Below are 215,269 nucleotides of genomic sequence, written 5' to 3'. Positions count from 1 at the left end.
TCTTCGAGGACCTTGCCGATGATTTTCGGCACGCTGAGGTTCTGGAAGATCCGCTGGTTGATCCGGTGCGCGAGATACGCCAGTTGCGGGCGCAGGGTCACGGAATAGCGCGTCAGGCGCTTGCCGGAATCGCCTTGCGCGGCGCGGTAGATCAGGCCGTGGATGCCGCTGCCGTCGGGCGACAGCTGCAGGAAGGCCGGTTTGTGCAGTAGGGTTTCGAGGTCCAGCGACGGCTGCTCACTGACCAGCTCCACCTCGAACACAAAAGGCTGGCTGATGGCTTCCCGGCCGGTCAGGGTAAACACCTGGAAATCGGCGGAAAGACCTTCGATGGTCAGGGCAAAGTGGGTTTCATTGGCCGGCGCGAACATCCCTTGTTCCTCGTGCTGTACAGCGGCGCTCGTCGACGCCCGCAAAGCGGGTCAACGTACGCGAAATTCTGGAGGGGCGTAAACAACATCGACCAGCAGAGCTGGCCGATGCTTGAAACGATCAGCCGTAATTAAACGACTGGAGCACGCCAGTCATCGGAACCCGAAGTACCGGATACTTCGTGGGTCCAGGTGATTTTGCGGTAGGTGAACTGCACTTCTTCCAGGTGGGTGAAGTGGGCGTTCGATGGATCCTGGCAGTTGTGCATTTTGTTGTTGATGGCGACGATGATCGCGTCTTCCAGTTTGGTGGTGTAGTAGTGCTCTTGGGTACCTTGAGCCGAAGTGCGGTACCACTGGATAACGATTTCGCTCATGCGCTCGCCGGAGGTCAGAGCGGCTTGCAGCAGTGGCGAAGCCTTGTCGTAGACCTTGGTGATGATCACTGGCTTGTGAACGCGCTGACCGGTTGGCTGACCGGATTGCGGGTCACGCGGGATGATCACGTCGTGGCTGAACGCCTGAACCATGACCTGGTCTTCGTGACCTTCCTGGTAGGTGTTGCCAACGGAGTCGGCGGTGAAGGCGCCGGCAGTGATCAGGCCTTGTTTTTCGCCGGTAACCGACATGTACGCTGGTGTTGCCATGGGAGGTGCTCCTTGCGGATAAAGTTAGGGTGCCCGGGAGGCGAAATCGCCCGGTGGGTGGCTGACTGTTATCAAGGAGCGTGCCAGCTTTTGGTGCGTCCCCGGGAGCCGGGGACTTCACCGCTCTGGCTCGCGGGCTTGGGCGTTTTTTGAACAGCGATGAAGGCAAAAGTGCGCAACTTCTTGCGCAGTACTGCGCAAGAAGTTGCGCACTCGGCTACAGGCGACGGTAACCGGGGGCTGTAGCGAAATCAGGCGGCGATTTCGCGAAACAAGTGCGCAAGAAGTTGCGCACAATGGCACATGGCTACCGTGCCTGCAGATCATCTAAACCCGAAATGGCTAATCCATCGCCCCTTTTTGCCATTGCGTCACTGGCACGCCACCCTCCGATTCCTTGAAAGTCCCTGTCCAGAGCCCACCCCGTTTAATACCGGAAGGCCAGAGCGCGGCAAACCGTCTTATAAATGAAACACCGCCCTCAGCTATACTCCCCCGCATTTCGACCCGCCCCGAGGACTGACTGTGAAGAACTGGACGTTGCGCCAACGCATTTTGGCGAGCTTTGCGGTGATTATCGCCATCATGCTGCTTATGGTGGTCGTCTCGTATTCGCGGCTGCTGAAGATCGAAGCCAGTGAAAACAGCGTGCGTGACGACGCGATTCCCGGCGTCTATTACAGCTCGATGATTCGTGGCGCGTGGGTCGACAGTTACCTGCAGACCCAGGAACTGCTGGGCCTCAAGGAGGGGCAGGGCGTCAGCAGTGAAGATGCGGCCGATTACAAGGCTTTCGAATCCCGGCTTCAGGAACAGATGGCCAATTACCGTGGCACGGTGGTGACGGACGAGGACAAGCTCGAATTCGCGGCGTTCGAGAAATATCACGACGCCTATCTGAAAATTCAGGATGCGGTGCTCGATCTGCACAAACGCAATCTGGAAGCCGACGCCGTCAAGCTGTTCCACGAACAACTGACTCCGACCTGGTACTCGGGCCGGATGAAGCTCAACGACATCATTGGCGAGAACAAGAAAGTCGCTGACAAGGCCATGGCCAACATTGATGAGGCCGTGGCGGCGGCCAAGGTCAGCATGTTCGTCTCGCTGCTGGTGGCCGTGCTGGCCGCCGGGTTCTGCGGTCTGCTGCTGATGCGCGCGATCATGGCGCCGATGAACCGCATCGTGCAGATCCTCGACATCATGCGCACCGGCGATCTGAGCAGCCGCTTGAACCTCGACCGCAAGGACGAATTCGGTGCCGTGGAAACTGGCTTCAACGACATGATGACCGAGCTCACTTCGCTGGTGTCCCAGGCCCAGCGCTCGTCGGTGCAGGTCACCACCTCGGTGACCGAGATTGCGGCCACTTCCAAACAACAGCAAGCCACCGCCACCGAAACCGCTGCGACCACCACTGAAATCGGCGCGACGTCTCGCGAGATCGCGGCGACCTCTCGCGACCTTGTACGCACGATGACTGAAGTCTCCACCGCCGCCGATCAGGCCTCGGTGCTGGCCGGTTCCGGGCAGCAAGGTTTGGCGCGCATGGAAGACACCATGCATTCGGTGATGGGCGCAGCGGATCTGGTGAACGCCAAACTGGCGATCCTCAACGAGAAGGCCGGCAACATCAATCAGGTGGTCGTCACCATCGTCAAGGTCGCCGACCAGACCAACCTGCTGTCCCTGAACGCCGCGATTGAAGCGGAGAAGGCTGGTGAATATGGCCGTGGTTTCGCGGTGGTCGCCACTGAAGTGCGGCGTCTGGCGGATCAGACGGCTGTCGCCACGTATGACATCGAGCAGATGGTCCGCGAGATCCAGTCGGCGGTGTCCGCCGGGGTGATGGGCATGGACAAGTTCTCCGAGGAAGTGCGTCGCGGCATGGCCGAAGTGCAGCAGGTCGGCGAGCAGCTGTCGCAGATCATCCATCAAGTGCAGGCGCTGGCGCCGCGGGTGTTGATGGTCAACGAGGGCATGCAGGCTCAGGCCACCGGCGCCGAGCAGATCAACCACGCGCTGGTGCAGCTGGGTGATGCCAGCAGCCAGACGGTCGAGTCGTTGCGTCAGGCCAGTTTCGCCATTGACGAACTGAGCCAGGTGGCCGTGGGCCTGCGCAGCGGCGTTTCGCGATTCAAAGTCTGATGAGCGAAATCACCGCCAAACGCAGCGCTGCACCGGTGGCGAAGCAGGCGTTGTTCCTGCTGTTTCGCATCGGCAGCGAACGCTACGCCTTGCGCGCTACGGAAGTGGCCGAAGTGCTGCCGCGCCTGCCGTTGAAGCCGATTGCACGGGCGCCGCACTGGGTGGCGGGGGTGTTCGCCTATCGCGGCACGGTGGTGCCGGTGATCGACCTCAGTGCCCTGACGTTCGGCCATCCTGCGGAAGCGCGCACCAGCACGCGTCTGGTGCTGGTGCATTACCGCGCGGACGACTCGCAACCCTCGCAATGGCTGGGGCTGATCCTCGAACAGGCCACCGATACCCTGCGCTGCAACCCGGATGATTTTCAGCCGTACGGCCTCGACAATCGTCAGGCGCCGTACCTCGGCCCGGTGCGTGAAGACGCGCAAGGGCTGGTGCAGTGGGTGCGGGTCAACGACTTGCTCGACGAGTCGGTGCGTACACTGCTGTTCCCGACACCGCCGCTGGATCCGGCGCGGCTTGAGGAGCAGCCATGAGCAGCGACCAGCGCTTCTTCGACTTCCTCAAGGAACGCATCGGCCTCGATGTCGCCTCGGTCGGGCCGGCGATCATCGAACGGGCTGTGCGCCAGCGCATCACCCTGTCGCAAACGGTGAATGCCAATGAGTACTGGCAGACCCTGCAAGGCTCGCGGGATGAACAGCAGGCGCTGATCGAAGCGGTGATCGTCCCCGAGACCTGGTTTTTCCGTTACCCGGAATCCTTCGCCACCCTCGGCAAACTGGCGCGCAAACGCCTGGGCGAGCTGAACAACATGCGTGCGCTGCGCATCCTCAGCCTGCCGTGTTCCACCGGGGAAGAACCCTATTCGATTGCCATGGCCTTGCTCGATGCGGGCCTCAAGCCCCATCAGTTCAAGGTCGATGGCATGGACGTCAGCCCCTTGTCGGTGGACAAGGCGCGGCGTGCGCTGTACGGCAAGAACTCGTTTCGCGGTCAGGAGCTGGACTTTCGTGAGCGGCATTTTTTCGCCGAGAACGAGGGTTATCGAGTAAATGAAATCGTCCGCGAGCAGGTTCGCTTGCATGTCGGCAACGTGCTCGATCCGTCATTGCTGGTCAACGAGCCGCCGTTCGATTTCGTGTTCTGCCGCAACCTGCTGATCTATTTCGATCAGCCGACCCAGCAGCAGGTATTCGCGGTGCTGAAGCGCCTGACCCATGTCGATGGCGTGCTGTTTATCGGCCCGGCCGAGGGTAGTCTGCTTGGGCGGTTGGGCATGCGCTCGATCGGGATTCCACAGTCCTTTGCTTTCAGCCGTCACAGCGATCCACAACCCGAACCGTTGCCGGCGCCGACCGCGATTCCGCTGCCGTTACCTGTGCGCCAACCGCTGCGCAGCACGCCACCACCGCCGGTGCGCAACCGTCCGTTTGCTGGCGTGACGCCGTTGCCCGCGACGGCTAAAAGCACCAACCCCGACGCCGCGACCTTGCTGGCCAACATCGCCGCCCTGGCCAACGAAGGCAGAAGTGCCGAGGCCCGGGCCGCGTGCGAACAGTATTTGCGCAGCCATGAGCCGGTGGCCCAGGTGTTCTACTGGCTCGGCCTGCTGAGCGATGTCGCCGGCAGCGCGCTCGAAGCCCAGGGCTTTTACCGCAAAGCGCTGTACCTCGAACCGCAACACCCCGAAGCCTTGATGCACCTGGCTGCGTTGCTGCAGGCCCAGGGCGACACGGCCGGCGCCAGACGATTGCAGGAGCGCGCCGCCCGCAGCGACCGCACCGCCGACAGTGAGCGTAAACGATGATCCCGTCCGACACCTTGAACGTCACCCACGAAGACGCCCGGGCCATCGACGATTGCTGGAACCGCATCGGCATCCACGGCGACAAGTCCTGTCCGCTGCTGGACGAGCACATCCATTGCCGCAATTGCTCGGTGTATTCCGCCGCCGCCACGCGTCTGCTCGACCGATATGCGTTGCAGCAGGACGAGCGCGACCCGGTGGCGACCCAGGTGGAAACCGAGCTGAAGACCCGTTCGCTGCTGATGTTCCGCCTCGGTGAAGAATGGCTCGGCCTGGCCACCCGCAGTCTGGTGGAGGTCGCGCCGTTGCAGGCGATTCACTCGCTGCCGCACCAGCGCTCCCGGGCCTTGCTCGGCGTGGCGAACGTGCGCGGTGCGCTGGTGGCCTGTCTGTCGCTGGTCGAACTGCTCGACCTCGACAGCAACGCGGCCCCGGTGACCGGCGCGCGGATCATGCCGCGCATGCTGATCATCTCGGCCCAGGGCGGGCCGGTGGTGGTGCCGGTCGACGAAGTCGACGGGATTCACGCCATCGACGAGCGAATTCTCGATGCCGCGTCGCGGTCTGGCGCACAGACCAGCGCCAAATACACCCGAGGCGTGCTGCCTTTCAAAGGTCGCAGCCTGCGTTGGCTGGATGAAGAACAGCTGTTGTCCGCCGTGTCCCGGAGCCTCACATGACCCCCGAGCAAATGCGCGACGCCTCCTTGCTCGAGCTGTTCAGTCTCGAAGCCGAAGCCCAGACCCAGGTGCTCAGCGCCGGGCTGCTGGCGCTGGAGCGCAACCCGACCCAGGCCGATCAGCTCGAATCGTGCATGCGTGCGGCGCACTCGTTGAAAGGCGCGGCGCGGATCGTTGGCATCGACAGCGGAGTCAGCGTCGCCCATGTGATGGAAGATTGTCTGGTCAGCGCCCAGGAAGGGCGATTGTTCCTGCGCCCCGAGCATATCGACGCGCTGTTGCAGGGCACCGATCTGTTGATGCGCATCGCCACTCCGGCCAACGGCCCTCAACCGGCGGACATCGAGGCTTACGTGGCGTTGATGGGCGGTTTGCTCGACCCGACGGCACCGACCGTGGTGCCCGCCGCTCCGAGTGCGCCACCGATGGCCGAGTTGCAGCTTCAGCCACCGCCGGGGGTTGAGCCGGCGCCGGTTGAAATTCCGGTCGAGGTTGCCGAGCCGGAACCCGCGCCTCGCAAGAGCAAACGCACCACCGAAGGTGGCGAGCGGGTGCTTCGGGTCACCGCCGAACGCCTGAACAGCCTGCTCGATCTGTCGAGCAAATCCCTGGTGGAAACCCAGCGCCTCAAGCCGCACCTGGCCACGATGCAGCGCCTCAAACGCATGCAGAACAACGGCCTGCGGGCGCTGGAAAGTCTCAACGTTCATCTCAAGGAACATGCCCTGAGCCTTGAGGCTCAAGAGGCGCTGGAAGACGCGCGTCGTTTGCTCGCCGAATCCCAGCAACTGCTGGCAGAGAAAAACGCCGAACTCGACGAGTTTGCCTGGCAGGCAAGTCAGCGCGCACAAGTGCTCTACGACACCGCGCTGGCCTGCCGCATGCGGCCGTTCGCCGATGTGCTGTCCGGGCAAGTGCGGATGGTGCGCGACCTCGGTCGCAGCCTCGGCAAACAGGTGCGGCTGGAGATCGAGGGCGAGAAGACTCAGGTCGACCGTGATGTGCTGGAAAAACTCGAAGCACCGCTCACGCACCTGCTGCGCAACGCGGTCGATCACGGCATCGAAACCCCGGAAGAACGCCTGCTCAAAGGCAAGTCCGAGGAAGGCCTGATCCGTCTGCGCGCCTCGCATCAGGCCGGTCTGCTGGTGCTGGAACTGAGCGACGACGGCAATGGTGTGGATCTGGAAAAGGTCCGCCGCAGCATCGTCGAACGTCAGTTGTCGCCCGCGGAAACCGCCGCCCAGTTGAGTGAAGAGGAACTGCTGACCTTCCTGTTTCTGCCGGGTTTCAGCCTGCGGGACAAGGTTACCGAAGTGTCGGGTCGTGGCGTCGGTCTCGATGCTGTTCAGCACATGGTCCGCCAGTTGCGCGGTGCGGTGGTGCTGGAGCAGACGGCGGGCGAGGGCAGTCGTTTCTATCTCGAAGTGCCGCTGACCCTGTCGGTGGTGCGCAGCCTGGTGGTGGAGGTCGGCGACGAGGCCTACGCCTTCCCGCTGGCGCACATCGAGCGCATGTGCGATCTGGCGCCGGAGGACATCGTGCAGGTCGAAGGGCGCCAGCATTTCTGGCACGAAGGCCGGCATGTCGGGCTCGTCGCGGCCAGTCAGTTATTGCAACGTCCGGCCAGCCAGAACAGCGGCGAGACCCTGAAAGTCGTGGTGATCCGCGAGCGCGATGCGATCTACGGCGTGGCGGTCGAGCGTTTCATCGGCGAGCGCACGCTGGTGGTGCTGCCACTGGACGAACGGCTGGGCAAGGTGCAGGACATTTCCGCCGGGGCCTTGCTCGACGATGGCTCGGTGGTGCTGATCGTCGATGTTGAAGACATGCTGCGTTCGGTGGACAAACTGCTCAATACCGGGCGTCTGGAGCGTATTGCCCGTCACGGTAATCAGGCCGCGGAAGCCGCGCGCAAACGGATTCTGGTGGTCGACGATTCGCTCACCGTGCGCGAGCTGCAACGCAAGCTGCTGCTCAATCGCGGCTACGACGTGGCCGTTGCGGTGGACGGCATGGACGGCTGGAACGCCCTGCGCTCCGAGGATTTCGATCTGTTGATCACCGACATTGACATGCCGCGCATGGACGGCATCGAACTGGTCTCGCTGCTGCGCCGCGACAACCGTCTGCAATCGCTGCCGGTGATGGTGGTGTCGTACAAGGATCGCGAGGAAGACCGCCGCCGTGGACTGGACGCCGGCGCCGACTATTATCTGGCCAAGGCCAGTTTTCATGACGACGCCCTGCTCGACGCGGTGGTTGAGCTCATCGGAGGAGCGCGGGCATGAAGATCGCAATCGTCAACGACATGCCCCTGGCGGTGGAGGCCCTGCGCCGGGCGCTGGCTTTCGAGCCGGCGCATCAGGTGGTGTGGGTCGCCAGCAACGGCGCCGAAGCGGTGCGCCTGTGCGCCGAAAACACTCCTGACCTGATCCTGATGGACCTGATCATGCCAGTGATGGATGGCGTCGAGGCAACCCGCCGGATCATGGCCGAGAGCCCGTGCGCGATCGTCATCGTCACCGTGGACCGCCAGCAGAACGTGCACCGGGTGTTCGAAGCCATGGGCCACGGCGCGCTGGACGTGGTCGATACCCCGGCCATCGGCGGCGGCAATCCTCAGGAAGCGGCGGCGCCGCTGCTGCGCAAAATCCTCAATATCGGCTGGCTGATCGGCGAGAAAACCGCCCGCTCACGCCCGGCACCTGCGACACCACGCAGTACCGCCTCGCGCCAGCGGCTGGTGGCGATCGGCTCTTCGGCCGGTGGCCCGGCCGCGCTGGAAGTCTTGCTCAAAGGTCTGCCGCGCCACTTTTCGGCGGCCATCGTGCTGGTGCAGCATGTCGATCAGGTGTTTGCCGCCGGCATGGCCGAATGGCTGGCCAGCGCCAGCGGCCTCGACGTGCGTCTGGCCCGCGAAGGCGAACCGCCGCAGGCCGGCGCGGTGCTGCTGGCCGGCACCAACCACCATATTCGTTTGCTCAAGAACGGCACGCTGGCCTACACCGCCGAGCCGGTCAACGAGATCTACCGCCCTTCGATCGATGTATTTTTCGAAAGCGTCGCCAGTTACTGGAACGGTGACGCAGTAGGGGTTTTATTGACAGGGATGGGACGCGACGGGGCGCAAGGGCTTAAGCTCATGCGTCAACAGGGTTATCTGACCATCGCGCAGGATCAGCAAAGCAGTGCGGTGTACGGCATGCCCAAGGCTGCCGCAGCCATCGACGCGGCCGTAGAAATCCGTCCACTGGAAAAGATAGCGCCACGATTGCTGGAGATTTTCCCTAAATGAACACATCCATCCGCAATCCTGGCCCCCGCAGCACTCAGGTGACCGCCCATGAATGACTTACAGATCGATGACATCAAAACCGACGAGAACGCCGCCATGGTGTTGTTGGTGGACGATCAGGCGATGATCGGCGAAGCCGTGCGCCGTGGGCTGTCGAATGAGGAGAACATCGACTTCCACTTCTGCTCCGACCCGCATCTTGCCGTGGCACATGCGGTGCGGATCAAGCCGACCGTGATCCTGCAGGATCTGGTGATGCCCGGCCTCGACGGCCTGAGTCTGGTGCGCGAATACCGCAATCACCCGGCGACCAAGGACATTCCGATCATCGTCCTGTCGACCAAGGAAGACCCGCTGATCAAGAGCGCGGCGTTCTCCGCCGGAGCCAACGATTATCTGGTGAAACTGCCGGACAACATCGAGCTGGTGGCGCGCATCCGCTATCACTCGCGCTCCTACATGACCCTGTTGCAACGGGATGCGGCCTACCGCGCGCTGCGGGTCAGCCAGCAGCAATTGCTCGACACCAACCTCGTCCTGCAGCGGTTGATGAACTCCGACGGCCTGACCGGGCTGTCCAATCGCCGGCACTTCGACGAATACCTGGAACTGGAATGGCGCCGTTCGCTGCGCGACCAGAGCCAGTTGTCGCTGCTGATGATCGACGTCGATTACTTCAAGTCCTACAACGACACCTTCGGCCACGTCGAAGGCGACGAAGCGTTGCGCAAGGTCGCCACGGCGATCCGCGAGGCCAGCGCCCGGCCGTCCGATCTGCCGGCGCGTTATGGCGGCGAAGAATTTGCGCTGGTGCTGCCGAACACTTCGCCTGGCGGGGCCCGACTGGTGGCGGAAAAGCTGCGCCAGACGGTCGCGGCGCTGAAGATTCCGCACAATGCCCCGGCCGAAGGCTCGAGCCTGACCATCAGCATCGGCCTGGCGACCATGGTGCCGGAGTCGGGCAGCGACTGCCGGTTGCTGATCTCGGCGGCGGACCGTGGCCTGTACCTGGCCAAGAACAACGGGCGCAATCAGGTGGGGATCGAATGAACCATCGGGTTCATTCGCCTCAAGAGCCGCCAGACGGGCTGCCGTGACAGCTTGATTACGTTATACTCGCCGGCTTTCAAAAGTTCGCCAACGAGTGCTGCCCGTCATGGAAATCAACCCGATCCTGAACACCATCAAGGACCTGTCCGAGCGCTCCGAAACTATTCGGGGGTATCTTTGACTACGATCAAAAGCATGAGCGTCTGATCGAAGTCAATCGCGAGCTTGAAGATCCTGCAGTCTGGAACAAACCTGAATACGCCCAGGAACTGGGCCGCGAGCGCGCTGCGCTGGCGCAGATCGTCGATACCCTCGACGAACTGAACGGTGGCCTGGCCGATTGCCGCGAGCTGCTGGACATGGCCGTTGAAGAGAACGACGAGGGCGCGGTCAACGACGTCGTCGAAGTCCTTCAAGGTCTCGAAGAGTCCCTGTCCAAGCTCGAATTCCGCCGTATGTTCAGCCACGAGATGGACCCGAACAACGCCTACCTGGACATCCAGGCCGGTTCCGGCGGCACCGAAGCACAGGACTGGGCCAACATCCTGCTGCGCATGTACCTGCGCTGGGCCGACAAACGCGGTTTCGACGCGACCATCATGGAGCTGTCGGCCGGTGAAGTCGCCGGGATCAAGGGTGCGACCGTGCACATCAAGGGCGAATACGCCTTTGGCTGGCTGCGTACCGAGATCGGCGTGCACCGTCTGGTGCGCAAGAGCCCGTTCGACTCCGGCAACCGTCGCCATACCTCGTTCTCCGCAGTTTTCGTCTCGCCAGAGATCGACGACAAGGTGGAAATCGAAATCAACCCGGCAGACCTGCGGATCGACACCTATCGTTCCTCCGGTGCCGGTGGTCAGCACGTAAACACCACCGACTCGGCCGTACGTATCACCCACGTACCGACCAACACCGTGGTGAGCTGCCAGAACGAACGTTCCCAGCACGCCAACAAGGACACCGCCATGAAAATGCTGCGGGCCAAGTTGTACGAGCAGGAAATGCAGAAGCGCAACGCGGCGTCCCAGGCTCTGGAAGACACCAAGTCGGATATCGGCTGGGGTCACCAGATCCGTTCGTACGTGCTCGATGCGTCGCGGATCAAGGATCTGCGCACCAACATCGAACGCAGTGACTGCGACAAGGTACTCGACGGCGACATCGACGAATACCTGGAAGCCAGCCTGAAATCGGGGCTGTAAGCTTTCAACCGACCTCAAGTCCCCCGTCGCCGGCGGGGGCAACGAACCTGTGATGGAAAATTTAAAGACATGAGCGACCTACAACTCGATCCGCAAGCCCTGCAACAGGAAGAAAACTCCCTGATCGCTCTGCGCAAGGAAAAGCTTGCTGCCGAGCGCGCCAAGGGCAATGCCTTCCCGAACGACTTCCGCCGCGAAAACTACTGCGAAGCACTGCAGAAACAGTACGCGGACAAGACCAAGGAAGAGCTGGCAGAGGCGGCGATCCCGGTCAAGGTTGCAGGTCGCATCATGCTCAACCGTGGCTCGTTCATGGTGATCCAGGACATGACCGGTCGCATCCAGGTCTACGTCAACCGCAAGACCCTGTCCGAAGAAACCCTGGCCGCGGTGAAAACCTGGGACATGGGTGACATCATCGCCGCCGAAGGCACCCTGGCCCGTTCCGGCAAGGGCGACCTGTACGTCGAGATGACCAGCGTGCGCCTGCTGACCAAATCCCTGCGCCCGCTGCCGGACAAGCACCACGGCCTGACCGACACCGAACAGCGTTACCGTCAGCGCTACGTTGACCTGATCGTCAACGAAGACGTGCGTCAGACCTTCCGCGTCCGTTCGCAAGTAATCGCGCACATCCGCAGCTTCCTGATGAAGCGCGACTTCCTCGAAGTCGAAACGCCGATGCTGCAGACCATTCCTGGCGGCGCCGCGGCCAAGCCGTTCGAAACCCACCACAACGCGCTGGACATGGAAATGTTCCTGCGTATCGCGCCAGAGCTGTACCTCAAGCGTCTGGTGGTTGGTGGCTTCGAAAAAGTGTTCGAGATCAACCGCAACTTCCGTAACGAAGGCGTTTCGACTCGTCACAACCCTGAATTCACCATGTTGGAGTTCTACCAGGCTTACGCCGACTACGAAGACAACATGGACCTGACCGAAGAACTGTTCCGTGAACTGGCGCAGTTGGTTCTGGGCAGCACTGACGTGCCGTACGGCGACAAGGTGTTCCACTTCGGCGAGCCGTTCGTACGCCTGTCGGTGTTCGACTCGATCCTCAAGTACAACCCCGAGCTGACCGCCGATGACCTGAACGACATCGACAAGGCGCGCGCCATCGCCAAGAAGGCCGGCGCCAAGGTGCTGGGTTTCGAAGGTCTGGGCAAGCTGCAGGTGATGATTTTCGAAGAGCTGGTCGAGCACAAGCTGGAACAGCCGCACTTCATTACCCAGTATCCGTTCGAAGTGTCGCCGCTGGCCCGTCGCAACGACGACAACCCGAACGTCACCGACCGCTTCGAGCTGTTCATCGGCGGCCGTGAAATCGCCAACGCCTACTCCGAGCTGAACGACGCGGAAGACCAGGCCGAGCGCTTCATGGCGCAGGTGGCCGACAAGGACGCCGGCGACGACGAAGCCATGCACTACGACGCCGACTTCGTTCGTGCGCTGGAGTACGGCATGCCGCCAACGGCCGGCGAAGGTATCGGCATCGACCGTCTGGTGATGCTGCTGACCAACTCCCCGTCGATCCGCGACGTGATCCTGTTCCCGCACATGCGGCCACAAGCGTAAGTGTTTCAATAAAAAAGCCGCCTGAAATGGGCGGCTTTTTATTGCCTGTCTGGTACAAACGTATCAAATGGTTAATTTTGAAGAAAACAACAGAGGTATGCCTGTCGTGATCGGTGCAATGGCTCAAGAGGGTGCAGCGGGAATCGCCACTGCGGTCGCTGAAAGTGTTCAGTACCAGGGCCGCAAGGCCAGCCGGCAGGGCAGTGAACAGCGTCGACAGGACATTCTCGATGCGGCGATGCGCATTGTCGTACGCGACGGCGTACGCGCCGTGCGTCACCGTGCGGTGGCGGCCGAGGCCGGTGTGCCGCTGTCGGCCACCACGTATTACTTCAAGGACATCGATGACCTGCTCACCGATACCTTCGCCCAGTACGTCGAACGCAGTGCGGCCTACATGGCCAAGCTGTGGATCAACAACGAAGGCCTGCTGCGCGAAATGGTGGTCAGCGGTGACGGCAGCCCGGAGTCGCGCTCACAACTGGCCGACGATATCGCGCGGTTGATGGCTGATTACGTGCATCGGCAACTGGTCAACCGTCGCGAGCATTTGATGGCCGAGCAGGCGTTCCGTCAGGAGGCGCTGCTCAACCCGCGTCTGGCGGAATTGGTGCGTTCCCATCAGCAGATTCTGTTGCAGGGCACCTGCCAGTTGTTCCAGGTATTGGGCTCGCGCGAGCCGCAGCAGGATGCCAAGGTGTTGACGGCGATTATCGGACGGATGGAATATCAGGGCCTGCTCAACGACGCCGAGCCTTTGGCTGAAGAGGACATGCTCGGCATTCTGACGCGCTATATGCACCTGGTACTCGCGTCGGTGTAATTCTCGACCCTGATCGTTCCCTCGCTCTGCGTGGGAACGATTAGAAGAAACGGGTGTTCAAGGGAGTGTCGAATGAAAGCCTGGCGTGGCGTGCTGATCGCCTTGTCGTTCCTGCTGCTCAGCGGATGTCTGGTGACCTTCAAGGAGCCGCTGCCCGCCAGTGAACCGGCGCCCAAGGGCTTGCTCGGCCAATGGTCGAGCACCAATGCCTGGGGCGAGCCGATGAATCTGGAATTGACGCGCCTGGGCAACGATCGCTATCAGGCGGTTGCGTACTTCAAAGCCAAACCCCGCGAGCGTGAAGCCTATCCGTTCACGGTGTCGCGCCACGGCAACCGCTGGTATCTGTCGGCGAAGGTGCCGGCGCAATACGGCGGGCACTTCACCATCGCCGGCTTCGAGATCACCGACAAGCGCGAACTGGTGATCTACAACCTCGACCTCGAACAGATCAACCAGGCCATCGCCCAGAAGACCCTCGACGGCCAGGGCTTCCAGACCGATGACGGCGAGGGCGTGCAGGTCGACAGCCCGCTTGAAAAGGTCTTTGCTTACCTTGACGACCCGGCCAATTCCGACGTTTTCGTCGAAGCGGCGCGCTATCAGCATCAGGCCAAAGCCAAATAATTCAGTTCGTCACGTTTTCTACAGGAGTTTCGGGTGGACGATTACCAGCAGACGATACGCATTCTGTCCGATCGCATAGTGCTGGCGCAGACGCCGATCCGCGTGCTCGACGCGGTCAAGTGGGACGAGAACATCCGCAAGGGTTTCCTCAAGGCCAAGGGCAAGGAATTGCCGGCGGTGGATCGCGACTACTACCTCAACCGGCCGCTGTCCTTTGATTCGAGCAAGGTCAAGCTGGAGTTCCAGAACATCGAGCGGGATATCACCCGCCAGCTCGGCCAGTTCAACCCGGTTGGCCAGATCATGCGCCGCATGTGCAAGGAATACCGAATGGTGGTACGCATGCTCGAAGCGCGCGGCACCGAGGATTTCGGCCTGATTTCCCAGGAACTGTACGGCGCCGCGTCCGACGCGTTCCACGCCGGTGACCCGACCCTGGCCGACCTCGGCCTGATGATGTCGGACTATCTGAACAACATCGATGGGCGTGGCGACCTGAAGGACGAACCGAAGACCCTTACCGCCAAGGACGCCGTTCACCTGTTGCAAACCCGCCTGAACAAGGTGTTCGGCGAGGCTGAAGAAACCATCCGCGTGTTCGAGTCCGACGGTATCGTCGCCGATGCGGCGGCGGGTGCCGACTACATCAAGATCCGCACCGACGCGATGTTCAACGACCGCGACGTGCGCGCGCTGGAAGTCCACGAAGGCCTGGTGCACGTCGGCACCACGCTCAACGGCTTGAACCAGCCGATCTGCACCTTCCTGTCCAAGGGCCCGCCCTCGTCGACGGTGACTCAGGAAGGTCTGGCGATCCTGATGGAAATCATCACCTTCGCCTCCTACCCGAGCCGCCTGCGCAAACTGACCAACCGCACCCGCGCCATTCACATGGTCGAGGAGGGCGCGGACTTCCTGCAGATTTTCGAGTTCTTCCGCGAGCAGGGCTTCGAGATGGCGGAAAGCTACGGCAACGCCAGTCGGGTTTTCCGTGGCTCGACGCCGACCGGTCTGCCATTCACCAAAGACTTGTCCTACCTCAAGGGCTTCATCATGGTTTACAACTACATTCAGTTGGCCGTGCGCAAGGGCAAGCTCGAGCAGATCCCGTTGCTGTTCTGCGGCAAGACTACGCTGGAGGACATGCGAACCCTGCGTCAGCTGGTGGACGAAGGCCTGGTGGTGCCGCCCAAGTACCTGCCGGACCAGTTCCGCGACATGAACGCGCTGTCGGCGTGGATGTGCTTCTCCAACTTCCTCAACCACTTGAGCCTGGACCGGATCGAGGCCGATTACTCCAACATCCTGTAGGCCCATTGATCATTCCCGCGCTGCGCGCGGGAATCCGAACCCTGCGAGGTTTCACCGGATGAGAATCCTCGGCATCCTTTGCCTGCTCCTGACCCTCGGCGGTTGCAGCTCCTTGCTGTTCTACCCCGAACCGGGTCAGATCTTCACCCCGGAAAAGGCCAAACTCGAATACCGCACCGTCACCCTGACCACCGCCGACGGCCTCAAGCTGAATGCCTGGTGGCTGCCGGCCAAACCCGGGGTCGAGGTCAAGGGTACGGTCCTGCACCTGCACGGCAACGGCGGGAATCTGCCGATGCACCTGGGCGGAAGCTGGTGGTTGCCGAAAAACGGCTATCAAGTGCTGCTGGTGGACTATCGCGGTTACGGCTTGTCCGAGGGCGAACCGAGCCTGCCGGCGATCTATCAGGACATCGATGCCGCCTTCGCCTGGCTGGACAAGGCGCCTGAGGTCAAAGGCAAACCGCTGGTGCTGCTGGGCCAGAGTCTCGGCGGCGCGATGGCGGTGCATTGGCTGGTGCAACATCCGGAAAGACAAAAACAGCTCAAGGCGCTGGTACTCGACGGCGTGCCCGCCAGTTACCGCAGCGTCGGCCAATACGCCCTCAGCACCTCTTGGCTGACATGGCCGTTTCAGGTGCCGCTGTCGTGGCTGGTGCCGGATGGCGACAGTGCGATCAACGCGATGCCGCAGCTCAACGGCGTGCCGAAACTGATCTTCCACAGCCTCGACGATCCGCTGGTGCCCCTTTCCAACGGCATCCGTCTGTATCAAGCTGCGCCGCCACCGCGCGTGCTGCAACTGACTCGTGGCGGCCATGTGCAGACCTTCGGCGATCCGGTCTGGCGTCAGGTGATGCTGCGTTACCTCGACGACCCCGAACACTTCAACGGCCTGCGCCGCCTCGGCGAGATCCCGAATTATCCGACACCCCCGAATTCTGAAGACGAACCACCAGAGAGTCCGCAATGAGTGAAGAACGTAACGCCATCCCGCTGATCATCACCGGCATCTGCAGCATCCTCGGCACCGTCGGTGCCCTGTGGTACTACGGCTACCTGCACTTCGCCAAACCCGAGGATGCGTTGCTGCTCAACGAATTCACCATGCTCAAGACCGTTCCCGGCGAAGACTACAAAGTTTCCCTGACCCCGGCGCCGCAAGTGGCGCAGTGCATCGATGGCGTGCTGGTGCTGTTCGACACCGAACAGAAAGGCCTGACCGGGGTGCTGGTCAACAGTCAGAAAAAGGCTGTGCGCTGCATGGGCCAAGAGACGCCGCAGAAGCTCGAAGAGTAAATGTGCGACGGACAAAAAAGCCCCGCCTGATCAAATCAGGCGGGGCTTTTCATTTACCGCTCAGCGAATCAGTGCGTGGTCGAGCTCACGGCCGAACGCGGTACCACTGGCTGGTTGTCGTTGGAAATGGTCACTTCCACTCGACGGTTCATCGCACGGCCCGAGACGGAGGTGTTATCCGCTACCGGGTATTCCTTGCCGTAACCTTGAGCGACGATGCGCGATGGGTCGACGCCCATCTTGATCAGTGCAACCTGCACCGAGGTCGCGCGGCGCTCGGACAGCGACTGGTTGTAGCTCGCAGTACCGGTGCTGTCGGTGTAGCCCTCGACGATCACTTTGCGATCAGGGTTTTCCTGAAGGAATTGCGCCAGTTTGTTGATGTTCACCAGACCGCTGGATTTCAGGTCGGCCTTGTTGGTGGCAAACAGCACGTCACCGAAGGTCACCAAAGTACCGCGATCGGTCTGCTTGGCGTTGAGGCTGTCCTGCAGCTGTTTGATCTGCTGATCGCGAGCGTCCAGGCGGGCCTGGGCACGTTGGGCGGCGGCGTTCTTCAAATTGGCTTCAGCGGTACGCAGAGCGATGGTCTGCTTGGCCACTTCCACGCGCTGGTTGGTCAGATAGGCCAGCTGGTCGACCTTGTGCTGGTCTTCCTTGTCCAGATAAGCCTTGTCGGCCTTGTCCAGGTAATCACTGGCATCCTTGGTTTCCAGCGCCGCGACTTTGCTGGCCTGCGGGTTGGCCTGCAGCCCGGCGTAGTTGGTGCGCGCCTGTTCCAGGTTCGGGTTCGGCGGCGTCGAGCAGGCAGCCAGGGCAACGCTTGCGGCCAGGAGAGCGGGGATCATCAGTTGTTTACGCATAATCGTTCGTCCTTTCTATCGATAAGAGTTTCAGCCTTGCGGTCGGGATGCGCGCTTACTGCACGGTGCGCTGACTTTCCTGACGCAGTTCCTGAACACCTTTCTGGGAATCCTTCACAGCTTGTTCGGCTTTCATCGCCTGAGCCTTGCGTTCAGCGACGCGGGCGTCCCACTCGGCCTGTTCGGCGAGGGTGCGGGCCTCATCATATTTCTTGTCGTGCATGGCGATTTCGGCTTGCTTCAGCTTGTCCTGAGCCTGCTTCATCTCCACGGCGGCGAACTCGGTACCGCCGGCGCTGACCGCGCTGTTGACCGCCGATTGAGTCACGGCGTACTGCTCGGTCGGTGGATTGCCAGCGCAACCGGCCAGCACGAAGCTGGTGCCGATGGCGAGAGCGGCCAGTTTCAGACCGCGCAGGTGGGAAAACGAGGTTTGGGTCTTCATGGTCTTCAACTCCATTGGTTAACTCCTTGAAAGCTTCGAAATCCATCCTGGTAGCGGAGCCGCAACCTTCATGTGCAAGTGCGTTTTGAAACGCTCGTTCCAGGCGTGGTTACCTGTTCCGACCGAAGGCATTTTTCAAAAGTTCAGAAAAGATGGCCCATCGCCAAAAAAAACTTTGACCGAACGGACAGGGCTCTAAACCGGGAACTTTGGCGGGGGAGAATGGTACGCGCGGGCGAAAAATGGCGTAAAAGCGGAGGGGAAATACAGTCCCTGTGGGAGCTGGCTTGCCAGCGATGAGGCCATCCAATTCAACCCGTTTGCGGCTGAACTGACGCCATCGAGGGCAAACCGTTTCCCACAGTTTTGAGGGGTCAGGGATCAGTGTTTTTGCTTGCCGGCAGCCGCCGACAAGTCGTGCAGATGACGCCGCGACAACGCGAGAAAACGCGGGGTCGGGCCGACATCTTCATACAGCGGATCGCCTTCCTCGTCAGTGGCGACCACGGTCGAACCTTTCACATACGGCAGGCTCGCTTCGAACTCTTCGAGGGCGGCGCCGATCAGCTCGCCGAGCAGTTCTTCGGCGTGGCGTTTGGGGTACATCTCGGCGATCGCCGCCAGCCGTGCGGCAGCTTCCACATCCAGATGAATCGTGTAGCCGGTATCGGTCAGGCGACCCTTGGCGGTTTCTTCCCAATGCTGGGCGAGTTCACGGATTTTCATAAAAACCTCATGTCGCGCCTGCTCATGGCAGGTCTTGGTGAGTGTCCGGCGTCAGCCGGCGGCAAGCCGTTGTGGGGCTTACCCTTGAGACTAGCTTCAACCCTCAAGGTTTAAAGTCCCTTCGTCGTCTGCTTGTAAGAAGCGTCCCAGAGCGGCACTCTCTGTTCATCCACTCACTTGCGATCCGTCACCGATTACTGCTGGAGAGATGCTGATGACCGATATTGATGCACGCTTGCGCGAAGACGTTCACCTGCTCGGTGAGCTGTTGGGCAACACCATTCGTGACCAGTACGGCGAGGCGTTTCTCGACAAGATCGAGCAGATCCGCAAGGGCGCCAAGGCTGATCGGCGCGGCTCGATGGACGCCGAACTCAGCGCCAGCCTCAATCAATTGAGCGAAGACGAACTGCTGCCGGTGGCGCGGGCCTTCAACCAGTTTCTCAACCTGGCGAACATCGCCGAGCAGTACCAGCTCATCCATCGCCGCGAAGAGACCCAGGCCGCGCCGTTCGAGTCCCGCGTACTGCCGGAATTGCTCGCCCGCCTGCGCAACGAAGGGCACAGCGCCGAATCCCTGGCCCGGCAACTGGCGCGGCTGGAAATCGAACTGGTACTGACCGCGCACCCGACCGAAGTGGCGCGGCGCACGCTGATCCAGAAGTACGACGCGATCGCCGCGCAACTGGCGGCGCAGGATCATCGCGACCTGACTACGGCCGAGCGCGAGCAGATTCACAACACCCTGCAACGTTTGATCGCCGAAGCCTGGCACACCGAAGAAATCCGCCGCACCCGACCAACCCCGGTGGACGAAGCCAAGTGGGGTTTTGCGGTGATCGAACACTCGCTGTGGCAGGCGATTCCCCACCATATGCGCAAGGCCGATCAGGCGCTGTTCGCCGCCACTGGCCTGCGTTTGCCGCTGGAAGCTGCGCCGATCCGCTTCGCTTCGTGGATGGGCGGCGACCGCGACGGCAACCCGAACGTGACCGCTGCCGTGACCCGCGAAGTGCTGTTGCTGGCGCGCTGGATGGCGGCGGATCTGTACCTGCGTGATGTCGATCACCTGGCCGCCGAACTGTCGATGCAGCAGGCCAGCGAGGCGCTCAAGGCCAGGGCCGGGGACAGTGCCGAGCCGTATCGTGCGGTGCTCAAGCAATTGCGCGAAAGGCTGCGCGCCACGCGTAACTGGGCCCATGCATCGCTGACCGCCACCACGCCGGCCCCGGTTGATGTGCTGCACAACAATCGCGACCTGCTCGATCCGCTGGAGCTGTGTTTCAACTCGCTGCACGAATGCGGCATGGGCGTGATCGCCGACGGGCCATTGCTCGATTGCCTGCGTCGGGCCGTGACGTTCGGCCTGTTCCTGGTGCGCCTCGATGTGCGTCAGGACTCGTCCCGCCACAGCGCGGCCATGAGCGAAATCACCGATTACCTCGGCCTCGGCAAGTACGAGGAGTGGGACGAAGAACAGCGCATCAGCTTCCTGACCCGCGAACTGCAAAACCGTCGGCCGTTGCTGCCGGCGCATTTCAAACCCTCGGCCGATACCGCCGAAGTGCTCGCCACCTGCAAGGAAATCGCCGCCGCGCCGGGCGCTTCGCTGGGCTCCTACGTGATCTCCATGGCCGGTGCCGCTTCCGATGTGCTGGCGGTGCAATTGCTGCTCAAGGAGTCCGGCGTACTGCGGCCGATGCGCGTGGTGCCGCTGTTCGAAACCCTCGCCGACCTCGACAACGCAGGACCTGTGATCGAACGTCTGTTGCTGCTGCCGGGTTACCGCGCGCGGCTGCAAGGCCCGCAGGAAGTGATGATCGGCTATTCCGACTCGGCCAAGGACGCTGGCACCACCGCGGCGGCGTGGGCGCAGTACCGGGCGCAGGAGCGGCTGGTGGAAATCTGCCGCGAGCAGCAAGTCGAACTGCTGCTGTTCCACGGTCGCGGTGGCACCGTGGGCCGTGGCGGCGGCCCGGCGCACGCGGCGATCCTGTCGCAGCCGCCGGGTTCGGTGGCCGGACGTTTCCGCACCACCGAGCAGGGGGAAATGATTCGATTCAAATTCGGCCTGCCGGACATCGCCGAGCAAAACCTCAATCTTTATCTGGCGGCAGTGCTGGAAGCGACCCTGTTGCCACCGCCGCCACCGACCCCCGAATGGCGGCATTTGATGGATGAACTGGCCGCTGACGGTGTCGCCGCTTACCGTGCGGTGGTGCGGGAAAATCCGCAGTTCGTCGAGTATTTCCGCCAGTCGACGCCGGAGCAGGAGTTGGGCCGCTTGCCATTGGGCAGCCGTCCGGCCAAGCGCCGCGCTGGCGGGATCGAAAGCCTGCGGGCGATTCCGTGGATCTTCGGCTGGACCCAGACCCGCCTGATGCTGCCGGCCTGGCTCGGCTGGGAAACCGCATTGAGCAAGGCCCTGGAGCGCGGCGAAGGCGAATTGCTCGGGCAGATGCGCGAGCAGTGGCCGTTCTTCCGCACGCGCATCGACATGCTGGAAATGGTGCTGGCCAAGGCCGACGCCGATATCGCGCTGTCCTACGACGAGCGTCTGGTGGAGTCGGACTTGCTGCCTTTGGGTGTGCACTTACGCGACCTATTGTCGCAGGCGTGTTCCGTCGTCCTCGGCCTGACCGGTCAGTCGCAGCTACTGGCACATAGCCCGGACACCCTGGAATTCATCCGTCTGCGCAACACCTACCTCGACCCGCTGCATCTATTGCAGGCCGAGTTGCTGGCGCGTTCGCGGCAGCAGAATGTCGAGCAGGGCAGCCCGGTGGAACAGGCGTTGCTGGTGTCTGTGGCGGGGATTGCCGCCGGTTTGCGAAATACCGGCTAAGGATTTCTGCGTGGGGCGGGGCACCCGGGGCGAACCTCGGGTGCCGTTTATTGACTGTAGGAAAAATGCGGTCAGGCGACAGTTAATGATGGGGTTGCGACTTGGGGAACCGCGTCGCAAGGTCGCGGCGGGCGCCGGTTTCTCCGACTTTTGGCGTCTTGTGTGGGCGCAGCCTGCTGTGTATCTTGATCAGCCTTTGGCCGTTTGGGCGGCCACGACCCGTTTTATGAGATTGGCCCCACGAGGCGAATCCGTTGTTTTTTATATAAAAAATTGAGGAGCACATCGATGCGCGTCATTCTGCTGGGAGCTCCCGGGGCCGGTAAAGGTACTCAGGCTAAGTTCATCACCGAGAAATTCGGCATTCCGCAAATCTCCACCGGCGACATGCTGCGTGCTGCGGTCAAGGCCGGCACCGAGCTGGGCATCAAGGCCAAGAGCATCATGGATGCCGGCGGCCTGGTGTCGGATGACCTGATCATCGCGCTGGTCAAGGACCGTATAGCTCAGGCTGACTGCGCCAACGGTTTCCTGTTCGATGGCTTCCCGCGCACCATTCCTCAGGCTGAAGCGCTGGTGACTGCCGGTGTCGAGCTGGACGCCGTGGTCGAAATCGCCGTTGAAGACGAAGAAATCGTTCAGCGTATCGCCGGTCGTCGCGTTCACGAGGCCAGCGGCCGCGTTTACCACATCGTCTACAACCCGCCGAAAATTGCCGGTAAAGACGACATCACCGGCGAAGAGCTGGTACAGCGCAAGGACGACACCGAAGAAACCGTGCGTCATCGCCTGTCGGTCTACCACTCGCAGACCAAGCCGCTGGTGGAGTTCTACCAGAACCTGTCCGCCAGGAACGGTGGCAAGCCGAAGTACAGCCATATCCCTGGCGTCGGTTCGGTTGAAGCGATCACCGCCAAGGTGCTTGAAGCGCTGAGCTGAAAAACCTGATCCGCTGCATCATCCACGGCCCGCTTGCGGGCCGTAGTTGTTTATACTGGCGCACTTTTCCCCACCTGATTTACGGACACATCGATGAGCACCTTGCTGGCCCTGGACACCGCGACTGAAGCTTGCTCCGTTGCCTTGCTGCATGACGGCAAGGTCACGAGCCATTACGAGGTGATCCCGCGCCTGCATGCGCAGAAACTGCTGCCGATGATCCAGCAACTGCTCGCCGACGCCGGCACCACCCTGCAAGCGGTGGACGCCATCGCCTTCGGTCGTGGCCCGGGCGCATTCACCGGCGTGCGGATTGCCATCGGCGTAGTGCAAGGCCTGGCGTTTGCACTGGATCGCCCGGTATTGCCGGTGTCGAACCTGGCGGTGCTGGCGCAACGGGCTTACCGCGAGCACGGCGTGAGCCAGGTCGCGGCCGCCATCGATGCGCGGATGGATGAGGTGTATTGGGGCTGCTATCGCGAGACGGCCGGGGAGATGCGTCTGGTCGGCACCGAGGCGGTGCTGCCGCCGGAAGTCGCCGCATTGCCGGACGATGCTTCGGGTGACTGGTTCGGTGCCGGCACTGGCTGGGGTTATGGCGAGCGTATCGCGGTGAATCTGAGCGGTTCCGATGCGGGCATGCTGCCCCATGCCGAAGACCTGCTGACCCTCGCGCGATTTGCCTGGGAGCGTGGCGAAGCGATTCCGGCAGATGACGCCCAGCCGGTTTACCTGCGCGACAAAGTGGCCACCCCGAAAGCCCGCTGAGGCCATTTACCCTGTGGCATTCGCCACAGGGTTCTGCCGTTCCTGCCAATCGTCCGTTTCTAACCCCGCGCTTTAAACCTTTTGTCTTTTATGTGTTCTAGTTATCACTCGGCGATTTGCTAAGTCGGTCAGGTGCCGCTAAATTGCCATCATTGATACCGAGCATGACTTTATGCGTATAGACGGCGTTTCCACTCATTCCTACCCCATCAAGCGCAAGCCTCGCAAAGGCAATCCGGCGCTGGATGAGTCCGTCGACGATATCGACGGCGAGCTGGAATTCCCGACCGAAGAGCAACTGGCTGCCCGTGCCGCCAAAGCCACCGCCCAACGCCTGAGCAATCTGCCCGCCCGTCAACAAGACATGATTTATCACCGCGCGATGAAGAAAAGCGTGGCCATGGCCCTGGCCAGCTACCTGAGCACCGCCGGTTTTGTCGATTGGGATGCAGACGTGCTGGGCCTCGATCTGTACATCTGATGGATCTGCCTTACTACCTCGGTTGCCCGTCCTGGAGCGAAAACGCCTGGCGCGAGTACCTGTATCCGGTAGACGCCAAGACCTCCGATTTCCTCGGACTCTATTCGCAAGTGTTCAACGCTGTTGAAGGCAATACGACCTTCTACGCCAGCCCGTCGCCCGCCACCGTGCAGCGCTGGGCCGAGGTGATGCCGGAGCACTTTCGCTTCACTGCCAAGTTTCCCGGTGACATCAGCCACAGCGGCGACTTGCGCGATCAACTGACCGCCGCTGAAACCTTCCTCCAGCTACTCAAGCCGCTCGGCGAGCGCGTTTCGCCAATGTGGCTGCAACTGTCGAAAAGCTTCACACCGCATCGCTTGCCGGAGCTCGCCGCGTTCATCGATGCGCTGGATTGTCCGCTGGCGGTGGAAGTGCGCCACGAACAATTCTTCGCCAAGGGCGAGAGTGAGCGACTGCTCAATCGGCTGCTGCTGGATCGCGGCGTGGAGCGCATCTGTCTTGATCCCCGCGCACTGTTCAGTTGTTTGTCCACCGAATCGTCGGTGATCCACGCCCAATCGAAAAAGCCCCGCGTACCCACGCGGCCGGCGGCGTTCACCCAGTTCCCGCAGGTGCGCTTCATCGGCCATCCGGAGCTTGAGGCCAACGACCCGTTCCTGGTGCCGTGGGTGGCGAAGATCGCCGAGTGGATCGAAGAAGGCCGCACGCCGTACATCTTCCTGCACACCGCCGACAACCTCCTCGCGGCGAAGCTGGCGCAACGTTTTCACGCACAACTGATGCAACGTTTGCCTGGCCTGCGATCCTTGCCTGAGCTATACAGAGAACCCGCCGCCGAGCAACTTGGCCTGCTCTGAGGTGGATTTCTTTCCTGCCCTGGAGCCCGCCGATGGACGCCCAAGCCCGTCAACAACAAGCCCGTAAAGCCGAAACCTTCAAAGCCCTGCACGAACGCTCCGGGATTTTCGTGATTCCCAATCCGTGGGATGCCGGTTCCGCGAAGATGCTCGCCAGTCTCGGCTATCAGGCGCTGGCGACCACCAGCGCCGGTTATGCATTTTCTCAGGGCAGAGCCGATGGCGGCCTGAGTCTCGACGATACGCTGGGCAATGTCCGGGCGATTGTCGCGGCCACCGATCTGCCGGTGGCGGTGGATCTGGAAAACGGCTTCGCCGACGCCCCGGCCGAATCGGCGCAAAGTCTGATCCGCGCAGCCGAGGCGGGCGCCGTGGGTGGCTCGATCGAAGATGCCACCGGCCGGGAAGACTCGCCGATCTACTGCTTCGAACACGCGGTGGCGCGGATCGAAGCCGCCGTCGCTGCGGTGCGCACCTTGCCGTTTCCCTTCACACTGACGGCCCGTGCGGAAAACTACCTGCACGGCAATCCCGATATCAACGACACCATCCGCCGTTTGCAGGCCTTTGCCGAAGCCGGCGCCGACGTGCTGTACGCGCCGGGCCTGCACACCGCCGAAGAAGTTCTGGCGGTTGTGCGCGCGGTGGCGCCGAAACCGGTCAATGTGTTGATGTCCGGCGGCTTGAAACTGACCGTGCAGCAGCTGGAAGAAATGGGCGTGAAGCGCATCAGCACCGGTTCGGCGCTGGCCCTGGCGGCGTTCGGCGAGTTTTTCCGCGCGGCTGAAGAAATCCAGCAGTCCGGCACCTTCACTTTCACGTCCCGTTCGATGCCGTACGCCAAGGCCAATCAATTCTTCAAGGGATGAGCATGGGGCGCTGGCTGCTGTTGGCAGGCCTGCTGATCATCGGTGGCGGGCTGATCGGCGTCTGGCGCGGTTGGCTCGATGTGCCGCCGCAGTGGAATCCGTGGGCGCCGCTGGACGTGCAGGCGACGCCCAACTGGCTCACGGGCTACAAGTTGATGCGCCTGCGCAGCGATCCGGCTTTGTGCGAGCAGGCATTGGGCAGCTCCGGCCTGCGGGTTTCGCCACAGGCCGACAGTCCCGATGCCAAGTGTCCGTTGATTGGCGCTTTGCGCGTGCAGGGCGGCGGAGTGGGGCTCAGCAGCAGCTTTCTCGCCAGTTGCCCGTTGGCCGTGGCGTTCGCGATGTTCGAGCGCCACACGCTGCAACCGGCGGCCCAGCAGGCCTACGGTCAATCGGTGGCGCGGGTCGATCACCTCGGCAGCTTCGCCTGCCGCAACGTCTACAACCGCGATAGCGGCGCGCTCAGCCGCCACGCCAGCGCCGATGCCCTGGACATCGCCGGCTTCCGGCTGGCGGATGGTCGCGCGATCAGCGTGCTCAAGGACTGGCCGAAGCAAAATCAGGACGCGCAGTTTCTACGGCAGGTGCGCGACGGTGCCTGCGAGGTGTTCAATGTGGTGTTGAGTCCGGATTACAACGCCGCCCATCGCAATCACTTTCATGTCGATGTCGGGCGCTGGAGCGTGTGTCGCTGAGGGATCAGGCGGCGATGCGCAGGTTCTGCTGAACGATCGGGCGCACCCAGCCGTTATCGAAGTCCAGGGCTTTCTGCTGCTCGACGATGGCTTCCGGCGGGAACGGCGGGTACGGCTGCAGCAGATCCAGGTCGAACTCGGCAATCGGCAGGTACAGCGGTTTTTTCTGCGGGGCAGGGCCTGGCTCCGGAATCGGCTGGCCGTTGTTGATCACGACCGGACGAACCCAGCTGCTGTCGAAATCCTGCTGCTTTTGCTGAGTCTTGATTTCTTCTGCGGGGAACGGAGGGTACGGCTCGGCCAGTGTCATGTCGATTTCGGCGATCGGCAGGAACAGCGGCTCCGGCGGACGCACCTCGGTTTCCACCACATCGCATTCACGCTGGCTGACGATGTGTGCGTGCAGTTCGCTGCCGACGGTCGGTTCTTCAGGGCTTTGCAGATCTACCGGCGGGAAAGTGCCGCAGGCCGGCACCACATCACTCGATTGTTCGGCCAGTGCCTGGGCAAAGAAGTCCTGCCACAGGTGGCTGACGCCGCCCAATGCTTGAGTGTTATGACGGCTGAAGTCGCCTGTGGGCGAAAGGTAGCCAATCGATGTGGGAAGAATGCCTGACATTTTTTTCGGTTGACGCTCAGCTCTGGCAAAATGCGCGTTGATTGGGTTATCGGCGGTTTTTGCCGATCCTTAACTTTTTTGAGCGTGTTTTCCATGATTGAGCAACCCGCGGCCTGCCGCATCCATGTCGAGGCCCTCGGCCCGACGTTCGAAGCGCAGGCCGAGCAGTGGGCGCAGCGCCTGGATCTGCCGTTGCAGGTGGCTGACGGTGAGTTTGCCCTGCAGGTCGGCGAGCAGGGTTTGCAGATGCAACAACTGGGACCGGATGCGCCGGGCCCGGTGCGGGTCGACTTCGTCGAGGGTGGCGCGGCCCATCGCCGGTTGTACGGCGGTGGCAGCGGACAGATGATCGCCAAGGCGGTAGGCATCGCCCAAGGCGTGCGCCCTCGGGTACTGGATGCCACGGCAGGGTTGGGCAAGGATGCGTTCGTGCTGGCCAGTCTCGGTTGCGAGATGAGCCTGATCGAGCGCCAGCCATTGATCGGCGCCTTGCTGGAGGATGGTCTGGCCCGTGCGGCGGAAGACTTCGAGGTGGCGCCGATCGTGGCGCGGATGAAGCTGCTCAAGGGCAACTCCATCGAGGTGATGCGCAATTGGGAGGGCGAGCCGCCGCAGGTGATCTACCTCGACCCGATGTTCCCGCACCGTGAGAAAACCGCGCTGGTGAAGAAGGAAATGCGCCTGTTCCGTCCGCTGGTGGGCGATGATCCAGATGCACCAGCCTTGCTGGAAGCAGCGTTGGCACTGGCCACGCACCGGGTGGTGGTCAAGCGCCCGCGCAAGGCACCTTGCATCGAAGGGCCGAAGCCGAGCCATGCGCTGGATGGCAAATCCAGCCGTTACGACATCTACCCGAAGAAAGCGCTCAAGGCCTGAGCCGTCGCATAAGAAAATCCCACGCATGGCGTGGGATTTTTGTTTTCAGGGTCGAAAGGCCCGCATGAACAGCCCGACCACTTCCTGCACATGACTTTCTGCCGCCTCGCCGGTCAGTGGCTCACCGCAGCCGTATAGCAGGCGGAAATTCCCGGCGCCCTTGATCAGGCAAAAGAAGTGCTCGGCGGCGTTGTGCGGGTTATCGATGCTCAGCACGCCGGTTTCGTGAATCCGCCGCAGCAAACGCTCCATGCCTTGCACCATGCGCTGGGGACCGGCCTCGAAGAAGATCAGCGACAGCTTCGGATCCTGACTGCCCAGCGCCATGATCAGGCGATGCAGATTCACCGATTCATCGCTGTTGATCAGGTGATGAAAGCCGCGCGCAATGTTCAGCAACACATTTTCCACCGCGATGCCGTCGGGCAATTCGAAGAACAGCGGCGGCAATTGCTCCTCGCATTTGGCCACCACGGCGGCGGAAAACAGCGTCTCCTTGTCGTTGAAATGGCTATAGACCGTCAGCTTCGACACCCCGGCCTCGGCGGCCACCGCGTCCATGCTGGTGTTGGCATAGCCATGACTCAGGAACAGGATTTTCGCCGCCTCGAGAATCGCCTGGCGCTTGGCCGGATCCTTCGGGCGGCCGGGGCCGTTTGGAGTGGAAAGATTGTTCGACATTCTTCGGTTTTAATACTGGACTGGTGAGTTTGCTATTAATAACATACCGGCCAGTATAATTATTCCAAGCCTCCTTAGCGAAAGGTCCTTCACCATGTTCCGCCATGCGTTGTCCTTTGCGGTGCCAGTCAGTCTGGCGTTTTTATTGTCGGCATGTGGCAAGGAAGAGGTGACGCAAGTCAGCGTGCGACCGGCCATGGTGGTGCAGCCAGAGCCTTCGGCGCAGGCGATGGAAAGTTATCCGGGCGAGGTTCGCGCCCGCTACGAACCCGATCTGGCGTTCCGCATCGGCGGCAAAGTCAGCCGACGACTGGTCGATGAAGGCCAGCGCGTGAAGGCCGATCAACCGCTCGCCGAACTCGATCCGCAGGATGTACGCCTGCAACTGGAAGCGACCCGGGCCCAGGTCGCGGCCGCCGAAGCCAATCTGAATCTGGTGCGCGCCGAGCGTGACCGCTACAAGACCCTGATGGAACGGCAGATGGTCAGCCGCTCCGCCTACGACAATGCCGAGAACCTCTATCGCTCCGGCGAAGCCCGCCTCAAACAGATCAAAGCCGAATTCAACGTCTCGACCAATCAGGCCAGTTACGCCGTGCTGCGCGCGCCCCAGGATGGCGTGGTGGCCAAGCGTTCGGTGGAAGTCGGGCAGGTGGTCGCCGCCGGGCAGACCGTTTTCACTCTCGCCACTGACGGCGAACGGGAAGTGCTGATCAGCCTGCCGGAGCAGAGCTTCGGCCGCTTCAAGGTCGGCCAGCCGGTTTCGGTGGAGCTGTGGACGCAACAGAACCAGCGCTTCGCCGGGCAGATCCGCGAGCTGTCGCCGGCCGCCGATCCGAAATCCCGTACCTTCGCCGCACGCATTTCATTCACCGCCGGCAAGGTTCCGGCAGAACTGGGCCAGAGCGCCCGCGTCTTCGTGCAGACCACCGATGTCATCCCGCTGTCGGTGCCGCTTTCGGCGCTGACCGCCGAAAACGGCGCGACTTACGTCTGGGTCGTCAGCGCCAACAACACCCTGAAAAAGACCCCGGTGCGCACCGGCCCGTTCGGTGAGAAAACCGTGCCGGTGCTCGAAGGCCTGAACGCCAGCGACTGGGTGGTCGCCGCTGGCGTGCATGTGCTGCTGGAAGGGCAGCAGGTGCGTCCGGTGGATCGCTCCAACCGTGTGGTCAATCTGGCTGGCAAGGAGTAATCCCCGATGGGTTTCAATCTTTCCGCCTGGGCGCTGCGCAATCGCCAGATCGTACTGTTCCTGATGCTTTTGCTGGCCATTGTCGGCGCCTTGTCCTACACCAAGCTCGGCCAGAGTGAAGACCCGCCATTCACCTTCAAGGCGATGGTCATCCAGACTCGCTGGCCGGGCGCAACGGCTCAGGAAGTCTCGCGCCAGGTTACCGAACGCATCGAAAAGAAACTGATGGAAACCGGCGAGTACGAGCGGATTGTTTCGTTCTCCCGCCCCGGTGAATCCCAGGTCACGTTCATCGCCCGCGACTCCATGCATTCGGTGGAGATTCCGGATCTCTGGTATCAGGTGCGCAAGAAAGTCAGCGACATTCGCCAGACCCTGCCGCCGGGCATTCAGGGGCCGTTTTTCAACGATGAATTCGGCACCACCTTCGGCAATATCTATGCGCTGACCGGCGACGGTTTCGACTACGCGGTGCTCAAGGATTACGCCGACCGCATCCAGATCCAGCTGCAACGGGTCAAGGACGTGGGCAAGGTCGATCTGCTCGGTTTGCAGGACGAGAAGGTCTGGGTCGAGCTGTCCAACGTCAAACTCGCCACCCTCGGCTTGCCACTGGCAGCCGTGCAGCAGGCGCTGGAAGAACAGAACGCGGTGTCCACCGCCGGCTTCTTCGAAACCGGCAGCGAGCGATTGCAGCTACGGGTTTCGGGGAATTTTCAGACAGTCGACGAGATCAAGAACTTCCCGATCAGGGTCGGTGATCGTACGTTCCGTATCTCCGATGTCGCTGACGTGCGGCGCGGTTTCAACGATCCTCCGGCGCCGCGCATGCGCTTCATGGGCGAAGACGCCATCGGCCTTGCGGTGGCGATGAAGGACGGCGGCGACATTCTGGTGCTGGGCAAGGCCCTGGAAATCGAGTTCGCCCGCATCCAGAAAAACCTCCCGGCCGGCATGCAGTTGCGCAAGGTCTCCGATCAGCCCGCAGCTGTGAAAACCGGCGTCGGCGAGTTCGTCCAGGTGCTGGTCGAAGCGCTGGCCATCGTGTTGCTGGTGAGCTTCTTTTCGCTCGGCGTGCGCACCGGCATGGTGGTGGCGCTGACCATTCCGCTGGTGCTGGCGATGACGTTCGCCTGCATGTATTACCTCGGCATCGGCCTGCACAAGATTTCCCTCGGTGCGTTGGTACTGGCGCTGGGTTTGTTGGTGGACGACGCGATAATCGCCGTAGAAATGATGGCGATCAAAATGGAGCAGGGTTTCGACCGGATCAAGGCTGCCAGTTATGCCTGGACCAGCACCGCGTTCCCGATGCTCACCGGTACGCTGATCACCGCGGCAGGCTTCCTGCCGATTGCCACGGCGCAGTCGGGCACAGGCGAATACACCCGCTCGATCTTCCAGGTGGTGACCATCGCCTTGCTCGCATCCTGGGTAGCGGCCGTGGTGTTTGTGCCGTATCTGGGGGAAAAGCTCCTGCCGGATCTGGCGAAGATTCACGCAGCCAAACACGGTACGGCTGACGGCCAGACGGATCCTTACGGAACGCCGTTCTACCAGCGGGTACGGCGTCTGGTGGAGTGGTGCGTACGTCGGCGCAAAACCGTGATCGTGCTCACCGTGCTGCTGTTCGTGGCGTCGGTGGCGTTGTTCCGGTTTGTGCCGCAGCAGTTCTTCCCGGCTTCCGGGCGACTGGAGTTGATGGTCGATCTGAAGCTTGCCGAAGGCGCCTCGCTGGCCAATACCACGGGTGAGGTCAAACGGCTGGAAGCGATGCTCAAGGATCACGCCGGCATCGACAACTATGTCGCTTACGTCGGCACCGGTTCGCCACGTTTCTACCTGCCGCTGGATCAACAACTGCCGGCGGCGAGCTTCGCCCAATTTGTCGTGCTGGCGAAAACCATCGAGGAGCGCGAAGCGCTGCGCACGTGGCTGATCGACACGTTGAACGAGCAGTTCCCGTCCCTGCGCTCGCGGGTCACGCGTCTGGAAAACGGCCCGCCGGTTGGCTATCCGGTGCAGTTCCGCGTCACCGGCGAGCACATTGAGGAAGTGCGTGCACTGGCCCGGAAAGTCGCGGCCAAGGTGCGCGAGAACCCGCATGTGGTGAACGTGCATCTGGACTGGGAAGAGCCGAGCAAGGTCGTGTACCTGAACATCGATCAGGATCGCGCCCGGGCGTTGGGCGTGAGCACGGCGAATCTGGCGAAATTCCTCCAGAGTTCGCTGACCGGTTCCAGCGTCAGCCAGTACCGCGAGGACAACGAACTGATCGAAATCCTCCTGCGCGGCACCGTGCACGAGCGCACCGAGCTGTCGTTGCTGCCGAGTCTGGCGGTGCCGACCGACAACGGTCGCAGCGTCGCGCTGTCGCAGATTGCCACGCTGGAATATGGCTTCGAGGAAGGCATCATCTGGCACCGCAATCGCCTGCCGAACGTGACCGTGCGCGCCGACATCTATGGCAAGGAGCAGCCGGCGACGCTGGTGAAGCAGATCATGCCGACGCTTGATCCGATTCGTGCCGAATTGCCGGACGGCTATTTGCTGGATGTCGGCGGTACGGTGGAGGATTCGGAGCGTGGGCAGAAGTCGGTGAACGCTGGCGTACCAATGTTCATTGTCGTGGTGCTGACGTTGCTGATGGTGCAGTTGCGCAGTTTTTCACGCACGGCGATGGTGTTTCTGACCGCACCGCTGGGGTTGATCGGGGTGACGCTGTTTCTGCTGGTGTTCCGTCAGCCGTTCGGGTTTGTGGCGATGCTCGGGACGATCGCGCTGTCGGGGATGATCATGCGTAACTCGGTGATTCTGGTGGATCAGATCGAGCAGGATATCGCCGCCGGGCTCAAGCCGTGGCAGGCGATAATCGAGGCGACCGTGCGGCGGTTCCGGCCGATTGTGTTGACGGCTTTGGCGGCGGTGTTGGCGATGATTCCGCTTTCTCGCAGTGTGTTTTTTGGGCCGATGGCGGTGGCGATTATGGGGGGGTTGATTGTTGCTACTGCTTTGACGCTTTTGTTTTTGCCGGCGTTGTATGCGGCTTGGTTCAGGGTGCGTAAGGAGGCTTGAGGCTCTTTGAGCGTGGCGGCCTTTGGGCCGACCAGGCTCTGGGTGTTTTGGGTACATATCCGTTGCAGCGGTAACGGCTTCTTATGGTTCCGCCCTTACGGCGGGTCACTTTTGCAGACGCCCAAAAGTAACCAAAACGCTGGGCCCCGGCGTTCGGCCCCTCGCTGGGGCTCGGGGTTCCTTCGTTCCGGGATTCATCCGGGGGCATCGCCTCCGGTTTGCTTCGCTGCACCTCCTCTCGATGTGTTCGACTTCGTCGAACGGCGCTACGCGCCTACCCCCGGATAAATCCCTCCACTCAGCCTGCCGAAGGGGCCGGCACGTCAAAAGTGGTACTCGAGCTAACGCTCATCGTGTTGAGTGGGTGGCTATGCCACATTTTTGGGGAGCACGTTTCAACTGTGGGAGCTAGCTTGCTAGCGATGGGGGGCTGGGGGCACCCCATTTCTTTTGGGAGCAAGCAGCTTTGTAGGACCTTGCGCCGTCTCCTACGTTTTTTTCAGACGGCTCCGATATTGAGTCGCTGTGTTGGCGGTGCTGTACTCGAGGCTGTTTTTCAGCCTTGTTTGAGTCAGCGTTGATGAAGAAACCGCCGGTATTGAAGGGTCGGGCCGATCCGGTCTTTGAGTTGTTGATGCGCGCGCCTCACAAGCAGCGTCTGGCGGATTATCTTGCGTTGCTCAAGCCGCTGGATGATCAGGGGCGGTATCTGCCTTTTGAGGATTTGCGGTATCGCTGGGCCAGCGGGCTGGATTCGCGTTTGTGTTGGGCGTTGGTCAAGATGGCACGGGTCGCTCAGTACATTCATCTTCTGCCTTTGGGGGAACCGGCGCAGTGGGGGAAGTTTGTGCCGACGCCCACCGCGCAGAAGGCACTTTCAGTGGTTGATCGGCAAACTACGACGGCGTCGCTGGAGTACATGACCAGCCAGATAGGCGAGCGGGCGCATTTCAGTTATTTGCTTAACGGTCTGATCGAGGATGAGGCGATCAGCAGCAGTCAGTTGGAGGGCGCCGCGACCACTACCCGTGTTGCCAAGGACATGCTCAAGCAACGGCGTCAGCCGCGTACGCCGGATGAGCGGATGGTCATGGGTAATTACCGGATGATGAATTTCGCCTGGGAAAAACGTTACGAGCCATTGAGCGTGGAGTTGATAGCGTCGATCCATCGAGTCGGTGTCGAAGGCATTGATGACGAGCAGTATGACCCCGGGCTTTTCAGGACCAACGATGAAGTGGTGGTGCAGGATGGCGAAGGGAATACCGTGCACACGCCTCCGCCTGCCGCCGGATTGGGGAGGCGGCTGGATTTGCTCTCGCAGTGGATCAATCAATCACAGGGCTCACCTCGGCAAAAAAACTACCTGCATCCGCTGATCAAGGCGATCACGCTGCACTTTGCCCTGGGTTACGAACATCCGTTTCGCGACGGCAACGGGCGGGTCGCCAGGGCGCTGTTTTACTGGTTCATGTTCAAGCATGATTTTTCGGCCTTCCGTTATATCGCGATCAGTCTTTTACTGCGCAACGCGCCGGTGAAGTACGGGCGGTCGTATTTGCACAGCGAAGCCGATGAGCTCGATCTGACGTACTTCATCGAGTTTCAGTGTTCGGTGATTCTGCGGGCGGTGGAGGGGTTTACCGATGTGTATCGCAAGAGTGTGGCGTACAGCGAAAACTTCGAGCACTGGCTGACCTGTTCGGGCTTTTTTGATCGGCTGACAGAGCGGCAGAGAGCGGTTTATCAGGTGGCCAGAAGTGGGGTGGCGAAGGAGTTCACGGCGGGGAACGTCAAGGAGCACCTTGGTTGTGCCTACAACACAGCGGTGTCGGCGTTGAGCGGGTTGGTTGAGCTGCAGGTTTTCGAGAAGAAGAAAATGGGGCGCGAGTGGGTGTACTTTTTACGTGTATCTGCTGGTGGCGGATTGAACAACGGGAGTGAGACAGCTCACTCCCGTGCCGTGTCGGCTTAGAGCGTACCAAACACTTTTTTCGCCAGACTCGTCGCTGCAGCGGCCGGGTTCTTGCGGATGGTTTCTTCCTGTTTGCCGATCATTTCGAACAGGCCGTTGAGCGCTTGTTCGGTCACGTAACTTTCGATGTTGGCGCTTTTTGCATCCACCACGCCGAAGGTTGCGGCCTGGCCGGCGAAGGCGTTGTATTTCTGGGCTACGCCGACTTTGTCGGTCGCCTGTTTGACGATGGGCAGGAACTTGGTGCGGATCTGTTCGCGGCTGGATTTGTCCAGGTATTGGGTGGCGGAGTCGTTGCCGCCGCTGAGGATGCCTTTGGCGTCTTCCACGCTCATTTTCTTCACGGCGTCGACGAGGATCGGCTGGGCCTGGGTGACGGCGGTTTCCGCGGCCTTGTTCATGGCGGTTTCCAGTTCGTCGACCTGGGCGCCCATGCCGAAGGCTTTCATCTTGCCGGCGACTTTGCCGAGTTTGCCCGGCAGTTCGATTTTCACGTCCGGGTTGTTGCTGAAGCCGCCCGGGGTGCCGAGTTGTTTGACGGCCAGTTGCGCGCCTTGGGTCAGGGCATCCTTGAGGCCACCGGTGGCGTCGCCTTGCGACAGGTCGCTGAGGGACAGGGCCAGTGCGTTGGCGGAGATCATCAGGCCCGCGCACAGGCCGGCGAAGCGAAGGGTAGGGCGGAGCATGGCGGCTTCCTTGTTCGGAGAGGGTTAGCGGGCGGCGTCGACGCGGATCTTCAGCGGCTGCGGATCCTTGCCATCGAGCTGCACGGCATGGTTTTCGGTGGTGATGAACATCAGCTCGCCGTTGACTTCGATGCGTGCGCTGACCGAGTAGCGGTGGCCGGGTTTGACCTGGGCCGGATCGTAGCTCAAGTGGAACGGCAGCGGCACCTGGCCTTTGACCGGGCCTTTCTGTTCGTCGAGTACCACGGCCGGAGCGTCGGCCAGCGAAACGTCCTGCAGGCTCACGCTCAAGGTCGCACTGGGCGGCAGGGCGATGCGTTGCAGGTAGAACACTTCGCCGTCGAGGCTGACCTTGCCGGCCGGAGCGGTCGACTGGCAGGCGCTGAGCAGGGTGGCGGCGGCAAGAAGGGAAAGTTTTTTCATCGGAGATCTCCGTATCGACGGCGCCAGAAGAAGCGTGGCGCCTGTAGGAATTTAGTCGCTTTGCACAGGGGCGGCGACCTGATCGGCCGCATCTTCGCTGCGATGCAGGGCTACCTGACGGATCGACAGGCGAATCTCCGCCGGCAACACCCGTTTGGCCGCACCCTCGGCCAGTTCGCCGAGCAGTTCGTGGTAACTCAACTTGCCGGCTTCGTCGCGACGCAGCACGTCGAGGTCGAGCATGGTCTGAATGAAGTGGCGGAACAGGCTCTTGTCGAAGAACTCTGGCGCGTTCAGACCGTGCAGAATCGACAGGCGCTGGGCCATGACCGTACACAGGTCTTCCAGTTCTTCGGCGCTGATAGTGTTCTGGCCTGCGTTGAGCAGCAACGAAACGGTCATGTAGAACCGTTGCAGGGTCTGGGCGATGCTCTTCGACAGCAGGGTCAGCAGCACAAAATGCCGCGAGCTCGGTGCCGGGCGCAGGTACACGTCTTTCTCGAAACGCAGCAGGCCTTGTTCGACGAACGCTTCCAGCCACTTATCGATGACTGCATCCAGTTCGTCCAGGGTCCAGCGGATGAACAGTTCCGATTGCAGGTACGGATACAGCGCGCGGGTGTAGCGCAGGATCTGTTCGCGGCTCATGCGCGAGGTGCTCTGGAAGAAGCTCGCCAGCAGCGCCGGCAGGGCGAAGATGTGCAGCACGTTGTTGCGGTAATAGGTCATCAGGACGGCGTTCTGCTCGTCCAGATACAGAATCTTGCCCAGCGCATCGTTCTGCTCGGACAGCAGATCCATGTCCTTCACATGCTCGATCAACGCGCGGCCATCGCCTTCCGGCAAGGTGGTGTGCGGCGAATACGGAACCTTGCGCAGCAGCGCCAGATACAGATCCAGCACCCGCGCCATGGCCCGATCATCCAGTGCCAGGCGGGTGGTCGACAGCAGCGCCAGCGCCACCAGGTTGACCGGGTTGATCGCCGCCGCTTCGTTCAGGTGCTGCGCGACTTTTTCGCCGAGGCGGTTGGTAGTTTCGTTGAGCCACGCCGGTTTGAACTGCGGGCCCAGTTCCTGCTGGCGCCAGCCTGGTTGTTCACTGTCGAGGAATTCCGCCAGTTTGATCGGCTCGCCGAAGTTCACCGCCACCTGGCCGAAGCGCTGCTTGAGCGCGCCGATGACTTTGAAGATGTCGAAGATCGATTCTTTCTTCTTGCTCGCGCCGCGCAGTTCGCCAAGGTAGGTGCGGCCTTCGAGCACGCGCTCATAACCGATGTACACCGGCACGAACACGATCGGCATCCGCGACGAACGCAGGAAACTGCGCAGGGTGATCGCGAGCATCCCGGTTTTCGGTTGCAGCATGCGCCCGGTACGCGAGCGCCCGCCTTCGACGAAGTACTCGACCGGGAAACCTTTGGTGAACAGGGTGTGCAGGTATTCGTTGAACACCGAGGTGTACAGCGGATTGCCCTTGAACGTGCGGCGCATGAAAAACGCCCCGCCACGGCGCAGCAGACTGCCGATCACCGGCATGTTCAGGTTGATTCCGGCGGCGATGTGCGGCGGGGTCAGGCCGTTGCGGAACAGTAGGTACGACAGCAGCAGATAGTCGATATGGCTGCGGTGGCACGGCACGTAGATCACTTCGTGACCCTGGGCGACCTTCTGCACGCCTTCGATGTGGTTGACCTTGATCCCGTCGTAGATCTTGTTCCAGAACCAGCTCAGTACGACTTCCAGAAAACGGATCGCGGTGTAGGTGTAGTCCGAGGCGATCTCGTTGCCATAGCGCAGGGCCTGGGCCTTGGCTTTTTCCGGGGAGATGTTTTCGCGCTCGGCTTCGTCGAGGATCGCTTGCTTGACCAGCGGCTGGTTGAGCAGGCCTTTGACCAGGTTGCGGCGGTGGGAAATGTCCGGGCCGATCACCGCAGCTTTCAGGTTGCGGAAGTGCACCCGCAGGATCCGCTGGGCCATGCGCACGGTGCGTTCGTGGCCCTTGTTGTGTTCGATCAGTTCGCGCAGGTGGATCGGTGCGGAGAATTGCACACGAGTCTTGCGTCCCAGAATCATGATGCTCAGCAGCCGGCGCAGGCGTCCGGTGACGGCCCAGCTGTCGGCGAACAGCAGTTTCCATGGGCTGTTCTCGCTGTCCGGCGACTGGCCCCAGAACACGCTGACCGGAATGATCTGTGCATCTTCGGCAGCGTTCTGGCTCAGGGCGCTGACCAGGCGGGTCAGGGTCGGCGGCGCGCCGCGCTTGTCCTGGCGGCCGAGCCAGTCCGGGTCGGGCGTCAGGTAGAAGAACGCCGCCGGTTCGATCAGCGAACCCACGGACACCGGCAGCACCGGGCGCGGCAGACCGGCCTTGGTGCACTCGGTGTCGACCACCGCCAGATCAGTCAGCGATGGGTTTTGCAGGACGTAGAACACCGGACGACTGCGGTCTAGGTTGAGGGTGAACGACGACTGGTTGATCGTCTCGGAGCGAACCCAGAGATACAACAGTCGGCGCAAGGTGCCAAACACAAGACGGCGGAACGGGGAACGGGTCATACGGCTTCTGCGTGAGTGGATAAACCGAGCGTTTGCTCGGGAGGGCGACAGTTTGCCGGATTACTCGAAAATCGGCAAAAAAGCGGCGAAGTAATCTCCTGTTGAGAGTTTTGCCGCCTGTCATATACTCGGCGATCTGTCGCCGGGGCCCTTTTATGGACGTCGGACGCAGGCTGACGTTCCTCAAAGGCTTTCCTGCGAAAAGCCTGTTCAATAATAAAAAAGGAGTATGAACAGATGGCAACACGTGAAACCGGCAACGTGAAGTGGTTCAACGACGCCAAGGGCTACGGCTTCATTCAGCGCGAAGACGGGGTGGACGTGTTCGTGCACTACCGCGCGATCCGCGGCGAAGGCCACCGTTCGCTGACCGAGGGTCAGCAGGTTGAATACGCGGTGGTGGAAGGGCAGAAGGGGTTGCAGGCTGAAGACGTTGTAGGCCTGTAACGCAAATCTTCAGAACACCAAAAGCACTGTGGGAGCGAGCTTGCTCGCGATGGGGTCCTTTCAGTCAACATTGATGTTGAATGTCCGACCGCAATCGCGAGCAAGCTCGCTCCCACAGGTTTTGTGCATTGTCTGTTACGCAGTTTTCCAGGTGATTTCTTCTTCACCATCGGCGCTGATCCGGATCCAGCGATCCGCCGTCTCTTCACCTTCTTCCTCGACCCACGTCCCCGGCGCGCAGCGCACTTCGACGTTCAGCGCGGCAAAGGCTGCGCGGGCGCAGGCGATGTCGTCGTCCCAAGGGGTCGCATCGCTTTCCAGGTACAGGCTGTTCCACTTGCCTACGGCTTTCGGCAGCCAGGTCACCGGGATGTTGCCGGCCTTGCACTTGTAAGTCTGACCTTTCTGTACCCAGTCGCTGCACGGGCCGAGGGCGGCGCCCAACCAGGCGGAAATGGCCTTGTGGTCGACGTCGGCGTCTTTCAGGTAAATCTCGATGTCCGGTTGGCGCATGGATGTCCTCACTGCGGGTCTGAAAAATCCATTCGCGGATTTAGCCGGCCCCGGGTCGTTGCCCGAGACCAAAAGTTATTGAAGAACGAAATAATCGTAGCGCATCGAGACAGTGGTCACGAACGGCTCGGGCTGTTCGATCACCGCCGCGCGGCGCTCGGCACTGGCGCGCCAGCCGTGGGGCGTCATCGCCAGCAGGTTGGCGCGATCCTCGGGCTTGTCCAGCGTCAGTTTGAATTCCAGGGTTTCACTGTGCGCCAGCGCCATGCCTTCCGGCACCAGGGCCAGATGCTTGTCGTCGGTGTATTCGCGCACTTCGTCGTACAGGCGTTCGCGCAGTTCCATCAGATGGCCGCTGGTCGGGCCGACTTTCATCAGGCCGCCGCCGACGCTGAGCAGGCGCTTGGCTTCTTCCCAGTCCAGTGGACTGAAGACACTGGCCAGAAACTGGCAGCTGCCGGAAGCCAAAGGCACCCGGGCCATGCTGGCGATCAACCAGGTCAGCGCCGGATTGCGTTTGCAGGCGCGCTTGACCGCCTCCTTCGAGATATCCAGCGCGTAACCGTCAGCATCGGGCAAAGCCTCGGCGATTTGCGCGGTGTAGTAACCCTCGCCACAACCGATATCGACCCAACGGGCTGGCGCATAACTCGCCGCCAGTTCCGCCAGACGCTTGGCCACCGGCGCGTAATGCCCGGCGTTCAGGAAGTCGCGGCGGGCCTCGACCATCGCCTGGTTGTCGCCGGGATCGCGGCTGTTCTTGTGCTGCACCGGCAGCAGGTTCAGATAACCCTGACGCGCGCGGTCAAAGCGGTGGCCGGCAGGGCAGACCACGCCGTTGTCCACCGCGTTCAGCGGTTCACTGCAGATCGGGCACGCGAGCATCAGACGAGCAACTTGATCAGGGTCTGGTAGTAGATTTCGGTCAGCACGTCGAGATCGGCCGCCAGTACGCGCTCGTTGACCTGGTGGATGGTCGCGTTGACCGGGCCCAGCTCAACAACCTGCGTACCCATGGTCGCGATGAAACGGCCATCGGAAGTACCGCCGCTGGTGGATGCCTTGGTCTCGCGGCCGGTGATGTCCTTGATGCTCGACGACACCGCGTCGAGCAGCGCACCCGGCTCGGTGAGGAACGGCAGACCGGACAGCGCCCAGTCGATGTGCCAGTCCAGGCCGTGCTTGTCGAGGATGTCGGCGACGCGCTTCTGCAGACCTTCGACCGTCGATTCGGTGGAGAAACGGAAGTTGAACACCGCCACCAGATCGCCCGGAATCACGTTGGTCGCGCCGGTGCCGGAGTTGACGTTGGAAATCTGGAAACTGGTCGGCGGGAAGAAGTCGTTGCCGTGATCCCAATGCTCGGCGGCCAGTTCGGCCAGAGCCGGAGCCGCGAGGTGGATCGGGTTCTTCGCCAGATGCGGATAGGCCACGTGGCCCTGGACACCGCGCACGGTCAGTTTGGCGCCGAGAGAGCCGCGACGACCGTTCTTCACCACGTCGCCCACCAGCGTGGTGCTCGACGGTTCGCCGACGATGCACCAGTCCAGGCGCTCGTTACGGGCTGCCAGACGCTCGACCACGGCCTTGGTGCCGTGATGCGCCGGGCCTTCTTCGTCGCTGGTGATCAGGAACGCAACCTTGCCCTTGTGATCCGGGTAGTCGGCGACAAAACGCTCGGCGGCGACGGTCATCGAAGCCAGGCTGCCTTTCATGTCCGCCGCGCCACGACCGCAAAGCATGCCGTGCTCGTCGATCACCGCGTTGAACGGGTCGATCTGCCAGGCCGTCACCGGGCCTGTCGGCACCACGTCGGTGTGACCGGCGAAGCACAGCACCGGGCCGTCGCCTTTACCGTGAGTCGCCCAGAAGTTATCCACATCTTCGATGCGCATCGGTTCCAGCTGGAAACCGGCATCGCCCAGGCGCTGCATCATCTGCTTCTGGCAATCGGCGTCGACCGGCGTCACGGACGGACGGCGGATCAGGTCGATGGCGAGTTGGAGGGTCGGCGAAAGGTCGGCGTGGGCCGTCATGGAAAACTCCGAAAGCTGGGGGGGCAAGGCGCGCAAAATGGCGGTTATCTTAAAGCAAAACGGCGACCATTGGCCGCCGTTTAGTGGATCCGGAAGGATTTAGACCACCGGTGCCGGTTCAGGCGCAGCCGCAGGTTTTGGCAGCGACGACAGGAACGCCATGATCAGCGCCGCCACGTACGGCAGCGACTGTACCAGCAGCATGGCCACCCAGAAGCGCATGTCGTTGCTCGGAATGCCCTGCACCAGGAAGATCCCCAGCGCCGCGCCCCACAACAGCAGCATGATGAACAGCTCTTCCCGGGCCTCGGAAATCGCCACCCAGAAACCATGGTTGTCGGCGTTTTTCGGGGTGCGGAAGAACGGAATGCTGCTGGTGAAGAAGCCGTACAGCACCGCTTTGGCGATGGTGTGCGACAACGCCAGTCCGGCCAGTGCCGCGCAGAACGCATCCTTGAGGTTCACGCCCACGGCGCGACGGTAGAGGAAGATGATCTTGCCGACCTTGAACACGAACAGCGCCAACGGCGGGATCGCGAAAATCAGCAGCGGCGGATCGACCCGTTGCGGCACGATGATCATCGCCGCCGACCACAACAGCGCGCCGATGGTGAAGAAGATGTTCATGCCGTCCGCGACCCACGGCAGCCAGCCCGCGAGGAAGTGGTAACGCTGGCCGCGAGTCAGCTCGGTGTCCTTGCCGCGCAGCAGGCTGCGGGTGTGGCGCTTGATGATCTGGATCGCGCCGTAGGCCCAGCGGAAACGCTGTTTCTTGAAGTCGATGAAGGTGTCCGGCATCAGACCCTTGCCGTAACTGTCGTGGTAATACGCCGCCGACAGGCCTTTCTCGAATACCCGCAGACCGAGTTCGGCGTCTTCACAGATGCACCAGTCGGCCCAGCCCAGTTCTTCCAGAACCGAACGGCGGGTCATGGTCATGGTGCCGTGCTGAATGATCGCGTCACGGTCGTTGCGGGTGACCATGCCGATGTGGAAGAAGCCTTTGTATTCGGCGTAGCAGAGCTTCTTGAAGGTGCTTTCGTTCTGGTCGCGATAGTCCTGCGGCGACTGCACCACGGCGATTTTCGGGTCGGCGAAGTGCGGCACCATGTGCTTGAGCCAGTTCGGGTGCACGCAGTAGTCCGAGTCGATCACCGCGATCACTTCGGCGTCCTTGGCGGTGTGCGGGATCAGGTAGTTCAGCGCACCGCCCTTGAAACCGGCCAGGGGCGAGACGTGGAAGAACTTGAAGCGCGGGCCGAGGGTTTCGCAGTAGTCGCGCACCGGTTCCCAGACCGCCGGGTCTTTGGTGTTGTTGTCGATGATCAGGACTTCGAAGTCCGGATAATCGAGGTTAGCCAGGGCGTTGAGGGTCTGTTTGACCATCTCCGGCGGCTCGTTGTAGCAGGGCACGTGGATCGAGACTTTCGGGCGGTAGTCCGAATCGCCGACCACCGGCAGGAATTCACGGCGACGCTTGTGAATCCACACCGCTTCGGCCAGTTCGTGGGCCTCGGTCAGCAACACGATGAACACCCCGAGCGCACCGAGCGCCAGCAGGAAACCCACCGTCAGGCTGAACCACGTGCTGTATTGCTGGCTGTAGTCGTAGCCGATCCACACCAGCACCGAACCGCACAGGAACGCGATAAAGGTCAGGAAGGTACGGCCGCGCTGACGCAGGGCCGAGCCGTCGATCATCAGCAGGGTCAGCGACAACAGCGCCAGCACCACCGAACCGATGGCCAGCACGCGCCATTGCGGGATCGCCACCACCGGGCCTTCGAAGTTGAATTTCTGCTGGCGCGCGGCGTTGAACACGCCCCAGTAAGCGCCGACCGAGCCTTCGTCGCTGGCCTTCCACGGCTGGTCAAACGCTTCGATCACGAAGTAGTTGAAGCCCTGGCGATTGAGTTTGTTGACCAGCGTGCGCAGGTAGATCGCCTGATCCGCCGGCGACGCATCGGCGCCACCGCGCATGCGGCCGTTGCTCGGCCAGCCTACTTCGGACAGCAGCAGCGGCTTTTTCGGGAACATCTTTTTCAGGTCGCGGGCGCGGTCGAATACGAACTGCCCGGCCTTGTCCACCGGAATGAATTCCCAGTAGGGCAGAACGTGGGCGGCGATCAGGTCGACGTGCTTGGCCAGCTCCGGGTGCTCTTCCCAGACGTGCCATTGTTCGGAGGTGGTCACCGGCACTTTCACGGCCGCGCGCACGCGGTCGAGCAACACGCTGAGTTCCTGGGCAGTGATTTCCTTGCGGAAGATCGCTTCGTTACCGACCACCACGCGAACCACGCTGCGCGAAGTGTTGGCCAGCTCGATGGCGCGGGTGATTTCCCGCTCGTTGCGCTCCTGGTCGGGGCTGATCCAGATCCCCAGGGTCACGCGCAGGCCGAATTCTTCCGCCAGTTTCGGGATGTCCTGCAGGGAGCCGTCGACCGAGTAGATGCGGATGTTGTCCGTCAGCTTGCTCATGATCTCCAGGTCGCGGCGCATTTCATCGTCGGACGGATACTGATCCTTCTGTGGGAACTGTCCTTGCTGGAATGGTGAATAGGAAAAACCGGAGATCTGCTCCGGCCAGTTCGGCGCGGAGACGGGGCGGTTGATCAGCGCCCAGAAACCGGTGAACAGGGCGGCGATTGCCAGAACCACCACCAGGTTGAGTCCAAATTTACGCGATGACATAGCTGTGTCGGGTTCCAAAGGCTGTGGAACGGAGGGTCGGCTGGTTGACGCCAAGAGGGCGCGCATCCTACACCGGCAGTTCGCCAAGTCCTACAAGAGACAGGGAAATGCCGGACGTTGGGCAATCCAACCTGACTTAAGTTCTTTCGTTTCAGTGTGTAAGACAAATCTTTGTTACGTGCAGCTTTAATTAAAGCAGGCGCGTTCGCCGTTCATAGCGCAAAGATGCTCTTGGCCGCCGACGGCCCTATAATGCGCGCCGGTTTTTAGGGTAATGGTCATGAGTACAGAAGATCCGCGGTTTGCAGGCATCGCCCGTTTGTATGGCATCGAGGGCCTCGAACGCCTGCGCGCAGCCCACGTGGCGATTGTCGGCGTTGGCGGCGTCGGCTCCTGGGCGGCGGAAGCCATGGCCCGTTGCGGGGTGGGCGAGATTTCGCTGTTCGACCTCGACGACGTCTGCGTCAGCAACGCCAACCGCCAGCTGCACGCGCTCGACAGCACGGTCGGCAAGCCCAAGGTCGAGGTGATGGCCGAGCGTCTGCGCGGGATCAACCCGGACTGCATGGTGCACGCCGTGGCGGACTTCGTCACCCGCGACACCATGGCCGAATACATCACGCCGAACATCGACTGCGTGATCGACTGCATCGATGCGGTCAACGCCAAGGCCGCGCTGATCGCCTGGTGCAAACGGCGCAAAATCCAGATCATCACCACCGGTGGGGCGGGCGGGCAGATCGATCCGACGCTGATTCAGGTCTGCGACCTCAACCGTACGTTCAATGATCCTCTGGCCTCGAAAGTGCGCTCCACGCTGCGTCGTGACTATGGTTTCTCGCGCACTGTGACTCGCCATTACAGCGTGCCGTGCGTGTTCTCCACCGAACAGCTGCGCTATCCGAAACCGGACGGCAGCATTTGCCTGCAGAAGAGTTTTGTCGGCGACGGTGTGAAGCTGGACTGCGCTGGCGGGTTTGGCGCGGTGATGATGGTGACGGCGACGTTCGGCATGGTCGCGGCGACCAAGGCGGTGGACAAGATTGTGGCGGGTGTTCGGCGCCCGGCGGATCGGGTCAAGCCTCAGGCCTGACCAGTGACCGATCGTTCCCACGCTCTACGTCGCCGATCGTTCCCACGTCGAGGCGTCGAACCGTCTGCGTGGGAATGCCTCATTGGACGCTCTGCGTCCGCTTCGGCATGGGAAGCAGAGCGTCCCGGGCTGCATTCCCACGCGGAGCGTGGGAACGATCAGTTCGGGGCGAGTTCACGCATCCGCTGCAACACGGCATTCAGGCCATTGCTGCGCGACGGCGACAACTGCCGCGATAGCCCCAACTGATTGAACCAGTCCGGCAGGTCCAACTGTTGCAACTCGCCAGCGGTCAAACCGTTGACCCGCAACAGCAACAACGCCACCAACCCGCGAATCATCCGTGCATCGCTGCTCGCCGCGAATTGCCAGCGGTCGTCGCGCAATTCGCCAACCAGCCACACCTGACTTTCACAGCCGTGCACTCGATTGGCCTCGCACTTGTCCGCATCGCTCAACGGCGGCAGACGATCGCCAAACTGCATCAACAATCGCGCCCGCTGTTCCCAGCCGGCGGCGTTCTGAAACGTTTGCAGCGCTTCGGCGGCTTCTACCGGCAGGCTCATCGCAACAACTCCAGCGCTTGATCCAGCGCTTCGAAGAAGCGCTCCAGATCTTCGGAATCGTTGTACAGCGCCAGCGACACACGAATCGCCCCGGCCAGTTCGAAACGCTTGAGCAGCGGCATCGCACAGTGATGCCCGGCACGTACGGCGATGCCCTGTTCGGTCAGCAAGTGCGCCAGATCGGCGTTATGCACACCCTCCACGACAAAACTCGCCAGCGCCAATTGCGGCTTGCCCAACAGACGAATGCCATTGCGGGCGGCGAGGCCACGTAACAGGTAATCGTGCAGCGCCGCTTCGTGGGTGGACACCGCGTCCTGATCCAGACCCGCGAGGTAGTCGAGAGTCGCACCGAGGCCGATCACGCTGGCAATCGGCGGCGTTCCCGCTTCGAAGCCCAGCGGTGCAGGGCGGAAACGGGATTCGTGATAGTTGGCTTCCAGCACCATCTCGCCGCCGAATTGCCACGGGCGCAGTTGTTCGAGCGCTGCGTTGCGCCCGAACAGCACGCCGAGGCCATCGGGGCCGTACAACTTGTGGCTGGAAAACACGTAAAAGTCGCAACCGAGCGCCTGCACGTCATGCCGACCGTGGACCACACCTTGAGCGCCATCGACCACGGTCAGCGCGTTGTGCGCCTTGGCCATCGCCAGCAGCGCCGGCAATGGTTGCCATGCACCAAGCACGTTGGACAACTGGCTGACCGCCAGCAAGCGAGTGCGCGGGCCAATCAGGTGAACGGCAGCGGCGAGGTCGATCACACCGTCATCGTCCAGCGGCAGGATTATCAGCTTCAAGTCGCGACGTTGTGCCAGTTGCTGCCAAGGCAGCAGGTTGGCGTGATGCTCCAGGGCGCTGATGACAATTTCATCGCCGGGATGGAAAAGATGTTCCAGGCCATAGGCCAGGAGATTCAGCGCACTGGTGGCGCCGTGGGTGAAGATGATCTGCCCGCTGTCACCGGCATTCAGCCACTGGGCAACCTTCAGGCGACTGTCCTCGAACGCCTGCGTGGCGTGGGCACCGGGCAGATGTTGGGCACGATGCACGTTGGCCGCGCCATTGGCGTAGTAATGCGCCAGCGCGTCGAGCAGGGCCTGGGGTTTTTGCGTGGTGGCGGCGTTGTCCAGGTAAGTCTGGTCTTGCCGTTGCAGGGCGGCGATGGCCGGGAAATCGGCGCGCCAGGGGGAGGGAATCATCACGGTTTCAAGCCCTGGTGAAGATGGGCGGGTTAACGCCGAACCCTGTGGGAGCGGGCTTGCCCGCGATGGCGATCTTTCGAACGCCATGGCAAACAGGCCGGCTCCCTCAGGTGAGCTTCTGGCGCTTAGTTGTGAGCGTGCAGTGCTTCGTTCAGTTCGATCGCCGATTTGTGGGTCTTGCATTCCACAGCACCGGTTTCCGAATTGCGACGGAACAGCAGGTCGGTCTGACCAGCCAGTTCACGGGCCTTGACCACTTTGACCAGTTTGTTGTGCTCGTCCAGCAGCGCCACCTTGGTGCCGGCGGTCACGTACAGGCCCGACTCGACGGTGTTGCGGTCGCCCAACGGGATACCGATACCGGCGTTGGCACCGATCAGGCAGCCTTCGCCGACCTTGATCACGATGTTGCCGCCGCCCGACAGGGTGCCCATGGTCGAGCAGCCGCCGCCCAGGTCCGAGCCCTTGCCGACGAATACGCCAGCGGAAACGCGGCCTTCGATCATGCCCGGGCCTTCGGTGCCGGCGTTGAAGTTGATGAAGCCTTCGTGCATCACGGTGGTGCCTTCGCCCACGTAGGCGCCCAGACGCAGACGCGCCGCGTCAGCGATACGCACGCCGGCCGGTACTACGTAGTCGGTCATTTTCGGGAATTTGTCCACCGAGAACACTTCCAGCAGCTCGCCGCGCAGACGGGCTTCAAGTTGCAGCTCGGCCAGTTCGCTCAGGTCGATCGCGCCCTGGCTGGTCCAGGCCACGTTCGGCAGCAGCGGGAAGATCCCGGCCAGGCTCACGCCGTGCGGCTTGACCAGACGATGGGACAGCAGGTGCAGCTTCAAGTAAGCCTCAGGGGTCGAGGTCAACTGAGCGTCTTCGGCCAGCAGGGTGGCAACCAGCGGCTTGTGGCTTTCAGCCAGACGGGTCAGCAGCTTGCCTTGTACCGCGTCGATGCCTTTCACGGCTTCGGCCAGTTGGGCGGCTTGTGCGGTGGTGAAGGTGATGGCCTGGTTGCCTTCGGTGTAGCCGAGGATCGGTGCAACAGCGGCAACCAGTTCGGCCGAAGGGTTCAACAGCGGCTGGGCGTAGAACACTTCCAGCCAAGCACCTTGACGGTTCTGGGTGCCGACGCCGAAGGCAATACTGAACAGGGAGTTGGACATGTGAATACCTCTACAAAAAATGACGGGCTGCTTACTTGAGGGCGGCCGCGTAGATATCTGGCTTGAAGCCAATCAGGGTTCGGTCACCGAGATCGAGCACCGGGCGCTTGATCATCGAGGGTTGAGCGAGCATCAGTTCGATGGCTTTCGACTGGTCGAGATCGGCTTTGCGTTCGTCGTCGAGTTTGCGAAAGGTCGTGCCTGCGCGGTTCAACACCGTTTGCCAGCCATGCTCGTCGCACCATTGGGTCAGGTGCTCACGGTCAATGCCGGCGGTCTTGTAATCGTGGAAGTCATAGCTGACAGCGTGTTCATCGAGCCAGGTGCGCGCCTTTTTCATGGTGTCGCAGGCTTTGATGCCGAAAAGGTGCAACGTTTTGCTTGAAACGGTCAAGGAATTGCCCCCTTTACAGGTGCTGGAAAAAAATGGTGTCGGATTATGCCATGACCAGACGGTTTCGCGGCGCCGAGGTTGCTTTTGCTGCGGACGCCTGCGACATAGGTGCAACGGTCAGCCACAGCCTAAGCGGCTAATATGGCAGTTCAACGCTGTCGATTGTCCGGGATTTCCGCTTTATGCAAACCGCTTATACCGTCCTGATCCTGCTGATGCTGGTCAGTGTCTCGCGCCTGGTGGGACGGGTGATTCCGCTGCCGCTGCCACTGGTACAGATCGCCGCCGGCGCCTTGCTGGCCTGGCCGACCCTCGGCCTGCACGTGGCCCTTGATCCCGAACTGTTCCTGTTTCTGTTCCTGCCGCCGCTGCTGTTTTCCGATGGCTGGCGCATGCCCAAGCGCGAATTGTGGCGCCTGCGCGGGCCGGTGCTGACGCTGGCAGTCGGGTTGGTGCTGTTTACCGTGGTCGGCGCCGGTTACTTCATTCATTGGCTGCTGCCGACGATTCCTTTACCGGTGGCCTTTGCGCTGGCGGCGGTGCTGTCGCCGACGGATGCCGTGGCGGTTTCGGCCATCGCGCAAAACCGTTTGCCGACGCCGCTAATGCACATGCTGCAAGGCGAGGCGTTGATGAATGATGCCTCGGGCCTGGTGACATTCAAATTCGCCTTGGTTGCCGCGGTGACCGGTGCGTTTTCCCTGGCCAATGCCAGTCTGACCTTCGTGCTGGTGGCAGTCGGCGGGCTGGCGATCGGTGTGGCACTGAGCTGGCTGGTCGGCCGGTTGCGCGCCTGGATGATCGCCCGGGGCTGGGACGATCCGGCGACCCACGTGGTGTTCATGTTGCTGCTGCCGTTTGCCGCTTACGTGCTGGCCGAACGGCTTGGCGCGTCGGGCATCCTTTCGGCAGTGGCGGCGGGGATGATGCAGAGCTGGCTCGATCTGCTGCCGCGCCAGACCAGCACGCGTTTGCTCAACCGCAGTGTCTGGTCGTTACTGGAATTCGCCTTCAATGGCCTGATCTTCCTGCTGCTGGGGCTGCAACTTCCGGACATCATCAAGGCGGTGGTTAGCCACGAGAGCTCGTTATGGCCGACCCTGTTCTATCGCTGTCTCGATGTGGTGGCGATCTTCCTGGCGCTTGTACTGTTGCGTTTCATCTGGGTACAGAGCATCTGGCGCCTGTCGGTGTTGCTGCGCCGCCTGCGCGGCAAGGGGGATCTGACGCAAGTGCCGACCGCCCGTTCCTGCTGGCTGCTGACCGTCGGTGGCGTACGCGGTGCGGTGACCCTGGCAGGCGTGATGTCGGTGCCGATGCTGATGGGCAGCGAGGCGTTCCCCGAGCGCGATCTGCTGATCTTCATCGCCGCCGGGGTGATCCTGTTGTCGCTGGTGGCGGCGTGCATTGCGCTGCCGTTGCTGTTGCGCGGCATCGAAAAGAGCCCGGACGACAAACGCCGTCAGGAAGTGCGCGACGCCTGGCGCAAGACGGCGGAAGCAGCGATTCATGCGCTGGAGACCGAAGAGGTCAACCCGCAGGATGCCGCGCAAGCCGCGCTGGCAGCGGAGCTCAAGGCCCGGATCATGTCCGAGTATCGTCATCAACTGGAGGTGTTCAACGATTCGGCCGAAGCCCAGGCGCTGGCGTTCCAGATGGATCTGCTGGAGCGCCGCCTGCGACTCAAGGCGCTGCGCGCGCAACGCCTCGAGTTGTACAGCCTCAGCCGTCAGCACCAGATCGGTGATGATGTGTTGCGTGAAGTGTTGGGCGAGCTCGACTTGAGTGAGGCCAACCTGGGGCAGGTCAAATAGGCAGCGCGTTACCTGGGATAGAGCAATCTCATCAGGCGTTTGTCTTTCTTGCTGATCGTGCGGTTGATCGGCACCTCCCAGTTGCCCACCGTCAAGGTGTTGGCCACGGGGTGGTGCATGATCGACCTGCGGTCGTAGGCGGTGTAGATCGCGTCCAGCGTGTCGAAGGAAGCGAACAGGTTTCTGTCGACCTGCTCCTCGGTCAGCGGGTTCATCTCGCGATTTTTGTAGAACTCGTACACCTTCGGTTTATCCCACGGAATTTTTGCCTGTGGGTGTTGGTGTTCATGCAGCGCGCCCAGCGCATGACCGAACTCGTGCATCACGATCACTTCAAAGTCCTGGTGATCCGGCTTTACGCCCAGGTTCATGGTCGGATAGTCCGGATGAATCAGCAGCGCATCGGTGCCGAGCATCGAACTGTTGTCGTTGTTTTTAGTAGCGATGCGGATGTCGCCCAACAGGTCATCGACGAATTCAAACGTGAGGTTGATGTACGGCAACCACTGGCTGGCGGCATCGATGATCTTCTTCTTGTGATCGGTATCGGGCGCGTCCATGAAGGCGATTTTCAGTATGCGGCCGTTAGCCCACAGTTTTGAGTAGTTGACGACGGAGCGCTTGCGGCGAGTGCCGGTCGCGGTGCCGGCATTGGCCGGGTTTTCGTTGATGGCGGCTATATACGCCGCCTGATCGTCGGGCCATTGGTTGAGTTGGCAATCGAGCAGTTCTGTCATTTTCACTTCTTCCATGAAGTCAAAGATCGGTTTTTAGTAAGGCGCAGCGAACGGCGCCGCTCAAGACTAACGTCTGGCGGGCGGGGGAGTGGGGTAGAAAAGAAGGGGAACTGTTACGTGATATTTGACCACCCGTGCCGGATTGCCAGGCACGGGCGTTCAGGCATTACTTGTGGCGCAGGACGAAATCGCGGATACGCTCGGCAGCCTCGACGCATTCCGCCAGCGGCGCAACCAGCGCCATCCGCACGCGCCCGGCGCCCGGATTGACCCCATCGACGTCACGGGACAAGTACGAACCCGGCACCACGGTCACGTGTTCTTCGGCAAACAGATCGCGGCAGAACGCGGCATCGTCGCCTTGCACATTCGGCCACAGGTAGAAGCTGCCATCCGGACGCTGCACATCCATCACCGGGCTGAGGATCGCCAGTACGGCATCGAACTTCTCGCGATACAGCGCTCGGTTGGCGCGCACGTGCACTTCGTCATTCCACGCGGCGACGCTGGCCAGTTGGGTCTGAACCGGCATCGCGCAGCCGTGGTAGGTGCGGTACAGCAGGAAACCTTTGAGGATGTCGGCATCGCCGGCAACGAAACCGGAGCGCAGGCCCGGCAGGTTCGAACGCTTGGACAGGCTGTGGAACACCACGCAGCGTTTGAAATCCTTGCGACCCAGTTCGGCACAGGCGCTGAGCAGGCCCGGCGGCGGAGTCTGTTCGTCGAAGTACAGCTCGCTGTAGCACTCGTCGGCGGCGATAACGAAATCATATTCGTCGGCCAGGGCAATGAGCTTTTTCAGCACGTCGACCGGGATCAGCGCGCCGGTCGGATTGCCTGGCGAGCACAGGAACAGGATCTGGCAGCGTTTCCAGATGTCCGGCGATACGGCGTCGAAATCCGGGTTGAAGCCGTTCTCGTCCAGGCACGGCAGGTAATGCGGCTTGGCGCCGGCGAGGAACGCCGCGCCTTCGTAGATCTGATAGAACGGGTTCGGGCTGACGACCAAGGCGTCATCGCCACGGTTGACCACGGTCTGCGTGAAGGCGAACAGCGCTTCACGGGTGCCGTTGACCGGCAGCACGTTGCGCGCCGGGTCGATCCAGCCGCTCGGCACGTTGAAACGACGTTCGCACCAAGCCGCGATGGCTTCGCGCAGGGCCGGAATGCCGAGGGTGGTCGGGTACACCGACATCTGCTCCAGATTGTTCGCCAGCGCCTCGGCGACAAAGCTTGGCGAGCGATGCTTCGGTTCGCCAATGGACAGCGCGATCGGGCGCTTGTCCGGGTTTGGCGTGACGCTGCCGAGCAGGGCGCGGAGCTTTTCGAACGGGTAGGGCTGAAGCTGTGACAGAGCGTTGTTCATCGGTGCGGGATCTCGTGCAAAGCGGTTGAATCCGGGCGCGCAATCAAATGCTGATGCGCGACAGTTTGATATCGGGTTCCTGATTGACGCTCAGCTGTTCGACGATGGCATCCTGCAAACGGCTGCACAGCAGCGGGTCGGACAGCGGTTGATTGTGGGCGTCGGTGATGAAGAACACGTCTTCCACCCGCTCGCCCAGGGTGGCGATCTTGGCGTTCTGCAGCGACAGGTCGAATTCGAGGAAAATCCCGCCGACCCGTGCCAGCAGGCCCGGGCGATCGGGTGCCGTGAGTTCCAGCACCGTCACCGGGCGCTGGGCATCGTTGTGGATCGTCACCTGCGGGGCGAACGCGAAATGCTTGAGCTGGCGCGGCACCCGACGCTGGATGATCGTCGGGTAGTCGGCCGGGTTGCGCAGGGCTTCGGTCAGGCCGTCGCGAATCTGCTTGACCCGGACCGGATTGTCGCCGATCGAGTCGCCATCGGTGTCGAGCACGATGTAGGTGTCGAGGGTGAACTGGCTGCTGGACGTGATGACCCGGGCGTCGTGAATGTTCAGGTTGAGCTGGTCCATCGCCGCCACGGTCACGGCGAAGAAGTCGTGCTGGTCCGGCGCGTAGATGAAGATCTGCGTGCCGCCCTCGAACTCGCGCTGGGTGGTTTCCTTGATCAGCACCAGCGGACCGCCTTCGGCCGGTTGCTGAAGGATGGCGTCGGTGTGCCAGGCCACGTCGCCGGCGGTGTGGCGCAGGAAGTAGTCATCGCCCAGTTGCGCCCACAATTGCTCGACGTCATCCGGATCGGTGCCGCCGCGCACCAGAATGTCCAGTGCCGCACTCTGGGTCTGGCGGATCTGCTCTTCGCGATCCACCGGATTCTCCAGGCCACGGCGCAGGGCGCGCTTGGTCTCGGTGTAGAGCTGGCGCAGCAGGCTGGCACGCCACGAGTTCCAGAGAGTCGGGTTGGTCGCGTTGATGTCGGCCACGGTCAGCACGTACAGGTAGTCGAGACGGGTTTCGTCACCGACCGCCAGCGCGAAGTCGTGGATTACCTGCGGGTCGGACAGGTCCTTGCGCTGGGCGGTGGTCGACATCACCAGGTGGTTCTGCACCAGCCACACGATCAGGCGGCTGTCCCACACCGGCAGTTGGTGCCGCTGGCAGAACGCCTCGGCATCGACCGCGCCGATCTCCGAGTGATCGCCATGCCGGCCCTTGCCGATGTCGTGGTACAGGCCGGCCATATAAATCAGTTCAGGCTTGGGCAGTTTCGCCATCAGCTTGGCGGCCAGCGGGAATTTCTCCGACACCTGGGTGTACTGCAATTTGCGCAGGTGTTTGATCAGGTTCAGCGTGTGCGCATCGACCGTATAGATGTGGAACAGGTCGTGCTGCATCTGCCCGACGATGAAGCCGAACTCCGGCAGGTAGCGCCCGAGAATGCCGTAGCGGTTCATTCGCCGCAGGTTGCGGTGGATGCCGATCTTGCACTTGAACAGCTCGATGAACAGGCTGGTATTGCGGATGTCGTTGCGGAAGTTGTCGTCGATCAGGTGGCGGTTTTCCCGCAGCAGACGAATCGTGTCGGCGCGTACACCTTTGATTTCCGGCTGCTGGGCCATCAGCACGAAGATCTCGAGCATGGCAAACGGCGTGCGGCGGAATACGTTGTCGTTGCGAGCTTCGATGTAGCCGTCGTGCAGTTGGAAACGCGAGTTGATCGGCTGCGGCGGTGCTTCGTCTTCCGGGGCGAGGATGACTTCCTCGAAGTGCTGGATGATCAGGTCGCTGAGCTGGGCGATGCTCATCACCACGCGGAAGTACTGCTGCATGAAGTTTTCGACGGCCTGTTTGGCGTCGTCGCCTTCAAAACCCAGCAGCCCGGCGATGGTGCGCTGGTGATCGAACAGCAGGCGGTCCTCGGAGCGACCGGCGAGCATGTGCAGGGCGTAACGCACCTTCCAGAGGAATTCCTGGGAGGAGGCCAGCAAGGTGTTTTCGCTCTCGACCAGAAAGCCTTCGCCGGCCAGGGCCCGCAGGTTCAGGGTGCCGTACTGACGACGGGCCACCCACAGAATCGTCTGAATATCCCGTAGTCCGCCAGGCGAGCCTTTGACGTTGGGTTCCAGGTTGTATTCGGTGTCGTTGTATTTGTGGTGGCGAGCCTTCTGTTCGGCGCGCTTGGCCAGGAAGAAATCCTTGCTCGGCCACATGTGTGCGGTGCTGGTGACATCGAGCATGCGCTGGCGCAGGCGCTCGGGGCCGCAGATGGTGCGGCTTTCCATCAGGTTGGTGACCACCGTCAGGTCGGCGCGGGCCTCTTCGGCGCATTCGTCGACGGAGCGAACGCTCTGACCGACTTCCAGGCCGATGTCCCACAGCAGCGTCAGAAAACGCTCGATGGAATCGCGGAAAATTTCGTGGTCGGCGCTGTCCAGCAGGATCAGCAGGTCGATGTCGGAATAGGGGTGCAATTCGCCGCGACCGTAGCCGCCGACCGCGACCAGCGCGATGTCGGCGTCTTCGCTCCAGTCGAACTGGTCCCAGGCCTTTTGCAGGATGTTGTCGACGAACCAGGCCCGGTCTTCGATCAGCCGTCGGATATCGCGACCGGCCCGAAAACGTGCATCGAGCACCTCGCGGGCCTGGCGGATCGCCTTTTTGAACGCCGCGATGGGACTCGCTTTCAGGGCCAGTTCAGCCTGGAACTGGCCGCGGTCGAAGAGTTCGGGATCCACCTGCGGCATCGATTGGCTTTCCTTCTATAGGCTGGGAACGGTGTCTGGATCAGGCCGAGATGCGCGGGATGGTGTCGTCGCTGCGCAGGGTGAAGATCTCGTAGCCGGTGTCGGTGACAAGCAAAGTGTGTTCCCACTGTGCCGACAGCTTGCGATCCTTGGTGATCGCGGTCCAGCCGTCGCCCAGTACTTTGGTGTCGGCCTTGCCCTGGTTGATCATCGGCTCGATGGTGAAGGTCATGCCGGCCTTCAGTTCCATGCCGGTGCCGGCGCGGCCGTAATGCAGGATCTGCGGCTCTTCGTGGAACACCTTGCCGATGCCGTGACCGCAGAACTCACGCACCACCGAGAAGCCGTTCTTTTCAGCGTGCTTCTGAATGATTTCGCCGATGTCGCCGAGGCGGCAGCCGGGTTTGACGATCTCGATCGCCTTGTACATGCATTCCTGGGTGACCTGCGACAGGCGCTCGGCCCAGACCGGCACGGTGCCGACGTGGAACATGCGGCTGGTGTCGCCGTGATAGCCGTCCTTGATCACGGTGACGTCGATGTTCAGGGTGTCGCCGTTTTTCAGCGGCTTGTCGTTCGGGATACCGTGGCAGACCACGTGGTTGATCGAGGTGCAGATCGACTTCGGGTAGCCCTTGTAGTTGAGCGGGGCAGGGATGGCCTGCTGCACGTTGACGATATAGTCGTGGCAGATCTGGTTCAGCTCATCGGTGGTCACGCCCGGCTTGACGTGTTCGGCAATCATTTCCAGCACATCGGCGGCCAGTTTGCCGGCGACACGCATGCCAGCGATGTCCTCGGGGGTTTTGAGGGTGACGGTCATACAGACTCTCTCTGCGCTCGGCGGCGCTTGCTGATACGAACAGGGGCGCGGCTGTTGGTTTGGCGGCCCCGAAAAACGCGATTCTAACAGACCAAAGGCGCAAATCCGCGCCTGCGTGCATCGCTTCTCTCTATACAATGCGGTGCATTGTCCCGATTCCAAGGGCCTGGCGCGCATGTCCCTGACGCGATTGCAGATTCCGGGTTCCGTTTGCGTCGTCCCTGTGGTATAAAATGCGCCGCTTTCCGGGGATAGCTCCGGGAGCATTAACCCACACACGTGTCGACACGATGGCCTGGGTGCCTTTGATCCTCGGATCAATGGTTGGTCATTGGGATACGTGGAGGCCCAACCCGACTTATCAAGGAACTATCATGTCCCAAGTCAACATGCGCGATATGCTGAAGGCCGGTGTGCACTTCGGTCACCAAACCCGTTACTGGAATCCGAAAATGGGTAAATACATTTTCGGCGCGCGTAACAAGATTCACATCATCAACCTTGAAAAAACCCTGCCAATGTTCAACGAAGCTCTGACTTTCGTAGAGCGTCTGGCCCAGGGCAAAAACAAGATTCTGTTCGTCGGCACCAAGCGTTCCGCTGGCAAGATCGTTGCTGAAGAAGCAGCACGTTGCGGTTCGCCGTACGTCGATCACCGCTGGTTGGGCGGCATGCTGACCAACTTCAAGACCATCCGTGCTTCCATCAAGCGTCTGCGTGACCTTGAAGTACAAGCCGAAGACGGTACTTTCGCCAAGCTGACCAAGAAAGAAGCGCTGATGCGCACTCGCGATCTTGAGAAGCTGGATCGCTCCCTGGGCGGCATCAAGGACATGGGCGGTCTGCCAGACGCACTGTTCGTGATCGACGTTGATCACGAGCGCATCGCGATCACCGAAGCCAACAAGCTGGGCATCCCGGTCATCGGCGTTGTCGATACCAACAGCAGCCCGGAAGGCGTTGACTACATCATCCCAGGCAACGATGACGCAATCCGCGCTATCCAGCTGTACATGGGTTCGATGGCTGACGCAGTCATTCGCGGTCGCAACAACGTTGCTGGCGGTACTGTAGAATTCGCAGCTGAAGAAACTCAGGCTGCAGCTGAGTAATTGACGCCCTGGCGTTGACTCAGTAAGCAAAAAGGGGGCTTGGCCCCCTTTTTGCCACCTCGAAAACCATTTGTCGGCAGCGCAGCTACAGCATCTGTAACGTGCAGCGGCTACAAGGTGTCTCGGGAAGAATTGAACGCCCGTTCGATCGGGTGGAATGGTTGAAAACCTATCCAAGAGGAATTTGAAAATGGCAGCAATTACTGCAGCGTTGGTCAAAGAACTGCGCGAGCGTACCGGCGAAGGCATGATGGATTGCAAGAAAGCCCTGGAAAAGGCTGGCGGCGACATCGAAAAAGCCATTGATGACATGCGTGCTTCGGGCGCGATCAAGGCTGCCAAGAAAGCTGGCAACGTTGCCGCTGAAGGCGCTATCGCAATCAAGGACGACGGCAAGGCTGCCGTTCTGATCGAAGTCAACTCGCAGACCGACTTCCTGGCTCTGCAGGACGACTTCAAAAACTTCGTTGCTGCCAGCGTTGACAAAGCATTCGCTGACAAGCTGACCGACGCAGCTCCGCTGATCGCTGCTCAAGAAGCCGCTCGCGAAGCACTGGTTGCCAAAGTAGGCGAGAACGTCAACATCCGTCGCCTGGTGCGCGTAGAAGGCGACGTAGTCGGCACCTACCTGCACGGCAACAAGATCGGTGTTGCTGTTGTCCTGAAAGGCGGCGACGTCGAGCTGGCCAAAGACATCGCAATGCACGTTGCTGCAAGCAACCCTGAGTTCCTGCTGCCTTCGCAAGTCTCCGACGAAGCGATCGAGCGTGAAAAAGCTGTGTTCCTGCAGCTGAACGAAGAAAAAATCAAAGGCAAGCCAGAAAACATTGTTGAGAACATGGTCAAAGGCCGTATCAGCAAGTTCCTGGCAGAAGCAAGCCTGGTTGAGCAGGCGTTCGTCAAGAACCCTGAAATCAAGGTTGGCGAGCTGGCCAAGAAAGGCGGCGCTGAAATCGTTTCCTTCACCTACTTCAAAGTAGGCGAAGGCATCGAGAAGCCGGTCGACAACTTCGCTGAAGAAGTTGCTGCCCAGCTGGCTGCCGCCAAGCAATAAGACGGTTTTTCAACTGTCGCCCGAAAGAGGCTGCCCGCTCACGCGCGCAGCCTCTTTTCAGATAGGGTTACCAATTTTTAATTGGTTTCCCCTTGGAACTGACTTACAAAGCCATGTTCCGATGGCGCTGAAGCAGCGCCAAGCTAGAGTGAACGCCAGCTGTAAAAAGCTCGCAAAGAATTTTTAAAATACGCCGCAGGAGAGATTCGCAATGGCTCAGCAGGGCAGTGGTTATCAGGCTCGCTATAAACGCATTCTACTCAAGCTTAGCGGCGAGGCCCTGATGGGCTCGGAAGAGTTCGGGATCGATCCTAAGGTGCTGGATCGCATGGCGCTGGAAGTCGGCCAGCTGGTCGGTATCGGCGTCCAGGTTGGTCTGGTGATTGGCGGTGGCAACCTGTTCCGCGGTGAAGCGCTGAGCAAGGCCGGCATGGATCGGGTCACGGGCGACCACATGGGCATGCTGGCCACTGTGATGAACGCCCTGGCCATGCGCGATGCGCTGGAACGTGCCAATATCTCGGCGATCGTGATGTCGGCCATCTCCATGGTCGGTGTGACCGATCACTATGACCGTCGCAAGGCCATGCGCCACCTGAACTCCAAGGACGTGGTGATCTTCGCGGCCGGTACCGGCAATCCGTTCTTTACCACGGATTCGGCAGCCTGCCTGCGCGCCATTGAAATCGACGCCGATGTCGTGCTCAAGGCGACCAAGGTCGATGGCGTCTACACCGCTGACCCGTTCAAAGACCCGCATGCCGAGAAGTTCGATCATCTGACTTACGATGAAGTACTGGATCGCAAGCTGGGCGTAATGGATCTGACGGCCATCTGCCTGTGCCGCGATCACAAGATGCCGCTGCGCGTATTTAACATGAACAAGCCCGGCGCCCTGCTGAACATCGTGCATGGTGGCGCAGAAGGGACTTTGATCGAGGAAGGCCAACAATGATCAACGAAATCAAGAAAGACGCCCAAGCGCGTATGCAGAAATCCCTGGAGTCTCTGAACCACGCGTTCGGTCAGATTCGTACCGGCAAGGCTCACCCGAGCATCCTCGGCAGTGTCATGGTGCCTTACTACGGCACTGATACTCCGCTGAGCGGCGTTGCCAACGTCACCGTGAAAGACTCGCGCACCCTGCAGGTCGTGGCGTTCGAGCGCAACATGCTCGCTGCTGTCGACAAGGCAATCCAAAGCGCTGGTCTGAACCTCAACCCGACCAACCTGGGTGAGTTGCTGTTGATCCCTATGCCGGCCCTCACCGAGGAAACGCGTAAAGGCTTCACCAAGCAGGCGCGTAGCGCTGCTGAAGACGCGCGTGTTGCCGTGCGCAATATTCGTCGTGATGCCTTGGGCGAGCTCAAGAAACTGGTCAAGGACAAGGAAATCAGCGAAGACGAAGAGCGTCGTGCCATCGCTGATATCGATAAGCTGACCAAAGAATCCGAGGCCCAGATCACCAAGGCCACGGACGAGAAAGAAAAAGACCTGATGGCCGTATAAGGGTCGAGTTTTAAATGGACAAGACCAAGCAGACTGCGCCGTCCGCGGTGCCGCGCCATGTCGCGATCATCATGGATGGCAATAATCGCTGGGCGAAAAAACGCTTTATGCCGGGTGTCGCCGGGCATAAGGCGGGCGTAGACGCTGTGCGGGCGGTGATCGAGGTGTGTGCCGAGGCCAAGGTCGAGGTGCTCACCCTGTTCGCCTTTTCCAGTGAAAACTGGCAGCGCCCGGCCGATGAGGTCAGCGCCTTGATGGATCTGTTCTTCAAGGCGTTGCGTCGCGAGGCAAAGCGCCTGAATGACAACAACATCAGTCTGCGCATCATCGGTGACCGTACGCGGTTCCATCCGGAGCTTCAGGCCGCCATGCGTGAAGCGGAAGCGATGACCGCCGGTGCCAACCGTTTCATCCTGCAGATCGCCGCCAACTACGGCGGTCAGTGGGACATTGCGCAAGCGGCGCAGCGTCTGGCGCGTGAAGTTCAGGCCGGTCATCTGCGGCCGGAAGACATCACGCCGGATCTGCTGCAGACCTGCCTGGTTACCGGTGATCTGCCGTTGCCCGACTTGTGCATCCGCACCGGCGGCGAGCACCGCATCAGCAATTTCCTCTTGTGGCAGCTGGCTTACGCCGAGCTGTACTTCTCCGACCTGTTCTGGCCGGACTTCAAACACGAAGCCATGCGCAATGCGCTGGCCGATTTCGCTTTGCGCCAGCGCCGCTTCGGTAAAACGAGCGAGCAGGTCGAAGCTGGAGCCCGGGTTTAATGCTTAAACAACGCATCATCACTGCACTGATTCTGCTGCCGATCGCCCTGGGCGGTTTTTTCCTGCTCGAGGGTTCCGGTTTTGCTCTGTTCATCGGGCTGGTCGTAAGTCTGGGCGCCTGGGAATGGGCGCGTCTGGCCGGCTTCACCGCACAGGCATTTCGTGTCGGCTACGCGGCGGTGGTCGCGCTGATGCTGTTCGTCATGTACATCCTGCCGGGGCTGGCGCCTTGGGTGTTGGGTGCTTCGGTGATCTGGTGGGCATTGGCGACCTGGCTGGTGCTGACTTACCCGCGCTCCAGCGAGCATTGGTCCAGCGCCGCCGCCAAGCTGGTGATCGGTCTGTTGATTCTGTTGCCTGCCTGGCAAGGGTTGGTGCAGATCAAGCAGTATCCGCTGGGCAACTGGCTGATCATGGCGGTGATGGTGCTGGTGTGGGGCGCTGATATCGGTGCCTATTTCTCCGGTCGCGCGTTCGGCAAGCGCAAGCTGGCGCCGCAAGTCAGTCCCGGCAAAAGCTGGGAGGGCGTGTATGGCGGTCTGGCGCTGAGCCTGGTCATCACCACCCTGGTCGCGCTGTTCCGTGACTGGACGGTGGCACAACTGTTCAAGGGCTTGATCGGCGCTGCGGTGATCGTCTTCATCTCGGTGGTGGGTGACCTGACCGAAAGCATGTTCAAGCGTCAGTCCGGCATCAAGGACAGCAGTAATCTGCTGCCCGGTCATGGTGGTGTACTGGATCGCATCGACAGCCTGACGGCGGCGATCCCGGTCTTCGCGGTGCTGTTGTGGATGGCGGCGTCGTGAGTCGCCCACAGCAGATTACCGTCCTGGGGGCGACCGGTTCGATCGGTCTGAGCACCCTGGATGTCATCGCCCGGCATCCGGAGCGTTATCAGGCTTTTGCCCTGAGCGGTTTTACCCGTCTGAGCGAACTGTTTGCCCTGTGTGTTCGCCATCTCCCGAAATATGCGGTAGTGCCGGAAGCCGGCGCTGCCCGCAGCCTGCAGGATGATTTGCGTGCTGCGGGCCTGTCGACGCAGGTGCTGGTCGGCGAAGAAGGCTTGTGTCAGGTCGCTGCTGCGCCGGAGGTGGATGCTGTCATGGCCGCCATCGTCGGCGCCGCCGGCTTGCGCCCGACTTTGGCGGCAGTTGAGGCGGGCAAGAAGATTCTTCTGGCCAACAAGGAAGCGCTGGTCATGTCCGGCGCCTTGTTCATGCAGGCCGTGCGCAAGAGCGGTTCGGTCCTGTTGCCGATCGATAGCGAGCACAACGCGATTTTCCAGTGCATGCCACAGGACTTTGCTCGCGGGTTGAGCAACGTTGGGGTCCGCCGGATTTTGCTCACGGCCTCTGGTGGCCCTTTCCGGCAGACGCCGATGGCCGAGCTGGCACATGTTTCACCCGATCAGGCGTGTGCTCACCCGAACTGGTCGATGGGTCGCAAGATCTCGGTCGATTCGGCCAGCATGATGAACAAAGGGCTCGAATTGATCGAGGCCTGCTGGTTGTTCGATGCCAAGCCATCGCAAGTCGAGGTGGTGATTCATCCGCAGAGCGTGATTCATTCGCTGGTCGATTACGTGGACGGTTCCGTGCTGGCGCAGTTGGGCAATCCCGACATGCGCACGCCGATTGCCAACGCCCTGGCCTGGCCTGAGCGCATTGACTCGGGCGTGGCGCCGCTGGATCTGTTCGCTGTAGCACGCCTGGATTTCGAAGCACCCGACGAAGAGCGCTTCCCGTGCCTGCGTCTGGCGCGCCAGGCTGCCGAGGCGGGAAACAGCGCCCCGGCCATGCTCAATGCGGCGAATGAAGTGGCGGTCGCCGCGTTTCTCGACGGACGGGTTCGCTACCTGGAAATCGCGAGTATCATCGAGGAAGTCTTGAACCTCGAACCTGTGGTGGCCCTGGACAATCTCGATGCGGTGTTCACCGCTGACGCGACTGCCCGGACATTGGCCGGGCAGTGGTTAAGTCGTCACGGCCGATAGGTCTTGCAACACATGGCTTCACGCGGCACTGGACAGGATTGCGGAGAAAGTAGATGAGCGCGCTCTATATGATTGCCGGCACCCTGATCGCTTTGGGTGTGCTGGTCACCTTTCACGAATTCGGCCATTTCTGGGTCGCGCGTCGCTGTGGCGTGAAGGTTCTGCGTTTCTCCGTGGGCTTCGGCATGCCGCTGCTGCGCTGGCACGATAAGCAGGGCACGGAGTTCGTGGTCGCGGCCATTCCGCTGGGTGGCTACGTCAAGATGCTCGACGAGCGCGAGGGCGAAGTACCGGCCGATCAGCTTCATCAATCATTCAATCGCAAGTCCGTTCGTCAACGCATCGCGATCGTCGCCGCCGGTCCTGTGGCCAACTTTCTGCTTGCGCTGGTGTTCTTCTGGGTGCTGGCCATGCTCGGCAGCGAGCAGATTCGCCCGGTCATCGGTTCGGTGGAGTCCGGCAGCATCGCTGCAACGGCCGGACTGAGCGCCGGTCAGGAAATCGTCGCGATCGACGGTGAGCCGACCTCGGGCTGGGCGGCAGTCAACCTGCAACTGGTGCGACGTCTCGGGGAAAGCGGTTCCTTGCAGGTGCTGGTGCGCGAGCAGGGCTCTACGGCTGATACGCCTCGTGAACTGGCACTCGATAAATGGCTCAAGGGGGCTGACGAGCCGGATCCGATTCGCTCTCTCGGCATTCGCCCTTGGCGTCCGGCATTGCCGCCAGTGCTGGCCGAACTCGACCCGAAAGGTCCGGCCCAGGCAGCCGGGCTGAAAACCGGCGATCGTCTGCTGACGCTCGATGGCAAGGCGCTGGATGACTGGCAGCAGGTGGTCGACACCGTTCGTACGCGTCCTGATACCAAAATCGTGCTGCGCGTCGAGCGCGACGGTGTTCCAATCGACGTCCCTGTCACACTGGCCGCGCGGGGCGAGAAGAAGTCACCAAGCGGTTACCTGGGGGCGGGCGTGAAGGCTGTCGACTGGCCGCCGGAGATGATCCGCGAGGTCAGCTACGGGCCTTTGGCAGCAATTGGCGAGGGTGCCCGTCGTACCTGGACCATGAGCGTCCTGACGCTGGATTCACTGAAGAAAATGCTCTTCGGCGAGCTCTCGGTAAAAAACTTGAGTGGACCGATAACCATTGCTAAAGTGGCGGGCGCTTCTGCCCAGTCGGGCGTCGCTGATTTCCTGAATTTCCTTGCTTATCTGAGTATTAGCCTGGGGGTTCTGAATTTGCTGCCCATTCCTGTACTGGATGGGGGGCATTTGTTGTTTTATCTGATCGAGTGGGCGCGTGGTCGTCCCTTGTCGGATCGGGTGCAAGGTTGGGGGATACAGATCGGTATCAGTTTGGTGGTCGGGGTGATGTTGCTTGCTCTGGTCAACGATCTGGGTCGACTGTAACGCTTCGCTGAATTGCGAATCTGCCGCATTTTGCGGCAGTTTGTTTATTGCCAGTTGGAATAAGAAAGGACTTCATGAAACGTCTGCTGCTAACTGCGGTTCTCACCGTATTGATGATCGCCGAAGTTCACGCCGAGTCCTTCACTATCTCTGATATTCGCGTCAATGGCCTCCAGCGGGTCTCCGCGGGTAGCGTCTTTGGTGCCTTGCCGTTGAACGTCGGCGAGCAGGCGGATGATCGTCGCCTGGTGGAATCCACTCGTGCGTTGTTCAAAACCGGTTTCTTTCAAGATATCCAGCTGGGCCGCGAAGGCAACGTTCTGGTGATCACCGTCGTCGAACGTCCCTCGGTCGCCAGCATCGAGATCGAAGGCAACAAGGCGATCTCCACCGAAGACCTGATGAAAGGCCTCAAGCAATCCGGTCTGGCCGAAGGCGAGATCTTCCAGCGCGCGACCCTCGAAGGCGTGCGTAACGAGCTGCAACGTCAATACGTTGCACAAGGTCGTTACTCGGCTACCGTCGATACCGAAGTGGTTTCGCAGCCGCGCAACCGTGTCGGCCTGAAAGTGAAGATCAACGAAGGCACCGTTGCTGCCATTCAGCACATCAACGTGGTTGGCAACACGGTTTTCCCCGAAGAAGACCTGACCGACCTGTTCGAACTGAAAACCACCAACTGGCTGTCGTTCTTCAAGAACGATGACAAGTACGCCCGTGAAAAACTGTCCGGTGACCTGGAGCGTCTGCGTTCCTACTACCTGGACCGCGGCTATATCAACATGGATATCGCTTCGACCCAGGTGTCCATCACCCCGGACAAGAAGCACGTCTACATCACCGTCAACGTCAACGAAGGCGAGAAGTACACCGTTCGTGACGTCAAACTCAGCGGTGACCTGAAGGTTCCTGAAGACCAGGTCAAGTCGCTGTTGCTGGTGCAGAAAGGCCAGGTGTTCTCGCGCAAGCTGATGACCACCACCTCCGAACTGATCACCCGTCGTCTGGGTAACGAGGGTTACACCTTCGCCAACGTCAACGGCGTACCGCAACCGCACGACGAAGATCACACCGTCGATATCCTGTTTGCTGTCGATCCAGGCAAGCGTGCCTACGTCAATCGCATCAATTTCCGTGGCAACACCAAGTCCGAGGACGAAGTGCTGCGTCGTGAAATGCGTCAAATGGAAGGTGGCTGGGCTTCGACCTACCTGATCGACCAGTCCAAGACCCGTCTGGAGCGTCTGGGCTTCTTTAAAGAAGTCAACGTCGAAACCCCGGCCGTGCCAGGTGTCGACGACCAGGTTGACGTGAACTACAGCGTTGAAGAGCAGGCTTCCGGTTCGATCACCGCCAGCGTCGGTTTCGCCCAGAGCGCCGGTCTGATCCTCGGTGGTTCGATCACCCAGAACAACTTCCTCGGTACCGGTAACCGCGTCAGCGTCGGCCTGACCCGCAGCGAATACCAGAGCCGCTACAACTTCGGCTACGTTGACCCCTACTGGACCGCCGATGGCGTGAGCCTGGGTTACAACGCGTTCTACCGTACCACCGACTACAAAGATCTCGACGTCGATGTGGCGAGCTATGCGGTAGACAGCCTGGGCGCCGGCGTGAACGTGGGCTACCCGATCAGCGAGACTTCGCGTCTGACCTTTGGTCTGTCCGTTCAACAGGACGAGATCAAGACCGGTACCTACACCGTTGACGAGATTTTCGACTTCGTTAACAGGGAAGGCGACAAGTACCTGAACTTCAAGGCCTCGGCCGGCTGGTCCGAGTCCACCTTGAACAAGGGTGTACTGCCGACCCGTGGTCGCTCCCAGAGCCTGACGCTGGAAACTACCGTTCCAGGCAGCGATCTGTCGTTCTTCAAGCTCGATTACCGTGGTCAGCTGTTCCAGCCGATCACCGATAACTACACTCTGCGCCTGCACACTGAACTGGGCTATGGCGACGGTTACGGTTCGACCGACGGCTTGCCGTTTTATGAAAACTACTATGCTGGTGGTTTCAACTCGGTGCGTGGCTTCAAGGACAGCACCCTTGGCCCGCGAAGCACGCCAAGTACGGGGAGTAACCCGGGCACGGCGAGAGACCCGGATCAGGATCCGCTGCCGTTCGGTGGTAACGTCCTGATCCAGGGCGGTGTCGAGGTTCTGTTCCCGCTCCCGTTCGTCAAGGATCAGCGTTCGCTGCGTACTTCGGTATTCTGGGATGTCGGTAACGTGTTCGACTCCAAGTGTTCCGATACTACGAACGCCAACGGTACGAAGTCGAATACCCAATGCAACGACATCAGTCTTAGCAACATGGCCAGCTCCGTCGGTGTCGGCGTGACCTGGGTCACCGCACTGGGTCCGCTGAGTTTTGCACTGGCTATGCCGATCAAGAAACCGGATGACGCTGAAACTCAAGTGTTCCAATTCTCCCTCGGTCAGACGTTCTAAGCGTTTGACCCAAGATAACGACAATGGATTTTGTAGGAGTGCATCGTGCGTAAGTTGACTCAATTGGTTCTCCTGGCCTCCGTACTGGTGGCAGGCCCGGCATTTGCCGACATGAAAATCGCCGTTCTGAACTATCAGATGGCGCTGCTGGAATCCGACGCGGCCAAGAAGTACGCCGTGGATGCCGAGAAGAAATTCGGCCCTCAACTGACCAAGCTCAAGACCCTGGAAAGCAGCGCCAAGGGCATTCAGGATCGCCTGATGGCCGGTGGCGACAAGATGCAGCAAGGCGAGCGCGAGCGTCTGGAGCTTGAGTTCAAGCAAAAGGCTCGTGACTTCCAGTTCCAGTCCAAGGAACTGAACGAAGCCAAGGCCGTTGCCGACCGCGAAATGCTCAAGCAACTGAAGCCGAAGCTGGATAGCGCAGTGGAAGAAGTCATCAAGAAAGGTGGTTTTGACTTGGTGTTCGAGCGTGGCGCAGTGATCGATGTCAAACCTCAGTACGACATCACGCGCCAGGTTATCGAGCGCATGAATCAGCTGAAGTAACCCATGACCGTGACTATCAAGCTCGGCCAGTTGGCCGAGTTCCTCGGCGCCACCCTGAGTGGCGACCCCGAGAAGCAAATCACTGGGCTAGCCACCTTGCAGGAGGCTGGCCCAGCTCAGTTGAGCTTTCTGGCAAACCCCCAATACCGTAAATACCTGGCAGGCTCGCAAGCCGCAGCCCTGTTGCTCAAGGCTGCCGACGCGGAAGGTTATGCCGGTGATGCGTTGGTGGTGCCGGATCCTTACCTGGCTTACGCGCGCATTTCCCATCTGTTCGATCCAAAGCCCAAGGCAACTGCCGGCGTTCATCCAACAGCGGTGATTGCCGAGGATGCCGTGGTTGATCCGAGTGCCAGTGTCGGTCCCTTCGTGGTGATCGAAGCCGGGGCTCGAATCGGTGCAGGCGTGACACTCGGCGCGCATTGCGTTGTCGGTGCCCGCAGCGAAATCGGCGAGGGCGGCTGGCTGGCCCCGCGGGTCACGCTGTATCACGATGTGCGGATCGGCAAGCGTGTGGTGATCCAGTCCGGTGCTGTGCTCGGCGGTGAAGGCTTCGGCTTTGCCAACGAGAAGGGCATCTGGCAAAAGATCGCCCAGATCGGTGGCGTGACCATCGGCGACGATGTGGAGATCGGCGTGAATACCGCCATCGACCGCGGTGCGTTGGCCGATACCGTGATCGGCAATGGCGTGAAGCTCGACAACCAGATTCAGATCGCCCACAACGTGCAGGTCGGTGACCACACCGCCATGGCGGCGTGCGTGGGGATTTCCGGCAGCACCAAAATCGGCAAGCACTGCATGCTCGCCGGCGGTGTTGGCCTGGTAGGGCACATCGATATTTGCGACAACGTATTCCTGACCGGGATGACCATGGTGACCCACTCGATTACCGAGCCGGGTGCCTATTCTTCCGGCACAGCTATGCAACCTGCGGCCGAATGGCGCAAAAGCGCGGCCCGTATTCGTCAGCTCGATGACATCGCGCGACGTTTGAAACAGCTGGAAAAGCGGTCCGGGGAAGTGACCCCCGACGGTAATGCTTCATCTGAAGGCTGATACCATTTCCATATCAAGTGTGCACAGCCTCTGGACTGCCTCCTTGATTTGCTAGAGGAGTGCGCGTCAGTCGCGCTCCCAATCTTTACATAGGCTTCCCCCCGAAATGATGGACATCAACGAGATTCGCGAATACCTGCCTCACCGTTACCCGTTCCTGCTGGTGGACCGGGTAGTGGAGCTGGATACGGAAGGCAAGCGCATTCGCGCCTACAAGAATGTCAGCATCAATGAACCGTTCTTCAATGGTCACTTCCCTGCGCACCCGATCATGCCGGGCGTGCTGATCATCGAAGCCATGGCTCAGGCTGCCGGGATCCTCGGTTTCAAGATGCTTGACGTGAAACCGGCCGACGGCACCCTTTACTACTTCGTCGGTTCCGACAAGCTGCGCTTCCGCCAGCCGGTGCTGCCGGGTGATCAGTTGATCCTTGAAGCCAAGTTCATCAGCTGCAAGCGTCAGATCTGGAAGTTCGAATGCCAGGCTTCGGTCGATGGTAAACCGGTCTGCTCGGCTGAAATCATTTGTGCGGAACGCAAGCTATGAGTTTGATTGACCCTCGCGCAATCATCGATCCGTCGGCCGTCCTGGCTGATGGCGTCGAGGTCGGCCCGTGGTCGATCATCGGTGCAGGTGTGGAAATCGGCGAGGGAACGGTCATCGGGCCACACGTGATCCTCAAAGGTCCGACCCGTATCGGCAGGCACAATCGCATCTACCAGTTTTCCTCTGTAGGCGAAGACACGCCGGACCTGAAATACAAGGGCGAAGAAACGCGCCTGGTGATCGGTGACCATAATGTCATCCGTGAAGGCGTGACGATTCACCGTGGCACCGTGCAGGATCGTTCCGAAACGACCTTGGGTGATCACAACCTGATCATGGCCTATGCCCACATCGGACATGACAGCGTCATCGGCAACCACTGCATCCTGGTCAACAACACCGCGTTGGCCGGCCATGTGCACGTTGATGACTGGGCGATCCTGTCCGGTTTCACCCTGGTGCATCAGTATTGCCACATTGGCGCCCACAGCTTTTCCGGCATGGGCACGGCCATCGGCAAGGACGTTCCGGCGTTCGTCACTGTATTTGGCAACCCGGCCGAAGCGCGCAGCATGAACTTCGAGGGCATGCGCCGTCGCGGTTTCAGCGAAGACGCCATTCACGCCCTGCGCCGTGCATACAAAACGGTGTATCGCCAGGGACTGACCGTCGAGCAGGCGCTGGCCGAACTCGCCGAACCGTCCGCCCAGTTCCCGGAAGTCGCGGTGTTCCGTGACTCCATTCAGTCGTCGTCTCGCGGCATCACCCGCTGATCATGGCCAATCTTCGTATTGCGCTGGTGGCGGGGGAGGCTTCCGGTGACATTCTGGGCGCCGGTCTCATGCGTGCGCTCAAGGCACAGCATCCCGCGGTGGAGTTCATCGGTGTCGGCGGTCCGCTGATGCAGGCCGAAGGCCTGACTTCCTATTTTCCGATGGAGCGTCTGTCGGTCATGGGGCTGGTGGAGGTCCTGGGGCGGTTGCGTGAGCTGCTCAAGCGCCGCAAGGACCTGATTGCTACCCTGATTGCCGAGAAGCCAGACGTATTCATCGGTATCGACGCGCCGGACTTCAACCTCAATATCGAACTCAAGCTACGTCAGGCCGGAATCAAGACCGTGCATTACGTCAGCCCGTCGGTGTGGGCGTGGCGGCAGAAGCGGGTCCTGAAGATCCGCGAAGGCTGCGACCTGATGCTTACGCTGCTGCCGTTCGAAGCCAGATTCTACGAAGAGAAGGGCGTACCGGTGCGGTTCGTCGGCCATACGCTTGCCGACACCATTCCGCTGGAGGCTGATCGCTCTGCTGCGCGCGCCGAACTCGGTCTGCCGGATGGTCCGCTGGTGGCTTTGATGCCCGGCAGCCGGGGCGGTGAAGTCAGTCGTCTGGGGGCGCTGTTCCTCGATACTGCCCAGCGCGTGCGGGCCATGCGCCCAGGCGTGCGTTTCGTCATACCGTGCGCCAACCCCGAGCGTCGTGCCCAGCTCGAAGAGCTGCTGGCCGGCCGCGACCTGCCGGTGACCCTGCTCGATGGCAAATCCCATCTGGCGCTGGCGGCGTGCAATGCGGTCCTGATCGCGTCGGGTACGGCAACCCTTGAAGCGCTGTTGTACAAGCGCCCGATGGTCGTGGCCTACCGTCTTGCTCCGCTGACGTTCTGGATTCTCAAACGCATGGTCAAGAGCCCGTACGTGTCCCTGCCGAACCTGTTGGCCCAGCGATTGCTGGTCCCGGAATTGTTGCAGGATGATGCCACGGTCGAGGCGCTTGCCCAGACCCTGTCGCCGTTGATCGACGGTGGCGAAGAGCAGACCCGCGGCTTCGACGAGATCCACCGCACCCTGCGCCTGGACGCTTCCAATCAGGCGGCTGACGCCGTTCTGAACCTGATCGGGCAAACACGATGAGCAAGACAAGCATGCAGATGGGCCTGGATTTCACCTTGGTCGCCGAAGTCGAAGAGCTGGTCGCCGGCGTCGATGAAGTCGGTCGCGGCCCGTTGTGCGGCGCGGTCGTTACGGCAGCGGTGATCCTCGATCCGAACCGTCCGATTCTCGGCCTCAACGATTCGAAGAAACTTACCGAAGCCAAGCGCGAAAAGCTCTACGACGAAATCTGCGAGAAGGCGCTGAGCTGGTGCATCGCCCGCGCCGAAGTCGAAGAAATCGACGAACTGAACATCCTTCACGCCACCATGCTGGCGATGCAGCGCGCGGTCGCTGGCCTGCATGTCCAGCCGAAACTGGCAATGATCGACGGCAACCGCTGCCCGAAACTGCCGATGCGTTCCGAAGCGGTGGTGCAGGGCGACGGCAAGGTACCGGCAATTGCAGCAGCGTCGATTCTGGCCAAGGTCAGCCGTGACCGCGAGATGGCAGCGTTTGAGTTGATCTACCCGGGTTACGGCATCGGCGGCCACAAAGGCTACCCGACGCCCGTTCATCTGGAAGCATTGGCGCGCCTCGGACCGACGCCGATTCACCGGCGTTCTTTTGCCCCGGTTCGGCAGGCTTATGAAGCACTGGAAGGTCTCGCGCAGGTTTAGCGGCGAGGCTGATGTTTTGTTCGGGGCCCGGTACAATCCGGGCCTTGTTGTCTCTATGTAACTGGACAGGATCACTATGCCGGCTTCATTCGTTCATCTACGCCTGCACACTGAATACTCCCTGGTCGACGGGCTGGTGCGGATCAAACCGCTGGTCAAGGCCCTGACCGGCATGGGCATGCCGGCCGTTGCGGTGACCGACCAGAACAACATGTGTTCGCTGGTCAAATTCTATAAAAACGCCATGGGTGCCGGGATCAAGCCGATCTGCGGCGCCGACCTGTGGCTGTCGAACAAGGACCCGGACGGGTCGCTGAGCCGGATCAGCCTGCTGGTCATGAATGCCCAGGGCTATCGCAACCTGACCGAGCTGATTTCCCGTGGCTTCATCGACGGTCAGCGTAACGGCATGGTCATCATCGAGCGCGAGTGGGTCGCCGAGGCCAACGAAGGCCTGATCATGCTGTCCGCCGCGAAAGAAGGCGAGATCGGTATGGCCATGATCGGCGGCAACCCCGCCGAAGCCGAGGCGCTGGCCCGCGAATGGATGGCGGTGTTCCCGGATCGTTTCTATCTGGAAATTCAGCGTACCAACCGTCCGAACGACGAAGAACAGTTGCACGGTGCCGTGGCCCTTGCCGACAAGCTCGGCGCGCCGTTGGTAGCTACGAACGACGTACGCTTCATCAAGCAGGAAGACTTCGCCGCCCACGAAACCCGTGTCTGCATCGGTGAGGGCCGGGCCCTCGACGACCCACGGCGATCCAAGAACTACAGCGACCAGCAGTACCTGAAAAGCGCCGAGGAAATGGCCGAGCTGTTCAGCGACCTGCCCGATGCGATCGAGAACACCGTCGAGATCGCCAAGCGCTGCAACATCGACGTGAAGCTGGGCAAGCACTTCCTGCCCGACTATCCAATTCCCGATGGCATGACCATTGACGAATATTTCCGCAAGGTCTCGTTCGACGGTCTGGAAGAGCGCCTCAGCGTGCTGCTGCCCAAGGACACCACCGAGGACTACGAGGCCAAGCGTCAGGTCTACGTCGACCGGCTGAATTTCGAGCTGGATATCATCATCCAGATGGGGTTCCCCGGTTACTTCCTGATCGTGATGGACTTTATCCAGTGGGCCAAGAACAACGGTGTTCCGGTGGGCCCAGGCCGGGGGTCGGGTGCCGGATCGCTGGTGGCCTATGTGCAGAAGATCACCGACCTCGATCCGCTGGAATATGACCTGCTGTTCGAACGTTTCCTCAACCCGGAACGGGTATCGATGCCCGACTTCGACGTCGACTTCTGCATGGACGGTCGCGACCGGGTAATCGATTACGTGGCCGAAAAATACGGCCGTAACGCCGTAAGCCAGATCATCACCTTCGGTTCCATGGCCGCTAAAGCTGTGGTGCGCGACGTGGCGCGGGCCCAGGGCAAGTCGTTCGGCCTGGCGGATCGCCTGTCGAAGATGATTCCGTTCGAAGTCGGCATGACCCTGGAAAAAGCCTACGAGCAGGAAGAAATCCTGCGCGACTTCATTAAGGTCGATGAAGAAGCGGCGGAAATCTGGGAAATGGCGCGCAAGCTCGAAGGCGTGGTGCGTAACGTCGGTAAACACGCCGGTGGTGTGGTCATCGCGCCGACCAAGCTGACCGACTTCTCGCCGATCTATTGCGACGAGGCCGGCGACGGTCTGGTGACCCAGTTCGACAAGGACGACGTCGAGGCGGCCGGTCTGGTGAAGTTCGACTTCCTCGGTCTGCGGACCCTGACGATCATCGACTGGGCGCTGAAGACCATCAACCGCGACCGCGCCAAGGTCAACGAGCCGCCGCTGGACATCGCTTTCATCCCGCTGGATGACAAGCCGACCTATCAGCTGCTGCAAAAAGCTGAAACCACCGCTGTGTTCCAACTTGAATCCCGCGGGATGAAAGAGCTGATCAAAAAGCTCAAGCCCGACTGCCTCGAAGACTTGATCGCACTGGTGGCCCTGTTCCGTCCGGGGCCGCTGCAGTCCGGCATGGTGGATGACTTCATCAACCGTAAGCACGGTCGCGCAGAACTTGCTTATCCGCACCCGGATTACCAATACGAAGGTTTGCAGCCGGTATTGGCGCCGACCTACGGCATCATCCTGTATCAGGAACAGGTGATGCAGATCGCCCAGGTCATGGCCGGTTACACCCTCGGTGGTGCGGACATGCTGCGTCGGGCGATGGGTAAGAAGAAACCCGAGGAAATGGCCAAGCAGCGCGGCGGTTTCATTGAGGGTTGTGCGTCGAACAATATCGACGCGGATCTGGCCGGTAACATTTTCGACCTGGTGGAAAAATTCGCCGGTTACGGCTTCAACAAATCCCACTCCGCCGCCTACGGCCTGGTGTCGTACCAGACTGCCTGGCTGAAAGCCCACTACCCGGCGCCGTTCATGGCCGCGGTACTGTCGGCGGATATGCACAACACCGACAAGGTTGTGACCTTGATCGAGGAAGTGCGCACGATGAAGCTGCGCCTCGACGCGCCGGACGTGAACACCTCTGAGTTCAAGTTTACGGTGAACGACGAAGGTCGCATCGTGTACGGCCTGGGCGCGATCAAAGGCGTCGGCGAAGGCCCGGTGGAAGCGATCACCGAAGCCCGTCAGGCCGGTCCGTTCAAGGATTTGTTCGACTTCTGCGCCCGGGTCGACCTCAAGCGCATCAACAAGCGCACGCTGGACGGTCTGATCCGCAGCGGCGCGCTGGATCGCCTCGGCCCGTACTTCCATGACGAGCAAAAGGCTTATCAGGCCAACATCGACCGCAACCGCGCCGTGCTGCTGGCGGCGATGGAGGAGGCGATCAAGTCGGCCGAGCAGACCGCACGCACCCGTGACAGCGGCCACGCCGACCTGTTTGGCGGGCTGTTCGTCGAGGAAGACGCGGACGTTTACGCGATCCACCGCAAGGCGAAGGAGCTGACGCTCAAGGAGCGCCTCAAAGGTGAAAAAGACACCTTGGGCCTGTACCTGACCGGTCACCCGATTGACGAGTACGAAGGTGAGATCCGCCGTTTCGCCCGTCAGCGCATCATCGACCTGAAACCGGCCCGGGATACCCAGACCGTGGCGGGGATGATCATTGCCCTGCGGGTGATGAAGAACAAAAAGGGCGACAAGATGGGGTTCATCACGCTCGATGATCGCTCCGGACGGATCGAGGCGTCGCTGTTCGCCGATGCGTTCCACTCCGCGCAATCGCTGCTTCAGACCGATGCGATGGTGGTGGTCGAGGGCGAGGTCAGCAACGATGACTTCTCCGGTGGTCTGCGGCTGCGGGTCAAGCGGGTGATGAGCATGGAAGATGCGCGTACCAACCTGGCCGAAAGCCTGCGCCTGAAGTTGCAAACCCAGGATCTGAAAGGCGATCAGCTACGCTGGTTGGGTGATTTGCTCAAGCGTCATCGCGGGGCGTGCCCGATCACCATGGAGTACACCAGTCCCGATGCGAAGACCTTGCTGCAGTTTGGCGAGACCTGGCGGATCGACCCGGCGGATGCCTTGATTCAAGCCCTGCGTGACCAGTTCGGGCGAGACAACGTCTTCCTCCAATACCGTTGACCGGCAGGTGCTATCAAAGCGCCTGCCCACAACCTGAATTTTTAATCTCGACCTCAGCGCGCCTCTCCCTTAAGGTAGGGCGCGAATAGACAACCGGCCGGCCCAAGCTCATTTGGGACACGACCCAAGACGGACGCCTATGAACCCGAATTTTCTAGATTTCGAACAGCCGATCGCCGACCTGCAAGCCAAGATCGAAGAGTTGCGCTTGGTCGGTAATGACAATTCGCTGAATATCGGCGATGAGATCTCCCGCCTGCAGGACAAGAGCAAGACGCTGACCGAAGACATTTTCGGCAAGCTGACCAGCTGGCAGATCGCTCGTCTGGCGCGTCACCCGAAACGTCCTTACACCCTGGACTACATCGAGCACATCTTCACCGAGTTCGACGAACTGCACGGTGACCGTCACTTCTCCGACGACGCGGCCATTGTGGGCGGCGTGGCACGTCTGGAAGACCAGCCAGTGATGGTGATCGGTCACCAGAAGGGCCGTGAAGTGCGTGAAAAGGTACGCCGCAACTTCGGCATGCCGCGTCCGGAAGGCTACCGCAAGGCTTGCCGCCTGATGGAAATGGCCGAACGTTTCAAGATGCCGATCCTGACCTTCATCGACACCCCGGGCGCCTACCCTGGCATCGACGCCGAAGAGCGCAATCAGAGCGAAGCGATCGCCTGGAACCTGCGCGTCATGGCTCGCCTGAAAACCCCGATCATCGCCACCGTGATTGGTGAAGGTGGTTCCGGCGGTGCACTGGCGATCGGCGTGTGCGATCAGTTGAACATGCTGCAGTACTCGACCTACGCGGTGATCTCGCCGGAAGGTTGCGCGTCGATTCTGTGGAAAACCGCAGAGAAAGCGCCGGATGCTGCTGAAGCGATGGGCATCACCGCCGAGCGTCTGAAAGGCCTGGGCATCGTCGACAAGGTGATCGGCGAGCCTCTGGGTGGCGCTCACCGCGATCCGGCTGCGGCCGCTGCCTCGATCCGCGCCGAGCTGAGCTCGCAACTGGCGATGCTGAAGAAGTTCGACAACGAAGCGCTGCTCAAGCGTCGTTACGATCGTCTGATGAGCTACGGCCTCTAAGTCGAGCCGTTTCGGCCAACGATGCAGAACACTGTGGGAGCGGGCTTGCCCGCGAATGCGATGTAACATCCAACGACTGTGTTGGCTGTTTCAGCGCTTTCGCGAGCAAGCCCGCTCCCACATTTGGTTTGTGAAAAGGTAGAAAAATGGGTCAGCCCTCGATTGATTTGCCTTCCAGGCTTCTGCGCAATCTCAAGCCCTGGCTCGGCGCTTCCCATTGGCGCATCGCCTTCTCCGGTGGCCTCGATTCCACCGTTCTGCTGCACCTCCTCGCCAATCTTGCCAAAACCCATTCCCTTCCCGCGCTAAGTGCCATCCATGTCCATCACGGCCTTCAGACTGTGGCCGACGCGTGGCCGGCGCATTGTCAGGCTGTCTGCGATGAACTGGCGGTGCCGTTGCAAGTGGTGCATGTGCAGGTGCAGCCGGGGGCGAGTCTGGAGCGGGCGGCGCGGGATGCGCGCTATGCAGCGTTCATAGCGGCGACTCAGGCCAGTGATGTGCTGCTGACCGGGCAGCATCGCGATGATCAGGCTGAAACGCTGTTGTTTCGCCTGTTGCGTGGCGCTGGCGTGCGTGGGTTGTCCGGTATGCCAGTTCAGCGCGTGCTGGGGCAGGGCAGTCTGGTTCGGCCGTTACTCGATGTTACGCGGGCCGAGCTGGAAGCCTATGCGCACGACCATGGTCTGCGTTGGATTGAGGACCCTTCCAATCAGGATCGACAGTTCTCGCGCAACTATCTGCGCCATCAGGTCATGCCGTTGCTGACCGGCCGCTGGCCTCAGGCTCACGCCAGCATGGCCCGCAGTGCGGCGCATCTGCGTGAGGCGCAAGGTTTGCTCGATGAGCTGGCTCAAATCGATCTGGCTCAAGCAAGCTTGCCCGCCGAGTTCGAATGGTCGGGATTGCCATCATTGGAGTTTGCGGCCATCGCGGGGTTGTCCGATGCCCGTCAGCGAAACGCACTCAGTCACTGGCTTGAACCGCTGACCCGACTGCCGGATACCGACCATTGGTCGGGTTGGGCGGACCTGCGCGATGCCGGCAACGATGCCTCGCCGATCTGGCGTCTGGCGGATGGCGAGTTGCATCGAAGCGCCGGTCGCTTGTGGTGGCTCAGCGGGCAATGGCTACGCGCACCGGTGGTCAGCGGCGACTGGCACGAGCCGTCGCTGGCGCTACGCTTGCCCGATAACGGACGTGTCATGTTCAGCGGTCAGACTCCCGCCGGGCCGCTGCAAATCCGCTATCGGCAGGGCGGCGAGGTGATGCATCTGGCGGATCGCGGTCATCGTGATCTCAAGCGCCTGCTCAATGAGCGCGCGGTGCCGGGCTTCGTGCGTGGCAGATTGCCGCTGCTGTTTCGCGGTGAAGAATTGCTCGCCGTGGCGAACCTGCCGGGGCTCGACGGCAATGCGCTGGAAGGCTGGCGATTGCATTGGCAGCCTTCGGACGAAGATCAAGGTTTGAGATGAAGGGGGCATTCCGGTAGACTACGCTCCCTTCTTGATACAACTTCTGTGGATTCGCCTGAATTGCAGGAGTTGCCGATTACCAAGCAGTCTTTGCTGGGCGATTCCAAAAAATGTGTAGCGAGCAACGTACCGGTGTTTTCACTTCCGGTCTGTCCCAACGCGGCGGTTTTTTTGAAAGGTGCACTGTGATTAATGCAGGTGATCGGGGGCTTCGGCCTTCCTTCGCTTTCCCCGGCGGCTCGGACCGCTTTAACGCAGACTTCTAGGGTTTTTCATGACGCGCTACATATTCGTCACGGGCGGTGTTGTTTCTTCTTTGGGGAAAGGCATTGCATCGGCTTCATTGGCGGCCATCCTGGAGGCGCGGGGGCTTAAGGTCACCATGCTGAAGCTGGATCCGTACATCAACGTCGACCCGGGCACCATGAGCCCGTTCCAGCACGGTGAAGTGTTCGTCACCCACGACGGCGCCGAGACCGACCTGGACCTGGGCCACTACGAGCGGTTCATCCGCACGACCATGACCCAGAACAACAACTTCACCACCGGCCGTGTCTACGAGCACGTGCTGCGCAAAGAGCGCCGTGGTGACTACCTGGGTGCAACCATCCAGGTGATTCCGCACATCACCGACGAAATCAAGCGTCGCATCATCAAGGGCGCCGGCGATGCCGACGTGGCCCTGGTGGAAATCGGCGGCACCGTTGGCGACATTGAGTCGCAACCGTTCCTCGAAGCCATCCGCCAGCTGCGTGTGGAAGTCGGTTCCAAGCGCGCGATGCTGATGCACCTGACCCTGGTTCCGTACATCGCCACCGCGGGCGAAACCAAGACCAAGCCGACCCAGCACTCCGTGAAGGAACTGCGTTCGATCGGCCTGCAGCCAGACGTTCTGATCTGCCGTTCCGACCATCCGGTGGATGTGTCGTCGCGTCGCAAGATCGCACTGTTCACCAACGTTGAAGAGCGTGCGGTGATCTCCCTGGAAGACGTCGACACCATCTACAAGATCCCGGCCGTGCTGCACGCTCAGGGTCTGGACGATTTCGTCGTCGAGCGTTTCGGTCTGCAATGCAATGGCGCCGACCTGTCCGAGTGGGAAAAGGTCGTTGATGCCAAGCTCAATCCAGAGCACGAAGTCACCATCGCGATGGTCGGCAAGTACATGGAGCTGCTGGACGCCTACAAGTCGCTGATCGAAGCGATGAGTCACGCCGGCATCACCAACCGTACCAAGGTCAACCTGCGCTACATCGATTCCGAAGACATCGAGAACCAGGGCACCGCGCTGCTGGAAGGCGTCGACGCGATCCTCGTACCGGGCGGCTTCGGTCTGCGTGGCGTGGAAGGCAAGATCACTGCCGTTCAATACGCTCGCGAAAACAAGGTTCCATACCTGGGGATCTGCCTGGGCATGCAAGTGGCGGTCATCGAGTTCGCCCGTAACGTGCTGGGCTGGAAAGACGCCAACTCCACCGAGTTCGATCGTGCCAGCGGCCATCCGGTTGTCGGTCTGATCACCGAGTGGGAAGACGCTACCGGTGCAGTCGAAACCCGTACCGAAGCGTCCGATCTGGGCGGCACCATGCGCCTCGGCGCTCAGGAATGCCTGCTTGAAGCCGGCTCCAAGGTGCACGACTGCTACGGCAAGGATGTGATTGTCGAGCGTCACCGTCACCGTTACGAAGTGAACAACAACCTGCTGCCGCAAATCATCGAGGCTGGCCTGAAAATCTCCGGTCGCTCTTCCGATGCTGCGCTGGTTGAAGTGGTCGAAGCTCCGGATCATCCATGGTTCGTCGCTTGCCAGTTCCACCCAGAGTTCACCTCGACGCCACGCGATGGCCATCCGCTGTTCAGCGGCTTCGTCAAAGCGGCATTGGCTCAACACCAGAAGAAGGCGTAACCCCGATGGCACAGAAGATCATCCGCGTCGGCGACATCGAGATTGCCAACGACAAACCCATGGTGCTGTTCGGCGGCATGAACGTGCTGGAAAGCCGTGACATGGCCATGCAGGTTTGCGAAGAGTACGTGAAGGTCACCGAAAAACTCGGCATCCCTTACGTGTTCAAGGCCAGCTTCGACAAGGCCAACCGTTCTTCTGTGACCTCTTATCGCGGTCCTGGCCTGGAAGAGGGCATGCGCATCTTCCAGGACATCAAACAAGCCTTCGGCGTGCCGATCATCACCGACGTCCACGAGCCTGACCAGGCCGCGGTCGTCGCCGAGGTCTGCGACATCATCCAGCTGCCGGCCTTCCTGTCGCGCCAGACCGACCTCGTGGTCGCGATGGCCAAGACCAATGCCGTCATCAACATCAAGAAAGCCCAGTTCCTCGCGCCTCAGGAAATGAAACACATCCTGAACAAGTGCGTGGAAGCGGGTAACGATCAGTTGATCCTCTGCGAGCGTGGTTCGAGCTTCGGCTACAACAACCTCGTGGTCGACATGCTCGGCTTCGGCATCATGAAGCAGTTCGAGTACCCGGTATTCTTCGACGTGACCCATTCGCTGCAAATGCCTGGCGGTCGTTCCGACTCTGCCGGCGGTCGCCGCGCCCAGGTCACCGACCTGGCCAAGGCTGGCATGAGCCAGTCGCTGGCGGGCCTGTTCCTCGAAGCGCACCCGGATCCGGACAACGCCAAATGCGACGGCCCTTGCGCCTTGCGTCTGGACAAACTGGAGCCATTCCTGGCCCAGCTCAAAGCCCTGGACGAACTGGTGAAGAGTTTTCCGACGGTAGAAACCGCGTAAACCTCAATTCTCCGGTAAAGTACCGCACGATTTGTCGCTCATGCCCTCGGGTATGAGCGTTGTCGTCTGCAAGCTGCCCGCTGCACACCACTTGCCGACGGTAAAAAGATTTCCTCTAGCTGCGTCGTTTTCGTCAACTTTGGAGTGTTTACAACAATGGCAAAAATCGTCGACATCAAAGGTCGTGAAGTTCTCGACTCCCGTGGCAATCCCACCGTGGAAGCGGACGTGCTTCTCGACAACGGCATCATCGGCAGCGCTTGCGCGCCGTCCGGTGCATCCACTGGCTCGCGTGAAGCGCTCGAGCTGCGTGATGGCGACAAGAGCCGTTACCTGGGCAAGGGCGTGCTCAAGGCGGTAGCCAACATCAACGGTCCGATCCGCGATCTGCTGCTGGGCACCGACCCAAGCGACCAGAAAGCGCTGGATCACGCGATGATCAAGCTGGACGGTACTGAAAACAAAGCGACCCTGGGCGCCAACGCCATCCTCGCCGTTTCTCTGGCTGCGGCCAAGGCGGCTGCACAGGATCAGGATCTGCCGCTGTACGCTCACATCGCCAACCTGAACGGCACCCCGGGTGTGTACTCGATGCCGGTTCCGATGATGAACATCATCAACGGTGGCGAACACGCCGACAACAACGTCGACATCCAGGAATTCATGGTTCAGCCGGTTGGCGCCAAGTCTTTCTCGGAAGGTCTGCGCATGGGCACCGAGATTTTCCATCACCTGAAAGCCGTGCTGAAGGCCCGTGGCCTGAGCACTGCTGTCGGTGACGAAGGCGGTTTCGCGCCGAACCTGGCTTCCAACGAAGACGCACTGAAAGTGATCTCCGAAGCAGTCGCCAACGCCGGTTACAAGCTGGGCACCGACGTGACCCTGGCTCTGGACTGCGCGGCCAGCGAGTTCTTCGAAGACGGCAAGTACAACCTGTCCGGCGAAGGCCAGGTGTTCACCGCTGAAGGTTTCGCCGACTACCTTAAAGGTCTGACCGAGCGTTACCCGATCATCTCGATCGAAGACGGTCTGGACGAGTCCGACTGGGCTGGCTGGAAGATCCTCACCGACAAGATCGGCGAGAAGACCCAACTGGTCGGCGACGACCTGTTCGTGACCAACACCAAGATCCTGAAAGAAGGCATCGATAAAAAGATCGCCAACTCGATCCTGATCAAGTTCAACCAGATCGGCACCCTGACCGAAACCCTGGAAGCCATCCAGATGGCCAAGGCTGCCGGTTACACCGCCGTGATCTCGCACCGTTCCGGCGAAACCGAAGATTCGACCATTGCCGACCTGGCTGTGGGTACTTCGGCTGGCCAGATCAAGACCGGTTCGCTGTGCCGTTCCGACCGCGTTTCCAAGTACAACCAACTGCTGCGTATCGAAGAGCAGTTGAATGGCAAGGCCAAGTACAACGGTCGCAGCGAGTTTCGCGGCTGAGCAGTAAATGATAGAAAGACACCGGATTGTGTCGGAAAAGTCGTGACAGCGATGGATTTGCCACTAATCTGATGCCTTATATGCACAAGCCTGGATATTCCAGGCTTCGTGCTATCAGATGCTTCAAAGTTTTGGCGTGGCTGTCTTTTTTCACTGGATACCTGATATTCGATGCGCAGTCCTTACTGGTTGTTTCTCGTTTTGCTCTTGCTGCTGGCCGGTCTGCAGTACCGCCTGTGGGTGGGCAATGGCAGTCTGGCGCAAGTCGCCGAACTGAATCAGCAGATTGCTGATCAACACGCCGAGAACGAAGCCCTGCTGGAGCGCAACCGGGTGATGGACGCTGAAGTCAGCGAGTTGAAAAAAGGCATGGAGACCGTTGAAGAGCGGGCTCGTCACGAACTGGGCATGGTCAAGGACGGCGAAACCCTTTACCAGTTGGCCCAATGATCGATTCCCTGCCGGCCTTCTGGGCCGTGATTCCTGCCGCGGGCGTCGGTGCCCGTATGGCCGCGGACCGTCCCAAGCAATATCTGCAACTGGGCGGGCGCACAATTCTCGAACACAGCCTCGGCTGTTTCCTCGATCACCCGAGCCTCAAGGGCCTGGTGGTCAGTCTTGCCGTTGATGATCCTTATTGGCCGAACCTGGCCAGCGCCAGTGATCCGCGCATTCAACGGGTTGACGGTGGTGCCGAACGTTCCGGCTCGGTGCTCAACGCCTTGCTTCATCTGCATGCCCAAGGTGCCGACGACGAGGACTGGGTGCTGGTGCACGATGCGGCGCGGCCTAATCTGAGCCGTGACGATCTCGACAAACTGCTCGCTGAGCTGGCGAACGATTCGGTCGGCGGCCTGTTGGCCGTGCCGGCGAAGGACACTCTTAAGCGGGTCGACAAGCACGGTCGAGTGGTGGAAACCGTTGATCGCAGTGTGATCTGGCAAGCCTATACGCCGCAGATGTTCCGCCTCGGTGCACTGCACCGCGCGCTGGCAGACAGTCTGGTGGCGGATGCAGTGATCACCGATGAAGCCTCGGCGATGGAGTGGGCCGGCATGGCGCCACGCCTGATCGAAGGCCGTGCGGATAACCTGAAAGTCACCCGCCCCGAAGACCTCGAATGGTTGCGCCAGCGCTGGGCCAATCGACGTTAAGCCCGATATTCCGGCCGTTCGGCCAAGCCTTCCTTGAGAAAGTCCACCAGTTTGCGCACCTTCGGCGACAAGTGCCGCTGCTGTGGGTACAGCGCCCACACCGCCGTATTCGGCGGTTGATGCGCTTCCAAAAGCGAAACCAACGCACCGCTGTGCAGATGTTCCAGCACGTAATAGTCCGGCAACTGACACAAGCCGACGCCTTGTAGTGCCGCATCCAGCACCGCTTGCCCACTGTTGCAGCGCCAGTTTCCCTGCACCCGCTGGGAAAATTCCCGCCCATTTTGTTCAAGCTGCCAGATGTCCGAGCTGCCGATCAGGCAATTGTGCCGTCCCAGTTCCGACAAACTGTGTGGGCGCCCGTACCGTTCAAGGTAGGAAGGCGATGCACACAGATACATGCGTCGCGGTGCCAGCCGGGTCGCCACCAGCCGGGAATCCTGAAGCCGGCCAAGACGGATCGCCAGGTCCAGGCCTTCATGCACCAGATCGAGTTGCCGGTTGGTCAGTTCGATATCGATGCGCAGTTGCGGGTAATGCCCCATGAAACGGGTCACCAGCGGCACGATGAAGCGTTCGCCGTAAGCCACGGCACAGGTCATGCGCAGCATGCCTTTGGGTTCGCTGGTCAGGTCGCCGACTGCGCGCAGCGCTTCTTCGCGACCGTCCTGCAGACGCTGGCAATGTTGCAGAAAGGTCTGGCCGGCTTCGGTCAGGGTGACGCGCCGGGTACTGCGGTACAGCAGTCGCGTCTGCAAGCGCTCTTCCAGTCGTACGATTTGTCGACTGATGTGCGAGGAAGAAACGCCCAGGCGTTCGGCAGCCGCAGTGAACTGGCTGCATTCGGCAACGGCGACGAACTCGTCGATGCCTTCCCAGCGGTTTTCGGACATGGGGATTATCCCTGTATGGCAATAATGTTTTGCTTTTGCCAGGATTATTCATCAAGCAGCGCTGAACTACACTGACTGTCTGGTTTTTTATTCAATCGATTCACTGGAGAGTCAGCATGATCAAGTCGCGCGCCGCCGTTGCCTTCGAGGCCAAGAAGCCGCTGGAAATCGTAGAAGTCGATGTCGCCATGCCCAAGGCCGGTGAAGTGCTGCTGCGCGTGGTGGCTTCCGGGGTTTGCCACACTGACGCTTACACCCTGTCCGGCGCTGATCCGGAAGGTATCTTCCCGTCGATCCTCGGTCACGAAGGCGGTGCCATCGTCGAAGCGATCGGCGAAGGCGTGACCTCGGTGGCCGTCGGCGACCACGTGATTCCGCTGTACACCCCGGAATGCGGCCAGTGCAAATTCTGTAAGTCGGGCAAAACCAACCTGTGTCAGGCGATCCGCGCCACCCAGGGCAAGGGCCTGATGCCGGACGGCACTTCACGCTTTTCCTACAAGGGCCAAACGATTTTCCACTACATGGGCACTTCGACGTTCTCCGAGTACACCGTGCTGCCGGAAATCTCCGTGGCCAAGATCTCCAAAGATGCCCCGCTGGAAAAGGTCTGTCTGCTCGGCTGCGGCGTGACCACCGGTATCGGCGCAGTGATCAACACCGCTAAAGTCAAACCGGGTGACACCGTGGCCATCTTCGGTCTCGGCGGCATCGGTCTGTCGGCCGTGATTGGTGCAGTGAAGGCCAAGGCCGCGCGCATCATCGCCATCGACATCAACCCGGCCAAGTTCGAAATCGCCAAACAATTGGGTGCTACCGACTGCGTGAACCCGAAAGACTTCGATCGTCCGATCCAGGAAGTGATCGTGGACATGACCGATGGCGGCGTCGACTTCTCTTTCGAATGCATCGGCAACGTGCAGCTGATGCGCGCAGCCCTCGAGTGCTGCCACAAGGGTTGGGGCGAGTCGGTCATCATCGGTGTTGCCGGCGCCGGCCAGGAAATCTCCACCCGTCCGTTCCAGCTGGTGACCGGTCGCGTCTGGCGTGGTTCGGCGTTTGGTGGCGTGCGTGGTCGTACCGAATTGCCAAGCTACGTCGATATGGCGCAAAGCGGCGAAATCCCGCTGGATACTTTCATCACCCACACCATGGGCCTGGAAGACATCAACAAAGCCTTCGACCTGATGCACGAAGGCAAGAGTATTCGCACCGTCATTCATTTCTGATCAATCGCGATGCCACCGCTGCCTAAGTGCAGCTGTGGTTGCGTAGGAGTCCTACATGAGTCTGGAAAACATCTCCTGTCAGAAAAGTTTCGGCGGTTGGCACAAGCGCTATCGCCATCGTTCCGAAGTGCTGGGCTGCGACATGGTGTTTGCCGTGTATCTGCCGCCGCAGGCAGAGCAGGGCGGCAAGTTGCCGGTGCTGTACTGGCTGTCGGGCCTGACCTGCACGGACGAGAACTTCATGCAGAAGGCCGGCGCGATGCGCATGGCGGCCGAACTCGGTCTGATCATCGTAGCGCCGGACACGAGCCCCCGTGGCCCCGACGTACCGGGTGATCCTGACGGGGCCTGGGATTTCGGCCTAGGTGCCGGGTTTTATCTGAATGCCACGCAGGAACCCTGGTCGCGGCACTATCGGATGCATGACTACGTCGTGCAGGAATTGCCTTCACTGGTTGAGGCGCATTTCCCGGCCTCGGACAAGCGCAGCATCAGTGGCCACTCCATGGGCGGCCACGGTGCATTGGTTTGTGCGTTGCGCAATCCGGGTCGTTACCAGTCGGTTTCGGCGTTTTCGCCAATCAACAATCCGATTGATTGCCCGTGGGGCCAGAAGGCATTCACCCGCTATCTGGGCGAAGACCGTTCGAAGTGGCGCGAGTGGGATGCCTGTGCACTGATCGCCGAAGCGGACGAGAAACTGCCACTGCTGGTCGATCAGGGTGACCGCGACGATTTCCTCGCCACCCAGCTCAAACCGGAAGCCCTGCAACAAGCGGCAAAACAAGCGGGCCACCCGCTGACGTTGCGCCTGCAACCGGGCTACGACCACAGCTATTTCTTCATCGCGAGCTTCATTGACGACCACTTGCAGCATCACGCACGCGCTCTAGGCGCCTAACGCCTGACAAAGCAGGTAGAATCACGCCCTGACAAAATTCGGGGCGTTTTTTTATGCGTATTGGCCACGGCTATGATGTGCACCGTTTCGCTGAAGGCGATTTCATTACTCTGGGCGGCGTGCGAATCGCACACGGCTTCGGGCTGCTCGCTCACTCCGATGGTGACGTCCTGCTGCATGCCTTGAGCGACGCCTTGCTCGGCGCGGCTGCGCTGGGTGATATCGGCAAGCATTTCCCGGATACCGACCCGCAATTCAAGGGCGCCGACAGCCGTGTGCTGCTGCGTCACGTGGTCAGTCTGATCCACGCCAAAGGCTGGAAGGTCGGCAACGTCGACAACACCATCGTTGCCCAGGCACCGAAAATGGCCCCCCATATCGAATCGATGCGCGCGCTGATTGCCGCGGATCTGCAAGTAGAACTGGATCAAGTGAACGTGAAAGCCACCACCACCGAGAAGCTCGGCTTCGTCGGTCGCGAAGAAGGCATCGCCGTGCATTCCGTTGCCTTGTTGCTGCGCGCATGAACGAACTGCAACTGCTCGGCCCGCGGGCCTATGGCGACGCCCTCGGCACCGCGGTACTCAAAGCCATCGCCGAAGATTTCCAGGTCGATGAAGTTCTCGACATTCCGTTCAGCGGTGACGGCGAGCACCTGTGGATCTGGGTGGAAAAGCGCGGTCTGAATACTGAAGAAGCCGCGCGCCGTATCGCCAAGGCCGCCGGTGTACCGCTGCGCACGGTGAGCTATGCCGGTCTGAAGGATCGTCAGGCGCTGACCCGTCAGTGGTTCAGCGTGCAACTCCCGGGCAAGGCCGATCCGGATCTGTCGGCGGCGGAAAACGACACGCTGAAAATCCTCAAGACCACCCGCCACAAACGCAAGCTGCAGCGCGGTGCGCATTCGGCCAACGGTTTCACGCTGCGCCTGACCCAGTTCAATGGCGACAAGGCCGCCATCGACGAGCGTCTGCAACTGATCGCCAAACAAGGTATCCCGAATTATTTCGGTGCCCAGCGTTTCGGCCATGACGGTGGCAACGTCGTCGATGCCCGTTCGTGGGCCGCGCGCAAGGCACTGCCGGAACAACGCAATGTGCGTTCGCGCCTGCTGTCGACCGCGCGCAGTTTTCTGTTCAATCAGGTGCTCGCAGCGCGGGTCGCCGATGGCACCTGGCAGCGTGCCCAGGTTGGCGATCTACTGGCCTTCACTGACAGCCGCAGCTTTTTCCCGGCCGGTGAAGCCGAGTGCAGCGACCCGCGTCTGGCGATTCTTGACCTGCATCCGACCGGTCCGCAGTGGGGCGAAGGTGACTCGCCGGCGGCCGGGGTTGTCCATGATCTGGAGCAGGGGATTGCCGCACGCGAGGCGGATCTGCGCGATTGGTTGATTAATGCCGGTATGAGCCACGAACGTCGCATCCTGCGGCTGCCCATTGGCGGGTTGACGTGGCATTATCCCGAGCCTGACATTCTGCAACTGGAATTCGTCCTCCCGGCCGGATGCTTCGCCACCGTATTGGTGCGCGAACTCGTTGATCTGGTGCCGGTGGGGCAGACGGACAGCCCATGCGTATTCTGATTTCTAACGACGATGGGGTGACTGCGCCCGGTCTTGCCGCGCTTTATGCTGCGCTGGCGGATTACACCGAGTGCGTGGTTATCGCCCCGGAACAGGACAAGAGCGGTGCCAGCAGTTCGCTGACACTCGACCGTCCGCTGCACCCGCAATACCTGGCCAACGGCTTTATCAGCCTCAATGGCACACCGACCGACTGCGTTCATCTGGGACTCAACGGCTTGCTCGAACGCCAGCCGGACATGGTGGTTTCGGGTATCAACCTGGGCGCCAACCTGGGGGATGACGTGCTGTATTCCGGAACGGTGGCAGCCGCCCTTGAGGGCCGCTTTCTCGAGCGCCCGTCGTTTGCCTTCTCACTGGTTTCGCGGCAGGTCGACAACCTGCCCACGGCCGCCTACTTTGCGCGCAAACTGGTCGAGGCCCACGCCGGGCTTGATCTGCCACCGCGCACGGTGCTGAACGTGAACATTCCGAATCTGCCGATCGATCACATTCGCGGCATTCAACTGACCCGTCTCGGCCATCGCGCCCGTGCGGCTGCACCGATGAAAGTCGTCGACCCGCGTGGAAAGGCCGGCTACTGGATCGCAGCGGCAGGTGATGCGGAAGATGGCGGGCCGGGCACCGATTTCCATGCGGTGATGCAAGGTTACGTATCCATCACTCCGTTGCAGCTCGATCGCACCTTCAATGATGCCTTCCGAAGTCTCGACGGCTGGCTGGAGGGGCTCAACTGATGGCTCGTGAACAAGACGACAGGCTGCGCAGCGGCATCGGGATGACGTCCCAGCGAACCCGTGAGCGCCTGATCCAGCGTCTGTACGAAGAGGGCGTTTCCAACGCCAGCGTGCTGGAAGTGATCCGCCGCACCCCGCGCCACCTGTTCGTCGATGAAGCGCTGGCGCACCGTGCCTATGAGGACACCGCGCTGCCGATCGGCAACAACCAGACCATTTCCCAGCCTTATATGGTGGCGCGCATGAGCGAGCTGCTGCTGGAGGCCGGGCCGCTGGATAAAGTACTGGAGATCGGCACCGGCTCCGGTTATCAGACGGCGGTGCTGTCGCAACTGGTCGAGCGAGTGTTCTCGGTGGAGCGCATCAAGGTTCTGCAGGATCGGGCCAAGGAACGCCTGGTCGAGCTCAACCTGCGCAACGTGGTGTTTCGTTGGGGCGATGGCTGGGAAGGCTGGCCGGCGCTGGCGCCATACAACGGCATCATCGTCACGGCGGTGGCGACCGATGTGCCTCAGGCTTTGCTTGATCAACTGGCGCCGGGCGGGCGGATGGTGATCCCGGTCGGCTCGGGTGAAGTGCAGCAATTGATGCTGATCGTGCGCGAAGAAAACGGCTTCTCCCGACACGTTCTGGGGGCAGTGCGTTTCGTGCCATTGCTGAACGGTCCGCTGGCCTGAGCATTTGTTTCACGATGCTGAATTCCTGTCGAGTGCGCCTGTCTTACAGCGGCAGCGAATGTTTAAACAGGATGGATCGTCTACAAGCAAACGTGTGCGCCGAGCCATAGCGCTTCTATAAAGGTAAAGCCGGTTGCGCCCGTTATACTTGCGAAGTTTTATGCCGGAATCGGCATTCCACATTTTTCAGCCACCACAAAGGGAGCGGCGGGTGAGTCTCACAGTCATTGCGCAGCGTATGGGTAACACGAGCTTTCAGCGCCTGGTGACTGGCCTTGTCTTGAGCACCTTGCTGGTCGGTTGCTCCAGCACAAAATCGAGCAACGTTCGGGTCGTCGATCGCAACAATGCGGTGGCCCAGCGTCCGGTCGTGACGACCGGGCAGTATGTAGTCCGTCCGGGCGATACTTTGTTTTCCATCGCTTTTCGCTACGGCTGGGACTACAAAGCCCTCGCTGCCCGGAACAACATTCCTACGCCATACACGATCCATCCGGGTCAGACGATTCGCTTCGACGGACGCACCGGTTCAACGTCGACGGCGGTCGTCACCAACTCCGGCTCTTCAGCGTCTTCGTCCAGCAAAACCACGGTTATCCGGCGCCAGGCAAATGGCACGACAACCACCACGACCACGGGTTCCGGTGCGGCTTCCACGGCGGTTGTACCGTCCGTCGCCAACAAGCAAACCCCCGCTCCGTTGCCTCCACCGGGCCCGGCCCCGACCGGCTGGGGATGGCCATCTAATGGCATTCTGATTGGAAAATTCTCTTCAAACGGTAGTTTGAATAAAGGAATTGATATCGCCGGAGATTTGGGACAGCCTGTTTTAGCTGCGTCTGATGGGACGGTGGTATACGCCGGGAGTGGCTTAAGGGGCTACGGCGAATTGGTCATCATCAAACACAGCGAAACCTACGTCAGTGCTTACGGACACAACCGTCGGCTGTTGGTACGGGAGGGGCAGCAGGTCAAGGTCGGACAGACAATTGCCGAAATGGGGTCAACGGGTACAGACCGGGTGAAACTGCATTTTGAGATTCGCCGACAAGGTAAACCTGTAGATCCGCTGCAGTTCCTGCCAAGACGTTGATTTGCAGACCAGCCTGTTCCGTCGCGTAGAGGGGACAGGCTCCAGCGTTGCCAAGGATAAAGGCGCCGCTTGAGCTTGGGGTCGAACTCACCAAAGGACTATAACAATGGCTCTCAGTAAAGAAGTGCCGGAGTTTGACATCGACGATGAGGTTCTCCTGATGGAGACCGGCATCGATTCGGATTCGATGTCGAATGATGAAGGGGCTGCTCCACCTTCCGTTCGTGCCAAATCCAAACACTCCGCTTCACTTAAACAACATAAGTACATCGATTACACTCGGGCACTCGATGCCACGCAGCTGTACCTCAACGAAATCGGCTTTTCCCCACTGCTCTCCCCGGAAGAAGAAGTTCATTTTGCGCGCTTGTCGCAAAGTGGCGACCCTGCCGGGCGCAAGCGCATGATCGAAAGTAACCTGCGGCTGGTGGTCAAAATCGCCCGGCGTTACGTCAATCGGGGGCTGTCGCTGCTGGATCTGATCGAAGAGGGCAACCTCGGATTGATCCGCGCGGTGGAAAAGTTCGATCCGGAGCGTGGCTTCCGCTTCTCGACCTACGCGACCTGGTGGATTCGTCAGACCATCGAACGCGCGATCATGAATCAGACCCGGACCATCCGGTTGCCGATCCATGTGGTCAAGGAGCTCAACGTGTACCTGCGGGCTGCACGGGAGCTGACGCAAAAGCTCGACCACGAACCTTCACCCGAAGAAATCGCCAACCTGCTGGAAAAACCGGTGGGCGAAGTCAAGCGCATGCTGGGCTTGAACGAGCGGGTTTCTTCGGTCGACGTCTCGCTGGGTCCGGATTCGGATAAAACCCTGCTGGACACCCTGACGGATGACCGTCCGACCGATCCATGTGAACTGCTGCAGGATGACGACCTGTCGCAGAGCATCGATCAATGGCTCTCGGAGCTGACCGACAAGCAACGCGAGGTGGTCGTGCGCCGCTTCGGCCTGCGCGGCCATGAGAGCAGCACGCTGGAAGATGTAGGCCTGGAGATCGGCCTGACCCGGGAACGGGTGAGACAGATCCAGGTAGAAGGCCTCAAGCGCCTTCGGGAAATTCTCGAGAAAAACGGCCTGTCGAGCGAGTCGCTGTTTCAATAAGCCACCCGCATGACCGCTATACAGAAAGCCCCGACTGGTTCGGGGCTTTTTGTTGGCGCACTGAAAGCGGGAGGCGTTCCCACCTTGTAGGTTTGCGTTGTAAGCCTTTGCTGACTGTATCGTAAGTGTTCGTTATTTTTACACTGCCGCTGAAGGCGATTGCGCTCATGGCTGAATCGTAACGCAATGATTTATATGGTTATTTTTTAATGTGAAGGGCTTATGACAGCAGGTTAGTGCGCTGGAGGCCAGTTGCCGCCGGCGGGGAAATCTCTAGTATCTGGGTTGTGTCGACGGATAGACACGCCCTTCAAGGAAGAGGGGAACGGACATCGCAGGAAGCGATTCATCAGGACGATGAAAAGGAACACAGGGAATAGGGAAAAAATGTGGGCGGGTCAAACCGCCCCTTTTTTTTGCCTGAAATAAAGCAAAACCCGCAAAAGCAAAAAGGCCCGCAAGGGGCCTTTTCTTCAAACGCGGGACAGATCAGCGTTCGAGGTCTTTGATCTTGCCTTTGACGCCATCCCACTCTTCGGCATCCGGCAGCGATTCTTTCTTTTCGGTGATGTTCGGCCAGATCTCGGCCAGTTCTACGTTCAGCTGAATGAATTCCTGCATCTCTTCCGGAACTTCGTCCTCTGAGAAAATGGCCACGGCCGGGCATTCCGGCTCGCACAGGGCGCAGTCGATGCACTCGTCCGGGTGAATCACCAGGAAGTTCGGGCCTTCGTAAAAGCAGTCCACCGGACAGACTTCTACGCAGTCGGTGTACTTGCACTTGATGCAGTTGTCGGTGACGACGAAGGTCATTTCTAATTTTCTCCTCAGGCGGCGGCAGCGTTGCCCCTTCACGGTTGGGGTCGCCAGGTTCGGGAGCGATGTCTGCCAGCCAGGCTATTAGCCAGCAGCATCCCAAACCGCGCGAGATTCTAACAGCTTGAAGCCGTTTGCGTTATATCCGGTTCGTCGGTGCTTAGATCCGGTTCTTTAGTGCATAGAGCATTTCGAGTGCACGACGCGGTGTCACGTCATCCAGATCCAGCTTGGCCAACTCATCCAGCACCGGGTGCGGCAGGCTGGCGAACATGTCGCTCTGCTGCGGCGTCGCCGGTTTGCCCTTGACGGCCGGTTTTGGCGCCTCATGCGGCAGCGCGGTATCTTCCAGGCGGCTCAAGTGCTCACGAGCACGTACGATCACTTCGCTTGGCACACCGGCCAACTGCGCGACCGCAAGGCCGTAGCTCTGGCTCGCGGGCCCTGGCAACACATGGTGCAGAAACACGATGCGCTCGTTGTGTTCGGTGGCGTTGAGGTGCACGTTGGCCACCAGCGGTTCGGCTTCCGGCAACACGGTCAGTTCGAAATAGTGCGTCGCAAACAGAGTATAGGCGCGCAGCTGCGCCAGACGCTCCGCCGCCGCCCACGCCAGGGACAGACCGTCGAAGGTGCTGGTGCCGCGACCGACTTCGTCCATCAGCACCAGGCTGCGCTCGGTGGCGTTGTGCAGGATGTTCGCGGTCTCGCTCATTTCCACCATGAAGGTCGAGCGCCCGCCGGCGAGGTCGTCGCTGGAACCGATCCTGGTGAAAATCCGGTCCACCAGCGACAGTTCGCAACTGGCCGCCGGCACGAAGCTGCCGATGTGTGCCAGCAGCACGATCAGAGCAGTCTGGCGCATATAGGTGGATTTACCGCCCATGTTCGGACCCGTGATCACCAGCATGCGGGTGTTGTCGTCCAGGCTCAGGTCGTTGGCCACGAACGGCGTGGTCAGCACTTGCTCGACCACCGGGTGACGGCCCTGGGAGATACGCATGCACGGTTCGCTGACGAATGTCGGGCAATTCAGGTCGAGATTCAGCGCACGTTCGGCGAGGTTGCTCAGCACGTCCAGCTCAGCCAGGGCGCCAGCGGTGTCCTGCAACGGCGGCAACTGGCTGATCAGGTCTTCCAGCAACGCCTCGTAGAGCATTTTCTCGCGAGCCAGAGCGCGGCTCTTGGCCGACAGTGCCTTGTCTTCAAACTCTTTCAGTTCCGGGGTGATGAAGCGTTCGGCACCTTTGAGGGTCTGACGGCGGATGTAGTCTGCCGGCGCCGATTCAGCCTGCTTGCTTGGCAATTCGATGAAGTAGCCATGAATGCGGTTGTAGCCGACTTTGAGATTGGCGAGGCCGGTGCGGGCCTTTTCACGGGCTTCCAGATCGATCAGGAACTGGCCGGCGTTCTCGCTCAGCGATTGCAGTTCGTCTAGCTCGCTGTCGTAACCGGTTTTCAGCACGCCGCCGTCACGGATTACCGCTGGCGGGTTGTCGATGATGGCTTTTTCCAGCAGCGCCGCCAGTTCCGGGTAAGTGCTGGTGGTGGTCGCCAGACGTTGCAGGTGCGGCGCCTCGAGATCGGACATCGCCACTTGCAGTTCAGGCAGCGCACCGAGCGCATCACGCAGGCGAGCGAGGTCGCGAGGGCGGGCATTGCGCAGGCCGATCCGCGCCAGAATCCGCTCGATGTCGCCGATTTCCTTGAGTTGCGGTTGCAGGTTTTCAAAACGATAGCGGTCGAGCAGGCAAGTGATCGAGGTCTGGCGAGCCAGCAGCACAGTCAGGTCGCGCAGCGGACGGTTGAGCCAACGGGTCAGCAAACGGCTGCCCATGGCCGTCTGGCAACGGTCGACCACCGATTGCAGGGTGTTGTCGCGGCCGCCAGCCAGGTTGGTGTCGAGTTCGAGGTTGCGGCGGCTGGCGCCGTCCAGCACCACGGTGTCGTCCAGCCGCTCATGGCGCAAGCTGCGCAAGTGGGGCAGGGCGGTGCGCTGGGTTTCCTTGGCATACGCCAGCAGGCAACCGGCGGCGCCGATTGCCAGGGTCAGGGTTTCGCAGCCAAAGCCTTTCAGGTCCTGGGTGGAGAATTGCTGACAGAGGCTTTTCAGCGCCGAATCGCGCTCGAAATCCCACGGTGCACGACGACGTACCCCACGGCGTTTTTCTGCCGGCAAGTCTTTTGGCCAATCATCCGGGATCAACAACTCGACCGGATTGACCCGCTCCAGCTCCGCCAGCAGGTTTTCCCAGCCCTTGATCTCCAGCACGGTGAAATTGCCGCTGGTGATGTCCAGCACAGCCAGGCCGAACAGGCGCTCGTCGCCCAGCACCGCCGCGATCAGATTATCGCGACGCTCATCCAGCAACGCCTCGTCACTGACCGTACCCGGGGTGATGATCCGCACCACCTGACGTTCCACCGGGCCTTTACTGGTGGCCGGGTCGCCGACCTGCTCGCAGATCACCACCGACTCGCCGAGCTTGACCAGCTTCGCCAGGTAGCCTTCCGCCGCGTGATACGGAATCCCGCACATCGGAATCGCCTGCCCAGCCGACTGCCCGCGCGCGGTCAGGGTGATGTCCAGCAACTTGGCCGCCTTCTTCGCGTCCTCGTAGAAGATCTCGTAGAAGTCGCCCATGCGGTAGAACATCAGCTGGTCCGGGTGCTGATTTTTCAGGCGCCAGTACTGCTGCATCATCGGAGTGTGGGAGGACAGGTCGGAGACGGCTTTATTCATCGGATTGTCAGGCAACTCGTTCAAAGGTGTGGGGCAAAAGCGCGGCAGTGGCCGGGCTTTTCCGCGATGGGCGCAAGGTTACCATGGGCGGTCTGTCGGACGCAGGCATCGCGGTCGGGTGACATGCATCGGTGGTAAAAAGGTCGACTATGCACGATTTATGCAAATCAGCATTTGTCTTCCCGAAAAACTTCAAGCACTATGCGCGTTATGCAAAAACGCAACGTATCTACCGTCTTAAGAGCACTGCTCGACCAGCACGGGATCTCCCCCACGGAGCTCCACCGTCGCACCGGCGTGCCTCAATCCACGCTCTCGCGGATTCTCAGCGGGAAGATCGTCGATCCTTCGGATAAACACATCTCGAAGATCGCCGAGTACTTCGCCGTGAGCACCGATCAGTTGCGCGGGCGCGCGGATGTTGCGCCTGCCGCCAACGGCGGACGCGACGAGTTGCATTCCGAACTCAAGGACATAAGCCTGTGGGACGACGACACCCCCGTCGATGACGATGAGGTGTCGGTGCCCTTTCTTCGCGAGGTTGAATTGGCTGCTGGATCAGGAAGATTCGTCATCGAAGAGAGCGAACGCTCCAGCCTGCGCTTCGGCAAGCGCAGCCTGCGCCATAACGGTGTGCAGTTCGATCAGGCCAAATGCGTGACGGTACGGGGCAACAGCATGTTGCCGGTACTACGCGACGGTGCCACGGTTGGCGTCAACGCCGGCAAGTGCGGGATCGGCGACATCATCGATGGCGACCTCTACGCCATCAACCACAACGGTCAACTTCGGGTGAAACAGCTCTATCGCCTGCCTACCGGTATCCGTCTGCGCAGCTTCAACCGCGATGAACATCCGGACGAGGACTACAGCTTCCAGGATATGCAGGAAGAGCAGATCGTCATCCTCGGTCACGTCTTCTGGTGGGGCATGTACGCCCGGTAACCTGATTTCTTTCTGACAAAACCCGCCTCGGCGGGTTTTTTTTCGCCTGTAGAAAACCGGGCAACCCTTGATTGGCGGGGCTTCCATGCATCCGCGCATTTCTCGTGCATAAATAAATGCATTTACGCATTGACTGTATATGCATCCATGCATATTCTTGCCACCAAGCCGCTCGACAAAGCGGCTGGCAACAACAGCTCTTTAGTTCCACAAGAACAGGCAGCGATGAACCGGCCTCAACGGTTCAGAGGGTTGGCAACTGACCCGGGTGTGCAGCGTAAAGCACCAGAAGCAGTTATCCGGCGGGCAGGGACCGCGGTCGGAAAAACAATTTGAATGGACTCGTACCGCGCCAGTAGCGCCGAAAAGTCAGCTTCCTTCACGAACACAGGATTGAAGGAAGGCAAAGGAGTGCATTACTGAAAAGCCCGGCGGATTGCCGGGCTTTTTGGAATGCCTTCTGGGCAGAAACAGAAATGCCGGGAGGCCGGCAATCAAAAAGGATGATGACCATGAAGAAGTACGTGCGTGTTGTGGATGGCAAAGTCGACAACATCTTCGAAACCAACAACCCGATCACCGACGATTTTCCGGCGAGTCAAGTCTGGGTGGATGTCACCGCATTGCCAAAGATCGACTACTCCTGGAACGCGGTGAATACCGATGGCGTCTGGACCTTTACCGACAGCGATATGTGGGGTCAGCCATCGCAGTTGTCCATGCAGCTGCGCGCCGAACGTTCCCGCCGATTTGATCGAGTCAACGCCACTCTGCTGGCTACCGCCCTGGAGCAGAAGGTTGAGCTGGGTCTGGCGACGCCTGCCGATATCGCGGGGTTGCAGGCTTACAAGCAGTTTTTCGTTGATATGAGCAACGTCAACAAACAGCTAGGTTACCCGCTGGCAATCACCTGGCCTGAAGTTCCATAAATCACCGTTTCATGACTCTGCATAAGGACCGCATGACTGAATGACCCGGCGTATAGCCGGGCTTTCTGGATTGCCTGTCCGGCAGGAACGGAAATGCCGGGATTCCGGCAATCAAAAAGGACGATAAGAATGAATCGATACGTTTTCATCACGATGCCCAATTCCAAGGTATATCGGGTGGTTGATACCGACGAAGGGATGCCGGTCAGCTTTCCTGACGGATTGGGGGGGCTGTGGGTGGATGCCACAGGAAACACGGAAGTCGTGGTCGGATGGAATGCCCGACTGGTCAACAACCAGTGGGAGTTGCATGCGCCCACTTTCGAAGAGGTGGCAAGCCAGGTCAAGTTCCTCGCCACTGAGAAGCTATCGAATGCCAAAGGTTGGCTGACGTTCAACCCGCTGGATTACAAGCAGGATCTGGGCATCGCAACGCCGGAGGAAGAAGCGGCGTTGCTGGCTTACAAGCAATACGTCATCGCCGTGTGCGATTACAGGAATCAACCGGGTTACCCGTACACCATGATTTGGCCGACAGAGCCTTTTTCGCTGGTTTGAATCGACGACCCGATTGTTCTGGTCTGTATGACCGAAAAGCCCGGCCCCTGCGCCGGGCTTTCTGGAATGCCTGCCTGAGGCAGGCGCTTCAACAAGGTTTCGCGGCATGAGCAAGGCCACGCAGAGAATCAAAAGGATTTGTCGATGTTGAAAGAGTGCCGCTGCGGCCATTGCAAAAGACTGCTCGCCCGGGTGGGCGAGTACACAGAACTCCAGATCAAATGTTCCCGCTGCGGAACGTTGAATCATGTGAAGGCCGCGAGCCCCGAGCGATCGCCTGTGAGCGACATGCGTGCTGCATCGTCAGCACAACCTGATCAATCTCCTCATAGGTAAAGACATGAACATTCTCAAGAAATACGTAGCACCGTTTCTCGCTGTTGCACTGCTGGGCAATGGCGGCAGCGCAATTGCCGCCAACCTCCTGGTGAACGGCAGCTTTGAACAATCGACATGCGGTGGTGGCTGCATTCTGGACACCCCGGCAAAAACCAATGCCATCACAGGCTGGACGACGTTCCTGTCCGGTGCCGAATACTTCAACATGCCCAATGCCATCGGCGGTTCTGTGGCAGCGGATGGCGTGATGATCGTCGACCTGGCCAACTACGTTTATGGCAACGGTGGCGGGATTCAGCAGAATTTCGCGACCACTCCGGGCGCCAAGTACCGTCTGACTTTCAGTGCCGGCAACTCCCGATTCGCCAGCCGCTCCGGCGACGGTGTCATTCAGGTGAAAGTGGCCGGGCAAACCGCTGCGTTCAACACACCGACAGCCAAAGGCGTCGCGGTCGAGTGGAGCACCGTCACTTACGAGTTCACCGCGATTACCGCGCAGACAACTCTGGCGTTTTCCAACGAGCAGAACCCGTACGCCAACTACGCCTTCATCGACAACGTCATTGTCGAGCGCCTGTAACTGCTGAATGCGCGGAACCTTTCGCTGTTCTTCCCCGCATCAGAGGCGACACCCGTCCGGTGTCGCCTCTTCACTTTCTCTTCATTCATCAACGCTTTCAGGAGGCGTGACATGACAAACGAGCAACAAGCGTTGCTGGACATGCCAATCTGGCTGGTCATCCTCCTTGCCGTGGCGGGCGGGGTGTCCGGCGAAATGTGGCGCGCCGACAAGGAGGGCGCCCGCGGCTGGCCGCTGCTGCGGCGGCTTGCCTTGCGCTCCGGTGCCTGCATGATCTGCGGCGTGTCGGCAATCATGCTGCTGTACGCCGCCGGCATGTCGATCTGGGCCGCCGGGGCATTTGGTTGCCTCACTGCAATGGCCGGTGCCGACGTCGCCATCGGCCTTTACGAACGCTGGGCTGCCAAGCGCATCGGCGTCTGCGAAGTTCCGCCGCGCGACCCGCAATAACCCATTCACTTTCCTGTCTCGCTGCACGCCGTGCGGCAGGACTTCGCGTGGACATCAGAAAAAGGAGGTCAAGCATGCCCACACCGATCCAGCAGCCTTCGCAGTTGTTCACGGCGATGGCGACAGCCTTGCGCAACAGCTCCGATCTGAACGTGCAGGTCGGTAATCACGATGACTTCACGGCCCCCGGCGACAAGGCCTGGGTGTTGATCGATATCGAACGCAATGCATCGGGAGAGCGCGCCGCCAACGGACGGATTGCCCATGTGCTGACGCTGTCGCTGCAAGTCATTCCGGCGCTGTCCGCCACGGCATTTGCCGCCTGTGATCTGATCGCCGCGCTGAAGAACCTGATCACCGACAACCGCTGGGGCTTGCCCGGCGAGCAATGCGATCTGCCGATGAACATCGATGGAATGCCGTCATTGCTCGTCCACGCCGATCAGCCAAACAAAGCCTGGACGCTGTCGTTCAACCAGACCCTCTACCTGGGCCCGACCCTGCTGGACGACCCGCTCGGCACACCGAAATTCGCCCGCACCTGGGAAGTCAGCGACATCGACGATCCCGACCAATACACCTCGCTGGAGGCCTGATCGATGTTCGACGCATTACTGCGAATGCACATGGCACCGATCATCGAGCGCCTGGCGGAAATGGAAGCGGAGATTGAAGACCTGCACCGGCGTGCCGAGAGTTATTGCCGCATCGGCATCTGTCAGGAAGTGGATGCCGCGAGCAACACCTGCCGGGTCAGTCACGGTGGTTTGCTCACCCCGGCCATCAAATTCTTCAACCCCAGCGCCGGCGCGCAGAGCGAGTCGCGGATCCCGACGGAGGGCGAACAGTGTCTGCTGTTCAACTACGGCAGTGGCGAAAGCGGTGCGCAGAGCGTGGCGTTGTTCGGCCTGAACAGCGACCGCTTTCCGCCTACCTCGACGGTGCCGACGTTGACTCGTCGCGTCCATCAGGACGGCAGCGAAAGCGGCTACGACGACGCCACGCACACCCTGCACTGGCAAAACGGTCCGGCAGCTTTCAACGGTTCTCGCGAATCGCTTGAGCTGAGCATCGGCCCGGCGCGGCTGGCGATGACGCCCCAGTTGATCAACCTGCAACTGGGTGCTGTCGGGCTGACCATCGACGCCTCTGGCGTGCACTTCAGTGGCCCGCTGGTGGATCACCAGGGTCGCGTCATCAGCCCCTGAATCAAGAGCCTCCCATGATCGGAATCGATAGAGACAGCGGGGCCACGGTCGACGACTGGCTGCAATTCGTGCAGCGCGCGACACGAGCCCTGACCACGCCGCTGGGCACCCGGCAAAAAAGGCCCCTTTATGGTTCGTTGATACCCACGCTGCTAGGGCAAAACCTGGGCGACGACATCCTGTTGCTCGCCCAGAGCCACGCAGCTCAAGCGTTCTACAACCCGCAAAACGGCATCAGCGATTTTCAGCCCGGCGTGATCGTCGCCACCCGACAGGGCGCGGGTTTGCTGTTGCGATTTGCCGGCACCTGGAAAAACCGCCAACAGACTTTCGAGGTCGTGACATGAGCATGTTGATCCCTGGCCAGAACCAGTTGGCCGAACCGTCGCTGATCACCGTCGACGTTTTCGAAGACTTGCTCGCCGAGTTCAAGACGTTCGTCGTCGAGTATGTCGGCGCGCGTTCGCCGCAGAGCGCGGCCAAACTCAAGGCCAGCCTGGAGAACGAAAGCGAACTGCTGACACTGGCGCTTGAGGCTTTCTGCGTTCGGTTGCAAACCCATGAACGCAAATACAACGCCCGGATCAAGCAGATGCTGGCGTGGTGGGCAACGGGCAGCAACCTTGATGCGCGGTTGGCTGACATGGGCCTGGAGCGGCAGTTGCTCGACCCGGGCGATCCGGCGGCGTTCCCGCCAGTGCCAGCGATTTACGAAAGCGACGACGACGCGCGGCTGCGTTATTACCTGGCGCCCCACGCTCCGGCGGCGGGTTCGCGGATGCAATACCGCCGCGAGGTGTTCACCTTGGGCGAACGTCCGACGGTAAAAGTCGAATCCACCGATGCCGGTGTCGTGAACGTCACTTATACCTTCGCCCGGGACGGACTCGCCGCGCAGGTCAAGGACGGCAACGGTCGCCGCACGGCGCCTGGCGAAGTGCAAGTCACCGTGCTTGCCCGCGAGGGCGACGGTACGCCGTCCCCGACCTTGCTTGAAGGCGTGCGCCAACACTTTTCCCGGCCCGACGTCTGTCCGGAAACCGACAAGGTCACGGTCAAAGGCGCAGAGATTCAGCGCTACAAAATCCGCGTCGTGGCGAAGATCAATTCCGGTCCGGATTCGGGCCTGACCAAGGTCGCCGCGCAGCAACACCTGCAGGCCTACGCCGACAGCTGCCATCGCCTGGAGGGCCGGGTCGATCCGAGCTGGATCGACTACACGCTGCACAGCGCCGGCGCCGTGCAATTGCAGATTCTTGAACCGCTGACGCCCATCGTCTGCAGCGCATTTCAAGCGCCGTACTGCACGGCGGTCGAAGTCGAGGTGCAGACGCTATGACCGATCAGACACCGCGTCCGACCCTGCTGCCAGCCAACAGCTCGGCGCTGGAACGGGCCCTCGACATCGGCTTCGGCGCACTACTTGATCGCGTCGCGCCGCCGTTTCCCGAACTGATGAATCCGGCTTCAACTCCCGTCGCCTTCCTGCCGTATCTCGCGGCAGATCGTGGTGTTGCCGAATGGAGCACCGACGCACCGGAAGCGGAAAAGCGCCTGACCGTCGAACTGGCCTGGCCCACCGCGCGCCAGGCCGGCACTCGCAAGGCACTGGAGAACGCCGCCAAGGGTTTGCAGCTCAGGCCGGAAATCCGCGCCTGGTACGAACAGACACCGCCCGGCGAGCCTTACAGCTTTTCCGTGCGGGCCTTCACCGAACAACCCTACAGCGAAGCCATCGACGCCCGTCTCGACCGACGCCTGGCCGATGCCAAGAGCGAGCGGGACGTGCTGTCGGTGTCGGTCGGCCTCAGCGCCTTTGGCAATCACGTCATTGGCGCTGCGACCTTCTGCGGTGAGTTGACCACGGTCTATCCGGTGTTCATTGAAGGGCTCGAAACCTCGGGAGAGGCGTTCTTGGGCGCAGGCATGTACACCGTCGAAACATCCACTATTTATCCTCAGGGGGCCTGAATGGCTGACTATTACACCCTGCTCACCAACGCAGGGATTGCCTACGAAACTGCCTGCAAGGCGGCGGGCGTACCGATCAAGCTGACGCAGATTTCCGTCGGCGACGGCGGCGGCGCGGTCTACAACCCGGCCGCGACGGCTACTGCGCTTAAACGCGAAGTCTGGCGCGGTCCGCTCAATGCGCTGTTCCAGGACGAGAAGAATCCGAGCTGGCTGCTCGCCGAAGTCACCATCCCGCCGGACGTCGGCGGCTGGTATGTGCGTGAAGCCGGGCTGTGGACCGACACCGGCATTCTCTACGCCATCGTCAAATACCCGGAGTCGTTCAAGCCGGTATTGGCCACCTCGGGCTCGGGCAAAGAGTTCTACATCCGCTCGATTTTCGAGACCAGCAATGCCTCGCTGGTGACGCTGCTGATCGATGACACGGTGGTCAAGGCCACTCGGGCGTGGGTGGCTGGTTACGTGGCGGATGAACTGGCTAAGCTCGACAAAAAACAGTCGGTACGGGTCGCAACCAAGGCAAATATTGTTTTGAGCGGCGCCCAAATGATTGACGCGGTTGCTGTCATTTCAGGCGATCGCGTGCTCGTTAAAAACCAGACGCAAGCAAAAGACAACGGAATTTACATTGCGGCAAACGGTGCCTGGATTCGGGCGAAAGATGCCGATACCAGTGCGAAGGTAACGCCTAATCTAGAGGTTACGGTGGAAGCAGGGGCAACCCTCGCTGATACGATCTGGCAGCTGATAACAGATGGCCCGATAGTACTTGATACAACCCCATTGACGTTCCAGGACGTGACGGCGGGTTTTGCTCGTTTGATGTCGCCCGCGTTTGAGGGTGTGCCGACTTGTCCGACACCGGCGCAATTCGATGGTAGTCAGTTGCTGGTCAACGCGGAGTTTGTGCGGCGCCAGGGATTGCAATACTCGTCGTTCAAGTCGGTTGGAACCAGTTACGTCGTGACGCTGGCTGACATTGGTGGACTGGTCAGTCTTTCGAATGCCGGTCCGATCAATTGCACCCTCCCGCCGACCTCGTCGGTTCCCGCTACCGCAACTGCGATCATCACAATAGTCAGCGCTGGTACCGGGGCTGTAACGATTTCCGCAAACGCTGGTGGAGACACCCTGAATACGTCGACCGGGGTCGTTGGGCCAATTGTTCTTGGTCTGGGGGATACGGCAGAGTTCATCAGGTTAAACGGACAATGGCGTTTGATAGGTGGAAGCGTCGCTGTCCGCTATTCAAGTGTTATGAGCGCTCCGGTATTCACCACTCAGCCACAGTTCGACACGAGCAAGGCACTTGCCACCACTGAGTTCGTTCAGCGTGCGGCAGGAAATTTCAGCGGTCAGACGAATATCGTGACTCTGCCGGCTTCGCTGACTCCGGCCATGGCCGGGCGCAGAATCGTTATTACCGGGCCGGGAGCCGTGACATTGCCTCCATTGGTAGCCAGCCCTGTTGGGACTAAGTTCTACATTCTCAACATCGGAGCGGCTGACGTGACACTGAATCGTCAGGGCAATGACACCATCGTAGCGCTCGCTAAAACGCTTACAAGCATTACGATTCAGAGCGGTTCCAATCTTGTCGTTACTTGCGGCGATAACAATTATGTCGTTGAGGAAGGAGTTTCTTCGCTGAAGTACTCGAATGAGTTCTCTGCGTTGCTGTCAGCGAACGGCTATCAGCGACTGCCCTCCGGTTTGATCATTCAGTGGATGACAGCAAATTTTTCAAAGGCGGCACTTTCAACACCTTTTAATTTGCCGACTGCTTTCCCGAACATGAACTTTGGCTGCACGGTATCGCTCACCGACAGCACAATTTATGCCCCTGATGGAGCGCCGGTTGTTGCGGGTATGGCAAATGGTCGAGGGCAGGTGATTTTGCAGTCGAACTACGCATTCAGTTCATCGGCAGTTCGAGTACTTGCGTTCGGAATTTAAAGAGGTGAAACATGATTTATTGCAGCAAGGAAACCGGTCTTTTTCACGATTCTGATTTGGGTGGCGATCTGCCGTCGGATGCCATCGAAATATCGCGCGAACTACATGCTGAGCTTTTGAACGGTCAGTCACAGTTTCTGAGTATCAGTTTTGATACATATCCTCCTGCGTTGATTGAACGGCCACCCCTTCAAGCTGAACAATTGGCTGAGCTTGAGCGAGTATGGCGTAATGCACAATTGTTAAAGACCGATGGAGTCGTTGCACGCCAGCGCGACGAACTGGAGGCCGGCGGAGCAACTACGTTCACCGCTGAGCGATATGCAGAACTCCAAGCCTATCGCCAGGAGTTGCGTACTTGGCCTCAAGGCGCGCTCTTTCCAACGCTTGAACATCGCCCGGTAGCACCTGACTGGCTAACTGACCAAACCTGATAAACGCCCCGCACCCCGGGGCGTTTTCTTTGACGCCCAATTCATTCAACACCCGCCAAGCCCCTCCCAACGAGGGGCTTTCCCGTTTATGGAGAAACGAAAAATGGCAACCCGCCAAACCTACACCGTGCTCGTCCCATTCCCCACCGGCGGTGGGCACTGGTCGAGCGTCGGCCAGGAACTCGATCTGCTCGACGTCGAAGCCAGCGCATTGCACAGCGCCGGTCGACTGGAGCTGAAAACACCTACCACCAAGGCCGTGAAGGCCGCTGCCAAGAAGGCTGACTGACTATGGCTGAGGTTCTGAACTTCGAGCACAACGGCATTACCGTCAATGCCACCGAATCCCCCGAGGCCATGGGTGGCCTGGGCGACAACGTCATCGGTCTGGTCGGCACCGCGCCGAAAGCCGATCCGCTGATTCCGCGCAACGCACCGTTTCGCATCAACAGCTTCACCACCCACGCGCTGCTCGATCCGACTGGCTCGGAAGAGGGCACCCTGTACCACGCCGTTTACCAGATCCTCAAAGTGGTCAAGGTGCCGGTATATGTAGTGATCGTCGAAGCGGGCGCGACCCCGGCCGATACCGTCAACGCCGTGATCGGCGGTGTTGAACCGGCCACCGGCCGCAAGCTTGGTCTGGCCGCATTGGGAAGCGTCCCGGAAGACCTGACCATCATCGGCGCGCCGGGTTTCACCGGCACCAAGGCTGTGGCCAGCGAGTTCGCCTCGTTCGGCAAGCGCATCAAGGCCCGTGTGGTGCTGGATGGCAAGGACGTCTCGGTCGCCGACCAAGTGCTGTACAGCCAGGAACTGGGCGGTGCGGATCTGGGTTTCGACCGTTGCCTGGTGGTGCACAACATGCCGGCCGTGTACTCGAAAGCCGCGAAGAAAAACGTGTTCCTCGCGCCATCCAGTCTGGCGATTGCCGCGCTGGCCAAGGTCAAGCAATGGGAGAGCGCGGGCAACCAGGTGACCTACGCCGAAGACGTGTCGCGGGTCGTGGAATACAACATCCTCGACACCTCCACCGAAGGCGATCTGCTCAACCGCTACGGCGTCAGCTACTACGCCCGCACCATCCTTGGCGGCTTCTCGCTGCTGGGCAACCGCTCGATCACCGGCAAGTTCATCAGCTACGTCGGTCTCGAAGACGCCATCAGCCGCAAGCTGGTGAAAGCCGGCCAGAAAGCCATGGCCAAGAACCTGACCAAGTCGTTCATGGATCAGGAAGTCAAACGCATCAACGACTGGCTGCAAACCCTGGTCGCCGACGAAACCATTCCCGGCGGCAGCGTGTATCTGCACCCGGAACTCAACAGCGTCGAGAAGTACAAGAACGGCACCTGGTACGTGGTCATCGACTACGGCCGCTACGCGCCGAACGAACACATGGTTTATCAACTCAACGCCCGCGATGAAATCATCGAGCAGTTCCTGGAGGACGTTCTCTAATGTTTACCAACCGCGTAAGACAGGCCATCGCGGCCACCCTGCAAGGCCTGCCGCTGTCGGCGACCGTGGAGGAATTCACTCCGCCGAAAATCGATTTCGACATGGAAAGCATGACGGGCGGTCGCTTCATCGTCGAGGAAATGGCCAAGAGCGCCAAGGCGCTGAATGCCACGCTCAAGCTGCAAGGCACCGGCGCTGAAGTGCTGCTGGCGATGGGAGTGAAACTGGGCGACGACATTCTGCTGAACGTGCGTGAAGCCGGTCAGGATCAGGACGGCAACACCTGGTTCACCTATCACACCATTGGCGGCAAGCTCAAAACCATGGGTGAAGAAGCAATCAAAATGGGTGGCAAAGCCCTGACGACGCTTGAGTTTTCCTGCCGCACCTACAACCGCCTGGAAAACGGCGTGCCGGTGATCGACATCGACGTGCGTACCCAGAAGTTCGTCCTCAACGGCGTCGACATCCTCGGTGATGCCCGTCGTGCGGTACTGATGCCGTAAGCCTTTCGGCAGATCAGGCACAAAACCTGTGGGCGTTCATGCCCACAGGAATCTTCAAGAACACCCAAGGAATTCCTTTCATGTCGTGGATGCCACCCAAGCATGACCTGCTGTCGCCGATCACCGGTGACGACGGCTCGCAGATCGAATCGATCCAGCTCAAGCCGCTGTTCTACGCCGCCCAGAAAGAAGCGCTGGAACGCGCAGGCGACGATGAAGACGACCAGTTCTTCGAACTGGCGCTGCTGGCCACCGGCTTGTCGGTCAAGGAACTCGACCAGCTCAAGCGCCCGGACTACGTGACCATCGCGCAGTACGTGCACGAATTCTCGACCCGTCCGGCGTCGTTCTTTCTCGACCAGGTCGAAGACGCGGAACAGTCCGATGATCCCGATCAGGTGCAACTGCTGTTGCCGCTCGCCGTCACCGGCCGCACCGTGACTTCGCTGAGTCTGGAAATGCCGGCGCTGCGGGCCACCAAAGTGATGAAGAAACTGAAAACGGCCAAGGAACGCGCCGAGTTCATCACCGCCCATTGCACCGGCCTGATGATCCCCGATCTGGCCCTGTTGAGCGTGCCGGACTGGACGCAATTGCAGGTGCGCATCGACGATTTTTTAAACCAGCCGGCGGCCTTCTTTCAGAACGCGACATCGAAGTAATCCTCGATATCGTGCCGCTCATTTACCCGGTAAGTGAGGCGGAAATTCTGGAGTGGGACGCCGAAAAGGCGTTGCGCCGCTACGACATAGCGATCACTCGCCTTGGCGTGAAACAGGAGTAGAGCGGCATGGCAGACACATCGTTTTCGCTGATGTACGCCGCGCAAACCGGCGGCGCAGGTTCCGGTTTGTCGGCAGGGGGATCGGCCACGGACAGCCTGATCAAACCACTGTCCGAACTGAAAGAGGCGCTGCTCACGGCCAGCCTGGACATCCGCAGTCTGGTGCGTGAACAGATCAAACTCGGCGCCGTTGTCCTGGGGCTGAACACGGCCATGGCATCGTTCAAGGTGCCAGTTGTAACTGCCGCGCCGGCGGCAGGCGGCGAGAGCAAGTCAAAGCTCAAGGCTGAGATTGAACAACGCTCGCCGCCGGCCTACCTGCAATCGGACATGGCCCTGGAAACCGCCATGGCCCAGCTCAAGCAGGTTCAAGGCCTGAGTGGCGACCTCGACACGCTGTCGAAAGCCAACCTCAAACTGGCCACCGACAAACGGGTTGCCGGCAGTGGGGCGACGGTCGTGGATCTGGTGCAGGTCGAGGTCGCGGCTGGCAGATCCGGGATTGGCGCCGGTCTCAAGGGCGCCGACAAGGAACAAGTGCTGCTGGACTTTGCCCAGGATGCAGCGGTCAATGCGTCGGCGTTCGGCATCAGCCTGAAGTCGGCCGGTGAAATGCTGTCGGCCTGGCAAGTTTCGATGAAACTGGATCGCGCTCAAGGTCAACTGCTGGCCGATGCGACTCAGCAACTGGGCAACAGCGGACTGAATGCGACGGCTGCCGATATCGGTTCGGTCGTGCAGCAATCCGGCGAGTCGGCCGTTGCAGCGGGGATTCTGCCCGAGCAGTTGGCGGCGCTGTCAGCCGCGTTGCTCAACGCTGACGTCGACAAGGCCGGGGCCGGGGCAGCGGTGAAAAGCATCAGCGCAGCCCTGGGCAAAGGCACCCAAGGCTCGGCGGCCGAGCAGTCGGCGTGGAAGGCGTTGGGGCTTGATCCCGGCAAGCTGACCGAAAACGTAGCGGACAACCTTGTCAAAGCGTTGGCGACATTGAAGCAACAACCGGCAGAGCAGCAAGCGGCGCTGGTCAAGACACTTTTCAGTGGCGACGACGGTGTACGCAAACTGCTGGCGAAACCTGAAGACCTGCAAAAAGCATTTGCGCTGGTCGCTCCGGCCAGACTGGAAGGAACGTCGACGCTTGTGTCCTCGCAAGCGGCCCAGAGCAGCCTCGCATCGCCATTCAAGGGTGAAGGAGGCGTGCGTCAATGGATGGGCAAGCCCGGTGAAGCACAGACGCCGATTTCATTGCTCAAGCCCAATGATCCACTGACACCGGCTTACAGCGGCGCGATTGAATGCAGCGCCGAGCCTGCGGGCAAAGACCCGCAGCGAAGCTGGAACGCGTTCGATGCCAGTCTCAATCGTCTGATCACGGCGTTGGCGCCGGATGCGACCGGCACGCTGGACTCGCTGACGAATATGACCAATGGCGTGGCCGATATGGCTGAAGCCCATCCCAAGACCTCGACGGCATTGGCCCTTGCGGGCGCTGGACTGTCGGCCATCGTAGTCGCGGTGATGGCCAAGGCATTCGGCAATTTCACCGACAAACTGCTCAAGGGCGTCGCTTCAAAATTGCCGTTCGGTCTTGGCGGTCTGATTGCCGATATTGAAGACCCGAAAGCGAAGAAAACGTCCGCCGGAAATAGCGCGGGCCATGACTGTTGCTGCTGCAAACCGCTGGGTGGCGGGACAGGCGGCAAGCTCAAGCCTCGCCAGTCAAGCATCAGGGCTCGAGTCGGACGTGAAAAAATCGGTCGGGTGACCCCTCGGGCACCACGGATCAGTGCACCGTCGGCACCGCTCGCGCCGCCGACTCGACCCGTTTTGCCCCTCATGTCCGGCACGCCCATACCGGGAACCATGACGGCATTTGCAGGCTCATCAGCCGTCAGTTCTGCACCGGCCGCTCCACTGTCCGGTTCTTACGCCAGGGCAGGCAGACTGCTTGCCAGACGGGCACCGCCGCTGCGGTTGCTCAGCGCCGGATACGAAATGGTCACCGGCGTCATGAAGGGCGATAAGCGTGCCGTCGTGTCGTCGGGTGCATCGTTAGCGGGGTCGTCTGCCGGTGCCGCTGTCGGTGCTGCACTGGGTACGTTGATTCTGCCGGGTGTGGGCACCATGGTCGGCGGCTGGCTGGGGAGCATGACGGGCGGGGCCATCGGTGATTCCCTGGGCGACAAGCTAGGGAAACAAGTCGATCGTCTCGGCACTCCTGCACAGGTCAGTAAAGACCTGATCGCGACCTCGGCGACCTCCACGATCCCCGCGGCGCTTGCCACCACAGCCTCTACAGCCGCGAGCCAGCCTGTCACGTTCAACTCCACCATCCACATCAACGGTCAGGATCAGGGCAGCGCCCAGGCACTGGCCAATCTGGTGGTGCAGACAACGATGAGCCAGTTGGGCCAGATCATGCCGACCAATCCGCTCGCCACACGACGTGACGCAGCCCTGACCGATGGAGTCGCCACATGAAACAACAAATGGCACTGGGCAGTTTCATCTTCGGACTGTCCCGGGATTTTGCGTACAGCACGCTGGCGCGAAAGTCCGATGGCGGCTGGACTGACCTGCAGATTCTCAACAGCAAACCCAGATCCCACCAGACAGGACAGAAGCCCGAATCCCTGACCATCTCCGGCACCTCGATGTACGCCGTGGCGATGGAGCGGCTCGATGAGCTGCGTGCGCTGCAAGCGTTGCGAGTACCGCTGCCGTTGATTGACGGCATCGGCCGCAACTGGGGTTTGTGGCGGATTAACAGCATCGACGAAAACCAGAGCGAGGTCATCGATGACGGCACCGCGATGGTGATCAAGTGGGTCATCGGATTGTCGGAGTTCAACAATGCGTAAGGTACGAAGCGTGGCCGGTGACTCGGTGAATCTTTTGCTGTACCGCGAAACCGGTCGCAGCGATGACAGCGCCGAAGAAGCCCTGTGGACACTCAGCCCGACCCTGGCCGAGCACGGCCCGATACTGCCGGCAGGTGTCTGGGTGACGCTGCCGGAGCTCGACTCGAAACCGGCTGCAATCAAACCGGTTCTGGCTTGGGATTAAGGAGGCTGCATGGCACAGGGATTTACGCCGGCGATCGAAATCTACGGCGCCCACAAGGACCTGCTGAACCAGCGCCTGATCAGTTGGGAACACATCGATGCCGCCGGCATGGAGTCCGATCAACTGACGCTGGTGCTCGACTTGGAAGGCCTCGAAGGCTTGCCGAGCCTGGGCGGAACCATCGGCCTGCGGGTGGGTTATCTGGAGACCGGACTGGTGGAAAAGGGCCAGTTCAAGGTGACCCGACTGACGCCGACGCTGTTCCCGCTGCGCCTGACGCTGGTCGCGACCGCCGCGCCTTTCAGCGGCAAGGACGACACCGGATTCAAGGAACGGCGCACGGCCAGTCATGGCCCTACAACCCTTGGCGGACTGTTTCGCGAGCTGGTCTCGAGACACGGATTCTCGCCGCGCGTCGACCCCGAGCTGGCGCTGATCAGGATCGCCCATGTCGACCAGTCGAACGAAACCGACATGGGCTTCATCACACGCCTGGCGAAAAAGTACGACGCGGTGGCCAAGCCGTTCAACGACCTCTACGTGCTGGCGAAACCGGCGCAACTGAAAAACCTGTCGGGACAGGTCATACCGGACGTCAGGCTGTCGGTCACCCATAACAATCGACCGGGCGATCACGCCTTCATCAGCGCCACGCTGGAAGAAACCGCCCGAACCCAGAATCAGGGTTGCAAAACCTCCTTTTGGGACAGTGCACTCGGCAAACTGCGCGAAGTGGTCACCGGTTCCGAACCCTACAAGGTCATCCGCCAGAGACTGGCCAGCGAAGAAGAAGCCAAAGCCATCGGCGAGGCCGAAGTGCGCAAGATGCTGCGCGAGAAATACAAGCTGAAGGTCACCTGTCCGGGCGATCCGTTGCTGGCGGCCGAAGGTCTGCTGGTGCTCGACGATACCTGGCCGGATTTCATGCGCGGGCGCTGGTCGATTGAAAAGGTCACGGCCAGCGGCAAGCGCGAGGAAAGCTATCGCTGTCTGATCGAAGCAAACGGCCGGGATCCCGAGGCAAAAGCCAGGGACTGATCCCCCGATCTCACCGCCACACACCTCACTGTGGCCACTCACACATCCTGGAACGCTCCCCATGAAGATCTCCCCGATCCTCACGCAGCTGCGTGCGCAATGCCCAAGCCTTGCCGGCCATATCGCGACAGGTGTCGACCTGGTGCTTCTGCAAGGCGACCCGAATCTGCCGATGCCCTCGGCCCATGTTTTACCGCTGGCTGACGTAGCCAGCGCCAGCACCGCACAGAACTCCCTCAGCCAGCCGATCCGCGACCGCTTCGAAATCATCCTGGCACTGGATGCCACGGACGCCACAAAAGCGCTGGATCTGTTGCACGACCTGCGCGCCGAACTGTGGCGTGCGCTGGTGGGGTTCAAACCCGATTCCAACTACAGCGCCATCGTTTACGACGGCGGCGAAACGGTCTCGATCAACAGCAGCCGCGCGTTCTACCGGCTGCGCTTTTTTGCCGAGTTCCAGCTGGGCCGCAATCTGCCAAGTCAGCCTGCGGAGAGCTGGCACGAACGCGAACTGGACGGTTTGTCGTCCTTTACCGGGGCCACTGTGCGGGTTGATGCGATCGACCCGGCCGACCCCAACCTGAAACGCCCGGGCCCTGACGGGCGCGTGGAACTGACTTTCTCTGGAGACGTAATCCCATGAGCAACCGCATCACCGTAGTGCCGGCTGCCGGCCGTGCCGTGCCGGACCCGGAAGCAGGCGACCTGCTGCCACTGGAAGGCCGTGAAGTGCTGGACAGCGCCTGGTGGCGCCGGCGTCTGGCCGACGGCGATATCACCCTCAAAACCGCAACAGCTAAACAAAAGGGAGCCAAATAATGGCGATCGGATTCAGCAACATCCCTGCGGACATTCGTGTACCGCTGTTCTATGCCGAAATGGACAACTCGGCCGCCAATAGCGCGACCTCGTCCATGCGTCGCCTGATCGTGGCGCAGGTCAACGACGACATCGCTCCGGGCGAAGTCGGCAAACTGGTGCTGGTTTCCAGCGTGGCGCTGGCCAAGAGCATTGGCGGCCAGGGCTCGATGCTCGCGTCCATGTACGAAACCTTCCGCAAGGCTGACCCGATCGGCGAGATCTGGTGCCTGCCGCTGCACAACGCTACCGGCGCCATCGCCAAAGGCGTCGTGACCCTGACCGGCACCGCGACCCAGGCTGGCGTGCTCAACCTGTATGTCGGCGGCGTCCGCGTACAGGCCACTATCGCCAACGGCGCCACCGCCGCACAAGCGGCCACTTCGCTGGCGCAGAAGGTCAACGCCACCGCCGATCTGCCGGTGAGCGCGACCGTCGCAGAGGGTGTCGTAACGCTCAACGCCAAATGGACTGGCGACAGCGGTAACGACATCAGTCTGCAATTCAATCGCCTGGGCAAGAGCAACGGCGAAGAAACGCCGGCCGGCCTGGTCACCGCGATCACGCCGATGATCGGTGGCGTCGGCGTGCCGGATCAGGTGGCAGCGGTTGCTGCGCTGGGTGACGAGCCTTTCGAGTTTATCGCTCTGCCATGGTCCGACCTGGCCACCCTCAACACCTGGCAAGCGGTGATGGACGACAGCACCGGTCGCTGGTCGTGGGCCAAGCAACTGTTCGGTCATGTGTACAGCGCCAAGCGCGGCACCGTCGGCACTCTGGTGGCAGCCGGTCAGGCGCGCAACGACCAGCATGTGACCATTCAGGCGCTGGAGCAGGGCGTTCCGCAACCGGTCTGGGTGCAAGCCGCCGCATTGACTGCGCGCACCGCCGTGTTCATTTCCGCCGACGCCAGCCGTCCGACCCAGAGCGGCAGCCTGCCGGGTGTTGACCCGGCCCCTGCCAGCGAGCGCTTCACCCTGACCGAGCGTCAGTCGCTGCTCAACTACGGCATCGCCACCGCGTACTACGAAGGCGGCTACGTGCGCATCCAGCGCTCGATCACCACCTACCAGAAGAACGCCTACGGCCAGGCCGACAACTCATACCTGGACAGCGAAACCATGCACCAGTCGGCGTTCATCGTGCGTCGTCTGCAAAGCGTGATCACCAGCAAATACGGTCGCCACAAACTGGCCTCCGACGGCACCCGCTTCGGCGCCGGCCAGCCGATCGTCACGCCGGCAACCATTCGCGGTGAGCTGATCGCCCAGTACGCCAAGCTCGAACTCGAAGGCCACGTGGAAAACGCCGAGCTGTTCGCCGAGCACCTGATCGTCGAGCGCGACGTGCAGGACCCGAGCCGCGTGAACGTGCTGTTCCCGCCGGATTACATCAACGGTCTGCGCGTGTTCGCACTGCTCAACCAGTTCCGACTGCAGTACGACGACGTCGCCTGATCGGCGCGTTTGACACTGTGATTTCAGCCCACCTTGCGTGGGCTTTTTATTTGAAGGGAGTAACACCATGGGTCAACTGATTGCAGGCACCTGCTACGTCAAGGTCGACGGTGCACAACTGACTATCAACGGCGGCTGCGAAGCCCCGCTGATGGCCGTCAAACGCGAAACCGTCGTGCCGGGTTTCTACAAGGAAACCGACGTCGCGCCGTCGTTCAAGGTGACCGCGCTGCACACCGCCGACTTCCCGCTGAAGAAGCTGATCGAAGGCACCGATATCACCGTCACCTGCGAATTCAGCAACGGCAAAGTCTACGTACTGGCCGGTGCCTACCTGGTCGAAGAGCCAGTCTCCAAAGGCGATGACGCCACCATCGAACTGAAATTCGAAGGCATCAAGGGGACCTGGCAATGAGCGGCGCCGTGAAGCTTCAAGTTGCGATCGAAGCTCACGGCGAGCCCCTGACCGAACTCGTCCTGCGCCGTCCGACGGTGCAGGAGGTGCGAGCGATCAAGGCGCTGCCGTACAAGATCGACAAGAGCGAAGAGGTCAGCCTCGACATGGACGTGGCGGCCAAATACATCGCCGTGTGCGCCGGCATTCCGCCGTCGTCGGTCAACCAGCTGGACCTGGCTGACCTCAACGCGCTGAGCTGGGCCGTTGCAGGTTTTTTCATGAGTGCGGCGTCGGAACCATCACCGACCTGATTTCGGTCGCCTATGACCTGGCCTGGTTCTGGAAGGTTGACCCCGAACAGATGATGGCCAGGCCACTGGATGTGCTTCGCGAATCGCTGGAGCACGCGCAACGGATCAATGCGATGCAGCAGGTGCAGTGATGGCTAATACACAATTGAGCCTGATCCCGCAGAACTTCCCCGTCACGGTCAACATGCTCGTGGTGCTCAAGGGCGCCGAGAAAATGGAGGCCGAGATGAAGGGGCTGCGCGGCAAGGTCGCAGCATTCAAGAAAAGCATGGAAGACAGCGGCCTGGAGCCGCTGGATGTCGCCGGATTCATTTCCGAAGGTGGCCTGCTCAAGCCGTTTCAAGACGGCATCAAGAAGGCCATCGAAGCGCAGGATGCGCTGGCGAAGAAAGTCCGGGCGAACAAGGGGCTGAAAGTGCCCAAGGTTGTGCACGGAGAAACCTCGGCCAACCTTGAGAAGTTCAACAAGGCACTGGACAAGGTATCGCTGAAGATCGGTCAGGCGCTGTTGCCGGCAGTCAACAGCATCGTCACCGCTATCACGCCGGTGATCACCTCGATTGGTCAGTTCCTCGCGAACAATCCGTACCTCGTCGAGGGACTGGCTGCCGCGGCGGTGGCGTTCACGGTGGTGACGGTCGGTGCAATGGGGCTCGTCGCAGTGCTGGGCATCCTGGCTTCACCGATCGGCCTGGTTGCTGCGGCCATCGCCGGGGCTGTGGCGCTGATTGTGATTGGTGCGCGCCTGATCACCAACAACTGGTCTTCGATTTCCGGGGTCTTCAGCAAAATGTGGACTTCCACCCGTGAAGCCTTCGATAGCGGAGTCACGGCGGTGAAGGAGGGGCTGGCTTCGATGGGCGCCTCGATCGGCAAAACGTGGGATGAGACGCGTGAGCTGTTCTCCGCTGGCGTCGACACCGTCACGAAGTTCTTCGACGAGACCGTGGCGAGCGCGACGGCGGGTATCGAGGCACTCAGTACGAAGTTCTCTTTCTCGCCTCGCGAGGTGATGGACAAGGCGCTGGCAACCGCCGGTACAGTCATCAGTGACTTCTTTGACAGTACGATCGCCAGGACGAAGGCGGGTATCGAAGCACTCAGTGCGAAGTTCTCTTTCTCGCCTCGCGAGGTGATGGACAAGGCGCTGAAAACCGCCAGTACGGTCGTCAGTGATTTCTGGGACAGTGCGGTCGCCAATGCAACGACCGGCATCGAAAAACTCAAGGCCTCGTTCTCGTTTTCGCCCCGTGAAGTGCTGAGCCAGGCGCTGGCCACTGCCAGTGGTGTGGTCGGTGATTTTTACAACGGCGTGGTAGCCAGCGCAGGGGCGGGTGTGGAGTCGCTCAAGGCGCGGTTCAGTTGGTCGCCGATCCAGACCATCAACGAAGCCTGGCAGCCGGTCACTGATGTGTTCTCGGCGCTGCGGGATGTCGTTGGGGCTTCCATGGCCTCGTTGCAGGACAGCTTGCGCCGAGTGTTCGACGTCTTGCCTGTGGAGTCCGCAACGGCGGCCTGGGGTGGCGTGACAGGCTACTTTTCCGGTTTGTGGGCATCGTTGACCACGGATGCGCAATCGGTGAAGGGTGTGTTCGGTGACCTTTTCGGCCAGTCTCCGCTGGACTCGATCAAACAGAAGTGGGAGCCCGTCATCGTCTGGTTCAGTGATATGTGGACGAGGCTGCAGAGCATCTTCGGACAGGTCAAGGAACTGCTGGGTGGCCATTTCTCCGGATTCTTCGAAACCGTAACCGGCAGCGCTGCGACACCTGCGGGGGCGGCCGGGTTGAACAGTCCGTTGCCACAGTCCTCCAGCGCCCTGATCCAGCAAAGTGCCGCCAACAGCCGCACGCAACTCGAAGGCGGCCTGACGGTGCGCTTCGAAAATGCGCCGGCCGGGCTGCGTACCGATCAACCGCAAACCAATCAGCCGGGCCTGGCGCTGTCTTCGCGCATCGGCTATCGCTCGCTGTCCATGGGAGGTTCCAATGAACTGGCGTGACCGTTTGGTGCCGGCGTCCTTTCGTGGGGTCGGTTTTTGGGTCGATCAGGCGAAAACCCCGGTCGGCCGCAACGGGCAATTACACGAATATCCGCAACGCGACCTGCCGTTTTTCGAGGACCTGGGCCAGCAGGCCAAGACCCACGACCTGACGGCTTTTATCGTCGGCCCCGATTGCCTCGAGCAGCGCGACAAGCTGCTCAAGGCGCTGGAGCAAGGCAGCGGCGAACTGGTGCATCCGTGGCTGGGGCGCCTGCAGGTCAAGGTCGGCGAATGCGATATGACCCACACCCGCCAGGACGGCGGGCTGGTGACTTTCGCACTGAAGTTCTATCCCGACCGTCCTTTGCCGTTTCCGACCGCCACCGTCAGCACGCAGAAGGTGCTTCTGGCCAAGGCTGATACCTTGCTGGGTTCTGCGGTGGCACGTTTCGAACAGGCCATGACCCTGATCAAGGCTGCGCGGATCGGCATCGCCAATCTGCGCAATAGCCTCACCGGGGTCTATGACGTGATCAAGGAACAGCTCAAGCCACTGATCGAGCAGTACAAAGAGATCACCGAGCTGGTCAAGGCCGTCAAGGAACTGCCCAAGGAAGTGGCGGCGGAGTTCAAGGGGCTGTTGGGCGATATCAAGGAGCTGAAGGCGTTTGCGAAGGAGGGCTATCGTGGCGTGATTGCCGACGTGTCCCAACAGATCGAAGCCATCCGCAAGGCCGATGCGCCGAAACTCACCACCGGCAAGGACACCACGGCAGCGGCGCAGGCCATGGCCGATCTGGTGCAGGACACGCTGATCGTGAAAGTGGCGCAGTGGGTCGCCTCGATGCCGGTGGCTTCGACACCGGTGAAACTGACGTCGACGCCCACGGTGGCGCAACAGGCGATTCAACCGGTCACCCGCCAGGAAGTGCCGGTCACCGACGATCTGCAACTGCTGCAAAAAGAGCTGGTCGAGGCGCTCCAGCTGGCGCAGAACAAGGCCGATCCCGCGCACTATCAAGCCATCAGCGATGTGAAGGAAGCGCTGATCGCGCACCTCAAGGCTGTGGCGTCGTCCGGTGTGCGACTGGTCAGCAAGTCGTTTCAGGAAAGCCTGCCGGCGCTGGTCGTGGCCTACAAGCAATTTGCCGATGCGACCCGGGTCACGGAAGTGACCCAGCGCAACGGCATCGCTCATCCGGTGTTCTCACCCAACGATGTGAAAGTCTCCAGGGAGTGAGCCATGGACGAGATGGACAACCACGTCACACTGACGGTCGGCGACATGGAATATGGCGGCTGGAAAAGCGTGGAAATCAGCGCCGATCTGGAGCGCCAGTTCCGCACCTTCAAACTCGATATCACCTGGCAATGGCCGGGACAGACCGTCGATCAGCGGATCAAGGCCGGCGACCCGTGCGAGGTGAGGATCGGCAAGGATCTGGTCCTCACCGGATACGTCTTCAAAGCCCCGATCAGCTATGACGGGCGGCAGATCAGCCTGAGTGTCGAGGGCAGTTCCAAGACCCAGGATCTGGTGGATTGTGCGGCGCGAAACATCCCCGGCCAATGGCAGGATCAATCGCTGTTGAACATCGTCCAGGCCCTGGCCGGGGAATACACGCAGTTTGTGGTCAACGAGATTCCCGAGACTGCACGCCTGAGCAAGCACACGATCGTCCCGGGTGAAACGGTGTTTCAGTCGATCGATCGTCTGCTCTCGCTGTACCGGGTGTTTTCCACCGATGACGCCGAAGGTCGACTGGTGCTGGCCAGACCGGGCAGCGGCGGCCGCGCCAGCGATGCGCTGGTGCTGGGCAAGAACATCCTGTCGGCCAACGCGCCGATGGATTACAGCCAGGTGTTCTCCGAATACCGGGTGATCGGCCAGCAAAAGGGCAACGACAAGAAGAGCGGGGCGGCGGTCAGCGAGGTTGAATCCAGTGCGACCGATCTGACGTTCAAGCGTCGACGCACCACCATCATCAACGAAGGCTCGCAACTCACGTTCGAACTGGCCCAGCAACGGGCCCAGTGGGAAAGCGCCACGCGCATGGGCCGGGCGCTGACCACCACCTATCAGGTGCAGGGCTGGCGCCAGTCCAACGGCGATCTGTGGCGCCACAACACGCTGGTGAAGGTCAAGGATCCGGTACTCGGGTTCGATGAAGACATGCTGATTTCCAAGGTCACGTACTCGTTGTCGGCGCAAGGCTCGGTGACCACCCTGCAAGTGGCGCCGCCGCATACCTTCGACGCCAATCCGATCCCACCGAAAAAAGCCTGAGCCGGCACCTCCCTCCAAGGAAACCCTATGAGCCTACTGACACGCCTGCTGGCGCGCGGCACTGTCGTGCTCGCCAGTTCGGCCTCCAAGCTGCAATCGCTGCAAATGCGCCTCACCGCCGGTGAAGTGAACGACGACGTGGAGCACTTCGAACCCTACGGTTTCACCAGCCATCCATTGGCCGGTGCCGAAGGCGTCGTCACGTTTCTCGGCGGTGACCGCTCTCATGCCATCGCCCTGGTGGTCGCTGACCGTCGTTACCGCCTGCAATCGCTGGCGGCCGGCGAGGTGGCGATCTACACCGACGAGGGCGACAAAATCCACTTCAAGCGCGGGCGGATCATCGACATCGAAACCGCCACGCTCAATATCCGCGCAAGTACGGCCGTGAACTTCGACACACCGGTGATCAACCAGACCGGCAAGATCTTGTCCACCGGCGATCAGGTGGCCGGCGGCATCAGCCAGATCAAGCACGTGCACGTCGGCGTGCAGGCCGGTAGCGGCCAGACCGGTGCGCCGGCGGGAGGCCAGTGATGTTTATCAGTCAAAACCTGCACGCCGCGCTGACTCGCGCGGTGTTGATCAGCCTTTTTACCTGGCGCCGCGCTGCCGACGACGATGCCCTCGACGACGAGGAACGTTACGGCTGGTGGGGCGACACTTTTCCCACCGTGGCCAATGACCGCATCGGTTCGCGGCTGTGGCTGCTGCGTCGGGTCAAGCTGACCCGCCAGACACAGATGGACGCCGAGTTCTACGCCCGTGAAGCCTTGCAATGGCTGATCGACGACGGCCATTGCAGCGCCATCGACATCATCAGCGAACGCCTCGACGCCCAGCGCCTGAACCTGCGCACGGTCCTGACCCTGGCCGACGGCGAGCGTCTGGACATCAACCCTGAAAACAGTTGGCAGGTGATCTATGCCGTTTGAAACCCCTTCGCTGCCGGTGCTGATCAAGCGCACCCAAAGCGACCTGGCCGGCGATTCGCTGCGCCAGTCCGATGCGCAAGTCCTGGCCCGCACCCTCGGTGGTGCGGTCTATGGACTGTATGGCTATCTCGATTGGATCGCCGAGCAGATCCTGCCCGACACGGCCGATGAGTCGACCCTGGAACGGATCGCCGCCCTGCGCCTGAACCAGCCGCGCAAATCCGCGCAGGTTGCCACCGGCAGCGTCAGCTTCAGTGCCAGCGCCGGAGCGGTATTGGATGTCGATACGTTGTTGCAATCGAATGACGGCCGGACTTACCGGGTCACTGCCGCACGCACCACCAGCAACGGCGTCAACAGCACGACCATTGCGGCCCTGGATCCCGGTAGCCAGGGCAATGCCGATGCCGGGCTGACACTGGTGCCGGTGCAACCGATTCTGGGCATTGCCGGTAACAGCTTTACCGTCCTGGCACCCGGGCTGACGGGCGGCATCGCCCGGGAAAGTCTGGAGTCCCTGCGTTCGCGGGTGATCCGCTCCTACCGCCTCATTCCTCACGGCGGTTCGGCCCAGGACTACGAGACATGGGCGCTGGAGTGCCCCGGGATCACCCGGGCATGGTGTCGCGGCAACTTCCTGGGGCCGGGCACGGTCGGCGTATTCGTCATGCGGGACGACGATGCGCAGCCCATCCCCAATGACGAGCAGCTCGCTGAAGTACAGGCCTATATCGAACAGTTGCGGCCGGTGACGGCGGATGTGCGGGTGCTCGCCCCGGTGCAAGTGTTGGTCAGCTACAAGCTGCGCATCACCCCCGATACCAGCGCAGTGCGGGCAGCGATCGAAAGTCAGCTGCGTGACTTGCACAACCGAGAAGCCGGGCTGGGGGAGACCTTGTTGCTCAGCCATATCTCCGAAGCCATCAGCAGTGCGACCGGTGAGACCGACCACTCGCTCACCTCTCCAAAAGCCAACGTGACAGCCGCCAGCAACGAGTTGCTGACCTTTGGAGGTTGCGAATGGCTGTCCTGAGAAATGCCGAGCAATACCGCAGTCAACTGCGCAGCCTGCTGCCCAGTGGTCCGGCCTGGGAACTGGAGCGTCTGCCGGAACTGGGCCAGGTGCTCGATGGCATCGCTGCGGAGCTGGCACGACTGGATGCGCGCGCCATCGTCCTGCTGAACGAGATGGATCCGGCTGGCGTCAGCGAGCTGGTGCCGGACTGGGAACGGGTCATGAACCTGCCGGATCCGTGCCTTGGCGCTACGCCCCTGTACGACGATCGACGCCTTGCCGTACGCCGGCGATTGCTGGCGGTGGGCGGACAGACGGCCGCGTATTTCATTCAGATCGCTCGCAGCCAGGGCTATCCGGACGCCACCGTCACCGAACTTCGGGCACCCCGCATGGGGCGCTCAAGGTTTGGTCAGGCGCATTTCGGGACCTGGAAGGCGCAGTTCATGTGGGTACTCAACACCGGTGGGCGCCTGTCGCTGGGCCGTCGTTATGGCGCCAGTTACTGGGGCGAACGTTTTGGCATGAACCCGGGCTCTGCCCTGGAATGCCTGATTCACCGCAGCGCACCGGCTCATACGCAGGTGCAGATCAATTATGACTAAGGAATGAATAATGGATTATCCAAAGAGTGTGCCCAGCGTTGGACTGGTCAATGGCAAGTTTGTCGATGAAAACCCGGTGGCGGGAACGCCCGGTTCGCTGATTCCGGCGATCTGGGGCAACTCCGTCACCGATGAATTGCTGGGCGTGATCAAGGGCGCCGGTGTGACTCCCGACGAAGTCGATCTGGGGCAACTGTTGCTGGCTGTGCGCAGGATCAATCAGACCGGGCTGGTCGATTACGCGATGGACACGGGCACAGCCAATGCCTATCGCGCCAACTATGCGCCGGTCGTTCTCAATGTGGTGGACGGGTTGGTGCTGCGTTTCAAGGCCCTCAATGCCAACACCGGTGCCAGTACCTTCTCGGCCAACGGACTGGCGGCCAAACCGATTGTCGGGGTTGACCACAACGCGGTTCAGGAAGGGGAGATCACGGCATCCGGCGACGTGTGGGTGCAGTGGAACAGCACCATTGCCGGTGGCGTATGGGTGATGATCGCGAGCACCGGCATGGTCAAACAGACCGGCAGTGACATTGGTGATATCAAAACCGTAGCCACGGCAGAGCCGCCCAAGGGATGGCTCAAATGTAATGGTGACATTGTTTCCCGCACGCAATATGCGGCGCTCTTTGCGGCGATCGGCACGCGATTCGGGGCCGGTAATGGCAGCACGACTTTTGCCCTGCCGGATCTGCGCGGCGAGTTCGTGCGGGGCTGGGACGATGGTCGCAAGGTCGATAATGCTCGAGTTCTGGGCAGTGCCCAGGCCGGTCAGAACCTTTCGCATACCCACGGCGCTTCGGCGGCGGCGGCAGGGGCGCATGCCCACGGTGCTTCGGCGTCCGTTGCCGGCAATCACGCCCACTCCGGTATCACCAATGAGTCCGGGGATCACCAGCACGGCATTCTGGCTTCGGGTAACAACACTTCCTATGGCCGTCAGGGTACGGGCAGTGGCCCTGGTGACTATGCCGCCGTCACGGCTCCAGGCGGTAATCACGCGCACGGTCTCTATATCAACGCGGCCGGTGATCACTCGCACGCGATCACGGTCAACGCTGTGGGTGATCACACCCACGCGGTGACGATCGCTGCAGACGGGGGCAATGAAGCACGCCCACGAAACGTCGCGCTGCTTTACGTCATCAAGTACTGAACCGGGTACCGCAGGCAGCACAGTGCGTGCCTGCGGATCACTTCGGTTTCGCCTTTCCATTTGTCAGTCACGGGAGCGAACGACGGTACTCCTGAAAATTCTGGCAAAAAATGGCTGGCTGGCATCAGCCTGCAGCCATGGTTCAATCGGAGCATCCAGGGAGGACCGAGCATTATGCAAATTACTGAAGACAACCTACTCAACATCATGCCCAACGCCCGCCGCCAAGCGGGCGTTTTTGTTTCACCGCTCAACGACGCCATGGCCCGCCATCGCATCGATACACCGAAACGCATCGCTACGTTTCTCGCTCAGATCGGACACGAGTCCGGGCAATTGCAGTACGTACGTGAGCTGGGCAACAACCAGTACCTGAGCAAATACGACACCGGTACGCTGGCCTTGCGCCTGGGCAACACGCCCGAGGCTGACGGCGACGGGCAGAAGTATCGCGGGCGCGGGCTGATCCAGATCACCGGGCGCAGCAATTATCGTCAGTGCAGTCTCGGACTTTTCGGTGACGAGCGCCTGCTGGCCTTGCCTGAGTTGCTCGAACAACCGCAATGGGCGGCGGAGTCCGCGGCGTGGTTCTGGGAGAAGAATGGCTTGAACGAACTGGCGGATCAGGATCAGTTCAACAGCATTACCCGGCGGATCAACGGCGGGTTGAACGGCTTGCAGGATCGCCTCGACATCTGGGCGCGGGCGAGGGCGGTGTTATGCCAGCCTTCGGTCTGAAGTTCTGGTGTGTCATCGGCGCTTTGCTGCTGGCCGGTGGTTTGGCGACGCTGGCCTGGCAGGTCCAGGACTGGCGCTACGAAGGGCGGCTGGCCGAGCAGGCCCGGCTGCATGCCGAAGCCCTCAATCAATTGACTCTGACCGCCGCCACAGCGCAACAGGCCGAGCAGGACAAGCGCCTGGCCCTGGAGCAACGGCTCACGGCCAGTGAACAAACCCATTATCGAGCACTGAACGATGCCCAACGTGATCAGGATCGCCTGCGCGATCGTCTTGCCACTGCTGATCTGCGCCTGTCAGTCCTCATCGACGCAGGCGACGCTGCCCAAGGCTGCGGTGTGCCAGCCACCTCCGGCGCCGGCGGCGTGGATCATGCAGCCGTACGCGCCCGACTTGACCCGGCGCATGCTCGACGAATTGTCGCCATCACCGGCGAAGGCGACCGCGGACTGATTGCCTTGCAGGCCTGTCAGGCCTATATCAGAGCGCTGGCGCCTGCACATTTTGAATAAGCTTGTGTATTGAAAGCGCAACCGGCTCGTGTACGGTGGTACCCATTCCATCCGATCCGGAGCGCGCCGTGAAAGAAATCACCCAACTGGCGGCCGAACTTGGCCGACGTCTGCAATTGCTCAATGCCCACGTCACGACGGCCGAGTCCTGCACCGGTGGCGGGATTGCCGAAGCCATCACCCGCATTCCGGGGAGTTCGGCGTGGTTTGAGGCGGGTTACGTGACCTATTCCAACCGCCAGAAAACCCAGCAGCTGAATGTACCGATGGAGCTGTTCGGCACCGTGGGCGCGGTCAGTCGCGAAGTGGTCGAGGCCATGGTGCGCGGCGCCCGGGAAAAAAGCCTGGCGCGGTTTGCCGTGGCGGTCAGCGGCGTGGCCGGGCCGGACGGTGGTTCGCCGAACAAACCGGTGGGCACCGTCTGGCTGGCGTGGGGTGTGGGCGACACGGTTTCCAGCGAGGTCCAGCACTTCCCCGGCAACCGCGACGAAGTCCGCCGACAAACGGTGAAGGCCGCGCTAGAGGGCTTGCTGCGACTAGCGGCACGAGAAATCGAAAATCAGGGGTAGGCGATCCGTGAACGCTGTGGAATAATACTGGCTACTTATACAGGTGTTGGCCGTCAGGCCTTATTGATTACGTGAGGACTTTAATGGACGACAACAAGAAGAAAGCCTTGGCTGCGGCCCTGGGTCAGATCGAACGTCAATTCGGCAAGGGTGCCGTAATGCGTATGGGCGATCAGGACCGTCAGGCGATCCCGGCCATTTCCACCGGCTCTCTGGGTCTGGACATCGCACTCGGCATCGGCGGCCTGCCAAAAGGCCGTATCGTTGAAATCTACGGTCCTGAATCTTCCGGTAAAACCACACTGACGCTGTCCGTGATCGCCCAGGCTCAAAAAGCCGGTGCGACCTGCGCCTTCGTCGACGCCGAGCACGCCCTCGACCCTGAGTACGCCGGCAAGCTGGGCGTCAACGTCGACGACCTGCTGGTTTCCCAGCCGGACACCGGCGAACAGGCCCTGGAAATCACCGACATGCTGGTGCGCTCCAACGCCGTTGACGTGATCATCGTCGACTCCGTGGCCGCACTGGTGCCAAAGGCTGAAATCGAAGGCGAAATGGGTGACATGCACGTGGGCCTGCAAGCCCGTCTGATGTCCCAGGCGCTGCGTAAAATCACCGGTAACATCAAGAACGCCAACTGCCTGGTGATCTTCATCAACCAGATCCGCATGAAGATCGGCGTGATGTTCGGCAGCCCGGAAACCACCACCGGTGGTAACGCGCTGAAGTTCTACGCTTCGGTTCGTCTCGACATCCGCCGTACCGGCGCGGTGAAGGAAGGCGACGAAGTGGTCGGCAGCGAAACCCGCGTCAAGGTTGTGAAGAACAAGGTCGCTTCGCCGTTCCGTCAGGCCGAGTTCCAGATTCTCTACGGCAAGGGTATCTACCTGAACGGCGAGATGATCGACCTGGGCGTGCTGCACGGTTTCGTCGAGAAGTCCGGCGCCTGGTATGCCTACGAAGGCACCAAGATCGGTCAGGGCAAGGCCAACTCGGCCAAGTTCCTGGCGGACAATCCGGAAGTCGCGGCCAAGCTCGAGAAGCAACTGCGTGACAAACTGCTGTCGCCAGCCGTGATCGCCGACTCCAAGGCTTCTGCGGTCAAAGAGACCGAAGACGACCTGGCTGACGCTGACATCTGATTGCACCGATGACAACCGCCGTACTCGATACCCTCGTCGCGGTGCGGCGAACCGCCATGGACCTGCTCGCACGCCGCGAGCATGGTCGAGTTGAGCTGACGCGCAAACTGCGTCAGCGTGGCGCTCCCCCCGAGATGATCGAAACAGCCCTCGACCGTTTGACGGAAGAAGGGCTGCTTTCCGAAGCCCGTTATCTTGAAAGCTTTGTTTCCTATCGCGCCCGCTCCGGTTACGGCCCACTGCGGATTCGTGAAGAACTGAGCCAGCGCGGTTTGCAACGCGCCGATATCGAACTCGCCTTGCGCGAGAGCGGTATCAACTGGCAAGAACAGCTAACAGACACGTGGCAACGGAAGTTCTCCGGACAGCTTCCTGGCGATGCCAAGGAACGCGCCAGACAAGGTCGATTCCTGGCGTACCGGGGATTCTCGATGGAGATGATCAACCGCTTGTTCAGCGGCAGAGGGATGGACGATTAAATTGTTCCAGCTTCAGCTCAGCTTCATCTGAAAAATAAAAACGGCCCGCTATTTCGATAGCGGGCCGTTTTTTTTTGCCTTCACGTTACCTTCGACGGTTCGCGAGTGCGTTGCGCGGTTTGGGGTTTTGAGTGGGCCCAGTTTTCCGGCAGGTTGATGTAGTCCACCAGCTCCCGCAGACGCCCGTGATCCCGGGCATTGAAGGCGAATGCCAGGCGCGTCAGGTGGCTGAATTGAGCATCGTCGTGCTCTTCGCCGGCGTAGGCGTGTTGATGGAACTGGTCACTCAGGCACAAATCGGCAAACGCTTCCTGCATATGCTCCAGGGCCTGATCGCTCAACTTGTGGTTCATGCGAATGACAAACTGGCGCTTGAGCCAACGGCTGGAGTGGAAGTTGCCGTAGAACTGGTTGATCTGCTCCACCGCCTCTTCAACGTTGTAGACCAGGCGCACCAACTTCAGGTCGGTCGGCAGAATGTAACGGTTTTCCTCCAGTTGCTGGCGAATGAAGTCCAGCGCGCCTTGCCAGAAAGTCCCGCCCGGTGCGTCCAGCAGCACCACCGGCACCAGAGGGCTTTTGCCGGTCTGGATCAGCGTGAGCACTTCCAGCGCTTCGTCCAGGGTGCCGAACCCGCCGGGGCACAACACCAGCGCATCGGCTTCCTTGACGAAGAACAGCTTGCGGGTGAAGAAGAAGTGGAACGGCAGCAGATTATTGGTGCCGTCCACGGTGGGGTTGGCATGTTGTTCGAAGGGCAGGGTGATATTGAACCCCAGGCTGTGATCGCGGCCGGCACCCTCATGGGCGGCGGCCATGATTCCGCCGCCGGCACCGGTGATGACCATCATGTTCGAGCGGGCCAGCGAGGCTCCGAGTTCCCGAGCCATGGCGTAAAGGGGATGTTCGACCGGGGTGCGAGCCGAACCGAACACTGTGACCTTGCGTCGCCCCTTGAACTGTTCAAGCGTGCGAAACGCCTGCTCCAGTTCGCGCAGGGCTTGCAGGGTGATCTTGGCGTTCCAGCGGTTGTGGTCTTCCTGGGCCATGCGCAGCACGGTCAGGATCATGTCGCGGTAGATGGGGGAATTCGGGCTGTTGGGTGATACCAGGTTGAGTTGTTCTTCGACCTTGCTGATGAGGTCGTGGCCGCTTTCCTGAAAATGGCGGCTGAGCAGGTCATTCGGTTGGTAAGGCATGCAACTTCTCCTTCTGCACAGAGCTTCCGGCCCTGACGTGCGGCGTCAGTGCCGCGCTGCAAGAAAACAAACATCCGGCAGCTCCTTTCCTGCCGTTAGAAAAATGAACGGGAATACGTTGAATCTAGACCCTCAAAGCATTTTTCGCTCATTGAACATCGCGCCGCAAAGTCTTTCCTGGCAACTGCTTATTGCCGCTTTTCGAAGTGTTTTCACCGCTCGTCCGATGCCACGTCGAGGGCTGAATGCTCTGATTTACTAAGTTAAAGGCGCCGTACGATAACTTTGCGTCAACGACCGTACGCAAGGTGCACGCTATTCAAGGATTTGCGGGTGGCAAGGAGGCAGGACACATGACCAGAGTCATTCTGGAGATCGATACGCAGCTGTATCGGTTGTTGAAAGCATCGGCCGAGACCAACCATGTGAGTCTCGAAGAGGAGTGCTGCCGACGCCTGGCGGGAGGGGATCGCCGCTCGCGGTACTTGCAGGCCTTGCTGGCCGAACTGCGCGCCGAGGATGAACAGCGGCGCGCCACGTCGAGATGATTACTTCTTCTTCGCTGGAGCCGCTTTCGGGCAATCCGATTCCTGGTAGCTGGCGGAGCCGATCGCCTTGTTGCTTTTCACTTCGGTGAATTCATAACGCATGATCGCGCCTTTGGCCATCAGCTTGCGGTACGACGGATTGTTGCAGACCGAGGCGCCCAGCTGAAAATACACGGCTTTGGGATCGGCGCGCATTTTGTCGGCGTGGCTCTTTTGCACGCTCAGGTGATTGACCAGCGTGGTGCCTTCGACGGTGTAGCCCTGATCAAGAATGTCTTCGTTGATCGCCCGTGGCGTGCCGACGCTGCTTTGTGCGGCGACATTGCGCAGCTCTCGGTTCAGATTCTGCTCACTCAGGGATGCAGCCTGAGCGCTGAAGGACGAGGCCAGCAGAATGGCAGCGGTGGGAACGATAAGGCGCAGCATGAAACTCTCCTGGTTCAGTGACTGGTGGTTCGACCAGCCACGTGACTGTGCGTTCAGTGGCGGCGAATTATAGGGGAGCCGGTCGGGAGGGTACAGGCTTGTGCCCGTCGCTCTGGTAAACTGCCGCCCTTTATTGCCCTGCCGAGTGTCGTTCGTGTCGAGTTTTCCTGTCTGCCGGTGCCGCCTGCGATGAATCATGCCCCCAACGCCGTGGCCCGCCTGCGCGATCAGCGCGAGGACGAAGGCATCAAGCCGATCCAGGCCCGTGGCTTTCGCTCCCCGCGCTGCCGCGATTGCCGGGTGATCATCAGCCATTGCCTGTGCGCCTGGCGGCCAACCGTCGATACACGCTCGGGCGTTTGCCTGATCATGACCGGCAAGGAAGTGTTCAAGCCAAGTAACACCGGTTGGCTGATCGCCGACATCGTGCGCGACAACCATGCCTTCATCTGGTCGCGGACCGAGCCCGACGAGCAACTGCTGGCGCTGCTGAACGACCCGCAATGGCAGCCGTATCTGGTGTTCCCCGGCGAGTACGTCGAACCTTCGCGGGTGACCAACACCGTGGATCTCGATAGCAGCAAGCGCCCGCTGTTCATCCTGCTGGATGCGACCTGGACCGAAGCCCGGAAGATTTTCCGCAAGAGCCCGTATTTCGACCGTTTGCCGATACTCAGCCTGTTGCCCGACAAACTCTCGCGCTATCGCCTGCGCCGCTCGACCCGCAGCGAGCACCTGTGCACCGCCGAAGTGGCGGCGCTGTGCCTGGAGCTGGCCGGTGATTCGGACGCGGCATCGGCGCTGGATGCCTATTTCGATGTGTTCAGCCAGCATTACCTGGGGGCCAAGCAGCAACTGGACGTCAATGTGTCGACGCCGGCCCACGCCGAATTGCTGCCCTATATCCGAAACGCGGCGCCAGTACCGGCCTGATCCTGGCCCATACTGCTAAAGCAGTGGCCGTGCGGCTTGACCACCCCGGCTTCGCTGGTCATGCTTGGCGCCGATTGGGGTGCGGCCAAGGTTTGAAACGCCGTTTTTGTTCGTGATTGGCGTTGAACGTGCCCCTGTGGATGCCGCTGCCGGGCGGTGTCTGGATTTGCCTTGGCACGGCTCGAATGCGCGAGCCTGCCATCAAAAACAGGATCATTTGAAAAATGGCCACATACGACATCCTGATTGCCGATGATCACCCTCTTTTTCGTAGCGCACTGCATCAAGCGGTGACGATGGGCCTTGGCCCGGACGTACGCATGGTGGAGGTGGCGAGCATCGCCGAACTGGAATCCCGCCTGACCGAAAAGGCTGACTGGGATCTGGTGCTGCTGGACCTGAACATGCCGGGCGCTTTCGGGTTTTCCGGGCTGGTGATGCTGCGCGGTCAGTACCCGCAGATTCCGGTAGTGATGGTTTCGGCCCAGGAAGAAGCCTCGGTGATGGTCAAGTCTCGGGAATTCGGTGCCAGTGGTTTCATCCCCAAATCCAGCGACCTGAGCGTGATTCAGGAAGCGGTGCGCAAAGTGCTGGATGGCGACGTGTTCTGGCCGCCCCAGGCGTTCGAAGCGGTCAGCGTTTCGGATGAAGCCAAAGCCGCCAGCGATGGCCTCGCCAGCCTGACACCCCAGCAGTTCCGGGTGCTGACCATGGTCTGCGAAGGCTTGCTGAACAAGCAGATCGCCTACGAGCTGAGTGTGTCGGAAGCGACCATCAAGGCCCACGTCACGGCGATTTTTCGCAAGTTGAACGTGCGGACCCGGACCCAGGCAGCTTTACTGCTGCAACAACTTGAGTCAATTCCGAGCCAGTAAGCACTGGCGTCTTCACGCTTTTTTGACTTTCGTTGATCTAGCTTCCCCACTTCCTTTCGGTCGGTTATCTACTTTATGTCACCTTTCAAGGGCCAGACGGGCCTGAAACGCATCCTCAACGCTTCCGGTTACTCGCTGGACGGCTTGCGCGCCGCCTTCACTGGCGAAGCCGCATTCCGCCAGTTGGTGCTGCTTAACGTGGTACTGATTCCGCTGACGTTTTTCCTCAATGTCAGCCGGGTCGAGCAGGCGCTGCTGATCGCCGTGTGCCTGCTGGCGCTGATCGTCGAGCTGTTGAATTCAGCGGTGGAGGCGGCCATCGACCGTATCTCGCTGGAGTTGCACCCGCTGTCCAAGAACGCCAAGGACATGGGCAGTGCCGCGCAATTCGTGGCACTGAGCATGATCGCCCTGGTGTGGGCGGTGATTCTGCTTTAAGCGATGCTCGGCAGAACGATCTCGTCGCTGCGCTGCACCCCGGCGGTGAAGGCGCGGCACAGATCGAGGAATTCGCGCATCGCGGAGGTCTGGTACTTCTGCTTGTGCCAGATGAAATAGAACTGCCGCGCCAGATCCAGATCCGGCGTCTCCACCGGCACCAGGCTGCCGCGACGGAAGGCGTCACGCAGCGCCAGACGCGAAATACAGCCAATCCCCAGACCTGATTCCACCGCGCGTTTGATCGCTTCGGTGTGTTCCAGCTCCAGCCGGATGTTCAGCGCGCTGCGATGATGACGCATCGCCTGATCGAAGGTCAGGCGCGTCCCAGACCCCTGTTCCCGCAAAATCCATGCTTCATGAGTCAATTCCTCCATGGTCGCGCTGCCGCGCTTGGCCAACGGATGTTGTGGGGCGCAGAACACCACCAGTTCATCCTCGACCCAGCTCTGCACTTCGATGTCCGGGTGGCTGCAATCGCCCTCGATTAGACCCAGATCAATTTCGTAATGAGCCACTTGTTGCACGATATTGGCAGTGTTCTGCACATGCAGCTTCACCTGGCTTTCGGGGTGGCGCTGCATGAAACCGCCGATCAGCAGCGTCGCCAGGTAATTGCCGATGGTCAGGGTAGCGCCCACCGACAGCGAGCCGAAACCGGATTTACCGTTGAGCAGGTCTTCGATTTCCTTGGCCTGATCGAGCATGGCCACCGCTTGCGGCAACAACTGTTTGCCGAGGGCGTTGAGGCTCAGGCGTTTGCCGGCGCGGTCGAACAGCTGGCAGCTGGACTGGCGCTCCAGTTCGGTGATGGAAGTGCTGGCGGCCGATTGCGACAGGTTGAGCAGACCCGCAGCACGGGACACGCTTTCCTGCTGAGCGACAGCGACGAAGACTTGCAGTTGACGAAGAGTAAATCGCATATCGATATAACCGATAACCCTTATCTTAATAATCCAGTTAACAGATATTGTCGGCGCTATTAGAATGCGATGCAATTGCGCACCGTCGGCATTCTTCAACACGAGCCGGGCAGGCGCAGATCAATCTCCAGGAGTCCCACGTACATGAGCAACATGAACCACGAGCGTGTCCTCAGTGTTCATCACTGGAACGACACTCTGTTCAGCTTCAAGTGCACCCGCGATCCGGGCCTGCGCTTCGAGAACGGTCAGTTCGTGATGATCGGCCTGCAACAGCCAAACGGCCGCCCGCTTATGCGCGCTTACTCGATCGCCAGCCCGAACTGGGAAGAGCATCTCGAGTTCTTCAGCATCAAGGTGCAGGACGGTCCGCTGACCTCCCAGCTGCAGCACCTGAAGGAAGGCGACGAGATCATCATCTCGAAAAAACCGACCGGCACCCTGGTGCTGGACGACCTGAACCCGGGCAAGCACCTGTATCTGCTGAGCACCGGCACCGGTCTGGCGCCGTTCATGAGCGTGATCCAGGACCCGGAAACCTACGAGCGCTTCGAGAAAGTGATCCTGGTTCACGGTGTTCGTTACGTCAACGAAGTCGCCTACCGCGAATTCATCACCGAGCACCTGCCGCAGAACGAGTTCTTCGGCGAGGCGCTGCGTGACAAGCTGATCTACTACCCGACCGTGACCCGCGAACCGTTCGAGAATCAGGGCCGTCTGACCGACCTGATGCGCAGCGGCAAGCTGTTCAGCGACATCGGCCTGCCACCGATCAACCCGCAGGACGACCGCGCGATGATCTGCGGCAGCCCGAGCATGCTCGACGAGACCAGCGAAGTGCTCGACAGCTTCGGCCTGAAGATCTCGGCGCGTATGCGCGAGCCGGGTGACTACCTGATCGAGCGCGCATTCGTCGAGAAGTAATCCCGACGATGCCAAAGAAAAGCCCGCGTTGCCTGAGAAGGCAGCGCGGGCTTTTTCGTTTTCGCGATTCAGTCAGCGGCGGGGATGACTTCCAGGACGCGGATCTGCTCAGGCACAGGGTAATGCCAGCGCACGTCCAGATCCCAGAACTGCGCGCCGTATTCGCGTTCGGGCGCGGGCGTCTGATAGGCCGGGCGCGGATCCTGGGCCAGGCACTGCTCGATCAGCTCGACCAGCGGCTCGGCCAGGCGCTGAGCGTGCGTGTGCGCCTGTTGCAGCGCCGCGTCCGTCCACTGCACGTCGATCAGTTGCGGCGCGGCACTGGCGATGCTGTTGGAAGCGTCAGCAATGATGTCGGCGTACGGCACGTAGGGTTTGACGTCGAGAATCGGCGTGCCATCCAGCAAGTCGATGCCGGAAATGAACAGGCGGTTGGCCTCGACCTTGTCCAGCTTCACCACCGACTGGCCGATGCCGTTCGGCCGGTGCGTGGCGCGGGTGGCGAACACGCCCATCGACTTGTTGCCACCGAGGCGCGGAGGGCGGACTTTGAGTCGCGGCTTGTCTTCCAGCGCCTGATGGAACAGGAACAGCAGCCAGACATGACTGACCTGCTCCAGCCCTTGCACCGCGTCACCCTGATCGAAGGGTGCCACCAGTTCCAGCACGCCACGGGCGGCGGGGGCCAGTTGCGGCTGGCGCGGGATGGCGAACTTCTCCTTGAAGCAGGAGCGGACGAAGCCGATTGGGGAAACGCTGTAAGTCATGGTTTGCATTCGAAGCGGAGCAGGGCTGGCATGATAACCCGTCCGGCCGCCAGTCTGGTGCTGGCAGACCTGACGCTATCGCCGGCAAGCCAGCTCCCACAGGGTTCGCGGGAGTTCGCATCATGTGTGTACACCACAAGACCTGTGGGAGCTGGCTTACCAGCGATAGCCTCACCGCCGATATCAGAGACTAAACCCGCCATCCAGCGGAATGATATTCCCGGTCATGTACGCCCCGGCGGTACTCGCCAGGCTGATCGCCAGCGCTGCCATCTCTTCCTCACGCCCCCAGCGTTTCATCGGGATCAGCGCAGTGTCTTCGGCCAGCGCCTGCTGGTCGCTGCCGATGTGCTGGGTCATTTTGCTCGGGAAGCGTCCCGGCGCGATGACATTGACGTTGATGTGCTGGCTCACCAGTTCCCGGGCGAGAATCCGCGACAGTTGATGCAGGGCCGCTTTGCTCGGTCCGTAGGCATAGGCCTGTTCACCGAAAGACGAGATCCCCGCTACCGAGCCGATGTTGATGATCCGCGCTGGATTGGCCGCCGACCCGGATTGGCGCAGCAACGGCAGAAACTGCTGGATGCAACTGAACACCGAGGTCACGTTGAGTTGCATGACTTTCTCCCAGCCCTTGACCGGGTAGCTCTCCAGCGGCGCGCCCCAAGTGGTGCCGGCGTTGTTCACCAGAATGTCCAGATGAGTGATCTGCTCGCCCAGTCGCGCGGCCAGCTCTTTCACGCCTTCTTCTGTCGCCAGATTCGCCGCCATGCCATGACACGTGCCCAGGGCACTGAGTTCTTCAGCGGTTTGATGACAGGCTTCCGCGTCACGGGAGCAGACGTACACGCGGGCGCCTGCTTCGACAAACGCCTTGGCGATCATTTTGCCGATACCACGGGTGCCGCCGGTCACCAGGGCGGTGCGGCCTTGCAGGGAGAAATACGGGTGCATGGCGAATCCTGAGGGCTAGGGTTCAGTACACCCTAGTCGCCGGCTGCGAAAAGCGGAGCCACTATTTTTGGAAGGAATGGGAGGCCATAGGGCCAGCTTCAAGTTGCGAGCGTCGAGCTACGAGTAAAAGCTTGCAGCTCGACGCCTGTCGCTGCTTTACGCTCTCACGCGGAGCGTGAGCCCCTTGAGGAAATTGCGCAGCAACTGATCGCCGCACGGGCGGTAGTTGGTGTGGCCGACCTTGCGGAACAATGCGCTCAGCTCAGGCTTGGACACCGGGAAGTCGGCAGCCTTGAGGATCGCGTGCATGTCGTCTTCCTTCAGTTCGAAGGCCACGCGCAGCTTTTTCAGGATGATGTTGTTGGTCACCGGCAGTTCGATCGGCAGCGGCGGACGGCTTTCGTCCTTGCCGCGCTTGAAGATCACCAGACCGTCGAGGAAGTGCGCGATGACTTCGTCCGGGCAGCGCACGAAACCTTCTTCGTCTTCTTCTTTCTTGTCGAGGTACGTCACGACATCGGCAAGTGTGACGTCCAGGCCGCCGAGTTTGATGATCTCGACCACTTTCTTGTCGCTGATGTCGAGCATGTAGCGCACGCTGCGCAGAACGTCGTTGTGAACCATGTGTGCAATCCTGATTGTTCGCTGTGGGCACCGAGCGGGGCGCGATGCCGGAATGTAGGGTGGCTTGCGAGCCTTAGAATTTCTCTTTGCCGGACAGGTAGCGCCATTGGCCGACCGGCACCTTGCCGATGGACACGCCGCCGATGCGGATGCGGCGGATGCCGATGACCTTCAGGCCGACCGCTTCGCAGAACTGGGCGATGATCCCCGGCTGCGGGTTTTTCATGGCGAAGCGCAGACGGTTTTCGTTCTGCCAGCTGGCCTTGACCGGCGGCAGTTCCTTTCCCTTGTGGGTGAGGCCGTGCTGCAGGCGATTGAGGCCGTGGGCAACCATGTCGCCTTCGACTTCGACCACGTATTCCTGCTCGATCTTGGCCGCGTCGGCGGTGAGCTTGCGCAGCACCTTCCAGTCCTGGGTGAACACCAGCAGGCCGCTGGCCTTGGGTTGCAGGTCGGCGCTGGCGGTCAGGCGCAGGAAGTGCCCGCGCAGCGGACGCTTGCCGTAGCGGTGTTCTACGCTGAGGGTTTCGGCGTTCAGCGACTGCATGGCGCTGTCGACATCCATGCCGGCCGGCACGTTGAGCAGGATGGTCACCGGCTCCGGCGCGGTGGCCTTGGCGTCCTTGTCGAGCTCGACCTTTTGGTCGCCGACCTTGAACTGCGGCTCGTCGATGACTTCGCCGTCCACGGTGACCCAGCCGCCCTCGATGAACAGCTCGGCCTCCCGGCGGGAGCAACCGACCAGCTCGATGAGGCGTTTGGAGAGGCGAATCGGGTCAGTCATGACAGGGGCCGTAACAAAAAAAGGGGTGGGCATTGTACCTGCCTGGGGCCGGTTAAGCCCGATTGCATTTGCGCCGTGTGGCTTTTAGCCGCGTACGGCGCGCTGCTCCGGTTGTTTCAGGCGCATGTGCAACAGCGGATACGGCTGGCCCATGCCATCGACTTCCGAGCGGCCGATCACCTCGAACCCTTGCTTGAAGTAAAACCCCAGGGCCTGCGGGTTCTGTTCGTTGACGTCCAGTTCGTCGGCGTTCAGGTGCTCCATCGCGTACTTCAGCAGTTTCTTGCCAAGGCCCTGGCCGCGATGGGCCGGGTCGATGAACAGCATTTCGATCTTGCCTGCCGCGACCCCGGCAAACCCGGTGATGCGCTGATGGCTGTCCCGGGTGCAGATCAGCATCACTGCGTCGAGGTAGCGGGTCAGCACCAGATTCTTCAGCAGCTCGATGTAGGATTCCGGCAGGAAATCATGAGTCGCGCGGACCGAGGCCTCCCAGACCCGGGTCAGTTCCTGATAATCGCTGAGTTTCGGCGTGTGGATGACCGAGTGGTGACGCATGCCCGATAGCCTCTTTGTCATGGATGAGGGAGTCCTTCCCCTCACAAACTCTAGCCGTAAAAAAGCCCCGCATCTCGTAAAAGAGAGCGGGGCTTTCTGTATTTTTCGCGCTTAGATCTGTTCGGCCCAGAGGTCGTATTCGTCGGCGTCGGTCACCTTGCACCAGACTTTGTCGCCCGGCTTCAGGTTGCTGCCGTTGTCGATGAACACGTTGCCGTCGATTTCTGGGGCATCGAAGAAGCAGCGCCCGACCGCGCCTTGCTCGTCGACTTCGTCCACCAGCACTTCGATTTCACGGCCGATGCGCATTTGCAGGCGCGCCGAGCTGATGGCCTGCTGGTGCGCCATGAAGCGTTCCCAGCGATCCTGCTTGACGTCGTCCGGAACCACTTCCAGATCCAGATCGTTGGCTGGAGCGCCTTCGACCGGCGAATACTGGAAGCAGCCGACGCGGTCGAGCTGGGCTTCGGTCAGCCAGTTCAGCAGGTACTGGAAGTCTTCTTCGGTTTCGCCGGGGAAGCCGACGATGAAGGTCGAACGAATGATCAGGTCCGGGCAGATCTCGCGCCAGTTCTTGATCCGCGCCAGGGTCTTGTCTTCGAACGCCGGGCGTTTCATCGACTTGAGGACTTTCGGGCTGGCGTGCTGGAACGGGATGTCCAGGTACGGCAGGATCTTGCCGGCGGCCATCAGCGGGATCAGCTCGTCAACGTGCGGGTACGGGTAAACGTAGTGCAGACGGACCCAGACGCCGAGGGTGCTCAGCGCTTCGCACAGTTCGGTCATGCGGGTTTTCACCGGCGCGCCGTTCCAGAAACCGGTGCGGTATTTGACGTCAACGCCGTAGGCACTGGTGTCCTGGGAAATCACCAGCAGTTCCTTCACGCCGGACTTGACCAGACGCTGGGCTTCGTCGAGCACGTCGCCAACCGGACGGCTGACCAGTTTGCCGCGCATCGACGGGATGATGCAGAAGCTGCAGCTGTGGTTGCAGCCTTCGGAAATCTTCAGGTACGCGTAGTGGCGCGGGGTCAGCTTGATGCCTTGCGGCGGCACCAGGTCGATCAGCGGGTTGTGATCCTGCTTCGGCGGCACGACTTCGTGCACCGCGTTGACCACTTGCTCGTACTGCTGCGGACCGGTGACGGCCAGCACGCTCGGGTGCACGTCACGGATATTGCCTTCTTCCACGCCCATGCAGCCGGTCACGATGACCTTGCCGTTTTCCTTGATCGCTTCGCCGATGACTTCCAGCGATTCGGCCTTGGCCGAGTCGATGAAGCCGCAGGTGTTGACCACGACCACGTCGGCGTCCTGATAGGTGGACACCACGTCATAGCCTTCCATGCGCAGCTGGGTCAGGATGCGCTCGGAGTCGACCAGTGCTTTCGGGCAACCCAGAGAAACGAAGCCAACCTTTGGATTGGCCGGCGCAGGAGTGGTGGACATGTCTAACCTCGGTGTTTTGTGACGTCGCTTGCCTGATGGCAGAAGCCGACGGACGGGCGCTTGAAGTGCGCCTCTGATCAAAAAGTGCGCAATTCTAGCGACGAGCAGCGCACTTGACCAGCTTTATGCAGGGAAATACGACGAGTGCTGCGCTATGCTTCGCGCCGTTGCGCTTTACTGAATTTTTACAGTCAAGAAAACGTCTGTTACAGGGCGTAAAAACGCGCATGCTGCACACAAAGCATAGTGCTTCATCTAAGAAGCCGGTCTGGGAATCAGGAGTGTTGGATGGGTCAGGCAAGTAGTCACGCGGCAGGCGCCGAAGGTTCGGCCACCAAGCCGCTGAGCATGCTGGTCGCGGCGGTCGGGGTAGTTTACGGCGACATCGGCACGAGCCCGTTGTACACCCTCAAAGAAGTGTTTTCCGGCGCTTACGGCGTGCCTGTCAATCACGACGGAGTGCTCGGCATTCTGTCGCTGATTTTCTGGTCGCTGATCTGGGTCGTTTCAATCAAGTACATGATGTTCGTCCTGCGCGCCGACAACCAGGGCGAAGGCGGGATCATGGCGCTCACCGCGCTGGCTCGCCGGGCAGCGGCGGGGCGCAAGCGGTTGCGTACGTTGCTGGTGGTCTGCGGGCTGATCGGCGCGGCGCTGTTCTATGGCGACAGCATGATCACCCCGGCGATTTCCGTGCTCTCGGCCATTGAAGGTCTGGGCTTGGCCTTCGACGGCATCGACCACTGGGTGGTGCCGCTGTCACTGGTGGTGCTGGTCGGGTTGTTTCTGATCCAGAAGCACGGAACGGCGCGGATCGGCATTCTGTTCGGGCCGATCATGGTCACCTGGTTCCTTGTCCTCGGCGCCCTCGGCGTCTACGGTATCAGCCACTACCCGGAAGTGCTGCACGCGATGAACCCGGTCTGGGCCGTGCGCTTTTTCATGGTTCATACCGGCATGGGCGTGGCCATCCTCGGTGCCGTGGTGCTGGCGCTGACCGGTGCCGAAGCGCTGTACGCCGACATGGGCCACTTCGGTCGCAAGCCGATTGCCCGTGCGTGGTTCCTGCTGGTGCTGCCGGCGCTGGTGCTCAACTATTTCGGTCAGGGCGCCCTGCTGCTGGAGAACCCGGAAGCGGCGCGTAACCCGTTCTACCTGCTGGCGCCGAGCTGGGCGCTGATTCCGCTGGTCGGTCTGTCGACCCTGGCCACGGTGATCGCCTCCCAGGCGGTGATTTCCGGTGCGTTCTCCCTGACCCGTCAGGCGATCCAGCTCGGTTACATCCCGCGCATGTACATCCAGCACACCTCCAGCGACGAGCAGGGCCAGATCTACATCGGCGCCGTGAACTGGTCGCTGATGGTCGGCGTGGTGTTGCTGGTGATCGGCTTCGAATCCTCCGGCGCCCTGGCCTCGGCCTACGGCGTGGCGGTGACCGGCACGATGCTGATGACCACGATTCTGGTCTCGGCAGTCATGTTGCTGCTGTGGAAATGGCCACCGATTCTGGCGGTGCCGGTGCTGCTCGGCTTCCTGCTGGTGGACGGCCTGTACTTCGCCGCCAACGTGCCGAAGATCGTCCAGGGCGGTGCCTTCCCGGTGATCGCCGGTATCGCGCTGTTCGTGCTGATGACCACCTGGAAGCGCGGCAAGCAACTGCTGGTCGAGCGCCTCGACGAGGGCGCGCTGCCGCTGCCGATCTTCATCAGCAGCATCCGCGTGCAGCCACCGCACCGCGTGCAGGGCACCGCCGTGTTCCTCACCGCCCGCTCCGACGCGGTGCCGCACGCGCTGTTGCACAACCTGCTGCACAACCAGGTGTTGCATGAGCAAGTGGTGCTGCTGACGGTGGTCTACGAAGACATCCCGCGCGTCCCGCCATCCCGACGCTTCGAAGTCGAGGCTCACGGTGAAGGCTTCTTCCGGGTGATCCTGCACTTCGGCTTCACCGACGAACCGGACGTGCCGCAGGCACTGAAGCTGTGCCATCTGGATGACCTCGACTTCAGCCCAATGCGTACGACTTACTTCCTCAGCCGCGAAACGGTCATTGCCTCGAAACTTGAAGGCATGGCCCGTTGGCGTGAAGCGTTGTTTGCGTTCATGTTGAAGAATGCCAATGGGAACCTGCGGTTCTTCAATCTGCCGCTGAATAGGGTGATTGAGCTGGGGACGCAGGTGGAGATGTAACCCCGTCTCAACTGAAAAGCCCCCGTCAGTTTTGCGGCTGGCGGGGGCTTTTTCGTTTTTGTGCCGTTACATGCTTTCTGGCAGTTCTGCCTCAGATTCGGTCTTCGTTCTCGCAGGTCGCGGCATCAGAGCCTTCATCACGTCGTCGACCAAGGCCTTGCCGACTATCGTCAGGTAATGCGCGGCCCAGGCGTGGCGGTCGCTTTCCTTGTCGTAGGCGGCATCCTCGGCGAAGGATTTGGCGAGAAACAGCAAGTCTGAAGCCTGGGACAGTGCTTCGACGATGGGAACGCCGGAGCGAACGTTGAGTAACGCCTGATCCGAGCTGTAGAGGAAAGAGGTGAAACCGATGGTTGTGAGGTCTGCGGGGGACGGCGATTTCGTTTCGGTCATGGTGCTACTCCTTGGTTCGAGGAGCTGCGACTTCCGTTACCACACGAAAGGGAGGCAGCTGTACGCAGGGTGGTAAACCGGGAACCAAGGAAACCGGCACGCCCGAAGGCGTCCCACGCACAGCTGCCATAACTCGAGATCACAGAAATGAAAGTGCCTGTGATTTAGATGAGGGCGCTGTTGCGCTGGTTTGTCCGGGTTACCACACCCGATCACTGAAGGGTCAGCGACCTCTGGAGAGTATCCCGTCGAAAAACAGCGCAACAGGGCGGCAAAGTGCCCAAACACGAGATTAGGAGTTTGCCTACAAGGTATGCGGACGTCATCTGATATTGCTACACCGGTCAGCGGAACTAAGGTGGCGAGCAATTTCAGGGACGGTGGATTTTGTGTGGGCACCACAACAAGTGAGGCCGAATAAAAGGCTTGACGATCAGATATTCTGAATGAGACAAGTGTCCACGTTTTATGGAATGTGGACACTTGGAGTTATAGGCTTCATGAAGAGTCAAGATATTTTGCTTTTGTTCAAGATGGCCAGCCTTCACGCTCAGGAGGAAAACCTCCTTGGTGTAATGGAGTCAGAGTCGAATTCGAACAGGGTTGAGGAGCTGTTGAAGCCTTATGTGGTCAGCCAAATGACCGCAGGAGGACAGGTAGGGCAGCCATTGGTCACCTACTCCACTGATGGTGAAGATACTGTATTCCGTCGACAGGACTTCGATTCGCCCCTGGACGATGAGGCGGGGTGGGAAGGGTGGTCGGAGCCGGTAGCTGTCCCGCCGCTGGCAAGCTGGAGTGAGGCTTACTCATTGCGGGCGTTGTCTGCCGCTCTCGGGCTAAGCAAAAGCGAGGTATCAAATTCCCTCGCCAGATGTCGTGAGTCCGGTCTGCTCACCAATGACTACGACACGGGGCTTGCGAAAGTTAATCGGCGGCAGCTACTAAGCATCACCGAGCACGCTCTAAAGTATTTTTTCCCCGTAAAGCCCGGCGCAATGGTTCGCGGTATCCCGACGGGTTTCGCAGCCCCGGCACTGTCCAAAAGCATCAAAAGTGCAGGCGGACTGATTCCGGTCTGGCCTGATGCATTTGGAACGGAGCGTGGTAAGGCGATAGAGCCGCTCTACAAGACAGTGCCGGAAGCCGTGAAAAAGGACAGGATTCTTTACCACTATCTTGCGCTTGCTGATGCAATCCGCCTTGGAGGCCCGCGAGAGGGCGGTGTCGCGGTCAATATTCTAAAAGCAGGGATGGGACTGAAATAACATGTCATCAAACGCTGATCACAACTACGAGCTGATAGAGTTTGTCGCCGAAGGCTTGGGAGAGGCGTTTCTCGTGGAGGTTGCGTTTGTTGGAGGTTGCACCACAGCCATGCTGGTAACCGATCCTGTTGTGCTGGACGACATTCGTTTCACCGATGATGTTGACCTGGTGATCGAGCTGGCGGGTATTAGCGCCTGGCAGCAGCTTACCGAACGATTGTCGGCCAGGAATTTCAAGATTACCGGCGAGGATGAAGTCAACTGTCGTTTCCGCTTCAACGATATCGTCGTTGATGTGATGCCATCTGATCCCGAGGTTCTCGGATATGCCAACCGCTGGTTTGTAGAGGGCTTGGCACGGGCTGATAAATTTACATTGCCCAGCGGTACCGTAATCCAGATATTCAAACCGACCTATTTTCTTGCGACAAAACTGGAAGCCTTCACCGGTCGGGGCGGTGGCGATCCATACCATAAAGATGTCGAGGACATCATTATCTTGATTGATGGACGTCCAGAGCTTTTAGAAGAGGTTCGACAAGCGGATTCCGAGCTAAAGGAGTTCATCACGACTGGAGTTCGAGCACTCAGGGGGCTCGGTGGCGTCGACTATGTGATTGAAAGCTCTGGCTCGGTACAAGCCAATCCGGGAAGAGGGCAAATCATTCATGGGCGCATGAAAGAACTGGGCAGCGCATGAAATACCACGCCAGATCGCTAACGGGGCGAGCCAGGCAAACCAATCATGACTTTGCTGGAGCGCTCTGTGATGGAGAGAGCGGCGTATTTGTTATCGCAGACGGTACTTCGAGGGTTGGCAGCGGCCAGTTGGCTGAGTCCTTTGTGAAAAGTGTTTTAGCGGTCTGGTCAAAACACTTTGATCAGGGCCTCGATATCACTGAGTACGGAGCGGTTGAACAGGTACTGGTTTCTATGCTGGCCGACCTCCATCCCGTCTTGTTTGCAAGCCAGACAGGCGCCGCTTGTTATGTGATGGGTGTCGCTGCTCATGGCAAACTCACGCTTGCGTATGAGGGTGATTGTTCTTGCGGTGTTGTGACGTCGGCAGGCGTGATCGAATGGATTACGTCGCCGCACTGTAAAGCCAATTGGAGGCGTGACCGTTCCCACTTCGAGCTGGCGCAGGATCCGGCTCGGCACCGGGTGACTCGATGCTTGAAGGTGAGTCGCCCACCGACCCCTGACTTTGTGTTTCATCCGTTGGGTTTAAGAGAGCGACTGGTGTTTGCAACCGATGGCTTTTGGGCGGAGCTAACCGAGTCGCAGCAAAGCAGCTTGTTAGAATCGCCGGATGGCAGCTGTATCGAGGTTGAAGATGACATCACATGGATAGATGTTCAGTTTTAGTCTTGGCATCGATACAGGGTTTGACTGGCAGGAAGTGCTTCAAGTTTGCGTAAAAAAGCCCCCGCAACCCTAAGGTTGCGGGGGCTTTTTTGGGGGCGCTTCAGATCACTCTTCCGCCACCTGCGCCGAGTTCTGGCGCTTCTCGATCAGATCCACCAGACGCTTGGCCAGCGCCGGGTAGTTCTCATCGAAGTGGTGGCCACCAGGCAGTTTCACTGCTTCGCCCACCGCCGTCTTGTCAGTGCAGCCGCTTTCGTCGGTTTCTTCTTCACCGTAGATGCAAACGACCTTGGCCGGTGGCAGCTTGGCCATTTCCGGGCCGGTGGCGGCTTCTTTGCCGGCGTTGCCGAGCCAGCCTTCGACTTCGATTTCGAAGCTGCCGGTGCGGGCGAAGGCCAGCAGGATGATTGCGTCGACGCGCTGCTGCTCGGTTTCCGGCAGGCGGTTGTAGATGGCCGGCAGGACGTCGGCGCCGAATGAGTAACCGGTCAGGATGAAGCGCTTGGTGCCCCATTTCTGGCGGTAGTGCTGCATCAGTTCGGTCAGGTCCAGGGCGCTCTGTTCCGGGCTCTTGTGCTGCCAGTAGTAGCGCAGGGTGTCGATGCCGACGACAGGGTAGCCGATCTTGGCCATTTCACCGGCCACGTCGCGGTCGAGGTCGCGCCAGCCGCCGTCACCGGACAGGAACAGGGTCACAGTGTCCTTGGCCTGGCCGGCCGGGACTTCCACCACCGGGATCTGCAAGCCGCCGTTGGCCTTGTCGCCGCCGACGAGGATCTTGCGCAGTTCGTTGTTCAGCACTTGCGGCAGGTTGATGTCGTAGTCGCTGATGCTGGTTTCTGCGTTCGGTTGATCGCGTACGAAACCGGCGCTGGTGTCGTCCGGGTTGTCGTTCCACGCCACCAGCCAGTGGCCGTGGGCGGCGGCTTTTGGCAGCAGGTGGGTGCAGCCGGGTTTTTCCAGGGCCAGGTCGACCGATACGGCTTGCGCCTTGTCGTCCTTCTGCTCGGACAGCCAGCGCCACGCCAGCACGGCGCCAGGGCCGATGCCGCTGACCAGCGTCGCCGGGCCGTTCAGTTCACGCAGGCCGGCTTGCAGGGCGCGGCTTTGCAGCAGGCAGTCCTTGGGCAGGATCACCTGGACGATCTGCGCCGAGGCGCTGCGGCTCAGGGTGGTCAGTTGCTTGTCACTGAGCTTCTGGTCGTCGTTGACCGCCACCAGCACCTGAGCCTTGGGCTTGGTGCCAGGGATAACCCGGGTCATGGCGGCGCCATCGGCCGGGGTGAGCTGTTCGAGGGTCGGTTCCGGTGCCGGGCGTTTGAGGTACCAGAAACCGCCGCCGGCAATCGCGGCCAGCACCAGCAGTGCGACCAGGATGTACTTCAGGGAGCGTTGAATCATCAGCGTTTCACCAATCCAGTCAAGCCGCCCGCGATCAGGGCAGCAGTGTCGGCCAGCGCCACCAGCGGATCGAGTCCGGCTGGCACGGCCATATAACGGGGTTCCCAGTCAGGCTGGAACTTGTCTTTGAAGCGGCGCAAGCCTTGGAAGTTGTACAGCTGCTCACCACGGCGGAAAACCATCGAGCCCAGACGCTGGGTCAGCGGTGCCCCGCGCCGGGGTTGCAACCCCGACAGCGGCACCATGCCCAGGCTGAAGCGCGCGTATCCGTGACTCTTATAGTGTTGAATCAGACCGACCATCATGAATTCCATGGTCAGCTTGGGGGCGTCCGGGTGCGCGCGCATCAGGTCGAGACTGGCCAGGTCATGGCTGTAGGTCTCGAGCAGGTTGGCGAACGCCACCGGGCGGCCTTCGAAGCGAATTACCGCGATGCGGAAATGCTTCAGGTAATCGTCGCTGAAGCGGCCGAGGGAGAAGCCTTTCTCGCGCACGTTCTTGCCGGTCAGCCAGGCATCGGAAATCACCTTGAGCTCATCCATCGGCGCCTGGCCCGGCTCATGGATTTCCAGCGAAAGGCCGTCGCGGGTGCCACGGTTCCAGGTGTAACGCAGGTCTTTCATCTCCTTGCCCTTGGCTTCCAGGTCAAAACGATGCAGATCGACCCGGGCTTCTTCGCCGAGCTTGATCGCGGTCAGGCCGATGTCCATGTAGTACGGCAGGTTCTCGGCGCGCACCTGATAGAACACCGGGCGGGCGTGATGGATGTCGCACAGGTCGCGGAACTGCCAGATCATTTCGGCCCGTTGCTGGCCGGGGCCGATCGGGTCGTACAGGGCCACGAGGCTGCGGCCGCGACGGGCGTACATCAGGAAGGCTTCGTCGTTGGGATGAAACAGCAGCGCCTTGTCGCCGGTCAGGGCCAGGCCGCCGTCCGGTTGCGAGGAGGCCATCAGAATCTTCGAGGCGCGTTCCAGTTCATCCGGTGTCGGCAGATGGATCACCGGGCGAGCGGTGCGCAGCAGCCAGGTCAGGGCGATTACCAGCAGCAACACGGCGGCGCCGAGCAGAGAGCGCAGGCCGCGCGGGGCGTCGGCGTCGAGGGTGAACTGCCACCACAGTTGATGGCTGTACGGAACGTCCTGATAAGCGAACAGCAAAAGCCAGGTCGAAGCACCGAGTACGCACAGACTGGCCACCAGATACAGCGGCGAGAACGGCAGTTCGGTCAGGCGGCTTGGGCGGTAGAACGAACGACGGAACACCCCCAGTAGCGCGGCGGTGAGGGTCATCAGGGTCGCTTCTTCCCAGTCGAAACCCTTGAGCAGCGAGAGCAGGGCGCCCACCAGCAAAAGAATGGTGGTCAGCATCCACGCCGCCGACAACCGGCGACGCAGGCCCTGGGCGAGCATCAGGCACAGCACGCCGATCAGGCTGGCGCCAAAGTGCGAGGCGTCGACCAGACGGTGAGGAATCAGAAAACCGATGTGTTCCAGACGGGTGTCGATCTCTGGCGTCGCGCCGGAAAACAGCAGCACCACGCCGGACAGGAACACCAGCACCGCGAGAATCGGTGCTGCCAGGCCGGAAGCCGCACGCATGGTCTGCGACTGAAACAGGCGCTGGCCTTCGTTGATCAGCAACAGCACGCAGGCCACCAGCAACGGCAGCACCACGTAGATCAGGCGATACAGAAGCAGGGCGGCAGCCAATGGCGCGGCGCCGAGTTTGTCGGCAAACGCCGCGAGCAGAATGGCTTCGAAGACACCTACGCCACCTGGAACGTGACTGAGTACACCGGCGGCCAGTGCCAGCAGATAAACCAGCAGGAACGCACCGAAGGGCGGCGCTTCCGGCAGCAACAGATAAAGGACGGTTGCAGCGGCGGCGACGTCGAGGGCGGTGATGACCAGTTGCAGGAACGTCAGGCGACGACCCGGCAGGCGCAGGGTGCGACGACCGGCACGGACCAGCAGGTTTTCCGGATAAGGTTGTTCCGGCAGGCGCCGGCGATAGATGCCGATGGCCAGGATCGCGCCGAGCAGCAGCACCACGCCGGCAACCGTCCCCAACAAGGTCTCGGAGAGCCCCAGTGCCTGTGAGGCGGCGGGCAGGTTGCTCAGGGTCGCAAGCGCGGCCAGCGGCGGCAGAGCGCAGCCCAGCGACAGGCTGGCGAACAGGGTCATGTGCGCGACTTCGGAAGCGCCCAGGCCATGGCGTGCATATAGACGGTATCGCACCGAGCCACCGGACAGCATCGACAGGCCGATGGCGTTGCCGATGGCAAACGCGGTGAAGCCGCCCAGTGCCAGCACTTTCGGCGCCAGCGTCACGCGAGCATAACGGCTGGCCGACCATTCGTAGCCGAGCAGAATGATGAAGCCGACGACTGTCGCACCGAGGGCACCGAGCAGGGCCGGTTTCGGCACGTCGAGAATCGAGTCGTGCAAGGCGTCGAGATCGAGTTCGCTGAGCAGATGGCGACAGGCAATCAGCGCAATGGCGAACAGCAGCAAAGTGACCGCCAGACCGATCGGTTGCCGGTATTTGCTGATCCGATCCAGCAGGCGCAAACGCTCAGGTTTGATCGGTGGGTTTGCTGTGACGGTGTCTTGTGAATCAGACGAGTTGGCGCGCATCAATCACCTCTTGGATTGTGCGCGACAGGATGGAGGTATCCAGCCAAGTTACCAATCCCTGTAGAAAAAAATAATCACAAAATACTACGCCTCTCACCGGGTATCGGCGAGGGCAGCTCCTGGATTGCAGACGCCTTGCCCGCGACTTCAAGCATAGTCGCAACTTGGCGGTCTTCAGATCCTGAACGGTACTGCACAGTGACAGATCATTGTTGCGAAAGGACTTTTTCCACAGATACAAAAAAGGCCACTCTTTCGAGTAGCCTTTTTTGATGTTTGGTTGCGGGAGCCGGATTTGAACCGACGACCTTCGGGTTATGAGCCCGACGAGCTACCAGACTGCTCCATCCCGCGTCTGTGTGGCGGCATTCTACAGGGGAACGCCGGGGTGTCAACCTTCAATTTGGATAAAACCTCTTCAGCTTCAATCGGTTAGCGCTGACGGACGGTCTTTTCGGGGGCTGCAGGTCAGGCAGGGCAAGGGTTTCAGCTCTATTGGAGGTTGGTTTTCGATTGAGAAAATAAATTCAAAGTCCGTTTCCTACAAACTGAAAAGAACATTCCTACCACTGGTGCTATATACAGGTGTCAGTGAGATACTGCCGGTCCGGCTCGCCACGTTTACTTTTCTGTCATGACTCAGCGAAAAATCATCCACGTCGACTGTGACTGTTTCTACGCCGCCATCGAGATGCGGGATGACCCGAGTCTCGCCGGCAAGCCGTTGGCGGTGGGTGGCTCGGCGGACAGGCGCGGGGTGATCGCCACCTGCAACTATGAGGCGCGGGCTTATGGCGTTCGTTCGGCGATGTCGTCCGGGCATGCCTTGAAGCTGTGCCCGGACCTGACCATCGTCAAGCCGCGAATGGATGCCTATCGCGAGGCCTCGAAGGAAATTCATACGATCTTCAGCGATTACACCGACCTGATCGAGCCGCTTTCCCTGGACGAGGCCTATCTTGATGTCTCGGACAGCGCGCATTTCGGCGGCAGCGCCACGCGCATTGCCCAGGACATTCGTCGCCGGGTTTCCAATCAATTGCACATCACCGTCTCCGCCGGCGTGGCGCCGAACAAGTTTCTGGCCAAGATCGCCAGCGACTGGAGAAAGCCCAACGGATTGTTCGTGATCACCCCGGATCAGGTCGAAGACTTTGTCAGTGGTCTGCCGGTGAGCAAGTTGCACGGGGTGGGCAAGGTCACCGCCGACAAGCTGAGCAGGCTCGGTATCAGTGACTGTCTGCAATTGCGCGAGTGGGACAAGCTGGCGCTGGTGCGGGAATTCGGCAGTTTTGGCGAGCGATTGTGGAGTCTGGCCCGTGGGATTGATGAGCGGTTGGTACACAACGACAGTCGCCGTCAGTCGATCAGTGTCGAAAACACCTACGACGTCGATCTGCCGGACCTGCGCAGTTGCCTCGACAAGCTCCCGGAATTGCTGGAAACCCTGAAAACCCGCATGGCGCGGATCGACAGCAGCTACCGGCCGGGCAAGCCGTTCGTCAAAGTGAAGTTTCACGATTTCACCCAGACCACGCTGGAGCAGGCCGGGGCAGGGCGGGATCTGGGCAGTTACCAGTTGATGCTGACGCAAGCGTTCAATCGCGGTGGCAAACCGGTACGGCTATTGGGAGTGGGTGTGCGGCTCGAGGATTTGCGCGGCGGGTTCGAGCAGATGGAGCTGTTCGAGCGATAGACGAGCAAAAAAATGCCCGAAGCAGGTTCGGGCATTTTTTCAGGGGTTTCAGTTCGGCCCCGGATCCGCCACCAGACGCCCCGCATCCCGGGTCAGGGACTTGAGGAATTCGGCCTGCAACTCGGGATCGTTGCGGGTCAGTTCGATCAGGCTTTGTTCCAGCTCACTGGCTTCTTCTTCCAGACCCAGTTCCGACAGACGCTTGACCCGGTGCACCCACTGGCTCACTTCGTCGTCTTCCAGATCGTCGTAGATCAGCCCGTGAGCTTCCAGCAGCTTGCCGCGCAGGTGAGTGCTGATCGCCAAAGACGAGTCGGAATGCACGTCATCCTTGCTGTCTTCGACGCTGATCTGCAGTTTGCCCACATGATTGAGGTCGTTTTCGGCGAACGGGCTGTCCAGCAGGTTCAGGCGCAGCACGCCGTTTCGATCGGTGGTCATGTCGAAGGTCTGCTTGCCAACCTTGACCTGAACCGGGCGCTCGCTCCACGGCAGGCTCGAATATTCCGTGCGCTTGTCGCGCTGGACTTCGTCGATGCCGGCCAGGTTCTGTTGCGCGCGACCGTTGGATTGCACGTTCATGAACGGGTTGAGGCCGGCGAAACCGTAGCTGAGCCAGTCCCGTGTCACGCTGTCGGGCAGATTGCCGAGGGCAAACACGTTGACCACGTTCGCGCCGACGCCGCCGACCACCGCCACCGCGCCCAGCGGAATCTCGTAGATCTCCCGCCATGGCTGGTAAGGCGTGTAACGGTCGTAATGGCGGGTGACCTCGAACTCGGTGACTTCGAAAGTCTTCTGTTCGTTGATCTTCACGCGCCGTTGCGGCAGCTCAAGCACCTTGGGCTCGCCGACATCGATCTGCAGGCTGTGATCGAGCAGTTTGCGCTCGACACGTTCCTCGTGCTCGCTGCGTTGTGACATGTGATTGGCACAGCCGCTGACCAGCAGGGTGCCGCACAGGGCGGCACCACCGAGGCCTAAGGTGTTTCGCTTGAACATGACGTCTCTATCTGGTTTCAGCGGCGGATACGGGCCTGAAGGAAAGACAGCACGTCGGCAACCGGCAGCGCTTGCGCCTGGCCTTCGGTACGGCTCTTGTATTCCAGGTTGCCTTCGGCGAGGCCGCGGTCGCTGACCACGATCCGGTGCGGAATGCCGATCAGCTCCATGTCCGCGAACTTGATGCCCGGGCTGGTTTTCTTGTCGCGGTCGTCCAGCAGCACTTCGAAGCCGGCCGCGGTCAGTTCCGCGTACAGCTTGTCGGTGGCTTCGCGCACCAGCTCGGTTTCATAGCGCAGCGGCACCAGGGCGATCTGGAACGGCGCCAGGGTGTCGCTCCAGATGATGCCGTTTTCGTCGTTGTTCTGCTCGATGGCTGCAGCCACCACGCGGGAAACACCGATACCGTAGCAACCCATTTCCAGGGTCACCGGCTTGCCGTTCTCGCCGAGCACTTCGCACTTCATCGCCTTGCTGTACTTGTTGCCCAGCTGGAAGATGTGCCCGACTTCGATGCCGCGCTTGATTTCCAGGGTGCCCTTGCCGTCCGGGCTTGGGTCACCAGCTACAACGTTACGCAGGTCGGCCACGGTCGGAACCGGCAGGTCACGCTCCCAGTTCACGCCGAAGTAGTGCTTGTCGTCGATGTTGGCACCGATGGCGAAGTCGCTCATCAGCTCGACCGAACGGTCGATGATGATTGGCAGCGGCAGGTTCAGCGGGCCGAGGGAGCCGGCACCGGCGCCAATGGCGTCACGCAGTTCGCCATCGGAGGCCATGACCAGCGGGCTGGCAACACCAGGTTGCTGGGCAGCCTTGATTTCGTTCAGCTCGTGGTCGCCACGGATGATCAGTGCAATCAGCTTGCCTTCTTCTTCCGCGTGCACGATCAGGGTCTTGATGGTCTTTTCAATCGGCAGATTGAATTTCTCCACCAGGGCCGCGATGGTCTTGGTGTCTGGTGTGTCGACCAGGCGCAGCTCTTCGCTTGGCGCGGCGCGCGAGGTTTCACGCGGCACGGCTTCGGCCTTCTCGATGTTCGCCGCGTAGTCGGAACCGTTGCTGAAGACGATGTCGTCTTCGCCGGACTCGGCCAGCACGTGGAATTCGTGGGAGCCGGCGCCGCCGATCGACCCGTTGTCGGCTTCCACCGGACGGAACTTCAGGCCCAGGCGGGTGAAGATGTTGCAGTACGCTTCGTGCATGCGGTCATAGGTGATCTGCAGCGACGCCTGATCCGCATGGAAGGAGTACGAGTCCTTCATGATGAATTCGCGACCGCGCATCAGGCCGAAGCGTGGACGGATTTCGTCACGGAATTTGGTCTGGATCTGGTACAGGTTGATCGGCAGCTGTTTGTAGCTGCTCAACTCGTTGCGCATCAGATCGGTGATCACTTCTTCGTGGGTCGGGCCCGCGCAGAAATCACGACCGTGGCGGTCTTTGATGCGCAGCAGCTCAGGGCCGTATTCTTCCCAGCGTCCCGATTCCTGCCACAGCTCGGCCGGTTGGGTGCTCGGCATCAACACTTCCAGAGAGCCGGCGGCGTTCATTTCTTCGCGAACGATGGCTTCCACCTTGCGCATCACTCGCAAGCCCATCGGCAGCCAGGTGTACAGGCCCGAGGCGAGTTTGCGGATCATGCCGGCGCGCAGCATCAGCTGGTGGCTGATCACGACCGCGTCGGAAGGCGTTTCTTTCTGTGTGGCGAGCAAAAATTGACTGGTGCGCATGGTTGGCCGTTGTCGGTTGCTATGACTGGAAATGACGGAGCAGTGTAACGGCGAGATCCGCCGACGTACAGAAGTGCAACCCCGGCGCGAAGCCTCTCGCCGGGTGCGAGATGTCTTACGATTCTTCCACGACGGAGGTCGGTGCAGGTTCCGGGGTCGGCGTCGGGCCTTCGCGGCGGCTTTCCTGGAACCAGTGCAGGGCGATCAGCACCAGGGTCGGAACACCGAGCAGCGCGGTGATAAGGAAGAAGTTGTGATAACCGAATTTCTCCACCATCACCCCGGAGTAGCCGCCGATCAGGCGTGGCAGCAGGAGCATGATCGAGCTGAGCAGGGCGTACTGGGTGGCGGAGAACTTCAGGTTGGTCAGGCTCGACAGGTAGGCGACGAACGCCGAGGTGGCCAGGCCCGAACTGAAGTTGTCGAGGGAAATCGTCACCACCAGCATCTGCAGGTTCGGGCCCATGTCGGCCAGCATCAGGAACAGCAGATTGGTGCCCGCCGACGCGGCACCGCCGATGAACAGGATCGGCAGGATACCGAAGCGCACGATCAGCAGACCGCCCATGCCGGCGCCGACGAGGGTCATGATCAGACCGAAGATCTTGCTGACGCTGGCGATCTGGTCCTTGGTGAAACCCTGGTCGATGTAGAACACGTTGGCCATCACGCCCATCACCGTGTCGGACATTCGATAGGTGGCGATCAGGCCGAGCAGCAGCAACGCCTGCCAGCGGTAGCGCAGGATGAAGTCGTTGACCGGTGTCAGCACCGGCGCCAGACCGCGACGGCCCATGGCCGAGAGGCACAGGCAGGTCAGCGTGGTGTAGAGAATCGCGCGCAAGAACGCCCGGTCTTCCAGCAGCAGGTCCAGCGGGCTCATGTCGCCAAACAGCACGCTGGCGAAATCGGTGTTGTAGAGCTGGGTGAACATGGCCGGCACGGAGACCAGCAAAATGATCAGCACGAACACCGACATCAACTGATGCATGAAGGTGTAACGCCCCGCCTGCAACTGGGTGCGCAACGGCACCGGCGGCTCGCGCATCAGCAGGGTGGTGAGCAGGGCAGGCACCATCAGGGCACCGAACAGCACGTAGGTGCCGGTCCAGGCCGAATGCTGGTACTTGAAGCCTGTAGAGCCGAAGCCCTCGGCGAAAAACAGCGCACCCGCGGTCGCGAGCAGGGCGGCGATCCGATAACCGGACATGTAACTGGCGGCCAGTGCGGCCTGGCGGTTGTCTTCGGCGATTTCCAGTCGATAGGCGTCGACGGCGATATCCTGGGTGGCGGAGGCGAATGCAACGACCACCGCGATGGCGATCAGCCAGGACAGGTGTTTTTGCGGGTCGCAAAAGCCCATGCCGATCAGACCGAGGATCACCAGCGTCTGTGAAAGTACCAGCCACGAACGGCGACGACCCAGCTTGCCCAGCAGCGGCAGGCGCCATTGGTCGAGCAGGGGCGACCAGACCCATTTGAAGGCGTAGGCCAGACCGATCAGGCTGGCGTAGCCGATCGTCTCGCGGGCCACACCGGCTTCACGCAGCCAGACCGAAAGTGTCGAGAACACCAGCATGTACGGCAGGCCGGCGGCGAAACCCAGCAACAACAGCACGAGCGTCGAAGGACTGGCATAGGCGGCGAGCGCGGCGCGCCAGGTTTTACGGGGCATGGGCTGAAGTCTGCCTCAAGATTGCGAAAACAAAGCGCGCACTCTAACCGCTGTGCTCTACCGGACGCCAGCCATGGCGCCGAATATCCACACGATTGTTCAGGACGGTGATGCCTTCCATGCGCAATCGAGCCCGCTGTTCGTCCCCGGACGGGCTGCCCGCCGGCAGGCTGATCCGACCGCCGGCGCCGAGTACGCGGTGCCAGGGCAGTTTGGTGTCGCCGGGCAATTGGCTCAGGGTCCGGCCGACCCAGCGGGCGGCGCGCCCCAATCCCGCCAGTTCGGCCAACTGACCATAGCTGACGACTTTGCCCTCAGGCACTTGGGCGAGGGTGGAATAGAGTGCCGTGCGTCGGATTTGCGGATCGTTTTCGCAGGCATGCATCGGGTCTGTCACGTGCGCGGTTCCTGAACTTGATCGCGTTATGTGCTTAAGCGTAATCGGTGGAGGGGCAATTGAGAAATGAACTCAACAGAATTAGCCGGGTCACTCCTTGTCAGGGAATTATTCCTACGGATAATGCCGACCCTTTTTTCGCAAACTTGAGTCTTCGATTCGCTTATGTTGTCCAGAACCCTGCTGTGCCTTGCTGTCTTCAGTGCGTCCACACCTTTGCTTGCCGACACCGTCTGGTTGAAGAACGGTGACAAGCTGAGCGGTAAAATCACGCTGTTCGACGGCGGCAAGTTGCTGGTCCAGACCCAGTACGCCGGGGCCGTGACCATCGACTGGAAGCAGGTCAAGACTCTGGAGAGCGATCAGGAGTTGCTGGTCAAGCAGGACGCCTACAATGGCGAGAAGGCCAAGTCGCTGAGCGCCGCCGAAGACGGCAAGGTCACCCTGGCCAACGGCGAAGCGCCGAAAACCGTGGAGCTGGCGAGCATTCAGCAGATTCTCAAGCCCAAACCGGTGGTCGAGGATCTGGTGTGGAAGGGCAATGTCGACCTGGCGCTGGATTACCAGCGTGCGGAAAAGGACACCGACGACTACGACATCGGCTTCAAGACGTCCGCCCGCCATGGTCGCTGGCGGCACACCGCCGAGGGCGAGTACAACCGCGAAGTGCAGGACGACGTGACCACCACCGACAACTGGCGCGCCGAGTACGCACTCGACCGCTTCCTGACGGACAAGTGGTTCTGGCAGGGCCGCCTGAACTACAAGCGCGATCACATCGAAGAGCTGGCGCGCCAGCGCGTGGTCGGTACCGGTCCGGGTTACCAGTTCTGGGATGACGAGCTGGGGGCGTTCTCCCTCGGCTCGCTGCTCAACCGCACGGACTACCAGTACCGCGATGGCAGCAAGGACAACTTCTATTCAGTCGCCATGAAGTGGGACTACAACCGCTACCTGATCGGCAAGAAAGTCGAGTTCTTCACCAATGGCGAAGTCGGCAAGCCGTTGTCCGGCGTGGCTGACTACGCGCTGGATGCGGAAATGGGCCTGCGCTACAAGGTCACCGACTGGGCATCCCTCAACCTCAAGGCTGAGCGCGACATCATCAGCGGCACCGAGGATGCGGACTTGAGCAAGACCCGCTACACCGCCGGCTTCGGCGTCGCTTGGTAAGCAACAAAAAAGATCGCAGCCTTCGCAGGCTGCGATCTTTTTTTTGCGCCTGGAAAAACAGACGCCCACAAAAAAGCCCCGCTTTTGAGGGCGGGGCCTTTTACTAAAGAAGCTACAAGTTAGATAACTTGTACTTCCTCAGCTTGCATGCCTTTCTGACCGCGGGTAGCGATGAAAGAAACCTGTTGGCCTTCTTTCAGGCTTTTGAAGCCGTCGGATTGGATAGCTTTGAAGTGAACGAACAGGTCGTCACCGGATTGTGGAGTGATGAAGCCGAAGCCTTTTTCATCGTTGAACCACTTAACGGTACCGGTTTGGCGATTAGACATGGTGTAACTCCTTGAACAAAGATAACTGCGACTCAGGAAGAACCCTGGCCGAGACTGAGTGCAAAGAGCAGGAAAAATTCTTGTAGATGGTTGGATCGAAATTCAACATATCGTGTAGAGATTCTCAGTGACACAAGCAGCACAGTGGCGCCACCTTAACCCTTTTTCCGGAACGTGCCAATGCTTCTTGCGAAGGTTTCTCTGTTTTAGGGATCGGCGGTGTGACGGTTCGTCGCCAGGCCGCGTAATTCCTGCACGTTCGCCGAGATTTGCAGCCCGGACTTTGAACCCGGCGGCGCGCCCGGTAAGATGCCGGACAGATTTTTTCCACCTCGCTATTCAGGACACCCGCCATGAGCATCAAATCGGACAAGTGGATTCGCCGCATGGCGCAGGAACACGGCATGATCGAGCCGTTCGTCGAGCGCCAGGTACGTGGCAGCGACGACAGCCGTGTGATCTCCTACGGTGTGTCGAGCTACGGCTACGATGTGCGTTGCACCAATCATTTCAAGGTGTTCACCAACATCAATTCGGCCATCGTCGATCCGAAAAACTTCGACGCTGGCAGCTTCGTCGATGTCCACAGCGACGTCTGCATCATTCCGCCAAACTCCTTCGCCCTGGCCACGACCGTTGAATACTTCCGTATTCCACGCAACGTCCTGACCATCTGCCTGGGCAAAAGCACTTACGCTCGCTGCGGCATCATCGTCAACGTCACTCCGCTCGAGCCCGAGTGGGAAGGCCAGGTGACCCTGGAGTTCTCCAACACCACCAACCTGCCGGCGAAGATCTACGCCAACGAAGGCGTGGCGCAGATGCTGTTCCTCGAATCCGACGAGGAATGCGAAGTCTCCTACAAGGATCGTGCGGGCAAGTACCAGGGCCAGCGTGGCGTGACCCTGCCGCGCACCTGATCCGTCCATCCGGCAGTTACCGGGAATTCTTCGGCGGGTAGACACTCTATGGGGTGTACTGCCCGTTTCGCGAACAGCGGGACGGGCCTTCGCCGAGGAGTGCTCCATGAAGATCGATCCGCAAATCACTGCCGAACTGGCAAGGCTCGAGCCCAATCAGATTGGCGTATTGGCCTGGTCCTTGTTGGCACACCCGCCCATCGCCATGGCTGGCGGAATTCCTCACCAGCCCGATCCCGATACCCCCAACGAAGAACCAACCGAGCCCGGCGAGCCTACGCTGCCGGACAAACCGCCACCTGCGCCTGTCGCTTGATCGAATGTATGGCCCGTCGGCTGAATCCTGAACAGGACTTCAGCCGACGGGCCATATTTCGTTGTCGCCAATGACATAGATCCGACAGCTGTCTTCCTTCTCCACCGGATAACCGCCGGTGAAGGCGCCAAACGCCGGCAGCAGGCTGATGCGTTCCCCCAGCCTGAAACACGCCAGACGCAAACGCTGACGCCCCTTGCCGTTCAATCGATAGACCGGGTGAACGTGGCCTGCAAGCACGTGGCGTTCCGGGTGCGGATCGGGTTCGTGCTGCAACGCGAAGGGCCCGAGCAGCATCGGCTCCGGCACCACCCGAATGTTCAGCGTCGCTGGCGGATCACCGGCGCGTTTATCGTGATTACCGCGAATCAGCGTGATCGGCAGATCGGCGTGGCGTGAGCGCCACTCAGCCAAAGCACTCAAAGTGCCCGGGGCATGCGAACCGGGCCCGTGCAGAAAATCCCCAAGAAAGATCAGTTGCCGACACGGCAGTTTCGCCAGCAACTGCTCGATCACGGCGATGTTGCTCGCTGTCGTGCCCTGCGGCACCGGCTGCCCCAGGCGCCGGTAAGCGGCAGCCTTGCCGAAATGCACATCGGCAATCAGCAGCGCCTGTTGCGCCGGCCAGTACAGTGCCTTTTCCGGCAGCAGCCAGAGGTCTTCGCCTGCCAGACGCACCGGGTAGGGCGCGTTCATCAGGATTGGCCCTTGTCGGCAGTTTGTTCCAGATCGCCGACCATTCGGCGGATGCGGTCGGCGAGTTTTTCCGAACTCATGCTTTCGCGCATGCGTTCCACCAGCAATGGAAACCCGAGCGGTGTAGGACGTTTGATCAGGTGCATGTCCAGTTTCATCCGGTTGATCCGCTCCAATGTCTGTTCCAGTCGACGAATATCCAGTTCTTCCCGCAGGACTTCTTCCCCGGCCTGCGCCAGTAGCAGGTTGTCGGCGTCGTATTGTTTGAACACTTCGAAGAACAGCCCGCTGGAGGCCTGCACCTGACGGGTGCTTTTCGGCGCGCCGGGGTAACCGGCAAACACCAGCCCGGCAATCCGCGCGATTTCCCGAAACCTGCGCAGTGCCAGTTCCCCCGCATTGAGGCTGGCCAGCACATCCCTCAATAAGTCCTCGGGACTGAGCAGGGCGCCATCCAGTTGCACAGGCCAGTCAACGGGCGTGGCGCTGAGCAATTCCAGTCCGTAATCGTTGACCGCAATCGAGAAAGTCACAGGCAAACGCTGACTGACCCGCCACGCCAGCAGGCTGGCCAGGCCCAGATGCACCTGGCGTCCTGCAAACGGGTAGAGGAAAAGGTGCCAGCCTTCGCGGGATTTCAGCACTTCGGCCAGTAGGTTGTTGTCTGTCGGCAGGCCCGACCAGCGCATCTGTGTTTCCAGCAGCGGGCGCAAGGCGTGCATTTCCGGGCCGGCAAACTCACCGTGTGCCGCCGCGCTGAAGCGGCTGACCACGGCTTCGGCCAATTCATTGGAGAGCGGCATGCGCCCGCCATTCCAGCGCGGCACCGCGGCTTTTTTCGCCGTGCTGCGTTTGACATAGGCGGTCATGTTTTCCACCCGCACCAGCTCCAGCAAGCGACCGGCGAACAGAAACCCATCGCCAAGTTTGAGGCGAGCGATAAAGCCTTCTTCAACGCTGCCCAGCTGTTTGCCGCCTCCGCCCTTGCTCCAGAACTTCAGATGAATGCTGGCATCGCTGACGATGGTGCCGATGCTCATGCGATGGCGGCGCCCCAGGCGGGCATCGGGGACGCGCCAGATCCCGTGTTCATCCGGCTCGACCCGGCGGTAATCCGGGTACGCCGTCAGCGACATCCCGCCGTGGCGTACGAAAGCCAGCGCCCAGGCCCAGTCCGCGAGCGTCAGGTCACGATAGGCCCAGGCGTCACGGACTTCTTCGTACAGCTCATCGGGAACAAAGCCACCGCCCAGGGCCATGCTGACCAGATGCTGCACCAGTACATCCAGCGGTTTGTGCGGGGACAGTCGCGGTTCGATCCGCCGCTGCGCCACGGCATCGCGGGCGGCCGCGGCTTCGATCAGTTCCAGGCTGTGTGTCGGCACCAGGGTGACCCGCGACGTTCTTCCGGGCGCATGGCCCGAACGTCCGGCACGCTGCATCAGGCGCGCCACGCCTTTGGCCGAGCCAATCTGCAGCACCCGCTCCACGGGCAGGAAATCCACTCCCAGATCCAGACTTGACGTGCAGACCACGGCTTTGAGTTGGCCGTTCTTCAGCGCCTGCTCGACCCAGTCGCGGGTGTCGCGGGACAGCGAGCTGTGGTGCAGGGCGATCAAGCCGGCCCAGTCCGGTCGCGCTTCCAGCAACGCCTGATACCAGATTTCCGATTGCGCCCGGGTGTTGGTGAACACCAGGCTGCTGGCGCAGACGTCCAGTTCGGCAACGACCTGCGGCAACATCTTCAAGCCGATATGCCCGGCCCAGGGAAAACGCTCGATCTGCGGTGGGAGCAGGGTGTCGACCTTGAGCGACTTTTCGCTTTGCCCCTGAATACTGATTCCGTCGCCCTTTGGGATCAGCACCTGTTCGGCGTGGGTCTGATTGCCAAGCGTTGCGGAAACGCCCCAGACGATCAGCCCCGGCTGCCAGCGGCGCAACCGGGCGAGGGCCAGTTGCAGTTGCACACCGCGTTTGTTGCCGAGCAATTCGTGCCACTCATCCACCACGACCATGCGCAATGTCGACAGCGCCGTTTGAGAGTCGGCTCGGGCGAGCATCAGGGTCAGGCTTTCCGGGGTGGTGATCAATGTCGTGGGCAGGCGCCGGTTTTGCCGGGCGCGTTCGCTGCTGCCGGTGTCGCCGGTGCGCAGGCCGACGCTCCAGGGGATCTGCAGATCGTCCAGCGGCGCTTGCAGGGCGCGCGCGGTGTCGGCAGCCAGCGCGCGCATGGGGGTGATCCACAAGACTGTCAGCGGTTCGGCCGGCGGTGGGCGTTTGCGGGTGGTTTCAGCAGCAGGCCTGGAGCGGGCAAACCGATTGAGCGCGGCAAACCACACCGCGTAGGTTTTACCGGCGCCGGTACTGGCGTGCAGCAGGCCGGATTCGCCACGTTTGACTGCCGCCCACACTTGTTTCTGAAAGGCGAACGGCTTCCAGTCGCGGGCGCTGAACCAATGTTTGGCGAAGTCGGTGGAAGTGCCCATGCCGGCGACGTGTGCTCTGAAGGTGTTCCTTCAATGACCGCGCCGGCCGGGCAATAGTTTTACTTGAGATTGCCGCTGAGGAATTGCTTCAGGCGTTCGCTTTTCGGATTGCCCAGCACTTCTTCGGGTGCGCCTTCTTCTTCCACCAGTCCCTGATGCAGGAACAGCACCTGGCTCGAGACCTTGCGCGCAAAGCTCATTTCATGGGTGACCATGATCATGGTCCGGCCTTCTTCGGCCAGGCCCTGAATCACCTTGAGCACTTCGCCGACCAGTTCCGGGTCCAGCGCCGAAGTCGGTTCGTCGAACAGCATGACTTCCGGCTCCATCGCCAATGCCCTGGCAATCGCCACCCGTTGCTGCTGGCCGCCGGAAAGGAATGCCGGGTATTGATCCGCCACTCGCGCCGGCAAACCGACCTTTTCCAGATAACGCCGGGCGCGGTCGTCGGCTTCCTGTTTGCTGCAGCCCAGCACCCGGCGCGGGGCCATGGTGATGTTTTCCAGCACGGTCATGTGGCTCCACAGGTTGAAGTGCTGAAATACCATAGCCAGGCGGGTGCGCAGGCGTTGCAGTTCATCGGCGTCGGCCACGTGCATGCCGTGGCGGTCGGTGACCATGCGGATCGCCTGGCCGTCGAGGCTCATCGCGCCGTCGTTGGGTTGTTCGAGAAAGTTGATGCAGCGCAAAAAGGTGCTTTTACCCGAGCCGCTGGCGCCGATCAGGCTGATCACGTCGCCGGTCTTGGCCTTGAGCGAGACGCCTTTTAGCACCTGATGGTCGCCATAGCTTTTGTGCAGGCCTTCAACGGTCAATTTGTACATGGGACAGGCATCCTCAAGGCGAAAGTAGATAGCCGCTGCGATAGGCTTCGGCGCCCGCGACGTGGGCGATCACCATCCCGGCAGTGGCCATGCGCCGCAGCGAGCGGGCATAGAGCAGACCGGAAGCGGTGCAATGGACTGGCGTGACCCGGTCGCTGATCGGGTCGATGATTTCGGCGATTTTCTGCCCGGCTTCCAGCCACTGGCCGGGTGTGGCGCTGTACACCAGCAGCCCGCCGACGGGAGTGGCCACCGGTTCCACGCCGGCCAGCGGTGTGGCGGGATGCGGCAGGGCCGGCAAGGCTTTGGGCTCGCCGACGATGGCGCCGAAATGAATCAGGTAATCGATCAGCGCCTGGCAGTCACGACTGGCCAGCGGATGGGTGACATCCCCCTGACCGCGCAACTCGACGGTGACCGAAAAGCTGCCCAGTGGGATCTCGAAGTGTTCGCCGAAGCGCTCCTTCAATTGCCACCACAGCAGGGTGAAGCACTCGTCGAACGACTGGCCGCCGGAGTCGGTGGCCAGCAGGCTCGCCTGGGATTCGATATAGCGCGCCAGCGGCTCGACCAGCGGCCAGGCCTCGGGCGTGGTGTAGAGGTGAACCACGGATTCGAAATCGCAATGCAGGTCGAGCACCATGTCCGCATCGCAGGCCAGCCGTTGCAGGGTCAGGCGCTGGGATTGCAGCTGGGTCGTGGCGGTGTGGCGGGCGAGGGCATTGCGCAGGCTGGAACGGATCAGCTCGAGGTTGCGCTGCGGGTCGTCGCACAGCTGCGCTTCGATTTCGTTGCCGATTTCCTCGCTGAGGTCGACGAACCAGCGGTTGAAATTCTGTCCGCTCTCCAGCTCGTAGCGGCCAAGCGGCACATCCATCAGCACCTGTTCGAGGCCGACCGGGTTGGCTACCGGCACCAGCACGATTTCGCTGCGCAGGCGGCCGGCGGCTTCCAGCTCCGCCAGACGCTGTTTGAGGTGCCAGGCCACGAGCATGCCGGGCAGTTCGTCGGCGTGCAGCGAGGACTGTATGTAGATCTTGCCCTGGGCCTTGTCCGGGCCGAAATGAAAGCTATGGATCTGTCGTGCGGTCCCCGGCAGCGGGGCCAGCAGGTCGTGTATCTGGTGGCGCATCTCAAAAGGGTCCTAGTGTGTCGGGCCAAGGAAGGCCAGCCATCGGCGTTCGGCAAGGCGGAACAGGCCGACCAGCGCAAAGGTAATGGTCAGGTAGATCAGCGCGGCGATGCCGAACGACTGGAAGGTCAGGAAGGTTGCCGAGTTGGCGTCCCGCGCGACTTTCAGGATGTCGGGGATGGTCGCGGTGAAGGCCACGGTGGTCGAATGCAGCATCAGGATCACTTCGTTGCTGTAGTACGGCAACGAACGGCGCAGCGCCGACGGCATGATCACGTAGGCATACAGCTTCCAGCCGGTCAGCCCGTAGGCCTTGGCCGCTTCGACTTCACCGTGGTTCATGCTGCGGATCGCCCCGGCGAAAATCTCCGTGGTGTAGGCGCAGGTGTTGAGGGCGAAGGCCAGGATCGTGCAGTTCATCGCATCGCGAAAGAAACTGTCGAGCACCGGTTGCGCGCGCACGGCGGCCAGGCTGTAAATCCCGGTGTAGCAGATCAGCAACTGGATATAGAGCGGCGTGCCACGGAACAGGTAGGTGTAGAACTGCACCGGCCAGCGAATGTAGAAGTGCGGCGAGACGCGAGCGATCGACAGCGGAATCGACACGAGGAAACCGAAGAAGATCGAGGCGCTGAGCAGCCACATCGTCATCGCCAGCCCGGTGATGTTCTGGCCGTCGGTATAAAGGAAGGCTTTCCAGTATTCCTGCAGGAGTTCGATCATCGTACGGCCTCCCGGGCACCGGCGGCGTAGCGGCGTTCGAGCCAGCGCAGGATGATGTTCGAGGCACTGGTGATCAACAGGTAAATCAAAGCGGCGAGCACCAGGAAGTAAAACAGTTGATAGGTGCTCTTGCCGGCGTCCTGCGCGGCCTTGACCAGATCGGCCAGGCCGATGATCGAAACCAGCGCGGTGGCCTTGAGCATCACCATCCAGTTGTTGCCGATGCCCGGCAGGGCGAAGCGCATCATTTGCGGGAACACCACGAAACGAAAGCGCTGACCGCGCTTGAGGCCATAGGCGGTGGCGGCTTCGACCTGACCGCGCGGCACGGCGAGAATCGCCCCGCGAAAGGTTTCAGTGAAGTACGCGCCATAAATGAAGCCCAGGGTCAGGACCCCGGCGCTGAACGGGTCGATCTCGATATATTCCCATTCCAGGTAATCGGTGAGCGTCGTCAGCCAGGTTTGCAGGCTGTAGAAGATCAGCAGCATCAGCACCAGGTCCGGCACCCCGCGAATCAGCGTGGTGTAGAGCTGGGCGGGCAGGCGCAGCAGTTTGACTTTTGACAGCTTGGCACTGGCGCCGAGCAGGCCGAGCAACACGGCCACCAGCAGCGACAACGCCGACAATTTGATGGTCATCCAGGTGCCTTCCAACAGCAAAGGGCCAAAACCCTTGAGGCTGAAGGCGGAGAGCCCCAGATTTTGTAAGAGGTTTTCGAACATAAATCAGCAACCTGACTGAATGAAAAAGGCGCCCATCGAGGATGGGCGCCGGGGCATTATTTGCCGCTGTACAGATTCAGATCGCCAAAGTGTTTCTTTTGAATCTCGGCGTATTTGCCATCATCGTGTAACGCTTTGATACCTTTATCCAAAAGCGCTTTCAGCTCGGTGTTACCTTTCTTAATACCGACAGCGGTCTTGGCTGGCAGCAAGTGGTTGTCGACCGGCTTGCTGACTTCATAATCAGCGCCTTGCGGCGACTTCAGAAAGCCCAGTTCGGCCTGCAGCATGTCCTGAATGCCCGCATCGAGACGGCCGGAAGTCAGGTCGGAATACACCTGGTCCTGATTCTGGTAGGCCTGGGTTTTCACGCCGGCCTTGTCCAGTACGGCTTTGGCATAGGCTTCCTGGATGGTGCCTTGCTCGTAACCGACGGTTTTGCCTTTCAGGGAGGCGACGTCGTCGGTGATGCCCGAACCTTTTTTCGACACGTAGGCCGTCGGGCCGGAGAACAGCTCGCTGGAGAAGTCGATGACTTTTTCGCGGGCTTCGGTAACGGTCATCGACGAGATCACACCGTCGAATTTATTGGCCTTGAGGCCCGGAATCATACCGTCGAAGTCACTTTCGACCCATTTGCACTTGACCTTCAGCTCGGCGCAGATGGCGTTGCCCAGATCGATGTCGAAGCCAACCAGGCTGCCGTCTGCCGCTTTCGACTCGAACGGTGCGTAGGAAGGGTCAACGCCAAACCGCAGTTCTTTGTATTCCTTGGCCAGCGCGGAGCCGGCGGCCATGCACAACGCCAGTGCAGAAAGGGTCAGCAATGCTTTTTTCATTATTCAATCCCTAAGAACCAATATGAGCGCTTGTGGCGCGGAATGATTGTTACTGGAGCGCTTACGACTTATAGAAAGTAGCAATTTCCGAACCAGAGTCCCGAACAAGTGTTTTAAAAGGTGCAGGAAGTGCATGCCGGGGCCGGTCGGTGCACGAAAACGGGCGCGGGTAAACAGTTGCACTGTTTATGGGCGTGATTGAGGTGATCGTTCCCACGTCGAGGCGTCGAACCGTCCGCGTGGGAATGCAGCCCGGGACGCTCCGCGTCCCAAAGCGGACGCAGAGCGTCCATTGAGGCATTCCCACGCGGAGCGTGGGAACGATCGGGGGTAGGGGGAGTATCGTTGGGAAGAAGTCAGACCAACAGGTTTTGCAAGGTCGCCAGGCTGTCGGCCTCGTCCACGGTCTTGTCCTGGCGCCAGCGCAGCATGCGCGGGAAGCGCACGGCGATGCCGCTCTTGTGCCGGCGGGAGAGGGCGATGCCTTCGAAGCCCAGTTCGAATACCAGGCTCGGCTTCACGCTGCTGACCGGGCCGAATTTTTCCACCGTGGTCTTGCGCACGATGCTGTCGACCTCGCGCATTTCCGCATCGGTCAGCCCTGAATAGGCCTTGGCAAATGGCACCAGTGACCTTGCACTGGATCCCGGTGGGCCGTCCCACACCGCAAAAGTGTAATCGCTGTAGAGGCTGGCGCGCCGGCCATGTCCGCGCTGGGCGTAGATCAACACCGCGTCGACGCTGAACGGGTCGACCTTCCATTTCCACCACACGCCCATGTCCTTGGTGCGGCCAACGCCGTACATCGCGTCGCGAGCCTTGAGCATCATGCCTTCGACCCCCAGGCGCCTGGAGGCCTCGCGCTGGCGGGCGAGGTCGAACCAGTCGTCACCCGTCAGAATCGGCGAAGGCAGCAGTACCGGGTTGTTGCAGTGGGCGATAACTTGTTCCAGTTGTTCACGACGCCTGGCCTGAGGCTGGTTGCGCCAGTCCTCGCCCTGCCATTCCAGCAGGTCGTAGGCGAGTACCACCACCGGCGCGTCTTCAAGGATTTTCCGGTCCAGCGACTTGCGGCCGATTCGTTGTTGCAACAGCGCGAACGGTTGCACCGCCGGGGCTTTCGTCGACTGTGGGTCGAAAGCGTCTTCGGTGATCGGGCGGTTGTTCTTCCACACCACAATCTCGCCGTCGATCACCGTGCCGTCGGGTAAACCGTGCAGCAGCGTGTCGAATTCGGGAAAACGCTCGGTGACCAATTCCTCGCCGCGCGACCAGACCCACAGTTTCCCGTCACGCTTGACCACCTGTGCGCGAATGCCGTCCCACTTCCATTCCACCTGCCAGTTGCTCGGCGGCCCGAGCAGGGCCTCGAAGGTTTCTACCGGTTGCGCCAGCGCGTGGGCGAGGAAAAACGGGTAGGGCTGGCCGCCGCGCTGGGCGTGCTCGTCGCTGGATTCGGGGGCGATCAGTTTCAGGTAAGCGGCGGCGTTCGGCCGGTTGGACAGGTCGGTGTAACCCACCAGCCGTTGCGCCACGCGTTTGCTGTCGAGCCCGGCCATGGAAGCCAGGGCGCGGGTCACCAGCAATTTGGACACGCCGACCCGGAAGCTGCCGGTGATCAGTTTGATGCACAGCATCAAGCTTGGCCGATCCAGTTGCGCCCACAGTGCGGGCAACTGATGGGCGAGGTATTCCGGGGTTTCACCGCGCAGGGGCAACAGTTTGTCTTCGATCCATTCGGCGAGCCCGGCCTCGGAGGTGTGCGGGTGTTCCGGCAGCACCAGCGAAATGGTTTCCGCCAGATCGCCGACCGCTTGATAACTTTCCTCGAACAGCCACGGGGCCAGGCCGGACACCTCGACCGCGAGATCGCGCAGGATCCGCACCGGCACCAGTTGCCGAGGCCGCCCGCCGGACAAAAAGTACACCGCCCACGCGGCATCCTGCGGTTGCGCCTGGGCGAAGTAGGTTTGCATGGCCGCCAGTTTGGCGTTGCTCGAGGTGGTGGCGTCGAGTTCGGCGTACAACCCGGCGAAGTCTTTCATGGTTGCACCTCGGCAACGACGGGCGTGGCGGTAGATAGCTCTTCTTCATCGTCACCGTATTCGGTGTTGAAACCTTGTGCGTCCAGACCCTGCTCGCGCAGATGGCGCACCAGCACGCCAATCGAGCCGTGGGTGACCATCACCCGTTCGGCTCCTGTCTGTTCGATGGCCCACAACAGGCCGGGCCAGTCGGCGTGATCCGAGAGCACGAAACCGCGATCGACCCCGCGCCGCCGGCGGGTGCCGCGCAGACGCATCCAGCCGCTGGCGAAGCTGTCGCTGTAATCGCCGAAACGGCGCATCCAGCTGCTGCCGCCGGCCGACGGCGGGGCGATGACCAGCGCCTGGCGCATCATCGGATCGTTCTTCTTCACATCGCCGGCGTAGATGGTTGGCGGCAGATAGACGCCGGCCTCGCGGTACACGCGGTTCAGCGGCTCCACCGCCCCGTGGCTGAGGATTGGCCCGAGGGTTTCATCGATGCCGTGCAGAATCCGCTGGGCCTTGCCGAACGAATAGCAGAACAGCACGCTGGCCTTGCCGGCTTCGATGTTGGCCTGCCACCACTGATTGATCTCGGCGAACACCTGCGCCTGCGGCTGCCAGCGGTAGATTGGCAGACCGAAGGTCGATTCGGTGATGAAGGTGTGGCAGCGCACCGGTTCGAAGGGGGCGCAGGTGCCGTCGGGTTCGATCTTGTAATCGCCGGACGCGACCCAGACTTCGCCGCCGTATTCCAGCCGTACCTGAGCCGAGCCGAGCACATGGCCGGCGGGATGAAAACTCAGGGTGACCCCGTGATGGGTCAGGCGCTGGCCGTAGTCGAGGGTTTGCAGGTTGATGTCCGCGCCCAGACGCGCGCGCAGAATCCCTTCGCCGGCGCTGGCAGCCAGGTAATGCTGGTTGCCGCCACGGGCATGATCGCCATGGGCATGGGTGATCACCGAGCGCTCGACGGGCCGCCACGGGTCAATGTAGAAATCCCCGGCGGGGCAGTAGAGGCCTTCGGGGCGGGCGATAACAAGGTCCATGGCGTTACCGGAATGGAGGGACTTGTTAGCTATGAGGTTGGCGCGAAGTCAGAAGTTCTATTGATTTTCAAAAGCACCCTCACCCCAGCCCTCTCCCAGAGGGAGAGGGAGTCTACGGAGGCGTCTGGCGAGGTACATCGACCTGTGAGATCGAGTCGACTATGGACCTGCCAAGCAGCAATACGAATCTGGATTCGGTGCAGCAAGTTCAGGTCGGCGAACCTCTTGAATATCCCCCGATCAGTCCTCTCTCCCGGAGGGAGAGGGAGCCTACGGAGGTGTTTGGCGAGGTACATCGACCTGTGAGATCGCGTCGATTATGGATCTTTCAAGCAGCAATACGAATCTGGATTCGGTGCAGCAAGTTCAGGTCGGCGAACCTCTTGAACATCCCCCGATCAGTCCCCTCTCCCTAAGGGAGAGGGTTAGGGTGAGGGGGCTTTTGATCTTTTGGGGAGTAGCGCTATTTGCCGGGAGTCAGGGTCAACCGCGTCTTGCCATACACCCGATCAAAGTTCTGCGGCAGCATTGGCAAGCCGATGTACTGGCCCTTGAGCCACGGATCGATGCCGTTCAGGTAGTTCGGGCTCACTGGATTTCCGGATTGCCCAGTCCCGTTCTGCCCCATCAATGGCTCGCTCTGACCGAAGTCGACGATAAAGCGCATCGACGGCGCACGCGTGGTGTTGAAGTCCTGGCCCCAGGCAAACGCTGCGGTGTTGAGTGTGGTGTGGTCGCCGCCAGCCGCAATTGGCCCGCGAACGGTCTGGCCGTTGGCATTTTTCCACTCATAGCGGTGCAGTTTGCCCCACTGCCAGGCCCGGCGGTCGCCGCCCAACTGGCTGTCGCCGGCGGTGATCGCTGCCGCCAGACTGCGGGCGAGGATCGCCGGTTTGTCTTCTTTTTGCGGGGTGCGGGCGTCGTCCCAGAACGGACTGTCTTCGCGGCCCAGCAAGTGATCGGCCTGGGCGGCGTAGGACAAGTCGCCGTTGGCGATAAACGCTTTCCACGCCGGGCTGTTTTGCGGGCCGAGTTCGTCGAGGAAGATCTGCTTCATGCTTTCCTGCAGGAACAGCTCGTAGATTGCCGCGTCGGCGGAGGTCGGGCTGAGCTTGCCGTCGAAGGCCATCAAGCGGGTATAGGCTTCGCGGGCCTTGCTGCGCTCGACTTCCGGCAGGCCGTCGATCGCCTGTTTCAGCGGCTGCGCCATGCCCGGCGCTTCAAACATTTTCTTCAGTTTGGCGGCGAAGGTGGTGGTCTGGTCGTACTGCATGGCGATCACGCTGCGACCGTCGTGTTTACCGCTGCCGGCCAGTTCAGCCAGGCGCTCGCCACGCTCCGGCGCCGCCCAGGAATTCGACAGTTGCATGCCGTAGCCGTGAGGAATGACCCGCTGGTTGGCGGTGCCGAGCCAGCCTTGGGCCGGGTCCTGATCGTACGGGTGCAGCATGGGGTCGGCGTAACCGTCCCAGTCATAGCGACCTTCCCAGCCCGGCGACGGCAGCAGGCCTTCACCTTCACGGCGGTTCGGGAATCGTCCGGTGACTTGCCAGCCAATGTTGCTGGCGTCAGCGAACACCAGATTCAGCGCGATGGCGCGGATTTCCCGGCTGGCGTCCGAGGCGCGCTCAACGTTCTGTGCACGGCTCAGATCGAAAAATGCATCGAGGGATTTGTCGTCGGTGAAGCTCGGCGTCTGCAAGGCCAGGCCAAAACCTGCGCCCTGAGCGGCAGCCTGGGTGCTGTTGAGCAGCGCGCCATGGCGGGTTTCGTACACCGCTTCGCGAATCGGCCGCTGGCCTTTGACGAAGTAGGTTTCGTTGCGCACGGCGACCGGTTGCCATTTGCCGTTGACCTCGTAGGACAACGTGCTGCCCTGACGACGGATTTTTTCCAGGAACAGGTCCTGGTTATCGCCGAGCACGCTGGTCAGGCTCCACGCCACCTTGCCGTTGAAACCGCCGAGCACCATCGGCAGACCGGCCACGGTCACGCCGGCGGCCTGGTATTTCGGTGCACGAATCTGCACGAAACTCCACAGCGACGGCGCGGCCAGCGGGCCATGGCTGTCGCTGGCCAGCAGGCTCTTCCCGCTGCGGCTGCGTTGCGGGGCGATGGCCCAGTTGTTCGACGACTGAGTGCCCAGCAGGTTGAGGGCGGCCAGTTGTTCAGTGGCGTTGCTCAACTCTGTGAGCCCCGGAATCTGCCCGTTGAGCTTGATGCCTTGCAGCTTGTCGGCTTCGGCCAGCGGCAGGTTTTCGTCGGGAGCGGACGGGGTCAGCCACGCCAGTTTGTCGTTGGTCACAGTCTGCGCCAGCACCAGCGAGGCGATTTCTTCCGGCAGGTTGGCCGACTGGCTGAAGTTCAGCAGACAGAAGATCAACGCCGAATCTTCCGGTTTCCAGTATTCAGGCTTGTAGCCGCTGGAAGCCAGATCTCCCGGCAGTTTGTCGGCGTAGCGGAACAGGTAGGCGTTGACGCCCCGGGCATAGACCTCGAAGAAGCGCTTGAGCCGTGGCGACGAAGCCTTGTACAGCTCGCCGGCGCTTTTCTTCAGGTTGACGGCGCGCATGTAGCGGTCGGCGTCGAGCATCGACGAACCGGACATTTCCGCCAGACGGCCCTGAGCCAGCAGGCGCAGGGTGACCATCTGATTGATCCGGTCGCTGGCGTGCACGTAACCGAGGGCGAACAGTGCGTCGTGGAAGCTGTTGCTTTCGATCAGCGGCATGCCCATGGCATTGCGGCGTACCGAAACGTTCTGCGCCAGGCCCTTGAGCGGCTGCACGCCGGAGGTCGGTGGGAGGGTGTCCTGGGCGTTCCAGGTCTGACAACCGGTCAGGCTCAGAACACCGGCCACTGCTGCGGCAACGCCGAACCGGGGAAGAAAATGTGAAAGGGCTGGCGAGGCCATGGCAAAGCTCCTGCGGGGGTGTAGAGGCTGGGGGCGCAATAAAGCCGCTACGTTAGTGAGCAGGAGGGGGCCGCGCAAGCGGGGCGAGCGGTTATTTCTTCCCGTTGATCGTTCCCGCGCACGGGAACGATCAGGCCGGGTGACTCAAGCCTTCGGCGGATTGATCTTCTGCACCAGCGCGTAGGCCTTCACGGTCGCCGGGCGATCCTTGATGTGGTTGAACCAGCGTTGCACGTTCGGGAAGTCTTCCAGGTTCTGGCTCTGCCACTTGTGGGAGACGATCCACGGGTAGATCGCCATGTCGGCGATGCTGTATTCGGCGCCGGCAACGAACTCGTTGTTGGCCAGTTGCTTGTCCAGCACCCCGTACAGGCGCGCGGTTTCATCGATGTAGCGCTTGATCGCGTAGGGGATTTTTTCCGGCGCGAACTGGCTGAAATGATGGTTCTGCCCGGCCATCGGCCCCAGCCCGCCCATTTGCCAGAACAACCATTGCAGCGCCACCTGGCGGCCACGCAGATCCTTGGGCAGGAACTTGCCGGTCTTTTCCGCGAGGTACAGCAGAATCGCCCCGGACTCGAACAGCGACAACGGCTCGCCACCATCAGCCGGTTCATGATCGACGATGGCCGGGATGCGGTTGTTCGGTGCGATTTTCAGAAAGTGCGGCTGGAACTGCTCGCCCTGGCTGATGTTGATCGGGTGCACGTCGTAGCGCAGGCCCGCTTCTTCGAGGAACAGGGAAATCTTGTGGCCGTTGGGCGTGGTCCAGTAATACAGGTCGATCATGGAAAGCTCCAAATCAGAAAAATGGCTTACGTGCGGACAGCAAACGCCGGCTTCAGGTTGTCCTGTGTGCGTTCGATAGCTTGCTTAGTTACAGGAGGTGATGCTCAAGTACGGGAAATTCAATGACCCCGCATGAGAAAAATCGCCATGGAGCTCAAGGCCAACGCTGCACTGATCATCATCGACCAGCAAAAAGGCATTCTGGAACCGCGTCTGGGGCGGCGGAACAATCCGTCGGCCGAGGAGCGGATTCTTGATTTGCTGGGCTTCTGGCGACGCAGCGGGCGGCCGGTGATCCATGTGCAGCACCTGTCGCGCTCGCCGGATTCGGTGTTCTGGCCCGAGCAGTCAGGCGTGGATTTTCAGGAAAGGTTTTCGCCGCAGGACGGCGAGTGGCTGATCCAGAAGCAGGTACCGGATGCGTTTTGTGCCACAGGGCTTGAGGCGAAGTTGCGTGAGGCGGGGATCGGGCAGTTGGTCATCGTCGGCGTGGCGACGAACAACTCGGTGGAATCCACGGCACGCACGGCGGGCAATCTGGGGTTCGAGGCGTGGGTGGCGGAGGATGCGTGCTTTACCTTCGACAAGGCCGATTATTTCGGCACCTTGCGTTCAGCTGAAGAGGTGCATGCGATGTCGCTGGGGAATTTGCACGGGGAGTATGCGACGGTGGTCAGCACCGGGCACATTCTGGCGGCAGGCTGAAAAGCTTACGGTGAATGGGCCGGCCCCTTCGCGAGCAAGCCCGCTCCCACCTTTGCCTGCATTCCGTCAGAAGGAATACGGTCGAATGTGGGAGCGGGCTTGCTCGCGAAAGCGGTGTCTCAGGCGAAGTAGGCTTTCGCCCGAAACATCAAGCGCCGTGGCACTTCTTGAATTTCTTGCCGTTGCCGCATGGGCAAGGGTCGTTGCGGCCAACGTCTTTCAGGGCGTTGCGCACCGGTTCCTGGTGGGCGTGGCCGCAGTTCGGGCCGTGGACATGGCCATGGTCGTGATCATGGTGGTGATGGTCATGATCGTGGTTGCAGTCTGGGCCATGGACATGAGGTTGCTGGGTCATCGGGGTCACTCCGTAATCAAATCGGCGGGGATTATCACGCCATTGCGCGCCAGGTGCACGTAGTGAGCGATGAATAAACCGGTTTCCATCTCGCCCTCCAGTCGATAGGGAATCTGCTGGTGCGGGTTTTTCAGCATTTTCACCACCTCTTTCACCTTCGGCCACAGGTTGGTACGGATCGGTACGTTGTAAAACGCGCTGCTTTTGGGGTTCACCGTGATCCAGTGCTCGTGCTCGCCTTCGGCCAGCAGCATGTCGGCGAGATGTATGCGGTATTCCAGGCCACGCACGGTCAGGTCGCTATCGTTGGGGTTGTCGATGCGAAAGTGCAGGATGAATTTCTGTTCCAGCAATTTGGCGCGCACGACTTCGACTTTCACCAGGTGCACGGCGGGGTCGCGGGAATCGTCGGTAAACCATGACGCGCAGCCGCCAAGCCCGAGAAACACGAACAGTGTGAAAGCCTGAAATGCGCGCCAATGACCGAGCATGGTTTAACTCCCTTTGCTGCCCAGTCTAGCCTCAGCTGCCGAAATACCCCGCACAGCATTTCTTGAACTTCTGGCCGCTGGCGCACGGGCAGGCGTCGTTGCGGCCCAGCTTCAGTTGCACGGTCGGGTCGATGAAGTACCAGCGCCCGCTGTTCTGCACGAACGACGAGCGCTCGCGGTGGCTGTGCTCGCCCTGACCGTCATGCCAGCGCGCGGTGAAGGTGACGAACGCGTGTTCCGGCTGGCCACCGAGCACTTCCGAACTTTCCACGTCCAGACCGAGCCAGGTGCTCTGGGCGCTCCAGTCGCTGATCGACTGGCGATCCAGCCCCGCTTGCTGAGCGGGCAGGGTGGTCGCCACCAGATAATCGATCAGGCCCAGCACATAGGCGCTGTAGCGCGAGCGCATCAGGGCTTCGGCGCACGGGGCCGGGTGGCCGGCGTGATAGTGACCGCAGCAGGCATCCAGCAGGTTGCCGCTGCCGCAAGGGCAAATGGCTGTACTCATTGCATTACCACCAGTATTTCCCGAAGTTTTCCGGATTGGCCCAGAATCGCGAGTTGAGCCAGTCGGGGACTTGTTTGTAGTCAAGCAGATCGTAGGTGAACAGGGTCAATACCTGCTCATCCCGGGCGAAGCGTTCGCTGGCTTGCAGGGCCAGGGAATAAAAATCGGTTTCCTGCCAGCCGCTGGCCGGCAGGTCTGCCAGCACGGCGATGCGGCTGGCGTTGAGGTTGCGGATCCCGCCCAACAGATTCAGGCCGTCGCGCTTGGGCAAATGTTCCAGGCAGTCGACTACCAGCGCCAGGTCGAAACGGCGGGCCGCCAGTTCCGCCGGCAACGCACCGGGCGCGGCGTGCGCGACGCAGGTGTCCGGGTGCGCTTCCTTAAAGGCAGCCAGCGCCGGGAACTCGCTGGCGCCGATCAGCAGCAGACGTGCCGGAGCGTAGCGGTCGAGCAGGGCGGCCAATGCCTGCTGCGGCGTGCGGGAAGAAATGGCGACGTTCATCGAAGCTCCTCAATCAGAGCGCCAAGACTAGCCTGCCCGGACGCCAAGGCCTAGATCTCTGTCCTGCGGGTTTGCGGCAAATTCGTCGAAGTCCCGTGAACAGGCGCACAAACAGCAATGGCCTATTGCTGGCGGAGATTAAAACTCCGGTCTTTACTCCCTGAATCGGTTCTAAGCCGATCCCTCAGGAGAAAACTAGATGAGCATAGTTCGGACAGCATTACCCTTGGTTCTGCTAACCAGTGTGTTGACTGGTTGCGCAGGTTTGCAGAAAACCGACTGGCCGACCTGTGCGGCAGTCGGTGGTGTCGTCGGTGCGGGGCTCGGTGCGACCGAAAGCTCCGCATGGGCGGGGTATGGCGCGTTACTCGTCGGCGGTACGGCAGCAGCCTATTGCTGGGTTCACGGTGATGGCGATGAAGACGGCGATGGTGTGCCGGACAGTCGCGACAAGTGCCCGGGCACGCCTAAAGGCGTACAGGTCGATGCTGACGGCTGCCCTCCACCAGCCCCTGCACCAGTGGTCGAAGAAGCTGTAGTGGTCAAGGAAGAAACCATTGTCATCCGCGATGTTCACTTCCAGTTCGACAAGGCCACGCTGACCCCGGCCGACAAACTGGTCCTGGATAAGGTCGCTTCGCGCCTGAAACAGGAATCCAGCACGGCACAACTGACCGTGACCGGCCACACCGACAGCGTCGGCAGCGATGCCTACAACCAGAAACTGTCGGATCGCCGCGCGCACTCGGTGGTCAAGTACCTGGTCGAGAGCGGTGTACCGCAAAGCAGCTTCGTGTCGGTGACCGGTGCCGGTGAAAGCCAGCCGGTGGCAGACAACAAAACTGCTGACGGTCGTGCGCTGAACCGTCGTACCGAAATCAAAATCAACCGCTAGCCCCCTCGCATCCGCGGCTTGTGCAGTCGCGGATGCGGGTCTTTACTCCTGTGTAACCGGTATGGGCCGGTGACACAGGAGCTTTAACGATGAGTGTTCTTACAAGGTCCGTCTTGCCGGTTCTGCTGCTGGGCAGCCTGTTGACCGGTTGCGCCACCCACAGCGATGGCACCGCTCCCCTCAATCAACGTACCTGGCCGATCTGCAGCCTTATTGGCGGACTGGTCGGCGGCGGTCTCGGCGCGCTCGAAAGTGGCGGCTGGGCCGGCGGTGGCGCTGCGCTGGGGATCCTCACCGGCGGATTGATCTGCTATGCCCAGGATGGCGATGAAGACGACGACGGCGTGTTCGATCGTCGCGACCGTTGCCCCGATACCCCGGCCAACACCCCGGTCGACCACCGTGGCTGCCCGTTGCCGCAATATCCGGTCACCGAGAAACCGGCCGAACCGGCCCCGCAAACCGAAGTCATTACCCTCAACGATGCCGGCAACGTGCTGTTCGACTTCGACAAGTCCGATCTGAAACCGGCCGCGAAAAGCCAGCTGGACACGTTGATGGACAAACTGCGCAATGCCGACGTGGTGAGCATCAAGGTCGTTGGCCACACCGACAGCAAAGGTTCGGATGCCTACAACCAGGCACTTTCGGAACGTCGCGCGAGCAGCGTGGCGGAGTACTTGCTGAGCCAGGGCCTAGCGCCGAACAAACTCACCAGTGAAGGGCGTGGCGAGAGCGAACCGGTCGCCGATAACAACACGGACGAGGGGCGTGCGCAAAACCGTCGGGTGGAACTGCACATCAATCGTTAGGATGCGTCTGTAGTCCGCAGGCTAGAGCTGTCGGTCGATGATCATCGTCGAACCGGCAGCCATCCGGCGGTGGATCGGTTTTTTTCATTTTTCCCTCTGGCTTATCCCCTGCAGAAGCCGTTACTGTGCGCCCAAAGAATAATTCGCAACACGGGGGAGCGTATGAAGGTGTTCTGTGGGCTGGGGCGATTGTTGACCCTGCTGTTCTGCTGCGTGGTGCTGGCCAATCAGCTGGTGCCGTTTGTTCATCCGCTGCACCTGCTGGTCAATCTGGCCGGCGGTCTGCTGCTGTCGATCCACGTGCTCGAAGTGCTGCTGTGCAACCGCAGCCTCAAGGGTCGTCCGCACCCTTGGCGTGATCGTGGCCGCATCCTGTTGTTCGGCGTTTTCCACCTGCAAACCATCCCGGCCCCGGCCGCTCCGGAGGCTTCCCATGCGTAATCTCTGCCTGCTTGCTGCATTCATCAGTCCCCTGGCCTGCGCCCAGGTGGTCAGCGTCGAAACCAACTCGCTGATGCGTCTGCCCAACACTGCCAGCACTCTGCAACTGGAGAAACTGGTGGTCGCCGATTACGGCACTTTGCTGATTCCTTCGAACGTGACCGAGCTGAGTGTCGGCGAATTGCAACTGGGCCATGAAGCGCGCATCGCCATCGTGCCGAGCGAACAGGCGCTGGATATGAAAGTCATCCGCGCTCAACTTGCCGAAGGCAGCCAGATCACCGCCCGTGGTGCACCGGGCACCTACGAAAAAGCCGCCCGCGCCGGGCGCAATCTGAATCTGCAATTCAAGGCGTTGAATGCGCCGAAGCTGGTGGTCGATGCCCGTGGCGGCACCGGTGCGCCGGGTTTTGTCGGGCTCGATGGCGCCAACGGTCAGGAGCCGGGTTGCACCTGGGGCCAGGCGGGACACGGTTTTGATGGCAGCAACGGCAGCGATGGCCAGCCGGGTGCACCGGGCGCGCTGGTGCGTCTTGAAGTGCCGCGCGAGTTTCCGGCCGAGCTGATCAAAGTTGAAGTTGCCGGCGGTGCCGGTGGCCCGGCCGGTCCTGGCGGCAAGCCGGGGGCGGGTGGCAAGTCCAAAGGCTGCCTGGTCTATCGCGCCGACGGCGGCAAGAGCGGCAAGCCGGGGGCCGACGGGCAGCCGGGGCCTGCGGGTGCGGCGGGGTCTGTCACCGTACAGCGCTTGTAATCGATTGCACCTACCCTCTACGTTGATCGTTCCCACGCAGAGCGTGGGAACGATCAGGTATCAGTCAGGGTGCGCTCGTCAGAACGAGGGCCGCGCAGCTGCCACCGCCACCAGCACCACCCCGACCAGCAGATTGAACCCCACCACCTTGCGAATCCGCCCCAGCACCGCCGCACCCGCCGGCCAGTCCTTCGCCTGCACCGCCGTGCGCAGCTCAGGCAGCATCAATGCCTGAATCCGGATGAACAGCGCGGTCATCACCACATACAACCCCATCATCACCTGCACATAGCGCGGCGCGTTATCGAAGGCGATGTGTTGCAGATGCAGCATGCCCACCCCGGTGACCGGCAGCAGAATCACCGCTCCCCACACCCAACGAAAAAAACCTTGAAACACTTCCACCCAGAGCGTCAGGCGCCCGGGGCCGTCCAGTGCCTTCATGGCCGCGGGGCGCAGCACCATCCAGGCGAAAAACATACCGCCGACCCACACCAGCGCGGCCAGTACATGGATGGGGTAAACGAGGCTAAAAGGTGTCATTGGGGTACTCCGTTCTGCGCGGGATCGATTCGCGGGGTATGATAGCCGCCGAACCGAACCACTGAAAATTTATCCAGCGTTTTTTGCGCCCGACACTCAATGATCAGCACTGAACTCAAAACCACGATCCAGGGCGCCTACTCGCGTTTTCTAGAGGCCAAGAGCCTCAAACCGCGTTACGGCCAGCGCCTGATGATCGCTGAAGTCGCCAAGGTCCTCGGGGATATCGACACCGACGACGAAGGCCGGCGCAGTGGCGACCCCGCGATTGTCGCGGTGGAAGCCGGCACCGGTACCGGCAAGACCGTGGCCTACAGCCTGGCGGCGATCCCGACGGCCAAACTGGCCGGCAAACGCCTGGTGATCGCCACCGCGACCGTCGCCCTGCAAGAGCAGATTGTCTACAAGGACTTGCCCGACCTGATGCGCAACAGCGGGCTGAACTTCAGCTTCGCCCTGGCCAAGGGCCGTGGCCGCTACATGTGCCTGTCCAAGCTCGACATGCTGTTGCAGGAAGGCAATGCGCAGACCGCCACCGCGCAGCTGTTCGAAGAAGAAGGCTTCAAGATCGAGGTCGATGAGGCCAGCCAGAAGCTGTTCACCAGCATGATCGAGAAGCTCGCCGGCAATAAATGGGACGGCGACCGCGACAGCTGGCCCAACGCGCTGGAAGACGCCGACTGGGCGCGCCTGACCACCGATCACAGCCAGTGCACCAACCGTCATTGCCCGAACTTCGGCCAGTGCGCCTTCTACAAGGCCCGCGAAGGCATGGGCAAGGTCGACGTGATCGTCACCAACCACGACATGGTGCTGGCCGACCTGGCGCTGGGCGGCGGGGCAGTCTTGCCCGATCCGCGCGACACCATTTATGTGTTCGACGAAGGCCACCACCTGCCGGACAAGGCCATCGGCCACTTCGCCCATTACACACGTCTGCGTTCCACCGCCGACTGGCTGGAAACCACCGCCAAGAACCTCACCAAACTGCTGGCCCAGCACCCGCTGCCGGGCGACCTCGGCAAGCTGATCGAGCAGGTGCCGGAGCTGGCGCGGGAGATCAAGACCCAGCAGCAATTCATGTTCACTGCCTGCGAACAGATTGCTGATTTCAAGCCCGGTGAAGACGTCGAAGGCCGCGAGCGTCCGCGTCATCGCTTCATCGGCGGGGTGATTCCGGAACACATGCGCGAGATGGGCATCGAGCTGAAAAAAGGCTTCGCCCGCCTCAACGACCTGTTCACCCGTCTGACGGATCTGCTCAAGGAAGGCATGGACGGCGAGGTCAACATCGGCATCGCCAGCAATCAGGCCGAAGAATGGTATCCACTGTTCGGCAGCCTGTTGTCCCGTGCTTCCGGCAACTGGGAGCTGTGGACCGCGTTCACCGCCGAAGACCCGGAAGACAACCCGCCGATGGCCCGCTGGCTGACCCTGGCCGAAAGCGGTTCGCTGTTCGATATCGAGGTCAACGCCAGCCCGATCCTCGCCGCCGAAACCCTGCGCCGCAGCCTGTGGAACGTGGCCTATGGCTGTCTGGTGACTTCGGCGACATTGACCGCGCTCGGCACGTTCGACCGTTTCCGCATGCGCGCCGGTCTGCCGAAAAAAGCCGTCACTGCCGTGGTGCCGAGCCCGTTCCATCACGCCGATGCCGGCGTGTTGCGGGTGCCGGACCTGAAGGCCGACCCACGCGATGCCGCCGCCCACACCGCCGCTATCATCCGCGATCTGCCGGAACTGGTCGAAGGTTCGCGCGGCAGTCTGGTGCTGTTCTCGTCGCGCAAACAGATGCAGGACGTGTTCGACGGCCTCGACCGCGACTGGCGCAAGCAAGTGTTCATTCAAGGCAACCTGTCGAAACAGGAAACCCTGAACAAGCACAAGGCGCGGGTTGATGGCGGTGATTCCAGCGTGCTGTTCGGCCTCGCCAGTTTTGCCGAAGGCGTGGATTTGCCGGGCGCCTATTGCGAGCACGTGGTGATCGCCAAGATTCCATTCTCGGTGCCGGACGATCCGGTCGAAGCCGCGCTGTCGGAATGGATCGAAGCCCGGGGCGGCAATCCGTTCATGGAAATCTCGGTGCCCGATGCCTCGCTGAAGCTGGTTCAGGCGTGCGGCCGTCTGCTGCGCACCGAAGAAGACCGCGGCACCATCACCTTGCTGGATCGGCGGCTGGTCACCCAGCGCTATGGCAAGGCGATCCTCAATGCGTTGCCTCCTTTCCGTCGTGAAATATCCTGAGACATCGGTGGGCAGTTTTGCCCGCCGCGTTGTCTATCTCTCTGCTATTGCTTTTCCATTGGCCCTCGTGGGTCGTTAGGGAGAAATCCGTTCTCATGATTCGTCGTTCGTTGCCTGCCGTTTTTGCCCTGGTTTTCGCTGGCCCCTTGCTGGCGGCACCTGCCGGCCAGCAGACCCTGTTCAACTTTGTCCGCCCCGCCGACGTGGTGAAAGTGGCGACCGAAAACGCCGACCTGCCGCAAGCCAACGCCGAGCAGACCCCCGAAGGCGAAGTGCTGCGCCGGGTGACGTTCAACCCGACGGCGCGCCCGACCTTGCGCCTGAGCCCGCAGACCGGTGCCTGGGACTGGTCGCAGTCCGGCATGATGAGCCTGCGTATCCAGAGTGCGATGAACTGGGCAGTGACCGTCTACGTGCAAATCCAGAGCAACGACGGCAAGACTCTGGTCAGTCGCGTCGATCTGCCGGCCGGCCCGGCGCAGACCTTGCTCGTGCCGTTGACCGCGACCTCGCCACTCAGCCAGGGCATGAAAGCCGGGCCGGTGATGCCGATGACGATCGACGGGCAGCGCATCCTGCTGGCGAGCAGCAGTGGTGAGCTGGATCGCAGCCAGGTGGTGTCGGTCAGCCTGTCGATGGATCAGCCGAAAGCCGCGCAAAGTCTGTTGCTCGAGCGCTTTGGCGTGCAGGACGAAGGCGAAGTGATCAAATCCGCCTACGGCAATCTGGTGGATGCCTACGGCCAGTCGACTCGCGGCAAGTGGCCAGAGAAAGTCGCCAATGACGAACAACTGAAATCCGCCGCCGCCAAAGAGCAGCAACAACTGAACACCTGGCTGGCCGAGCGCGAAAAGTCGTCGCTGGACAAGTTCGGTGGCTGGAGCAAAGGCCCGGCGTTCAAGGCCAGCGGTTTCTTCCGCACCGAAAAGCGTGACGGCCGCTGGTATCTGGTGACGCCCGAGGGCCATCCGTTCTATTCCCTGGGCGTGAACACCGTCAGCCCGGAGGTCAACCAGACCTACGTGGCCGGCCGCGAGTACATGTTCGAATCCCTGCCAAAACCGGGAGAGCCGCTGGCCAGTCATTTCGGCGAAGGCGACAACCGTGGCGGCAACGGTGTCGATCAGGGTCGTGGCTACAACTTCGGTCGCTGGTACGACTTCTACGGCGCCAACCTTCAGCGCCTGTATGGCGAGCCATGCACCCAGGACAGCGGCAACAAGGCCGGAGTCGCCGAAGCCGCCAAGGCCGGGGCCGCCGAAGAAGCCGCGACCAACGCCAGTGCACCGGTCGCCGCCTCCGAACAGCCGAAAGCCGGGGTCGCCGAGTCGGCAGCCACCAGCGGGCAAAGCGTTGCGACGCCGTGCACGAACACGGTCGACGAGCAAAAGTGGGCCAGCCACACCCTTAATCGCCTGCAAGCCTGGGGCTTCAACACGGTCGGTAACTGGAGCGCCCCCGTCCTCGGTAACGCCGAGCGCATGCCGTACACCTTGCCGCTGTCGATCGTCGGCGATTACGCCAGCATCAGCACCGGCACCGATTGGTGGGGCGGCATGCCTGACCCGTTCGATCCGCGCTTCGCCATGGCCACCGAGCGCGCCGTGGCGATTGCCGCCCGCGATCATCGCGATGATCCGTGGCTGATCGGCTACTTCGCCGACAACGAGCTGGCCTGGGCTGGCCCTGGTGATGATCCGAAATCCCGTTACGCGCTGGCCTACGGCACCTTGAAAATGACCACCGACGTTCCGGCCAAACGTGCGTTCCTCAAGCAGTTGCGCGACAAGTACCGCAATCAGGCGGGGCTGTCGAAGGCCTGGGGCATTGATCTGCCGGCGTGGGAATTGATGGAAGACCCGGGTTTCGAAGCACCGCTGCCGAATCCTGAGCATCCGGAAATCGAGGCCGACTTCAAATACTTCCAGAAGGTCTTCGCCGACACGTACTTCAAGACCATTTCCGACTCGCTGAAATGGCACGCGCCGAACCAGTTGCTGCTCGGTGGCCGTTTCGCCACCAGCACCCCGGAAGCGGTGGCGTCCTGCGCCCAGTATTGCGACGTGCTGAGCTTCAACATGTACACCCTGCAACCGCAGGACGGCTATGACTTCGCCGCGCTGCGCAGCCTTGACAAACCGGTGCTGATCACCGAGTTCAACTTCGGCTCCACCGACCGTGGCCCGTTCTGGGGCGGCGTGACCCCGTTGAGCAAGGAAGAAGACCGCGGCCCGGCCTACGCCAACTTCCTCAAACAGGCGCTGAGCGAGCCGTCGATTGTCGGCGTGCACTGGTTCCAGTATCTGGACCAACCGGTGACCGGGCGCCTGCTCGATGGTGAGAACGGGCACTTTGGTCTGGTCGGTGTCACCGATCTGCCGTTCCAGGGTTTTGTCGAAACGGTGCGCAAAAGCAACCTGGCGACCGTCGATCAGTTGAGCAAAGAGGCGCAGAAAACGGCTGCCGCAGCGGACAAGGCCGGCCACGAAACCGAAGGCGGCCGCAAGGCTGACGCCGGCAAAGGCCCGGGGCAGGGGGCAGGCCATACAGGCGGGCATTCCGGCAACGGCCACTGATCGTTACGAAACCTTAAGACCGCCCGGCCCGCAGCGGTTCCCAAAAGCCTCTCGGGCTGGAACAATGCGGGCCACTTTGTAGAGCGTTTTCGCGGGGGAGTTGCGGGTGCAGATTCAGGGCCATTACGAGCTTCAATTCGAAGCGGTGCGCGAAGCCTTCGCCGCACTGTTCGACGATCCCCAGGAACGCGGCGCCGCGTTGTGCATTCGGGTCGGCGGCGAAACCGTCCTCGACCTCTGGTCCGGCACCGCCGACAAGGACGGCGCCGAGGCCTGGCACAGCGACACCATCGCCAACCTGTTCTCCTGCACCAAGACCTTCACCGCCGTCACCGCGCTGCAACTGGTTGCCGAAGGCAAGTTGCAGCTCGATGCGCCGGTCGCCCGTTACTGGCCGGAATTCGCCGCTGCCGGCAAGGAATCCGTCACCCTGCGCCAACTGCTTTGCCATCAGGCCGGTCTCCCGGCCCTGCGCGAATTGCTGGCGCCTGAGGCGCTGTATGACTGGCAGACCATGGTCGACGCTCTCGCCGCCGAAGCGCCGTGGTGGACGCCTGGCACTGGTCACGGTTATGCCGCGATCACCTACGGCTGGCTGATCGGCGAATTGCTGCGGCGCGCCGACGGTCGCGGGCCGGGGGAATCGATTGTGGCGCGGGTCGCCAAACCGCTGGGGCTGGATTTCCATGTCGGTTTGGCCGACGAGGAATTCCATCGTGTTGCGCACATCGCCCGGGGCAAGGGCAATACTGGCGACGCCGCTGCCCAGCGCCTGCTGCAAGTGACCATGCGCGAACCGACGGCCATGACCACCCGGGCCTTCACCAATCCGCCGTCGGTGCTCACCAGCACCAACAAACCGGAATGGCGCCGTATGCAGCAACCGGCGGCCAACGGCCACGGCAATGCACGCAGCCTGGCCGGGTTCTACGCCGGTCTGCTCGACGGCAGCCTGCTGGAAAGCGAAATGCTCGACGAACTGACCCGTGAACACAGCCTCGGCGAGGACAAAACCTTGCTGACCCGCACCCGTTTCGGTCTCGGTTGCATGCTCGATCAACCCGACGTGCCGAACGCCACTTACGGCCTCGGCCCGCGTGCATTCGGCCATCCGGGTGCCGGCGGTTCCATCGGTTTTGCTGATCCGGAGCACGATGTGGCCTTCGGATTTGTGACAAATACCCTGGGACCGTACGTCTTGATGGATCCGCGCGCGCAGAAGCTGGCGCGGGTACTAGCCACTTGTCTGTAAAGCGTCGTCCGAGGTTCCAGGGCCGGAACCTCATGGCGAATTTCGTTTCAAAGCGTCTGTTTATCCGGGCGAAAGTCCTCTGATTGTTCATAACTTCTTTTTGTGGGTTTCCAATGTCGTCCAAACAAACTCTCGCCCTGGCCCTGTGTTTCGCAATCACCGGTTGTGCACAGACCCCGAAGAACGACGCCGATGGCGGCAGCTGGTGGCCGTTCGGTTCTTCCGACAAAGTCGCAGCCAAGGAGCCGGCTCCGGCGCCTGCGCCTTTGAAACCGGCCGCCACCGCGCCTGTGGCCAAGGCCGAGAGCAGCAGCCCGTGGTACTGGCCGTTTGGCTCGGACGACTCGGCGGCCAAGCCTGAAGTGAAAGCTGAAGTCAAACCCGAAGCCAAGCCAGTCGAAGTCGCCAAGGCCGAGGCCGACAAGGGCGGCAAATGGTGGTGGCCGTTCGGCGGCAAGGAGCAGGACACCGCCAAAGTCGTACCGATGCCCGATCCGAAGGTGACTCAAGCCTGGCTGGATGACTACGAGCCGCGCCTGCGCACCGCGATCAAGGACAGCAACCTGCAACTCGAGCGCCGTGAAAACGTGCTGGTCGTGACCGCGCCGGTGGAAGGCTCGTTCAACCCGGATCGCCCTGCGATGCTGCTGCCAGTGACCCTCGGCCCGTTCACCCGCGTGGCGAAAATCCTCGAAGCCGACCCGAAAACCGCCGTGCTGGTGCTCGGTCACAGTGACACCACCGGCGCCGCTCCGGCCAACGTCAAGTTGAGCCAGGAACGCGCCCAGGCCGTGGCGGCAATCTTCCGCCTCAGCGGTCTGCAGCGTGATCGCCTGATGCTGCGCGGCATGGGTTCCGAAGCCCCGCGTGCCGCCAACGACAGCGTTGAAGGCCGTGCCCTGAACCGCCGTGTCGAGCTGCTGGTGACCCCGCAGAACACCATGGTCGCGCTGCTGAGCAAATACAACATGCCAGCACCGAAGCCAGTGACCATGGTTGCTGCCCAGGACGTCAAGCCTGCCGCCAAACCGGTGACCCCGGCGCCGGCAGCTAAGAAAGCCGCTGTACCGGCCACCAAAAAGGCTCCAGCCAAGAAAGCTGCTGCCAAGGCTCCAGCGAAGAAGGCCCCGGCCAAGGCTCCGGCGAAAAAGACCGCGCCCGCCAAAGCCGCTGCAACCGACAAGAAAGTCGCTGCGACCGATACCACCAAAAAGTGATCCGCTAACGAAAAGGAATGCGCCGTGACCCAGTCTCTGGCAGATATGCGTCGTGATTACACCCGGGACGGCCTGACCGAGGCGCAAGCCCCGGCCGAGCCCTTTGCGTTGTTTCACCAGTGGTTTGCCGAAGCGGTGAAAACCGAACAGGCGCCAGTGGAAGCCAACGCGATGACCCTGGCCACGGTGGATGCGGACGGCCGTCCGCATTGCCGCATTCTGCTGCTCAAGGGCCTGGACGAGCAGGGCTTCACCTTCTTCACCAACTACGAAAGCGCCAAGGGCCAGCATCTGGCGGCGAACCCGTTTGCTGCCATGACGTTCTTCTGGCCGACCCTGGAGCGCCAGGTGCGTATCGAGGGGCGGGTGGTGAAGGTCTCGCCTGAAGAATCCGACGCTTACTATCAGGTGCGACCGCTGGGCAGCCGACTCGGCGCCTGGGCCTCACCGCAGAGCCGGGTGATCAACGGCCGGGGTGAACTGGAAGATTTGCTCAAGGCGACCGAGCAACGCTTCACCGACACTCAGCCTCACTGCCCGGAACACTGGGGTGGCTACCGCTTGCTCCCCGAGCGCATGGAATTCTGGCAGGGCCGCGCGAGCCGCCTGCACGATCGCCTCAACTACCGTGTGCAGGGCGCCGACTGGATTCTTGAACGTCTGGCACCCTGAGCAGTCTACCGAGCGGGATAGCCTGCCGCAGCGGCTTGGAGCCACTTCGGCAGGTCCCGGCGCTTGATCTTCTGCGCCTGAGCCTGCTCCAGCCGTTCGAGCATGAACGCGCGTTTGCCTTCATCCTTGCCGGCCAGTGACAATGCCAGATCGCGATCCATCCAGCGTTTGATCCGCACATACAGCCACCAGTGGAAGTACAGACCGGCGGCGGTGGTGACGACAATGATGAAGTAATCCATGGAAATCCTTGGGTCGGCGGCGCAGGAAACGGATTTTGGCGCTAGTGTTGGGTGAGTTCGCGGGTGCCTGTACCGGGCCTGAATGAAAGCAATTTTATCCGGGCGACGCCGTGACAGGCGTCAAGCTGCGGAGTTTAATGAATACCTGTCCTTTGGAGTTAATGCTATGCGTAAGTCTGTTCTGCTGGTTGCTTCCTTTTCCACGATGGCGATGTTGCTGACCGGCTGCCAGTCGAGCCTGACCGGTGACTCCTACTCCCGTGACGAAGCGCGTCGCGTGCAGACGATTCGCATGGGCACCATCGAATCCCTGCGTCCGGTGAAAATCGAAGGCACCAAAACCCCGATTGGTGGTGCAGCCGGTGCAGTGGTTGGCGGTGTTGGCGGCAGTGCCATCGGCGGCGGCAAAGGCAGCATCGTTGCGGCCGTTATCGGTGCCGTGGCCGGCGGCTTGATCGGTTCGGCCACTGAAGAAGGCCTGACCCGCACCCAGGGCGTTGAAATCACCGTGCGCGAAGACGACGGCAGCATGCGCGCCTACGTGCAGCAGGTTCAGGAGAATGAAGTGTTCCGCGTAGGCGAGCGGGTACGGATTTCGACCGTTGGCGGCACCAGCCGCGTTTCGCACTAAGCGCGAACAAGCGGTAAAAGAAAACCCCGATCAGGTGACTGGTCGGGGTTTTTGTTTGGTGTTCACCAGTGATCCCGATAGACGAATGCGATTGGGTAGGACGTATCTTTAAAGGCGTGGGTGATTGTTCGACGTGAATAAAGGCCGACATTAAGAGAAGTCGTAGGCTTGTGATCTAGATCAGTTTATCGAGCACGAACTCTTTAAACCAAGGTGGCTGTACGTCAGATTTGATTTCAATCAGCTCCCCGTCTGTGATCTCTGCAACCTGTGTCAGTCCTTCGCTACCTTCGTCGGAGTTATCAAAGATATAGGCTCTGTTCGAGGTGAGGATTGCATCCGATAGGAGCGCCAGAGACCTCCAATAACGCTTTCGTATCTTTTCAGGAGGAACGTTGTGCCCACCCTGTGATACGCGATAGGCAACCCTGGCGACATTGATTTCCGGGTCGGCTGTTGCAACGTAATAGACGTAAACCCTGTACCCGGATCTCTGGGCTTCGTAAAGCAAATCGACTTTATCTGGGGAGGACATGACGGTTTCGAACGTAAAACTGATTTTCTCTTTGATCAAAGAGCGCCGTATGAAGTCGGAAAGAGCGGAGGCTACATAGGAGTCGATCTGAGTATCCGAGAAGCTGAGCCTGTCACCTTCAATCGTAATCGAATCCAATTTTGCCAATGACTCTGGAGCTTTTTTCAGCAGGGCGTGGTTGCGGAAAAAATCGAAAATGTCATTTTTGTGAGATTCGATGCGATAGGTGGTGAAATCAAAATAACCAGTGTCTTTGATTGCACGCTCTATATCATCCGGGTTTACGTAATTTCCCAATAGATGCGCAGGAACCAGCCGATTAAAGGTGCTTTTTCCTGAGCCATTTGGTCCGGCGAATATACGTACCCTCGGTGTACTCAAGAAACGACCTGTTTAGGCAGTTTGCTGATTTGCAGGCGAGTCCCGCTTTTCAGGTTTCCATATGTGCCGATCGAGCGCAATGCAACCGAAGATTTTTCTGTCACTTCAAACAGCTGACCATCTTTGGCGACAAGCACAGCAGCACCGTTGGCAAGCGCCATTTTGTAGGCGTTGTTGAACGCTTTCAGGGCAATGTCCGGAATATAAGACTCCTGCACGGCAATCTGACTGTCCGTCATTGGGCGCTTTTCTGCTTTGCGTGACATGGAAGGCTCCGAAAAAACGTTCTGAGGTGACGCTGCTGTCAACAGAAGATATAGCACACTTGAAAGGCTCAGGTTAAGCGCTGCGAGCAGCGCCAACGGGAGACTACCAATGCTTTGCAGGGTTCTGGAGCCCAATCATGTGTGTGAATCTTTCATTGAGTCTTGGGCCTTCCAGTGAGAGGCGCGTAATGAGCGTGTTTACTTCATTGTGTGGATCCTTTTCTGCTCGCCGCCAATGTCACTGCATAACCGATCAATGCCGCGAACACCGACCCGGTGAGAATGCCCATCCGGTCCATCCCGGCGTATTCACTGGCGCCCGGCACGAAGGCGAGGGAGCCGACAAACAGGCTCATGGTGAAGCCGATCCCGCAGAGGATCGCCACGCCCAGCACCTGGCCCCAATTGGCGCCCTGGGGCAGGGCGGCGATGCCGGTCTTGACGGCGAGCCAGGTCAGGCCGAACACGCCGAGGGTCTTGCCTAGCAGCAGGCCGACGGCGATGCCCATCGGGACGTGGTGGGTGAAGCTTTCGGCGGTCACGCCGGTCAGCGACAGGCCGGCGTTGGCGAAGGCGAACAGTGGCAGGATGCCGTAGGCGACCCACGGGTGCAGCGCGTGTTCGAGGGTCAGCAGCGGCGAAGGTTCGGCATTCTTGGTGCGCAGCGGGATGCAGAACGCCAGGGTCACGCCGGCCAGCGTCGCGTGGACACCGCTCTTGAGTACGCAGACCCAGAGGATCAAACCAATGATCATGTACGGCCCGAGCTTGACCACGCCGAGCCGGTTCATCGCCACCAGCGCCGCGATGCACGCCGCCGCCAGGCCCAGCGACAGGGTCGACAGTTCGCCGGAGTAGAAGATCGCGATGATCACGATGGCGCCGAGGTCATCGATGATCGCCAGGGTCATCAGGAACAGCTTCAGCGACACCGGCACGCGCTTGCCGAGCAAGGCCAGCACGCCGAGGGCGAAGGCGATGTCGGTGGCGGTCGGGATCGCCCAGCCGTCGAGGGCGGCCGGGTTGTCGCGGTTGAGGAACCAGTAGATCAGCGCCGGCACCAGCATGCCGCCGATGGCCGCCGCGCCGGGCAGGACGATCTGCGACGGTTTCGACAGCTGGCCGTCGAGGACTTCGCGCTTCACTTCCAGGCCGATCAGCAGGAAAAACAGCGCCATCAGGCCGTCGTTGATCCACAGCAGCAGGGGCTTGGCGATCTTCAACGCGCCGATCTGCGCCACCACCGGGGTGTCGAGCAGGCCGCTGTACAACCACGACAGCGGCGAGTTGTTGATGATTAGAGCCAGGATGGCCGCGGCGATCAGTAACAGACCGCTGGCAGCTTCCAACTGAAAGAAACGCGTGAAAGTGCTACGCAGAGGCAAGGTCGCTCTCCATCGATAAAGTCAAAAGGTGGCACACCCTAACCCGTACCGTTAGTTGTTAAAACAAAAGTTATATTCTTTTTTGTTATATGCGGTTACAGAGCGCCAGGCCGACATGCAGCAGAGCCTAGCAGTTGCCCGAGGGATTGAAGCTCAGCTGTATCTGTCGGTGCCGTGGGATTTTTCCTAAGCTTGGGGGCTGAGCCTGTGAAGGCACTTCTGCCCGATTCAACGAGAACGACAGCCATGAGCGACAACCGACAGTGGGCCCGCGAAGCCATCCGGATCATCGAAGCGGACTTCCAGCGCAGCGCCGACACCCACCTGATCCCCTTGCCGCTGCCGGGGTTCCCGGGCATCGAGTTGTACTTCAAGGACGAGTCCAGCCACCCGACCGGCAGCCTCAAGCATCGGCTGGCCCGTTCGCTGTTTCTCTATGCCTTGTGTAACGGCTGGCTTAAACCCGGCGCGCCGGTGATCGAGGCGTCCAGCGGTTCGACGGCGATTTCCGAGGCGTATTTCGCGCGGATGCTCGGCCTGCCATTCATTGCGGTGATGCCGGCGACCACCTCCAAGGAAAAAATTGCGCAGATCGCGTTCTATGGAGGCCAGAGTCATCTGGTGGACGATCCGACCCAGATCTACGCCGAATCCGAACGCCTGGCCCGCGAACACGACGGTCACTTCATCGACCAGTTCACCTACGCCGAACGCGCCACTGACTGGCGGGCGAACAACAATATCGCCGAGTCGATCTTCCAGCAGATGCGTTACGAACAGCACCCGTGCCCGGCCTGGCTGATTTCCAGTCCCGGCACCGGCGGCACCACCGCGACCCTCGGGCGTTACGTGCGTTATCGCCAGCACTGCACCCGCGTGCTGTGCGCCGATGCCGAGCGTTCGGTGTTCTTCGACTTCTACCAGACCGGCGACGCGAGTTTGCGTCTGGACCACGGTTCACGCATCGAAGGGATCGGCCGGCCACGAGTGGAAGCGTCGTTCCTGCCGAAGGTCATCGATGCGATGGTCAAGGTGCCGGACGCCTTGTCGCTGGCGGCCATGCATTACCTGGCGCAGCGTCTGGGCCGGCATGTGGGCGGGTCGAGCGGCACCAACCTGATCGGCGCGCTGATGGCGGCGCAGCAGATGAAAGCGGCGGGGGAGTCGGGCTCGATCGTGGCGATTCTGTGCGATGGCGGCGAGCGTTACGCAGACACCTATTACGATCCAGCGTGGCTCAAGGCGCAGGGCTATGAGCTGGAGGGATTGATGGCGGCTGTAGCGGCGAGTGCCGAGAGGGGTGAGGCGCTGCCGACCTCGGTTCTGCGCGCCAATATTTGATACACCCGGAACCTGATGTGGGAGCAAGCCCGCTCCCACAATTTTCCGGTGTCAGGCCTCGAGACCGAGGATGTCACGCGCCACGGCTTCCGCAATCCGAATCCCGTCAACACCCGCCGACAGAATCCCGCCCGCATAACCCGCGCCTTCACCGGCCGGGAACAGACCTTTGACGTTCATGCTCTGCAGCGATTCATTTCGTGTGATGCGCAGCGGCGACGAGGTGCGGGTCTCGATCCCGGTCAATACCGCATCGTGCAGCGAGTAACCGCGAATCTGCTTCTCGAACGCCGGCAACGCTTCGCGGATCGCCTCGATGGCGAAGTCCGGCAGGGCCAGGGCCAGATCGCCCAGTGCCACGCCCGGTTTGTATGATGGCTCGACTTCGCCCAGTTCGGTCGAAGGAATGTCGTTGATGAAGTCGCCGACCAGTTGCGCCGGCGCCTTGTAGTCGCTGCCGCCGAGGATGAAGGCGTGGGATTCCAGACGTTCCTGCAACTCGATCCCCGCCAGCGGACCGCCCGGATAATCGACTTCCGGGGTGATGCCGACGACGATGCCGGAGTTGGCGTTGCGCTCGTTACGCGAGTACTGGCTCATGCCGTTGGTAACCACGCGGTTCGGCTCGGAGGTCGCCGCCACCACGGTGCCGCCCGGGCACATGCAGAAGCTGTAGACCGAACGGCCGTTCTTGGCGTGGTGCACCAGTTTGTAGTCGGCGGCTCCCAACTTGGGGTGGCCGGCGTATTTGCCCAGTCGCGCACGGTCGATCAGCGATTGCGGGTGCTCGATCCGGAAACCCACCGAAAACGGCTTGGCTTCCATGAACACGCCACGGCTGTGGAGCATGCGGAAGGTGTCGCGGGCACTGTGGCCGAGGGCCAGGACCACGTGTTTCGAATGCAGGGTTTCGCCGCTGGCCAGTTCGACGCCGACCAGTTGGCCGTCTTCGATCAGCACGTCGGTGACGCGTTCCTGGAAGCGCACTTCGCCGCCCAGAGCGCGGATCTCTTCGCGCATGGTCTCGACCATGCCGGTCAGACGGAACGTACCGATGTGCGGTTTGCTGACGTAGAGGATTTCTTCCGGCGCGCCGGCCTTGACGAATTCGTGCAGAACCTTGCGGCCGAGGAATTTCGGATCCTTGATCTGGCTGTACAGCTTGCCGTCGGAGAAGGTGCCCGCGCCACCTTCGCCGAACTGCACGTTGGACTCGGGATTGAGCACGCTTTTGCGCCACAGGCCCCAGGTGTCCTTGGTGCGCTGGCGCACTTCGGTGCCGCGCTCGAGGATGATCGGCTTGAAGCCCATCTGCGCCAGCAACAGGCCGGCGAAGATCCCGCACGGGCCGAAACCGACCACGATCGGGCGCTGGCTCAGGTCGCTGGGCGCCTGGCCGACGAATTTGTAGCTGACATCCGGCGCCACGTTGACGTTACGGTCGTCGGCGAACTTGCCCAGCACTTTGGCCTCGTCGCGCACTTCGAGGTCGATGGTGTAGATGAAGCACAGTTCGGAGGACTTTTTGCGCGCATCGTAGCTGCGCTTGAACAAGGTGAAATCGAGCAGGTCATCGCTGGCGATGCCCAGGCGTTGCACGATGGCAGCGCGCAGGTCTTCGTCGGGATGGTCGATCGGCAGCTTGAGTTCGGTGATTCGTAACATGACAGGATCCGGTTCGCGGGGCGCACAACTGCGCCAGGGCGTTTGAAGGCGGCGATTATAAGCCGCATCGGCCGGATCCCGTGAGGGTAAAACGATCAGTCGTTACGCGAACCGCCGAAATACCCGCAACCACGCTGCACCTTGCCGTCGATACGCAGCTCGGCGCTCATGTGCTGCACGCTGCCGGTGCTGCTGTCGACGCAGCGCTGCGGCGCCACCCACAGCTCGATGCGCTGGTTGTTGGCTTCGCTGCTGAGATTGAAACGGCCGTCGCCCAGTTGCTCTTCGACGTAAGGCACGGCGAGCGGCGGCTGGCCTTCGCGGTCGATGACCAGGCCCTTGCCGCTGACCTTGACGTTCCATTCCGGACCATGACCGGCGGCGCGCAGGATCAACTGTTTGAAGTTGGGATCGTCGCAGGCGGTGCCGGAGCGTTCGACACGGTACAACTGGGTCAGGTCGAGGCGGTCGCCGGCGATCTTCCCGCGCACGTCGGCAAACAGCTTGCCCTGTTGATCGGCCAGGGTGGCGGCCTCTTGCAGGACGCTGGTGCCGCCGATGTCATTGACCACGTACTGGCGCTGCTCGCCGCAGGCCTGGAACACCAGTTTGCCGTCGGCAGCGGTCAGTTGCCCCTGCATCCGCGTCTGGCCGACGTGGGAGGCGCTTTCCCGCGCACCATCGAACAACTGGCACGCGGCAAACAACGGGAGCAGGGCAACAACGATCAGGGAACGGGCAACACGCATCTTTGGCTCTCCAGACAAGTGCCGTCACGTTACGCAGGCTGACCGTTCATCACAAGGGTTTAGCCCACGTGAAATGTCTGACCTGTCTGCAAGCCTTCGACACTTTTGGCGTAGGCCAATGCCACATCCGCCGCAGGAACCGGCTTATAGCCACGGAAATAGGGGGCGTAGCTGCCCATGGCTTCTACAAGCACGGTCGGGCTGATCGAGTTCACCCGCAGGCCGCGTGGCAGTTCGATGGCCGCTGCGCGGACGAAGCTGTCCAGCGCGCCGTTGACCAGTGCAGCCGAAGCGCCGCTGCGGATCGGATCGTGGCTGAGCACGCCGGTGGTGAAGGTGAACGATGCGCCGTCGTTGGCGAACTCACGGCCGATCAGCAGCAGATTGACCTGGCCCATCAACTTGTCTTTCAGGCCGAGGGCGAAGCTGTCTTCGGTCATTTCACCCAGCGGGGCGAAGGTCACGTTGCCAGCGGCGCAGACCAGTGCGTCGAACTTGCCGGTCTGTTCGAACAGCTTGCGGATCGATGCGCTGTCGCTGATATCCACCTGGAAATCGCCGCTGCTGCGACCGATACGAATGACTTCATGACGCTGCGACAGCTCTTTGTCCACGGCCGAACCGATGGTGCCGCCCGCGCCTATCAACAGAATTTTCATCGTGATTGCCTCAAGTGATTGAACGAGGTTTCAGTCTAGAGTGGTTTTTTCTGCGGATAAGCGCACTAATGGGCAACCTTTGGTTTTCAAATGGAAACAATCCATGAGCGAGATGGATGATCTGGCGGCGTTCGCGGTGTTGATCGAAGCCGGCAGTTTTACCTTGGCAGCGCAGCAATTGGGGTGCAGCAAGGGGCAGTTGTCCAAGCGCATCAGTCAGCTGGAGGCACGATTTTCCGTGGTGTTGTTGCAACGTACTACGCGTCGGCTGAGCCTGACGGCGGCCGGTGCGGCGTTGTTGCCGCAGGCTCAGGCGCTTGTCGTCCAGGTGGAGCGAGCGCGTCAGGCATTGGCGCGATTGAAGGACGACATGGCCGGTCCGGTGCGTATGACGGTTCCGGTTTCGCTGGGGGAAACTTTCTTCGATGGCCTGCTGCTGGACTTCTCGCAGAAATACCCCGAAGTGCAGATCGAACTGGAGCTGAATAACAGCTACCGCGACCTCTCCCGCGACGGCTTCGATCTGGCGATCCGCACCGAGGTCGCCAATGACGAGCGACTGGTGGCCAAGCCGCTGCTGGCCTGGCAGGAAATGACCTGTGCCAGCCCTGAATATCTGGAGCGCTTTGGCGAACCGCTGACGCCGCAAGCATTGGCCGAACACCGTTGCCTGCTCAACAGTCATTACAGCGGTCGCGAGGAATGGCTCTATCACCAGCAGCACGAACTGCTGCGGGTGCGGGTGTCGGGACCGTTCGCCAGCAATCACTACAACCTGTTGAAGAAAGCCGCACTGGCCGGCGCCGGGATCGCTCGCTTGCCGTCCTATCTGTTGCAGACGGAATTGGCTGACGGCCGATTGCGCTGGCTCCTGCGTGATTTTCAGACCCGGCGCATGCCGATGTATCTGGTGCATCCGTATCAGGGCGGGTTACCGAAACGCACCCAAGTGCTGGCGGATTACCTGATCGGCTGGTTCAAGCTCAGCGGCGAGGCGCTGGACCGGTTGTAGTGCCTGGCGATCAGGTGATCGATCGACAGTTTGCCCGGCCCGGTGGCCATCAGGTACAGCAACACCGCCATCCAGGTGCCGTGGGTCGGGTAGGCATCCGGGTACACGAACAGTTGAATGGTCAGGGTCATGCCCAGCAAGGCCAGCGCCGAAAAGCGTGTGGCGAAGCCAATCAGGATCAGGATCGGGAAGAAGTGTTCGGCAAACGCGGCCAGATGTGCAGCGATTTCCGGCGACAGCAGCGGCACGTGGTACTCGCTCTTGAACAACGGAATCGTCGATTCCGCCAGACGTGGCCAGCCGAACTCGAAGGTGCCATCGATCAGGTCGACGGCCAGCCCTTCGACCTTGGTCTGCCCGGATTTCCAGAACACCGCCGCGATGGAAAAACGCGCGATGAATGCGATGAGGCTGTGAGGGATTTTCTCCAGCAGCGCGATGGCGCGGGCAATGAGACTGTTCATGACAACACCTTTGGGTGGAAATGAGTGATGACGTGGCGGCTGATGAGCAGGGCGAGGGTCTGGCTGAGGTCGAAGGTCTCGGCGGATTCCAGCGCCTGGGTCAGTGACAGGCCAGACTTGAGCTGGCGAATAAACTGGCTGGCGCCGCGATCCACGGTGAACACCTCGACTTCCAGTCCATTGCGCAGGATCAGCGCGTGTTGGGCGTGATGCAGATCGATCCCGGCCAGCGTCGCGTCGTGTTGATGCGCGGCCCAGATGTCCACCACGGCGAAGTTTGAATCGAGCAGATGCAGCGAAGGGTGCAGGCTGATGCGCAGTTCATTCAGCGCATCGGCATCTGCAAACAGAGCAGCGATCCGCTCCTGACTCAGGGGCAACACATCGGCAGCGTGGTAGGCCTGCGTGCGCAAGCGTTCCAGCCGCGCGACATCGGCCAGATAGGGAACGCTCGCGGCTGGTTCGAACTCACTGATGAAGTCCGCCAGCCCGCTGCCGTAGTCGCTCATCAACGGACTGTGTGGCGGATGGCTTTGCACGAAAATTCCGGCCATGGTCCGGAAGAATTCGTCACCCACCAACTGCATCACCACGGGATAACTGTCGGCCAGTGCGTTGATCAACGAGCTCTGAACATTGTTGCGGTACACCGCGAAACGGCTGGCCGGGTCGGCACCGTTGGCGCTGCACAAACCGTCGGGGCAGGGCAGGTCGATATCGAGCAGCGCGACGCTGAATGCGGCTTGAGTGCTCATGGCCGACCTCCCGCGCACAGCAACAGCTCATCGGCCTGCTGCGCTTCCGCCAACAGCACGTTGAAGGCAGGCAACTGATTGTCCCGTTCGATCAACGTCGCCACCGGGCCGACGCGTTCCAGCGTCTGCCGGTACAACGACCAGACGGCCTGATCGATCGGTGCGCCGTGATCGTCGATCAGCAAGCGATCACCGAGGCTGTCGGAATCTTCGGCAAACCCGGCCAGATGAATCTCGCCCACCGCTTGCAGCGGCAATGCTTCGAGATAAGCCAGGGGATCGCGCTGATGGTTGATGCACGAGACGTAGACGTTGTTCACGTCCAGCAACAGACCGCAGCCACTGCGCTGGATGACTTCACGGATGAAATCGGCTTCGTCGATGGTCGAGCGCTGGAACGCCAGGTAGGTCGCCGGGTTTTCCAGCAGCATCGGACGCTTGAGGGTGTTCTGTACCTGGTCGATGTGGTCGCAGACGCGGTTCAGCGTCGGCGTGTCGTAAGCCAGGGGCAGCAGGTCATTAAGGAACACCGGGCCGTGGCTTGACCAGGCCAGGTGTTCGGAAAAGGAGTGGGGTTGATAGCGCTCGATCAGCGCCGCCAGGCGTTTGAGGTGCTGGACATCCAGCGGTCCTTCGGCACCGATGGACAGCCCGACGCCATGCAGCGACAGCGGGTACGCCTCGCGAATCAATCCCAGAAAATGATGAAACGGGCCGCCGGCCACCATGTAGTTTTCGGCGTGGACTTCGAAGAAACCGATGTCCGGACGTGAATCGAGCACTTCGCTGAAGTGCTCGCTCTTGAGCCCCAGCCCGGCACGGGACGGGAGCCCGGTGAGGGCTGCCCGAGTGCGGCGCAAGGCATGGTCGCAGGATGTGATCATGATCGACACTCGGGCGGCTCCCGGATCAGGACTTGGCTTTGAACGCTTCGAGCTGACCGAAACCGGTCGGCGAGGTTTTGCTTTCGGTGGTGGTGCAGGTGCCTTTCGGAACCAGTTTCCAGGCGTTGGCCTGATGATCCATTTTCGCGGTGCCGGCACAGGTGGTGCCTGCACCTGCGGCGCAATCGTTCTTGCCTTTCATGGCCACGCCGAAGCATTTTTCCATGTTGTCGTCAGCGGCGTGGGCGGTGGAGACGGCAGCGATGCTCAGAGCAGAACCGAGGGCCAGAACCAGGGCGGTGGCGGACAGGGTGCGGGTGGTAGCAGTCATGATGTTTCTCCGGTTTTAACTTGGGTTTGAACAAGCGATTGCGCTTGCTTGCCCCACTAGAGAAACGACTCGGCGATGCGTTACAGCGATCGGTAGAAGTTTTTTGCCGGGCACAAAAAAAAACGGCCCGAAGGCCGTTTTCTGTTTGAAGCGATCAATCAACCGCCGAGGTACGCCTCGCGCACTTTCGGGTCGGTCAGCAGCGCTTCGCCGGTGCCTTGCATCACCACCCGGCCGTTCTCCAGAACGTACGCGCGGTCAGCGATTTTCAGCGCCTGGTTGGCGTTCTGCTCGACCAGGAACACCGTTACACCGTCCTTGCGCAGCTGTTCGATGATGTCGAAGATCTGCTGGATGATGATCGGTGCCAGGCCCAGCGACGGCTCGTCGAGCAGCAGCAGTTTCGGCTTGCTCATCAGTGCACGGCCGATGGCGAGCATTTGCTGTTCGCCGCCGGACATGGTGCCGCCGCGCTGGTTGAAGCGTTCTTTCAGACGTGGGAAAAGTCCGAGAACCTTGTCCATCTGTTCCTGATAGTCGCCCTTGTCGGTGAAGAATCCGCCCATGGACAGGTTTTCTTCGACGGTCAGACGGGCAAACACCCGACGACCTTCCGGCACCACGGCGATGCTCTTGCGCATGATTTGCGACGAGTCCTGGCCGACCAGTTCCTCACCCATGTAGCGGATGCTGCCGCTGTGGGCCTGCGGCGAACCGCAGAGTGTCATCAGCAGCGTGGACTTGCCTGCACCGTTGGCGCCGATCAGGGTCACGATCTCGCCCTGGCGGACTTCGACGTTGACGCTGTGCAGGGCCTGGATCTTGCCGTAGAAGGTGGAAACGTTTTCGAACTGCAGCATTTACGCTTCCCCCAGGTAGGCTTTGATCACTTCAGGATTGTCGCGGATCTGTTCCGGCGTGCCGTCGGCCAGGGGCGTGCCCTGGTTGATCACGACGATGTGGTCGGAAATGCTCATGACCAGTTTCATGTCGTGTTCGATCAGCAGCACGGTCACGTTGTGCTCTTCACGCAGCACGCTGATCAGCGCCTTGAGGTCTTCGGTTTCCTTCGGGTTCAGGCCGGCGGCCGGCTCGTCGAGCATGAGGATCCGCGGACGGGTCATCATGCAGCGGGCGATTTCCAGACGGCGCTGCTGACCGTAGGCCAGGGTGCCGGCGGGGCGGTTGGCGAACTCTTTCAGGTTGACCTTTTCCAGCCAGTACTCGGCGAACTCCATGGCCTCGCGCTCGCTCTTGCGAAACGCCGGGGTCTTGAACAGGCCGGACAGGAAGTTGGTGTTCAGGTGACGGTGCTGGGCGATCAACAGGTTCTCGACCGCCGTCATGTCCTTGAACAACCGCACGTTCTGGAAGGTGCGCACCACGCCTTTGAGGGCGATCTTGTGGCCCGGCAGGCCGTGAATCGGCTCGCCGTCCAGCAGGATGCTGCCGCCCGATGGCTGGTAGAAACCGGTCAGGCAGTTGAACACGGTGGTCTTGCCCGCGCCGTTCGGCCCGATCAGTGCCACCACCTGTTTTTCCTTCACGGTCAGGGCCACGCCGTTGACCGCCAGCAGGCCGCCGAAGCGCATGCTCAGATTTTCGACTTTCAGGATCTCGCGGCTCATTTGCGCAGCTCCATGTGAGGACGTTGCATGGGCAGCAGACCTTGAGGTCGCCAGATCATCATCAGCACCATCAGGGCGCCGAACATCAACATGCGGTACTCACTGAACTCACGCATCATTTCCGGCAACAGGATCATCACCACGGCCGCGAGAATCACGCCCAGCTGCGAGCCCATGCCACCCAGCACCACGATGGCGAGGATGATCGCCGACTCGATGAAGGTGAACGATTCCGGCGTTACCAGACCCTGACGGGCGGCGAAGAAGCTGCCGGCGAAACCGGCAAATGCCGCGCCGAGGGTGAACGCCGAGAGCTTGATCACGGTCGGGTTGAGGCCCAGCGCACGGCAGGCAATTTCGTCTTCACGCAGCGCTTCCCACGCACGGCCGATCGGCATGCGCAGCAGGCGGTTGATCACGAACAGCGCCGCCAGTGCCAGCAACAGAGCAACCAGGTAGAGGAAGATCACCTTGTTGATCGAGTTGTACTGCAGGCCGAAATACTCGTGGAAGGTTTGCATCCCTTCTGCGGCTTTACGTTCGAAGGTCAGGCCGAAGAACGTCGGTTTCTCGATGTTGCTGATACCGTTCGGGCCGCCGGTGATGTCAGTCAGGTTACGCAGGAACAGGCGGATGATTTCCCCGAAGCCCAGGGTCACGATCGCCAGGTAGTCGCCGCGCAGACGTAACACCGGGAAGCCGAGCAGGAAGCCGAACGTCGCCGCCATCAGGCCGGCAATCGGCAGGCAGATCCAGAAGCTCAGGCCGTAGTAGTGCGACAGCAGCGCGTAGCTGTAGGCGCCGACGGCGTAGAAGCCGACGTAACCCAGGTCGAGCAGACCGGCCAGACCGACCACGATGTTCAGGCCGAGGCCGAGCATCACGTAGATCAGGATCAGCGTCGCGATGTCCACCGCGCCACGGGAGCCGAAGAACGGCCACACCAGCGCACCGATGATCAGCGCGATGATGAAGTAGCGTTGGGTGGTCGGCAGGGTCAGGAAGTTGCTGGCCTTGGCCGGAATCAGCGGCATGCCCGGCGACGAGCGCCACGCCTTGCTGATCTGCTGGTTGAACAGCACCCGCAGGAACATCAGCACCGAGCAGATGGCGATGGTCGCCAGAATGGCCGGGCTGGTGTTGTGCACTTCCAGGTTGATGCCGACGATGGTCAGTTTCAGACCCAGTACCGGATAGGCCACGGCCCAGACCAGCAAGGCACTGAACAGCGCCTGTTTAAGATTCCTAGTCATACTTTCTCAACCTCCGGACGGCCCAGAATGCCGGTCGGACGGAACAACAGCACCAGAACCAACAAGCCGAAAGCCACGACATCCTTGTACTGGTCGCCGAAGATATCGGCGCCAAAGGCTTCCGCCACCCCGAGCACCAGCCCGCCGAGCATGGCGCCGGGGATGCTGCCGATCCCGCCCAGTACCGCGGCGGTGAAGGCCTTGAGGCCGACGAGGAAACCGGCGTTCGGGTTGATCACGCCGTATTGCATGCTCAGCAGCACGGCCGCGACGGCCGCCAGCGCAGCACCGATGACGAAGGTCAGGGCGATGATGTTGTTGGTGTTGATGCCCAGCAGGTTGGCCATCTTGATGTCTTCGGCGCAGGCGCGGCAGGCGCGGCCCAGGCGAGAGCGGGAGATGAACAGCGTGAGGCCGAGCATGGCGATCAGGGTCACCACGAACACCACGATTTGCATGTAGGAAATCAGCACTTCATGTGCGCCACCTGGGCCGAAGGCGAAGTTGCCCGGAATCAGGTTGGGGATTGCTTTGTCCTTGGAGTCTTGCGCCAGCAGAACCGTGTTCTGCAGGAAGATCGACATACCGATCGCGGAAATCAGCGGGATCAGACGGTTGCTGCCGCGCAACGGGCGGTAGGCAATGCGTTCGATGCTGTATCCGTAGGAACTGGTGACGACGATGCTGGCGATGAACGCCACGGTCATCAACAGCGGGACGTTTTCGAGTCCCATCATGGTCAGCCCGGCGATGGCGATGAACGCCACGTAGGAACCGATCATGTACACCTCGCCGTGGGCGAAGTTGATCATTCCAATGATGCCGTAGACCATCGTGTAGCCGATGGCGATCAGGGCATACATGCTGCCAACGTTCAAGCCGTTAACCAGCTGTTGGAAGAAGTGATAGATGTCAGGCATTACAGCGCTCCTAAAAACCTGATACGCATTTCACTGGTGGAGTCATTTTCCCGCCCGGTCCCGTGGATCTTTATCCACTTCGAATCCGGGTTTTGCCAGCGAACCGCTGATGACGGTTTTGAGATTTTCAGGTGGGGAGACTGGCGGATCACGCCAGCGCGGCCCAATACATTCGTAAAACAAAGCCCACGGCACGCCGTGGGCTTTATTGGCAGTCAGTCAGGCAGGGCCTTACTGAGGCGACACTTCGGTTTTAGGTTTGCCTTCGTGCCATTCGTAAACCACGAATTTGAAGTCCTTCAGGTCGCCCTTGTCGTCGAAGCTCAGGTCACCGGTAGGCGTCTTGAAGGTGCCTTTGTGGATGGCTTCAGCCACCTTGGCAGCATCTTCGGACTTGGCAGCCTTGATACCTTCGGCAATTACTTCAACTGCCGAGTAGGACGGGAACACGAACGGACCGCTCGGGTCTTCTTTCTTGGCCTTGAATGCATCGGCCAGGGCCACGTTGGCCGGATCCTGGTCGAAGGATTTCGGCAGGGTCACCAGCAGGCCTTCGGCAGCGCTCTTGGCGATCTGGGTGATCGAGTCGTTACCCACGCCTTCCGGACCCATGAACTTGGCTTTCAGGCCTTTTTCCTGGGCTTGACGCAGGATCAGACCCAGCTCCGGGTGGTAGCCGCCGTAGTAGACGAAGTCGACGTTGGCTTGCTTGAGCTTGGCGATGATCGCGGAGAAGTCTTTGTCGCCGGCGTTGATGCCTTCGAACACGGCAACCTTGGTGCCTTTCTTCTCGAGAGTGGATTTGACGGCGGTGGCGATGCCTTCACCGTACTGCTGCTTGTCGTGCAGCACGCCGACGATTTTCGGCTTCACGTGATCGGCGATGTAGTTACCGGCGGCAGGGCCCTGGGCGCTGTCCAGACCGATGGTACGGAAGATCATTTTGTAACCACGAGCGGTGATGTCCGGGCTGGTGGCAGCCGGGGTGATCATGATCACGCCTTCGTCTTCGTAGATGTCCGAAGCAGGCTGGGTGGAGCTGGAGCACAGGTGACCGACCACGAACTTGACGCCGTCGTTGACGACCTTGTTCGCTACCGCTACCGCTTGTTTTGGATCGCAAGCGTCATCGTATTCAACGGCTTCGAGCTTCTTGCCGTCGACGCCGCCTTTGGCGTTGATCTGTTCGATGGCCATTTTCGCGCCACTGAACTGCATGTCGCCGTACTGGGCTACTGGACCGGTTTTAGGGCCGGCGATACCGATCTTGATGGTGTCAGCTGCGAACGAATGGCTGGCAACCCCGGCCAGAACCATAGCGGCAAACAGTTTGGAAATCTGCTTAGTAGCCTTAGTCATAGTGCTCCACTCTTACTGTTGTATTTTTTTAGAGTCCTGACGCCGTAGCAGCAGAACCGGGACAGATATCTAGGCGATACCCTCCGGAAAAGCCCCCGGCAACTGTACCGGTACAGTGTAGAGCGCCGGTTGTTGGCCTGGGAAGCTGGCGCCAGGGGGCAAAACCTGAGGGTGTCGCTTAAATGAAAGAAAAAGACAGAATTGCGGCGGGACGTTCAGAGGGCTTATACCCCAATCATCAGCATTCCTTGGCGTTCCTGCTCTTTTCGTTCGGTACGGCCTTTTGCAACCGGGTTTTTCTGCCGGACCACCGACGTTATCATTCGCGCCGATTTCTTTTCCGGACAGTCCCATGAATCAAGAACCTAGCACCCTCTATGCCAAGCTGCTTGGTGAAACCGCATCTATTGCCTGGAAAGAGCTGGAGCGCTTCTACGCCCAAGGTGCCCTATTGTGGGTCGACGCCAGCCTGGATTTGATCGCGGTCGCCGAGGCCGTGGCGTCGGATCAGGGCGAGAAAGTCGCTGCCTGGCTGGCCGAAGACAAGGTCGCCAAGCTGTCTGAAACGCGGGCGCTGGATATTTTCGAGCGCGATCCCGAGATGTGGGCGGTGGTGGTCCGGCCGTGGATCCTGGTCCAGGAAAGGGCAGCGGCCTGACGGGTTGCACCTTGTTGGTGCGAGTTCCGGCCGGCAAAAAGTGTGTAGCGGAGTAGCGTGATGGCACGTTGCCGTAGAGAAATGCCACAGGCGGGGGTGGCATAACGGTGACGTAAACGTAACGGGCACAGTTTAGTAAGCAGCCTAACGGCTGCTTAATTGTTTCGGGATGTTGGAAAGGCTGAAATTTTCAGTGAATTTCAGGGCCTCATCGCTGGCTTGCCAGCGATGAGGGCGACCCGGTCCCGGATCAGACAGAATAAGACTTGCCGGTATGGTTATTGAGGGAAATAACCTTGGTCTTGCCGATCCGGTGACGGTAGATCTCGCGCAGGTACTTGATCGACTTTTTCACGCAATCGCGCGACAGGCGAATGTCATTGATCGAGACAAACTTCTCTTTGTCGTTGATCAACTCGCGGTACTTCTTCTCGTACATCGGCTTGATCGCGTACCAGTTGGTATCGAGGATCTTCGCCGGGTTTTCGAATTCGTTGAGCAGGTCGTCGATGCGGTCTTCGTCGAACTCTTCCTGAATGATGAAATCGAGGATCGAGTTGTCCAGGGTCTCGTCGAAACGGTACGGGGTCTTGGCGAAGCAACGCTTGATGAATGCCACGATCAGCGTCAGGAAGTCGTCCGACAGGCACGGGCTCTTGGCGATCAGGGTGGTCAGCGACAGGTTGGCCGAGGCGCCGATCACCAGCGCGTAGCGCTTGAGCGTGGTGTTGGGGAACAGGCTGTTGAGGTGGGTCTTCAACCGGTTCAGGTCCATGTACGACAGCTTGTAGTCTTTTGGCAGCGAAACGATCGAGACCACCGACGAGCAGTTCTTGAAGAAGTGCAGGTCGTGCAGCGCAGCCGCGTCGTAGCCGGAGTTCTTGTATTGCTCCAGCGACGCACGATAACGCTTGGATTCGATCGGCAGCAGGCTGATGCCTTCGATGGCCTGGGTCACCTTGTTGAAGTGCGGCAGGTCGATCGAGCGGAAGAACAGGTCGTCGATGTTCAGGCGCTGCGGCTCTTTGTCGAACACCTTGAACTTGTCGCTGCTCGGCGGCGGGGTTTCCGGCACTACCGATTCTGCATAGGCAATCGCCACCGGGCCGGCCAGACTCATGAACAGGTCGTTGGCGTCCAGGCGAATGGTCTCGCCGATGTCGATGCCGGCGCGACGGAAATAGTTCTGGTCGTAGTCGGTCGTGACGGCCTGGGCCGTCAGAATGTTGAAGATCTGCTGCGAAATGTACTGGTTGGCGTGCTTCTCCATCGCATTGACATCAATGTTCTGGATGTTGCCGTCATCGCTCTCTTCGGCATAACGCATGATGTCGTTGGAGATCAGCATCATTGCGTTCCATGGGCGGATACGGCCCATGACGCTGGCTTCGCTGCTGTCTTCGTTGGCGAAGTTGTACGAGAAATCCCATTCTTCCGAGAGGTATTTGCACAGCAGCCGGCCGGCGTTGATGTGCAGCGCCTCGGACATTTCGCTGCGGTGGTCGGAAATGTTCGGCAGCACGCAGATGCCGCTGGTGAAGATCGGTTCGAACACGAAGGAATGACCGCTCTTGCCGTCATGCTCGTCCATCGGCTTGGTGTCGAACGTCTTGTTCATGTACGAGTGCTGCTGGGCCAGGCCGAATTCAGAGGCCATGCCCGAACCGGTACCGCCGCCGGCACTGAAGATCGAGAAATACAGGCGCGACTGGTTGGCCTTGATGCCGCAGCTGTCGATCAGGTACGAGTGGATCATTTTCCAGTCAGGGCTGGAGAAACGCTGGGTGTCCTTGTTCAGGATGATCTTCGCCAGGTACTGGCCGAGGATCGGCGCGTTACCGGCGCCACCGGCGTGGACTTCCGACAAGTCCATGATCTTCATCTTGCTGTAGTCGCGCAGGAAACCGCTTTTTTCGCCCTTGCGCGAGAAACGGATACGCCCGGCAATGTCCTTGTCGAGATCGCCGAGCATCACCAGCGGTTCCACGAGGAACACCGGTTTGGTCGACTTGTTCGGGCCGATCCGCAGGTTCTGCTTGATCCATTGGGCCGGGCTGTAGCCTTTGTCGGAGGCCAGGCGACGGTCAGCCGCGCGATCTTCGTTGTTGAATTCGTTGAGGTAGAACTTGCGCGCGTTGTACACCAGCTCCGCCACGTCGAGGGCGATGTTGGAGCCGCAGCGACCGAGGCCGATCAGGCACACCGACGGGAATTCCTGATCGTTGTGCTGTTCGTTGTCGCCTTCCAGGTGCGGCGGGCGCGGGAACACCAGGTCACGCAGGCCATCGAGGTTGTCGAGGATGCGGTCGGTGTTGGTTTCGGTGAAGTACAGGTATTGCTGGGTGCCCAGCGGGCGCGAAGGTGGCAATGGCTTCATCGGGGCAGGGCTGTTCGCCGCAGGGCTCAGAGTCAGATCGGATACCGCAGTGGCCGGATTGTTTTTAGAAGTCATTGTGCGCCATATACCTGGACTGGTTGGATCAACGACCGCTGTCGTCGAGCCTCACGGAATGGGAATCTCGCGTCTTTTTTCTGCGCGTGCTTTGCCCGTGCGTCAGGGACTTTGCCTGAGTGCCGCGCGGGGGAATCCTTTCCTGATCGATGATGAATCGGCCATTATTCGGCGATCTTTAATCAAAAGGAGGCTAAATGATGTCAACGCGACCTTCGTTGGGGTTTGCCGGAATCGGCCTGATGGGCCTGCCGATGTGCCGCCGCTTGCTGGCCGCCGGTTATCCGCTGACCGTGTGGAACCGCAACCCGGCCAAGTGCGCGCCGCTGGTCGAGGCCGGCGCCCGGCAGGTGGCGACCCCTGCTGAACTCTGTGAACAGGCTGACGTGGTGATGCTGTGCCTGGCGGACACGGCGGTGGTGCGCGAAGTGGTGTTCGGTCCGGCCGGCGTGGCTGAGGGGGCGAAACCCGGTCAGTTGCTGGTGGATTTTTCCAGCCTCGAACCGACGGCGACCCGTGAAATGGCGGCCGAGCTGGCCGACAAGACAGGCATGGCCTGGCTCGACTCGCCCGTCTCTGGCGGTGTTGTCGGGGCCGAAGCCGGAAGTCTGGCGATCATGGTCGGCGGTGATGCAGCGGATCTTGATCGCGTACGCCCGGTGTTGCTCGAACTCGGGCAGCGCGTTACGCACATGGGCGGCGTCGGCGCCGGTCAGGTGACCAAGGCCTGCAATCAGATGATCGTCGCCTGCAACGCCTTGGTAATCGCCGAAGTGGTGGCGCTGGCCGAGCAGGCCGGAGTCGATGCCAGCCTGATCGCCGAGGCGCTGGCCGGAGGTTTTGCCGATTCCAGACCGTTGCAGATCCTCGCTCCGCAAATGGCCGAAAGCCGTTTCGAGCCGGTGAAGTGGCACGTGCGCACGCTGCTCAAGGATCTGGATACCGCGGTGAAGTTTTCCCGGGAAACCGGTTCGGCCACGCCGATCAGCGGATTGGCCGCACAACTGATGCGCCTGCATGGGGCGCAGGGCTTTTTGCAGAAGGATCCAGCGACACTGGTGCAAATGTACCGCGCGCCAAACTCAGCGGATTGACCGTGTGCGCGTGTTTGCGCTGGTTGATTTCCTCCAGCACCGGGCGCAGTTCGGCCAGTGGCACCGGGCGGCTGAGCAGGTAACCCTGAATGAAGTCGCAGCCCGAGCGCTCCAGGAATTCGTATTGCTCCAGGCTTTCGACGCCTTCGGTGACCACCTGCAAGTGCAGGGTATGCGCCATGACGATGATCGCCTGGACGATCTCCATGTCGGCGCTGGCCTTGGGGATGTCGAGGATGAACGAACGGTCGACTTTCAGGGTGTTGAGTGGCAGGCGTTTGAGATAGGCGAGCGACGAATAGCCGGTGCCGAAGTCGTCGATCGACAGTGACACGCCGAGGGCGCGGATCTGCCGCAGCAGCACCAGCGTGTTGGCGATGTTGCCCATCAAGGCGTTTTCGGTGACTTCCAGTTCCAGCCGTTCCGGGGCGACTCCGGCGCTGCGCAAGGCATGCTCGATTTCATTGGCCAGTTCTTCCCGGGCCAGATTCAGCGGTGAGCAGTTCCAGGCAATCTTCAGATCATCGCAACCATGACGCGACAGCTCGCCGAGGTCTTCACAGGCCTTGCGCAACACCCAGTTGTCGAGTTCGGCAATCAGGCCGTTGTTTTCGGCGATGGCGATGAAGCGATCCGGGGTGAGCAGGCCGTGCACCGGGTGCTGCCAGCGGATCAGCGCTTCGAGCTTGGTGACCTTGCCGGTCTTGAGTTCGAAGATCGGCTGGTAATACAGCAGCAGACCGTTCTCCTGACGCAGGGCATGGCGCAGTTCCTCTTCCAGTTGCAGTTCGAGGCTGGCGCGATTCTTCAGGTTGGAATCGAAGAAGTGTACGCCGTTGCGCCCGGCGCCCTTGGACTGGTACAGCGCCAGATCCGCATGCTTGAGCAGTTCATCGCAGGTGGACCCGTCTTCGGGAAACAGGCTGATGCCGATGCTGGTGGTCATCACCATGCGTCGTCCGGCGAGCTCAATCGGCTCTTTCATCTTGAGCATGATGCGCTGGGCCAGGTTGCGCGCTTCCTCGCGGTCGCGCAGACCGATGAGGATGCAGAACTCGTCGCCGCCGAACCGCGCGACCACGTCTTCATGGCTGCGCACCGAACCCTTGATGTGCTGGGCGATAACCTTGAGCAGTTCATCGCCGGCGTCATGGCCGAGGCTGTCGTTGATGCGTTTGAAGTGGTCGATGTCGAGAAACATCACCGCGAGCATCCCGCCTTCGCTGGATTTCTGGCTCAGCTTTTCGGCGAAGATCTGATTGAAACCGCGCCGGTTGATCAGATTGGTCAGGGCGTCGTAATTGGCCACGTGTTGCAGCGACATGCGCGCCTGATCGAGCTGGCTGAGCAGGGCGTTGACCCGGCGCAGATCGTGCTCCTTGTTCTGCAGCTTCTTGTCGGCCAATGCGGCGCTGATGGCGCTGCCGAGAATCAGCAATGTGATCAGCGCAACAGTCAGGCCCAGTTGCAGGTGACTGGTTTGCGACGCCAATGTCGGCGATTGCCCCTCGGGCAGCACCAGTTGCAGCGCCGCCATGCCGGTGAAATGCATGCTGAGGATGCCCGCACCGAGAATCAGCGCCGCCACGTACTTGAGCATCTGGATGTGCAGGCCGCTGCCTTCGCGCAAATAACCGGCCACCCACAGCGCGGCGAAGCTGGCGCCGATGGCGATCACGATCGATGACACGAACAGGATGGGCTCGTAGTAAGCCGTGGCGGCGGATTCGATGGCGGCCATGCCGACGTAGTGCATGCCGGCGATGCCCAGGCCGATGACGATAGCGGTCTTGAGGTATTGCAGCAGGCTCGGCTGTGGATGGCTGAGGGTGTGCATGGCCAGCCAGGACGCCAGTAACGCGATCACCAGGGAAAACAGGGTCACGGGCAGGTCGTAATGGATGTCGATCGGCGCCTGGAACGCCAGCATGCTGATGAAGTGCATGGCCCAGATGCCGCCGGCCAGGCAGGTTGCGCCGATCCAGCGCCACAGGCGTTGCGAACCGGGCTCTTCAGCGTGGACGACCCGCTCGGCCATGTCTAGGGTGGCGAAACTCGCGGCGCAGGCGACCAGGTAGGCCACCAGCACCAACAGGGGATTGTGTGTGCAATTGAGGATGACCTGCCCGCTCTCCGGCTGCTCGGCAACAAATTGCAAACCAAGCCACTCCATAGCATGCCCCGTCTCTGAGTGCGTCCTTACTGCGTCATCAACGCAGGCGAATGTTTGCAGTATAGAGGCGGTTTTTGGCGTGCAAGCGGTAGTGGCACATTGGCGCTAATGATTTTGGCATGAGCGTCATAGCGTTTGGCGCTAAGCGTTGAAACGCCTGAACTCAGGCGACTTCATTCCAGTGCGGTTGCAGCGGCGGCAGGCCGAAACGGGCCCGCGCCTTGTCGCAGTCGGTGTTCCGTTCGCCGTTTTCCCACGACGCTTCGAACTCGCGGCAGGGGCTGGAACGCTTGTCGTAGATCGTGCAGGCCACCGACTTTCCGACCTCACCCTCCAGCGCGGTGCAGCGCGGCGCCTTGCGGTCGGTGCCGATCATCGCGACCCGGCTGGGCGTGATCTGGGTGACCAGTTCATCGGGTACGGTCCCGCCGGAGGATGCGCATTCACCCCAGAAAAAAGAAACACGAAAATGGGAACAGCAGGCACCGCAATTCAGACACGGACTGACTTCGGACATGGGCGGGGGTATCAAAGGGATTGATCGGCAGGATCCGGACGGATCCGGCGGCCATTCTAGGCTTTGCCACGGCGTTGGGAAGGGGGGCGAGAAAGTATTTTTTCATTGCCGGATTTTTCCGCAAAACCCCCGGTTTTAGGGGGATTCGAAGCATTTCAAGGGCTTACGTTTCGTTACACGGCCATGGCCCGTCATCAGGCTGACGAATGATCACAGACAGCTCCGACGAGCGTGACTAGATTGCAGGTTCCGGGCTCGGATGCGTTGGCAGTGAAGCCCTAATAACAATAAAGAGACGGACCCATGCAGAACTCGACCCAAGCGGCGAATGCCTGGCGCATTCTGTTCCTGCTGTTCCTCGCCAACCTGTTCAACTTCTTCGATCGCACCATCCCGGCGATCATCATCGAACCGATCCGCATGGAATGGCACCTCAGCGACTTTCAGCTGGGGATTGTCGGCACTGCGTTCACCATCGTTTATGCCATTGCCGGCCTGCCGCTGGGACGCATGGCCGACACTGGCTCGCGCAGCAAACTGATGGGCTGGGGCCTGGCGACCTGGAGCGCGCTGACGGCGGTCAACGGTCTGGTCGGCAGTTTCTGGAGTTTCCTGCTGGTGCGCATGGGCATCGGCATCGGTGAAGCGAGTTACGCACCCGCCGCCAACTCGCTGATCGGCGACCTGTTCCCCGCTCACCGCCGGGCCCGGGCCATGGGCATTTTCATGCTCGGCCTGCCGTTGGGGCTGCTGCTGGCCTTCTTCACCATCGGCTGGATGGTCAAGGCGTTCGACAGCTGGCGCGCGCCGTTCTTCATCGCCGCCGTACCGGGGCTGCTGCTGGCGGTGTTCATGTTCTTCATCAAGGAACCCAAACGTGGCGCGGCGGAAACCGTGCAGGTGTCGCAGGAGAAAGTCGACAAGCCGATCCGCCGGATTCTCGCCGTGCCGACCTTCCTGTGGCTGGTGATGGCAGGGCTGTGCTTCAACTTTGCGACCTACGCCTGCAATTCTTTTCTGGTGCCGATGCTCCAGCGTTATTTCCTGATGCCGTTGCAGGAAGCGGCAGTGGCGACCGGGGTGATCGTCGGTGTAACCGGGTTGATCGGCCTGACCCTCGGCGGCTGGATCGCCGACAAGATTCACCAGCGGGTGGCCAACGGCCGACTGCTGTTTGCCGCGTTCAGTCTGATCATCTCCACCCTTTGTACGGCGTGGGCGCTGCATGCCGGGCGTATTGAGATCGGGGTGTTTGTCGCGGTGTTCAGCGTCGGCTGGCTGTTCGCCTACAACTTCTACACCTGTGTGTACACGGCGATTCAAGACGTGGTCGAACCACGCCTGCGAGCCACGGCGATGGCGCTGTTCTTTGCCGGGTTGTATTTGCTCGGTGGCGGTCTGGGGCCGGTGGTGGTCGGCGGTTTGTCGGATCACTTCGCGAAATCGGCGATGGTCGCGGCAGGCGCCGAGCAGATGACCGAGGCGTTCAAGGCCGTCGGCCTGCATGATGCGATGTACCTGATCCCGGTGGCGTTGTTCCTGACCATGGTGTTCCTGTTCCTCGCCTCACGCTGTTTTGTGCGGGATGCGAAGCGGATGAAGGAGGGGCTGGTGGCGGTGGTTGAGCCGCAGAGTCAGGCCGTTACCGCTTGATGACCTGCATCGCCTGATCGTTCCCACGCTCCGCGTGGGAATGCAGCCCGGGACGCTCTGCGTCCCATTCGAGAGCTGGAACGCGGAGCGTCCCTTGAGGCATTCCCACGCGGAGCGTGGGAACGATCGGGGGGGGACAGGCAAACAAAAAGGCCCGCATCGCTGCGGGCCTTTTCGTTTTTGGCGATGGAGCAGGGCGGTTTAGCCTGCCACCAGTACCCGGATCGCTTCCAGTCGCAGTGCTGCCTTGTCGAGCATCGCCAGACCTTGTTCGCGCTGCTTGCGCAGGGCGTCCAGTTCGCTGTCGCGTACAGTCGGGTTGACCGCCTGCAATGCGGTCAGGCGTGCCAGTTCTTCGTCGGTGTCGGCTGCCAGACGGCGGCGGGCCTCGGCCACGCGCTCGGCGTGGCGCGGGGTGACCTTGTCTTCACCGGCGTTGATCCGTGGCGTCAGCTGATCGCGCTGGGCCTGGATGAACTTGTTGGCGCTGGCGCGCGGCACGCTTTCCAGTTGGTCGTTGAGGGTTTCGAACGCCACGCGCGACGACAGGTCGTTGCCGTTGGCATCGAGCAGGCAGCGCAGGGCGGCCGGCGGCAGGTAACGGCCCAGTTGCAGCGAGCGCGGGGCAACCACTTCGCTGACATAGAGCAATTCCAGCAGCACGGTGCCCGGCTTGAGCGCCTTGTTCTTGATCAGCGCGACGGCGGTGTTGCCCATCGAACCGGACAGCACCAGATCCATGCCGCCCTGCACCATCGGGTGTTCCCAGGTGATGAACTGCATGTCCTCGCGCGACAGCGCCTGGTTGCGGTCGTAGGTGATGGTCACGCCTTCGTCGTCGCCCAGCGGGAAGCTGGCGTCGAGCATCTTCTCGCTCGGCTTGAGGATCAGGGCGTTTTCCGAATGGTCTTCGCTGTCGATGCCGAACGCGTCGAACAGGGTTTCCATGTAGATCGGCAGGGCGAACTGATCGTCCTGTTCGAGGATGTCCTCGACCAGCGCTTCACCTTCGCCGGCGCCGCCGGAGTTGAGTTCCAGCAGACGGTCGCGACCGGTGTGCAGCTCGGCTTCCAGACGCTCGCGCTCGGTGCGCGCCTCGTCGATCAGCGCTTGCCACTCGCCGTCGTCGGCTTCTTCGAGCAGCGGCAGCAGGCGCGGACCGAACTGATGTTGCAAGGCGTTGCCGGTCGGGCAGGTGTTGAGAAACGCGTTCAGGGCTTCGTGGTACCACTGGAACAGACGCTCTTGCGGGCTGGTTTCCAGGTACGGCACGTGCAGTTCGATGATGTGCTTCTGGCCGATCCGGTCGAGACGACCGATCCGCTGCTCCAGCAGGTCCGGGTGCGACGGCAGATCGAACAGCACCAGATGGTGGGCGAACTGGAAGTTGCGACCTTCACTGCCGATTTCCGAGCAGATCAGCACCTGCGCGCCGAACTCTTCGTCGGCGAAGTAGGCGGCGGCGCGGTCACGCTCGAGGATGTTCATGCCTTCGTGGAACACCGTGGCCGGGATGCCGGAGCGCACGCGCAGGGCGTCTTCCAGGTCCATCGCGGTTTCGGCGTGGGCGCAGATCACCAGCACTTTGGTGCGCTTGAGCATTTTCAGCTGGTCGATCAGCCACTCGACGCGCGGGTCGAATTTCCACCAGCGTTCTTCTTCGCTGGCGTCCGGCTGGGCCTGGAAGCTGACTTCCGGGTACAGCTCGGCGTGTTCGCCCAGCGGCAGTTCGAGGTATTCGTCCGGGCACGGCAGCGGGTACGGGTGCAGTTTGCGCTCCGGGAAACCCTGCACGGCGGCGCGGGTGTTACGGAACAGCACGCGGCCGGTGCCGTGGCGGTCGAGCAGTTCACGCACGAGGCGGGCGCTGGCTTCGGTGTCGCCATCGTTGACGGCGGTGAGCAGGGCTTCACCTTGATTGCCGAGGAAACCGTGGATGGTCTTGTGCGCGGCCGGCGACAGGCGACCCTTGTCCAGCAGCTCCTGAACGGCTTCGGCCACCGGGCGATAGTTTTCGCTCTCGGCGCGGAAGGCGGCCAGGTCATGGAAACGGTTCGGGTCGAGCAGGCGCAGACGGGCGAAGTGGCTGTCCTGACCGAGTTGTTCGGGGGTGGCGGTGAGCAGCAGCACGCCGGGAATGACTTCGGCCAGCTGTTCAACCAGCGAGTATTCCGGGCTGACTTTGTCTTCGTGCCAGACCAGGTGGTGGGCTTCGTCGACCACCATCAGGTCCCAACCGGCAGCGAACAGCGCGTCCTGCGCCTTTTCGTCGTCGACCAGCCACTCCAGCGCCACCAGGGCCAGCTGGGTGTCTTCGAACGGGTTGGTGGCATCGCTTTCGATGAAGCGTTCTTCGTCGAACAGCGCAACCTGCAGGTTGAAGCGGCGGCGCATTTCCACCAGCCATTGGTGCTGGAGGTTTTCCGGTACGAGGATCAGCACGCGGTTGGCGCGGCCCGACAGCAGCTGGCGATGGATCACCAGACCGGCTTCGATGGTCTTGCCCAGACCCACTTCGTCCGCCAGCAATACGCGCGGCGCGATGCGGTCGGCGACTTCACGGGCAATGTGCAACTGGTGGGCGATCGGTTGTGCACGCACGCCGCCCAGGCCCCACAGCGCGGACTGCAACTGGCGGCTGGTGTGTTCCAGGGTGTGATAGCGCAGGGAGAACCAGGCCAGCGGGTCGATCTGGCCGGCGAACAGACGGTCGCTGGCCAGACGGAACTGAATGAAGTTCGACAGCTGGGTTTCCGGCAGGGTGACCGCTTCGTTTTGCGCGTTGAGGCCGTGATAGACCATCAGGCCGTCGACGTCGTCGACTTGCTGGACAGTCATCTTCCAGCCTTCGAAGTGAGTGATCGAGTCGCCGGGCGAGAACCGCACGCGGGTGAGGGGCGCATTCCGTAGCGCGTACTGGCGAGTCTCGCCAGTGGCCGGGTAAAGCACGGTCAACAAGCGGCCGTCCTGTGCCAGAACGGTGCCTAAACCAAGCTCTGCTTCGCTGTCACTGATCCAGCGTTGCCCCGGTTGATACTGCTGCGCCATGCTGCCTGACTCCCACCTTGAAAAAGCGGGCTATCTTAACGGAATGAGGGCCCGAGGCCAAAGGATAAGGAGCCTCGGCCCGGCTTTTAACCGCAATCGGCCAATTGCAGGGAAGATTAGGTCATGCATCGGTTTTACGGGATGTTGAGGCACCCTTGAGTGCCAAACCGGTCACAAGTTTGCGACCGATGGCTCAAGGCACCCCTGGCGCCGCCGATAACCTGCTGACAGGAGACCCTCATATGCTGCCACCGATGCTCCCCCTGAGCGCCGTGCCGATCACCTCCCAGCAGGATCCGATCCGCCAGCGACCGGATATTCCCCCTGTGGTGCCGGTGCAGGAAAGCTCCAACGAAAGCACCATCGACCTGCAAAAACGCGACCCGGAAGAGGACGGTTATCTGCTGCGCGAAGAGCAGCGCCGTCAGCAGGAACGCGATCGCCGGCGCCGCGAAGCCGACGACGACCCCGAAGCGCACCTCGCCGTGCCCGGCACCGAACTGAACGCCGACAACACTGTGCCGGTGGCGCCGTTGATGGAAGATCAGCCGCGTCAGGGGCTTTGGGTCGACATCGAAATCTGAGGCTGGACGGCCAGTTCCGTCAGGTTCTCCAGCAACACGTCGATCTCTTCTTGCGTGTTCAAGTAGCTCACCGCCACCCGCGCAATATTCGTCAGCCCGCGCGCCTGCATGTCCAGCGGCGTGTAGGCCACGCCATTGGCGCCGATGTTGATTCGCCGTTCGGCCAACGTCTGCTTCAGCGCCACGCTGTCCCAGCCTTCAAGCGTGAAGGCGATCAGCCCGGATTGTTGATTCGCCGTTCCGAGATCCCGCAGCGTCAGGCCGGGAATCGCCTTCAGGCGTTGGCGCAATCCGTTGCTCAATTGTTCGATGCGCTGGCGAACGGGAATCGCGCCGAGGCGGTTGTACTCCTCCAGTGCATTGGCCAGCCCGGCCAGCAGCGCCAGTGACACTTCACTGGTTTCAAAGCGGCGCGCGTCGTCGCGCAGGGTAAAGCGCTTGCCGTCCCATGGCGCCGACAACACATCGCGTTGCACGGGGAGCAGCCGTTGCAAAAAATGCGGCCGGATGTACATCAGCGCCGTGCCGCGCGGCCCGCGCAGGAACTTGCGACCCGCACCCTTGAGCACATCGCACTGTAAGGCCTGAACATCGCAGGGCAACTGTCCCAGTGCCTGGCCGGCGTCGATGAAATAAGGGATGCCGTGGCGCCGCGCGACATTGCCGATCTGCGCGGCGGGGTTGATCAGACCGCCGTTGGCCGGCAGCCAGGTCAGGGCGATCAGACGTACCTGGCCGTCGATCATCTGCGCCAGGGCTTGCGGATCGACCGCACCTTTGGCATCGCAAGGAATCACTTCGAGCCGCGCGCCGGCCTTCACCGCTTCGGCCATGCACGCCAGGTTGCCGGCCCATTCATGGCGACCCACCAGAATCCGTTCGCCGGGCTGCCACGGCCCCAGCGCGTTGAACGCCTGACTCCAGGCTGTCGAGCCGCTGCTGGCGAAGGCGATGTCTTCGGGCTGGGCGTTGAGCAGGACGGCGGCCGCATTGCGCGCGCGTTCCTGGACCCGGTTGTCCGCCGACTCCATCGGCCCGCCGAGTGCTTCGCGTTGCAGCTGTTCGATCACCGCATCGAGGGTGGCCTGGCTTGGCAACGAGGCGCCGGCGTGGTTGAAATGGATCACCTGAGCGCAGCCTGGCGTGGCGGCGCGCAGACGCAGGATGTCGTCGATGTTCACGGCTTGAGCTCGAAGATTGCGTCGATTTCCACCGCGACGCCGGCCGGCAGGCTCGCCACGCCGACCGCGGTACGCACGTGCCGACCCTTGTCGCCGAGGGCGTTGACCAGCAGATTCGAGGCGCCGTTGGCGACCACGCCCTGAGCCTTGAAGTCCGGCGTGGCGGCCACGAAAACCCCGAGGCGCAGGATGCGCACCAGCTTCGACAGGTCATCGCCCAGCGCATGGCTCAACTGGGCGAGCAGGCCCAAGGCAGCCAGTTCAGCGGCGTTGGCGCCTTCTTCGTCGGAGATCGCTTCGCCCAGTCGTCCGATGAACGCAGGTTTGCCGTCGAGCAATGGAATCTGCCCGGAGATGAACAACTGGTTCTGGCTGACCACGTGGTTGACGTAATTGGCGATCGGCTGGCTCGGCTCGGGCAGGCGCAGGCCGAGTTGTTGCACGCGTTGGCTGAGGGAATCGGTCATGGGAAGTCCTCCTGAGTGAGGGCTTCAGCATGTTGGGGCGAGCGAAGGGCGACAAACGGATAGATTTAATCCGACGCATCCAAAAAACTCATGCGTTCGCGGTTTCCTCCAGCCATTCGCAGAAACTCTGCGCCGCCGGCGTGGGCGGGCGTTGCGGGGTGACCAGCCAATAACCGATCTCGCCGAGCATCGGCGGGGTGTCGAAGGCCGGTACCAGCGCGCCTTCCTTGATTCGCCGTTCGATCATTCGCTGGCGACCCATGGCAATGCCCTGACCGGCGACGGCCGCTTCGACGACGATGTTGTAGTCGTGGAGCATGACGCTGGGCACATGAGCCAGATCGATGCCGCTGTGTTGCTGCCAGTCGATCCATTCGAACGGCTGGTGCGACTTGGCCATCAGCAAGGGGCCGTTGGTCACGCCTTTGGCCTTGAAGGCCGGGCTGCAGACTGGCGTCAGGGTTTCAGCCATGAACCGCCGGGCCTGGACTTTCGGCCAACCGCCCTTGCCGTAGCGGATCGCCAGATCCACCTCGCCGGCATCGACGTCGGCCAGTTGCACGGCGGGCAGCAGTTCGACATGGATGTTCGGGTATTTCGCGTTGAAATCCGCCAGACGCGGCGCCAGCCACAAGGTGGCGAAAGAGGCGAGCAGACCGATGCGCAAGGTGGTGGGGCGCTCGCCGCGCAGGTCGTGGGTGGCGGCGGCAATCGCGGCGAGGGCCGGTTCGATCTGCCGGTAGTAATGTTCGCCGGCGGCCGTCAGATCGATCGCCCGGGTGCGGCGCACGAACAGTCGCTGATCGAGGAATTCTTCGAGTTTGTGTACCTGATGGCTGATCGCGCTTTGGGTCACCGACAGCTCATCGGCAGCCTTGATGAAACTCAAATGACGGGCCACGGCCTCAAAGGCACGCAAGGCCATCAGCGGTGGCAGGTCCTGATGCAGGGGCACGGCGCAGATCCTTCGGGTTCAGGGCGAGGCGCCGATTGTGCGGGCAAATCCGGTGGGCGGTACATGAATTGTTGTAGAGCGTTTAGGTGAGTGGCTGGTCAGCGTTCGCGCCAGGCCGCATTATTGGCGCAGTCCTGCCGTTGAAGCGGCAGTTGTGATTCAGTCCAAGCGATGCACCGAACGCCATGAGCCAAGACGACAAGCTGATCGACCTCAACACCGAACGCGCCAAGCGGGTTCATGACCTCAACGAGAAGCGCCTGAATGAAGTGCGCCAGGCTTTCGAGCAGGCCATGCCGTTGGGTAAACCCAAGAAAAAGCCGAAAAACAAACCGAAAAAGCGTTGATCTCCCCTGCATCCGTTGATGCAGGTCAGTTATTTCCCTTCCTTTCCTCCTCTCTGTGACCGGCATTGATCCCGGTCAATTCCTGCGCCTGCCTGATTGGTTAACTTAGTTCCATCGCAGCAAAGCAGGGGCCAGGAGGCCAGTCATGTTTTTCGATAACGTGGTGTTTGCCGGGGTCCTGACTGTGGGGCTGATGGTTCTGTTTTTTGCAGGGTTTGGATTTTTTATCTGGAAGGATGCGAATAAGCGCAAGAAGTAAAGTTGGGTCTTTCTGGATTTGATGAGCACGCAAGGCATTTTGGGGCGACTTCGGTTGCCCCTTTTTTTTGTCTTCTTGGCGGCCTCTGGGCCGACCAAGTTGTGGTTCGTTTTGTGTGAATATCCGTTTCTTCGGGTGCGGCGGCTGGCGGTTCCGCTCTTACAGCGGGTCACTTTTTCAAACGCCAAAAAGTAACCAAAAGGCTGGGCCCCGGCGTTCGGCCCCTCGCTGAGGCTCGGCGTTCCTTCGCTCCGGGATTCATCCGGGGGCATCGCCTACGGTTTGCTTCGCTGCACCTCCTCTCGATGCATGCGGCTGCGCCGCACGGTCGCTGCGCTCCCACCCCCGGATAAATCCCTCCACTCAGCCTTCCGATG

Annotated in this window: 211 protein-coding genes and 1 tRNA gene; 130 read left to right on the top strand and 82 right to left on the bottom strand. The window is 60.9% G+C overall.

Features of this window, described 5'->3' with window-relative positions; all coding sequences use genetic code 11:
* Both EIY71_RS11840 and EIY71_RS11835 read right to left on the bottom strand, forming a co-directional pair.
* A partial coding sequence (locus EIY71_RS11840) for a contractile injection system protein, VgrG/Pvc8 family (RefSeq protein ID WP_256661088.1) occupies positions 1 to 371 on the bottom strand: 371 nt, incomplete at its 3' end.
* 131 nt (positions 372 to 502) lie between these two features.
* Entirely contained in the window at positions 503 to 1,018 is a 516-nt protein-coding gene (locus EIY71_RS11835) for an Hcp family type VI secretion system effector (RefSeq protein WP_039767797.1), read from the bottom strand.
* A 525-nt stretch (positions 1,019 to 1,543) separates the two neighbouring features.
* Here EIY71_RS11835 and EIY71_RS11830 point away from each other — a divergent pair.
* From EIY71_RS11830 to EIY71_RS11765, 14 genes are all read left to right on the top strand, one after another.
* Positions 1,544 to 3,166 carry a methyl-accepting chemotaxis protein gene (locus tag EIY71_RS11830; RefSeq protein WP_039769604.1) on the top strand — a complete coding sequence of 541 codons (1,623 nt, stop codon included), beginning with the start codon at positions 1,544 to 1,546 and terminating at the stop codon, positions 3,164 to 3,166.
* Positions 3,166 to 3,702 (top strand): chemotaxis protein CheW, encoded by a 537-nt coding sequence (locus tag EIY71_RS11825; RefSeq protein WP_085748077.1) that lies wholly within the window; start codon positions 3,166 to 3,168, stop codon positions 3,700 to 3,702. Before EIY71_RS11830 ends, EIY71_RS11825 begins: the two co-directional genes overlap by 1 nt.
* Positions 3,699 to 4,976 carry a protein-glutamate O-methyltransferase CheR gene (locus EIY71_RS11820; RefSeq protein ID WP_085748078.1) on the top strand — a complete coding sequence of 426 codons (1,278 nt, stop codon included), beginning with the start codon at positions 3,699 to 3,701 and terminating at the stop codon, positions 4,974 to 4,976. Before EIY71_RS11825 ends, EIY71_RS11820 begins: the two co-directional genes overlap by 4 nt.
* Positions 4,973 to 5,656 (top strand): chemotaxis protein CheW, encoded by a 684-nt coding sequence (locus EIY71_RS11815; protein ID WP_085748079.1) that lies wholly within the window; start codon positions 4,973 to 4,975, stop codon positions 5,654 to 5,656. Before EIY71_RS11820 ends, EIY71_RS11815 begins: the two co-directional genes overlap by 4 nt.
* Positions 5,653 to 7,947 (top strand): hybrid sensor histidine kinase/response regulator, encoded by a 2,295-nt coding sequence (locus EIY71_RS11810; protein ID WP_085748080.1) that lies wholly within the window; start codon positions 5,653 to 5,655, stop codon positions 7,945 to 7,947. The genes EIY71_RS11815 and EIY71_RS11810 overlap by 4 nt, the downstream gene beginning before the upstream one ends.
* Positions 7,944 to 8,954 (top strand): chemotaxis response regulator protein-glutamate methylesterase, encoded by a 1,011-nt coding sequence (locus EIY71_RS11805; protein WP_085748081.1) that lies wholly within the window; start codon positions 7,944 to 7,946, stop codon positions 8,952 to 8,954. Before EIY71_RS11810 ends, EIY71_RS11805 begins: the two co-directional genes overlap by 4 nt.
* Before the next feature lie 48 nt (positions 8,955 to 9,002).
* On the top strand, positions 9,003 to 10,004 hold the full coding sequence (locus tag EIY71_RS11800) for a PleD family two-component system response regulator (protein ID WP_011332645.1): 1,002 nt from the start codon (positions 9,003 to 9,005) through the stop codon (positions 10,002 to 10,004).
* Positions 10,005 to 10,110: 106 nt separating this feature from the next.
* A protein-coding gene (gene prfB / locus EIY71_RS11795) for a peptide chain release factor 2 (RefSeq protein ID WP_102621447.1) occupies positions 10,111 to 11,206 on the top strand; the annotation gives its coding sequence in 2 pieces (ribosomal slippage) (positions 10,111 to 10,182 and positions 10,184 to 11,206; 1,095 coding nt in all).
* Between the two features lie 69 nt (positions 11,207 to 11,275).
* On the top strand, positions 11,276 to 12,778 hold the full coding sequence (gene lysS / locus EIY71_RS11790; RefSeq protein ID WP_102686535.1) for a lysine--tRNA ligase: 1,503 nt from the start codon (positions 11,276 to 11,278) through the stop codon (positions 12,776 to 12,778).
* Positions 12,779 to 12,896: 118 nt separating this feature from the next.
* On the top strand, positions 12,897 to 13,601 hold the full coding sequence (locus EIY71_RS11785) for a TetR/AcrR family transcriptional regulator (protein WP_011332647.1): 705 nt from the start codon (positions 12,897 to 12,899) through the stop codon (positions 13,599 to 13,601).
* 72 nt (positions 13,602 to 13,673) lie between these two features.
* Positions 13,674 to 14,228 (top strand): hypothetical protein, encoded by a 555-nt coding sequence (locus EIY71_RS11780; RefSeq protein WP_102717180.1) that lies wholly within the window; start codon positions 13,674 to 13,676, stop codon positions 14,226 to 14,228.
* A 33-nt stretch (positions 14,229 to 14,261) separates the two neighbouring features.
* Positions 14,262 to 15,539 (top strand): flavohemoglobin expression-modulating QEGLA motif protein, encoded by a 1,278-nt coding sequence (locus tag EIY71_RS11775; protein ID WP_011332649.1) that lies wholly within the window; start codon positions 14,262 to 14,264, stop codon positions 15,537 to 15,539.
* A gap of 58 nt (positions 15,540 to 15,597) precedes the next feature.
* Complete coding sequence (locus tag EIY71_RS11770; RefSeq protein ID WP_085748083.1) at positions 15,598 to 16,512, top strand: alpha/beta hydrolase; 915 nt, start codon at positions 15,598 to 15,600, stop codon at positions 16,510 to 16,512.
* Positions 16,509 to 16,838, top strand: a complete 330-nt coding sequence (locus tag EIY71_RS11765; RefSeq protein ID WP_085748084.1) for a hypothetical protein — start codon at positions 16,509 to 16,511, stop codon at positions 16,836 to 16,838. The genes EIY71_RS11770 and EIY71_RS11765 overlap by 4 nt, the downstream gene beginning before the upstream one ends.
* 68 nt (positions 16,839 to 16,906) lie before the next feature.
* Here the strand turns inward: EIY71_RS11765 and EIY71_RS11760 are convergent, their stop codons facing one another.
* From EIY71_RS11760 to EIY71_RS11750, 3 genes are all read right to left on the bottom strand, one after another.
* Positions 16,907 to 17,701, bottom strand: a complete 795-nt coding sequence (locus tag EIY71_RS11760; protein WP_085748085.1) for an OmpA family protein — start codon at positions 17,699 to 17,701, stop codon at positions 16,907 to 16,909.
* Positions 17,702 to 17,756: 55 nt separating this feature from the next.
* The gene (locus EIY71_RS11755) at positions 17,757 to 18,161 is read right to left on the bottom strand and encodes a DUF4398 domain-containing protein (RefSeq protein WP_085697302.1); all 405 of its coding nucleotides are present in this window, start codon (positions 18,159 to 18,161) and stop codon (positions 17,757 to 17,759) included.
* Between the two features lie 366 nt (positions 18,162 to 18,527).
* Positions 18,528 to 18,872 (bottom strand): hypothetical protein, encoded by a 345-nt coding sequence (locus EIY71_RS11750; RefSeq protein WP_011332654.1) that lies wholly within the window; start codon positions 18,870 to 18,872, stop codon positions 18,528 to 18,530.
* 214 nt (positions 18,873 to 19,086) lie between these two features.
* Here EIY71_RS11750 and ppc point away from each other — a divergent pair, with 214 nt between their 5' ends.
* The 7 genes from ppc (at position 19,087) to EIY71_RS11715 (ending at position 26,329) form a co-directional block, all read left to right on the top strand.
* Positions 19,087 to 21,717, top strand: a complete 2,631-nt coding sequence (ppc, locus tag EIY71_RS11745) for a phosphoenolpyruvate carboxylase (protein ID WP_085748219.1) — start codon at positions 19,087 to 19,089, stop codon at positions 21,715 to 21,717.
* A gap of 288 nt (positions 21,718 to 22,005) precedes the next feature.
* Positions 22,006 to 22,656 carry an adenylate kinase gene (gene adk / locus EIY71_RS11740; protein WP_134021770.1) on the top strand — a complete coding sequence of 217 codons (651 nt, stop codon included), beginning with the start codon at positions 22,006 to 22,008 and terminating at the stop codon, positions 22,654 to 22,656.
* Positions 22,657 to 22,749: 93 nt separating this feature from the next.
* Positions 22,750 to 23,424 carry a tRNA (adenosine(37)-N6)-threonylcarbamoyltransferase complex dimerization subunit type 1 TsaB gene (tsaB, locus tag EIY71_RS11735; protein ID WP_085748087.1) on the top strand — a complete coding sequence of 225 codons (675 nt, stop codon included), beginning with the start codon at positions 22,750 to 22,752 and terminating at the stop codon, positions 23,422 to 23,424.
* A 172-nt stretch (positions 23,425 to 23,596) separates the two neighbouring features.
* A complete protein-coding gene (locus EIY71_RS11730; RefSeq protein WP_007954720.1) occupies positions 23,597 to 23,905 on the top strand; it encodes a hypothetical protein in 309 nt (102 codons plus the stop codon).
* A complete protein-coding gene (locus tag EIY71_RS11725) occupies positions 23,905 to 24,765 on the top strand; it encodes a DUF72 domain-containing protein (RefSeq protein ID WP_134021768.1) in 861 nt (286 codons plus the stop codon). The genes EIY71_RS11730 and EIY71_RS11725 overlap by 1 nt, the downstream gene beginning before the upstream one ends.
* 32 nt (positions 24,766 to 24,797) lie before the next feature.
* The gene (locus EIY71_RS11720) at positions 24,798 to 25,634 is read left to right on the top strand and encodes an oxaloacetate decarboxylase (RefSeq protein ID WP_134021766.1); all 837 of its coding nucleotides are present in this window, start codon (positions 24,798 to 24,800) and stop codon (positions 25,632 to 25,634) included.
* A 2-nt stretch (positions 25,635 to 25,636) separates the two neighbouring features.
* The gene (locus tag EIY71_RS11715; RefSeq protein WP_134021764.1) at positions 25,637 to 26,329 is read left to right on the top strand and encodes an extensin family protein; all 693 of its coding nucleotides are present in this window, start codon (positions 25,637 to 25,639) and stop codon (positions 26,327 to 26,329) included.
* A 4-nt stretch (positions 26,330 to 26,333) separates the two neighbouring features.
* On the opposite strand, the gene EIY71_RS11710 is transcribed toward EIY71_RS11715, so the two are convergent.
* Positions 26,334 to 26,948: an energy transducer TonB gene (locus tag EIY71_RS11710; RefSeq protein WP_134021762.1), complete on the bottom strand. Its 615-nt coding sequence runs from the start codon at positions 26,946 to 26,948 to the stop codon at positions 26,334 to 26,336.
* A gap of 93 nt (positions 26,949 to 27,041) precedes the next feature.
* Between EIY71_RS11710 and EIY71_RS11705 the strand changes: the two genes are divergently transcribed.
* A complete protein-coding gene (locus tag EIY71_RS11705) occupies positions 27,042 to 27,824 on the top strand; it encodes a class I SAM-dependent methyltransferase (RefSeq protein ID WP_134021760.1) in 783 nt (260 codons plus the stop codon).
* Between the two features lie 45 nt (positions 27,825 to 27,869).
* Here the strand turns inward: EIY71_RS11705 and EIY71_RS11700 are convergent, their stop codons facing one another.
* On the bottom strand, positions 27,870 to 28,505 hold the full coding sequence (locus EIY71_RS11700; protein WP_007954739.1) for a TetR/AcrR family transcriptional regulator: 636 nt from the start codon (positions 28,503 to 28,505) through the stop codon (positions 27,870 to 27,872).
* Between the two features lie 94 nt (positions 28,506 to 28,599).
* Between EIY71_RS11700 and EIY71_RS11695 the strand changes: the two genes are divergently transcribed.
* The 3 genes from EIY71_RS11695 to EIY71_RS11685 all read left to right on the top strand — a co-directional run bounded on the left by EIY71_RS11695 (position 28,600) and on the right by EIY71_RS11685 (position 34,750).
* The gene (locus tag EIY71_RS11695; RefSeq protein WP_134021758.1) at positions 28,600 to 29,700 is read left to right on the top strand and encodes an efflux RND transporter periplasmic adaptor subunit; all 1,101 of its coding nucleotides are present in this window, start codon (positions 28,600 to 28,602) and stop codon (positions 29,698 to 29,700) included.
* 6 nt (positions 29,701 to 29,706) lie between these two features.
* Positions 29,707 to 32,775, top strand: a complete 3,069-nt coding sequence (locus EIY71_RS11690) for an efflux RND transporter permease subunit (protein ID WP_134021756.1) — start codon at positions 29,707 to 29,709, stop codon at positions 32,773 to 32,775.
* A gap of 580 nt (positions 32,776 to 33,355) precedes the next feature.
* Entirely contained in the window at positions 33,356 to 34,750 is a 1,395-nt protein-coding gene (locus EIY71_RS11685) for a Fic family protein (protein ID WP_129974045.1), read from the top strand.
* Here EIY71_RS11685 and EIY71_RS11680 read toward each other — a convergent pair.
* From EIY71_RS11680 to plsB, 3 genes are read right to left on the bottom strand one after another with little or no spacing between them, the layout of a single operon-like run.
* Entirely contained in the window at positions 34,747 to 35,436 is a 690-nt protein-coding gene (locus EIY71_RS11680; protein ID WP_129974044.1) for a DUF4197 domain-containing protein, read from the bottom strand. The genes EIY71_RS11685 and EIY71_RS11680 overlap by 4 nt on opposite strands.
* 24 nt (positions 35,437 to 35,460) lie before the next feature.
* A complete protein-coding gene (locus EIY71_RS11675) occupies positions 35,461 to 35,859 on the bottom strand; it encodes a YbaY family lipoprotein (RefSeq protein ID WP_129974043.1) in 399 nt (132 codons plus the stop codon).
* Positions 35,860 to 35,910: 51 nt separating this feature from the next.
* Entirely contained in the window at positions 35,911 to 38,415 is a 2,505-nt protein-coding gene (gene plsB / locus EIY71_RS11670; RefSeq protein WP_134021754.1) for a glycerol-3-phosphate 1-O-acyltransferase PlsB, read from the bottom strand.
* 237 nt (positions 38,416 to 38,652) lie between these two features.
* Here plsB and EIY71_RS11665 point away from each other — a divergent pair, with 237 nt between their 5' ends.
* The gene (locus EIY71_RS11665) at positions 38,653 to 38,862 is read left to right on the top strand and encodes a cold shock domain-containing protein (protein ID WP_007954750.1); all 210 of its coding nucleotides are present in this window, start codon (positions 38,653 to 38,655) and stop codon (positions 38,860 to 38,862) included.
* A gap of 135 nt (positions 38,863 to 38,997) precedes the next feature.
* Here EIY71_RS11665 and EIY71_RS11655 read toward each other — a convergent pair whose 3' ends face one another.
* The 4 genes from EIY71_RS11655 to EIY71_RS11640 all read right to left on the bottom strand — a co-directional run bounded on the left by EIY71_RS11655 (position 38,998) and on the right by EIY71_RS11640 (position 44,102).
* On the bottom strand, positions 38,998 to 39,375 hold the full coding sequence (locus tag EIY71_RS11655; RefSeq protein ID WP_039769649.1) for a hypothetical protein: 378 nt from the start codon (positions 39,373 to 39,375) through the stop codon (positions 38,998 to 39,000).
* 75 nt (positions 39,376 to 39,450) lie between these two features.
* Entirely contained in the window at positions 39,451 to 40,260 is an 810-nt protein-coding gene (locus EIY71_RS11650) for a putative RNA methyltransferase (RefSeq protein WP_096819640.1), read from the bottom strand.
* The gene (gene dapE, locus EIY71_RS11645) at positions 40,260 to 41,411 is read right to left on the bottom strand and encodes a succinyl-diaminopimelate desuccinylase (protein WP_064593754.1); all 1,152 of its coding nucleotides are present in this window, start codon (positions 41,409 to 41,411) and stop codon (positions 40,260 to 40,262) included. Before dapE ends, EIY71_RS11650 begins: the two co-directional genes overlap by 1 nt.
* 99 nt (positions 41,412 to 41,510) lie before the next feature.
* A complete protein-coding gene (locus EIY71_RS11640) occupies positions 41,511 to 44,102 on the bottom strand; it encodes a glycosyltransferase (RefSeq protein WP_129973419.1) in 2,592 nt (863 codons plus the stop codon).
* A gap of 274 nt (positions 44,103 to 44,376) precedes the next feature.
* Here EIY71_RS11640 and tcdA point away from each other — a divergent pair, with 274 nt between their 5' ends.
* Positions 44,377 to 45,195, top strand: coding sequence for a tRNA cyclic N6-threonylcarbamoyladenosine(37) synthase TcdA (gene tcdA / locus EIY71_RS11635; protein ID WP_134021752.1), 819 nt, complete (start codon positions 44,377 to 44,379; stop codon positions 45,193 to 45,195).
* 158 nt (positions 45,196 to 45,353) lie between these two features.
* Here the strand turns inward: tcdA and EIY71_RS11630 are convergent, their stop codons facing one another.
* From EIY71_RS11630 to EIY71_RS11615, 4 genes are all read right to left on the bottom strand, one after another.
* Entirely contained in the window at positions 45,354 to 45,761 is a 408-nt protein-coding gene (locus EIY71_RS11630; RefSeq protein WP_134021750.1) for a SufE family protein, read from the bottom strand.
* Entirely contained in the window at positions 45,758 to 46,963 is a 1,206-nt protein-coding gene (locus tag EIY71_RS11625; protein ID WP_134021748.1) for an aminotransferase class V-fold PLP-dependent enzyme, read from the bottom strand. Before EIY71_RS11625 ends, EIY71_RS11630 begins: the two co-directional genes overlap by 4 nt.
* Before the next feature lie 125 nt (positions 46,964 to 47,088).
* Positions 47,089 to 48,123, bottom strand: coding sequence for a 2,3,4,5-tetrahydropyridine-2,6-dicarboxylate N-succinyltransferase (gene dapD / locus EIY71_RS11620; protein ID WP_085748103.1), 1,035 nt, complete (start codon positions 48,121 to 48,123; stop codon positions 47,089 to 47,091).
* Positions 48,124 to 48,154: 31 nt separating this feature from the next.
* Positions 48,155 to 48,517 carry an ArsC family reductase gene (locus EIY71_RS11615; RefSeq protein WP_003222107.1) on the bottom strand — a complete coding sequence of 121 codons (363 nt, stop codon included), beginning with the start codon at positions 48,515 to 48,517 and terminating at the stop codon, positions 48,155 to 48,157.
* Positions 48,518 to 48,699: 182 nt separating this feature from the next.
* Between EIY71_RS11615 and EIY71_RS11610 the strand changes: the two genes are divergently transcribed.
* Positions 48,700 to 50,331 (top strand): Na+/H+ antiporter, encoded by a 1,632-nt coding sequence (locus EIY71_RS11610; RefSeq protein WP_134021746.1) that lies wholly within the window; start codon positions 48,700 to 48,702, stop codon positions 50,329 to 50,331.
* Between the two features lie 8 nt (positions 50,332 to 50,339).
* Here EIY71_RS11610 and EIY71_RS11605 read toward each other — a convergent pair whose 3' ends face one another.
* From EIY71_RS11605 to map, 4 genes are all read right to left on the bottom strand, one after another.
* Positions 50,340 to 51,068, bottom strand: a complete 729-nt coding sequence (locus EIY71_RS11605; RefSeq protein WP_134021744.1) for a M12 family metallopeptidase — start codon at positions 51,066 to 51,068, stop codon at positions 50,340 to 50,342.
* A gap of 166 nt (positions 51,069 to 51,234) precedes the next feature.
* Positions 51,235 to 52,434, bottom strand: a complete 1,200-nt coding sequence (gene dapC / locus EIY71_RS11600; protein WP_134021742.1) for a succinyldiaminopimelate transaminase — start codon at positions 52,432 to 52,434, stop codon at positions 51,235 to 51,237.
* 43 nt (positions 52,435 to 52,477) lie between these two features.
* A complete protein-coding gene (locus tag EIY71_RS11595) occupies positions 52,478 to 55,180 on the bottom strand; it encodes a [protein-PII] uridylyltransferase (RefSeq protein WP_134021740.1) in 2,703 nt (900 codons plus the stop codon).
* Positions 55,181 to 55,220: 40 nt separating this feature from the next.
* Entirely contained in the window at positions 55,221 to 56,003 is a 783-nt protein-coding gene (gene map, locus EIY71_RS11590; protein ID WP_039769663.1) for a type I methionyl aminopeptidase, read from the bottom strand.
* A 374-nt stretch (positions 56,004 to 56,377) separates the two neighbouring features.
* Here map and rpsB point away from each other — a divergent pair, with 374 nt between their 5' ends.
* The 23 genes from rpsB (at position 56,378) to ispD (ending at position 82,513) form a co-directional block, all read left to right on the top strand.
* Positions 56,378 to 57,115, top strand: coding sequence for a 30S ribosomal protein S2 (gene rpsB, locus EIY71_RS11585; protein ID WP_008052780.1), 738 nt, complete (start codon positions 56,378 to 56,380; stop codon positions 57,113 to 57,115).
* Positions 57,116 to 57,305: 190 nt separating this feature from the next.
* Positions 57,306 to 58,169 (top strand): translation elongation factor Ts, encoded by an 864-nt coding sequence (gene tsf / locus EIY71_RS11580; protein WP_011332682.1) that lies wholly within the window; start codon positions 57,306 to 57,308, stop codon positions 58,167 to 58,169.
* Between the two features lie 211 nt (positions 58,170 to 58,380).
* A complete protein-coding gene (gene pyrH / locus EIY71_RS11575) occupies positions 58,381 to 59,124 on the top strand; it encodes a UMP kinase (protein ID WP_003222124.1) in 744 nt (247 codons plus the stop codon).
* Positions 59,121 to 59,678 carry a ribosome recycling factor gene (gene frr / locus EIY71_RS11570; RefSeq protein ID WP_007954771.1) on the top strand — a complete coding sequence of 186 codons (558 nt, stop codon included), beginning with the start codon at positions 59,121 to 59,123 and terminating at the stop codon, positions 59,676 to 59,678. Before pyrH ends, frr begins: the two co-directional genes overlap by 4 nt.
* A 14-nt stretch (positions 59,679 to 59,692) precedes the next feature.
* On the top strand, positions 59,693 to 60,448 hold the full coding sequence (gene uppS, locus EIY71_RS11565) for a polyprenyl diphosphate synthase (protein ID WP_007954779.1): 756 nt from the start codon (positions 59,693 to 59,695) through the stop codon (positions 60,446 to 60,448).
* The gene (locus tag EIY71_RS11560; RefSeq protein WP_102686554.1) at positions 60,448 to 61,254 is read left to right on the top strand and encodes a phosphatidate cytidylyltransferase; all 807 of its coding nucleotides are present in this window, start codon (positions 60,448 to 60,450) and stop codon (positions 61,252 to 61,254) included. The genes uppS and EIY71_RS11560 overlap by 1 nt, the downstream gene beginning before the upstream one ends.
* Positions 61,251 to 62,441, top strand: coding sequence for a 1-deoxy-D-xylulose-5-phosphate reductoisomerase (ispC, locus tag EIY71_RS11555; protein WP_085748108.1), 1,191 nt, complete (start codon positions 61,251 to 61,253; stop codon positions 62,439 to 62,441). The genes EIY71_RS11560 and ispC overlap by 4 nt, the downstream gene beginning before the upstream one ends.
* A gap of 53 nt (positions 62,442 to 62,494) precedes the next feature.
* Positions 62,495 to 63,847 carry a sigma E protease regulator RseP gene (gene rseP / locus EIY71_RS11550; RefSeq protein WP_085748109.1) on the top strand — a complete coding sequence of 451 codons (1,353 nt, stop codon included), beginning with the start codon at positions 62,495 to 62,497 and terminating at the stop codon, positions 63,845 to 63,847.
* Between the two features lie 74 nt (positions 63,848 to 63,921).
* Positions 63,922 to 66,297, top strand: coding sequence for an outer membrane protein assembly factor BamA (gene bamA / locus EIY71_RS11545; protein WP_085748110.1), 2,376 nt, complete (start codon positions 63,922 to 63,924; stop codon positions 66,295 to 66,297).
* Positions 66,298 to 66,342: 45 nt separating this feature from the next.
* Positions 66,343 to 66,846 carry an OmpH family outer membrane protein gene (locus EIY71_RS11540; protein ID WP_003222140.1) on the top strand — a complete coding sequence of 168 codons (504 nt, stop codon included), beginning with the start codon at positions 66,343 to 66,345 and terminating at the stop codon, positions 66,844 to 66,846.
* A gap of 3 nt (positions 66,847 to 66,849) precedes the next feature.
* Entirely contained in the window at positions 66,850 to 67,905 is a 1,056-nt protein-coding gene (gene lpxD, locus EIY71_RS11535; protein ID WP_085748111.1) for a UDP-3-O-(3-hydroxymyristoyl)glucosamine N-acyltransferase, read from the top strand.
* 106 nt (positions 67,906 to 68,011) lie between these two features.
* Positions 68,012 to 68,452, top strand: coding sequence for a 3-hydroxyacyl-ACP dehydratase FabZ (gene fabZ, locus EIY71_RS11530; protein ID WP_003222142.1), 441 nt, complete (start codon positions 68,012 to 68,014; stop codon positions 68,450 to 68,452).
* Positions 68,449 to 69,225, top strand: a complete 777-nt coding sequence (gene lpxA / locus EIY71_RS11525; RefSeq protein WP_085748112.1) for an acyl-ACP--UDP-N-acetylglucosamine O-acyltransferase — start codon at positions 68,449 to 68,451, stop codon at positions 69,223 to 69,225. The genes fabZ and lpxA overlap by 4 nt, the downstream gene beginning before the upstream one ends.
* 2 nt (positions 69,226 to 69,227) lie before the next feature.
* Positions 69,228 to 70,358 (top strand): lipid-A-disaccharide synthase, encoded by a 1,131-nt coding sequence (lpxB, locus tag EIY71_RS11520; RefSeq protein WP_085748113.1) that lies wholly within the window; start codon positions 69,228 to 69,230, stop codon positions 70,356 to 70,358.
* An 11-nt stretch (positions 70,359 to 70,369) separates the two neighbouring features.
* Positions 70,370 to 70,996 carry a ribonuclease HII gene (gene rnhB, locus EIY71_RS11515; RefSeq protein ID WP_134021772.1) on the top strand — a complete coding sequence of 209 codons (627 nt, stop codon included), beginning with the start codon at positions 70,370 to 70,372 and terminating at the stop codon, positions 70,994 to 70,996.
* A 76-nt stretch (positions 70,997 to 71,072) separates the two neighbouring features.
* Complete coding sequence (gene dnaE, locus EIY71_RS11510; RefSeq protein ID WP_134021738.1) at positions 71,073 to 74,594, top strand: DNA polymerase III subunit alpha; 3,522 nt, start codon at positions 71,073 to 71,075, stop codon at positions 74,592 to 74,594.
* A gap of 139 nt (positions 74,595 to 74,733) precedes the next feature.
* Entirely contained in the window at positions 74,734 to 75,681 is a 948-nt protein-coding gene (locus EIY71_RS11505; protein ID WP_085748116.1) for an acetyl-CoA carboxylase carboxyltransferase subunit alpha, read from the top strand.
* Positions 75,682 to 75,827: 146 nt separating this feature from the next.
* Positions 75,828 to 77,156: a tRNA lysidine(34) synthetase TilS gene (gene tilS / locus EIY71_RS11500; RefSeq protein WP_134021736.1), complete on the top strand. Its 1,329-nt coding sequence runs from the start codon at positions 75,828 to 75,830 to the stop codon at positions 77,154 to 77,156.
* 274 nt (positions 77,157 to 77,430) lie between these two features.
* Positions 77,431 to 79,062 (top strand): CTP synthase, encoded by a 1,632-nt coding sequence (locus tag EIY71_RS11495; RefSeq protein ID WP_007954805.1) that lies wholly within the window; start codon positions 77,431 to 77,433, stop codon positions 79,060 to 79,062.
* A gap of 5 nt (positions 79,063 to 79,067) precedes the next feature.
* Positions 79,068 to 79,913: a 3-deoxy-8-phosphooctulonate synthase gene (kdsA, locus tag EIY71_RS11490; RefSeq protein ID WP_007954807.1), complete on the top strand. Its 846-nt coding sequence runs from the start codon at positions 79,068 to 79,070 to the stop codon at positions 79,911 to 79,913.
* A gap of 156 nt (positions 79,914 to 80,069) precedes the next feature.
* Complete coding sequence (eno, locus tag EIY71_RS11485; RefSeq protein ID WP_007954808.1) at positions 80,070 to 81,359, top strand: phosphopyruvate hydratase; 1,290 nt, start codon at positions 80,070 to 80,072, stop codon at positions 81,357 to 81,359.
* A gap of 171 nt (positions 81,360 to 81,530) precedes the next feature.
* Positions 81,531 to 81,809 carry a cell division protein FtsB gene (ftsB, locus tag EIY71_RS11480; protein WP_003222158.1) on the top strand — a complete coding sequence of 93 codons (279 nt, stop codon included), beginning with the start codon at positions 81,531 to 81,533 and terminating at the stop codon, positions 81,807 to 81,809.
* Positions 81,806 to 82,513 carry a 2-C-methyl-D-erythritol 4-phosphate cytidylyltransferase gene (gene ispD / locus EIY71_RS11475; RefSeq protein ID WP_085748118.1) on the top strand — a complete coding sequence of 236 codons (708 nt, stop codon included), beginning with the start codon at positions 81,806 to 81,808 and terminating at the stop codon, positions 82,511 to 82,513. The genes ftsB and ispD overlap by 4 nt, the downstream gene beginning before the upstream one ends.
* Here ispD and EIY71_RS11470 read toward each other — a convergent pair.
* Positions 82,510 to 83,406 (bottom strand): LysR substrate-binding domain-containing protein, encoded by an 897-nt coding sequence (locus EIY71_RS11470; RefSeq protein WP_085748119.1) that lies wholly within the window; start codon positions 83,404 to 83,406, stop codon positions 82,510 to 82,512. The two genes, ispD and EIY71_RS11470, sit on opposite strands and share 4 nt — an antisense overlap.
* A 116-nt stretch (positions 83,407 to 83,522) precedes the next feature.
* On the opposite strand from EIY71_RS11470, the gene EIY71_RS11465 reads away from it, so the two are divergent.
* The 8 genes from EIY71_RS11465 (at position 83,523) to rpoS (ending at position 90,739) form a co-directional block, all read left to right on the top strand.
* The gene (locus tag EIY71_RS11465) at positions 83,523 to 84,635 is read left to right on the top strand and encodes an S-(hydroxymethyl)glutathione dehydrogenase/class III alcohol dehydrogenase (protein ID WP_085748120.1); all 1,113 of its coding nucleotides are present in this window, start codon (positions 83,523 to 83,525) and stop codon (positions 84,633 to 84,635) included.
* 55 nt (positions 84,636 to 84,690) lie between these two features.
* Positions 84,691 to 85,536, top strand: coding sequence for an S-formylglutathione hydrolase (fghA, locus tag EIY71_RS11460; RefSeq protein ID WP_085748121.1), 846 nt, complete (start codon positions 84,691 to 84,693; stop codon positions 85,534 to 85,536).
* Positions 85,537 to 85,589: 53 nt separating this feature from the next.
* Entirely contained in the window at positions 85,590 to 86,063 is a 474-nt protein-coding gene (gene ispF, locus EIY71_RS11455; protein WP_007954821.1) for a 2-C-methyl-D-erythritol 2,4-cyclodiphosphate synthase, read from the top strand.
* Complete coding sequence (gene truD / locus EIY71_RS11450; protein ID WP_011332702.1) at positions 86,060 to 87,118, top strand: tRNA pseudouridine(13) synthase TruD; 1,059 nt, start codon at positions 86,060 to 86,062, stop codon at positions 87,116 to 87,118. Before ispF ends, truD begins: the two co-directional genes overlap by 4 nt.
* Positions 87,106 to 87,855, top strand: coding sequence for a 5'/3'-nucleotidase SurE (gene surE / locus EIY71_RS11445; RefSeq protein ID WP_085748122.1), 750 nt, complete (start codon positions 87,106 to 87,108; stop codon positions 87,853 to 87,855). Before truD ends, surE begins: the two co-directional genes overlap by 13 nt.
* 41 nt (positions 87,856 to 87,896) lie before the next feature.
* On the top strand, positions 87,897 to 88,532 hold the full coding sequence (locus tag EIY71_RS11440; protein WP_170844894.1) for a protein-L-isoaspartate(D-aspartate) O-methyltransferase: 636 nt from the start codon (positions 87,897 to 87,899) through the stop codon (positions 88,530 to 88,532).
* A gap of 211 nt (positions 88,533 to 88,743) precedes the next feature.
* A complete protein-coding gene (locus tag EIY71_RS11435) occupies positions 88,744 to 89,625 on the top strand; it encodes a peptidoglycan DD-metalloendopeptidase family protein (protein WP_085748123.1) in 882 nt (293 codons plus the stop codon).
* A gap of 106 nt (positions 89,626 to 89,731) precedes the next feature.
* Positions 89,732 to 90,739 carry an RNA polymerase sigma factor RpoS gene (gene rpoS / locus EIY71_RS11430; RefSeq protein ID WP_007954831.1) on the top strand — a complete coding sequence of 336 codons (1,008 nt, stop codon included), beginning with the start codon at positions 89,732 to 89,734 and terminating at the stop codon, positions 90,737 to 90,739.
* Between the two features lie 489 nt (positions 90,740 to 91,228).
* Here the strand turns inward: rpoS and fdxA are convergent, their stop codons facing one another.
* Positions 91,229 to 91,552, bottom strand: a complete 324-nt coding sequence (fdxA, locus tag EIY71_RS11425; RefSeq protein WP_007908827.1) for a ferredoxin FdxA — start codon at positions 91,550 to 91,552, stop codon at positions 91,229 to 91,231.
* A gap of 163 nt (positions 91,553 to 91,715) precedes the next feature.
* Positions 91,716 to 94,298 carry a DNA mismatch repair protein MutS gene (gene mutS / locus EIY71_RS11420; RefSeq protein ID WP_102686561.1) on the bottom strand — a complete coding sequence of 861 codons (2,583 nt, stop codon included), beginning with the start codon at positions 94,296 to 94,298 and terminating at the stop codon, positions 91,716 to 91,718.
* A 210-nt stretch (positions 94,299 to 94,508) separates the two neighbouring features.
* Between mutS and EIY71_RS11415 the strand changes: the two genes are divergently transcribed.
* The 39 genes from EIY71_RS11415 to recX all read left to right on the top strand — a co-directional run bounded on the left by EIY71_RS11415 (position 94,509) and on the right by recX (position 124,974).
* Positions 94,509 to 95,243, top strand: coding sequence for an XRE family transcriptional regulator (locus EIY71_RS11415; protein ID WP_085666844.1), 735 nt, complete (start codon positions 94,509 to 94,511; stop codon positions 95,241 to 95,243).
* Positions 95,244 to 95,755: 512 nt separating this feature from the next.
* Positions 95,756 to 96,172: a tail fiber assembly protein gene (locus EIY71_RS11410; RefSeq protein ID WP_102686562.1), complete on the top strand. Its 417-nt coding sequence runs from the start codon at positions 95,756 to 95,758 to the stop codon at positions 96,170 to 96,172.
* A gap of 129 nt (positions 96,173 to 96,301) precedes the next feature.
* Complete coding sequence (locus EIY71_RS11405; protein WP_085748126.1) at positions 96,302 to 96,730, top strand: tail fiber assembly protein; 429 nt, start codon at positions 96,302 to 96,304, stop codon at positions 96,728 to 96,730.
* A gap of 144 nt (positions 96,731 to 96,874) precedes the next feature.
* Positions 96,875 to 97,066 (top strand): Com family DNA-binding transcriptional regulator, encoded by a 192-nt coding sequence (locus EIY71_RS11400; protein WP_085748127.1) that lies wholly within the window; start codon positions 96,875 to 96,877, stop codon positions 97,064 to 97,066.
* A 4-nt stretch (positions 97,067 to 97,070) separates the two neighbouring features.
* The gene (locus EIY71_RS11395; protein WP_102686563.1) at positions 97,071 to 97,649 is read left to right on the top strand and encodes a DUF642 domain-containing protein; all 579 of its coding nucleotides are present in this window, start codon (positions 97,071 to 97,073) and stop codon (positions 97,647 to 97,649) included.
* Between the two features lie 111 nt (positions 97,650 to 97,760).
* A complete protein-coding gene (locus tag EIY71_RS11390; protein WP_007954843.1) occupies positions 97,761 to 98,099 on the top strand; it encodes a phage holin family protein in 339 nt (112 codons plus the stop codon).
* 74 nt (positions 98,100 to 98,173) lie between these two features.
* Positions 98,174 to 98,695, top strand: a complete 522-nt coding sequence (locus tag EIY71_RS11385) for a hypothetical protein (protein ID WP_102686564.1) — start codon at positions 98,174 to 98,176, stop codon at positions 98,693 to 98,695.
* A gap of 3 nt (positions 98,696 to 98,698) precedes the next feature.
* Positions 98,699 to 99,307 carry a phage baseplate assembly protein V gene (locus EIY71_RS11380; protein WP_102686565.1) on the top strand — a complete coding sequence of 203 codons (609 nt, stop codon included), beginning with the start codon at positions 98,699 to 98,701 and terminating at the stop codon, positions 99,305 to 99,307.
* 14 nt (positions 99,308 to 99,321) lie between these two features.
* Entirely contained in the window at positions 99,322 to 99,654 is a 333-nt protein-coding gene (locus tag EIY71_RS11375) for a phage baseplate protein (protein ID WP_085683341.1), read from the top strand.
* Positions 99,651 to 100,646: a baseplate J/gp47 family protein gene (locus EIY71_RS11370; protein WP_102686566.1), complete on the top strand. Its 996-nt coding sequence runs from the start codon at positions 99,651 to 99,653 to the stop codon at positions 100,644 to 100,646. The genes EIY71_RS11375 and EIY71_RS11370 overlap by 4 nt, the downstream gene beginning before the upstream one ends.
* Positions 100,643 to 101,278 carry a phage tail protein I gene (locus tag EIY71_RS11365; protein WP_102686567.1) on the top strand — a complete coding sequence of 212 codons (636 nt, stop codon included), beginning with the start codon at positions 100,643 to 100,645 and terminating at the stop codon, positions 101,276 to 101,278. Before EIY71_RS11370 ends, EIY71_RS11365 begins: the two co-directional genes overlap by 4 nt.
* Entirely contained in the window at positions 101,279 to 103,237 is a 1,959-nt protein-coding gene (locus EIY71_RS11360) for a phage tail protein (RefSeq protein WP_085748133.1), read from the top strand.
* 11 nt (positions 103,238 to 103,248) lie between these two features.
* Positions 103,249 to 103,671, top strand: a complete 423-nt coding sequence (locus EIY71_RS11355; protein WP_102686568.1) for a phage tail assembly chaperone — start codon at positions 103,249 to 103,251, stop codon at positions 103,669 to 103,671.
* Between the two features lie 103 nt (positions 103,672 to 103,774).
* Positions 103,775 to 103,960, top strand: coding sequence for a hypothetical protein (locus EIY71_RS11350; protein WP_039771239.1), 186 nt, complete (start codon positions 103,775 to 103,777; stop codon positions 103,958 to 103,960).
* Positions 103,961 to 103,962: 2 nt separating this feature from the next.
* Positions 103,963 to 105,129, top strand: coding sequence for a phage tail protein (locus EIY71_RS11345; protein WP_102686569.1), 1,167 nt, complete (start codon positions 103,963 to 103,965; stop codon positions 105,127 to 105,129).
* Positions 105,129 to 105,635, top strand: coding sequence for a phage major tail tube protein (locus tag EIY71_RS11340; protein ID WP_102686570.1), 507 nt, complete (start codon positions 105,129 to 105,131; stop codon positions 105,633 to 105,635). Before EIY71_RS11345 ends, EIY71_RS11340 begins: the two co-directional genes overlap by 1 nt.
* An 80-nt stretch (positions 105,636 to 105,715) precedes the next feature.
* Entirely contained in the window at positions 105,716 to 106,297 is a 582-nt protein-coding gene (locus EIY71_RS11335; protein ID WP_102686571.1) for a phage tail assembly protein, read from the top strand.
* Positions 106,298 to 106,425: 128 nt separating this feature from the next.
* Complete coding sequence (locus EIY71_RS11330; RefSeq protein ID WP_134021734.1) at positions 106,426 to 108,900, top strand: phage tail tape measure protein; 2,475 nt, start codon at positions 106,426 to 106,428, stop codon at positions 108,898 to 108,900.
* Complete coding sequence (locus tag EIY71_RS11325; RefSeq protein ID WP_102686573.1) at positions 108,897 to 109,280, top strand: phage tail protein; 384 nt, start codon at positions 108,897 to 108,899, stop codon at positions 109,278 to 109,280. The genes EIY71_RS11330 and EIY71_RS11325 overlap by 4 nt, the downstream gene beginning before the upstream one ends.
* Complete coding sequence (locus tag EIY71_RS11320) at positions 109,273 to 109,485, top strand: tail protein X (protein WP_085748138.1); 213 nt, start codon at positions 109,273 to 109,275, stop codon at positions 109,483 to 109,485. The genes EIY71_RS11325 and EIY71_RS11320 overlap by 8 nt, the downstream gene beginning before the upstream one ends.
* Before the next feature lie 9 nt (positions 109,486 to 109,494).
* Positions 109,495 to 110,523: a phage tail protein gene (locus tag EIY71_RS11315; RefSeq protein WP_085748139.1), complete on the top strand. Its 1,029-nt coding sequence runs from the start codon at positions 109,495 to 109,497 to the stop codon at positions 110,521 to 110,523.
* A 61-nt stretch (positions 110,524 to 110,584) separates the two neighbouring features.
* Entirely contained in the window at positions 110,585 to 111,169 is a 585-nt protein-coding gene (locus tag EIY71_RS11310) for a hypothetical protein (protein WP_085748140.1), read from the top strand.
* Entirely contained in the window at positions 111,166 to 111,345 is a 180-nt protein-coding gene (locus tag EIY71_RS11305) for a DUF2635 domain-containing protein (protein ID WP_007954893.1), read from the top strand. The genes EIY71_RS11310 and EIY71_RS11305 overlap by 4 nt, the downstream gene beginning before the upstream one ends.
* On the top strand, positions 111,345 to 112,841 hold the full coding sequence (locus EIY71_RS11300; protein WP_085748141.1) for a phage tail sheath subtilisin-like domain-containing protein: 1,497 nt from the start codon (positions 111,345 to 111,347) through the stop codon (positions 112,839 to 112,841). Before EIY71_RS11305 ends, EIY71_RS11300 begins: the two co-directional genes overlap by 1 nt.
* Before the next feature lie 67 nt (positions 112,842 to 112,908).
* Complete coding sequence (locus EIY71_RS11295) at positions 112,909 to 113,256, top strand: phage tail tube protein (RefSeq protein WP_085697365.1); 348 nt, start codon at positions 112,909 to 112,911, stop codon at positions 113,254 to 113,256.
* Complete coding sequence (locus tag EIY71_RS11290) at positions 113,253 to 113,549, top strand: phage tail assembly protein (protein WP_085748142.1); 297 nt, start codon at positions 113,253 to 113,255, stop codon at positions 113,547 to 113,549. The genes EIY71_RS11295 and EIY71_RS11290 overlap by 4 nt, the downstream gene beginning before the upstream one ends.
* Before the next feature lie 130 nt (positions 113,550 to 113,679).
* Positions 113,680 to 115,551: a hypothetical protein gene (locus tag EIY71_RS11285; protein WP_102686574.1), complete on the top strand. Its 1,872-nt coding sequence runs from the start codon at positions 113,680 to 113,682 to the stop codon at positions 115,549 to 115,551.
* Complete coding sequence (locus EIY71_RS11280; protein ID WP_102686575.1) at positions 115,538 to 116,773, top strand: DNA circularization protein; 1,236 nt, start codon at positions 115,538 to 115,540, stop codon at positions 116,771 to 116,773. Before EIY71_RS11285 ends, EIY71_RS11280 begins: the two co-directional genes overlap by 14 nt.
* 3 nt (positions 116,774 to 116,776) lie before the next feature.
* The gene (locus EIY71_RS11275; protein WP_102686576.1) at positions 116,777 to 117,820 is read left to right on the top strand and encodes a phage baseplate assembly protein; all 1,044 of its coding nucleotides are present in this window, start codon (positions 116,777 to 116,779) and stop codon (positions 117,818 to 117,820) included.
* Positions 117,821 to 117,847: 27 nt separating this feature from the next.
* Entirely contained in the window at positions 117,848 to 118,357 is a 510-nt protein-coding gene (locus EIY71_RS11270) for a phage baseplate assembly protein V (protein ID WP_102686577.1), read from the top strand.
* Positions 118,357 to 118,755, top strand: coding sequence for a phage GP46 family protein (locus EIY71_RS11265; protein ID WP_085748147.1), 399 nt, complete (start codon positions 118,357 to 118,359; stop codon positions 118,753 to 118,755). Before EIY71_RS11270 ends, EIY71_RS11265 begins: the two co-directional genes overlap by 1 nt.
* Positions 118,745 to 119,788 carry a baseplate J/gp47 family protein gene (locus EIY71_RS11260; protein WP_102686578.1) on the top strand — a complete coding sequence of 348 codons (1,044 nt, stop codon included), beginning with the start codon at positions 118,745 to 118,747 and terminating at the stop codon, positions 119,786 to 119,788. The genes EIY71_RS11265 and EIY71_RS11260 overlap by 11 nt, the downstream gene beginning before the upstream one ends.
* Positions 119,776 to 120,375, top strand: a complete 600-nt coding sequence (locus EIY71_RS11255; RefSeq protein ID WP_085748149.1) for a YmfQ family protein — start codon at positions 119,776 to 119,778, stop codon at positions 120,373 to 120,375. Before EIY71_RS11260 ends, EIY71_RS11255 begins: the two co-directional genes overlap by 13 nt.
* 10 nt (positions 120,376 to 120,385) lie before the next feature.
* Positions 120,386 to 121,534 carry a tail fiber protein gene (locus EIY71_RS11250; RefSeq protein ID WP_085748150.1) on the top strand — a complete coding sequence of 383 codons (1,149 nt, stop codon included), beginning with the start codon at positions 120,386 to 120,388 and terminating at the stop codon, positions 121,532 to 121,534.
* A 174-nt stretch (positions 121,535 to 121,708) separates the two neighbouring features.
* The gene (locus EIY71_RS11245) at positions 121,709 to 122,272 is read left to right on the top strand and encodes a glycoside hydrolase family 19 protein (RefSeq protein WP_085748151.1); all 564 of its coding nucleotides are present in this window, start codon (positions 121,709 to 121,711) and stop codon (positions 122,270 to 122,272) included.
* A complete protein-coding gene (locus tag EIY71_RS11240) occupies positions 122,254 to 122,784 on the top strand; it encodes a lysis system i-spanin subunit Rz (RefSeq protein ID WP_102686579.1) in 531 nt (176 codons plus the stop codon). The genes EIY71_RS11245 and EIY71_RS11240 overlap by 19 nt, the downstream gene beginning before the upstream one ends.
* A gap of 68 nt (positions 122,785 to 122,852) precedes the next feature.
* Positions 122,853 to 123,353, top strand: a complete 501-nt coding sequence (locus EIY71_RS11235; RefSeq protein WP_102686580.1) for a CinA family protein — start codon at positions 122,853 to 122,855, stop codon at positions 123,351 to 123,353.
* 83 nt (positions 123,354 to 123,436) lie between these two features.
* Positions 123,437 to 124,495, top strand: a complete 1,059-nt coding sequence (gene recA / locus EIY71_RS11230; protein WP_003222269.1) for a recombinase RecA — start codon at positions 123,437 to 123,439, stop codon at positions 124,493 to 124,495.
* 8 nt (positions 124,496 to 124,503) lie between these two features.
* A complete protein-coding gene (gene recX, locus EIY71_RS11225; RefSeq protein WP_039771298.1) occupies positions 124,504 to 124,974 on the top strand; it encodes a recombination regulator RecX in 471 nt (156 codons plus the stop codon).
* Between the two features lie 80 nt (positions 124,975 to 125,054).
* Here the strand turns inward: recX and EIY71_RS11220 are convergent, their stop codons facing one another.
* Complete coding sequence (locus EIY71_RS11220; protein WP_102686581.1) at positions 125,055 to 126,173, bottom strand: TIGR00730 family Rossman fold protein; 1,119 nt, start codon at positions 126,171 to 126,173, stop codon at positions 125,055 to 125,057.
* A gap of 353 nt (positions 126,174 to 126,526) precedes the next feature.
* Here EIY71_RS11220 and EIY71_RS11215 point away from each other — a divergent pair, with 353 nt between their 5' ends.
* Positions 126,527 to 126,721, top strand: a complete 195-nt coding sequence (locus tag EIY71_RS11215; RefSeq protein ID WP_007954932.1) for a hypothetical protein — start codon at positions 126,527 to 126,529, stop codon at positions 126,719 to 126,721.
* Here the strand turns inward: EIY71_RS11215 and EIY71_RS11210 are convergent, their stop codons facing one another.
* On the bottom strand, positions 126,722 to 127,147 hold the full coding sequence (locus EIY71_RS11210; protein ID WP_085748156.1) for a PA3611 family quorum-sensing-regulated virulence factor: 426 nt from the start codon (positions 127,145 to 127,147) through the stop codon (positions 126,722 to 126,724).
* Positions 127,148 to 127,336: 189 nt separating this feature from the next.
* Between EIY71_RS11210 and EIY71_RS11205 the strand changes: the two genes are divergently transcribed.
* The 3 genes from EIY71_RS11205 to EIY71_RS11195 all read left to right on the top strand — a co-directional run bounded on the left by EIY71_RS11205 (position 127,337) and on the right by EIY71_RS11195 (position 129,393).
* Positions 127,337 to 128,080, top strand: a complete 744-nt coding sequence (locus EIY71_RS11205; protein WP_007954936.1) for a tRNA-uridine aminocarboxypropyltransferase — start codon at positions 127,337 to 127,339, stop codon at positions 128,078 to 128,080.
* A gap of 224 nt (positions 128,081 to 128,304) precedes the next feature.
* Positions 128,305 to 128,955, top strand: coding sequence for a response regulator transcription factor ErdR (erdR, locus tag EIY71_RS11200; RefSeq protein WP_102686582.1), 651 nt, complete (start codon positions 128,305 to 128,307; stop codon positions 128,953 to 128,955).
* A gap of 75 nt (positions 128,956 to 129,030) precedes the next feature.
* Complete coding sequence (locus EIY71_RS11195) at positions 129,031 to 129,393, top strand: diacylglycerol kinase (RefSeq protein ID WP_003222276.1); 363 nt, start codon at positions 129,031 to 129,033, stop codon at positions 129,391 to 129,393.
* On the opposite strand, the gene EIY71_RS11190 is transcribed toward EIY71_RS11195, so the two are convergent.
* The gene (locus tag EIY71_RS11190) at positions 129,390 to 130,316 is read right to left on the bottom strand and encodes a LysR family transcriptional regulator (protein WP_007954941.1); all 927 of its coding nucleotides are present in this window, start codon (positions 130,314 to 130,316) and stop codon (positions 129,390 to 129,392) included. The genes EIY71_RS11195 and EIY71_RS11190 overlap by 4 nt on opposite strands.
* 144 nt (positions 130,317 to 130,460) lie before the next feature.
* Here EIY71_RS11190 and fpr point away from each other — a divergent pair, with 144 nt between their 5' ends.
* Positions 130,461 to 131,240, top strand: a complete 780-nt coding sequence (fpr, locus tag EIY71_RS11185) for a ferredoxin-NADP reductase (RefSeq protein WP_007908723.1) — start codon at positions 130,461 to 130,463, stop codon at positions 131,238 to 131,240.
* A gap of 68 nt (positions 131,241 to 131,308) precedes the next feature.
* Here fpr and tsaA read toward each other — a convergent pair whose 3' ends face one another.
* The 6 genes from tsaA to rimO form a co-directional block, all read right to left on the bottom strand.
* Positions 131,309 to 132,007, bottom strand: a complete 699-nt coding sequence (tsaA, locus tag EIY71_RS11180) for a tRNA (N6-threonylcarbamoyladenosine(37)-N6)-methyltransferase TrmO (protein WP_165369569.1) — start codon at positions 132,005 to 132,007, stop codon at positions 131,309 to 131,311.
* 183 nt (positions 132,008 to 132,190) lie between these two features.
* A complete protein-coding gene (locus tag EIY71_RS11175) occupies positions 132,191 to 132,961 on the bottom strand; it encodes an SDR family oxidoreductase (RefSeq protein ID WP_085748158.1) in 771 nt (256 codons plus the stop codon).
* A 156-nt stretch (positions 132,962 to 133,117) separates the two neighbouring features.
* The gene (locus tag EIY71_RS11170; RefSeq protein ID WP_085748159.1) at positions 133,118 to 133,585 is read right to left on the bottom strand and encodes a DUF1456 family protein; all 468 of its coding nucleotides are present in this window, start codon (positions 133,583 to 133,585) and stop codon (positions 133,118 to 133,120) included.
* A 73-nt stretch (positions 133,586 to 133,658) separates the two neighbouring features.
* On the bottom strand, positions 133,659 to 134,369 hold the full coding sequence (locus tag EIY71_RS11165; protein WP_102686584.1) for an rRNA pseudouridine synthase: 711 nt from the start codon (positions 134,367 to 134,369) through the stop codon (positions 133,659 to 133,661).
* Between the two features lie 84 nt (positions 134,370 to 134,453).
* The gene (locus EIY71_RS11160; protein WP_041475157.1) at positions 134,454 to 134,927 is read right to left on the bottom strand and encodes a GNAT family N-acetyltransferase; all 474 of its coding nucleotides are present in this window, start codon (positions 134,925 to 134,927) and stop codon (positions 134,454 to 134,456) included.
* 111 nt (positions 134,928 to 135,038) lie between these two features.
* A complete protein-coding gene (rimO, locus tag EIY71_RS11155) occupies positions 135,039 to 136,376 on the bottom strand; it encodes a 30S ribosomal protein S12 methylthiotransferase RimO (protein ID WP_102686585.1) in 1,338 nt (445 codons plus the stop codon).
* A gap of 348 nt (positions 136,377 to 136,724) precedes the next feature.
* Between rimO and EIY71_RS11150 the strand changes: the two genes are divergently transcribed.
* The gene (locus tag EIY71_RS11150; protein ID WP_371857361.1) at positions 136,725 to 138,566 is read left to right on the top strand and encodes a potassium transporter Kup; all 1,842 of its coding nucleotides are present in this window, start codon (positions 136,725 to 136,727) and stop codon (positions 138,564 to 138,566) included.
* Between the two features lie 66 nt (positions 138,567 to 138,632).
* Here EIY71_RS11150 and EIY71_RS11145 read toward each other — a convergent pair whose 3' ends face one another.
* Positions 138,633 to 138,959, bottom strand: coding sequence for a DUF3077 domain-containing protein (locus EIY71_RS11145; RefSeq protein WP_085748162.1), 327 nt, complete (start codon positions 138,957 to 138,959; stop codon positions 138,633 to 138,635).
* Between the two features lie 500 nt (positions 138,960 to 139,459).
* Between EIY71_RS11145 and EIY71_RS11140 the strand changes: the two genes are divergently transcribed.
* Genes EIY71_RS11140 through EIY71_RS11130 form a run of 3 tightly spaced genes read left to right on the top strand, consistent with a single transcriptional unit; the run spans position 139,460 to position 141,595 of the window.
* The gene (locus EIY71_RS11140; RefSeq protein WP_134021733.1) at positions 139,460 to 140,227 is read left to right on the top strand and encodes a MarR family transcriptional regulator; all 768 of its coding nucleotides are present in this window, start codon (positions 139,460 to 139,462) and stop codon (positions 140,225 to 140,227) included.
* 1 nt (position 140,228) lies between these two features.
* Complete coding sequence (locus EIY71_RS11135; protein WP_085748163.1) at positions 140,229 to 140,927, top strand: hypothetical protein; 699 nt, start codon at positions 140,229 to 140,231, stop codon at positions 140,925 to 140,927.
* Positions 140,924 to 141,595, top strand: a complete 672-nt coding sequence (locus EIY71_RS11130; protein WP_085748164.1) for a PP2C family serine/threonine-protein phosphatase — start codon at positions 140,924 to 140,926, stop codon at positions 141,593 to 141,595. The genes EIY71_RS11135 and EIY71_RS11130 overlap by 4 nt, the downstream gene beginning before the upstream one ends.
* Positions 141,596 to 141,700: 105 nt before the next feature.
* Here EIY71_RS11130 and EIY71_RS11125 read toward each other — a convergent pair whose 3' ends face one another.
* The 3 genes from EIY71_RS11125 to EIY71_RS11115 all read right to left on the bottom strand — a co-directional run bounded on the left by EIY71_RS11125 (position 141,701) and on the right by EIY71_RS11115 (position 145,989).
* Positions 141,701 to 142,996, bottom strand: coding sequence for a virulence factor family protein (locus EIY71_RS11125; protein ID WP_134021732.1), 1,296 nt, complete (start codon positions 142,994 to 142,996; stop codon positions 141,701 to 141,703).
* The gene (mprF, locus tag EIY71_RS11120; protein WP_134021730.1) at positions 142,996 to 145,635 is read right to left on the bottom strand and encodes a bifunctional lysylphosphatidylglycerol flippase/synthetase MprF; all 2,640 of its coding nucleotides are present in this window, start codon (positions 145,633 to 145,635) and stop codon (positions 142,996 to 142,998) included. The genes EIY71_RS11125 and mprF overlap by 1 nt, the downstream gene beginning before the upstream one ends.
* A gap of 277 nt (positions 145,636 to 145,912) precedes the next feature.
* Positions 145,913 to 145,989: transfer RNA gene (locus tag EIY71_RS11115), tRNA-Met, on the bottom strand.
* Positions 145,990 to 146,269: 280 nt separating this feature from the next.
* On the opposite strand from EIY71_RS11115, the gene dinB reads away from it, so the two are divergent.
* Positions 146,270 to 147,331 carry a DNA polymerase IV gene (gene dinB, locus EIY71_RS11110; RefSeq protein ID WP_085683305.1) on the top strand — a complete coding sequence of 354 codons (1,062 nt, stop codon included), beginning with the start codon at positions 146,270 to 146,272 and terminating at the stop codon, positions 147,329 to 147,331.
* Positions 147,332 to 147,379: 48 nt separating this feature from the next.
* On the opposite strand, the gene EIY71_RS11105 is transcribed toward dinB, so the two are convergent.
* From EIY71_RS11105 to EIY71_RS11090, 4 genes are all read right to left on the bottom strand, one after another.
* Positions 147,380 to 148,333, bottom strand: a complete 954-nt coding sequence (locus EIY71_RS11105; RefSeq protein WP_134021728.1) for a hypothetical protein — start codon at positions 148,331 to 148,333, stop codon at positions 147,380 to 147,382.
* A gap of 17 nt (positions 148,334 to 148,350) precedes the next feature.
* Positions 148,351 to 150,066 (bottom strand): proline--tRNA ligase, encoded by a 1,716-nt coding sequence (locus tag EIY71_RS11100; protein ID WP_134021726.1) that lies wholly within the window; start codon positions 150,064 to 150,066, stop codon positions 148,351 to 148,353.
* Positions 150,067 to 150,181: 115 nt separating this feature from the next.
* Positions 150,182 to 151,741 carry an AmpG family muropeptide MFS transporter gene (locus EIY71_RS11095; protein WP_085748168.1) on the bottom strand — a complete coding sequence of 520 codons (1,560 nt, stop codon included), beginning with the start codon at positions 151,739 to 151,741 and terminating at the stop codon, positions 150,182 to 150,184.
* A gap of 43 nt (positions 151,742 to 151,784) precedes the next feature.
* The gene (locus EIY71_RS11090; RefSeq protein WP_011332761.1) at positions 151,785 to 152,126 is read right to left on the bottom strand and encodes an MGMT family protein; all 342 of its coding nucleotides are present in this window, start codon (positions 152,124 to 152,126) and stop codon (positions 151,785 to 151,787) included.
* A gap of 177 nt (positions 152,127 to 152,303) precedes the next feature.
* Between EIY71_RS11090 and EIY71_RS11085 the strand changes: the two genes are divergently transcribed.
* Positions 152,304 to 153,311, top strand: coding sequence for a DUF481 domain-containing protein (locus tag EIY71_RS11085; RefSeq protein WP_007954986.1), 1,008 nt, complete (start codon positions 152,304 to 152,306; stop codon positions 153,309 to 153,311).
* Between the two features lie 119 nt (positions 153,312 to 153,430).
* On the opposite strand, the gene EIY71_RS11080 is transcribed toward EIY71_RS11085, so the two are convergent.
* Positions 153,431 to 153,640, bottom strand: a complete 210-nt coding sequence (locus EIY71_RS11080) for a cold-shock protein (RefSeq protein WP_002554837.1) — start codon at positions 153,638 to 153,640, stop codon at positions 153,431 to 153,433.
* A gap of 353 nt (positions 153,641 to 153,993) precedes the next feature.
* Here EIY71_RS11080 and dcd point away from each other — a divergent pair, with 353 nt between their 5' ends.
* Both dcd and EIY71_RS11070 read left to right on the top strand, forming a co-directional pair.
* Positions 153,994 to 154,560, top strand: a complete 567-nt coding sequence (gene dcd / locus EIY71_RS11075) for a dCTP deaminase (RefSeq protein ID WP_007954988.1) — start codon at positions 153,994 to 153,996, stop codon at positions 154,558 to 154,560.
* Positions 154,561 to 154,666: 106 nt separating this feature from the next.
* Entirely contained in the window at positions 154,667 to 154,876 is a 210-nt protein-coding gene (locus tag EIY71_RS11070) for a hypothetical protein (protein ID WP_085605329.1), read from the top strand.
* Positions 154,877 to 154,915: 39 nt separating this feature from the next.
* Here the strand turns inward: EIY71_RS11070 and pdeM are convergent, their stop codons facing one another.
* The 11 genes from pdeM to EIY71_RS11010 form a co-directional block, all read right to left on the bottom strand.
* Positions 154,916 to 155,572, bottom strand: coding sequence for a ligase-associated DNA damage response endonuclease PdeM (pdeM, locus tag EIY71_RS11065; RefSeq protein WP_134021724.1), 657 nt, complete (start codon positions 155,570 to 155,572; stop codon positions 154,916 to 154,918).
* Positions 155,572 to 158,058, bottom strand: a complete 2,487-nt coding sequence (locus EIY71_RS11060) for a ligase-associated DNA damage response DEXH box helicase (protein WP_134021722.1) — start codon at positions 158,056 to 158,058, stop codon at positions 155,572 to 155,574. Before EIY71_RS11060 ends, pdeM begins: the two co-directional genes overlap by 1 nt.
* Before the next feature lie 59 nt (positions 158,059 to 158,117).
* Positions 158,118 to 158,882 (bottom strand): ABC transporter ATP-binding protein, encoded by a 765-nt coding sequence (locus tag EIY71_RS11055; protein WP_007954993.1) that lies wholly within the window; start codon positions 158,880 to 158,882, stop codon positions 158,118 to 158,120.
* Positions 158,883 to 158,895: 13 nt separating this feature from the next.
* On the bottom strand, positions 158,896 to 160,014 hold the full coding sequence (locus tag EIY71_RS11050) for a succinylglutamate desuccinylase/aspartoacylase family protein (protein WP_134021720.1): 1,119 nt from the start codon (positions 160,012 to 160,014) through the stop codon (positions 158,896 to 158,898).
* A gap of 12 nt (positions 160,015 to 160,026) precedes the next feature.
* Complete coding sequence (locus EIY71_RS11045) at positions 160,027 to 160,737, bottom strand: ABC transporter permease (protein ID WP_007954996.1); 711 nt, start codon at positions 160,735 to 160,737, stop codon at positions 160,027 to 160,029.
* Positions 160,734 to 161,462, bottom strand: a complete 729-nt coding sequence (locus EIY71_RS11040; protein ID WP_007955000.1) for an ABC transporter permease — start codon at positions 161,460 to 161,462, stop codon at positions 160,734 to 160,736. The genes EIY71_RS11045 and EIY71_RS11040 overlap by 4 nt, the downstream gene beginning before the upstream one ends.
* Before the next feature lie 56 nt (positions 161,463 to 161,518).
* Complete coding sequence (locus EIY71_RS11035; protein ID WP_011332769.1) at positions 161,519 to 162,301, bottom strand: transporter substrate-binding domain-containing protein; 783 nt, start codon at positions 162,299 to 162,301, stop codon at positions 161,519 to 161,521.
* Between the two features lie 356 nt (positions 162,302 to 162,657).
* A complete protein-coding gene (locus EIY71_RS11025; protein ID WP_085748173.1) occupies positions 162,658 to 164,346 on the bottom strand; it encodes an ATP-dependent DNA ligase in 1,689 nt (562 codons plus the stop codon).
* Positions 164,343 to 165,377 (bottom strand): ligase-associated DNA damage response exonuclease, encoded by a 1,035-nt coding sequence (locus EIY71_RS11020; RefSeq protein ID WP_102686595.1) that lies wholly within the window; start codon positions 165,375 to 165,377, stop codon positions 164,343 to 164,345. The genes EIY71_RS11025 and EIY71_RS11020 overlap by 4 nt, the downstream gene beginning before the upstream one ends.
* A gap of 463 nt (positions 165,378 to 165,840) precedes the next feature.
* The gene (locus EIY71_RS11015) at positions 165,841 to 168,291 is read right to left on the bottom strand and encodes a penicillin acylase family protein (protein ID WP_134021718.1); all 2,451 of its coding nucleotides are present in this window, start codon (positions 168,289 to 168,291) and stop codon (positions 165,841 to 165,843) included.
* A gap of 144 nt (positions 168,292 to 168,435) precedes the next feature.
* On the bottom strand, positions 168,436 to 169,080 hold the full coding sequence (locus tag EIY71_RS11010; RefSeq protein ID WP_085748176.1) for a glutathione binding-like protein: 645 nt from the start codon (positions 169,078 to 169,080) through the stop codon (positions 168,436 to 168,438).
* 147 nt (positions 169,081 to 169,227) lie between these two features.
* Here EIY71_RS11010 and EIY71_RS11005 point away from each other — a divergent pair, with 147 nt between their 5' ends.
* Positions 169,228 to 169,785: a cysteine hydrolase family protein gene (locus EIY71_RS11005; RefSeq protein ID WP_102686598.1), complete on the top strand. Its 558-nt coding sequence runs from the start codon at positions 169,228 to 169,230 to the stop codon at positions 169,783 to 169,785.
* 148 nt (positions 169,786 to 169,933) lie between these two features.
* On the opposite strand, the gene EIY71_RS11000 is transcribed toward EIY71_RS11005, so the two are convergent.
* Genes EIY71_RS11000 through EIY71_RS10985 form a run of 4 tightly spaced genes read right to left on the bottom strand, consistent with a single transcriptional unit; the run spans position 169,934 to position 171,641 of the window.
* Positions 169,934 to 170,140, bottom strand: coding sequence for an SEC-C metal-binding domain-containing protein (locus EIY71_RS11000; protein ID WP_007955014.1), 207 nt, complete (start codon positions 170,138 to 170,140; stop codon positions 169,934 to 169,936).
* 5 nt (positions 170,141 to 170,145) lie between these two features.
* Positions 170,146 to 170,631 carry an LEA type 2 family protein gene (locus tag EIY71_RS10995; RefSeq protein WP_085748178.1) on the bottom strand — a complete coding sequence of 162 codons (486 nt, stop codon included), beginning with the start codon at positions 170,629 to 170,631 and terminating at the stop codon, positions 170,146 to 170,148.
* Between the two features lie 31 nt (positions 170,632 to 170,662).
* Positions 170,663 to 171,139, bottom strand: a complete 477-nt coding sequence (locus EIY71_RS10990; RefSeq protein ID WP_064382925.1) for a YchJ family protein — start codon at positions 171,137 to 171,139, stop codon at positions 170,663 to 170,665.
* Positions 171,140 to 171,143: 4 nt separating this feature from the next.
* Positions 171,144 to 171,641: a DUF6231 family protein gene (locus tag EIY71_RS10985; RefSeq protein WP_011332778.1), complete on the bottom strand. Its 498-nt coding sequence runs from the start codon at positions 171,639 to 171,641 to the stop codon at positions 171,144 to 171,146.
* A gap of 199 nt (positions 171,642 to 171,840) precedes the next feature.
* Between EIY71_RS10985 and EIY71_RS10980 the strand changes: the two genes are divergently transcribed.
* The 4 genes from EIY71_RS10980 (at position 171,841) to EIY71_RS10965 (ending at position 174,540) form a co-directional block, all read left to right on the top strand.
* A complete protein-coding gene (locus tag EIY71_RS10980) occupies positions 171,841 to 172,536 on the top strand; it encodes an OmpA family protein (protein ID WP_011332779.1) in 696 nt (231 codons plus the stop codon).
* Positions 172,537 to 172,625: 89 nt separating this feature from the next.
* Positions 172,626 to 173,348, top strand: a complete 723-nt coding sequence (locus EIY71_RS10975; protein ID WP_102686599.1) for an OmpA family protein — start codon at positions 172,626 to 172,628, stop codon at positions 173,346 to 173,348.
* 162 nt (positions 173,349 to 173,510) lie between these two features.
* Complete coding sequence (locus EIY71_RS10970; RefSeq protein ID WP_085748180.1) at positions 173,511 to 173,789, top strand: DUF1145 domain-containing protein; 279 nt, start codon at positions 173,511 to 173,513, stop codon at positions 173,787 to 173,789.
* The gene (locus EIY71_RS10965) at positions 173,782 to 174,540 is read left to right on the top strand and encodes a collagen pro alpha-chain precursor (RefSeq protein WP_085748181.1); all 759 of its coding nucleotides are present in this window, start codon (positions 173,782 to 173,784) and stop codon (positions 174,538 to 174,540) included. Before EIY71_RS10970 ends, EIY71_RS10965 begins: the two co-directional genes overlap by 8 nt.
* 78 nt (positions 174,541 to 174,618) lie before the next feature.
* Here EIY71_RS10965 and EIY71_RS10960 read toward each other — a convergent pair whose 3' ends face one another.
* Positions 174,619 to 175,083 carry a CopD family protein gene (locus tag EIY71_RS10960; RefSeq protein ID WP_064382929.1) on the bottom strand — a complete coding sequence of 155 codons (465 nt, stop codon included), beginning with the start codon at positions 175,081 to 175,083 and terminating at the stop codon, positions 174,619 to 174,621.
* A gap of 99 nt (positions 175,084 to 175,182) precedes the next feature.
* On the opposite strand from EIY71_RS10960, the gene dinG reads away from it, so the two are divergent.
* From dinG to pdxH, 5 genes are all read left to right on the top strand, one after another.
* A complete protein-coding gene (gene dinG, locus EIY71_RS10955) occupies positions 175,183 to 177,327 on the top strand; it encodes an ATP-dependent DNA helicase DinG (RefSeq protein WP_102686600.1) in 2,145 nt (714 codons plus the stop codon).
* Between the two features lie 95 nt (positions 177,328 to 177,422).
* Complete coding sequence (locus tag EIY71_RS10950; protein ID WP_102686601.1) at positions 177,423 to 179,903, top strand: beta-galactosidase; 2,481 nt, start codon at positions 177,423 to 177,425, stop codon at positions 179,901 to 179,903.
* A 106-nt stretch (positions 179,904 to 180,009) separates the two neighbouring features.
* Positions 180,010 to 181,155, top strand: coding sequence for an EstA family serine hydrolase (locus tag EIY71_RS10945; protein WP_011332785.1), 1,146 nt, complete (start codon positions 180,010 to 180,012; stop codon positions 181,153 to 181,155).
* A gap of 113 nt (positions 181,156 to 181,268) precedes the next feature.
* Positions 181,269 to 182,372 carry an OmpA family protein gene (locus EIY71_RS10940; RefSeq protein WP_134021716.1) on the top strand — a complete coding sequence of 368 codons (1,104 nt, stop codon included), beginning with the start codon at positions 181,269 to 181,271 and terminating at the stop codon, positions 182,370 to 182,372.
* A 24-nt stretch (positions 182,373 to 182,396) separates the two neighbouring features.
* Positions 182,397 to 183,044 (top strand): pyridoxamine 5'-phosphate oxidase, encoded by a 648-nt coding sequence (gene pdxH, locus EIY71_RS10935; protein ID WP_102686602.1) that lies wholly within the window; start codon positions 182,397 to 182,399, stop codon positions 183,042 to 183,044.
* Between the two features lie 5 nt (positions 183,045 to 183,049).
* On the opposite strand, the gene EIY71_RS10930 is transcribed toward pdxH, so the two are convergent.
* A complete protein-coding gene (locus tag EIY71_RS10930) occupies positions 183,050 to 183,286 on the bottom strand; it encodes a hypothetical protein (protein ID WP_134021714.1) in 237 nt (78 codons plus the stop codon).
* A gap of 166 nt (positions 183,287 to 183,452) precedes the next feature.
* On the opposite strand from EIY71_RS10930, the gene EIY71_RS10925 reads away from it, so the two are divergent.
* Positions 183,453 to 183,917, top strand: a complete 465-nt coding sequence (locus EIY71_RS10925; RefSeq protein ID WP_007969461.1) for a glycine zipper 2TM domain-containing protein — start codon at positions 183,453 to 183,455, stop codon at positions 183,915 to 183,917.
* A 175-nt stretch (positions 183,918 to 184,092) separates the two neighbouring features.
* Here EIY71_RS10925 and EIY71_RS10920 read toward each other — a convergent pair whose 3' ends face one another.
* The 3 genes from EIY71_RS10920 to nhaA form a co-directional block, all read right to left on the bottom strand.
* On the bottom strand, positions 184,093 to 184,833 hold the full coding sequence (locus EIY71_RS10920; protein WP_134021712.1) for a zeta toxin family protein: 741 nt from the start codon (positions 184,831 to 184,833) through the stop codon (positions 184,093 to 184,095).
* Positions 184,830 to 185,099, bottom strand: a complete 270-nt coding sequence (locus EIY71_RS10915) for a hypothetical protein (RefSeq protein WP_085605362.1) — start codon at positions 185,097 to 185,099, stop codon at positions 184,830 to 184,832. Before EIY71_RS10915 ends, EIY71_RS10920 begins: the two co-directional genes overlap by 4 nt.
* Before the next feature lie 203 nt (positions 185,100 to 185,302).
* A complete protein-coding gene (gene nhaA, locus EIY71_RS10910) occupies positions 185,303 to 186,484 on the bottom strand; it encodes a Na+/H+ antiporter NhaA (protein ID WP_134021710.1) in 1,182 nt (393 codons plus the stop codon).
* Positions 186,485 to 186,730: 246 nt separating this feature from the next.
* On the opposite strand from nhaA, the gene EIY71_RS10905 reads away from it, so the two are divergent.
* The gene (locus EIY71_RS10905) at positions 186,731 to 187,825 is read left to right on the top strand and encodes a PLP-dependent cysteine synthase family protein (RefSeq protein WP_134021708.1); all 1,095 of its coding nucleotides are present in this window, start codon (positions 186,731 to 186,733) and stop codon (positions 187,823 to 187,825) included.
* Between the two features lie 51 nt (positions 187,826 to 187,876).
* Here the strand turns inward: EIY71_RS10905 and EIY71_RS10900 are convergent, their stop codons facing one another.
* The 3 genes from EIY71_RS10900 to EIY71_RS10890 all read right to left on the bottom strand — a co-directional run bounded on the left by EIY71_RS10900 (position 187,877) and on the right by EIY71_RS10890 (position 190,898).
* Positions 187,877 to 189,490: an NAD(P)/FAD-dependent oxidoreductase gene (locus tag EIY71_RS10900; protein ID WP_134021706.1), complete on the bottom strand. Its 1,614-nt coding sequence runs from the start codon at positions 189,488 to 189,490 to the stop codon at positions 187,877 to 187,879.
* Between the two features lie 95 nt (positions 189,491 to 189,585).
* Positions 189,586 to 190,239, bottom strand: coding sequence for a COG3650 family protein (locus EIY71_RS10895; protein ID WP_085748187.1), 654 nt, complete (start codon positions 190,237 to 190,239; stop codon positions 189,586 to 189,588).
* Positions 190,240 to 190,298: 59 nt separating this feature from the next.
* Positions 190,299 to 190,898 (bottom strand): short chain dehydrogenase, encoded by a 600-nt coding sequence (locus EIY71_RS10890; RefSeq protein WP_007959150.1) that lies wholly within the window; start codon positions 190,896 to 190,898, stop codon positions 190,299 to 190,301.
* A 103-nt stretch (positions 190,899 to 191,001) separates the two neighbouring features.
* Here EIY71_RS10890 and EIY71_RS10885 point away from each other — a divergent pair, with 103 nt between their 5' ends.
* Positions 191,002 to 191,910, top strand: coding sequence for a LysR family transcriptional regulator (locus EIY71_RS10885; RefSeq protein WP_085748189.1), 909 nt, complete (start codon positions 191,002 to 191,004; stop codon positions 191,908 to 191,910).
* Here EIY71_RS10885 and EIY71_RS10880 read toward each other — a convergent pair.
* The 9 genes from EIY71_RS10880 to EIY71_RS10835 all read right to left on the bottom strand — a co-directional run bounded on the left by EIY71_RS10880 (position 191,859) and on the right by EIY71_RS10835 (position 199,504).
* Entirely contained in the window at positions 191,859 to 192,374 is a 516-nt protein-coding gene (locus EIY71_RS10880) for a DoxX family protein (protein WP_085748190.1), read from the bottom strand. The two genes, EIY71_RS10885 and EIY71_RS10880, sit on opposite strands and share 52 nt — an antisense overlap.
* Positions 192,371 to 193,129 (bottom strand): DUF2063 domain-containing protein, encoded by a 759-nt coding sequence (locus EIY71_RS10875; protein WP_085748191.1) that lies wholly within the window; start codon positions 193,127 to 193,129, stop codon positions 192,371 to 192,373. The genes EIY71_RS10880 and EIY71_RS10875 overlap by 4 nt, the downstream gene beginning before the upstream one ends.
* Entirely contained in the window at positions 193,126 to 194,013 is an 888-nt protein-coding gene (locus EIY71_RS10870) for a DUF692 domain-containing protein (protein ID WP_134021704.1), read from the bottom strand. The genes EIY71_RS10875 and EIY71_RS10870 overlap by 4 nt, the downstream gene beginning before the upstream one ends.
* A gap of 25 nt (positions 194,014 to 194,038) precedes the next feature.
* The gene (locus tag EIY71_RS10865; protein WP_011332799.1) at positions 194,039 to 194,344 is read right to left on the bottom strand and encodes a DUF2282 domain-containing protein; all 306 of its coding nucleotides are present in this window, start codon (positions 194,342 to 194,344) and stop codon (positions 194,039 to 194,041) included.
* A gap of 158 nt (positions 194,345 to 194,502) precedes the next feature.
* Entirely contained in the window at positions 194,503 to 195,204 is a 702-nt protein-coding gene (locus EIY71_RS10860) for an ABC transporter ATP-binding protein (RefSeq protein WP_003222380.1), read from the bottom strand.
* Entirely contained in the window at positions 195,205 to 195,972 is a 768-nt protein-coding gene (gene livG / locus EIY71_RS10855; protein ID WP_007959160.1) for a high-affinity branched-chain amino acid ABC transporter ATP-binding protein LivG, read from the bottom strand.
* Complete coding sequence (locus EIY71_RS10850) at positions 195,969 to 197,225, bottom strand: high-affinity branched-chain amino acid ABC transporter permease LivM (protein WP_085605378.1); 1,257 nt, start codon at positions 197,223 to 197,225, stop codon at positions 195,969 to 195,971. The genes livG and EIY71_RS10850 overlap by 4 nt, the downstream gene beginning before the upstream one ends.
* Positions 197,222 to 198,145: a high-affinity branched-chain amino acid ABC transporter permease LivH gene (gene livH, locus EIY71_RS10845; protein ID WP_085748192.1), complete on the bottom strand. Its 924-nt coding sequence runs from the start codon at positions 198,143 to 198,145 to the stop codon at positions 197,222 to 197,224. Before livH ends, EIY71_RS10850 begins: the two co-directional genes overlap by 4 nt.
* 231 nt (positions 198,146 to 198,376) lie before the next feature.
* Positions 198,377 to 199,504, bottom strand: coding sequence for a branched-chain amino acid ABC transporter substrate-binding protein (locus EIY71_RS10835; RefSeq protein WP_085605380.1), 1,128 nt, complete (start codon positions 199,502 to 199,504; stop codon positions 198,377 to 198,379).
* Between the two features lie 352 nt (positions 199,505 to 199,856).
* On the opposite strand from EIY71_RS10835, the gene EIY71_RS10825 reads away from it, so the two are divergent.
* The gene (locus EIY71_RS10825) at positions 199,857 to 200,162 is read left to right on the top strand and encodes a DUF2288 domain-containing protein (RefSeq protein WP_085748193.1); all 306 of its coding nucleotides are present in this window, start codon (positions 199,857 to 199,859) and stop codon (positions 200,160 to 200,162) included.
* 250 nt (positions 200,163 to 200,412) lie between these two features.
* Here EIY71_RS10825 and EIY71_RS10820 read toward each other — a convergent pair whose 3' ends face one another.
* Entirely contained in the window at positions 200,413 to 202,614 is a 2,202-nt protein-coding gene (locus tag EIY71_RS10820) for a hypothetical protein (RefSeq protein WP_011332804.1), read from the bottom strand.
* Between the two features lie 197 nt (positions 202,615 to 202,811).
* On the opposite strand from EIY71_RS10820, the gene EIY71_RS10815 reads away from it, so the two are divergent.
* Positions 202,812 to 203,708: an NAD(P)-dependent oxidoreductase gene (locus EIY71_RS10815; RefSeq protein ID WP_166673423.1), complete on the top strand. Its 897-nt coding sequence runs from the start codon at positions 202,812 to 202,814 to the stop codon at positions 203,706 to 203,708.
* On the opposite strand, the gene EIY71_RS10810 is transcribed toward EIY71_RS10815, so the two are convergent.
* Complete coding sequence (locus EIY71_RS10810) at positions 203,599 to 205,881, bottom strand: bifunctional diguanylate cyclase/phosphodiesterase (RefSeq protein ID WP_134021700.1); 2,283 nt, start codon at positions 205,879 to 205,881, stop codon at positions 203,599 to 203,601. The genes EIY71_RS10815 and EIY71_RS10810 overlap by 110 nt on opposite strands.
* A gap of 163 nt (positions 205,882 to 206,044) precedes the next feature.
* Positions 206,045 to 206,398, bottom strand: coding sequence for a YkgJ family cysteine cluster protein (locus EIY71_RS10805; protein ID WP_134021698.1), 354 nt, complete (start codon positions 206,396 to 206,398; stop codon positions 206,045 to 206,047).
* Between the two features lie 303 nt (positions 206,399 to 206,701).
* On the opposite strand from EIY71_RS10805, the gene EIY71_RS10800 reads away from it, so the two are divergent.
* Positions 206,702 to 208,051: an MFS transporter gene (locus EIY71_RS10800; protein WP_134021696.1), complete on the top strand. Its 1,350-nt coding sequence runs from the start codon at positions 206,702 to 206,704 to the stop codon at positions 208,049 to 208,051.
* 201 nt (positions 208,052 to 208,252) lie between these two features.
* On the opposite strand, the gene rapA is transcribed toward EIY71_RS10800, so the two are convergent.
* Positions 208,253 to 211,099: an RNA polymerase-associated protein RapA gene (rapA, locus tag EIY71_RS10795; protein ID WP_134021694.1), complete on the bottom strand. Its 2,847-nt coding sequence runs from the start codon at positions 211,097 to 211,099 to the stop codon at positions 208,253 to 208,255.
* Positions 211,100 to 211,341: 242 nt separating this feature from the next.
* Between rapA and EIY71_RS10790 the strand changes: the two genes are divergently transcribed.
* Entirely contained in the window at positions 211,342 to 211,683 is a 342-nt protein-coding gene (locus EIY71_RS10790) for a hypothetical protein (RefSeq protein ID WP_007959194.1), read from the top strand.
* Here the strand turns inward: EIY71_RS10790 and EIY71_RS10785 are convergent.
* From EIY71_RS10785 to EIY71_RS10775, 3 genes are all read right to left on the bottom strand, one after another.
* Positions 211,653 to 212,864 carry an aminotransferase class V-fold PLP-dependent enzyme gene (locus tag EIY71_RS10785; RefSeq protein WP_134021692.1) on the bottom strand — a complete coding sequence of 404 codons (1,212 nt, stop codon included), beginning with the start codon at positions 212,862 to 212,864 and terminating at the stop codon, positions 211,653 to 211,655. The genes EIY71_RS10790 and EIY71_RS10785 overlap by 31 nt on opposite strands.
* Positions 212,861 to 213,331: a RidA family protein gene (locus EIY71_RS10780; protein WP_074691428.1), complete on the bottom strand. Its 471-nt coding sequence runs from the start codon at positions 213,329 to 213,331 to the stop codon at positions 212,861 to 212,863. Before EIY71_RS10780 ends, EIY71_RS10785 begins: the two co-directional genes overlap by 4 nt.
* Positions 213,332 to 213,419: 88 nt before the next feature.
* A complete protein-coding gene (locus tag EIY71_RS10775) occupies positions 213,420 to 214,286 on the bottom strand; it encodes a LysR substrate-binding domain-containing protein (protein WP_085666813.1) in 867 nt (288 codons plus the stop codon).
* A gap of 185 nt (positions 214,287 to 214,471) precedes the next feature.
* Between EIY71_RS10775 and EIY71_RS28545 the strand changes: the two genes are divergently transcribed.
* Both EIY71_RS28545 and ccoM read left to right on the top strand, forming a co-directional pair.
* On the top strand, positions 214,472 to 214,633 hold the full coding sequence (locus tag EIY71_RS28545; protein WP_007959203.1) for a hypothetical protein: 162 nt from the start codon (positions 214,472 to 214,474) through the stop codon (positions 214,631 to 214,633).
* 145 nt (positions 214,634 to 214,778) lie between these two features.
* A complete protein-coding gene (gene ccoM / locus EIY71_RS28840; RefSeq protein WP_003222396.1) occupies positions 214,779 to 214,892 on the top strand; it encodes a cytochrome c oxidase subunit CcoM in 114 nt (37 codons plus the stop codon).
* Positions 214,893 to 215,269 lie beyond the last annotated feature (377 nt).

Origin of the sequence: Pseudomonas sp. CH235 (assembly GCF_004368175.1) — a bacterium.
Taxonomy (GTDB): domain Bacteria; phylum Pseudomonadota; class Gammaproteobacteria; order Pseudomonadales; family Pseudomonadaceae; genus Aquipseudomonas; species Aquipseudomonas paraglycinae.
Note: the sequence above shows the minus strand (reverse complement) of the source record. Positions and strands in the feature narration are given on the sequence as shown.

Bases quoted from the DNA above. Each gene is read 5' to 3' on its own strand.
- EIY71_RS11495 (WP_007954805.1), top strand. From the start codon at position 77,431: ATGACGCGCTACATATTCGTCACGGGCGGTGTTGTTTCTTCTTTGGGG.
- EIY71_RS11765 (WP_085748084.1), top strand. From the start codon at position 16,509: ATGAGTGAAGAACGTAACGCCATCCCGCTGATCATCACCGGCATCTGC.
- livH (WP_085748192.1), bottom strand. From the start codon at position 198,145: ATGCCTGACATCTATCACTTCTTCCAACAGCTGGTTAACGGCTTGAAC.
- EIY71_RS11190 (WP_007954941.1), bottom strand. From the start codon at position 130,316: ATGCGATTTACTCTTCGTCAACTGCAAGTCTTCGTCGCTGTCGCTCAG.
- EIY71_RS11370 (WP_102686566.1), top strand. From the start codon at position 99,651: ATGAGCATGTTGATCCCTGGCCAGAACCAGTTGGCCGAACCGTCGCTG.
- erdR (WP_102686582.1), top strand. From the start codon at position 128,305: ATGGCCACATACGACATCCTGATTGCCGATGATCACCCTCTTTTTCGT.
- EIY71_RS11070 (WP_085605329.1), top strand. From the start codon at position 154,667: ATGAAGATCGATCCGCAAATCACTGCCGAACTGGCAAGGCTCGAGCCC.
- EIY71_RS11350 (WP_039771239.1), top strand. From the start codon at position 103,775: ATGGCAACCCGCCAAACCTACACCGTGCTCGTCCCATTCCCCACCGGC.
- EIY71_RS11100 (WP_134021726.1), bottom strand. From the start codon at position 150,066: ATGCGCACCAGTCAATTTTTGCTCGCCACACAGAAAGAAACGCCTTCC.
- EIY71_RS10810 (WP_134021700.1), bottom strand. From the start codon at position 205,881: ATGGAGTGGCTTGGTTTGCAATTTGTTGCCGAGCAGCCGGAGAGCGGG.
- EIY71_RS11000 (WP_007955014.1), bottom strand. From the start codon at position 170,140: ATGACCCAGCAACCTCATGTCCATGGCCCAGACTGCAACCACGATCAT.
- EIY71_RS11305 (WP_007954893.1), top strand. From the start codon at position 111,166: ATGAGCAACCGCATCACCGTAGTGCCGGCTGCCGGCCGTGCCGTGCCG.
- EIY71_RS11060 (WP_134021722.1), bottom strand. From the start codon at position 158,058: ATGGGCACTTCCACCGACTTCGCCAAACATTGGTTCAGCGCCCGCGAC.
- EIY71_RS11310 (WP_085748140.1), top strand. From the start codon at position 110,585: ATGAAGATCTCCCCGATCCTCACGCAGCTGCGTGCGCAATGCCCAAGC.
- EIY71_RS11335 (WP_102686571.1), top strand. From the start codon at position 105,716: ATGTCGTGGATGCCACCCAAGCATGACCTGCTGTCGCCGATCACCGGT.
- dapE (WP_064593754.1), bottom strand. From the start codon at position 41,411: ATGACGGCCCACGCCGACCTTTCGCCGACCCTCCAACTCGCCATCGAC.
- EIY71_RS11730 (WP_007954720.1), top strand. From the start codon at position 23,597: ATGCGTATAGACGGCGTTTCCACTCATTCCTACCCCATCAAGCGCAAG.
- EIY71_RS11045 (WP_007954996.1), bottom strand. From the start codon at position 160,737: ATGATCGAACTCCTGCAGGAATACTGGAAAGCCTTCCTTTATACCGAC.
- EIY71_RS11020 (WP_102686595.1), bottom strand. From the start codon at position 165,377: ATGGACCTTGTTATCGCCCGCCCCGAAGGCCTCTACTGCCCCGCCGGG.
- EIY71_RS11400 (WP_085748127.1), top strand. From the start codon at position 96,875: ATGTTGAAAGAGTGCCGCTGCGGCCATTGCAAAAGACTGCTCGCCCGG.
- EIY71_RS10790 (WP_007959194.1), top strand. From the start codon at position 211,342: ATGCTGCCACCGATGCTCCCCCTGAGCGCCGTGCCGATCACCTCCCAG.
- EIY71_RS10815 (WP_166673423.1), top strand. From the start codon at position 202,812: ATGATGTCAACGCGACCTTCGTTGGGGTTTGCCGGAATCGGCCTGATG.
- EIY71_RS11340 (WP_102686570.1), top strand. From the start codon at position 105,129: ATGTTTACCAACCGCGTAAGACAGGCCATCGCGGCCACCCTGCAAGGC.
- rapA (WP_134021694.1), bottom strand. From the start codon at position 211,099: ATGGCGCAGCAGTATCAACCGGGGCAACGCTGGATCAGTGACAGCGAA.
- EIY71_RS10995 (WP_085748178.1), bottom strand. From the start codon at position 170,631: ATGCTCGGTCATTGGCGCGCATTTCAGGCTTTCACACTGTTCGTGTTT.
- tsf (WP_011332682.1), top strand. From the start codon at position 57,306: ATGGCAGCAATTACTGCAGCGTTGGTCAAAGAACTGCGCGAGCGTACC.
- EIY71_RS10900 (WP_134021706.1), bottom strand. From the start codon at position 189,490: ATGTTACGAATCACCGAACTCAAGCTGCCGATCGACCATCCCGACGAA.
- EIY71_RS11655 (WP_039769649.1), bottom strand. From the start codon at position 39,375: ATGCGCCAACCGGACATCGAGATTTACCTGAAAGACGCCGACGTCGAC.
- dapD (WP_085748103.1), bottom strand. From the start codon at position 48,123: ATGTCCAACTCCCTGTTCAGTATTGCCTTCGGCGTCGGCACCCAGAAC.
- EIY71_RS11270 (WP_102686577.1), top strand. From the start codon at position 117,848: ATGAGCCTACTGACACGCCTGCTGGCGCGCGGCACTGTCGTGCTCGCC.
- EIY71_RS10985 (WP_011332778.1), bottom strand. From the start codon at position 171,641: ATGAACGTCGCCATTTCTTCCCGCACGCCGCAGCAGGCATTGGCCGCC.
- EIY71_RS11290 (WP_085748142.1), top strand. From the start codon at position 113,253: ATGAGCGGCGCCGTGAAGCTTCAAGTTGCGATCGAAGCTCACGGCGAG.
- EIY71_RS11720 (WP_134021766.1), top strand. From the start codon at position 24,798: ATGGACGCCCAAGCCCGTCAACAACAAGCCCGTAAAGCCGAAACCTTC.
- fabZ (WP_003222142.1), top strand. From the start codon at position 68,012: ATGATGGACATCAACGAGATTCGCGAATACCTGCCTCACCGTTACCCG.
- EIY71_RS11395 (WP_102686563.1), top strand. From the start codon at position 97,071: ATGAACATTCTCAAGAAATACGTAGCACCGTTTCTCGCTGTTGCACTG.
- EIY71_RS11770 (WP_085748083.1), top strand. From the start codon at position 15,598: ATGAGAATCCTCGGCATCCTTTGCCTGCTCCTGACCCTCGGCGGTTGC.
- adk (WP_134021770.1), top strand. From the start codon at position 22,006: ATGCGCGTCATTCTGCTGGGAGCTCCCGGGGCCGGTAAAGGTACTCAG.
- EIY71_RS11140 (WP_134021733.1), top strand. From the start codon at position 139,460: ATGAAGAGTCAAGATATTTTGCTTTTGTTCAAGATGGCCAGCCTTCAC.
- EIY71_RS11755 (WP_085697302.1), bottom strand. From the start codon at position 18,161: ATGGAGTTGAAGACCATGAAGACCCAAACCTCGTTTTCCCACCTGCGC.
- pyrH (WP_003222124.1), top strand. From the start codon at position 58,381: ATGGCTCAGCAGGGCAGTGGTTATCAGGCTCGCTATAAACGCATTCTA.
- EIY71_RS11810 (WP_085748080.1), top strand. From the start codon at position 5,653: ATGACCCCCGAGCAAATGCGCGACGCCTCCTTGCTCGAGCTGTTCAGT.
- tsaB (WP_085748087.1), top strand. From the start codon at position 22,750: ATGAGCACCTTGCTGGCCCTGGACACCGCGACTGAAGCTTGCTCCGTT.
- EIY71_RS11595 (WP_134021740.1), bottom strand. From the start codon at position 55,180: ATGCCGCAGGTGGATCCCGAACTCTTCGACCGCGGCCAGTTCCAGGCT.
- EIY71_RS10960 (WP_064382929.1), bottom strand. From the start codon at position 175,083: ATGACACCTTTTAGCCTCGTTTACCCCATCCATGTACTGGCCGCGCTG.
- ccoM (WP_003222396.1), top strand. From the start codon at position 214,779: ATGTTTTTCGATAACGTGGTGTTTGCCGGGGTCCTGACTGTGGGGCTG.
- EIY71_RS10965 (WP_085748181.1), top strand. From the start codon at position 173,782: ATGCGTAATCTCTGCCTGCTTGCTGCATTCATCAGTCCCCTGGCCTGC.
- EIY71_RS11080 (WP_002554837.1), bottom strand. From the start codon at position 153,640: ATGTCTAATCGCCAAACCGGTACCGTTAAGTGGTTCAACGATGAAAAA.
- EIY71_RS11160 (WP_041475157.1), bottom strand. From the start codon at position 134,927: ATGCGTCACCACTCGGTCATCCACACGCCGAAACTCAGCGATTATCAG.
- EIY71_RS11605 (WP_134021744.1), bottom strand. From the start codon at position 51,068: ATGACAGAACTGCTCGATTGCCAACTCAACCAATGGCCCGACGATCAG.
- EIY71_RS11470 (WP_085748119.1), bottom strand. From the start codon at position 83,406: ATGTCCGAAAACCGCTGGGAAGGCATCGACGAGTTCGTCGCCGTTGCC.
- lpxD (WP_085748111.1), top strand. From the start codon at position 66,850: ATGACCGTGACTATCAAGCTCGGCCAGTTGGCCGAGTTCCTCGGCGCC.
- EIY71_RS11145 (WP_085748162.1), bottom strand. From the start codon at position 138,959: ATGACCGAAACGAAATCGCCGTCCCCCGCAGACCTCACAACCATCGGT.
- EIY71_RS10835 (WP_085605380.1), bottom strand. From the start codon at position 199,504: ATGACTAAGGCTACTAAGCAGATTTCCAAACTGTTTGCCGCTATGGTT.
- EIY71_RS11750 (WP_011332654.1), bottom strand. From the start codon at position 18,872: ATGAAAATCCGTGAACTCGCCCAGCATTGGGAAGAAACCGCCAAGGGT.
- EIY71_RS11195 (WP_003222276.1), top strand. From the start codon at position 129,031: ATGTCACCTTTCAAGGGCCAGACGGGCCTGAAACGCATCCTCAACGCT.
- uppS (WP_007954779.1), top strand. From the start codon at position 59,693: ATGGACAAGACCAAGCAGACTGCGCCGTCCGCGGTGCCGCGCCATGTC.
- EIY71_RS11210 (WP_085748156.1), bottom strand. From the start codon at position 127,147: ATGCTGCGCCTTATCGTTCCCACCGCTGCCATTCTGCTGGCCTCGTCC.
- tilS (WP_134021736.1), top strand. From the start codon at position 75,828: ATGGGTCAGCCCTCGATTGATTTGCCTTCCAGGCTTCTGCGCAATCTC.
- EIY71_RS11690 (WP_134021756.1), top strand. From the start codon at position 29,707: ATGGGTTTCAATCTTTCCGCCTGGGCGCTGCGCAATCGCCAGATCGTA.
- EIY71_RS11715 (WP_134021764.1), top strand. From the start codon at position 25,637: ATGGGGCGCTGGCTGCTGTTGGCAGGCCTGCTGATCATCGGTGGCGGG.
- EIY71_RS10940 (WP_134021716.1), top strand. From the start codon at position 181,269: ATGTCGTCCAAACAAACTCTCGCCCTGGCCCTGTGTTTCGCAATCACC.
- EIY71_RS11325 (WP_102686573.1), top strand. From the start codon at position 108,897: ATGAAACAACAAATGGCACTGGGCAGTTTCATCTTCGGACTGTCCCGG.
- EIY71_RS11330 (WP_134021734.1), top strand. From the start codon at position 106,426: ATGGCAGACACATCGTTTTCGCTGATGTACGCCGCGCAAACCGGCGGC.
- EIY71_RS11135 (WP_085748163.1), top strand. From the start codon at position 140,229: ATGTCATCAAACGCTGATCACAACTACGAGCTGATAGAGTTTGTCGCC.
- EIY71_RS11085 (WP_007954986.1), top strand. From the start codon at position 152,304: ATGTTGTCCAGAACCCTGCTGTGCCTTGCTGTCTTCAGTGCGTCCACA.
- ppc (WP_085748219.1), top strand. From the start codon at position 19,087: ATGACCGATATTGATGCACGCTTGCGCGAAGACGTTCACCTGCTCGGT.
- EIY71_RS10890 (WP_007959150.1), bottom strand. From the start codon at position 190,898: ATGAAAATTCTGTTGATAGGCGCGGGCGGCACCATCGGTTCGGCCGTG.
- EIY71_RS11260 (WP_102686578.1), top strand. From the start codon at position 118,745: ATGCCGTTTGAAACCCCTTCGCTGCCGGTGCTGATCAAGCGCACCCAA.
- EIY71_RS11820 (WP_085748078.1), top strand. From the start codon at position 3,699: ATGAGCAGCGACCAGCGCTTCTTCGACTTCCTCAAGGAACGCATCGGC.
- ispF (WP_007954821.1), top strand. From the start codon at position 85,590: ATGCGTATTGGCCACGGCTATGATGTGCACCGTTTCGCTGAAGGCGAT.
- EIY71_RS28545 (WP_007959203.1), top strand. From the start codon at position 214,472: ATGAGCCAAGACGACAAGCTGATCGACCTCAACACCGAACGCGCCAAG.
- EIY71_RS11700 (WP_007954739.1), bottom strand. From the start codon at position 28,505: ATGTCGAACAATCTTTCCACTCCAAACGGCCCCGGCCGCCCGAAGGAT.
- EIY71_RS11390 (WP_007954843.1), top strand. From the start codon at position 97,761: ATGACAAACGAGCAACAAGCGTTGCTGGACATGCCAATCTGGCTGGTC.
- eno (WP_007954808.1), top strand. From the start codon at position 80,070: ATGGCAAAAATCGTCGACATCAAAGGTCGTGAAGTTCTCGACTCCCGT.
- EIY71_RS11220 (WP_102686581.1), bottom strand. From the start codon at position 126,173: ATGCCTTACCAACCGAATGACCTGCTCAGCCGCCATTTTCAGGAAAGC.
- EIY71_RS10865 (WP_011332799.1), bottom strand. From the start codon at position 194,344: ATGACTGCTACCACCCGCACCCTGTCCGCCACCGCCCTGGTTCTGGCC.
- fpr (WP_007908723.1), top strand. From the start codon at position 130,461: ATGAGCAACATGAACCACGAGCGTGTCCTCAGTGTTCATCACTGGAAC.
- lpxB (WP_085748113.1), top strand. From the start codon at position 69,228: ATGGCCAATCTTCGTATTGCGCTGGTGGCGGGGGAGGCTTCCGGTGAC.
- EIY71_RS11170 (WP_085748159.1), bottom strand. From the start codon at position 133,585: ATGGTTCACAACGACGTTCTGCGCAGCGTGCGCTACATGCTCGACATC.
- frr (WP_007954771.1), top strand. From the start codon at position 59,121: ATGATCAACGAAATCAAGAAAGACGCCCAAGCGCGTATGCAGAAATCC.
- EIY71_RS11610 (WP_134021746.1), top strand. From the start codon at position 48,700: ATGCAAACCGCTTATACCGTCCTGATCCTGCTGATGCTGGTCAGTGTC.
- EIY71_RS11040 (WP_007955000.1), bottom strand. From the start codon at position 161,462: ATGTTCGAAAACCTCTTACAAAATCTGGGGCTCTCCGCCTTCAGCCTC.
- EIY71_RS11835 (WP_039767797.1), bottom strand. From the start codon at position 1,018: ATGGCAACACCAGCGTACATGTCGGTTACCGGCGAAAAACAAGGCCTG.
- EIY71_RS11375 (WP_085683341.1), top strand. From the start codon at position 99,322: ATGATCGGAATCGATAGAGACAGCGGGGCCACGGTCGACGACTGGCTG.
- recX (WP_039771298.1), top strand. From the start codon at position 124,504: ATGACAACCGCCGTACTCGATACCCTCGTCGCGGTGCGGCGAACCGCC.
- EIY71_RS10880 (WP_085748190.1), bottom strand. From the start codon at position 192,374: ATGAACAGTCTCATTGCCCGCGCCATCGCGCTGCTGGAGAAAATCCCT.
- EIY71_RS11090 (WP_011332761.1), bottom strand. From the start codon at position 152,126: ATGCATGCCTGCGAAAACGATCCGCAAATCCGACGCACGGCACTCTAT.
- EIY71_RS11050 (WP_134021720.1), bottom strand. From the start codon at position 160,014: ATGCGCCACCAGATACACGACCTGCTGGCCCCGCTGCCGGGGACCGCA.
- EIY71_RS11665 (WP_007954750.1), top strand. From the start codon at position 38,653: ATGGCAACACGTGAAACCGGCAACGTGAAGTGGTTCAACGACGCCAAG.
- EIY71_RS10980 (WP_011332779.1), top strand. From the start codon at position 171,841: ATGAGCATAGTTCGGACAGCATTACCCTTGGTTCTGCTAACCAGTGTG.
- recA (WP_003222269.1), top strand. From the start codon at position 123,437: ATGGACGACAACAAGAAGAAAGCCTTGGCTGCGGCCCTGGGTCAGATC.
- EIY71_RS11815 (WP_085748079.1), top strand. From the start codon at position 4,973: ATGATCCCGTCCGACACCTTGAACGTCACCCACGAAGACGCCCGGGCC.
- lpxA (WP_085748112.1), top strand. From the start codon at position 68,449: ATGAGTTTGATTGACCCTCGCGCAATCATCGATCCGTCGGCCGTCCTG.
- EIY71_RS10875 (WP_085748191.1), bottom strand. From the start codon at position 193,129: ATGAGCACTCAAGCCGCATTCAGCGTCGCGCTGCTCGATATCGACCTG.
- dcd (WP_007954988.1), top strand. From the start codon at position 153,994: ATGAGCATCAAATCGGACAAGTGGATTCGCCGCATGGCGCAGGAACAC.
- EIY71_RS10915 (WP_085605362.1), bottom strand. From the start codon at position 185,099: ATGTCACGCAAAGCAGAAAAGCGCCCAATGACGGACAGTCAGATTGCC.
- EIY71_RS11250 (WP_085748150.1), top strand. From the start codon at position 120,386: ATGGATTATCCAAAGAGTGTGCCCAGCGTTGGACTGGTCAATGGCAAG.
- EIY71_RS11265 (WP_085748147.1), top strand. From the start codon at position 118,357: ATGTTTATCAGTCAAAACCTGCACGCCGCGCTGACTCGCGCGGTGTTG.
- EIY71_RS10870 (WP_134021704.1), bottom strand. From the start codon at position 194,013: ATGATCACATCCTGCGACCATGCCTTGCGCCGCACTCGGGCAGCCCTC.
- EIY71_RS11415 (WP_085666844.1), top strand. From the start codon at position 94,509: ATGCAAAAACGCAACGTATCTACCGTCTTAAGAGCACTGCTCGACCAG.
- EIY71_RS10950 (WP_102686601.1), top strand. From the start codon at position 177,423: ATGATTCGTCGTTCGTTGCCTGCCGTTTTTGCCCTGGTTTTCGCTGGC.
- EIY71_RS11095 (WP_085748168.1), bottom strand. From the start codon at position 151,741: ATGCCCCGTAAAACCTGGCGCGCCGCGCTCGCCGCCTATGCCAGTCCT.
- EIY71_RS11035 (WP_011332769.1), bottom strand. From the start codon at position 162,301: ATGAAAAAAGCATTGCTGACCCTTTCTGCACTGGCGTTGTGCATGGCC.
- dinG (WP_102686600.1), top strand. From the start codon at position 175,183: ATGATCAGCACTGAACTCAAAACCACGATCCAGGGCGCCTACTCGCGT.
- EIY71_RS11105 (WP_134021728.1), bottom strand. From the start codon at position 148,333: ATGTTCAAGCGAAACACCTTAGGCCTCGGTGGTGCCGCCCTGTGCGGC.
- EIY71_RS11380 (WP_102686565.1), top strand. From the start codon at position 98,699: ATGTTCGACGCATTACTGCGAATGCACATGGCACCGATCATCGAGCGC.
- EIY71_RS11150 (WP_371857361.1), top strand. From the start codon at position 136,725: ATGCTGGTCGCGGCGGTCGGGGTAGTTTACGGCGACATCGGCACGAGC.
- dapC (WP_134021742.1), bottom strand. From the start codon at position 52,434: ATGAACAACGCTCTGTCACAGCTTCAGCCCTACCCGTTCGAAAAGCTC.
- EIY71_RS11385 (WP_102686564.1), top strand. From the start codon at position 98,174: ATGCCCACACCGATCCAGCAGCCTTCGCAGTTGTTCACGGCGATGGCG.
- EIY71_RS11785 (WP_011332647.1), top strand. From the start codon at position 12,897: ATGGCTCAAGAGGGTGCAGCGGGAATCGCCACTGCGGTCGCTGAAAGT.
- EIY71_RS10970 (WP_085748180.1), top strand. From the start codon at position 173,511: ATGAAGGTGTTCTGTGGGCTGGGGCGATTGTTGACCCTGCTGTTCTGC.
- rpoS (WP_007954831.1), top strand. From the start codon at position 89,732: ATGGCTCTCAGTAAAGAAGTGCCGGAGTTTGACATCGACGATGAGGTT.
- EIY71_RS11130 (WP_085748164.1), top strand. From the start codon at position 140,924: ATGAAATACCACGCCAGATCGCTAACGGGGCGAGCCAGGCAAACCAAT.
- EIY71_RS11465 (WP_085748120.1), top strand. From the start codon at position 83,523: ATGATCAAGTCGCGCGCCGCCGTTGCCTTCGAGGCCAAGAAGCCGCTG.
- EIY71_RS11705 (WP_134021760.1), top strand. From the start codon at position 27,042: ATGATTGAGCAACCCGCGGCCTGCCGCATCCATGTCGAGGCCCTCGGC.
- EIY71_RS10905 (WP_134021708.1), top strand. From the start codon at position 186,731: ATGAGCGACAACCGACAGTGGGCCCGCGAAGCCATCCGGATCATCGAA.
- EIY71_RS10975 (WP_102686599.1), top strand. From the start codon at position 172,626: ATGAGTGTTCTTACAAGGTCCGTCTTGCCGGTTCTGCTGCTGGGCAGC.
- EIY71_RS11320 (WP_085748138.1), top strand. From the start codon at position 109,273: ATGCGTAAGGTACGAAGCGTGGCCGGTGACTCGGTGAATCTTTTGCTG.
- EIY71_RS11125 (WP_134021732.1), bottom strand. From the start codon at position 142,996: ATGATTCAACGCTCCCTGAAGTACATCCTGGTCGCACTGCTGGTGCTG.
- EIY71_RS11240 (WP_102686579.1), top strand. From the start codon at position 122,254: ATGCCAGCCTTCGGTCTGAAGTTCTGGTGTGTCATCGGCGCTTTGCTG.
- EIY71_RS11760 (WP_085748085.1), bottom strand. From the start codon at position 17,701: ATGCGTAAACAACTGATGATCCCCGCTCTCCTGGCCGCAAGCGTTGCC.
- rpsB (WP_008052780.1), top strand. From the start codon at position 56,378: ATGTCCCAAGTCAACATGCGCGATATGCTGAAGGCCGGTGTGCACTTC.
- mutS (WP_102686561.1), bottom strand. From the start codon at position 94,298: ATGAATAAAGCCGTCTCCGACCTGTCCTCCCACACTCCGATGATGCAG.
- EIY71_RS11175 (WP_085748158.1), bottom strand. From the start codon at position 132,961: ATGCACCCGTATTTCTCCCTGCAAGGCCGCACCGCCCTGGTGACCGGC.
- EIY71_RS11025 (WP_085748173.1), bottom strand. From the start codon at position 164,346: ATGAAAGACTTCGCCGGGTTGTACGCCGAACTCGACGCCACCACCTCG.
- EIY71_RS11695 (WP_134021758.1), top strand. From the start codon at position 28,600: ATGTTCCGCCATGCGTTGTCCTTTGCGGTGCCAGTCAGTCTGGCGTTT.
- EIY71_RS10825 (WP_085748193.1), top strand. From the start codon at position 199,857: ATGAATCAAGAACCTAGCACCCTCTATGCCAAGCTGCTTGGTGAAACC.
- EIY71_RS11055 (WP_007954993.1), bottom strand. From the start codon at position 158,882: ATGTACAAATTGACCGTTGAAGGCCTGCACAAAAGCTATGGCGACCAT.
- EIY71_RS10895 (WP_085748187.1), bottom strand. From the start codon at position 190,239: ATGCGTGTTGCCCGTTCCCTGATCGTTGTTGCCCTGCTCCCGTTGTTT.
- EIY71_RS11255 (WP_085748149.1), top strand. From the start codon at position 119,776: ATGGCTGTCCTGAGAAATGCCGAGCAATACCGCAGTCAACTGCGCAGC.
- fdxA (WP_007908827.1), bottom strand. From the start codon at position 91,552: ATGACCTTCGTCGTCACCGACAACTGCATCAAGTGCAAGTACACCGAC.
- surE (WP_085748122.1), top strand. From the start codon at position 87,106: ATGCGTATTCTGATTTCTAACGACGATGGGGTGACTGCGCCCGGTCTT.
- EIY71_RS11205 (WP_007954936.1), top strand. From the start codon at position 127,337: ATGAATCATGCCCCCAACGCCGTGGCCCGCCTGCGCGATCAGCGCGAG.
- EIY71_RS11275 (WP_102686576.1), top strand. From the start codon at position 116,777: ATGGACGAGATGGACAACCACGTCACACTGACGGTCGGCGACATGGAA.
- EIY71_RS11365 (WP_102686567.1), top strand. From the start codon at position 100,643: ATGACCGATCAGACACCGCGTCCGACCCTGCTGCCAGCCAACAGCTCG.
- tsaA (WP_165369569.1), bottom strand. From the start codon at position 132,007: ATGACTTACAGCGTTTCCCCAATCGGCTTCGTCCGCTCCTGCTTCAAG.
- bamA (WP_085748110.1), top strand. From the start codon at position 63,922: ATGAAACGTCTGCTGCTAACTGCGGTTCTCACCGTATTGATGATCGCC.
- EIY71_RS10780 (WP_074691428.1), bottom strand. From the start codon at position 213,331: ATGACCGATTCCCTCAGCCAACGCGTGCAACAACTCGGCCTGCGCCTG.
- EIY71_RS11345 (WP_102686569.1), top strand. From the start codon at position 103,963: ATGGCTGAGGTTCTGAACTTCGAGCACAACGGCATTACCGTCAATGCC.
- EIY71_RS11280 (WP_102686575.1), top strand. From the start codon at position 115,538: ATGAACTGGCGTGACCGTTTGGTGCCGGCGTCCTTTCGTGGGGTCGGT.
- EIY71_RS11015 (WP_134021718.1), bottom strand. From the start codon at position 168,291: ATGGCCTCGCCAGCCCTTTCACATTTTCTTCCCCGGTTCGGCGTTGCC.
- tcdA (WP_134021752.1), top strand. From the start codon at position 44,377: ATGGTCATGAGTACAGAAGATCCGCGGTTTGCAGGCATCGCCCGTTTG.
- ftsB (WP_003222158.1), top strand. From the start codon at position 81,531: ATGCGCAGTCCTTACTGGTTGTTTCTCGTTTTGCTCTTGCTGCTGGCC.
- EIY71_RS11005 (WP_102686598.1), top strand. From the start codon at position 169,228: ATGGAGCTCAAGGCCAACGCTGCACTGATCATCATCGACCAGCAAAAA.
- ispD (WP_085748118.1), top strand. From the start codon at position 81,806: ATGATCGATTCCCTGCCGGCCTTCTGGGCCGTGATTCCTGCCGCGGGC.
- EIY71_RS11680 (WP_129974044.1), bottom strand. From the start codon at position 35,436: ATGCTCCGCCCTACCCTTCGCTTCGCCGGCCTGTGCGCGGGCCTGATG.
- EIY71_RS10850 (WP_085605378.1), bottom strand. From the start codon at position 197,225: ATGACTAGGAATCTTAAACAGGCGCTGTTCAGTGCCTTGCTGGTCTGG.
- EIY71_RS11650 (WP_096819640.1), bottom strand. From the start codon at position 40,260: ATGCTCGCGTGCCCGATCTGCAGTGAACCGCTGAACGCGGTGGACAAC.
- EIY71_RS11315 (WP_085748139.1), top strand. From the start codon at position 109,495: ATGGCACAGGGATTTACGCCGGCGATCGAAATCTACGGCGCCCACAAG.
- EIY71_RS11725 (WP_134021768.1), top strand. From the start codon at position 23,905: ATGGATCTGCCTTACTACCTCGGTTGCCCGTCCTGGAGCGAAAACGCC.
- EIY71_RS11285 (WP_102686574.1), top strand. From the start codon at position 113,680: ATGGCTAATACACAATTGAGCCTGATCCCGCAGAACTTCCCCGTCACG.
- EIY71_RS11630 (WP_134021750.1), bottom strand. From the start codon at position 45,761: ATGAGCCTGCCGGTAGAAGCCGCCGAAGCGCTGCAAACGTTTCAGAAC.
- EIY71_RS11675 (WP_129974043.1), bottom strand. From the start codon at position 35,859: ATGAAAAAACTTTCCCTTCTTGCCGCCGCCACCCTGCTCAGCGCCTGC.
- rseP (WP_085748109.1), top strand. From the start codon at position 62,495: ATGAGCGCGCTCTATATGATTGCCGGCACCCTGATCGCTTTGGGTGTG.
- EIY71_RS11710 (WP_134021762.1), bottom strand. From the start codon at position 26,948: ATGTCAGGCATTCTTCCCACATCGATTGGCTACCTTTCGCCCACAGGC.
- EIY71_RS10990 (WP_064382925.1), bottom strand. From the start codon at position 171,139: ATGAGTACAGCCATTTGCCCTTGCGGCAGCGGCAACCTGCTGGATGCC.
- EIY71_RS11780 (WP_102717180.1), top strand. From the start codon at position 13,674: ATGAAAGCCTGGCGTGGCGTGCTGATCGCCTTGTCGTTCCTGCTGCTC.
- kdsA (WP_007954807.1), top strand. From the start codon at position 79,068: ATGGCACAGAAGATCATCCGCGTCGGCGACATCGAGATTGCCAACGAC.
- dnaE (WP_134021738.1), top strand. From the start codon at position 71,073: ATGCCGGCTTCATTCGTTCATCTACGCCTGCACACTGAATACTCCCTG.
- EIY71_RS11685 (WP_129974045.1), top strand. From the start codon at position 33,356: ATGAAGAAACCGCCGGTATTGAAGGGTCGGGCCGATCCGGTCTTTGAG.
- lysS (WP_102686535.1), top strand. From the start codon at position 11,276: ATGAGCGACCTACAACTCGATCCGCAAGCCCTGCAACAGGAAGAAAAC.
- EIY71_RS11825 (WP_085748077.1), top strand. From the start codon at position 3,166: ATGAGCGAAATCACCGCCAAACGCAGCGCTGCACCGGTGGCGAAGCAG.
- EIY71_RS10860 (WP_003222380.1), bottom strand. From the start codon at position 195,204: ATGCTGCAGTTCGAAAACGTTTCCACCTTCTACGGCAAGATCCAGGCC.
- EIY71_RS11805 (WP_085748081.1), top strand. From the start codon at position 7,944: ATGAAGATCGCAATCGTCAACGACATGCCCCTGGCGGTGGAGGCCCTG.
- EIY71_RS11560 (WP_102686554.1), top strand. From the start codon at position 60,448: ATGCTTAAACAACGCATCATCACTGCACTGATTCTGCTGCCGATCGCC.
- map (WP_039769663.1), bottom strand. From the start codon at position 56,003: ATGACCGTCACCCTCAAAACCCCCGAGGACATCGCTGGCATGCGTGTC.
- livG (WP_007959160.1), bottom strand. From the start codon at position 195,972: ATGAGCCGCGAGATCCTGAAAGTCGAAAATCTGAGCATGCGCTTCGGC.
- rnhB (WP_134021772.1), top strand. From the start codon at position 70,370: ATGCAGATGGGCCTGGATTTCACCTTGGTCGCCGAAGTCGAAGAGCTG.
- plsB (WP_134021754.1), bottom strand. From the start codon at position 38,415: ATGACCCGTTCCCCGTTCCGCCGTCTTGTGTTTGGCACCTTGCGCCGA.
- fghA (WP_085748121.1), top strand. From the start codon at position 84,691: ATGAGTCTGGAAAACATCTCCTGTCAGAAAAGTTTCGGCGGTTGGCAC.
- EIY71_RS11245 (WP_085748151.1), top strand. From the start codon at position 121,709: ATGCAAATTACTGAAGACAACCTACTCAACATCATGCCCAACGCCCGC.
- dinB (WP_085683305.1), top strand. From the start codon at position 146,270: ATGACTCAGCGAAAAATCATCCACGTCGACTGTGACTGTTTCTACGCC.
- EIY71_RS11295 (WP_085697365.1), top strand. From the start codon at position 112,909: ATGGGTCAACTGATTGCAGGCACCTGCTACGTCAAGGTCGACGGTGCA.
- EIY71_RS11215 (WP_007954932.1), top strand. From the start codon at position 126,527: ATGACCAGAGTCATTCTGGAGATCGATACGCAGCTGTATCGGTTGTTG.
- EIY71_RS10925 (WP_007969461.1), top strand. From the start codon at position 183,453: ATGCGTAAGTCTGTTCTGCTGGTTGCTTCCTTTTCCACGATGGCGATG.
- EIY71_RS11405 (WP_085748126.1), top strand. From the start codon at position 96,302: ATGAATCGATACGTTTTCATCACGATGCCCAATTCCAAGGTATATCGG.
- EIY71_RS11640 (WP_129973419.1), bottom strand. From the start codon at position 44,102: ATGTCATCGCGTAAATTTGGACTCAACCTGGTGGTGGTTCTGGCAATC.
- EIY71_RS11165 (WP_102686584.1), bottom strand. From the start codon at position 134,369: ATGACTGACCCGATTCGCCTCTCCAAACGCCTCATCGAGCTGGTCGGT.
- EIY71_RS11410 (WP_102686562.1), top strand. From the start codon at position 95,756: ATGAAGAAGTACGTGCGTGTTGTGGATGGCAAAGTCGACAACATCTTC.
- EIY71_RS11505 (WP_085748116.1), top strand. From the start codon at position 74,734: ATGAACCCGAATTTTCTAGATTTCGAACAGCCGATCGCCGACCTGCAA.
- EIY71_RS10800 (WP_134021696.1), top strand. From the start codon at position 206,702: ATGCAGAACTCGACCCAAGCGGCGAATGCCTGGCGCATTCTGTTCCTG.
- EIY71_RS11300 (WP_085748141.1), top strand. From the start codon at position 111,345: ATGGCGATCGGATTCAGCAACATCCCTGCGGACATTCGTGTACCGCTG.
- EIY71_RS10820 (WP_011332804.1), bottom strand. From the start codon at position 202,614: ATGACTTCTAAAAACAATCCGGCCACTGCGGTATCCGATCTGACTCTG.
- EIY71_RS11800 (WP_011332645.1), top strand. From the start codon at position 9,003: ATGAATGACTTACAGATCGATGACATCAAAACCGACGAGAACGCCGCC.
- EIY71_RS10885 (WP_085748189.1), top strand. From the start codon at position 191,002: ATGAGCGAGATGGATGATCTGGCGGCGTTCGCGGTGTTGATCGAAGCC.
- truD (WP_011332702.1), top strand. From the start codon at position 86,060: ATGAACGAACTGCAACTGCTCGGCCCGCGGGCCTATGGCGACGCCCTC.
- EIY71_RS11440 (WP_170844894.1), top strand. From the start codon at position 87,897: ATGACGTCCCAGCGAACCCGTGAGCGCCTGATCCAGCGTCTGTACGAA.
- rimO (WP_102686585.1), bottom strand. From the start codon at position 136,376: ATGTCCACCACTCCTGCGCCGGCCAATCCAAAGGTTGGCTTCGTTTCT.
- mprF (WP_134021730.1), bottom strand. From the start codon at position 145,635: ATGCGCGCCAACTCGTCTGATTCACAAGACACCGTCACAGCAAACCCA.
- EIY71_RS11355 (WP_102686568.1), top strand. From the start codon at position 103,249: ATGATTTATTGCAGCAAGGAAACCGGTCTTTTTCACGATTCTGATTTG.
- EIY71_RS10930 (WP_134021714.1), bottom strand. From the start codon at position 183,286: ATGGATTACTTCATCATTGTCGTCACCACCGCCGCCGGTCTGTACTTC.
- EIY71_RS11360 (WP_085748133.1), top strand. From the start codon at position 101,279: ATGGCTGACTATTACACCCTGCTCACCAACGCAGGGATTGCCTACGAA.
- EIY71_RS10805 (WP_134021698.1), bottom strand. From the start codon at position 206,398: ATGTCCGAAGTCAGTCCGTGTCTGAATTGCGGTGCCTGCTGTTCCCAT.
- pdeM (WP_134021724.1), bottom strand. From the start codon at position 155,572: ATGAACGCGCCCTACCCGGTGCGTCTGGCAGGCGAAGACCTCTGGCTG.
- EIY71_RS11010 (WP_085748176.1), bottom strand. From the start codon at position 169,080: ATGATCGACCTGTATTACTGGACCACGCCCAACGGCCACAAGATTTCC.